Annotated in this window: 176 protein-coding genes and 3 tRNA genes (2 of these 179 cut by a window edge); 74 read left to right on the top strand and 105 right to left on the bottom strand. The window is 70.6% G+C overall.

What is annotated here, in order from left to right:
- The 6 genes from ACGFJ2_RS04760 to ACGFJ2_RS04735 form a co-directional block, all read left to right on the top strand.
- On the top strand, nucleotides 1-4,145 hold the 3' portion of the coding sequence (locus tag ACGFJ2_RS04760; RefSeq protein ID WP_393464675.1) for a DEAD/DEAH box helicase. It extends 985 nt beyond the left edge of the window; 4,145 of the gene's 5,130 nt are visible here — the last part of the coding sequence; its start codon lies off the left edge, out of view; its stop codon occupies nucleotides 4,143-4,145.
- A gap of 95 nt (nucleotides 4,146-4,240) precedes the next feature.
- Complete coding sequence (locus ACGFJ2_RS04755) at nucleotides 4,241-7,000, top strand: helicase-related protein (RefSeq protein WP_393464672.1); 2,760 nt, start codon at nucleotides 4,241-4,243, stop codon at nucleotides 6,998-7,000.
- Complete coding sequence (locus ACGFJ2_RS04750; RefSeq protein ID WP_393464669.1) at nucleotides 6,997-11,244, top strand: Eco57I restriction-modification methylase domain-containing protein; 4,248 nt, start codon at nucleotides 6,997-6,999, stop codon at nucleotides 11,242-11,244. The genes ACGFJ2_RS04755 and ACGFJ2_RS04750 overlap by 4 nt, the downstream gene beginning before the upstream one ends.
- A 15-nt stretch (nucleotides 11,245-11,259) precedes the next feature.
- On the top strand, nucleotides 11,260-13,368 hold the full coding sequence (locus ACGFJ2_RS04745; RefSeq protein WP_393464666.1) for an McrB family protein: 2,109 nt from the start codon (nucleotides 11,260-11,262) through the stop codon (nucleotides 13,366-13,368).
- Nucleotides 13,365-14,537, top strand: a complete 1,173-nt coding sequence (locus tag ACGFJ2_RS04740) for an McrC family protein (RefSeq protein ID WP_393464664.1) — start codon at nucleotides 13,365-13,367, stop codon at nucleotides 14,535-14,537. Before ACGFJ2_RS04745 ends, ACGFJ2_RS04740 begins: the two co-directional genes overlap by 4 nt.
- An 11-nt stretch (nucleotides 14,538-14,548) precedes the next feature.
- Nucleotides 14,549-16,627, top strand: coding sequence for a UvrD-helicase domain-containing protein (locus ACGFJ2_RS04735; protein WP_393464661.1), 2,079 nt, complete (start codon nucleotides 14,549-14,551; stop codon nucleotides 16,625-16,627).
- On the opposite strand, the gene ACGFJ2_RS04730 is transcribed toward ACGFJ2_RS04735, so the two are convergent.
- Nucleotides 16,620-17,720, bottom strand: coding sequence for a hypothetical protein (locus ACGFJ2_RS04730; protein ID WP_393464658.1), 1,101 nt, complete (start codon nucleotides 17,718-17,720; stop codon nucleotides 16,620-16,622). The two genes, ACGFJ2_RS04735 and ACGFJ2_RS04730, sit on opposite strands and share 8 nt — an antisense overlap.
- On the bottom strand, nucleotides 17,717-18,172 hold the full coding sequence (locus ACGFJ2_RS04725; protein WP_393464655.1) for a DUF4365 domain-containing protein: 456 nt from the start codon (nucleotides 18,170-18,172) through the stop codon (nucleotides 17,717-17,719). Before ACGFJ2_RS04725 ends, ACGFJ2_RS04730 begins: the two co-directional genes overlap by 4 nt.
- A gap of 243 nt (nucleotides 18,173-18,415) precedes the next feature.
- On the opposite strand from ACGFJ2_RS04725, the gene ACGFJ2_RS04720 reads away from it, so the two are divergent.
- Complete coding sequence (locus ACGFJ2_RS04720) at nucleotides 18,416-18,865, top strand: hypothetical protein (RefSeq protein ID WP_393464652.1); 450 nt, start codon at nucleotides 18,416-18,418, stop codon at nucleotides 18,863-18,865.
- Between the two features lie 56 nt (nucleotides 18,866-18,921).
- Here the strand turns inward: ACGFJ2_RS04720 and ACGFJ2_RS04715 are convergent, their stop codons facing one another.
- The gene (locus tag ACGFJ2_RS04715) at nucleotides 18,922-19,803 is read right to left on the bottom strand and encodes a PhzF family phenazine biosynthesis protein (RefSeq protein ID WP_393464649.1); all 882 of its coding nucleotides are present in this window, start codon (nucleotides 19,801-19,803) and stop codon (nucleotides 18,922-18,924) included.
- 48 nt (nucleotides 19,804-19,851) lie between these two features.
- Here ACGFJ2_RS04715 and ACGFJ2_RS04710 point away from each other — a divergent pair, with 48 nt between their 5' ends.
- Both ACGFJ2_RS04710 and ACGFJ2_RS04705 read left to right on the top strand, forming a co-directional pair.
- The gene (locus ACGFJ2_RS04710; RefSeq protein ID WP_393464646.1) at nucleotides 19,852-20,208 is read left to right on the top strand and encodes a LysR substrate-binding domain-containing protein; all 357 of its coding nucleotides are present in this window, start codon (nucleotides 19,852-19,854) and stop codon (nucleotides 20,206-20,208) included.
- Between the two features lie 71 nt (nucleotides 20,209-20,279).
- Nucleotides 20,280-20,501 (top strand): cold-shock protein, encoded by a 222-nt coding sequence (locus ACGFJ2_RS04705; RefSeq protein ID WP_393464644.1) that lies wholly within the window; start codon nucleotides 20,280-20,282, stop codon nucleotides 20,499-20,501.
- Nucleotides 20,502-20,553: 52 nt separating this feature from the next.
- Here the strand turns inward: ACGFJ2_RS04705 and ACGFJ2_RS04700 are convergent, their stop codons facing one another.
- Nucleotides 20,554-23,574 carry a BRCT domain-containing protein gene (locus ACGFJ2_RS04700; protein WP_393464641.1) on the bottom strand — a complete coding sequence of 1,007 codons (3,021 nt, stop codon included), beginning with the start codon at nucleotides 23,572-23,574 and terminating at the stop codon, nucleotides 20,554-20,556.
- 168 nt (nucleotides 23,575-23,742) lie between these two features.
- On the opposite strand from ACGFJ2_RS04700, the gene ACGFJ2_RS04695 reads away from it, so the two are divergent.
- A complete protein-coding gene (locus ACGFJ2_RS04695) occupies nucleotides 23,743-24,699 on the top strand; it encodes a hypothetical protein (protein WP_358201256.1) in 957 nt (318 codons plus the stop codon).
- On the top strand, nucleotides 24,696-25,799 hold the full coding sequence (locus ACGFJ2_RS04690) for a hypothetical protein (protein ID WP_393464638.1): 1,104 nt from the start codon (nucleotides 24,696-24,698) through the stop codon (nucleotides 25,797-25,799). The genes ACGFJ2_RS04695 and ACGFJ2_RS04690 overlap by 4 nt, the downstream gene beginning before the upstream one ends.
- Here the strand turns inward: ACGFJ2_RS04690 and ACGFJ2_RS04685 are convergent.
- The 21 genes from ACGFJ2_RS04685 to ACGFJ2_RS04585 all read right to left on the bottom strand — a co-directional run bounded on the left by ACGFJ2_RS04685 (nucleotide 25,793) and on the right by ACGFJ2_RS04585 (nucleotide 54,265).
- On the bottom strand, nucleotides 25,793-27,550 hold the full coding sequence (locus tag ACGFJ2_RS04685) for a cation:proton antiporter (RefSeq protein ID WP_358201248.1): 1,758 nt from the start codon (nucleotides 27,548-27,550) through the stop codon (nucleotides 25,793-25,795). The two genes, ACGFJ2_RS04690 and ACGFJ2_RS04685, sit on opposite strands and share 7 nt — an antisense overlap.
- Nucleotides 27,551-27,554: 4 nt before the next feature.
- Nucleotides 27,555-29,099: a tryptophan halogenase family protein gene (locus tag ACGFJ2_RS04680; protein WP_358201242.1), complete on the bottom strand. Its 1,545-nt coding sequence runs from the start codon at nucleotides 29,097-29,099 to the stop codon at nucleotides 27,555-27,557.
- Nucleotides 29,100-29,127: 28 nt separating this feature from the next.
- On the bottom strand, nucleotides 29,128-29,877 hold the full coding sequence (locus ACGFJ2_RS04675) for an NAD-dependent epimerase/dehydratase family protein (RefSeq protein ID WP_357959377.1): 750 nt from the start codon (nucleotides 29,875-29,877) through the stop codon (nucleotides 29,128-29,130).
- A gap of 9 nt (nucleotides 29,878-29,886) precedes the next feature.
- Nucleotides 29,887-31,239, bottom strand: a complete 1,353-nt coding sequence (locus tag ACGFJ2_RS04670; protein ID WP_393464633.1) for an NDP-hexose 2,3-dehydratase family protein — start codon at nucleotides 31,237-31,239, stop codon at nucleotides 29,887-29,889.
- 92 nt (nucleotides 31,240-31,331) lie between these two features.
- Nucleotides 31,332-32,570: an FAD-dependent oxidoreductase gene (locus ACGFJ2_RS04665; protein WP_393464630.1), complete on the bottom strand. Its 1,239-nt coding sequence runs from the start codon at nucleotides 32,568-32,570 to the stop codon at nucleotides 31,332-31,334.
- A gap of 15 nt (nucleotides 32,571-32,585) precedes the next feature.
- Nucleotides 32,586-34,199 (bottom strand): FAD-dependent monooxygenase, encoded by a 1,614-nt coding sequence (locus ACGFJ2_RS04660; protein ID WP_358201236.1) that lies wholly within the window; start codon nucleotides 34,197-34,199, stop codon nucleotides 32,586-32,588.
- Nucleotides 34,200-34,301: 102 nt separating this feature from the next.
- Nucleotides 34,302-35,510, bottom strand: a complete 1,209-nt coding sequence (locus ACGFJ2_RS04655; RefSeq protein WP_393464627.1) for a macrolide family glycosyltransferase — start codon at nucleotides 35,508-35,510, stop codon at nucleotides 34,302-34,304.
- A gap of 15 nt (nucleotides 35,511-35,525) precedes the next feature.
- Entirely contained in the window at nucleotides 35,526-36,263 is a 738-nt protein-coding gene (locus tag ACGFJ2_RS04650) for a class I SAM-dependent methyltransferase (protein ID WP_357959364.1), read from the bottom strand.
- Nucleotides 36,253-37,236 (bottom strand): dTDP-glucose 4,6-dehydratase, encoded by a 984-nt coding sequence (rfbB, locus tag ACGFJ2_RS04645; protein ID WP_357959361.1) that lies wholly within the window; start codon nucleotides 37,234-37,236, stop codon nucleotides 36,253-36,255. Before rfbB (ACGFJ2_RS04645) ends, ACGFJ2_RS04650 begins: the two co-directional genes overlap by 11 nt.
- Entirely contained in the window at nucleotides 37,233-38,300 is a 1,068-nt protein-coding gene (locus ACGFJ2_RS04640; RefSeq protein ID WP_393464622.1) for a glucose-1-phosphate thymidylyltransferase, read from the bottom strand. Before ACGFJ2_RS04640 ends, rfbB (ACGFJ2_RS04645) begins: the two co-directional genes overlap by 4 nt.
- A 22-nt stretch (nucleotides 38,301-38,322) precedes the next feature.
- A complete protein-coding gene (locus ACGFJ2_RS04635; protein WP_393464620.1) occupies nucleotides 38,323-39,954 on the bottom strand; it encodes an FAD-dependent oxidoreductase in 1,632 nt (543 codons plus the stop codon).
- Nucleotides 39,951-40,991, bottom strand: a complete 1,041-nt coding sequence (locus ACGFJ2_RS04630) for a Gfo/Idh/MocA family protein (protein ID WP_393464617.1) — start codon at nucleotides 40,989-40,991, stop codon at nucleotides 39,951-39,953. Before ACGFJ2_RS04630 ends, ACGFJ2_RS04635 begins: the two co-directional genes overlap by 4 nt.
- The gene (locus ACGFJ2_RS04625) at nucleotides 40,978-42,171 is read right to left on the bottom strand and encodes a cytochrome P450 (RefSeq protein WP_357959349.1); all 1,194 of its coding nucleotides are present in this window, start codon (nucleotides 42,169-42,171) and stop codon (nucleotides 40,978-40,980) included. Before ACGFJ2_RS04625 ends, ACGFJ2_RS04630 begins: the two co-directional genes overlap by 14 nt.
- Nucleotides 42,172-42,200: 29 nt before the next feature.
- A complete protein-coding gene (locus tag ACGFJ2_RS04620; RefSeq protein WP_393464613.1) occupies nucleotides 42,201-45,422 on the bottom strand; it encodes an AMP-binding protein in 3,222 nt (1,073 codons plus the stop codon).
- Nucleotides 45,419-46,609, bottom strand: coding sequence for a nucleotide disphospho-sugar-binding domain-containing protein (locus ACGFJ2_RS04615; protein ID WP_393464610.1), 1,191 nt, complete (start codon nucleotides 46,607-46,609; stop codon nucleotides 45,419-45,421). Before ACGFJ2_RS04615 ends, ACGFJ2_RS04620 begins: the two co-directional genes overlap by 4 nt.
- Nucleotides 46,606-47,838: a nucleotide disphospho-sugar-binding domain-containing protein gene (locus ACGFJ2_RS04610; RefSeq protein WP_393464607.1), complete on the bottom strand. Its 1,233-nt coding sequence runs from the start codon at nucleotides 47,836-47,838 to the stop codon at nucleotides 46,606-46,608. The genes ACGFJ2_RS04615 and ACGFJ2_RS04610 overlap by 4 nt, the downstream gene beginning before the upstream one ends.
- 69 nt (nucleotides 47,839-47,907) lie before the next feature.
- Nucleotides 47,908-50,400, bottom strand: a complete 2,493-nt coding sequence (locus ACGFJ2_RS04605) for a nucleotide disphospho-sugar-binding domain-containing protein (RefSeq protein ID WP_393464604.1) — start codon at nucleotides 50,398-50,400, stop codon at nucleotides 47,908-47,910.
- A gap of 14 nt (nucleotides 50,401-50,414) precedes the next feature.
- Nucleotides 50,415-51,611, bottom strand: coding sequence for a nucleotide disphospho-sugar-binding domain-containing protein (locus ACGFJ2_RS04600; RefSeq protein WP_393464601.1), 1,197 nt, complete (start codon nucleotides 51,609-51,611; stop codon nucleotides 50,415-50,417).
- Nucleotides 51,611-52,570 (bottom strand): alkaline phosphatase family protein, encoded by a 960-nt coding sequence (locus ACGFJ2_RS04595; RefSeq protein WP_393464598.1) that lies wholly within the window; start codon nucleotides 52,568-52,570, stop codon nucleotides 51,611-51,613. Before ACGFJ2_RS04595 ends, ACGFJ2_RS04600 begins: the two co-directional genes overlap by 1 nt.
- Nucleotides 52,571-52,595: 25 nt before the next feature.
- Nucleotides 52,596-53,264 (bottom strand): SDR family NAD(P)-dependent oxidoreductase, encoded by a 669-nt coding sequence (locus tag ACGFJ2_RS04590; RefSeq protein WP_393464595.1) that lies wholly within the window; start codon nucleotides 53,262-53,264, stop codon nucleotides 52,596-52,598.
- Nucleotides 53,261-54,265, bottom strand: a complete 1,005-nt coding sequence (locus ACGFJ2_RS04585) for an LLM class flavin-dependent oxidoreductase (protein WP_393464592.1) — start codon at nucleotides 54,263-54,265, stop codon at nucleotides 53,261-53,263. The genes ACGFJ2_RS04590 and ACGFJ2_RS04585 overlap by 4 nt, the downstream gene beginning before the upstream one ends.
- A gap of 135 nt (nucleotides 54,266-54,400) precedes the next feature.
- On the opposite strand from ACGFJ2_RS04585, the gene ACGFJ2_RS04580 reads away from it, so the two are divergent.
- Entirely contained in the window at nucleotides 54,401-55,543 is a 1,143-nt protein-coding gene (locus tag ACGFJ2_RS04580; protein WP_393464589.1) for a nucleotide disphospho-sugar-binding domain-containing protein, read from the top strand.
- Nucleotides 55,544-55,651: 108 nt separating this feature from the next.
- On the opposite strand, the gene ACGFJ2_RS04575 is transcribed toward ACGFJ2_RS04580, so the two are convergent.
- Genes ACGFJ2_RS04575 through ACGFJ2_RS04555 form a run of 5 tightly spaced genes read right to left on the bottom strand, consistent with a single transcriptional unit; the run spans nucleotide 55,652 to nucleotide 61,951 of the window.
- Complete coding sequence (locus ACGFJ2_RS04575) at nucleotides 55,652-56,491, bottom strand: ABC transporter permease (RefSeq protein ID WP_357951602.1); 840 nt, start codon at nucleotides 56,489-56,491, stop codon at nucleotides 55,652-55,654.
- Nucleotides 56,460-57,431 (bottom strand): ABC transporter ATP-binding protein, encoded by a 972-nt coding sequence (locus ACGFJ2_RS04570; RefSeq protein ID WP_357951616.1) that lies wholly within the window; start codon nucleotides 57,429-57,431, stop codon nucleotides 56,460-56,462. Before ACGFJ2_RS04570 ends, ACGFJ2_RS04575 begins: the two co-directional genes overlap by 32 nt.
- Nucleotides 57,432-57,436: 5 nt before the next feature.
- On the bottom strand, nucleotides 57,437-59,899 hold the full coding sequence (locus ACGFJ2_RS04565) for a PEP/pyruvate-binding domain-containing protein (protein ID WP_393464586.1): 2,463 nt from the start codon (nucleotides 59,897-59,899) through the stop codon (nucleotides 57,437-57,439).
- Nucleotides 59,896-60,729 (bottom strand): class I SAM-dependent methyltransferase, encoded by an 834-nt coding sequence (locus ACGFJ2_RS04560; RefSeq protein ID WP_357951599.1) that lies wholly within the window; start codon nucleotides 60,727-60,729, stop codon nucleotides 59,896-59,898. The genes ACGFJ2_RS04565 and ACGFJ2_RS04560 overlap by 4 nt, the downstream gene beginning before the upstream one ends.
- A gap of 31 nt (nucleotides 60,730-60,760) precedes the next feature.
- Complete coding sequence (locus ACGFJ2_RS04555) at nucleotides 60,761-61,951, bottom strand: nucleotide disphospho-sugar-binding domain-containing protein (RefSeq protein ID WP_357951597.1); 1,191 nt, start codon at nucleotides 61,949-61,951, stop codon at nucleotides 60,761-60,763.
- 169 nt (nucleotides 61,952-62,120) lie between these two features.
- Here ACGFJ2_RS04555 and ACGFJ2_RS04550 point away from each other — a divergent pair, with 169 nt between their 5' ends.
- On the top strand, nucleotides 62,121-63,281 hold the full coding sequence (locus ACGFJ2_RS04550) for a nucleotide disphospho-sugar-binding domain-containing protein (RefSeq protein WP_393464581.1): 1,161 nt from the start codon (nucleotides 62,121-62,123) through the stop codon (nucleotides 63,279-63,281).
- Nucleotides 63,282-63,319: 38 nt separating this feature from the next.
- Here the strand turns inward: ACGFJ2_RS04550 and ACGFJ2_RS04545 are convergent, their stop codons facing one another.
- Nucleotides 63,320-65,101, bottom strand: a complete 1,782-nt coding sequence (locus tag ACGFJ2_RS04545) for a BTAD domain-containing putative transcriptional regulator (protein ID WP_358182699.1) — start codon at nucleotides 65,099-65,101, stop codon at nucleotides 63,320-63,322.
- A gap of 930 nt (nucleotides 65,102-66,031) precedes the next feature.
- Here ACGFJ2_RS04545 and ACGFJ2_RS04540 point away from each other — a divergent pair.
- Genes ACGFJ2_RS04540 through ACGFJ2_RS04520 form a run of 5 tightly spaced genes read left to right on the top strand, consistent with a single transcriptional unit; the run spans nucleotide 66,032 to nucleotide 70,828 of the window.
- A complete protein-coding gene (locus tag ACGFJ2_RS04540) occupies nucleotides 66,032-66,274 on the top strand; it encodes a DUF6059 family protein (RefSeq protein WP_357951592.1) in 243 nt (80 codons plus the stop codon).
- Nucleotides 66,268-67,920, top strand: coding sequence for an acetyl-CoA carboxylase carboxyltransferase subunit alpha (locus ACGFJ2_RS04535; RefSeq protein WP_357951591.1), 1,653 nt, complete (start codon nucleotides 66,268-66,270; stop codon nucleotides 67,918-67,920). Before ACGFJ2_RS04540 ends, ACGFJ2_RS04535 begins: the two co-directional genes overlap by 7 nt.
- Entirely contained in the window at nucleotides 67,913-68,407 is a 495-nt protein-coding gene (locus ACGFJ2_RS04530; RefSeq protein WP_393464576.1) for an acetyl-CoA carboxylase biotin carboxyl carrier protein, read from the top strand. Before ACGFJ2_RS04535 ends, ACGFJ2_RS04530 begins: the two co-directional genes overlap by 8 nt.
- A 5-nt stretch (nucleotides 68,408-68,412) precedes the next feature.
- On the top strand, nucleotides 68,413-69,783 hold the full coding sequence (locus tag ACGFJ2_RS04525; RefSeq protein ID WP_357951587.1) for an acetyl-CoA carboxylase biotin carboxylase subunit: 1,371 nt from the start codon (nucleotides 68,413-68,415) through the stop codon (nucleotides 69,781-69,783).
- Nucleotides 69,784-69,787: 4 nt separating this feature from the next.
- Nucleotides 69,788-70,828 carry an NAD-dependent epimerase/dehydratase family protein gene (locus ACGFJ2_RS04520; protein WP_357951586.1) on the top strand — a complete coding sequence of 347 codons (1,041 nt, stop codon included), beginning with the start codon at nucleotides 69,788-69,790 and terminating at the stop codon, nucleotides 70,826-70,828.
- A 54-nt stretch (nucleotides 70,829-70,882) separates the two neighbouring features.
- On the opposite strand, the gene ACGFJ2_RS04515 is transcribed toward ACGFJ2_RS04520, so the two are convergent.
- The 16 genes from ACGFJ2_RS04515 to ACGFJ2_RS04440 form a co-directional block, all read right to left on the bottom strand.
- The gene (locus tag ACGFJ2_RS04515; RefSeq protein WP_393464572.1) at nucleotides 70,883-73,990 is read right to left on the bottom strand and encodes an AMP-binding protein; all 3,108 of its coding nucleotides are present in this window, start codon (nucleotides 73,988-73,990) and stop codon (nucleotides 70,883-70,885) included.
- Complete coding sequence (locus ACGFJ2_RS04510) at nucleotides 73,983-74,855, bottom strand: NAD(P)-dependent oxidoreductase (RefSeq protein WP_393464569.1); 873 nt, start codon at nucleotides 74,853-74,855, stop codon at nucleotides 73,983-73,985. Before ACGFJ2_RS04510 ends, ACGFJ2_RS04515 begins: the two co-directional genes overlap by 8 nt.
- Nucleotides 74,852-75,235: a SchA/CurD-like domain-containing protein gene (locus ACGFJ2_RS04505; RefSeq protein ID WP_357951581.1), complete on the bottom strand. Its 384-nt coding sequence runs from the start codon at nucleotides 75,233-75,235 to the stop codon at nucleotides 74,852-74,854. Before ACGFJ2_RS04505 ends, ACGFJ2_RS04510 begins: the two co-directional genes overlap by 4 nt.
- Nucleotides 75,236-75,248: 13 nt before the next feature.
- Complete coding sequence (locus tag ACGFJ2_RS04500) at nucleotides 75,249-75,977, bottom strand: SDR family NAD(P)-dependent oxidoreductase (RefSeq protein WP_358182711.1); 729 nt, start codon at nucleotides 75,975-75,977, stop codon at nucleotides 75,249-75,251.
- 92 nt (nucleotides 75,978-76,069) lie between these two features.
- Nucleotides 76,070-76,531: an anthrone oxygenase family protein gene (locus tag ACGFJ2_RS04495; RefSeq protein ID WP_393464565.1), complete on the bottom strand. Its 462-nt coding sequence runs from the start codon at nucleotides 76,529-76,531 to the stop codon at nucleotides 76,070-76,072.
- A 51-nt stretch (nucleotides 76,532-76,582) separates the two neighbouring features.
- Nucleotides 76,583-76,891, bottom strand: coding sequence for an antibiotic biosynthesis monooxygenase (locus ACGFJ2_RS04490; RefSeq protein WP_357951575.1), 309 nt, complete (start codon nucleotides 76,889-76,891; stop codon nucleotides 76,583-76,585).
- Entirely contained in the window at nucleotides 76,888-77,211 is a 324-nt protein-coding gene (locus ACGFJ2_RS04485; protein ID WP_357951573.1) for an antibiotic biosynthesis monooxygenase family protein, read from the bottom strand. The genes ACGFJ2_RS04490 and ACGFJ2_RS04485 overlap by 4 nt, the downstream gene beginning before the upstream one ends.
- A 2-nt stretch (nucleotides 77,212-77,213) precedes the next feature.
- The gene (locus ACGFJ2_RS04480) at nucleotides 77,214-77,939 is read right to left on the bottom strand and encodes an SDR family NAD(P)-dependent oxidoreductase (RefSeq protein ID WP_357951571.1); all 726 of its coding nucleotides are present in this window, start codon (nucleotides 77,937-77,939) and stop codon (nucleotides 77,214-77,216) included.
- A 17-nt stretch (nucleotides 77,940-77,956) separates the two neighbouring features.
- On the bottom strand, nucleotides 77,957-78,418 hold the full coding sequence (locus ACGFJ2_RS04475) for a DUF1772 domain-containing protein (protein WP_357951569.1): 462 nt from the start codon (nucleotides 78,416-78,418) through the stop codon (nucleotides 77,957-77,959).
- A 3-nt stretch (nucleotides 78,419-78,421) separates the two neighbouring features.
- Nucleotides 78,422-78,877, bottom strand: a complete 456-nt coding sequence (locus tag ACGFJ2_RS04470; RefSeq protein ID WP_393464560.1) for an SRPBCC family protein — start codon at nucleotides 78,875-78,877, stop codon at nucleotides 78,422-78,424.
- A 3-nt stretch (nucleotides 78,878-78,880) separates the two neighbouring features.
- Nucleotides 78,881-79,147 (bottom strand): acyl carrier protein, encoded by a 267-nt coding sequence (locus ACGFJ2_RS04465; RefSeq protein ID WP_357951566.1) that lies wholly within the window; start codon nucleotides 79,145-79,147, stop codon nucleotides 78,881-78,883.
- A 15-nt stretch (nucleotides 79,148-79,162) separates the two neighbouring features.
- Nucleotides 79,163-80,386 (bottom strand): ketosynthase chain-length factor, encoded by a 1,224-nt coding sequence (locus ACGFJ2_RS04460; RefSeq protein WP_357951564.1) that lies wholly within the window; start codon nucleotides 80,384-80,386, stop codon nucleotides 79,163-79,165.
- Nucleotides 80,383-81,651, bottom strand: coding sequence for a beta-ketoacyl-[acyl-carrier-protein] synthase family protein (locus tag ACGFJ2_RS04455; protein WP_393464556.1), 1,269 nt, complete (start codon nucleotides 81,649-81,651; stop codon nucleotides 80,383-80,385). The genes ACGFJ2_RS04460 and ACGFJ2_RS04455 overlap by 4 nt, the downstream gene beginning before the upstream one ends.
- Nucleotides 81,651-82,070, bottom strand: coding sequence for a cupin domain-containing protein (locus ACGFJ2_RS04450; RefSeq protein WP_393464553.1), 420 nt, complete (start codon nucleotides 82,068-82,070; stop codon nucleotides 81,651-81,653). Before ACGFJ2_RS04450 ends, ACGFJ2_RS04455 begins: the two co-directional genes overlap by 1 nt.
- Entirely contained in the window at nucleotides 82,070-82,390 is a 321-nt protein-coding gene (locus ACGFJ2_RS04445; protein ID WP_357951560.1) for a TcmI family type II polyketide cyclase, read from the bottom strand. The genes ACGFJ2_RS04450 and ACGFJ2_RS04445 overlap by 1 nt, the downstream gene beginning before the upstream one ends.
- Before the next feature lie 56 nt (nucleotides 82,391-82,446).
- Nucleotides 82,447-83,952 (bottom strand): peptide MFS transporter, encoded by a 1,506-nt coding sequence (locus tag ACGFJ2_RS04440; RefSeq protein WP_393464550.1) that lies wholly within the window; start codon nucleotides 83,950-83,952, stop codon nucleotides 82,447-82,449.
- 144 nt (nucleotides 83,953-84,096) lie between these two features.
- Here ACGFJ2_RS04440 and ACGFJ2_RS04435 point away from each other — a divergent pair, with 144 nt between their 5' ends.
- Genes ACGFJ2_RS04435 through ACGFJ2_RS04420 form a run of 4 tightly spaced genes read left to right on the top strand, consistent with a single transcriptional unit; the run spans nucleotide 84,097 to nucleotide 88,180 of the window.
- Complete coding sequence (locus ACGFJ2_RS04435) at nucleotides 84,097-85,137, top strand: methyltransferase (protein WP_393464547.1); 1,041 nt, start codon at nucleotides 84,097-84,099, stop codon at nucleotides 85,135-85,137.
- Nucleotides 85,134-85,937: a class I SAM-dependent methyltransferase gene (locus tag ACGFJ2_RS04430; RefSeq protein WP_393464544.1), complete on the top strand. Its 804-nt coding sequence runs from the start codon at nucleotides 85,134-85,136 to the stop codon at nucleotides 85,935-85,937. Before ACGFJ2_RS04435 ends, ACGFJ2_RS04430 begins: the two co-directional genes overlap by 4 nt.
- A 30-nt stretch (nucleotides 85,938-85,967) precedes the next feature.
- Nucleotides 85,968-87,209: an MFS transporter gene (locus ACGFJ2_RS04425; RefSeq protein ID WP_393464541.1), complete on the top strand. Its 1,242-nt coding sequence runs from the start codon at nucleotides 85,968-85,970 to the stop codon at nucleotides 87,207-87,209.
- Complete coding sequence (locus ACGFJ2_RS04420; protein ID WP_357951553.1) at nucleotides 87,206-88,180, top strand: hypothetical protein; 975 nt, start codon at nucleotides 87,206-87,208, stop codon at nucleotides 88,178-88,180. The genes ACGFJ2_RS04425 and ACGFJ2_RS04420 overlap by 4 nt, the downstream gene beginning before the upstream one ends.
- 21 nt (nucleotides 88,181-88,201) lie before the next feature.
- Here the strand turns inward: ACGFJ2_RS04420 and ACGFJ2_RS04415 are convergent, their stop codons facing one another.
- The gene (locus ACGFJ2_RS04415) at nucleotides 88,202-88,360 is read right to left on the bottom strand and encodes a hypothetical protein (RefSeq protein ID WP_393464538.1); all 159 of its coding nucleotides are present in this window, start codon (nucleotides 88,358-88,360) and stop codon (nucleotides 88,202-88,204) included.
- Between the two features lie 23 nt (nucleotides 88,361-88,383).
- Between ACGFJ2_RS04415 and ACGFJ2_RS04410 the strand changes: the two genes are divergently transcribed.
- From ACGFJ2_RS04410 to ACGFJ2_RS04375, 8 genes are all read left to right on the top strand, one after another.
- On the top strand, nucleotides 88,384-88,578 hold the full coding sequence (locus ACGFJ2_RS04410) for a hypothetical protein (protein WP_393464535.1): 195 nt from the start codon (nucleotides 88,384-88,386) through the stop codon (nucleotides 88,576-88,578).
- Between the two features lie 93 nt (nucleotides 88,579-88,671).
- Nucleotides 88,672-89,589 (top strand): cation diffusion facilitator family transporter, encoded by a 918-nt coding sequence (locus tag ACGFJ2_RS04405; RefSeq protein WP_357951548.1) that lies wholly within the window; start codon nucleotides 88,672-88,674, stop codon nucleotides 89,587-89,589.
- A gap of 332 nt (nucleotides 89,590-89,921) precedes the next feature.
- A tRNA-Met gene (locus ACGFJ2_RS04400) sits at nucleotides 89,922-89,994 on the top strand.
- Between the two features lie 4 nt (nucleotides 89,995-89,998).
- Nucleotides 89,999-90,071, top strand: a tRNA-Arg gene (locus ACGFJ2_RS04395).
- Nucleotides 90,072-90,073: 2 nt separating this feature from the next.
- Nucleotides 90,074-90,150 (top strand) — tRNA-His (locus ACGFJ2_RS04390).
- A 161-nt stretch (nucleotides 90,151-90,311) separates the two neighbouring features.
- Nucleotides 90,312-91,658 carry an amidase gene (locus ACGFJ2_RS04385; RefSeq protein WP_393464532.1) on the top strand — a complete coding sequence of 449 codons (1,347 nt, stop codon included), beginning with the start codon at nucleotides 90,312-90,314 and terminating at the stop codon, nucleotides 91,656-91,658.
- A gap of 10 nt (nucleotides 91,659-91,668) precedes the next feature.
- Entirely contained in the window at nucleotides 91,669-93,231 is a 1,563-nt protein-coding gene (locus ACGFJ2_RS04380) for a phospholipase D family protein (RefSeq protein ID WP_393464529.1), read from the top strand.
- 94 nt (nucleotides 93,232-93,325) lie between these two features.
- Nucleotides 93,326-93,838: a GNAT family protein gene (locus tag ACGFJ2_RS04375; RefSeq protein WP_357951542.1), complete on the top strand. Its 513-nt coding sequence runs from the start codon at nucleotides 93,326-93,328 to the stop codon at nucleotides 93,836-93,838.
- A 21-nt stretch (nucleotides 93,839-93,859) separates the two neighbouring features.
- Here ACGFJ2_RS04375 and ACGFJ2_RS04370 read toward each other — a convergent pair whose 3' ends face one another.
- The 6 genes from ACGFJ2_RS04370 to ACGFJ2_RS04345 form a co-directional block, all read right to left on the bottom strand.
- On the bottom strand, nucleotides 93,860-94,474 hold the full coding sequence (locus tag ACGFJ2_RS04370; protein ID WP_393464526.1) for an alpha-ketoglutarate-dependent dioxygenase AlkB: 615 nt from the start codon (nucleotides 94,472-94,474) through the stop codon (nucleotides 93,860-93,862).
- Between the two features lie 241 nt (nucleotides 94,475-94,715).
- Nucleotides 94,716-95,243: a CGNR zinc finger domain-containing protein gene (locus ACGFJ2_RS04365; RefSeq protein WP_393464523.1), complete on the bottom strand. Its 528-nt coding sequence runs from the start codon at nucleotides 95,241-95,243 to the stop codon at nucleotides 94,716-94,718.
- A 79-nt stretch (nucleotides 95,244-95,322) separates the two neighbouring features.
- Nucleotides 95,323-96,297 carry a hypothetical protein gene (locus tag ACGFJ2_RS04360; RefSeq protein ID WP_393464520.1) on the bottom strand — a complete coding sequence of 325 codons (975 nt, stop codon included), beginning with the start codon at nucleotides 96,295-96,297 and terminating at the stop codon, nucleotides 95,323-95,325.
- Nucleotides 96,298-96,302: 5 nt separating this feature from the next.
- The gene (locus tag ACGFJ2_RS04355; RefSeq protein ID WP_393464517.1) at nucleotides 96,303-97,304 is read right to left on the bottom strand and encodes a hypothetical protein; all 1,002 of its coding nucleotides are present in this window, start codon (nucleotides 97,302-97,304) and stop codon (nucleotides 96,303-96,305) included.
- 95 nt (nucleotides 97,305-97,399) lie between these two features.
- The gene (locus tag ACGFJ2_RS04350) at nucleotides 97,400-97,762 is read right to left on the bottom strand and encodes a DUF2203 domain-containing protein (protein ID WP_358182729.1); all 363 of its coding nucleotides are present in this window, start codon (nucleotides 97,760-97,762) and stop codon (nucleotides 97,400-97,402) included.
- Between the two features lie 41 nt (nucleotides 97,763-97,803).
- Nucleotides 97,804-98,496, bottom strand: coding sequence for a GntR family transcriptional regulator (locus tag ACGFJ2_RS04345; RefSeq protein WP_357951614.1), 693 nt, complete (start codon nucleotides 98,494-98,496; stop codon nucleotides 97,804-97,806).
- A gap of 85 nt (nucleotides 98,497-98,581) precedes the next feature.
- Between ACGFJ2_RS04345 and ACGFJ2_RS04340 the strand changes: the two genes are divergently transcribed.
- From ACGFJ2_RS04340 to ACGFJ2_RS04310, 7 genes are all read left to right on the top strand, one after another.
- A complete protein-coding gene (locus ACGFJ2_RS04340; protein WP_393464514.1) occupies nucleotides 98,582-99,904 on the top strand; it encodes an MFS transporter in 1,323 nt (440 codons plus the stop codon).
- 185 nt (nucleotides 99,905-100,089) lie between these two features.
- Nucleotides 100,090-101,052 carry an SPFH domain-containing protein gene (locus tag ACGFJ2_RS04335; RefSeq protein ID WP_357951530.1) on the top strand — a complete coding sequence of 321 codons (963 nt, stop codon included), beginning with the start codon at nucleotides 100,090-100,092 and terminating at the stop codon, nucleotides 101,050-101,052.
- Nucleotides 101,053-101,177: 125 nt separating this feature from the next.
- A complete protein-coding gene (locus ACGFJ2_RS04330; RefSeq protein ID WP_393464510.1) occupies nucleotides 101,178-101,804 on the top strand; it encodes an RNA polymerase sigma factor in 627 nt (208 codons plus the stop codon).
- Nucleotides 101,801-102,589 carry a zf-HC2 domain-containing protein gene (locus tag ACGFJ2_RS04325; RefSeq protein ID WP_393464507.1) on the top strand — a complete coding sequence of 263 codons (789 nt, stop codon included), beginning with the start codon at nucleotides 101,801-101,803 and terminating at the stop codon, nucleotides 102,587-102,589. The genes ACGFJ2_RS04330 and ACGFJ2_RS04325 overlap by 4 nt, the downstream gene beginning before the upstream one ends.
- Complete coding sequence (locus ACGFJ2_RS04320) at nucleotides 102,589-103,425, top strand: ATP-binding cassette domain-containing protein (protein ID WP_393464504.1); 837 nt, start codon at nucleotides 102,589-102,591, stop codon at nucleotides 103,423-103,425. The genes ACGFJ2_RS04325 and ACGFJ2_RS04320 overlap by 1 nt, the downstream gene beginning before the upstream one ends.
- Complete coding sequence (locus ACGFJ2_RS04315) at nucleotides 103,422-104,900, top strand: hypothetical protein (protein WP_393464501.1); 1,479 nt, start codon at nucleotides 103,422-103,424, stop codon at nucleotides 104,898-104,900. The genes ACGFJ2_RS04320 and ACGFJ2_RS04315 overlap by 4 nt, the downstream gene beginning before the upstream one ends.
- Nucleotides 104,901-105,004: 104 nt before the next feature.
- Nucleotides 105,005-105,616: a hypothetical protein gene (locus tag ACGFJ2_RS04310; RefSeq protein ID WP_393464498.1), complete on the top strand. Its 612-nt coding sequence runs from the start codon at nucleotides 105,005-105,007 to the stop codon at nucleotides 105,614-105,616.
- Here ACGFJ2_RS04310 and ACGFJ2_RS04305 read toward each other — a convergent pair.
- Nucleotides 105,596-106,897 carry an MFS transporter gene (locus ACGFJ2_RS04305; protein ID WP_393464495.1) on the bottom strand — a complete coding sequence of 434 codons (1,302 nt, stop codon included), beginning with the start codon at nucleotides 106,895-106,897 and terminating at the stop codon, nucleotides 105,596-105,598. The two genes, ACGFJ2_RS04310 and ACGFJ2_RS04305, sit on opposite strands and share 21 nt — an antisense overlap.
- Nucleotides 106,898-107,153: 256 nt before the next feature.
- On the opposite strand from ACGFJ2_RS04305, the gene ACGFJ2_RS04300 reads away from it, so the two are divergent.
- Complete coding sequence (locus ACGFJ2_RS04300) at nucleotides 107,154-107,861, top strand: sirohydrochlorin chelatase (RefSeq protein ID WP_393464492.1); 708 nt, start codon at nucleotides 107,154-107,156, stop codon at nucleotides 107,859-107,861.
- Between the two features lie 139 nt (nucleotides 107,862-108,000).
- Here the strand turns inward: ACGFJ2_RS04300 and ACGFJ2_RS04295 are convergent, their stop codons facing one another.
- Entirely contained in the window at nucleotides 108,001-109,023 is a 1,023-nt protein-coding gene (locus ACGFJ2_RS04295; protein WP_358182746.1) for a LacI family DNA-binding transcriptional regulator, read from the bottom strand.
- Nucleotides 109,024-109,171: 148 nt separating this feature from the next.
- On the opposite strand from ACGFJ2_RS04295, the gene ACGFJ2_RS04290 reads away from it, so the two are divergent.
- The 5 genes from ACGFJ2_RS04290 to ACGFJ2_RS04270 all read left to right on the top strand — a co-directional run bounded on the left by ACGFJ2_RS04290 (nucleotide 109,172) and on the right by ACGFJ2_RS04270 (nucleotide 114,182).
- A complete protein-coding gene (locus ACGFJ2_RS04290; protein WP_393464489.1) occupies nucleotides 109,172-110,452 on the top strand; it encodes an extracellular solute-binding protein in 1,281 nt (426 codons plus the stop codon).
- Entirely contained in the window at nucleotides 110,449-111,411 is a 963-nt protein-coding gene (locus ACGFJ2_RS04285; RefSeq protein WP_357951514.1) for a sugar ABC transporter permease, read from the top strand. The genes ACGFJ2_RS04290 and ACGFJ2_RS04285 overlap by 4 nt, the downstream gene beginning before the upstream one ends.
- Entirely contained in the window at nucleotides 111,408-112,226 is an 819-nt protein-coding gene (locus ACGFJ2_RS04280; protein WP_357951513.1) for a carbohydrate ABC transporter permease, read from the top strand. The genes ACGFJ2_RS04285 and ACGFJ2_RS04280 overlap by 4 nt, the downstream gene beginning before the upstream one ends.
- A gap of 2 nt (nucleotides 112,227-112,228) precedes the next feature.
- Nucleotides 112,229-113,596 (top strand): glycoside hydrolase family 5 protein, encoded by a 1,368-nt coding sequence (locus tag ACGFJ2_RS04275; RefSeq protein WP_393464485.1) that lies wholly within the window; start codon nucleotides 112,229-112,231, stop codon nucleotides 113,594-113,596.
- Nucleotides 113,597-113,726: 130 nt separating this feature from the next.
- Nucleotides 113,727-114,182, top strand: a complete 456-nt coding sequence (locus ACGFJ2_RS04270) for a hypothetical protein (RefSeq protein ID WP_357951510.1) — start codon at nucleotides 113,727-113,729, stop codon at nucleotides 114,180-114,182.
- Between the two features lie 38 nt (nucleotides 114,183-114,220).
- Here the strand turns inward: ACGFJ2_RS04270 and ACGFJ2_RS04265 are convergent, their stop codons facing one another.
- From ACGFJ2_RS04265 to ACGFJ2_RS04240, 6 genes are read right to left on the bottom strand one after another with little or no spacing between them, the layout of a single operon-like run.
- On the bottom strand, nucleotides 114,221-116,023 hold the full coding sequence (locus ACGFJ2_RS04265; RefSeq protein ID WP_393464482.1) for a hypothetical protein: 1,803 nt from the start codon (nucleotides 116,021-116,023) through the stop codon (nucleotides 114,221-114,223).
- A gap of 27 nt (nucleotides 116,024-116,050) precedes the next feature.
- Nucleotides 116,051-117,577, bottom strand: a complete 1,527-nt coding sequence (locus ACGFJ2_RS04260; protein WP_393464479.1) for a glucoamylase family protein — start codon at nucleotides 117,575-117,577, stop codon at nucleotides 116,051-116,053.
- A 21-nt stretch (nucleotides 117,578-117,598) separates the two neighbouring features.
- Nucleotides 117,599-118,420 carry a carbohydrate ABC transporter permease gene (locus tag ACGFJ2_RS04255; protein ID WP_357951504.1) on the bottom strand — a complete coding sequence of 274 codons (822 nt, stop codon included), beginning with the start codon at nucleotides 118,418-118,420 and terminating at the stop codon, nucleotides 117,599-117,601.
- Nucleotides 118,417-119,295, bottom strand: coding sequence for a carbohydrate ABC transporter permease (locus tag ACGFJ2_RS04250; RefSeq protein ID WP_393464475.1), 879 nt, complete (start codon nucleotides 119,293-119,295; stop codon nucleotides 118,417-118,419). Before ACGFJ2_RS04250 ends, ACGFJ2_RS04255 begins: the two co-directional genes overlap by 4 nt.
- Nucleotides 119,296-119,297: 2 nt before the next feature.
- Nucleotides 119,298-120,560, bottom strand: coding sequence for a sugar ABC transporter substrate-binding protein (locus ACGFJ2_RS04245; protein ID WP_357951500.1), 1,263 nt, complete (start codon nucleotides 120,558-120,560; stop codon nucleotides 119,298-119,300).
- Complete coding sequence (locus ACGFJ2_RS04240) at nucleotides 120,557-121,555, bottom strand: LacI family DNA-binding transcriptional regulator (RefSeq protein WP_393464472.1); 999 nt, start codon at nucleotides 121,553-121,555, stop codon at nucleotides 120,557-120,559. Before ACGFJ2_RS04240 ends, ACGFJ2_RS04245 begins: the two co-directional genes overlap by 4 nt.
- Before the next feature lie 144 nt (nucleotides 121,556-121,699).
- Here ACGFJ2_RS04240 and ACGFJ2_RS04235 point away from each other — a divergent pair, with 144 nt between their 5' ends.
- Nucleotides 121,700-122,107 carry a nitroreductase family deazaflavin-dependent oxidoreductase gene (locus tag ACGFJ2_RS04235; protein WP_357951497.1) on the top strand — a complete coding sequence of 136 codons (408 nt, stop codon included), beginning with the start codon at nucleotides 121,700-121,702 and terminating at the stop codon, nucleotides 122,105-122,107.
- 132 nt (nucleotides 122,108-122,239) lie between these two features.
- A complete protein-coding gene (locus ACGFJ2_RS04230) occupies nucleotides 122,240-122,722 on the top strand; it encodes an OsmC family protein (protein ID WP_357951495.1) in 483 nt (160 codons plus the stop codon).
- A gap of 91 nt (nucleotides 122,723-122,813) precedes the next feature.
- On the opposite strand, the gene ACGFJ2_RS04225 is transcribed toward ACGFJ2_RS04230, so the two are convergent.
- Entirely contained in the window at nucleotides 122,814-123,155 is a 342-nt protein-coding gene (locus tag ACGFJ2_RS04225; protein ID WP_393464468.1) for a hypothetical protein, read from the bottom strand.
- Between the two features lie 102 nt (nucleotides 123,156-123,257).
- On the opposite strand from ACGFJ2_RS04225, the gene ACGFJ2_RS04220 reads away from it, so the two are divergent.
- Both ACGFJ2_RS04220 and ACGFJ2_RS04215 read left to right on the top strand, forming a co-directional pair.
- Nucleotides 123,258-123,626 (top strand): PH domain-containing protein, encoded by a 369-nt coding sequence (locus ACGFJ2_RS04220; protein ID WP_214638874.1) that lies wholly within the window; start codon nucleotides 123,258-123,260, stop codon nucleotides 123,624-123,626.
- Nucleotides 123,627-123,705: 79 nt separating this feature from the next.
- Nucleotides 123,706-125,010, top strand: coding sequence for a hypothetical protein (locus tag ACGFJ2_RS04215; protein ID WP_393464465.1), 1,305 nt, complete (start codon nucleotides 123,706-123,708; stop codon nucleotides 125,008-125,010).
- A gap of 17 nt (nucleotides 125,011-125,027) precedes the next feature.
- On the opposite strand, the gene glgA is transcribed toward ACGFJ2_RS04215, so the two are convergent.
- Complete coding sequence (glgA, locus tag ACGFJ2_RS04210; protein ID WP_357951491.1) at nucleotides 125,028-126,203, bottom strand: glycogen synthase; 1,176 nt, start codon at nucleotides 126,201-126,203, stop codon at nucleotides 125,028-125,030.
- A gap of 153 nt (nucleotides 126,204-126,356) precedes the next feature.
- Here glgA and glgC point away from each other — a divergent pair, with 153 nt between their 5' ends.
- Nucleotides 126,357-127,592: a glucose-1-phosphate adenylyltransferase gene (glgC, locus tag ACGFJ2_RS04205; protein ID WP_357951489.1), complete on the top strand. Its 1,236-nt coding sequence runs from the start codon at nucleotides 126,357-126,359 to the stop codon at nucleotides 127,590-127,592.
- A gap of 6 nt (nucleotides 127,593-127,598) precedes the next feature.
- On the opposite strand, the gene ACGFJ2_RS04200 is transcribed toward glgC, so the two are convergent.
- The gene (locus tag ACGFJ2_RS04200) at nucleotides 127,599-128,156 is read right to left on the bottom strand and encodes a TetR/AcrR family transcriptional regulator C-terminal ligand-binding domain-containing protein (protein ID WP_357951487.1); all 558 of its coding nucleotides are present in this window, start codon (nucleotides 128,154-128,156) and stop codon (nucleotides 127,599-127,601) included.
- Between the two features lie 111 nt (nucleotides 128,157-128,267).
- Here ACGFJ2_RS04200 and ACGFJ2_RS04195 point away from each other — a divergent pair, with 111 nt between their 5' ends.
- Complete coding sequence (locus tag ACGFJ2_RS04195; RefSeq protein WP_357951485.1) at nucleotides 128,268-128,894, top strand: VC0807 family protein; 627 nt, start codon at nucleotides 128,268-128,270, stop codon at nucleotides 128,892-128,894.
- Here ACGFJ2_RS04195 and ACGFJ2_RS04190 read toward each other — a convergent pair.
- Nucleotides 128,872-129,792, bottom strand: coding sequence for an NAD(P)H-binding protein (locus tag ACGFJ2_RS04190; protein WP_393464460.1), 921 nt, complete (start codon nucleotides 129,790-129,792; stop codon nucleotides 128,872-128,874). The two genes, ACGFJ2_RS04195 and ACGFJ2_RS04190, sit on opposite strands and share 23 nt — an antisense overlap.
- A gap of 115 nt (nucleotides 129,793-129,907) precedes the next feature.
- On the opposite strand from ACGFJ2_RS04190, the gene ACGFJ2_RS04185 reads away from it, so the two are divergent.
- The gene (locus tag ACGFJ2_RS04185; protein ID WP_393464457.1) at nucleotides 129,908-130,891 is read left to right on the top strand and encodes a LysR family transcriptional regulator; all 984 of its coding nucleotides are present in this window, start codon (nucleotides 129,908-129,910) and stop codon (nucleotides 130,889-130,891) included.
- Here ACGFJ2_RS04185 and ACGFJ2_RS04180 read toward each other — a convergent pair.
- Nucleotides 130,888-132,849: a DUF5107 domain-containing protein gene (locus tag ACGFJ2_RS04180; RefSeq protein WP_393464454.1), complete on the bottom strand. Its 1,962-nt coding sequence runs from the start codon at nucleotides 132,847-132,849 to the stop codon at nucleotides 130,888-130,890. The genes ACGFJ2_RS04185 and ACGFJ2_RS04180 overlap by 4 nt on opposite strands.
- 67 nt (nucleotides 132,850-132,916) lie before the next feature.
- On the opposite strand from ACGFJ2_RS04180, the gene ACGFJ2_RS04175 reads away from it, so the two are divergent.
- Nucleotides 132,917-133,702: a DeoR/GlpR family DNA-binding transcription regulator gene (locus ACGFJ2_RS04175; protein ID WP_393464451.1), complete on the top strand. Its 786-nt coding sequence runs from the start codon at nucleotides 132,917-132,919 to the stop codon at nucleotides 133,700-133,702.
- A 107-nt stretch (nucleotides 133,703-133,809) separates the two neighbouring features.
- Nucleotides 133,810-134,709, top strand: coding sequence for a hypothetical protein (locus ACGFJ2_RS04170; RefSeq protein ID WP_357951477.1), 900 nt, complete (start codon nucleotides 133,810-133,812; stop codon nucleotides 134,707-134,709).
- A 12-nt stretch (nucleotides 134,710-134,721) separates the two neighbouring features.
- Here ACGFJ2_RS04170 and ACGFJ2_RS04165 read toward each other — a convergent pair whose 3' ends face one another.
- Entirely contained in the window at nucleotides 134,722-136,395 is a 1,674-nt protein-coding gene (locus ACGFJ2_RS04165; protein WP_393464448.1) for an SMI1/KNR4 family protein, read from the bottom strand.
- A 125-nt stretch (nucleotides 136,396-136,520) separates the two neighbouring features.
- On the opposite strand from ACGFJ2_RS04165, the gene ACGFJ2_RS04160 reads away from it, so the two are divergent.
- From ACGFJ2_RS04160 to ACGFJ2_RS04150, 3 genes are all read left to right on the top strand, one after another.
- Nucleotides 136,521-137,201, top strand: coding sequence for a hypothetical protein (locus ACGFJ2_RS04160; protein ID WP_393464445.1), 681 nt, complete (start codon nucleotides 136,521-136,523; stop codon nucleotides 137,199-137,201).
- Between the two features lie 94 nt (nucleotides 137,202-137,295).
- On the top strand, nucleotides 137,296-138,912 hold the full coding sequence (locus tag ACGFJ2_RS04155; protein WP_357951471.1) for an FAD-dependent oxidoreductase: 1,617 nt from the start codon (nucleotides 137,296-137,298) through the stop codon (nucleotides 138,910-138,912).
- A 36-nt stretch (nucleotides 138,913-138,948) separates the two neighbouring features.
- A complete protein-coding gene (locus ACGFJ2_RS04150; RefSeq protein ID WP_357951469.1) occupies nucleotides 138,949-140,148 on the top strand; it encodes a cytochrome P450 in 1,200 nt (399 codons plus the stop codon).
- A 5-nt stretch (nucleotides 140,149-140,153) separates the two neighbouring features.
- On the opposite strand, the gene ACGFJ2_RS04145 is transcribed toward ACGFJ2_RS04150, so the two are convergent.
- The 10 genes from ACGFJ2_RS04145 to ACGFJ2_RS04100 form a co-directional block, all read right to left on the bottom strand.
- Nucleotides 140,154-145,655 carry a type I polyketide synthase gene (locus tag ACGFJ2_RS04145; protein WP_393464441.1) on the bottom strand — a complete coding sequence of 1,834 codons (5,502 nt, stop codon included), beginning with the start codon at nucleotides 145,653-145,655 and terminating at the stop codon, nucleotides 140,154-140,156.
- Nucleotides 145,656-145,677: 22 nt separating this feature from the next.
- Entirely contained in the window at nucleotides 145,678-152,148 is a 6,471-nt protein-coding gene (locus ACGFJ2_RS04140) for an SDR family NAD(P)-dependent oxidoreductase (RefSeq protein WP_393464438.1), read from the bottom strand.
- Nucleotides 152,138-158,575: an SDR family NAD(P)-dependent oxidoreductase gene (locus ACGFJ2_RS04135; RefSeq protein ID WP_393464435.1), complete on the bottom strand. Its 6,438-nt coding sequence runs from the start codon at nucleotides 158,573-158,575 to the stop codon at nucleotides 152,138-152,140. Before ACGFJ2_RS04135 ends, ACGFJ2_RS04140 begins: the two co-directional genes overlap by 11 nt.
- A 3-nt stretch (nucleotides 158,576-158,578) precedes the next feature.
- The gene (locus ACGFJ2_RS04130) at nucleotides 158,579-159,862 is read right to left on the bottom strand and encodes an activator-dependent family glycosyltransferase (protein ID WP_393464432.1); all 1,284 of its coding nucleotides are present in this window, start codon (nucleotides 159,860-159,862) and stop codon (nucleotides 158,579-158,581) included.
- Between the two features lie 44 nt (nucleotides 159,863-159,906).
- Nucleotides 159,907-162,471, bottom strand: coding sequence for an FtsX-like permease family protein (locus tag ACGFJ2_RS04125; protein WP_393464429.1), 2,565 nt, complete (start codon nucleotides 162,469-162,471; stop codon nucleotides 159,907-159,909).
- Complete coding sequence (locus ACGFJ2_RS04120) at nucleotides 162,471-163,247, bottom strand: ABC transporter ATP-binding protein (RefSeq protein ID WP_393464426.1); 777 nt, start codon at nucleotides 163,245-163,247, stop codon at nucleotides 162,471-162,473. The genes ACGFJ2_RS04125 and ACGFJ2_RS04120 overlap by 1 nt, the downstream gene beginning before the upstream one ends.
- A 142-nt stretch (nucleotides 163,248-163,389) precedes the next feature.
- Nucleotides 163,390-176,403 (bottom strand): SDR family NAD(P)-dependent oxidoreductase, encoded by a 13,014-nt coding sequence (locus tag ACGFJ2_RS04115; RefSeq protein ID WP_393464423.1) that lies wholly within the window; start codon nucleotides 176,401-176,403, stop codon nucleotides 163,390-163,392.
- A gap of 97 nt (nucleotides 176,404-176,500) precedes the next feature.
- A complete protein-coding gene (locus ACGFJ2_RS04110) occupies nucleotides 176,501-177,718 on the bottom strand; it encodes a type III PLP-dependent enzyme (protein WP_357951456.1) in 1,218 nt (405 codons plus the stop codon).
- Nucleotides 177,715-179,211 (bottom strand): AMP-binding protein, encoded by a 1,497-nt coding sequence (locus ACGFJ2_RS04105; protein ID WP_393464420.1) that lies wholly within the window; start codon nucleotides 179,209-179,211, stop codon nucleotides 177,715-177,717. The genes ACGFJ2_RS04110 and ACGFJ2_RS04105 overlap by 4 nt, the downstream gene beginning before the upstream one ends.
- Nucleotides 179,212-179,372: 161 nt before the next feature.
- Nucleotides 179,373-180,935, bottom strand: a complete 1,563-nt coding sequence (locus ACGFJ2_RS04100; RefSeq protein ID WP_393464417.1) for an AMP-binding protein — start codon at nucleotides 180,933-180,935, stop codon at nucleotides 179,373-179,375.
- 123 nt (nucleotides 180,936-181,058) lie between these two features.
- Here ACGFJ2_RS04100 and ACGFJ2_RS04095 point away from each other — a divergent pair, with 123 nt between their 5' ends.
- Nucleotides 181,059-181,301, top strand: a complete 243-nt coding sequence (locus ACGFJ2_RS04095; RefSeq protein ID WP_357951452.1) for a phosphopantetheine-binding protein — start codon at nucleotides 181,059-181,061, stop codon at nucleotides 181,299-181,301.
- A gap of 80 nt (nucleotides 181,302-181,381) precedes the next feature.
- On the opposite strand, the gene ACGFJ2_RS04090 is transcribed toward ACGFJ2_RS04095, so the two are convergent.
- Genes ACGFJ2_RS04090 through ACGFJ2_RS04075 form a run of 4 tightly spaced genes read right to left on the bottom strand, consistent with a single transcriptional unit; the run spans nucleotide 181,382 to nucleotide 184,964 of the window.
- On the bottom strand, nucleotides 181,382-182,326 hold the full coding sequence (locus ACGFJ2_RS04090; RefSeq protein ID WP_358182806.1) for an ACP S-malonyltransferase: 945 nt from the start codon (nucleotides 182,324-182,326) through the stop codon (nucleotides 181,382-181,384).
- Nucleotides 182,319-183,230, bottom strand: coding sequence for a proline iminopeptidase-family hydrolase (locus tag ACGFJ2_RS04085; protein ID WP_358182810.1), 912 nt, complete (start codon nucleotides 183,228-183,230; stop codon nucleotides 182,319-182,321). The genes ACGFJ2_RS04090 and ACGFJ2_RS04085 overlap by 8 nt, the downstream gene beginning before the upstream one ends.
- The gene (locus tag ACGFJ2_RS04080; protein ID WP_393464413.1) at nucleotides 183,227-184,342 is read right to left on the bottom strand and encodes a DegT/DnrJ/EryC1/StrS family aminotransferase; all 1,116 of its coding nucleotides are present in this window, start codon (nucleotides 184,340-184,342) and stop codon (nucleotides 183,227-183,229) included. The genes ACGFJ2_RS04085 and ACGFJ2_RS04080 overlap by 4 nt, the downstream gene beginning before the upstream one ends.
- Nucleotides 184,343-184,346: 4 nt before the next feature.
- Complete coding sequence (locus tag ACGFJ2_RS04075) at nucleotides 184,347-184,964, bottom strand: dTDP-4-dehydrorhamnose 3,5-epimerase (RefSeq protein ID WP_358182816.1); 618 nt, start codon at nucleotides 184,962-184,964, stop codon at nucleotides 184,347-184,349.
- A gap of 472 nt (nucleotides 184,965-185,436) precedes the next feature.
- On the opposite strand from ACGFJ2_RS04075, the gene ACGFJ2_RS04070 reads away from it, so the two are divergent.
- The 4 genes from ACGFJ2_RS04070 to ACGFJ2_RS04055 all read left to right on the top strand — a co-directional run bounded on the left by ACGFJ2_RS04070 (nucleotide 185,437) and on the right by ACGFJ2_RS04055 (nucleotide 190,207).
- Nucleotides 185,437-186,858 carry a carboxyl transferase domain-containing protein gene (locus tag ACGFJ2_RS04070; RefSeq protein ID WP_357951445.1) on the top strand — a complete coding sequence of 474 codons (1,422 nt, stop codon included), beginning with the start codon at nucleotides 185,437-185,439 and terminating at the stop codon, nucleotides 186,856-186,858.
- 30 nt (nucleotides 186,859-186,888) lie between these two features.
- Nucleotides 186,889-188,247: a crotonyl-CoA carboxylase/reductase gene (gene ccrA / locus ACGFJ2_RS04065; protein ID WP_393464409.1), complete on the top strand. Its 1,359-nt coding sequence runs from the start codon at nucleotides 186,889-186,891 to the stop codon at nucleotides 188,245-188,247.
- A 31-nt stretch (nucleotides 188,248-188,278) separates the two neighbouring features.
- The gene (locus ACGFJ2_RS04060) at nucleotides 188,279-189,277 is read left to right on the top strand and encodes a 3-oxoacyl-ACP synthase III family protein (protein WP_393464406.1); all 999 of its coding nucleotides are present in this window, start codon (nucleotides 188,279-188,281) and stop codon (nucleotides 189,275-189,277) included.
- Nucleotides 189,278-189,346: 69 nt separating this feature from the next.
- Nucleotides 189,347-190,207, top strand: a complete 861-nt coding sequence (locus ACGFJ2_RS04055; RefSeq protein ID WP_357951440.1) for a 3-hydroxybutyryl-CoA dehydrogenase — start codon at nucleotides 189,347-189,349, stop codon at nucleotides 190,205-190,207.
- An 80-nt stretch (nucleotides 190,208-190,287) separates the two neighbouring features.
- Here ACGFJ2_RS04055 and ACGFJ2_RS04050 read toward each other — a convergent pair whose 3' ends face one another.
- Nucleotides 190,288-191,064, bottom strand: a complete 777-nt coding sequence (locus ACGFJ2_RS04050; RefSeq protein ID WP_393464403.1) for a thioesterase II family protein — start codon at nucleotides 191,062-191,064, stop codon at nucleotides 190,288-190,290.
- Between the two features lie 470 nt (nucleotides 191,065-191,534).
- Here ACGFJ2_RS04050 and ACGFJ2_RS04045 point away from each other — a divergent pair, with 470 nt between their 5' ends.
- Nucleotides 191,535-194,288 carry an AAA family ATPase gene (locus tag ACGFJ2_RS04045; RefSeq protein ID WP_357951436.1) on the top strand — a complete coding sequence of 918 codons (2,754 nt, stop codon included), beginning with the start codon at nucleotides 191,535-191,537 and terminating at the stop codon, nucleotides 194,286-194,288.
- A 28-nt stretch (nucleotides 194,289-194,316) separates the two neighbouring features.
- Here ACGFJ2_RS04045 and ACGFJ2_RS04040 read toward each other — a convergent pair whose 3' ends face one another.
- Entirely contained in the window at nucleotides 194,317-195,849 is a 1,533-nt protein-coding gene (locus tag ACGFJ2_RS04040) for an MFS transporter (RefSeq protein ID WP_357951434.1), read from the bottom strand.
- A 411-nt stretch (nucleotides 195,850-196,260) separates the two neighbouring features.
- Between ACGFJ2_RS04040 and ACGFJ2_RS04035 the strand changes: the two genes are divergently transcribed.
- Entirely contained in the window at nucleotides 196,261-197,019 is a 759-nt protein-coding gene (locus ACGFJ2_RS04035; RefSeq protein WP_357951432.1) for a TetR/AcrR family transcriptional regulator, read from the top strand.
- A gap of 67 nt (nucleotides 197,020-197,086) precedes the next feature.
- Here the strand turns inward: ACGFJ2_RS04035 and ACGFJ2_RS04030 are convergent, their stop codons facing one another.
- Both ACGFJ2_RS04030 and rfbA read right to left on the bottom strand, forming a co-directional pair.
- Nucleotides 197,087-197,326 carry a DUF5988 family protein gene (locus tag ACGFJ2_RS04030; protein ID WP_357951430.1) on the bottom strand — a complete coding sequence of 80 codons (240 nt, stop codon included), beginning with the start codon at nucleotides 197,324-197,326 and terminating at the stop codon, nucleotides 197,087-197,089.
- 60 nt (nucleotides 197,327-197,386) lie between these two features.
- A complete protein-coding gene (rfbA, locus tag ACGFJ2_RS04025) occupies nucleotides 197,387-198,289 on the bottom strand; it encodes a glucose-1-phosphate thymidylyltransferase RfbA (protein ID WP_393464398.1) in 903 nt (300 codons plus the stop codon).
- 250 nt (nucleotides 198,290-198,539) lie between these two features.
- On the opposite strand from rfbA, the gene rfbB (ACGFJ2_RS04020) reads away from it, so the two are divergent.
- Nucleotides 198,540-199,523 (top strand): dTDP-glucose 4,6-dehydratase, encoded by a 984-nt coding sequence (gene rfbB, locus ACGFJ2_RS04020; RefSeq protein ID WP_393464395.1) that lies wholly within the window; start codon nucleotides 198,540-198,542, stop codon nucleotides 199,521-199,523.
- Here rfbB (ACGFJ2_RS04020) and ACGFJ2_RS04015 read toward each other — a convergent pair.
- The 9 genes from ACGFJ2_RS04015 to ACGFJ2_RS03975 all read right to left on the bottom strand — a co-directional run bounded on the left by ACGFJ2_RS04015 (nucleotide 199,409) and on the right by ACGFJ2_RS03975 (nucleotide 207,586).
- A complete protein-coding gene (locus ACGFJ2_RS04015; protein ID WP_393464392.1) occupies nucleotides 199,409-200,041 on the bottom strand; it encodes a hypothetical protein in 633 nt (210 codons plus the stop codon). The genes rfbB (ACGFJ2_RS04020) and ACGFJ2_RS04015 overlap by 115 nt on opposite strands.
- Before the next feature lie 120 nt (nucleotides 200,042-200,161).
- A complete protein-coding gene (locus ACGFJ2_RS04010) occupies nucleotides 200,162-200,356 on the bottom strand; it encodes a ferredoxin (protein ID WP_357951422.1) in 195 nt (64 codons plus the stop codon).
- 32 nt (nucleotides 200,357-200,388) lie between these two features.
- The gene (locus ACGFJ2_RS04005) at nucleotides 200,389-201,606 is read right to left on the bottom strand and encodes a cytochrome P450 (protein ID WP_393464388.1); all 1,218 of its coding nucleotides are present in this window, start codon (nucleotides 201,604-201,606) and stop codon (nucleotides 200,389-200,391) included.
- A gap of 18 nt (nucleotides 201,607-201,624) precedes the next feature.
- Nucleotides 201,625-202,812, bottom strand: a complete 1,188-nt coding sequence (locus tag ACGFJ2_RS04000; RefSeq protein WP_393464385.1) for an NAD(P)/FAD-dependent oxidoreductase — start codon at nucleotides 202,810-202,812, stop codon at nucleotides 201,625-201,627.
- On the bottom strand, nucleotides 202,809-203,009 hold the full coding sequence (locus tag ACGFJ2_RS03995; protein ID WP_357951416.1) for a ferredoxin: 201 nt from the start codon (nucleotides 203,007-203,009) through the stop codon (nucleotides 202,809-202,811). Before ACGFJ2_RS03995 ends, ACGFJ2_RS04000 begins: the two co-directional genes overlap by 4 nt.
- A gap of 192 nt (nucleotides 203,010-203,201) precedes the next feature.
- Nucleotides 203,202-204,017 (bottom strand): carbohydrate ABC transporter permease, encoded by an 816-nt coding sequence (locus tag ACGFJ2_RS03990; RefSeq protein WP_357951414.1) that lies wholly within the window; start codon nucleotides 204,015-204,017, stop codon nucleotides 203,202-203,204.
- A gap of 2 nt (nucleotides 204,018-204,019) precedes the next feature.
- Complete coding sequence (locus ACGFJ2_RS03985; RefSeq protein WP_393464382.1) at nucleotides 204,020-204,979, bottom strand: carbohydrate ABC transporter permease; 960 nt, start codon at nucleotides 204,977-204,979, stop codon at nucleotides 204,020-204,022.
- On the bottom strand, nucleotides 204,969-206,288 hold the full coding sequence (locus tag ACGFJ2_RS03980) for an ABC transporter substrate-binding protein (protein ID WP_393464379.1): 1,320 nt from the start codon (nucleotides 206,286-206,288) through the stop codon (nucleotides 204,969-204,971). The genes ACGFJ2_RS03985 and ACGFJ2_RS03980 overlap by 11 nt, the downstream gene beginning before the upstream one ends.
- 50 nt (nucleotides 206,289-206,338) lie before the next feature.
- Nucleotides 206,339-207,586, bottom strand: coding sequence for an ROK family protein (locus tag ACGFJ2_RS03975; protein WP_393464376.1), 1,248 nt, complete (start codon nucleotides 207,584-207,586; stop codon nucleotides 206,339-206,341).
- An 87-nt stretch (nucleotides 207,587-207,673) separates the two neighbouring features.
- Here ACGFJ2_RS03975 and ACGFJ2_RS03970 point away from each other — a divergent pair, with 87 nt between their 5' ends.
- Genes ACGFJ2_RS03970 through ACGFJ2_RS03955 form a run of 4 tightly spaced genes read left to right on the top strand, consistent with a single transcriptional unit; the run spans nucleotide 207,674 to nucleotide 213,690 of the window.
- Nucleotides 207,674-209,848 carry an alpha-N-acetylglucosaminidase TIM-barrel domain-containing protein gene (locus ACGFJ2_RS03970; protein ID WP_393464373.1) on the top strand — a complete coding sequence of 725 codons (2,175 nt, stop codon included), beginning with the start codon at nucleotides 207,674-207,676 and terminating at the stop codon, nucleotides 209,846-209,848.
- A gap of 20 nt (nucleotides 209,849-209,868) precedes the next feature.
- Entirely contained in the window at nucleotides 209,869-210,768 is a 900-nt protein-coding gene (locus tag ACGFJ2_RS03965) for an N-acetylmuramic acid 6-phosphate etherase (RefSeq protein WP_357951404.1), read from the top strand.
- Nucleotides 210,765-211,793, top strand: a complete 1,029-nt coding sequence (locus tag ACGFJ2_RS03960; RefSeq protein ID WP_393464370.1) for an N-acetylglucosamine kinase — start codon at nucleotides 210,765-210,767, stop codon at nucleotides 211,791-211,793. Before ACGFJ2_RS03965 ends, ACGFJ2_RS03960 begins: the two co-directional genes overlap by 4 nt.
- A 34-nt stretch (nucleotides 211,794-211,827) precedes the next feature.
- A complete protein-coding gene (locus ACGFJ2_RS03955; RefSeq protein ID WP_393464367.1) occupies nucleotides 211,828-213,690 on the top strand; it encodes an ABC transporter ATP-binding protein in 1,863 nt (620 codons plus the stop codon).
- Between the two features lie 165 nt (nucleotides 213,691-213,855).
- Here ACGFJ2_RS03955 and ACGFJ2_RS03950 read toward each other — a convergent pair whose 3' ends face one another.
- From ACGFJ2_RS03950 to ACGFJ2_RS03940, 3 genes are all read right to left on the bottom strand, one after another.
- On the bottom strand, nucleotides 213,856-215,169 hold the full coding sequence (locus ACGFJ2_RS03950; protein WP_393464364.1) for a hypothetical protein: 1,314 nt from the start codon (nucleotides 215,167-215,169) through the stop codon (nucleotides 213,856-213,858).
- A 6-nt stretch (nucleotides 215,170-215,175) separates the two neighbouring features.
- Nucleotides 215,176-215,598, bottom strand: a complete 423-nt coding sequence (locus ACGFJ2_RS03945; protein WP_357951396.1) for a hypothetical protein — start codon at nucleotides 215,596-215,598, stop codon at nucleotides 215,176-215,178.
- A 428-nt stretch (nucleotides 215,599-216,026) separates the two neighbouring features.
- Entirely contained in the window at nucleotides 216,027-217,145 is a 1,119-nt protein-coding gene (locus tag ACGFJ2_RS03940; RefSeq protein ID WP_358182855.1) for an NAD-dependent epimerase/dehydratase family protein, read from the bottom strand.
- Between the two features lie 172 nt (nucleotides 217,146-217,317).
- Here ACGFJ2_RS03940 and ACGFJ2_RS03935 point away from each other — a divergent pair, with 172 nt between their 5' ends.
- Both ACGFJ2_RS03935 and ACGFJ2_RS03930 read left to right on the top strand, forming a co-directional pair.
- A complete protein-coding gene (locus ACGFJ2_RS03935; RefSeq protein ID WP_357951392.1) occupies nucleotides 217,318-217,833 on the top strand; it encodes a hypothetical protein in 516 nt (171 codons plus the stop codon).
- 94 nt (nucleotides 217,834-217,927) lie between these two features.
- Nucleotides 217,928-218,122 carry a CsbD family protein gene (locus ACGFJ2_RS03930; protein ID WP_357951612.1) on the top strand — a complete coding sequence of 65 codons (195 nt, stop codon included), beginning with the start codon at nucleotides 217,928-217,930 and terminating at the stop codon, nucleotides 218,120-218,122.
- An 85-nt stretch (nucleotides 218,123-218,207) separates the two neighbouring features.
- Here ACGFJ2_RS03930 and ACGFJ2_RS03925 read toward each other — a convergent pair whose 3' ends face one another.
- Nucleotides 218,208-218,486, bottom strand: a complete 279-nt coding sequence (locus tag ACGFJ2_RS03925) for a hypothetical protein (RefSeq protein ID WP_393464360.1) — start codon at nucleotides 218,484-218,486, stop codon at nucleotides 218,208-218,210.
- On the opposite strand from ACGFJ2_RS03925, the gene ACGFJ2_RS03920 reads away from it, so the two are divergent.
- Nucleotides 218,475-218,681: a hypothetical protein gene (locus ACGFJ2_RS03920; protein WP_393464357.1), complete on the top strand. Its 207-nt coding sequence runs from the start codon at nucleotides 218,475-218,477 to the stop codon at nucleotides 218,679-218,681. The genes ACGFJ2_RS03925 and ACGFJ2_RS03920 overlap by 12 nt on opposite strands.
- A gap of 350 nt (nucleotides 218,682-219,031) precedes the next feature.
- The gene (locus tag ACGFJ2_RS03915) at nucleotides 219,032-219,247 is read left to right on the top strand and encodes a hypothetical protein (protein WP_358182861.1); all 216 of its coding nucleotides are present in this window, start codon (nucleotides 219,032-219,034) and stop codon (nucleotides 219,245-219,247) included.
- A gap of 144 nt (nucleotides 219,248-219,391) precedes the next feature.
- Here ACGFJ2_RS03915 and ACGFJ2_RS03910 read toward each other — a convergent pair whose 3' ends face one another.
- From ACGFJ2_RS03910 to ACGFJ2_RS03900, 3 genes are all read right to left on the bottom strand, one after another.
- Entirely contained in the window at nucleotides 219,392-219,658 is a 267-nt protein-coding gene (locus ACGFJ2_RS03910) for a hypothetical protein (protein WP_393464354.1), read from the bottom strand.
- Complete coding sequence (locus tag ACGFJ2_RS03905) at nucleotides 219,621-220,196, bottom strand: hypothetical protein (RefSeq protein ID WP_393464351.1); 576 nt, start codon at nucleotides 220,194-220,196, stop codon at nucleotides 219,621-219,623. Before ACGFJ2_RS03905 ends, ACGFJ2_RS03910 begins: the two co-directional genes overlap by 38 nt.
- A gap of 412 nt (nucleotides 220,197-220,608) precedes the next feature.
- Nucleotides 220,609-224,136 carry an alpha-N-acetylglucosaminidase TIM-barrel domain-containing protein gene (locus tag ACGFJ2_RS03900; protein ID WP_393464348.1) on the bottom strand — a complete coding sequence of 1,176 codons (3,528 nt, stop codon included), beginning with the start codon at nucleotides 224,134-224,136 and terminating at the stop codon, nucleotides 220,609-220,611.
- 159 nt (nucleotides 224,137-224,295) lie between these two features.
- Here ACGFJ2_RS03900 and ACGFJ2_RS03895 point away from each other — a divergent pair, with 159 nt between their 5' ends.
- Nucleotides 224,296-225,603 carry an ROK family protein gene (locus tag ACGFJ2_RS03895; RefSeq protein ID WP_393464345.1) on the top strand — a complete coding sequence of 436 codons (1,308 nt, stop codon included), beginning with the start codon at nucleotides 224,296-224,298 and terminating at the stop codon, nucleotides 225,601-225,603.
- 288 nt (nucleotides 225,604-225,891) lie between these two features.
- Here the strand turns inward: ACGFJ2_RS03895 and ACGFJ2_RS03890 are convergent, their stop codons facing one another.
- Together ACGFJ2_RS03890 and ACGFJ2_RS03885 are read right to left on the bottom strand one after the other, a co-directional pair.
- Complete coding sequence (locus ACGFJ2_RS03890) at nucleotides 225,892-227,535, bottom strand: OmpA family protein (protein WP_393464342.1); 1,644 nt, start codon at nucleotides 227,533-227,535, stop codon at nucleotides 225,892-225,894.
- Nucleotides 227,536-227,635: 100 nt separating this feature from the next.
- Nucleotides 227,636-228,730 (bottom strand): glycoside hydrolase family 43 protein, encoded by a 1,095-nt coding sequence (locus tag ACGFJ2_RS03885; RefSeq protein WP_393464339.1) that lies wholly within the window; start codon nucleotides 228,728-228,730, stop codon nucleotides 227,636-227,638.
- A gap of 131 nt (nucleotides 228,731-228,861) precedes the next feature.
- On the opposite strand from ACGFJ2_RS03885, the gene ACGFJ2_RS03880 reads away from it, so the two are divergent.
- Entirely contained in the window at nucleotides 228,862-228,996 is a 135-nt protein-coding gene (locus ACGFJ2_RS03880; protein ID WP_393464337.1) for a hypothetical protein, read from the top strand.
- A gap of 33 nt (nucleotides 228,997-229,029) precedes the next feature.
- Here the strand turns inward: ACGFJ2_RS03880 and ACGFJ2_RS03875 are convergent, their stop codons facing one another.
- Nucleotides 229,030-229,983 carry an alpha/beta fold hydrolase gene (locus tag ACGFJ2_RS03875; RefSeq protein ID WP_393464334.1) on the bottom strand — a complete coding sequence of 318 codons (954 nt, stop codon included), beginning with the start codon at nucleotides 229,981-229,983 and terminating at the stop codon, nucleotides 229,030-229,032.
- Between the two features lie 139 nt (nucleotides 229,984-230,122).
- On the opposite strand from ACGFJ2_RS03875, the gene ACGFJ2_RS03870 reads away from it, so the two are divergent.
- Nucleotides 230,123-230,686: the 5' portion of an AraC family transcriptional regulator gene (locus ACGFJ2_RS03870; RefSeq protein WP_393464331.1), read on the top strand. It continues 363 nt past the right edge of the window; only the first 564 of its 927 coding nucleotides appear in the window; it begins with the start codon at nucleotides 230,123-230,125; its stop codon lies off the right edge, out of view.

Raw genomic sequence — 230,686 nt, 5'->3', positions numbered from 1 at the left:
ACGAGAGCTTTGTCGCCGCTCCCCTCGCCGCGTGGGTGGAGACCCAGTTCGGCGTCGTCGCCGCCCCCATCACCGGCAAGCTGACCCGCCCGCCCAGGCCCAGGACGGTTCCTGAAGCAGCGCTGGATCTGGCGGAGCTGACCGGGCGGCCCCGCGAGGAGTGCGCCGCCGCCATCCAGGAGGCGCTGAAGCGGGGTGCGGCGATCACTCTTCCGCGCACCCAGCGGCCGGTGTTCGCGTTCCGGCTGCACCAGTTCCTGTCCAAGGGCGACGACGTCTACCTGAGTGTCGAGCCGGAAGGTGTCCGCTATATCACCAGCCGCTACCAGACGGTCGTCCCCGAATCGGGCAAGGAAGATCACATCCTTTTGCCCGCGTCGTTCTGCCGGGAATGCGGCCAGGAATACCTGACCGTGCGGCGAGTGGACGACCGTGGCACCACCCGGTTCACTTCCCGCCGCGACAACGACGCGAGCGGCGAGGAGTTGAACGGTTACCTCTACATCTCGCAGGATTTCCCCTGGCCTGACACGACGCAGATCGCCATCGACGACCAGCGGGTGCCGGAGTCGTGGTTGGAGACCCTCACCGACGGCTCCCCGAGCGTGCTGCCCGCCAAGCGGAAGTACCTGCCCGAGGTGGTGCACGTCGCCCCCAACGGCCATCGCGGCGACGAGGGCACCCGGGCAGCGTACGTCGCCGCGCCGTTCACCTTCTGCCTGCGCTGTCGCACGTCGTACGAGCAGGTCCGCGGCAGCGACTTCGCCAAACTGGGCTCGCTGGCGGTCGAGGGCCGCAGTTCGGCCACGAGCGTGATCAGCTCGACTGTCGTGCGCAGCCTGCGCGAGCACGACCCAGAGCTGGAAAAGGATCAGCGCAAGCTGCTGGCCTTCACCGACAACCGGCAGGACGCCAGCCTCCAGGCAGGCCATTTCAACGACTTCGTGCAGGTCGTCCAGCTCCGCGGCGCGCTCTACCGGGCGTTGCTGGGCGCGCCGGACGGGCTCACCCATGAAGTGATCGCGCAGAAGGTGACCGACACGCTGAAGCTGGAGCTCGCCGACTTCGCGCAGAACCCCGAGGTCCGGTTCACCGCGGAACGCAACACGTGGCGGGCGCTGCGCCAGCTCATCAACTACCGGCTCTACCTGGACCTGGAGCGTGGCTGGCGGATCACCATGCCCAACCTGGAGCAGACCGGCCTGCTCAAGGTCGACTACCTCGACCTGCCGGACATCGCCGCAGCGCAGGATTTGTGGGACGGAGCGCACTACGCCCTACGCGACGACCGGCCCGAGCACCGCGAGGAGTTGCTCCGGACGCTGCTGGACGAGCTACGCCGGGCGCTGGCCATCGACGCCGACTGCCTGACCGAGCCGGGTTTCGAGCAGATCAGGGAGGAGAGCCGCCACTACCTCAAGGACCCATGGGCGATGGAACCGACCGAGAAGGTCGTCTACGCCGCGGTCGCCTACCCGCGTGCCGGTCGCCATGGCGGTCAGCGATCCACCCGCGACCTCCATCTGACCGGCTTCGGCGCCTACGGCAAGTATCTCCTCAGGGAGCATCCGGGGCTCGCCAGGGACGACGCGCACGCGATGATCCGCGACCTGCTCGCGATCACCGAACGCTGCGGGATCCTCACCATGGAGCGGGACGGATACCAGCTCAAGGCGTCGTCGGTCATCTGGCGGCTTGGCGACGGCAAGTCGGGCGCCGAGGACCGGATCCGCAAGCACGTTGCGGCCGACAGGGGGCCGCGGATCAATCCGTTCTTCCAGCGCCTCTACATGGAGAAGGCGGCGAACCTGGCCGGCCTTCAGGCGCGAGAGCACACCGCCCAGGTCATGAACGAGCTCCGTACCCTTCGTGAGGATCAGTTCCGCGCCGGTGACCTTCAGGTGCTCTACTGCTCTCCCACGATGGAGTTGGGCATCGACATCGCCAGTCTCAACGCGGTGGCGATGCGCAACGTCCCACCGACCCCCGCCAACTACGCCCAGCGGGCCGGCCGCGCGGGCCGGTCGGGACAGCCCGCGCTGGTGGTCACCTACTGCGCCACCGGCAGCGCCCACGACCAGTACTACTTCCGCAAGCGCGACCAGGTGGTGGCCGGGTCCGTGGCCGCACCACGACTCGACCTCACCAACGAGGACCTCATCCGCTCCCACGTGAACGCGATCTGGCTGGCCGAGACCGGGCTGCCGCTCGACACCTCCATCGGCGGCATTCTCAACATCGACATGCCCCGATTCCCGCTCCTTCGAAAGGTGAGTACGGCCGTCGTCAACCGCGACGCCCAGCTTCGAGCCGCCGAACGAGCCCGTTTCGTGCTTGCCGAGCAGGTGGAGGAATTGGACATCACCTCCTGGTGGCATGACGACTGGATCGACCGGGCCGTGGATGACGCGCCCAAAGCGTTCGACGCGGCCTTCGACCGGTGGCGCGATCTCTATGAGGCGGCACAGGCCGAACGTGAGGAGCAACACCGGATCATCGGTGACTTCTCCACCGGCAAGAGGGATCGCGACGTGGCAACCGCCCGCCGAAGGGAGGCCGAGAACCAGCTCAAGCTGCTGCGCAACGAGGACTCCCTGGATTTCCAGACCGACTTCTACTCCTATCGGTATCTGGCCTCCGAGGGCTTCCTACCCGGTTACTCCTTTCCTCGGCTGCCGCTGCGCGCCTATATCGCCGCGCGCAAGGGGAAGAACACCGAGGTCGAGTTCATCCATCGGCCGCGGTTCATCGCGATCCGCGAGTTCGGCCCCGACGCGCTCATCTACCACGAGGGCTCCCGCTATCAGGTCAAGGAGGTCCAGCTCGCCCCTGCCGAACAGGGCGGCAACGGCCTGGACACCAAATCTGCACGCCGCTGCGAGTTCTGCGGTTACCTGCACGACTCCATCGTCGGCATCGACGTCTGCGAGTCCTGCGGCGGGCGACTCGGCAAGACCATGCACCGGCTCCTGCGCCTCCAGACCGTCAAGACGGTCCGCCGCGACCGCATCTCCTCCGACGAGGAAGAGCGCCGCCGGGCGGGATACGACCTGGTCACCTCCTATCGCTTCAACGACCACGGCGTACGACCGGGGCGACTGGACGCGACAGCCGTCCACCGCGGTGCGGACGTCCTGGGGCTGCAGTACGGCGACACCGCCACGGTGCGGGTCACCAACATGGGCCGCAGGCGGCACACCACCGACGGGTTCTGGATCAATGTCCAGACCGGCCGCTGGTTGTCGGAGAAGGACGCTCTGACCCCGGACCCCAGCCCCATCGACGACGCCAGCCGGGTGCAGGCCAAGCAGCAGGTCATCCCCTACGTCGAGGACCGTCGCAACATCCTGGTCACCCGTCTGGCTCCCGGCCGGACCACCGGTGATGACGCGGCGATCAGCTTCATGTACGCGCTGGAGCGCGGCATCGAGGCCGAGTTCCAGCTGGAGGACAGCGAACTGGCCAGCGAACTGTTGCCCGACGACGCGCACCGGGGCAGAGCACTGTTCATCGAGAGTTCCGAGGGCGGCGCCGGTGTGCTGCGACGGATGGTCATGGAGAAGGACGGCCTGGCGAAAGCCGCCAGACGAGCGTTGGACATCGCCCATTTCAATCCGGAGACCGGTGCGGACGAGGGCGGCGCCATCAACGGCGAGCGCTGCGCGAAAGCCTGCTACGACTGCCTGCTCTCCTACAGCAACCAGGGCCACCACGAGCTCATCGATCGGCACCTCGCCCGTGACCTGCTGCTGTCTCTCGCTCATGCGGAAGTTCCTGCGCCTCCGGTGGCCAAACCGCAGGACACCTGGGAACCAGTGCGGCACAGCGCCGAGCCCAACGATCCCCTGCACGCGTTCGTCCGCTGGCTGGAGGAGTGGGAGCATCGCGCGCCGGACGCGCTCAGTCCAGAACTGGACGGCTGCGGTGCCCGTCCCGAACTCGTCTACGACATCGCCACCGGGCAGGTGGCCGTGTTCGTCGACGGCCCCGACAACGCGTCCCAATCAGGCCGGGATGAGGACGCCGAGGACGAGCTGCGCGATCTCGGCTGGAGCGTCGTACGTGTCCCCTACGGTGGGGACTATTCGCAGATCGTGAAGAGATACCCCAGCGTCTTCGGGGCAAGCCGGAGGGAACAACGTTGACCGCGGTTGCATCGAGCACCTTCACGCCTGGATCGCTGATCAGCGCGCGTGGCCGTGACTGGGTCGTGCTTCCTGAGAGCACTGACGGTTTTCTGGTGGTCCGGCCACTGGGTGGCGGCGATGATGAGATCGCGGGCATCGTGACCGGCATCGAGCCCGTCACCCAGGCCACGTTCCCACCGCCGCAGGCCGACGATGCCGGTAATTCGGTGAGCGCAGGCCTGTTGCGCACCGCTCTGCGCGTCGGGTTCCGCGCGACGGCCGGGCCGTTCCGGTCGCTGGCGGGCCTGGCCGTCGAGCCCCGGCCGTACCAACTGGTGCCGCTGCTGATGGCTCTGCGGCAGGAGACCGTCCGGCTGCTGATCGCCGACGATGTCGGCATCGGCAAGACCATCGAAGCGTCGCTCATCGCCAAGGAGCTGATCGAACAGGGCAGCGCCACCGGTCTGACCGTGCTGTGCAGCCCGGCTCTGGCCGAACAGTGGCAGGAGGAGCTGGCCGGCAAGTTCCATATCGACGCCGAGCTGGTCCTGCCGAGCACGGTCAAGAGGCTGCAGAAGAACCTCATCGGCGACGACCAGTCGATCTTCGATTTCTACCGGCACACCGTGGTTTCCACCGACTTCATCAAGAACCCGAACCGGATGAAGGAGTTCATCGCTTCCTGCCGCGACCTGGTGATCGTAGATGAGGCTCACACCTGCGTAGCCGACGGCTCCGCGAGTGGCGGCCGGACTCTGCGCTACAACCTGGTCCGCGAGCTGGCGGCGAAGAAGGAGCGGCACCTGCTGCTGGTCACCGCCACTCCGCACAGCGGCAAGGATGAAGGGTTCCGCAACCTGATCGGTCTGCTCGACCCCGCGTTGCCGGAGCTGAACCTGGATGATGCCAAAGGCCGGGACGCACTGGCGCGGCACATGATCCAACGCCGGCGCGGCGACATCCGGAAATATCTGGATGAGGAGACCAAGTTCCCTGCCGACCGGGAGACCCACGAGGAGCGCTACTACCTCACCGACGATTACCGGAAGCTGTTCCGCCAGGTTCTGGCCTATGCCAGGGAGACCATCCGTGACTCCTCCGGTGGCCAGTTGCGCCAGCGGGTTCGCTACTGGTCGGTCCTGGCGCTGCTGCGGGCGCTGGCCTCCTCGCCGAAGGCCGCCGCGGCCACCCTCCAGACCCGCGCCAAGGGCGTGGAGAGCGAGACCCCGGAGGAGGCCGATCAGATCGGCCGGGCGACCGTGCTGGACCTGGCCGACGACGAGGCCGCCGAGTCCGTCGACGTGATCCCCGGCGCGGACGACCTCGATGAAACCGACCAGACCGAGCGGGCTCGGCTGCTCCGGTTCGCCAAGGCCGCCCACACCTTGGCGGGAAAGGGCGACGCCAAGCTCACCAAGCTCGGCGATGTCGTGCAGGGTCTCCTGGCCGACGGCTACGACCCGATCGTGTTCTGCCGGTTCATCGACACCGCTGAATATGTCGCCGAGCATCTGCGCAGGATGCTCGGCAAGACGGCCACGGTCGGCTGCGTGACAGGCACTCTGCCGCCCACCGAGCGTGAGGCCCGCATCGACGAGCTGCGCGCGGTGGAGGGCCGTCACGTGCTGGTGGCGACCGACTGTCTTTCCGAGGGCGTCAACCTGCAGGACGCCTTCCAGGCCGTCGTCCACTACGACCTGGCCTGGAACCCCACCCGGCACGAGCAGCGGGAGGGCCGCGTCGACCGGTTCGGCCAGCCCGCCGAGACGGTCCGAGCGGTGACCATCCTCGGCGCGGACAACTTGATCGACGAGATCGTCATGCGCGTCCTGATCCGCAAGCACGAAGAGATCCGCAGGAGCCTCGGCGTCAGCGTCCCGGTTCCGAACTTCTCCAACCAGCTCGTCGAGGCGCTGATGGAGGAGTTGCTGACCACCAGCAGCGACAGCTGGGAACAACTTCCGCTGGACGGCTTCTCCGCCGGTGATCTGCACACCGAGTGGGAGAGCTCAGCGGCCAAGGAGCGGCAGTCGCGCACCAAATTCGCCCAGGCCGGCATCAGGCCCGACGAGGTCGCCCGCGAGCTGGCGGAGATCCGGGCCAGCCTCGGCTCGGTCGGTGAGATCGAGGAGTTCGTCCGCGAGGCACTCGACGCGCTCGGCTCCTCGCTGACCGACCAGGAGTACGGCTTCGCCGCGGTCACGGCGACGTTGCCGGGCGGACTGAAGGACGCGCTGCCCCCGGGGCACGCCCACCCGCTGCCCTTCCATCGTGACCTTCCGATGCCACGCCACCACGCCCATCTGGACCGCACTGACCCCGCCGTCGAAGCGGTCGCCCGGTACGTGCTCGACTGCGCGCTCGATTCGAAGACACCCGGCCCGCGGCCGGCCCGGCGGTGCGGCGTCATGCGGACGAACACGGTGGAGCGACGCACCACGCTCCTGCTCGCCCGATTCCGCATGCGGCTGACCGTGCCCGGTCGTGAAGGTGACAAGCCGCTGGTCGCCGAGGAGGCGCGCGTGCTCGCCTTCCGCGGCAAACCCGACTCCCCCGAATGGCTGTCCCCGCAGGAGGTGGAGGCGCTGCTCACCGCCGAACCCAGCGGCAACGTCGCCCCGGACCTGGCCCGCGACGACCTCGAACGGCTCCTCCAACCGGATGAGAGCGGCCGGCCCAAGCTCATGACGCAGCTGCGGCCGGCCCTGGACGCGGAGGCGGACGCGATGGCCGAGCGGCTGCGCGACTCGCATGCCCGGGTCCGGGAGGCGTCCAGGCAGAGCGGCGTCAGCAAGATCAAGGTGATCGCGAACAAGCCCGCCGACCTGCTCGGTGTCTACCTCTACATGCCCGCGGCGGGTGGTGCCCGATGAGCCGTTCCCCCTTTCCTTCTCTCCGTACGGCAGGCGGCCTGCTTCCTCCAGATCTGTTCAACCGAGTCCTGGAGACCCGCTCTGGGGAGAGCGGCCTGGCGGGCCGCGAGCCCGAGGCGTACGGGCTGCTCCCGCATGAGAGCGTGCGCGAGGTCGCGGCTCGCGCCTTCGACTACCTCAACGGCGCCTGGCAGGCGTTCGCGAAGGAGCGGAAGAAGGCCGAGCAGGAAGGCAGGAGGCCGAAGACCCGGGACCGGTGGTTGCTTCCGCTCTTCCGCAGCTTGGACTTCGGGCTGCTTCCCCCGGCCGGTGAGCTCACAGTCGAGGATCGCTCGTACCCGATCAGCCACCAATGGGAGCAGGTGCCCATCCACCTGCTCGGCTGGGGCGTCGATCTGGATCACCGGACCAAGGGCGTCGTCGGGGCCGCCCATCAGGCTCCGCAGTCCATGGTGCAGGAATTGCTCAACCGCAGCGACGACCACCTGTGGGCGATCATCTCCAACGGCGCCAAGCTGCGGCTGCTGCGCGACTCCCGCTCACTCGCCGGGTCCGCCTACGTCGAGTTCGACCTGGAGCTGATCTTCACCGAGCAGTTGTTCCCCGACTTCGTGCTGCTTTTCCGGCTCGCGCATGCCTCGCGCTTGGCCACGCCGGAGGGGAAGACGGCCGCTGACTGCTGGATGGAACGGTGGCGAACCGACGCGGTACAGGTCGGCGAACGGGCCCTGGCCCGGCTCCGCGCGGGGGTCGAGCAGGCCATCAACACGCTCGGCACCGGCTTCCTGAAGCACCCCGCCAACGACCTGCTGCGCAAGCGGCTGGCGGGCAGCTGTACCGCGGAGGACCTCGCCACGCTGCCCCTCTACGACACTCCTGGGAAACTCGCCTTGTACGGCGGCAGCCTGGAGAAGCTGGGCCGGCTCAGCAAGGAGGACTACAACCACGCGATCCTGCGGCAGGTATACCGGTTGCTGTTCTGGTTCGTCGCCGAGGATCGCGACGTGCTGCTGGTGCCGCTGCCGGAGACCCCTGAAGGTGAGACCCCGGACCCCGCGCTCGTGGCGGAGCGGAAACGCATCCTCGCCGCACGCGAGCGCTTCACGACCTACTTCTCAGCGCAGCGGCTGCGTGATCGGGCCATTCGCGGCGGCGCCGACCATCACGACGATCTCTGGGATGCGAGCGGGCTGGTCCTGCGCGGGCTCGGTGAGGACGGCGGGCGTCCCGAGCTGGCGATTCCCGGCCTCGGCGGCCTGTTCGAGCGGATCACCCAGCTGGACGACGGCACTGCCCTCGACAGTTCTCTCCCTGACGAGCTGGACGCGCCGCTGGAGGGCATGCGGATAGCCAACGGCGACCTGCTGCAGGCCGTCCGCCATCTGGCGGTGGTCGATTCGGAGTTTCAGCGGCGGCCGGTCAACTTCCGCGAACTGGGCTCGGAGGAGCTGGGCAGCGTCTACGAGTGGCTGCTGGAGTTCCATGTCGACCTGGACACCGTCTCCCGGACGTTCACGTTGCGGCAGGCGGCGGGCAGCGTACGCAAGACCACAGGGTCCTACTACACACCGACCTCACTGACCGAGGCGCTGCTCGACACCGCGCTCGACCCCGTTCTGGACGCGGCGGCCCGCGATGCCGAGGGCGTCGAGCCGAAGGTCGAGGCGCTGCTGAACGTCACGGTGTGCGACCCAGCCTGTGGCTCCGGCCATTTCCTCGTCGCCGCCGCCAACCGGATCGCCCGGCGCATCGCGCAGATCCGCTCAGGCGAGGACGAGCCGTCCCCCGATCTCGTCCGGCATGCCATGCGCGAAGTGGTCTCCCGCTGCGTCTACGGCGTCGACCTCAACGAGATGGCCGTGGACCTGGCCAAGGTGGCGCTGTGGATCGAGTCGGTCGAGCCAGGCATGCCACTGGCGTTCCTGGACGCGAACATCCGCGTCGGCAACTCGCTGCTGGGCACCACCCCGGCTCTCATCAATCTGGGCATTCCGAAAGAGGCGTTCAAGCCGATCGAGGGTGACGACCGCGCGGTCGCCTCCGCTGTCGCCAAGGAGAGCGAGAAGCAGCGGGAGCTCCTTGCCAAAGCACAGGCCTACCAGGACACCCTGTTCGGTACGGAGGCCGTCGACGGCGGGAACGACGAGATCTCCAGGCAGACGCGGGAACTGGTCACCGCCCTGCCCGGAAGCCTGGCCGACCTGGCGGTCCAGCGACGGCGGCTGCGGGCGATCGACGCCCTGCGTCTGCCCGCGAAGCGGAAGGCCGACGCGTGGTGCGCGGCCTTCGTGCAGGAACTGACCCCCGAGAACCGGCTCATCCCGATCACCAACGGCACGCTGGAGTGGATCGGCGGCAACGACCTGACCAGGGACCGGCGCCGAGTCGCCGACCGGGTGAACGGTCTCGCGAAGGACTACCGGTTCTTCCATTGGCACGTGGAGTTTCCCCATCTTTTCCGTGTCTCGGACGGCGGCTCAAAGGATCCGCGGACCGGCTGGGATGGCGGCTTCAACTGTGTCATCGGCAACCCGCCCTGGGAGAAGATCGAGTTCAAGGAGCAGGAGTTCTTCGCTTCACGCGACGAGGACATCGCGAACGCCAAGAACGCCGCCGCTCGGAAGAAGGCCATCGCCGCCCTCGCGACCAGCGACGAGGAAACCGATAGGAAGCTGTTCGCGGAGTTCGCGTTCCATCTACGCACGCCAGCGGCTTGGACGCTCTTCTTCAAGTCATCAGGACGCTATCCGCTCACCGGCATGGGCCGCCTCAACACCTACGCGGTGTTCGCCGAGACCGGCCGGAATGTACTTGCCCCGCATGGTCGGGTCGGTATGGTGCTGCCCACCGGCATCGCCACAGACGCCACCACCCAGTTCTTCTTCAAGGACATGGTGGAGACCCAGACTCTCGCCTCGCTCTACGACTTCGAGAACGAGGAGAAGCTCTTCCCTCACGTCACCAATCGCGTGAACTTCTGCATCTGGACCGCAGCCGGTTTGAAGTCGCCCCAAGGGCAGATCATGCTCGCATCTCGGCTCCGGCGAACATCTCAGATCGCCGAGCGCCGCTTCGCACTCACCCCCGAGGACATCATCCTGCTCAACCCGAACACTGGCACCTGCCCGGTCTTCGACTACAAGAAGAACGCCAACATCACGATCGCTATCTACAAGCGCGTCCCAATTCTGTGGCGGGACTCTGCTCGGGGCGGGGAGGGCATCAACCCCTGGGGCCTGTCGTTCATGCAGGGCATCTTCAATATGGCAAGCGACTCCGGGCTGTTCCGGCCCAGCGCCGCCGACGGCGAGACGCTGGAGGGGATGCTGGAGGACGGCTGGGAGCTCGACGGCAACACCCTGGTTCGTGAGGACGAGCGTCTGCTTCCGCTCTACGAAGCGAAGATGCTGCACCATTTCGACCACCGATTCGGCACCTACCTTGACGCGACACAGGCACAGCTCAACAAGGGCACACTCCCTCGCTCCACACCTCAGTCGAAAGACAACCCCATCTATTTCGTCGTGCCCGAGTACTGGGTACCGGAGAAGGCGGTTGGCTCTCGACTTTCTGCCAAATCCTGGCACAGAAGATGGCTTCTTGGATGGCGCGACATGTGCCGTCGAACCGACGCGCGAACGATGATCTTCAGCGCTGCGCCAAGCGCTGCGATGGGTGACAAATTCCTTCTTGCTCTACCGCAACACGACGGAACGCTCCTCCAAGCCAACATGTCGTCGTTCGTGCTCGACTTCTGCGCCAGGCAGAAAATCTCTGGCTCGGCGCTCAAATACTTCATCGTCAAGCAGCTTCCAGTCCTGCCGCCATCGGCTTACCAGCGAGAATGCCCGTGGGGCAGAGGCGACCGGCTGGACAACTGGGTTCGGGTGCGGGTGCTGGAGCTTGCCTACACCTCCTACGACATGGAGGCGTTCGCCCGGGACCACTTCGACGACGGCCCTCCGTACCGATGGGACGAGGAGCGCCGGTTCTGGCTCCGTGCCGAGCTCGATGCGGCCTACTTCCACCTCTACGGCGTCGCCCGCGACGATGTGGACTACATCATGGACACCTTCCGCGCCTTCAAGAACACCAAGCCCGACGAGTTCGCCCGTACGAAGAAGGCCATCCTGGAGATCTACGACGCCATGGCCGCCACGATCGCCGGCCGCGAGCCGTACAAGACCATCTTGAATCCGCCGGCTGGACAGGGACAGCGACACCCCGCACGATCTGACGCCTAACCGAGCGAGGCACTCATGACAGAGACCATCCGCTACGGCCTGTTGCTTCGCACGGTGATGGAGGTTCTCCGAGACCAGCCGGGGCCGATCGCGCCGGCTGACGTCTACAGGGAACACGATCGCAGATTCATCCCCACCGCCCACGAGAGCGAGCTGATCAAGAGCGGCGAGCTGCGCTGGCATGCGGTGCGGGGGTTCGTCACCGGCGATGCCGTGACGGTGGGGTGGATGAGCAAGCGGGGTGGGTGGTCCCTCACCGAGGCCGGGTTGGAGGCGCTGGAGGCCTTTCCCACCGCGGACGAGCTGTACGCGGAGAGTCGACGCCTTTACAAGGACATCGACCAGCGGCGGAAGGACGCGCAGAAGTCGCTGGGCGGGGTGGAGCACGTCATCGCCAGGGCCTTGGGGTTGGTCGGCCCGGGCAACTGGACCAGTTTCGATGACCTGGCCGAGCTGACCGGCACATCGAGTGACGAGGTCGCCCACTTCCTGGCCAGCGGGAAAGTCAAGATTCCGAACAGTCGCCGGGTGCTCAACACAGATGGTTCGCATCCGGACGAAAGCATGGTGAACGCGAACAACCGTGGGACCGACCTGCTCCGGCGGCTCGCCGCCGACGGCGCGGAGCTACAGCCGGATGGGCGTGCCAAACAGGAGGACCGGCTTACCGCCGACGTCCTGCGCGAGCTTCTGGACGAGTTGCCCTCCCCCGATCCCGAGTCGACGGTACGCCGGGCATGGCTGGTGCGCGGATCGTCGGTCGACGGCCGGGACCTGGTCCCCGTGTGGTTGCACAAGGGCTCGGCCTCCCTGGCGGCCTCCAGCCTCCGAGAGCTCAGCCCACCGGTCGGCCGGGGAGAGCTGAAAGCCGCCGTGGAGGAGGACTACCAGCACAAGTCGTACGCGGTGCGGGAAGCCAAGCTCACCGAGTTCGACGCGTTCTGCAACCGGATGCGGCCAGGCGACTACGTGCTCACGACCACCCAGGGCAAGGCGTACGTCGGGCGGATCGCCGGGGAGGCCGTCTATGTTCGTTCGTCTGACCAGCGTTCCAACCTACGCAGGTCCGTTGAGTGGTTGAACGAGACCCGCCCCGTGCCGTTCGCGAACCTGCCGCAGCCGCTCCCCGCCAAGCTGCACAGTCAGTCCGACGTGGTCGAACTGACCGAGAACCTGACCGCCATCGAAGACCTCCTGTCCGCGCTCGGCATCAACGAAGATCCTGAGCCTGTCAAGGAGCTGGCCTTCGACGAGATCAGTCAGGCACTCGCCGACGAGATCCTCATCGACAAGGCTCACCTCCAGCGCTTGGCCGACCTGCTGTGGGAGAACAAGCAGCTGATTCTGTACGGCCCGCCTGGCACGGGCAAAACGTTCATCGCCCGCAAACTAGCCGGGCAGTTGGCCGAGCCCAGCGCCGTCAAGCTGGTCCAGTTCCACCCGTCCTACACCTACGAGGACTTCTTCGAAGGCTTCCGCCCGGTCCAGCGCTCGGACGGCCAACTCTCCTTCGAGCTGCGCCCGGGACCGTTCCGGCGGCTCGTCGAGGCGGCCAGGCAGCACCCGTCCGACCCGTACATCCTCCTCATCGACGAGATCAACCGGGCCAACCTCGCCAAGGTGTTCGGCGAGCTGTACTTCCTGCTGGAGTACCGCGACGACGCGATCGGCCTGCTCTATTCGGCCGAGTCGGACTTCACGCTTCCGCCCAATGTGTTCGTCATCGGCACCATGAACACCACCGACCGGTCCATCGCGCTGGTCGACGCCGCGATGCGCCGACGATTTCGATTCGTCGAGCTGCATCCTGCCCTGGCTCCGGTGAAAGGCCTGCTGAGCCGGTGGCTGGGAGAGCTGCGCGAGAGCGATGAACTCGCCGTCCACAACTTGGACGCCCCCATGCTGCTGGACGCGCTCAACACCCGCATCGAGGACCACGACCTGGCGATCGGTCCGTCCTATCTGATGAAGCCCAGCATCTATCGCCGGGAGGATGGCCTGGATGCCGTCTGGGAGACCGCGATCCTGCCGCTGCTGGCCGAGCACCACTACGGCAGCCCGCCCAGCATCCTGGACCGCTACCGCCTGTCCGCGCTACGCCGGGCGACAGCCGTACCGGAATGATCCGGATCGACGTGCCCGAGACGGGGCAGGCATGGGTCGAGCTCACACCTGAGCAAGGGAGGCGACTGGCCGGCTCCGGGGTGGTCGACGCCAGGCAGTCACCTTACGAACCGGGCATTTGGGAGGTCACGCCCAATGGCAAGGTCGGCGTCGCCCTGATCGGCGATGTAGAGGTCTGGGTGACGCCGAAGCTTGCCATCGACCGGTTGCTGTTCCTGGTCGGCTACGCGGCCGACCCGAAGGGGTGGCGAGACGAGGCCGTACATCTGAACGTGCGTGAGGGCCTGGTTCCGGCAATCGCACAGGCATTGTGGCGACAGAGTGAGCGTGCGCTGGGTCAAGGGCTGCTGCAGGGGTACCGGACGTTCGAAGAGTCCTCCTATGTGTTGCGCGGGCGGCTGCGGGAGAGTGATCAACTGCGGCGGCATCACGGACGGGTGATCCCGGTGGAGATCCGCCACGACGACTTCACCGTTGACATTCCGGAGAACCAGATTCTCCTGGCGGCGATCACGCGGTTACTCACCGTCTCCAGAGTCGATGCGGAGTCACGACGGCGTCTGACCGCGTTGCGGATCCGCCTGGCCGACGTGACCGGCTTGGTCCGCGGCACAGCATTACCGGCCTGGCAGCCGACACGGCTGAACACGCGCTACCACACGGCGCTCCGGCTGGCGGAGATCGTATGGAGAGCCACCGCGCCCGAGCACTCCCCCGGCACGGTGGCGGCCAACGGATTTCTGTTCGATCTGCCCAGGGTGTTCGAGGACTTCGTGACGGTGGCCGTGTCAGAGGAACTGCATTCCCGGTACGGCGGAGCCGCCTATCCGCAGTATCCGTGCCACCTCGACGATGCGCTGGCCGTACGCATGCGTCCTGATTTGGTGTGGGAGCTGGGTGGGCGACCCGCTGCCGTGGCCGATGCCAAGTACAAGCAGGAAAAGCCGGCGGGATACCCGGACGCCGACCTGTACCAGATGCTGGCCTACTGCACCGCGCTCCACCTCGCCCGGGGACATCTGATCTATGCCAAAGGCAACGCGCAGGCGGCGCGCCACGTGGTACGACATTCAGGAATAGAGATCATCTGCCACGCCCTCGATCTCACTCAGCCGCCGGCACGGCTGCTGGCTCAGGTGAGCGGCATCGTGGGCGAACTCGCGGCGTGAAGGGATGTGGCGTGGCACAGCTGTTCATCGATCGGGGTTTCTTCTTCGAGTTCGGCAAGCTGGAGAAACCCGTCCAGGAGAAGGTCTACGAGGTCTTCGGGAAATTCGCGCAGGCCACCCACGCCGGTCTGCACCTGGAGAAGGTGAACAACGCCCGCGATGATCGGATGCGGACGATCAGGATCGACCAGTTCTGGAGGGGCGTGGTGCTCGCGCCGGAGTCGGGCGACACCTATCTGTTGCTAAAGGTGCTCCCGCACGACGACGCGTATCAATGGGCGGGGCGGCGGCGCGCCACGGTCAACGCGGCCATCGGAGTGGTGGAAATCCGGGACGTGGTCGCACTCGACGCGCGGCCGGTCCCCGAGCAGGCCGATGTCCGTCCATTGCTCGGGAACGTGTCCGACGCCGATCTGGAGCGGCTCGGCGTCGATCAGCAGATACGTGCCTTCGTACGGACCCTGACGGGCCTCGAACAGCTCGAAGCCGCCCGGAGCATGCTCCCCGAGGCGCAGTACGACGTGCTGATAGCCCTGGCCGCCGGCTACACGCCAGAACAGGTCTGGGAGGAGTTGGCGCCACCCTCGGCTGCCATCGACACAAGGGACGTGGCCACGGCCATCGCGCGCTCGCCACAGCGTGCTGTGCTCGTGACCGGCCCGGAGGAGTTGATGGAGGTGTTCAGCCGGCCGTTCGCGCTGTGGCGCGTGTACCTGCACCCCACGCAGCTGCGAGTGGCCTACGGCTCCTACGGCGGCCCGGCTCGAGTCATGGGTGGCCCCGGGACGGGCAAGACCGTCGTCGCCTTGCATCGCGCCCGGCACCTCGCCCGCCGGTCCCCCGGCGAACGGTCGATACTGCTCACCACGTTCACCAAGACGCTGGCGGGATCGCTGAACGACGGGCTCCGCATCCTCGTCGACGACCAGGACCTCAACCAGCGCATCGACGTCCGGCACATCGATCAGGTCGCCTATCACATCGTGGCGAAGGAACATGGCCGGCTTCCAGTGCTCCGTGGCCCGGATGAGATGGCACGCTGGCGGCAGATCATCCGTGAGCGGGACCTTGACGCCAGGTTCACCGAATCCTTCCTGTCCGACGAATGGCGGCAGGTCGTCCTCGCACAGGACCTCACGTCGCTGCTGGAATACCAAGGGGCGCGCCGGACAGGGCGGGGCGCGCGACTCAGCTCCGCGCAGCGTGAGCCCGTCTGGGAGGCGATCGCCGCATTCGTCGAAGGGCTTGCCCGAGACGGCGTCTGGACTTACGAAACGATCTGTGTCGCAGCGGCCCAGCTGCTGGAGGCCGCGGAGCGGAAGCCCTACCAGCATGTGATCGTGGATGAGGCTCAAGACCTGCGCCCATGGCAGTGGCGCTTCTTGCGCGCCGCCGTGGCTCGGGGCCGAGACGACCTGTTCATCGCGGGCGACACCCACCAACGCATCTATGACCATCGGGTCTCGCTTCGCCAGCTCGGCGTCGAGATCGCCGGCCGCTCAACCCGCCTGAAGATCAACTACCGGACCACGGCGGAGATCCTCGCCTGGAGCATCGGGTTGTTGCAGGACGAGCCGGTTGACGATATGAACGGCGATCTCGATTCCTTGACCGGCTGCCGCTCGGACGTCCACGGCGCGTGGCCCACTTTGCGGGGGTTTCCAACGCGGCCGGACGAGCTGGGACACCTCGTCTCCACTGTTCGCCAGTGGCTGGACCAGGGCATCGAGGGTGGCCAGATCGGCATCGCCATGCGGGCCAACATGCCGATCGACGAGACGGTCCAGGCGCTGCGAGACGCCGGCATCCCAGCGGTGTCCCTGGCACGGAACGCGCCAGAGGAGACCCAGGTCGCCGTAGGCACGATGCATCGGATGAAGGGGCTGGAGTTTCGTTGTGTGGCCGTCACCGGGGTCAGCGCGCACACGGTGCCGGCTTCGGGCGTCACACCGGCCGAGGTCGACCCGGCCGCCCACGCCCTCGATCTTCAGCGCGAGCGCTGCGTCCTCTTCGTGGCCTGCACGAGAGCGCGCGAAGAGCTCGTCGTCACCTGGCATGGCCAGCCAAGCCCGTTTCTGGCCGTCAGCTGAGGATCTCCAGACCGCTTGAGTCCGGACGCATCTCCAGGCGTTTGCCCGCCGTGGACAGCCGCCCGGCGACCCGTAGCCTGAGCCTGCGGTAGTGGGCATCGCCTGCGCGTTGGTAGTCCGCACGACTGAGCACCACCCAGATCGCCCGCGCGACGACGTCAGTGGAGGTCTGGAGTTCGCCGCGCACCTTGATACGCGGCGGTTCGACGCCGTCGTCGTGCAGGTCCTCGATGACACCATTGATGGTGGCTTGGCCGATCCTGGACAGTTCCTGGAGTTGCTTGCCCGCCTGGCTGAGGACGGTGGCCATGGTCGCCGTGAACCTCAGGGGATCGCTCGGAGGGGCCGTCAGACCGCGGGCCCAGGACAGCGACACCTCGAAGGGACGATCAATGCCATATCCCGCCAGTGCGCTGACCGCCTCGCAGAGATCGGCCGAGACCCCCTGGTCGACATACTCATCGAACACGTCGAAAGCGGCCGTTCCGCTGATCACCCGAGTGCAGGCGGTGTGGGCGGCCCGGAGTGCTGTGTCCATGGTCTTCAGCACCTGCCGGCCGAAGGGAACGGGCGCTTCCTCCTCGAACAGCGACAGCTGAGGTGGCAGCACCAGTGGCACCCTGGCGGTGAAGACATAGCTGCCAGGTCTGCTGGCGCCTAGCCGTACACCACCGAGGAACTCCTGCACGGCGGCACTCCGCCTGCCGGAGAAGATCAGGTGGCTGCCTTCCTCGACGGTCCGCGCGGAGGTGTCCAGAAGCTCGCAGATGCCATCCACTGCCTTGGCTCCCGAAAGCAGCGGAATCGTCCCCGAGGGGGTGCCCGGTAGTGTCCGGATGTCGATCGTGTCCACCATCGGCTCAGCGATGTCGAGAAGCACCTCGCCTTCTGGGCGATCCTCGATGGTCGCGAGCCTCGCGACGGCCTCCTGCAGGAGCTCGTCATCATCTGGATATTGGCGCAGCGTAGGGATCAGTAAGCGGCCGTCATCGGCCTCCCACACGCTTGCGCCCCGCCAGGCGCCTTCGCGTCGCCATCCGCGGCTGGCCAGATATCCGATGAGTCTGTCTGGGTCGATCGAGGACTCGCTCATGTGGCCCCTCCAACCAGCATCGGATCCAGCAGCGCCCGCAGCGTCGTGACGGTGAGCAAATTCCGCTTCGGCACTCGGACCGTCACTTTCCGGTTGCAGCTCGGGCTCTCAATCCTGGCGTGATCCTCCAGGGAGTGCCAGTAAGCGGCGTGGCTGAGCTGAAGCGTGCCGGTATCGCCTTGGGCGAACTTCGCCGGATCCTCCGGCACGACCACCACGAAGAGGTATCTCGGAATTCTCCGCGGTCCGGCGAGAGCGTTATACCGTTTCTCGGTCAGCCCGGGAAAGAGCCAGTCTTCTCCAACGCCCTTGGGCTTCGACCAGGATTTGACCTGGACCCTCATTGCCGGAAAGTCGCCCCTGATCTCTGTGGGCGCCGAGATATCGAAGTCCACACCGGTGCAATCCGGGGTCAGGGCACTGGCTTGGAGTCCCGCAGCCGCTGCGAGCACCTGGATGAAACACTCGCCGTACCAACCCTGATGGTTGTGCTTGTCCAGGCACCACTCGCAAGACAGGACAGCCTCCCCCTCAGCAGCGGCTATCCCCCGATTTCGCCATCTACAAGATCCACAATCTACGTTACCAAGAAGCCGTCATCCGCGAAAGTCCACCTGAGCGAACGGGCGGCAGAGCATGATGCGAAATTCCGCGAGCTCTTGCTCTCTCCTGGATCTCTAGTAGACGCTGCACCTGTGGTCGAAGAACGCTGCATACACGAGCTGATTCTGGGCCAATGCGCCGATTGCGCGCCCATCCCCCACGGCCTCAGCAAGGTCGTGTACCTCACGAAAGGCGGCTCCGTCTTCCACAGATCTCCTACCTGTGAAGCATTGATCGAGGGCCAACGCAAGGCCGCTCGCTTCGGCAAGGAGACCCACGACCCACAGCCCGTCCCGCTCCGCGAGGCGCAAGCCATGGGACGTGGCGCATGCATCCCGTGCTTCCCCGACTTCGTCCCACCGCAGGCCAAGCCATGCTGGGTTCAGCATGGCACGACGTGGTTGCCGGGATTCGTCCTGGAGTGGCGCCGGGATCCGACCACGAGACGCTGGCAAGGTGTCGTCAGCTACGCCGCCGATGGCGAACAGATCACCACCACGCGCGACCAGCGGCATCTCAGGCCCAGAAAGCGGCCGAGTTGATTGCTGGAATGTGACGATCATCGCTGACCCCTTCGGGCGTCGGCTGCGGGCCGCATTCACTCCGGGAGCGCGCGCAGGGTGCCGGTGGCGACCATCGACACTCCTCCCCCGACGGTGACCCGTTCCGGCATGTCGGGCCTACCGTAGGCGGTGATGGCGATCCTGCTGGGCCGTCCGGTGAAGCGGCCCTGCGCCAGCGACAGTTCCTGGCCATCGCGGGCCCGGCCGTGCCGCATCAGGTAGGCGGCCACGCAGCCGGCCGCGCTGCCGGTCGCGACGTCTTCGAGCACACCGTCGTTGTTCCAGTGCCGGCCCTCGACGGCGCCCGCGTCGAGGACGTAGACGTACTGCGCGCCGTACCCGCCGAGGAAGCCCTCGAAGTCCGGGTGCGTGATGCGGGCTCGGGCGAGCACGTCGGCGTCGCGCACCGGTACGACGAGATAGCGCAGGCCCGTGGAGATGACCTCCGGCGGCAAGGTGTCGTCGAGGTCGGCGGCGGTGAGGCCCAGCGCCGCGGCGACCAGCTCCCGAGGGACGGTTGGCGGTAGGAGTTCGGGTCGTCCCTGGTCCAGCAGGGCCGAGACCTGGCCGGCGGTGTCGCCGCGCGTGGTGACGTCGACGTTCCTGGCGCCAAGCGCGAAACTCCAGTGCCGCTCCTCGCCGTACGCGACCCCTGCGCGTTCATGGAGTACGGCCGCCGCGCCCAGCACCGGATGCCCGGCGAAGTCGAGCTCCCCCATCAGGTCGAAGACCCGCGCGTGGACGACATCCGGCGCATCGGTGGTCCGAACGAAGATCGTCTCGAAGTGCCGGAGCTCCTGCGTCAGCCTCGCCATCTGGCTCTCGCCGAGCGGCGGAGGGTCGACGAAGACGGCGAGGCTGTTGCCGGTGAAGGGACGATCGGAGAAAACGTCCACGTGGTGGTAGCCGGTAGCCATGCGACCAGCCTAGGAGCGGCTCCCTCCATTGAGAATGGCGATATCAGTGTGGGCGACCTCGAGGTGATCGTCGGCTCGGCGGCGCCCCTGCGCAGGCTCGCCAGCCGGGGCCGCCTTGACCTGGCGTTCGGGGATCCGTCGGTCATGCCCGAAGCGTCCGTGCGCTGGCAGCGTCAGGTCCCGCTGACCTGGGCCTGCGCGCCGGTATTCGATCCACTCGCCGACCCGCTGCCGCTGGTGCTGTTCTCGCTTCCCTGCCAATGGCGCCAGCCCGTCCTGGACGCGCTCAGCCGGCCCGGGCGTCAATGGCGGATCGCCTTCCAGAGCACCAGTGTGCATGCCGTACAGGCGGCCATCGCCGCCGGAATCGGCGTCGGCGCGCTACTCGTGGGCAATGGCGGGTGAGCGGCTTCATGACGTGCGGCCGGCCGTGGCAGGAGGTGATGCGCCCGTCCTTTCGCTGCCACACTGGGACCATGGCTCGTGGCACGGTGAAGTTCTGGAAGGCCGAGAAAGGCTGGGGGGCGATCTCCTCCGCCGACCTCCCCGCCGGGCGTGGTGACGCTTTCGCGCACTTCAGCGAGGTCGTCGGCGATGGCTTCCGTGAGCTCCAACTGGGTGATGTCGTGGAGTTCGACATCGAGGAAGGGCAGCAGGACAGCTTCCAGTTCCGCGCCCTCAACGTCCGCAAGCCATGACATCTCCCGGCCGCACGATCGGCCGGGGGCGGGCGCCCGCCGGTGCACCCGGTCACCACACGTCCACGTCCACGCCGATCGCGATGGTCCGCAGGGCGCTGAAGGCGACCCAGGTACGCGTGTTGCTGTCCAGCCCATAGTTGCCGGCCTCGCCCGTGCCGGGCAGCAGGTCGAGCACGGCGCTGACGTGGCCGTACTCCGCAGCTTTCCGAGCCACATGTGCGGACTCGCGGCGCTTCGCCGCCTTGGGGAGTTTCGCGAGCCCGGCGTGCTGGGCGGCGAGATCGGTCAACTGGTCGTCGGTCGGGCCGGCGGGCCTGCCCTCGGCCGCGATCCGTTCGGCCATCGGCAGGTCGTCCCGCACCCAAGTCCGGTTGATGTCGCCCCACAGCCGGAGCAGATCCGGCTGCCCGTTGAGCGTGAGCGCGCGGGCCGCCGTCCAGTCGTCGAACCAACGCACGCCATATTCGTGCCGCTCGTTCGGGTCATCCGGCTCGCTGCGCTCCCCGATCAGCTCGCGTACCAGCTCGGTCTCGCCCCGCCTGAGCAGGCAGACCAGCCAGGGCACACCGTGGTACCGGCCCCCCGGCGTGCCGGCGCCCTCGTCCAGCACGGCGCGGGCCTCCTGCTCCCGGCCGCACTCGGTGAGCGCCCAGACCAGCGGCAGGCGGACCTCCCAGTTCGAACGGTGGGCGTCGGCGGCCTCGCGTGCGGCGGCGAACCACCGCTCGGCGCGTTCATGCCGCCCCAGGACCGCGCAGGCCCCGGCGACCGCCGCCAGGTCCGCCCCATCACTCACCTGCGCGAGATCGTCGTCGGCGTAGGGGAAGGCGGCGGCGGCTTCGGCGCCGAACCCGGCCGCGCCGAGCGCGAGCGCGACCCGCGCCAAGTGTCCGGGACGTAGCCGGTGCTCCGGCATCGCGAGGGCCAGGTCGCGGGCTTCGGCGGCCTCGCCCCGCCGGGCGCGGATCATCGCGAGCTGCTGGAACGTGTCGACGGTCCAGTCCTCGTAAACGGCCGAATGCTCAACGGTCAGGTCGACGAGCGTGCCCAGGACCACCGTGATCAGATCGGTGACGGTGGCGGTGTCGGGCGGCGGCCACGTCCCCGCCACCTTCGCCGTGCTGCCACGTCCCCGGAACGGCGTCAGCAACAGTTCGGTCTCCGGCGACGCCGCCCCCACTCCCGCGCGGGCGGCGTCGGGGAAGACGCTCTGGTCACCCCAATGGAACGGCCAGGCGAAGCGGCGGTCGACGGCCCAGCAGAGCCGGCCGTCGAGATCGTCGTCCCGGCCGGGAGGCGCGATGACCGTGCCGTCCTCGAACGCCACCGCCCAGGTGTCCTCGTCCAGCGCGAACGTCGGGTCGAGCCGGAGCCGGTCGCCGAGGTCACGACCGGCCAGGAAGAGCGGGCGACGGGCGGCCGGGGCGTGGTGGAAGGGGTGGTCGGCCATGATCTCACCGGTCTCGGGACGCAGGAACCGCACCGCGTGCGCGCCGATCGCGATCAGCACGTCGTCGGCGGGCCATTCCAGGCCGAAGCCGTACTCCCACTGGCCGACGGTATGCCGGACGCCGTCCAGGACACGCAGCCGTTCGGGGGATTCACCGAGCGACCAGATCTCGATCCGCCCGACGTCGGTGACGCAGGCGGCCCGCTCGCCGTCCGGTGACCAGGCCCACGACCGGGCATCCCAGCCGCGCGGGTTGGAGGTGGCCGCCTGTACGTTCAGGTCGTGGCGGTGTTCGCCGGTCGTCGCGTCGATGATCCCGACGGTGCCATCCGCCGGGCCCACCACCGCCAGCCGGCCGTCCGGCCCCCAGCACAGGACGTCGGCGCCCGGGTAGCCCGGGAGCTCCGCCGTCGTCTCACCCGTCAGCGCGTCGGCGATGACGAGCTTTCCGCCACGCTGGTAGGCCAGGAGCCGTTCGTCCAGGCTCCACTCGGGCGGCGGCGCGTCCTGATCCTCTTCCAGGTCCAGAGTCCAGGAGACCTGCCGCTTCTCCACGTCGAGCGAGATCGCCGCGTACGCGTCCCCCGCCTCTCCATAGACCCGGGAACCGTCGCGCGACCAGAACGCCCGGCCGAGGATGAACTCGGGCTCGTCGCTCCAGGATTCGCGCGATGGTGCGCTGAACTCGATCGGCTCCGTTCCCTCCGGGCGGGCATCCGGCGGCCCGGCGACCGAGCCCTCGTGCATCGCCACGATGACGTTGCGCAGGAAGTCCGACTCGCCTCCGTACACGAACGCGCGCCTGCCCTCGGGGGCGAAGGCCATGCCCAACGGCCTGCCGGAGCCGAGGAAGAAAGCATCGGCTATCGGCTCGCCGGCGGTGCCGAACGGGTCCCACACGCCGGTCGCGTTGGTGTTGTACTCCAGCGCGATCCGCTTGCCGTCCGCCGACCACTGGAGGCTGCGGCTGTAGTTCTCGAAACCGATCCCGCCCATGATGCCGTCGATCGCGTGGACGCAGCGGCCGGTGGCGACCTCGAAGATCTGCAGGACCCCGCCTCGGTCGTAGTCTTCGCCGGTCCAGCTGCCGACCGCGAGGTGGCGGCCGTCCGGGCTCAGTGCGTGGCCGTTGAGCTGGCCGTGGTGCACGTCGGAGTGGCGCAGCGCGGCACCCGCGTCGCGGAGCCGGGCGGTCGCGAGGCGATGCGCGTCGGTGACGCCGTGGGCGCGTTCCAGAGCGTGGAGGGCGTCCCGGAGCGGTACGGTGTCGCGATCCGGGGAGAACGCGGACCAGTCGGCGTTCTTGAGGATGTCGAGGGCCTCGCCGGGTCCCATCCGTTCGTCCGGTACGCCGGTGAACGGCGGGGACGGCGGCCGGGTGCCGGGCTCCCTGCCTTCCAGCACGGCCACCAGCGCGTCCTCGTCGTAGATCGGAACGCCGCGTACCGCCGCCGGACCCGCCTTGGCGCCCGACTTCTCCCCGGCGAAGACCAGATCCGTCTTCGCCGAGACCGACGCGGTCACCTTCGCGCCCAACAGCTCCAAGCCGTGCTTGGCCTCATCCTTCGAAACCCGGCTGAACCGCCCGGCCAGCACGATCGTGCTGCCACTGATGATCATGACAAGCGACCATAACGGATATGACCGACACTTCGCCCCTTGTTCGTGGCGGCAGGTCGTGGCCGCCAACGGCGGAAGAAAAGAAAGAACAGCCGCCCGAACATCGCTCGAGCCTTATTCGAGCAACCAGCGGCAAGCTTTAAACAAAAATTAAATTGAGGAGCTCCCATGGCACTCGCGTATATCGTGGACGGAGGTCTCAACGACAACCCGGGAACCGGCGCCGACCTTTATGAGCGTTTCCCCGCGGTGCGCCGCCTCTACGCTCAGGTACACGAGTGGACGGGGCTGGCGGTCGAAAGGCTCCTCGCCTGGGAGCTCCCCACGCAGCAGGAGTTCCGTCAGGTCGGCGCGATCCGGCAGGCCGCGGTGGTGCTCGGGCTCTGCGACGTACTCGCCGAGCACGGTGTGCGCCCCGATGTCGTGGGCGGCCTCAGCCTCGGCGGCAGGATCAGCGCCTGCATAGCGGGGTCGCTCAGCAGGCGCGGGCTGTTCGGGTTGCTGGCCAGGCTGCGTGACGCGCCACCACCGCCGGGCCCCGCGCAGGGCGTGGCCGCCCTCGTCGTCCCCGCCGACGCGAACGTGGAGGACTACCTCCGAGGCAGACTCGGCGACGGGCTGCACGTCGCCGCCGAGCTCGGCGTGGTCGGCGGGCGTGACCGCATGCTCCTCCTGGCCGGCTACCGGGCGGAGCTCGACGACCTCGCCGCGGGCCTGCCCAAGGGCGCGGTCAGGATTCCGAAGGAGGTCGTGGCCGCCTACCACTCCCCCCTGTCTCAGTATCTCGTCGACTTCCTCGACCCGGCCCTGGACACCGTCCCCTTCGACGACCCGGTCATCCCGCTCTGCTCGTGCATGACGCCCAGGACGCTCACCACGGCGGCCGAAGTGCGGGCGGAGTTCCGGCGCAACCCGATCGAGCGGGTCAGCCTCCCGCAGGTCTTCGCCGGTCTCGAGCGGCACGACACCGAGCTGGCGCTGCTGCTCGGCCCCGCCCAGGTGGACCTGTTCCTGGAGTCCCCCAACGTCCACGTCGTCCATGTGGAGTCAGCCGAGCACGTGGCGGAGGCCCTGACGGCGATCCACGAGTTCGGCGTCCAGCTCTCGCCAGGAGGCGCACGATGAACGAGCTTCCCGAAAACGAGCTCCACGAAAATGAGCTTCCCGAAAACGAGCTCACTGACCGATGGCTCCAGCTCGACCTCGACGAGTGGACGCGGCAGGTGGTCCGCCGCCACTTCGACCCCGAATCCGGCTCGCCCTTCTGGCTCAAGCGGGCGGCCGAGCTGCCCTTCGATCCGTACGACATCACCCGCTACGAGGAGCTGAGAGCCTTCGGCCCCTTCGAGCTGCCCCTGCTCCGCCACCTGGATCCCGCGGATCTGGTGCCGATGGCCGTACCCAGGCCGCTGGTGGGACGCGTGTGGGAGTCCGGCGGCACCACCGGCGACCCCTGCCGGGTCTTCTACACCCCGCGGATGATCACCCATCGGGGAGTGTGGCGGCGCTGGTCCTTCGTCACCGAGGGCTTCCAGCCCGGCCGGTCCTGGGTCCAGGCGACACCGACGGGACCACACCTCATCGGCAACGGCTGGTGGGAGCTGTCGGAGCTGTACGGCTCGCTGGTCTACGGGATCGACCTGGATCCCCGCTGGATCAAGCGGCTGCTGCGGGACGGACGGCTTGATGAGGCCGAGCGTTACACCGGCCACATCGTGGAGCAGATCGCCACCATCCTGCGCACCCAGCGGATCGACCACGTCAACACGACCCCGGCGTTGTTCCAGGCGCTGGCCAGGCGCGAGCCCGAGCTCGTGGCCGCGCTCGGGGGCGTCCGGCTGAGCGGGACGCAGATCACCCCGCAGATGTACCGCTCCTTCCGTGCCGCGCTCGGCGACGGCATCGTCGGGATGAGTTACGGCAACACCTTCGGCAACGCCGCGAGCCTGCCCGCCGAGCGCGATGGCGCGCTCCTGCCGTACGCGCCCAATTACCCGCACGTCACGATGTCGGTGGTGGACAAGGGGGACTGGGAGCGCACCGTCGGGTACGGCGAGCTGGGCCAGGTCATGCTGACCGTGCTCCATGAGGACCTCTTCCTGCCCAACGTGCTGGAGCGCGACCAGGCGCTGCGCTACGAGACGGGCGGGCGCTGGCCGAGCGACGGGGTGGCCAACGTCCGCCCGCTGCAGATCAGCCGCCAGGCGCCCGAGGGGATCTACTGATCCGCGGATTTGTCCGCCGTGGCGCTACGCGGCCAGGCCGCGTAGCGCCGCTGCCCGTAGACCAGCGGGACCGCGGCGGGGCGTAGCACGGTGATCCGGGCCACCCTGCCGACGACGATGGTGTGGTCGCCCATCGGGATGAGCCGGTGCAGGGCGCATTCGGCGGCCGCGTGCGCGTCGTGCCCGGTCAGGACGGGCGTCGACCACAGTTCGCCGGGGCGCCAGTCGACGGCCGTGAAGCGCCCCCCGCCGGCGAACGCCTCGGCCGCCTCCCCGCCCTCGTGGTGCAGCAGGTTGACGGCGAAGGCGCCGCTGTCGCGCAGCGCGGCCAGGGTGCCGCTCCTGTTGTGCACACAGACCAGCAGCAGCGGCGGCTCCAGCGACAGGCTGGACAGCGAGGAACAGGTCAGGCCGTGCGGGACGCCCTTGCCGTCCAGGGTGGTCACGACCGCCACGCCCGTCGGGAACATGCTCATCAGGGCTTTGAGTTCCCGCACGTCCAGGTCCGCGATCGGCACCGCCGGCACCGGCTCGCGCGGGGTCCCGCGCATGAGGCGGCCCAGCAGCGGCCCCGTCAGGGCGGTGGTGATCAGCGCCATCAGGACGAACATGGAGTACATCCCCTTGGTCAGCAGGCCGACCTGCAAGCCCACGCTGAGCACCACGATCTCGGTGAGGCCCCGCGTATTGAGCAGGACCCCGACGATGAGCGCGTCCTTCCTGTGCAGCCCGGCCAGGCGCGAGCCCAGGTAGCCGCCGCCGACCTTCCCCACGATGGCCACCGGCAGGATCAGCCCGAGCCAGGCCAGGCCGCCCGCCGGCAACGCCGTCAGGTCCATCGAGGCACCGGAGACGACGAAGAAGATCGGGATCAGCGCGTTGCCCACGGTCCGCATCGGCGCCAGGATGCGCTCATCGCACGTGCCGTCGTCGCGCCTGGGCAGGATCGCCCCCGCGCACAGCGCGCCGAACACCACGTGCAGGCCCAGCGCCACGCTGCCCACCGCACCGAGCAGCACCAGCGCGGCGGCGGGCCCGGTGTCGAGGTCTCGCAGGAAGCGCCCGACGCGGCCCCGCAGCACCCTGCGGACCACGATCAGGCCGACCAGCATGACGCCGCCCGCTGTCAGCACGGCCGTCCACGAGGACAATCCCGGCTGCGCGAAGGCGGCGGCGATCCCCAGCAGGATCCAGGCGGGCACGTCGGTGGCCGTCGCGCCCGCGATGCCGACCATGGCGGGCACGGTCTCGGTGATGCGCAGGTCCATGAGGATGCGAACGAGCACCGGGATCGCGGTGGTGGCGAGCGCGACCCCGATGAACAGGACGAAGGCGGCGGGATGCGCGCCGGCCGTACTCGAGACCGGGCTCCGGACCAGCAGGACGACGCCCACGCCGAACCCGAGCGCCAAGGGCAGGCCGAACGAGCCGGCCGCGACCCTGGCGATCAGTCCCGCTCGGCCCACCAACGGGCTGGGGTCCAGGCCGTAGGCCAGCGCGCCCAGGTAGAGCGCGAGCCCGATCGAGGCCAGCACGGCCAGGTACGGGGAGATTTCGGCGGGGAGCAGCCAGGTGCGCAGACCCGGAGCGACGCGGCCCAGGGCCACCGGGCCCAGCAGGATCCCCGCGAGAATCTCGCCGAGCACGGGCGGCTGGCCGATGCGGGCGGCGGCCCTGGCCAGGACCGCCGCCGTGACCCAGATCAGGACGAGGGCGACACACAGGTGCTCGAAGGTCTGGTCGGCTGACATCGGCTCATCCGGCCGTCAGCTTCGCGAAGTACTCGTACTGGCTCGGCAGCGCGGCGACCAGCCGCGCGGCCTGCCCCCGCAGCGCGGCGAACTCCCGCCGCGCGCCCGCCGGGTCCAGCAGGTCCAGGACGGGGCGGGGGCTGGGCTTGAGCCCGCCCAGGCCCAGCAGCATGGACGTCCAGGAGTAGGGCTCGAAGCCGTGATAGTACGGCCAGACGCTCTCGGTGTCGGGCAGCCGGTGCTCCCAGGTGGCCAGCCGTTCGGCGAGCCCCTCGGGCAGGTCCCGCTCCTTGGTCGCCTTCCAGTACGGCGTGTCGGCCCGCGCGGCCCCGTAGTAATGGAAGGACAGGAACTCGCGCACCCCGTCCAGGCAGCGCGCTATGAGCCGGTTGTAGTCACGCCGCAGGCCCTCCTCGTGCTCCCCTGCGGGGAAGTGCTTCACGAGTTGCTCTATGCCGTGCTGGATGAAGAAGATCCCCGTGGACTCCAGGGGCTCGACGAACCCGCTCGACAGCCCGATGGCGACGCAGTTGTTCACCCAGGAGTCGCGGTTCCTGCCGATGCGCATCCGGATGTGGTTGGCCTCCAGGTCGCGGGCGGCGGGCCCGGCGAAGTCGCGCAGCGTCCGCTCGGCCTCCTCGGGCGAGCAGTAGTCACTCGCGTAGACGTAGCCCATGCCGAGCCTGTCGTGCAGCGGAATGGTCCAGATCCAGCCGGCGTCCATCGCGGTGGCCGTCGTGTAGGGTCTGATCCCCTCGCGCTCGATGTCGGTGGGTACGCGCAGCGCCACCGCGCGGTCGTTGGGCAGCTCGCGAGCGTAGGAGACGAACGGCTCGCCCAGCGCCTTGTTGATCAGCAGGCCCTGGAAGCCCGTGCAGTCCACGAAGAGATCGCCGTGGATCTCGCCGTGCTCGCGGGTGACCAGGTGGCTGATCCAGCCGCGCTCGTCGAGGCGGGTCTCCAGCACGTCGTCGACCACCCGGCTGATCCCGCGCCCGGTGCCGAGCCGCATGAGGTAGCCGGCCAGCAGGGCCGCGTCGAAATGGTAGGCGTAGGGGAACTGGGTGACCTGCTCGCTCAGCGTGGTGCGCCCCGCCGGGCCCTCGGGGTCGGCGTCCTCGAAAAGGGTGCCGTCCAGGAAGCGCGGCGAGCGCTTGGCGTCGCACAGCGCGGAGATGAGGAAGCACTCCTGGTCGAAGCGGCCGGTCGTACCCAGCCGTTGCCACCATTCGGCGAGGCTGAAGCCGTCGGCGACCCGCAGCCGTTCGAAGGGGTGGTAGAAGTGGTGGCCGGGCTCGCGCCAGTTCTCGAAGCGGATGGCGAGCTTGTAGGTGGCGTTGCAGGCCGGCATCCACTCACGCTCCTCGAGCCCGAGAAACTCGAAGAAGCCGCGGATCGTGCTGAAGGTCGCCTCTCCCACACCGATGGTGGGGACGCGGCCGGATTCCACCAGCGTGACGGAGACCTTGTCGCGCAGGCTCGCCTGGAGATAGGTCGCGGTCATCCAGCCCGCGGTGCCCCCGCCGACGATGACGACTCTTTTCACCATCTTGATCCCTCACTCGAGAATGGGTGACTCATGCCAGCGCGCCGATCGCGGCGGGGATGTACTTGTCGAGGACGGCCCGGTAGTCACGCGTGCTCAGGGCGGCCGGGGCCAGCCGGCGGACCTTCTCGATCGAGATGGGCGCCGCCGAGTGGTTGCCGGCGATCTCCACGACGTCCTTGACCGCGACGCGCCCCATTCGCTCCTCGATGTGCTCGACGACGTACTCCACCGGTACGGCCAGGCCGGAGGCCACGTTGACGACCTCGCGCGAGACGTGGGCGGAGAGCAGGCCGTCCAGGGCGGAGACGACGTCGGCGACGTCGACGAGATCCCGGCGGGCGCCCCGGTAGACGCGCACGGTCCCCGACATGATCTGCCTGACCAGCGCGGGGAGCAGCTGGTGCGGGGGCTGGTCGGCGCCGACGACGTGGGACAGCCGCAGCACCAGGTAGTCGACGCCCGAGGCGTCGAGCACCGCCTCCATCGCCAGCTTGTGCCGGCCGTAGGGCGAGTACGGGTAGACGGGGCTGTCCTCGCGCCCCGAGTCGCCGGGCGGGCCGTACATGGCGGCCGAGGCGGTGGAGAAGAACACCATCCGGTGACGCGCGCGCTTGCAGCGCTGGACGATCTCGTAGAGCTGCGTGGCCTCGCGCAGGAACTCGGCGTCTGAGACGGTGGCCGTGGAGGAGACGCCACTGGCGACGGCCACGACATCGGGGTGCTTGGCGGCGAGCGGGCGCAGGTTGCGGGCGAGGAAGCCGTTTCCGATGATCTGCATCGATCTCTCCTAGCGCCAGGAGCCGAGTGCGGCGAGCGCCACCAGGAGAGTGCGCGCCTGCACGTTGAGGTAGTTGTTGTGCTTGAGCAGGCCGCCGAGCTGGTCCGCGGTCATCCACCGGTAGTCGGGCGGGACCTCCAGCGAGAAGTCGTCTCCGGTCTCGATCAGTGAGTAGCGGCTCTGCGCCCGGTAGAACCGGCCGCCTTCCTCGGAGAGGATCGCCGAGTAGTGAACCCGAGCCTCGTCGGCGTTGAGCACGTAGTCCAGGAACAGCGGCTGCGTCGCGGGGTCACGGTAGTTGTCGGGCACGCACTGCACGGTCGGGGCGAGCTCGACCACGTCCAGGTATCCCGCCTCGACCCGCGCGTGCACCAGCAGGTGCAGCACGCCGTGCACCCGCTTGAGCAGGAAGGCGACCACCCCGCAGCCGTGCGGGGCGATCAGCGGCTGGGTCCAGTGGCTGACCTCCCTGCTGGTCGCCTCGACCGCGACGCCGACGACGCTGAAATACCTGCCGTCCTCATGGCAGATCTCCCCTCCCGACCGGTGCCAGCGGGACACCTCGCGCAGCGGCACGGTCCTGGTGGTGACGTCGTGCAGCGCCTTGGTCTCGGTGAACCAGCTCAGGAGTTCGCCGGAGTCGTGCAGGCCGGCCCCCGGATCGTAGGAGCGCGCCAGCGCCGCCTCGAAGGCGCCCGCCGCGGGCCGCCGAGGCCGCGAGCCCTCCCCGACCAGGCACGACAGTACGGAGCGGGCGTCCATGTTGACGAGGTTGTCGGCCGCCAGCAACGCCCGTGTGTCGTCGAGCGAGAGCCAGCAGAAGTCGTCGTCGACGGGGATGTCCTCGTCGATCTCGATGACCATGTTGCGGTTGCGCTTGCGCAGGAACCAGGCGCCGTGCTCGGACTGCAGGACGTCCACCAGGACGCGACCGCGCCTGGGCTGGGCGAAGTACTCCAAGTAGCGGATGCCGGTGCCCTTGTGCACCCGGGTGTAGTTGCTGCGCGTGGCCTGCACGGTCGGAGAGAGCTGCAGGGTGTTGACGTTGCCCGGCTCCATCTTGGCCTGCATCAGGCAGTGGAGCACCCCGTCGACCCTGCGGACGATGATGCCGAGCAGCCCGATCTCGGGCTGGTTGATGATCGGCTGGTCCCATTCGGCGAAGGCACCGTAGTCGGATCGGACCCGCAGCCCCTCGATCCTGAAGAAGCGCCCGCTGTCATGGACGATGTTTCCCGTGCCCGCCTCGAATCCCCAGCCCTTGAGTTCGGAGAGCGGAATGCGGGAGACGTGAAAGTCGTGAACTCCGCCGCGTTCTTCGAGCCATTCTCGAAAGGGTGTCTTCGAGAATGCGATGGTCATGGATTCGGGAATTCCGGCGGCATCAGCCGTTACCGGCGTGTCGAACATGTTCCCATGTTCGGCAGGTCACATCGAATTCCACTTGAATACCGCTAGCGCGACAATCGCCCGAGCCAGCCGAACATTCTGCTCAGCAGGCCGCCGCCGGACCCCGCGGCCGCCGCCTCGGAGGCACGGACCGCGGCGAAGCCGTACTCGGTCATCCGCCGCTCGTAGTCGCCGATCGCGCCGGCCAACGGCTCGCCGGCGGCCACCGCGCGGGACAGCTCGCGGCACAGCAGCGCGGCGTCCAGCAGCGCGCAGTTGGCCCCCGAGCCCTGGGCCGGGCTCATCGCGTGGATGGCGTCGCCCAGGACGGTGACGTTCGTCGGCGCCCAGGCCTCGATGGGCGTGGAGCTCCTGATGGGGACGTAGAAGGTCTGGTCCACCTCAGCGGCCGCGACGAGCGCCACCAGGTCGGGATGCCAGCCGGTGATCCGCTCCCGCACCAGCTCGTGCAGGCCGGCGCCACCCGCCGCCGACAGTTCGGCGTCGGTGCCGGGCAGCCCGGCCGAGGGCACGGCCAGCGCCCACATCACGTAGTCACCCGCCCAGCTCAGGCTCAGACCAGGCCAGAGCCTCGCGGCCGCCTCGGCCGGATCCTCGCGCAGGCGTACGAGGCCGAGCGCCATGCCGGCGCGCTTCGACCGCACCGACATGAAACCGTCGGTCAGCCGGGGCGGCAGCAGCTTGGCCACGCGATCGTCCAGCCGCGTCTTGCCGTAGACGCACCTGGTGCCCAGGTCCCTGATCTCCAGGTGCGGCAGGTACTGCCGGCGTACCCGGGAGCCGACACCGTCGGCACCCACCAGCAGGTCGCCGACCGCGCTGGTGCCGTCGGCGAACCAGGCGCGCACCCGCTCGCCCTCGTGCTCGTAGTGGGTGAACTCGGCGCCGAAGCGGACCACGTCGTCCAGCCCCGCCAGGAGGACCTGGCGCAGCGTCATCCGGTCGACCGCGGCGCTGAACGTCTTGGGGTCCTCCCCCGCCGACACGCCGTCGAACTGGACGGCGTGCAGCTCCCGCAGCCGCTCGTCCACGATCGTGACCCGGCTGCTGGGCAGCCCGGCCGTAGCGACGAACAGCTCGTACAGCCGGGGCGGCAGGCACTCGTGCAGCCCGCCCGCGCCCCGGGAGTCCAGGTGGATGCGGTAGCCCTGTGGACGGTGGTCCAGCGAGGGGTCGCGCTCATAGAGCGCCACCTCGATCCCGGCGGCGCGCAGCCCGTGGGCCGCGCATAAGCCGCCGAGGCCGCCTCCGATGATCACGACCTGTGGCGGCGCTTCCGGCATCGGCACGCACTCCTGTCACTGGTGGACGGGGTCGGACGCGAGACCCGAATGATCATAACGAGGTTCGCCACAGGAGAGAGTCTTTGTCATGATTTCCTGCAAAGTGGCGTTCGGGTCCGCGGCGGGCCCCGCGGCGCGCCAGGCCACGAACGCGTCCGGCCGGACCAGCGCGCAGCCGCCGTCGCCGATGCCGTAGGCGGCGGTGACCGCGGCGTCGACCTCCACGGCACGCAGCGGCACGGACAGTTCCTTGGCCACCCGCGTCGCCGCGTCCGCCCACGCCGCACCGCCCGGTCCCGTGAGCAGGACGAACCCGTCGGAGAACAGGTCGAGTGTGGAGAAGGGCTCGGCGCCGCGCCGCAGCCACACGTGCGGGGCTCTCGTACCCGGCTCGCCGTTCAGCTCCAAGCTGGGTGACAGCGGCTCGGTCTCGACACCGCCGGGGACCGCGGTGGAGGCGTACCGGTAGCCGAGGGTGACGATGATGTCGTCCACGAGCCGGTCGCCGGGCAGTGCGCGGCCGTGCCTGATACGGAAGCGGACCATCGCCTGCTCGGCCATGGCCGTGCCCAGCGGTCTGCGCTCGGCGTCGTAGGTGTCCAGCAGCCCGGGGCCCGCCCAGCCCTGCAGGACGGCCGCGAGCTTCCAGGCCAGGTTGTGCGCGTCGTGGATGCCGGTGTTGGCACCGAAACCGCCGGCGGGCGGATGGACGTGGGCCGCGTCCCCGGCCAGGAACACCCGCCCCGTGCCGAAGCGCTCCGCGATCCGCTGCGCGCCCTCCCAGGGGACCCGGTCAACCACCTCGACCGCCAGATCGGGGCGGCCCGACACCTCCCGGAGCAGCGCCACGCAGCGCTCAGGGGTGAAGTCGGCGACCGACTCACCCGCTTCGGGATCGTAGATGGCGGCCGCCACCCACGGGTCGCAGCCGTGCAGCCGCGACAGCGCGACGGGCGTGGTGGAGGCGGTGGTGTAGCAGAGAATGAACCTGCGGCCGCCCATGAGCCCTTCCAGTTCCGGCGCCCGGAAGTAGATGCTCAGCGCGTTGAACACCGCGCCTCTGCCTCGGGTCTCCAGGCCGAGTGCCGCGCGGACGTCGCTGCGCGAGCCGTCGGCGCCCACGAGGTAGCGCGTGCGTACCTGATAGCGCTCCTCGGCGTTCTGGAGGGTGACCAGGACGCCGTCCTCGTCCTGCTCGAACCCGACGAGCCTGGTGCCGAACCGAGCCTCGGCGCCCTGCTCCCTGGCCGCGGCCAGCAGCACGGTCTCGTAGCGGTCCTGGCCGCAGCCCATGGCGGTGACCGGGCTGATGGTCTCGCCGTACAAGGTGGGGGCCTCGATGACCTGGGCGTCGGCGATCTCCGCGAGCGTGCGGGTGCGCAGGATGCCGCCCTCGAAATAGGCGAGGGAGTCGTCCATCTCCAGCGCGCGGATGCCGGGCTCGAGGCCGGCCGCGCGGAAGATCTCCATGGTCCTGGCCTGAATGCCCGGGGCTCGGGGGAGCACGGACGTGCCGGGACGCTTCTCCACGAGCAGGGGTCTGATGCCGTGGCGGCTCAGGAAGACCGTGGCCGCGAGCCCGACGGGGCCCGCCCCCGCGATCAGTACGGGAACGCTCTCAACGCGCATCGTTGTCCTCTCTCCGCGGTGCGGCGGTGGCCGGCGGGCGCACGCGCGCGTGCTGCCTCATCTGGCGCTCGATCTCGGGCGGGCGCACGCGCGCGTGACGCCTCATCTGGCGGTCAGTCTCATCGGCCGCAGCCGGCGCTGGATCTCGTCGGCCGCCCGCGGCGCGCCGCCCGCCTCGTGCAGGGACGCGCCGACCCTGGCCGCGGCCTCGGCGTAGGAGGGCCGCGCCATGACGGCGGCGGCGGCACGGCGCAGGGAGCGCGCGTCGAGCCGCCGGTTCGTCAGTACCCGTCCCGCGCCGAGCCTGGCCACTCTCCTGGCCATCCACGGCTGGTCGGCGTCCTGCGGGATCACCACCATGGGTACGCCGAAGGACAGGGCCTCGTACACGCTGTTGGTGCCGCCGTGGGTGATGAACAGCGAGGCGTGCCGCAACAGCTCGACCTGGGGGACGAACGCCTCGACCCTGATGTTGTCCGGGATCGCCCCGAGGTCCCAGGACGCGATCGAGCGGCCGGCCGAGATGACGACCTGCAGATCCTGGTCGCCGAAGGCCTCGATACAGGTCCGGTAGAACTCGGGGCGATCGTTGAAGACGGTGCCCAGCGAGACGTAGACCAGCGGCCTGCCGTCCAGCCAGTCGGTGGGGAAGGAGAACTCGGGCCTGGCCTGGAGAGCGGGCCCGACGAACACGAAGCGGTCCTCGGGCAGCGCGGCCGCGTAGGGTTGGAACATCCTGGAGCTGTAGACGATGTTGAGCGGTCCCGGGTTGGTGAAGACCCGGAAGTCGTGCGGCTGATCGACGCCGTAGTCACGCCGGATGCTCCTGGCCAGCATCCGGTTGCGTACGACCTGTCCAGGGTTGGCCACCCGGCAGGCGAAGATCCGCAGCACCTCCAGCGGCAGCGCGTAGGCCATTCGCCGGTTGACCAGCAGGATCGGCACCGAGCATGCGGCCGGGACGCCGAGGATGCTCGCCATGTGGCCGCCCCACGTGCTGAGGATGTCGTAGACGATGTAGTCGAGTTCGAGCGCGCGGACCTCTTTCAGCGTGTGCTCGAGCACCCACCGGCCCAGGCTCAGGAAGGCGTTGATCTGGCGAAGCGGGTTACCGTCGCCGCCCAGGCCCTCCAGCGGCATGTCGTCGCCGTAGGTGTGGAAGACGGCGCCGGTCGCTTCGATCGCCGGCCTGAAGTAGTCCAGCGCGAAGTAGTGCACCACCTCCCCGCGCCTGACCAGCTCGGCGACGACCGGGAGTGAGGGGATGATGTGCCCGTAGCCGGGGAAGGCCAGGAAAGCTGCGGTTGCCATGGGACTCCGTGACGGTCAGGGGCGGCAGACGAAGCCCATGAAGTAGCGCTCGACCTTGACGTCCAGGACCTCGGAGAACTCCTCGGCCAGGATCTTCTCGACCTCCGCGCTGCGCAGGAGCTGCGTACGGTAGGAGCCGGTGCGCACCCGCCCGCCCGTGGCGCGGATCAGCAGGGCGGTGCTCAAGAACAGGGCGGTCCTGCCGAAGTGCTCGAGCGCGCCGTACCTCTTGCGCTGGAACTCGTGGAAGTGGTCGGCGATCCACACGTTGCCGACGAAGGTCCCGCCGGGCTCTACAAAGGTCTTCAACCTGCGCAGCACCTGCCGCACGTCACCGAGATGGTGGATGGCGTCGATGCACAGCACCAGGTCGGCCGGCTTGAGCCCGTTGTCCTTCCAGAAGTCGCCGAGCAAGAGCTGGAGCGCGTCGTGCTTGACCCGCTCCCGGGCCAGCTCGAGGCCCTGGGCCGAGATGTCCAGCGCGGTGATCTCGCGCACCTTCGTCCGCTCGGCGACCAGACGGGTGAACTCGCCGGTGCCGCAGGCGAACTCAAGCGCCCGCTCCGCCTCCGCACCATATGTCGACAGATAACCGGCGATCGTGTCCTTCTGCAGCAGGAACTCGTCGGCCAGGATGCTGTGCCGCTCGGCCGAGTCCCTGTCCCAGAACCTCGCCGCCCAGTAGTCCCTGCCGTCCGGCGGGACCCCCTTCAGTACCGCCCGGCCCGTCTCTGCCATGAACTCAGCGAGCATGTGCCAACCGCTCCTCTCGTGTGTCCCACCACTGGTGGTTGTCCGCGTACCAGCGCACGACCTCGGCCAGGCCCGCGTCGAAGTCGATGCCGGGGGTGAAGCCGAGCTCCTCGTGGATCTTCGTGGCGTCGACCGAATACCTCAGGTCGTGCCCCTTGCGGTCGGTGACGGCCCGCACCCGGCTCCAGTCGGCTCCGCAGAGGTCGAGCAGTTTGGCGGTCAGCTCCCTGTTGGTGAGCTCGACGCCGCCGCCGACGTTGTAGATCTCACCGGCGCGGCCCCGCTCGAGTACGAGCTGGACAGCCCGGCAGTGGTCGTCCACGTGCAGCCACTCGCGCACGTTCCGGCCGTCTCCGTAGAGCGGGACGTCCCGCCCGTCCAGCAGCCGGGTAACGAACAGCGGAATGACCTTCTCGACGAACTGGTGCGTGCCGTAGTTGTTGGAGCATCGCGTGATGGACACGTCCAGGCCATGGGTCCTGAAGGCGGCCCTGGCCATCATGTCGGCGGCGGCCTTGGACGCCGCGTAGGGGCTGTTGGGCTCCAGCAGATGGTCCTCGCGCCAGGATCCCTCGGCGATCGAGCCGTACACCTCGTCGGTGGAGACGTGCACGACCTTGGCGACCCCCGCGGCCAGGCAGCAGTGCAGCAGAGTCTGGGTTCCGGCCACGTTGGTGCGCACGAACTCCGAGGCGGCGACGAGCGACCTGTCCACATGCGACTCCGCGGCGAAGTGGACCACCGCGTCGTGCCCCGGGAGCAGGTCGAGCAGCAGGCCCTCGTCGCAGACATCGCCGCGCACGAACGTCAGGCTCGGGTGATCCATGGGCAGGTTGGCGGTGTCGCCGGCGTAGGTCAGCTTGTCCAGCACGGTGACGCGGGCGCCCTCGTAGCCGGCGCGGTCTCCCCGCAGCAGGCTCCTGACGTAGTGGCTCCCGATGAAGCCGGCACCGCCGGTGACCAGGATGTTCACGTCGCCAGTTCCGCGTAGGTGTGGTCGCCGACGATCAGGCGGTGCCGCCGGGGGTCGGCGGGCGAGGGGACGACGGTCGACGATCTGCCGATGACCGACGCGTGGATCCCATGCACGCCCCTGACCGAGGTGCCGTCCAGGACGATCGAGTTCCTGATCCCGGCGTCGTGTACGGCGCAGCCGGAGCCGAGCGCGGTGTGCGGGCCGATCACGCTGTCCTCGATCACGCTGTCCGCGCCGATGATGACCGGACCCTCGATCTTGGACCTGCGGATCCGTACGCCGCGCTCCACCACCACCTGGCCCGACAGGCGGCTGCGCGCATCGATCTCACCGGCCAGGCTGCCCTCCAGGCCGTCGAGCAGGGCCCGGTTGCACTCCAGCAGGTCCTCGATCTGGCCCGTGTCGCGCCAGAAGCCGGAGAACACCTGGGCGCGGACCTTTCTGCCCCGCTCGACCAGCCACTGGATGGCGTCGGTGATCTCCCACTCGTTGCGCCGGCCCATGCCGATGCTCTGGACGGCCTCGTGGACGGCCGGGGTGAACAAGTAGACGCCCATCAGCGCCAGGTCGCTCTTGGGTCGCTGCGGCTTCTCCTCCAGGCCGACGACCGTGCCGTTGGCGTCGATCTCGGCGATGCCGCACGCCGATGGGTCGGTGACCTTGGTCACGATGACCTGGGCCGCCGGGCGATGCTCATGGAACTCCTCCACGAAGTCGGAGATCTCCCCGAGCAGCACGTTGTCGCCGAGGTACATGACGAAGTCGTCGTCACCGAGGAAGTCACGTGAGATGAGGACGCAGTGGGCCAGGCCCAGCGGCTCGCTCTGCGAGATGTAGGTGATGCGCAGGCCCAAGCGCGAGCCGTCGCCCACCTCCGCGCGGATCTGTTGGCCGCGGTCGCCTACGACGATTCCCACGTCGGTTATCCCGGCCCTGCGAATGTTCTCCAGACCGTGGTAGACGACAGGCTTGTTGGCGATCGGCACGAGCTGTTTAGGCATCGAGTGGCTGAGGGGACGCAATCGCGTCCCAATCCCGCCTGCCAGGATCAGAGCCTTCATAGGTGAATTGGTATCCCGTCGATCACGACTGTCGTTTGAGGATCGCTGGAGCCCGGCAGGTGACGCGCGCGAGCACGTCGGCGATCACCGCCTCGGCGGCACCCTCACCGCCGCCGTCCGCCGGTGCCCGCCAGGCGACGAAGCCGTCGGGGCGGACGAGCAGCGCGCCGGACTCGGTCACGCCGTGCGCCGCCGCCCACTGCCCGGGATCCGCCTCCAGGTCGGTGCCGACGAGGTAGACGTCGACGTCATGGGCGCGCGCCACGCGGGCCCACGCCTCCCCCCGGGGCCCCGCGAGCAGGACGTGGCGCGGGCCGTACAGGTCCAGGGTGGAGATCTCGTGCCCGGCCCGGCGCACCGCCAGGTGCGGCGCGCGCGTGCCCGGTGCGCCGGTCAGCTCCCTGGGCGGCACGGCGGCCGGGCCGCCGGGGTCGGCTCCGCAGATCACGCCTGACAGGTAGCGGTAGCCGAACACGACGGCGTCGTACTCCACCGGCTCGGCCCCGTGCTCCACCTGGACGCCGGACCGCTGGCGGAGCTGCAGCAGCGCCTGCCCGAGGGTGAACTCGGCCACCGGGCGCCGCTCGTCCTCATAGCTGTCCAGCAGGGCGGGACCCGCCTGCCCGGACAGCACGGCGTGCAGCTTCCAGGCCAGGTTGTGCGCGTCCTGGATACCGGTGCCCGCGCCGAAGGCCCCCGTGGGCGGCATGACGTGCGCCGCGTCGCCCGCGAGGAAGACGCGGCCGTCGCGGAACCGCTTCGCCACCTGCGCCGCGATCTTGTAGGTCAGGACCTTGACGCCGTTGGCGAGCTGGGGGACGAGGGTGACCTCCAGCTCGGGCACGCCGATCGCGGTCCGTACGAGCTCGACGCAGGCGGCGTCGTCGGGCTGCCCCGTGCCGGGGGTGTTGAAGACCCAGCGATTGTCGGTGCCGTGCGGGAACAGGACGGTGCCCTCGGCGGGGACGGTGAAGTGGCAGGAGGCGATGAACGTCTCGCGTGCCGGATCGTGCCTGCCGCGCAGGGGTACGGTCAAGTCCGCGTCGAAGACCATGCTGAGGACCTCGGAGATCGTTCCTGGTCCTTCGACCTCGATGCCCGTGAGCGCGCGCACCGTGCTGTGGTGGCCGTCGGCACCGACGAGGTAGCGCGCCCGCACCTCGCGCTCACGCCCGCTCGCCAGGTCCTCGAGCGTGGCGGTCACCCCGTCGTCATCCTGGGTGAAGCCGGTCAGAGCGGTGCCGAACCTCAGGTCGGCACCGAGCTCGGCGGCGCGGGCGCGCAGCAGGATCTCCAGCCGATCCTGATCGATCATGCCCCAGCCGCTGGGGCTGACCTGCTCTCCCCCGGCCGCGTCGGTGGGCGGCCGCTGCTCGGTGCGCCGCAGCTCGGCCCCGGCGAGGGTCTCCACCTTGAGCATGGCCACGGACGCCATCTCGCCGACGTAGGTACGGGCGGCCAGCACCTCGTTCTCGATTCCGGCCTGACGGAGCAACTCGGCGGTGCGCGGGTTGATCGTCCGGGCTCGGGGGTGGATCAGCGTGCCCTCGTGCCGTTCGGCGAGCGTCACCGCCACCCCGCGCTGGGCGAGGAAGACCGCGCAGGCCAGCCCGGCGGGACCGCCTCCCACGATCAGCACCTCGGGTTCGGTCATGGCCGTCTCCCATCCGGTCGCGCGGGTGTCTGGCATTGAGGAGGTACGACATGGGCCTGCCGTTTGATCGATTCCAGCAGCGCCGCCTGGCGGACCGCGGCGGCACCGTGCTCCTCATGCTTCACCGGATCGGCGCAGGCCCCGGCGAACGCGGTGAGCGCGCCGAGGAACTGGTCGGCGGCGGGCAGCACGTGTTCCTCCCGCACGCCGGCCCGCTCCAGCCTGAGCACCGGGCGCGCCTCGGGCGGCGGGGTGAACGCCCAGTCCAGCGAGATGCGGCCCGCACTTCCCCAGATCGCGTAGGTGCAGCGGTAGAGGTGGGTGAAGCCGAAGTCACACTGGGCGGTGACGCCCTGCCCGTCGACCAGCAGCGCCGAGCCCGCGACGTCCACACCGGTCCGCGGGTCATGCCGCAGGACGGCGCCGGCCACCTCGGCGTCGGGACCGAGGAAGAGCTGCGCGGCGCGCACGGTGTAGGTGCCGGTCTCCAGGAGCGCCCCGCCGCCCAGCTCGGGGTCGTACCTGATGAGCGAGAGGTCGGCGGGCGGGATGCCGAAGGAGGCGCTGAAAGCACGCGGCGTCCCGATGGCGCCCTCGGCCACCAGTTCGCGGACCCGGTCGTGCTGGCCGTGGTGGAGGAAGGTGAAGTTCTCCATGAAGGCCAGGCCGCCGTCCGCGGCGGTCCGCGCCAACGCGGCCGCGCCGGCCGCGTCGGCGTTGAGCGACTTCTCCACCAGGACGTGCTTGCCCGCCCGCAGCGCGGTGGCGGCCCACTGCTCGTGCAGCGCGTTCGGCAGCGGTATGTAGACCGCTTCCACGTCGTCGCGTTCCAGCAGCCGCTCGTAGCCGGTCACAGGCTCGCAGCCGAACCTGCCGGCGAAGGCCGCCGCCCGCTCCGGCGCGCGGCTGGCCACGGCGACCAGCCGGAGCCGGTCGCAGCGCTGGATCGCGGGGATGGTACGCCGCCAGGCGATGTCGGCCGCGCCGAGCACACCGATGCCCAGCGGCCTTCCCGTGTCCGGGTTACCAGGAGACATGGAGGCTGAGCGGTCGGGGGAAGGCGGTGGCGGTCAGCCACTCGATCCCGTCCTCTTGGTCGTCGAGCGCCAGTGTCGGCAGCCGCCGTACGAGCTCTTCCAGCAGGACCCGCAGCTCCACCCGGGCGAGCTGAGCGCCGAGGCAGTAGTGCATGCCGGCGCCGAAGGCCAGGTGCGGATTGTCGGCGCGCTCCAGGTCGAGGGTGCCCGCGTCGGGAAAGACCTTCTCATCCCTGTTCGCCGAGGTGAAGAGCGGGATGACCGGGTCACCCGCCGGGATGCGGACGCCGCCCAGCTCGACGTCCTCCGTCGCGATCCTGAGCGCCCCGAACCCACTGGCGATCTGGGAGTAACGCAGCAGTTCCTCCACGGCCCGCTCGGCGAGCTCGGGCCTGGCAACCAGCATCGCGTACCGCTCGGGCCGGGAGAGGAGCTGGAGCAGGGAGTGGGCGATCGCGCTGGTCGTGGTGTGGTAGCCGGCGACGAGGAGCGTCATGCCGAAGGTGATCAGCTCCTCCTCGCTCAGCCGGTCGCCCTCCTCGTAAGCGGAGACCAGGGTGGTCAGGACGTCGTCACCGGGGTTCACCCGCTTGTCCTCGATGAGGCCCGCCAGGTAGACCGCCAGGTTCATCCCGGCTTCGGCGGTCTCCTCGGCGCTCACCTCGGGTCCGGGCACGCTGAGCAGCCGGTCGCTCCAGGCGCGGAAGCGCTCCTGGTCGTCCACCGGCACGCCGAGCAGTTCGCAGATCACGGTGACCGGCAGGGGCAGCGCGAGCGCCGCCACGGCGTCGGCCGTGGTGCCCCAGGCCGTCATCGCGTCGACGAGATCCCCGGCGATCTCCGTCACACGCGGGCGCAGAGCGTCGGTGCGGCGGCGGCTGAAGCCCTGGGCGACCAGCCGCCGCAGCCGCGTGTGCGCGGGCGGGTCCAGGTTGACGATCGACCTGGACCCGCGCGCGATCGGCAGCAGCCTGGGCGCCTCGGGCGCGGTGGCCAGCTCCTTGCTGAACCGGGGATCGCCGCAGACCGCCCGCACGTCCTCATGACGCGTGACCAGCCACCCGCGATGCCCGGTCGGCAGGGTGACCCTGGCGACGGGTTCCGTCTCCCGCAGCTCCGCGTATTCGGGAACGGGCTCGCCGGGGTCGGCGGTGACGAACGGGAAGAGCCTGTCGTGCATGGGCACTCCTTGTGTCGGGGGCTTGACGTTCAGGTGTCCGTCATCCTGCGGACCTCGGCGAGCCACCGGTCGGCGAGCCAGGCGGCGTCCGCGTCGGGCACGGCGTCGCGGCGGTAGCGCAACAGACCGCCGGAGCCGGGGCGCAGGTGCAGCGCCACCTCGGCCATGACGCTGCGCAGCGGCACGTCGATCAGCTCGGCCTGGACGTCGTCGGCGAGGGCGAGAACGCGCTCGGGGGCGAGCTCCTCGACCTGCAGGTAGGCCTGCAGCAGCGGGTGCCGCCGGTGCTCGGCGGGGACCTCGGGCATGAGCTCGTCCACGGACAGGATGGGGGAGCTCATCGCGGCGCGCAGCTGGCGGGCGGCGGTCTCGACGAGCGCGGCGGGCCCGCGCTCCGAAGGCGGCAGCCGCAGCGGCACCAGGGAGGCGAAGCAGCCGACGACGTCGTCGGCCTCGGGCAGCGACCTGCCGGAGACGGGCGTCGTCACCGCGAGGTCCTGGGTACCTGTGTAGGCGCGCAACGTCTCCACGTAGGCCGCCGCGTAGACCGCGGTGGCGGTCCCGCCCGCCGCCGTCCCCGCGCGGGCCGCAGCCTCGGCGAGGGCGGCGGGCAGCGGTATGGGCAGTTCGCCCGCGGGCCCCTGCATGGACAGCCAGGCCGTACGGGGGAAGCGCATGTCGCGGACGCCATCGGCGAGCTCGCGCCAATATCGTACGGCTGCCGCCCTGCGCGGCTCCTCCCTGGACCGCTGGCGGGCCAGGGTGCGGTAGTAGAGCGGGGGCGGCCCGTCGAACGGCGTCACGCCGCCGGCCAGGGCGCTGTAGGCGCGAGCGAGGTCGCGGCAGAACACCTGAGCCGACCACTCGTCGAAGGCGATGTGGTGGACCGTCACGGCCAGCAGCCAGGTCCCGTCGGCCGAGGGGAAGAGCCTGGCTCGGATGGGGATGGCCGCCGCGAGGCGGAAAGGGGCCAGGGCCCACGCCCGCGCCGCGGCCAGGGCGTCCTCGCCGGCCCGTGACGTGTCGTCCAGTTCCAGCAGCCCCGCGGTCTGCTCGGGCGTCAGCAGCACGGACACCGGGCCGGCCGCGCCCGCGGAGAAGCGTACCCGCAGCGCCTCGTGCCTGGCCGTCACGGCGTCCAGGGCCGCGCCCAGCTTCCCCAGGTCGAGCGGGCCGCGCAGCCGGTACAGGATCGGCAGCATCGTCTCGTGCAGCTCGGGGGCGACCTGCGCCGCGTGCCAGAATCCCGACTGGGGGAAGGGAACGTGCGGCGGGCCGCACCGCTCCTGCTCCTCCGGCCGCCACGCGCGCGGCTCGCCGATCTCCTCCGCGCCGTCGGCGGCCACGGCGGGCCGCCCGTCCAGCAGCACGGCCAGCGCCTTCGGCGTCCGGTGTTCCAGCACGTCGGCACCGGTGATCTCGCGCGCGCACAGGGCCAGCAGCCGGTTCGCCAGCCGGATGGCGGTCAGCGAAGTGGCTCCCGCCTCGAACAGGTCGTCGCCGGGAGCGACGGGCCGGTCCAGCAGGTCCCCCGCCACGGCGCACACGATTCCCACCGCCGGTCCCACGGTTCCTAGCACCGGTCCCGCTGATCCCACCGCTGGTCCCGCTGGTCCCATCCGCGTCCCGGAAGGACGTCCGGACGGCGGTCCAATCGGTGGTCCGGACGACGGTCCCCCGGTGACGGGTTCGATGGAAGGAAGCAGCGCGATGAGCGCCTCCTGGTCGACCTTGCCGTTCGGCGACATGGGCAACGCCTCCACCGGCACCGCCAGGTCGGGCACGAACCCCGAGGGGAGCACGGCGGCCAGACTCGCCCTGAGCGCGTCGGGCGTGATCTCGGCCCCCGGTTCCGGCGTGTAGAAGACCGCCAGGCGTGCGGCGCCGTCGGGGGCGGGGACCGCGACGACGCTCACCCTGGTGATGCCGGGGATCCGCTCGGCCGCCCGCTCCACCTCCTCCGGCTCGACCCGGACACCGCGGATCTTGACCTGCCTGTCCCTGCGGCCGACGAAGACCAGGCGGCCCTGCTCGTCGCGGCGAGCCAGGTCTCCTGTCAGGTAGACCCGATGGCGTTCGCCGTCGAGTGTCAGGGTGGGGAAGGCCCTGGCCGTCTGCTCCGGGTCCCCGCCGTACCCGAGTGCCAGGCCGTCTCCCGCGGCCGCGATCTCCCCCACCTGGCCGTCCGGCACCGGACGGCGCTCGTCGTCGAGCAGGTACACCGAGGTGTTGGCCGCGGGGGTGCCGATCGGGATCTCCGGGGGCCGCTCCGGGCCGGCCAGCTCCCACCGGGTCGTGGTGATGGTGTTCTCGACGGGCCCGTAGGCGTTCACGATCCGCAGATCGGGGTGGCGGCGCAGGAGGATCTCCAGGTGTTTGGCCGACGCGCGCTCGCCTCCTGTCACGAGCAGCCGCAACCCGGCCAGGCAGCCGGGGTCGTCCTCGGCGAGCGTGTTGAGCACCGCCGACGGCACGCACATCGACGTCACACCGTCGGCCAGTGCCGCCCTGATCTCCAGGGACGACAGATGCGATCCCTCGTACAGCACACAGGTCCCGCCGCGGATCAACGGCACCCACAGCTCCAGGGCGAACACGTCCCAGGCCACGGGGGCCGCCTGCAGGGTGACCATGGGGCCCTCGGGGATGTGCGGCAGGTCGTAGGCGGTTCTGACCACCCCTCTGTGCGGCGCGAGTACGGCCTTCGGCTCGCCGCTGCTCCCGGAGGTGAGGAAGACGCAGCAGGCCTCCGTACCCGGCCCGCCGCGCTCCCCCGCGCGTATCCGCCCCTCGTCGGTCAGCAGCGTGGCCGGCTGGATCGCTCCCGGTACCTCGGGGTCGCCCGTGACGCACACGCGGACGCCCGCCCGCGCCGCGAGCTGCCGGTACCTGGGCAGCGGCCAGTCCTCGGGCACCGCGGCGTACGTGGCGCCGCAGATCAGCACCCCGAGCAGCACGGTCACGAGTTCGGGCCCGCGTGACAGCCGGACCGCGACCACGTCCCCCGGCCGCACGCCGCGCACGGCGAGACCGGCTGCGACCCGCTCCGCGGCCGCCAGCAGGGCGGCGTAGGAAATCGGCGCGCCCCGCCAGCGCAGAGCGGGCGCGTCGGGATGGCCGGCCGCCGCGCGGGCGACCAGCACTTCGACCCGATCCCCATCCGGATAGCCGACCTTCGGCCCGTGCGACCCGGCCGGCGCCTCGACCCGGTCCCCGTCCGGCCTGGCCTTCGACCCGTGCGACCCGCTCATCGTGTGCTCCCCGCGAAGGCGAGTTCGGTCAGCGTGCGGGCCACCAGGTCCGGGGTGGGCTGGGCGGCCGACTCGGCGCGCAGGCGGCCGGCGGCCAGGCCGTAGGCGGGGGTGCCCAGGAGGTCGTCGACCAGGCCGGCGAGCTTGTCCGGCCCCGTCTCCTCCAGGAAGGCGAAGCGGCCGGCCCCGGTCCGGGCGAGTTGCCGGGCGTTCAGCACCTGGTCGGGCACGGGTGGCAGGACGAGCTGCGGAATTCCGCAGCTCATGGCCGTCATCATGCCGCCGAGACCGCCCTGGCTGACGAACAGGTCGCAGGTCGGCAGGATGAGCTGCAGCGGCACGCCCTCCACCACCCGCATCCCTTCGGGCACCTGGCCGATCTCCTCGCGCGCACCCGGCGGCACCGCGGCGACGATCTCGGCGTCGACGCCCTTGAGCGCCCGCAGGACGTCACCGATACGGAAGGAGCGGCGGTAGAAGCTGCCGACGACATATCCCCAGGTGACGCAGATCCTGCGTCGCTCGGGCGGCTCGGCCAGCCAGGCGGGCACCACGCCGGGGCCGTTGTAGGGGATGTAGCGCATCCACAACCGCCGTACGTCCGCGTCCACGTGCTCGGTCGGCCCGATCTGCATGCTGCGCGGGCACGGGTCCACGGTGGCCACGCCCAGGGTGTCGATGGCGTCCAGCTTCAGTGCCGCCCGGTGCGGAGCGAGGGCCTCGTGCGCGAACTCGTGGAAAAGGTAGCTGTAGTCCACCCCCCAGCCGTGCCGTACGGCCGGGATGTCCAGCAGGGCCGCGACCATGGGGCCCGCGTAGGTGGTGGCCTCGTACACGATCAGGTCGGGGCGCCAGGCCCGGGTGAAGTCCAGGCTGTCGGCGAGCATGGCCTCGGCGATGCGCAGGTAGGGCGCGAGCGTCCAGATTCCGTGCTTGCGCAGGTCCGGCCACTCCAGCGGTCGAGTCCCCTCCTCCGCGACCAGGTAGCGGTAGCCGCGCTGCAGCAGGGCCTGGTCGAGGGCGGGCCCCGCCGGTACCGCGGGCAGCCCGGCCTCGGTGATCGTGGGGATCAGCGTGGGCTGGCTCACCACCCGCACGTCGTGCCCGGCCAGGCGGAAGGCCCAGGCCAGTGGCACCAGCGGGAAGAAATGCGTCTTCCAACCCCACGTCATGAACTGGACCCTCATGTCATGTCCCTTTCGTGGGCCTTCCCCGGCAAGTGCGCGGTCCCCTGCAAGTGCGCGGTCCCCTGCAGGTGCACGGTCCCCTGCAGGTGCGCGGCGACTTCGGCGGGCCCGGGCCGCCGCCGGTTCTCCCCGCGCAACTCGCGCGCCGCCGCCGCGTGCCCCGGCTCACTGAGCGTCTTTTCCACGGCGGCGCGGATGTCGGCCGGCTCTCGTGCCTCGGGCGGCAGGTGGACGCCCGCGCCCGCCGCCGCGATCCGCTGCGCGTTCAGGGTCTGGTCGGGTAGTTGCGGCACGACCACCATCGGGACGCCCGCGACCGCCGAGGTCATCACCGTCCCAGAGCCGCCCTGCGTGACCAGCAGGTCGCAGGTGGGCAGCAGCAGGTGGAGCGGGAGCATCTCGACGACCCTGACGTTGGCGGGGACCGTACCGAGCGCCTGCCGGTCGCGCTCGGAGACCGCCGCCACCACCTCGATGTCGGCGTCACTCAGCGCGTCCAGAACCTGCGCGATCCCGCTCCGCCCGGCGGCGAAGGTGCCCATCGTGGTCCCCCAGGTGACACAGACTCTGCGCCGATCCGGCGGATCGAGCAGCCAGCGGGGCATGACGCCGCTGCCGTTGTAGGGGAGGTAGCCGACCGGCAGAGTCGGGCAGTCGGTGGGAATCTGCAGGCCTGCCGGGCAGGGGTCGACCGTCACCACGCCCTGCGGGGCGAAGGTGTCGACGCCCAGCCGCTCGCGGTGCGGGTCGAACACCTCGAGCTCGAACTGCCGCGCCTGGTACTGGAAGTCCACGCCCCACAGGTGCCGTACGTTGACGATGCCCAGCGCCGCGGCGACGAGCGGGGCCGCGTACGTGGTGGGCTCGTGCACGATGAGGTCCGGCTGCCAGGCCCCGGCAAGGTCGAGCAGGTCCGGCAGCATGGCGTCGGCCATGCGCTCATAGAGCGCCAGCGGGCGGCGCTTGCGGGGCGCGCCCCGCTCATCGCGGCTCATGTCGAGTGGCTGTCCCTGCGCGGCGGGACGGCTCATGAACCGCCGCATGATGTCCGAGCCGTCCACGTCGTGCCCCACGGCGACGGCCGGCAACCCCGTCTTGACGATGAGCGGCAACAGGCTCGGCTGGCTGGCCACCCTGACCTGGTGTCCCCCTGCCTGGAACGCCCATGCCAGCGGGACCATCGGATAGAAGTGCGAAGGCCACGCCCACGAGGCGAACAGAACCCGCACAAGCACCTCCAGACGTCGCGATCTGCCGCCAGCATCCGCCGCGGCCCTCAAGCTGGGGTCGAGTACGGCTCACGCCACCCGCTCGGCCAAGCCGAGGATGCCCGGCAGCCCGGCCACGACGTCGTGGTACGTCGGCCGCCCCGCCATCTCCCGCCCCAGGTGCCTGAGCGGTGCCCGGTGCCCGGTGCCCGCCAGGAGCTCGGCCACGGCCGCCCGCACCCGGTCGGCCGTGAGCTCGGCCGGCGGGACGACAAGCCCGGCTCCGGTGGCCGCGAACTGGTGCGCCCGCCAGGCGTGGTCGGGCAACTGCGGCAGGACCAGGGCGGGCACGCCGGCGGTGACCGTCGTCAGCAGACTCGCGTCATCCCCCGCCGTCACCAGGACGTCGCAGCCGCGCAGCGCCTCCGCGAGGGACGGGGACTCCCCCGTGACCTCCACCGTGACCTCCACAGTGCCCGAGACCTCCGCCGCGCCCTCCAGCGCCGCGGTGACCAGGCCGGTCACGGCCTGCTGCTCAGGCAGCCACCAGCTCTCGGCGCCCATCGCCACGCAGACGCGCCCGGCCCCGGCGGGCAGCGGTCCCGGCGCTCCGCTGTGAGGAACGAAGCGCACGGGCAGCCGTGGCGACCCGTCAAGGGCCTGCATGCCTGTCGGGCAGGGGTCGATCGTGACGGTACCCGACATGTCGGCGTCCGCCAGGCCGTGTCGGGCCCACAGCGGCTCCAGCGCCGCCGCCTCCACGGCCTGGGTGATCCAGCCGAAGTCCATGCCCGGCAGGTGCCGTACGGCCGGCACCCCGAGCACCCGCGCCACCAGCGGGCCCGCGTAGCCGCGCGGGCCGAAGACCACCAGGTCGGGCCGCCAGCACCGGGCGAACTCCAGAGTCTGCCCGATCGCGGGACCGGCCAGCCGCAGCCCCCGCTCGACCGAGCCGACCAGTGCGTCCCGGTAGGACAACGCCCACGGCGTCAGCTCGCCTGACGGGTCGGCCAGTTCCTTCGCGAGATACAGGGCTGGACCGTACCCCGCGTGGTACTGGGCGGTGACAAGAGCCGCGCACTCGTCGGCCGCCGGCAGCTGCGCGCGCAGCGCGGCTCCCACATCGGCCGGTTCTCCGACGGCCACCGAGGCGAGACCGGCGTCGCCCGCCTCCCGCTCCATCGCGGGGGTGGCCGCGAAGCGCACCTCGTGCCCGGCGAGCCTGAACGCCCACGCCAGGGGAACCAGCGCCCTGGCCGGGCCCGGGCCGCCGTACCCGGGCGTGAACAGCACCCGCAGGCTCCTGGCGGGCGGCCGCGCGGGCATCGCGCGTACGGAGGGCACGGTGTTCGCGGTGCTCACCGTACTCACGGTTCGCTTCGCCGAGCCCGCCGCCCGGCGCGCCCGGACCCGTGGCCCGATCAGCGACTCCAGCTCGGCCACCACGCGCGCGGGCGCCGCCTGCGCCTCCGACTCGGCACGGAGGGTCGCGGCGGCTTCGCCGTACCCGGGGGTCTCCAGGAGTTCGGCCAGATGGGACCTGAGGGTGTCGGGGTCGGCTTCGTGCGGGAGCACCACGCGGCCGGCGCCCGTCGAGGCCAGCCGTTCCGCGTTCAGCGCCTGGTCGCCCACCTGGGGGGCCACGAGCTGGGGCACCCCGTACGCCAGGGCGGTCATGACGCTGCCCATGCCGCCCTGCGAGACGAAGGCCGCGCAACTGGGGAGCAGCAGGTGCAGGGCGAGGCCGTCGACGAGGCGGACATTGCCCGGCAGCGGGCCCATGTCACGCGCGGCCTCGGCCGTGACGGCGGCGACGATCTCGACATCGAGCTTGGCCGCGGCCTCAACGATCGCGCCGGTGAGGGAGCCGGAGGTCATGTGGATCCATGACGTCCCGCCTGTGACGCAGATCCGGGGCCTGCCGGGCGGCGTCAGCAGCCAGCCGGGCATGACGGCGGCGCCGTTGTAGGGCAGGTAGCGGGCCCGCAGCCGCTCCACGGTGACCGGCACATCCGGGCTCGGCGGCACCTGCATCCGCTCGGGGCACACGTCCACGGTGATCGCCCCCGTCGTCTCCAGCGGGTCCAGGTCGAAACGCGCGCGCAACGGGGCGAGGGCCTCATCGTCGAACTCGCGCAGCAGGTAGGGAAAGTCGACCCCCCACAGATGCCGTACGGCGGGCACGCCGAGGTCGGCGGCGGCGACCGGGCCCGCGTACGTGGTGGGCTCGAACACCACCAGGTCGGGCCGCCATGCCCGGGCGAGCGCGAGGGTGCCGGGGATCATCTCCTCGGCCAGGCGTACGTAGAGCCGGGAGTTCAGCGATCTGAGGTGGCGCAGGTCGGCCGGGCCGCTGGACCGGGTGCCTGGCCGCCGCGGCCCGCCGACGTCGCGAATGGCGGCTCCGACGTCCCGGCTGTGACCCACGGCGGAGACCGGCAGCCCGGCCCGGGTGACCGCCTCGGTCATGGCCGGCTGAGTGGCCACCAGCACGTCGTGCCCGGCGGTCCTGAACGCCCAGGCCAGCGGGATCATCGGGTAGAAGTGCGTCGGCCAGGCCCAGGAGGTGAAGAGCACGCGCATGGGATTCAGCCCTCTCAGCGAGCTGTCAGGATGGCGATGAGACGGGCCGCCACATCCGCGGGGGCCGGGCGAGCCCGGATCTCGTCGCGCAGGCGGACCGCGGCCTCGAGGTAGGACGGGGTGTCCAGCAGGAGCGCCAGCTCCCGCCGCAGGATGCCGTCCTGGATCTGGTCCGGGGTGAGCGCGCGCCCCGCCCCGTGTTCGGCGACGCGGCGCGCGTGGGCCAGGTGGTCGGGGAGCTGACCCACCGCGAGCTGGGGGACGCCGCGGACGAGCCCGGTGAGTACGGTGCCCGCACCGCCCTGGGAGATCAGCGCGTCGCAGCCCAGGAGGGTGCGGCCCAGCGGCTCGTCCTCGACGACCCGCACGGTCGGCGGTAGGTCGCCGAGCAGGCGCCGGTGCCCGGAAGCCGCCGCGACGACCACCTCGAGCGAGGGATCGGCGGCGACGGCGCGGGCGACGCGGCCGGCCAGGAAGAGCTCGTCGTCGAGCCTGGCCATGGTGTGTCCCCAGGTGACGCAGACCCGGCGACGGCCGGCGGCGGGCGGCGGGAGTGCCCGGTCGCCGTCGCCGTGCGGGATGTAGTCGCCGTGCGGGATGTAGTCGCCGTGCGGGATGTAGCGGATGGGCAGGTCTCCCGGCCGTGCGGGTCCCGGCCAGGGATCCACGGCGGGGGCGGTCACCGGGTCGATCGGGGGGAGCCCGAACCGGTCGCAGAGGGGTTCGAGCGCCCTCGTCACCGCGACGGCCGCCGGTCTGAGCAGGTCCAGGCCGTACAGGTGGCGGATGGCGGGGACGCCGACGCTGGCGGCGGCGACCGGGCCCGCGAGGGCCGTCGGGTCGTACAGGACCACGTCGGGAGCGAACTCCCTGGCCACGTCCACCAGATCGCCCGCCATCTCCTGGGCCAGATCCGCGAAGAGGCCCAGGACCCGCGGCGCCCCGCCGGGGCGGGGCGGCGGGACGGAGCCCGCGACGGAACCGACGACGGAGCCGACGATGGAGCCGACGGCGAAGCCGCGGAATGCCGGGAGGACGTCGCGGTCGCCGCCGACCGCGACGGCCGGGAGCCCTGCCGTCGCGGGGATGCCCTTCACCGCGGGCGGGACCGCGAACAGCACCTGATGGCCCGCCGCGGCCAAGGCCCCGGCCAGCGGGAGCATGGGATGCACGTGCGTGGCCCAGCCCCACGCCGTGAAGAGCACGCGCATCAGAAGGTGAACGCCGATCGCATGCTCTGGGTGGCGGGATCGCCGGCCTGCTCCAGGTGGTCGGGGATGCCGAGCAGTTCCTCGGTGGTGCGCAGCAGCGAGTAGTGGTTGAAGAACGTGTCGGACTTGGCGCCTGGGCGGGTGGAGGGGGAGACCACGAAGGTGGGCACGTGGCAGGTCTCGCTGCGGGTGGTCACGCACTCCTCGTCGGTGCCCAGGCCGTACCCCTCGTCGAAGGAGACGATCACCGCGGTCTTACCGGACAGGTACGCGCGGCTGGACAGGATGCGCAGCAGCCACCCGCCGAGCCAGGTGTCGCCCGCGGAGAGCTCCGTACCCGATATGTCGTGGTCCTTGTCCGCGACCAGGAACGAGAACGCGGGCAGAGTACCGGCGCCCAGGTCGTCGTGGAGCGCGCCCGACCTGGGCGTGCCGGCGGGGACGTTCCAGCGGGCGCAGTCGTCGGCGATCTGCGGGTAATAGGGCGCGGGGTTGTGGTGCACGACGTACGGCTCGGCGTCGGTCGCCCGGCAGTTCTCCGGCATCCCGTCGGAGTAGATCCGCCATTCCCTTCCCTGCGCCTTGACCTGGTCGAGGATCGAGGGGAACGGTGCGTAACAGTAGTCGGGGACGCCGGGGTCACAGGAGGCCGGCGCGCCGTGCCAGTCGACCCCGCTGGTGGCCGCGATGTAGTTGCGGAAGGAGGGATGGGTCATCCCGTAGTAAGAGGTGGCCGTGCCGCACTGGTGGGCGAGCAGGTTGAACGCGGGCGCGTCTTTGTTGCCGATGAGCTGGCCGTAGGAGGTGTTCTCCAGCCAGATCCAGATCACATGGTCGTAGGTCTGCGGCGCCGCCGAGCGCCAGCCGCACGGGTAGGAGACTGTGGCGGCCGCCGCCGGCGAGGTGAGCAGCGGTGTCAGGCCGATCAGCAGCGCCAGCATCATGAGCGTTCTTCGCACGGGACCTCATCAGTTGTCGGATCGGTTACCAGGGGATGCTTCGCCGGGACCGGAGGAACTCGCCGGTCGGCCCGTCGTCGGGGAGAGTTGCGGCCCAGACGACGTCGGGCGCCGCCTCCTCGGGCGAGGTCGTGGCCTGGGGCATCATGCGGGTCCTGACCATGCCGGGGTTGACGGCGTTGACCAGGACTCCGGTGCCGTGGACGCTCTTGGCCAGCACGACCGTCAGCGCGTTGACCGCGACCTTGGAGACTGTGTAGGCAGGGGTGCCCGCGTGCAGGCCGCCCGCGAAGGAGGCCGTGCCGCTGGAGACCATCACGACGCGACCCCAGCCGCGTTCGACCATGCCGGGGACGAAGGCCCGCGACACCCGCCACGAGCCGAGCGTGTTGACCGCGAAGGTCCGCTCCTCCACGGCCGGCTCACCCGCCCGCCCGTCCAGCAGGATGCCCGCGTTGTTGACCAGGATGTCGACGGCGCCGACGCGGTCGAGGGCCTTGGCCACCGACTCCTCGTCGATCACGTCGAGCCGGACCGCCAGCGCGTCGTGCCCGATGGCGCGGGCGGTCTCCACGGCGGCCTCCCGGTCGCGGGCGGTGACGATCACCCGGTGCCCGTTCCTGGCCAGCAGTTCGGCGACCGCGCGCCCGAGACCTCTGGCGGCACCGGTCACCAACGCGGTTCTGTGCGTCATCGCGACCTGCCCACCGAAGCCACCGAAGCCGCCGAGGTCGCCGAGGTCGCGGCGGTGGTCGCAGTCGCCGCAGCGACCGCAGCGGCCGCAGCGGTCGTCGCGCTCGTCGCGGTCGTCGCCGTCCCGGTCGTCGCGGTCGTCGCGGTCGTCGCGGTCGGCTCGACCAGCCCGGCCAGTCGCTCGAGCTGGTCGGCGCCCGCCGCGCAGGGGAAGAACACCAGCTCGTCGCAGCCCGCCTCGGCGTGCCGGTCCACCACCGCCGCGACCTGCGCCGCGGTCGTCACCGCGCCCGAGGCCACCCGCCCCGCGTAAGGGCCGAGCCCGCCGTAGCAGGCGTCGACGTACGCGCTGACCTGGTCGTCCGCGCCGGGCCCCAGCGCGTAGTAGACCAGGGCCATGAGCCTCGGCCGGTCGGTGCGGCCCGCCGCGCGCCACGCGGCGGTGAGCCGCCGCACCCGCGCCTCGTACGGCTCGGCGGAGCCCGCGCCCGCGATCCAGCCGTCGGCGTGCAGAGCCGCTCTGCGCAGGGCGGCCGGCGAGTGACCTCCCACGATGATCGGCGGCCCGCCGCCGGACAGCTCAGGGCCGACCCGGGCGGCGCCTCGCCAGACGCCGCGCATCCGCGCCAGCATCTCGTCCAGGTCCCGGCCCCGCTCGGCGAACGGCGCGCCGGTGGCCGTGTAGTCGTCCTCGCGCCCGCCCACGGCCACGCCCAGCATCAGGCGGCCGCCCGTCAGCAGGTGCAGCGTCGCCGCCTGCTTGGCCAGTAGCGTGCCGTTGCCACGCAGGGGGCCGAGGAGCACCGTCGTCGCCAGGCGCACCCGGGTGGTGGCGCCCGCCACCATCGCCAGCGTCACCATCGGCTCGTAGTTGCCGAACACGACCCTGTCCAGAGCCGCGACGCCGGCGAAGCCGTACTCCTCGGCGGCGCGCGCCCATCCGACGACTTGGTCGGGGCCCGTGCCGGGAACCATGGCCGGCAGGCCAACACTTATCTCCATAGGACAGTCCTTGTCGGAGGGACAGCACCTCACCCGAGAAGGTGACAGTGGCGTCTGGAGTCCCGATCGAGGCGCGCTCGCGGGGCGCTCTCCGCCCTCCAGCGAGCCTCGAGGCGGTCCTGCGATGGTGAGGACATGCGTGTGATGATCACCATGTGGGCCTGGGGTCCCTCTCACTACCAACCGCTGGTTCCGCTGGCCTGGGCGTTCCGGCTGGCCGGACACGACGTGATGATCGCGACCCAGCCCCGGCTGACGCGGCACGTGCTGCGCTCAGGGCTGCCCGCGATGCCGCTGGGCACCGACGAGGAGGTGAGCGCGGCGGTCGAGCGCTTTCTCAAGCCGGGAGCCCTGCCCCGCAAAGTGCAGGTGGGCGGCAAGACCGAGTCGCGCACCATCAGGGATTTCGCGCAGATCGCCGAGGCGATGGCCGGGCCTCTGACGGACGCGGTGCGGGCCTGGCGGCCCGACCTGATCGTCTTCGAGGAGACGACCTACGCGGCGCCGCTGGTGGCCGAACTGACGGGGGTGCCCGCCGTACGGCACCTGCTGGGCCTGGACTGCCTCTCACCGCTGCGCTGGACGGAGTCGCCCGCGCTGGCCGAGCTCACCGAGCGGCTGGGGCTCGGCATGGTCGACCTGGCGGGGCGGGTGACGGTGGACGCCTGCCCGCCGAGCATGCAGGTCGAAGGCGACTTCCCGCGCCAGCTCATGCGCTATGTCCCCTACAACGGCACGGCCGAGCTGCCTTCCTGGCTGGACGGCGGCAAGCGCCCGAGAGTCTGCGTCACCTGGGGTACGAGCATGTACCGCTTCGAGTACTACGATTTCGTGGCCGGGAAGATCATCAAAGCGGTCGCGGAGCTCGGCGTGGACGTCGTCGCCGCACTGTCCGAGGCCGATCGCCGCGCGCTGGGCCCGATGCCGGACAATGTGCACGTGGCCGAGACGGTGCCGCTGGGCGCCGTGCTACCCGGCTGCGACCTGGTCATCTCCCAGGGCGGCATGGGGACCACACTGACCACCGCCGCCTTCGGCGTGCCGCACCTGATCGCGCCCGTCCTGCCCGACCACAAGGTCAACGTCGGTCAGCTCGCCAAAACCGGCGCCGGTGACGTGCTGGACGCCGGGGCCGACGCCGCCTCCATCGCCGCACGGGTCGCCGAGGTGCTCGCCACCCCGTCCTTCGCCGAAGCGGCGCGCCGCGTCCAAGCGGAGATCGCCGCGCAGCCGCTGCCGGCCACAGTGGCCGACAAGCTGGTGGAGCTGGTGCGCTAGGAGCGACTTCCAGAAAACGGGGCGGGCCGGTGCGTCACGCACCGGCCCGCCCTCTGTCGTCTTCTTGCTGACGGCTCTACCTGCCGACGGCTCTACTCGCTGACGGCTCTACTTGCTGACGGCCTTGCGGAAGAACCGGATCGAGAGCAGCGCGGTCACCAGGGTCCCGCCGACCAGCGCGAGCATGAACGCCCACTGCGGCATATGCGGCATGACCGGTGTCAGTACGGCGCGCAACGCCTCGCTGAGGTAGACGATCGGGTTGAGCAACACGAGAGCCTGAAGCCAGGGGAGGTTGCCGAGCGCGGCCCAGGGATAGTAGACGCAGCCCAGCATCAGCGCCGGCATCATGATCACGGTGAAGAGCAGGTTGAACTGGGTGGGGTCGATGATCGTCCCCAGTAGCAGGCCCAGGCACGACGACAGCAGCGCCCCCGAGACGACGACGGCGGCGAACAGCGGCCAGCTCGTCACCAGCAGCACCGGCGACTCCCCGGGAGCGTGGGTGAAGTAGAGAACCGGGAAGACACAGATCGCGGCGAGCAGCGCCTGTATCGCGCCCGAGGTGATCTTCTGGAGAGCGAGCGCCCAGAGCGGGATGGGGGCCAGCAGCCGGTCCTCGATCTCGCGCGGGAAGGACATCTGCGAGATGAGCGGCACCGAGACGCCCATGATGCCGGCGTAGATCATCGTGGTGGCGAGGATGCCAGGGATCATGATCGTGCTGTAGGAGACGCCACCGGCGGCCGGGGAGAGCTGGGCCGCCGGCAGGACGTACGAGAAGACGAACATGAACAGCAGCGGCTGCACCAGCACCCGCGACAGGAACGTGAACCACTGCTTGCGCAGCACGACCCTGGCGTCCCTGGCCAGCATCGCCCAGAAGGTGTGGGCCCCGCCCAGGCGCCGCGTCTCCTCAGCGGGCGGCGCGATGTCCAATGTGGTCATTGCGGTACTCCCTTCCGGTCAGCGCCAGGAAGACGCTCTCCAGGCTCGGGCGCAGGGTGGTGATGTCCAGCAGGTCGGCGCCGTGCGCGGCGCCGATGTCGATCAACTCCCGCAACAGGCCTTCTGGCCGGGTGGTGACGACGCGGATCTGCGCCCCCGAGACCGTCACCGCGCTGACGCCCTCGCGCCCGAGCAGGGCCCGCGGCTCGCCGGGCGGCGGTACGTCGTAGGTGGCGGTGATGACGGTGTCGCCGTGGGATTTCTTGAGCGCGTCGACGGTGTCGCAGGCCAGCACCCGCCCCTTGTCGATGATGGCCACCCGCTCGCACAGCGCCTCGGCCTCCTCCAGGTGATGGGTGGTCAGCAGGACCGTCTGGCCGCTCGCGTGCATCTCCCGCAGCACACCCCACAGATCGATCCTGGTCTGCGGGTCGATGCCGGCGGTGGGCTCGTCGAGGAAGAGCACCTCGGGGCGGTTGATCAGGGTACGGGCGATCATCATGCGGCGCATCTGGCCGCCCGACAGCTGTGCCGCCTCCGCGTCGCGCCTGTCGGCCAGCTCGAACTGCTCCAGGAGCAGCTCGGCGCGGGCCCGCGCCGCCCGCCGGGACAGCCCGACATAGCGGCCGCGGAACTCCAGATTGTCGATGACGCTCAGCTCGCGGTCCAGGGTGTTGAACTGCCCCATGACGCCGATCCTGCGCTTGACCTCCAGCGGGTCGCGGCTGACGTCGAAGCCCGACACCCTCGCGACGCCGCCGCTGGGGGTCACCAGCGTGGTCAGCATGCCGATCGTCGTGGACTTGCCCGCGCCGTTGGGCCCGAGCAGCCCGAAGAACTCCCCGCGCCCGACCTCCAGGTCGACGCCGCATACGGCGTGCACCTCGCCGGACGGTGGGGTGTAGGTCTTGCGAAGGTCCCGCGCCTCGATGGCGGACATCGACGTCACGACAGGACCTCCACCAGTCCGGCCCGGCCGTCCACGGTGACGAGCTGGCCGTCGCGCAGCAGCCGGGTGGCGTTGCCGGTCGCGACGACGGCGGGCACGCCGTGCTCCCTGGCGATGATCGCCGGGTGGGAGAGCAGCCCGCCGCTGTCGGTGACCAGCGCGCCGACACTGCCGAACAGCATCGACCACTGCGGCGTGGTCTCCGGGCAGACCAGCACGTCACCCGGCTCGAGCTTGGCGAAGTCGGCCTCGCTGACCAGGATCCTGACCGGCCCCGTGTAGCGCCCGGCCGAGGCGGCCACGCCGCGCAGCAGGACGCCCGGGCTCTGTTCCGGGCGTTCGGAGCCGACCCGGTAGGCGGCGTCGACCCAGCGCATGGGGGCCAGCGCGGCGTGATCGTCGGCGTCCAGCCCGGCCATCGTCTCGGCCACCGGGGGAAGCGTGGGCGGGTCCCCGTAGGACTGGGGCCCCATGTGCATGGCGGCCCATGCCACGCGCGCCGTCTCGGCGGCGACCAGCTCGCCTCGCGGCCGGCCGTCGGCGACGGCCGAGCGCACCTCGTCCAGGTTCAGCATGAACACGTCGGCCTCCTCGGAGATCTGGCCACGCAGGACGAGGCGACGGCCCGTCTCCAGCAGGCCGAGCCGGAACAGGCCCCAGGCGGTGTGGGCATGGAAGGCCGTGTCGTCCCTGAGCGGGTAGGCGATGAGCGCGCGCTCCAGCAGCCGCTCGAACCGGGCGACCGTGTCGCTCCCGGAATCGTCCCCGGAGGTGGCGAGCCGGGCGTGGGCCTCGGCGACCGCCTTCTTCCGTGCCCTGGCCGCCTCAGTGCCCGCGGCGGGGCCGGGGGCCTCGAGCTGGGCGGCCACCAGGCGCAGCAGGGAAGCGGGGCGTTCGGCCATGGTGGGCTCGGCCAGGTCGGCGCCGAGGCAGCGCAGGCCGTACACGTCCATGAACGCCCGCACCCGGGCGGCGAACTCGGGATCGGCGGCGAGGACCCGGTCGGCCTCCGCCTCCTGGAGCAGCAAGTCCCGGACGGCGGGCTTACCGCGGGCCAAGGCCGCCAGGCCGGACAGCTCGCGCGCGGGCTCGCTGGTCTTGCCCGGCGTCCCGGACACCAGCACGAGAACCTGGGCCACGTCCCAGCCGAGCAGTTCCTCGCAGACGGCACCGAGCTCGCCCCAGACCAGGCTGGATGCGCCGCCCACCAGAAAGTGCAGACGTTGCGCCTCGGCGGCCAGTTCGTGCAGCGCGGCCAGCCGGTCGAGCAGCTCGGTGTCGGTCAGCGCCGCCAGGTCGGTCCGCTTCGCGCGGTCGATGCCCGCGGCGATCTCCGGCTCCCAGGTGTCGTGCCAGGAGCTGACGAGCTGCCAGGGTTCGTCGGCGCGCAGGGCCGCCGCGATCCGGGTGAGGCGCTTCAGGATGGCTTCGGGCTCGTGGATGAGAGCGATCCTGACGTAGGACCAGCCCTCGATGCTGCGCACCTGTACGCGGTCCGCGACAGCGAACCTGAACAGCTCGGTGCTGAAGTCATTGACGGCCTGGATCAGAGTGCAGACGTTCATCGGGGACAGCGGCTTGAGCGAGTACTCGCCACGCGTCCAGAATCCGGGCGGCGGCGCTGATCCGTTCGGTGCCCCCGTGTCGCCGAGAGTGGTGATCGGACGGGCCTGCAGCAGCGCCACCGCGCCGCCGTACCAGGCCCACTCCACGTCCACCGGCACCCCCGCCCACGCCTCGACCCTGGCGACCAGGTCGGCGACGGCCGCGACCTCCTTCTCACCGAGCGCGTTCTCGGACTCCGCGGTCCGCGTGGGCCTGCCTTCGCGTACGGACCACTCGTCGGGCGTGGCCTGCCCCGAGACCAGCCGCTCCCCCAGCCCCGCGACCACGCTCACCAGCGTCTCGTCCCGGTCGCCTGTGACGGGATTGGCGCTGAAGGCCACCCCAGCCGCCTCGGCGGGAACCATGCGCTGCACCAGCACGGCCATCGAGGGCTCCCGGTCACCCCGGTAGGCGGCGACCCGGTCATGGAAGGCCGAGGCCCAGCAGGTCCGCACCGCGTCCAGCAGCGCGTCGTGCCCCGTGACGTCGAGCACCGTGTCGTACATCCCCGCGTACGAGCGGCCGGGGAGGTCCTCGTCGGCGGAGGAGGAGCGCACGGCGACGGGGCCGCCGCCGAGCGCGTCGTAGGCCGCGCACAGGGCATCGGCGACCTCACGGGGGACCCCGCCTTCCGGCAGCGCTCCCTCTCCCACGGCTCCCTCCGCCACAGCTCCCTTCGCCACAACTCCTTCCTCCAGCGCGAGGGCCAGCGCACGCGTGGTGAGTACGAACCCGCCGGGCACGAGGAAACCCGCGGCCATGAGCCCGCCCAGAGTGGCCGCTTTGGTGCCGACCTGGGCGGTGGTGGCCCCGCCCAGGTCGGCCAGGGCGAGCGTCAGCGTGCCGGAACTCACCCGACCGGCTTCCGCAGGGCGGCCGTCTGCGTCATCACCGGGTACACCTTCGAGATCAACAGCTCGGGCAGCAGGTCCACGACCCGCTCGAAGTCGAACTCGGGGAAACCGAGCAGCTCGCGCGGGTCTCCGGCGACCAGGTCCAGGCCTGAGCGCTCGACCAGGGCGTGGACGTCCTGGTTGATGCCCCACACGTTCCTGGTCATGACCCCGAACGGCTTGAGGTCCAGGAACAGGTCGACGGTCAGCAGCAGCATCCCGCCCGGACGCAGCAGCTTGACGCAGTGGTCGATGATCTCCAGCGTCTCGGCGGCGTCCAGGTGTTCGAGGACCGACAGGCAGAAGATCCGATCGAAGCTCTCGACCCCGAGGTCGGCGTCCTGGATCCGCTCGGCGACGAGCTTGACCGAGGTGCCGAAGGTGTTGTTGAGCACCTGGTGCCGGTTGGGGGTCAGCAGGATGTAGCCGGGGTCGCTCCAGTCGTTGTAGTCGCTCCTGGCCGTGGGATCGACGTTGACGACGTCGTGCCCCTCCATGCCGGCCACGAACTGGAAGCCGCTGGCGCCGCCGCCGATGTCGAGCAGCCGCTTGGGCGAGTCGAGCTCGGCCGTGAGGTAGGCCCACGGGTATTCGTAGATGCGCGTGTGGCTGGCGGGCTGGAAGGCGAACGGGCCGAAGTCGGGGCCGCTCGGGTTGTGCTGGGCGGCCCGGACGTCCTGCGTGGGATGCCCGCCCGCGGCCAGGCGCCGACCGGCGGCGTGGCCGAACGGGGCGCCCCAGCGCTCGTTCCACTTGCGGTAGTCCTCGGGGAGTTGCTTTCTGCCGATCATGCGGATCTACCTTTCGGGATCACTTTCGGGATCAGGAGTGAGCCGGCGCGTGCGGTGAGCGGGCGGCGAGATCCTCCAGCACGCCCACGATCTCCGTGGGGGCCTGCTGGCTCACCGCCTCGTCGTGCAGGCTGCGCACGGAGGCGCGCAGTTCCTCGTCATCGAGCAGCCGCCGCACATGGGCGCGTACCGCTTCGGGATCGGCGTCTTCGGGCATCAGCACGATGCCGCCGCCCGCTCCCGCGAGGCGGGCGGCGTTGAAGGCGTGGTCGGGGAACTGCGGCACGATCAGTTGTGGCACGCCGCAGACCAGGCTGGTCATGGTGGTGCCCGTGCCGCCTTGATGGACGATGGCGTCGCAGGTCGGCAGGAGCATGTGCAGCGGCAGGGACTCCACCAGCCTGACACCCGCCGGAAGATCCCCCACCAGGGCCGCGTGCCCGGGGGCGACGGTCGCCACGACCTCCACGTCGAGCTCGGCGATGGCCCGCAGCATCGTGCCGGCCAGGACCATGTTCGGGTTGAGCCTGCCCAGGGTGGTGCCCCAGGTGACACAGACACGAGGCCGCTCGGCCGGCTCCAGCAGCCAGTCTGGCATGACTCCCGGGCCGTTGTAGGGGATGTAGCGGATGAGCTGCCGGGGGTACTCCGATGGGACCTGCATGCGCGGCGGGCACGGGTCGACGGTCAACGCGCCGATCGGGTCGACGGGGGCGGAGATCCCCAGCCTCTTGCGCAGCGGCTCCAACAGCTCCACCTCCAGTTCCCGCGCCGGGTAGGCGATGTCGGGCGCCTTGAGATGGCGGACGTTGGGCACGCCGAGCGCGGCCGCGGTCAGCGGTCCCGCGAACCCCGACGGGGTGTGCACCACCAGGTCGGGCCGCCAGGCGCGGCCGAAATCGACGAGGTCGTCCACCATGGCCTCGGCGAGATCCACGAAGATCCGCAGGGCCGCCTTGCCCTTGCCCTTGCGCAGCTCGCGCCAGCGCTCGGGAGTCATCTCCGCGGTTCCGTCGATGCCCATCTGCTGGCGTACGGTCTCCACGAAGTCGATGTCCTTGCCCACGCTGACCGCGGGCAGACCCGAGTTGACGATCGGGTCGATGATCCCCGGCTGCCCGGCGACCCGGACCTCATGCCCGGCGTTGCGCAGGGCCCAGGCCAGCGGGACCATCGGGAAGTAATGCGGGCTCCACGCCCAGGTGGTGAACAACACGCGCATAGGGCGACCACTCCCTCGGGTGACATGTGCTGTCACGGTCGCAGCGAGCGTTCGCGATCCGCTCGAGTATCGATGAGCCGGAGTGCCTCAACCGATCCAGGATCGGCTCACGAGGGGCCGGTCCCACGCTGACGGCCAACCCTCATCGCACCATCGACAGGAGCGCCTCATGCGGGTCCTCTTCACGACGTACGCCGCGGCCTCGCACTACTTTCCGATGGTGCCGCTGGGCTGGGCCCTGCGCCTGGCCGGGCACGAGGTGCGGGTCGCCGCCCAGCCGTCCTTCGCCGCGCGGATCGCCGAGGCCGGGCTGCAGCCGGTCGCCTCGGGCACCGACGCCGACCCGGGCGCCGCCTGGCTCGGCCTGGACCTGACCGTCAGGGGCGACCCCGCGGGCGGCGCCGATGAGCGGACGGTGCGGACGATGACGATGTTCCGGCTCGCGGCCGAGGCGATCGTGGACGACGTGGTCGCCATCGCGCGGGAGTGGCCGGCCGACCTGCTGGTGTTCGAGCCGCGCGAGTACGCCGGACCCGCGGCGGCGCGGGCGCTCGGCATCCCCTCGGTGAGACTCCCCTACGGGATCGACCACACCTCGCCGCGGCGGGGCGCCGAGTGGCCGCTGCTGGCGCCGCTGTGGGAGCGGCTGGGGCTGACCGGCGTCGACGCGGCGGGGACGGCGACGCTGTGCCCGTGCCCGCCCAGCCTGCAGGTTCCCGGCCTGCCCAGCCTGCCCGAGCGGTGGCGGATGCGCTACATCCCGCACAACGGGCGCACCCACGCGCCGGCCTGGCTGCACGAGGGCGGACCCAGGGTCTGCGTCACCTGGGGCACCTCGCTGGCCCAGGCCCGAGGGAATCTGGAGCCGCTGGAGGAACTGCTGCGCGCCCTGGCCGGCGTGGACGGCGAGATCGTGCTCGCGGTGGACCCCGCCCAGCGTGAGCTGCTCGGTGACCTGCCGCCAGGGGTCCGGGTCGCCTGCGGCGTCCCGCTGAACCTGCTGCTGCCGACCTGTGCCGCCGTCGTCCACCAGGGCGGAGCGGGCACCACGATGACGGCCGCCGCGTGCGGCGTCCCCCAGCTCGTCGTGCCCGTCAAGGGCGACCAGCTGGTCAACGCCGAGCGCGTGGCCGCGCGCGGCGTCGGCCTGTCAGTGCCCTACCCCCAGCTGGACGCCGCCGAGGCGAGGCAGGCGGTACGAGTCCTGCTGAGCGACCAGTCGATACGGCGGGCCGCCCTCGAGGTGGCGGCGGAGAACGCCGCCCAGCCGAGTCCGGCCGAGGCGGTGACCACCCTCACCGAGCTGGCCGGCGCATACGCAGGTGCCTGAGCCGGCGCATGCTGGTCGGCGCCCGAGCCGGCGCATGACTAGACAAGACCCAGGATCGGCCCGACGGTCTCCAGGAGCTCCATGGCGAACAGCCGGAACAGCACGGGGATCTGGTAGCCGATGTCGCCGTTGGGAAGGCCCTGCTCGACGGCGGTGTGCAGGAACTGCCTGATGACCAGGCTGTCGAGCGTGCTGTCCACGAGCTGTCTGTCACCCTCCAGCATCGACGCGGCCGCGCCAAGAGTGAAGATGGAGGTCTTGGCCGCCGCCAGGGTGAGCACGGCCGACCGCTCGACATCGTCGAGTTCCTGGTAGCTGGAGGCGATCTCCGCGCGGATGTCGAGGTCCTCGGTGCGCAGCTCGCTGAGCCTGTCGCACTCGTCGCTGAGCCGTACGACCAGCTTGTCCAGCGTCCAGTGCGGCGCGGCGACCAGGCGGTCGGCCGCCGTACGGATGGCCAGCGGCCACAGCCCGCACATCGTGACGATATCGACGGCGGCCTCGGGCTCAGCGGCCACTCGTTCCTTCCCGACGATGTTGCCGAGCATCTCCACCGCCTCCTCGACGGTGAGCAGGCCGATGCGCAGGTGGTCGGCTCCCGCCAGCCCGGTCAGCACGGAGCGGCTGGTGACCACGACCGCCCAGTGCGGGCCGCTCGGCAGGAGCGGCCGTAACAAGGCGGCGGAGGTGGCGTTCTCGAGCAGCAACAGTCCCGCCCGGTTGGCACCCCAGGCCCTGAAGAGCTGCTCACGACCGCGCAGGCTGCTGGGGATCAGATCGGGGCGCACTCCGACCGTCCGCAGGAACCCGGCGAGCACCTCGGCGGGATCGGCCGGCCCGGTGTCGCCGGCCAGGTCGGCGTAGAGCTGGCAGTCGGGGAACCGGTCTCTCACCCGGTGGGCGGCCCTGCTGGCGAGCACCGACTTGCCGATGCCCGCCGACCCCGTCAGCACGACCACCCTCGGGGCGGTCTCGCGCGGGGTGAGCAGCCTGTCCAGGTCGGCCAAATCATCGTTTCTTCCCGCGAAGTCTCCGATGTCCGGCGGAAGCTGCGCGAGCTGCACGTTCTGCAGGATCGTGCCACCCCACGTACGGGCCTGCACGGGAGGCTGCAGCGAAGGCGCGTCGGACAGCACTTCCTGGTGCAGGCGCCGCAGGGCGGGGGACGGGTCGAGCCCGAGCTCCCGGTTGAGCGAGCAGCGCAACTCGTGGTAGACCTCCAGCGCGGTGGAGCGCCGGTCGGACCGGTAGAGCGCGATCATCAGCTTGGCGTAGAGATCCTCGTGCAGCGGGTTCTCGGCGACCAGCGCGCGCAACTCGCTGACCAGCTCGTGATGCCGCCCCAGCTGCAGGTCGGCTTCGACGCGCAGGACCAGCGCGCGCAACATGGCCTCGTCGATCCTGGCGACCTGCGCGGAGAGCAGCGCCCCGCGCTGCACGTCGGGCAGCGCGCTCCCCCTGCACAGGCGAAGGGCGGAGTGGAGCGCGGTGGAGGCCTCCTCGACCTGGCCCGTGTCCAGAGCCGCCCGCCCTCTGGCCAGGAGCTTCTCGAACACGGTCAGGTCGAGGTCGTCGGGCGAGATGGCGGCCACATAGCCGAGTGGCTTGGTGATGAGGATGTCGTCGGCGTGCTGTCCCGCGTGCACGGCGAACAGTTTGCGGACCTGGTAGACGTACGTCTGGAGGGTAGTGACCGCGCTCTTGGGCGGCGACTCGCCCCAGATCTCCTCGATCAGCGTACTGACCGGCACGACGCGGTTGCGATGGGTCACCAGCAGAGCGAGCACGGTACGCTGCTTGAGCGCACTCGGTGTCAGCACTTTATCGCCCTCAGTGACCTCAAGTGGACCCAGCACACGGAATTGCATATGCCACCAGCCTTCGCTTGACCCGCCAAGCGCCAGGCGTCTCCACGGGCGGCAGCAAGCTCCAACGCCTCCGGTAGCCGGAAGGGCAAGCCACGATCATCCGGCCCGAGACAGTGCTACGAAGACCCCGAGAACCACCTGAGACTCGACGCGAATTCCCCGTTAGGGCGAAGCCTTTCAGCTCGCCCTCCGGCCTGCGCCACCTCCGACATACGGCGCCAGAGGCGCTCTGACTAAGTCACATCGAGCAACATATAGAAGCATGTTATTGAAAGTCCAGGGTTTGTGACAGCATCTGAACATAAATCCGGACAGGCCGCCGAAGCTGGCTATTCCCTGGCAACTCTGCCGCGGGCCGCGTCCACAACGAGGCGGGTCGACCTGGCAATGTTTCCGAAAGTGACGAGTGCGTCACCGTTAGGCTGTCAAGAATTGCCCAACATTCCAAAGAACATTGTCAACAGTCATTCGGGACAGTCCAGAACCGCGTTATGTGTCACTTAACGGATGAGGCGCCTACCGTCCGCAACCAGGGCCCCTTGCGGCGCGGGCGAGCCGGCGCCGCCGGATCGCCCGCGCCCCAGAGGGCCCTGGAGCTGCTCGGCGCCGACGGGATCGGCGGACCGACGCCTACCTGGCACCACACGACACAATGATCAACAATGCGAGCTATGTTCCGTTTGTCTGACATAACACTTCTTATGACCGATAGTCGGATTGTCGCACCTCAAGTCGATCTCTACCGATCCTCGAGCGGCGAGACGCAGAGTCACAAGGAAGGACGTCCCCGACAATCTTCTCGCGCCGCCAATCGAGCGAGGCGGAGAATATGACAATTGCTCACATCCGGTAAGGTAACCGGCTGTTAACAAAGGGGGTGCGATGTCCCTGAAAATCATCGGAAAATTTTTCTGGACGAAATCCCGGGCATTCGCCCGCTATTTGACGACAGGTCTGGCGGCGATTGGCCACTCCCATTATTCATGGTCGGGGGACTGGATGCCTCCCGAGGAGGCGATGGTCCCCGGGCACCCTGAGCGTCTCGTATCGCACCTGCGGCCCTCCGACGAGGAGAGGCGACTCTGGGCCCAGTTCGGCAACGCCCCCGATGAGGCCCGATGGTGAAAGGGACCTGGGCGCGCTGCGAGAGCTGCCGCACCCCCGTGTACGACCGGCGGCTGGCCCGCACTTTGCAGGTGTGCCCCGAATGCGGGCACCACGGGCGGCTCGACGCCCGCCACCGCCTTGAGCTGCTGTTCGACGACGGGGAGTGGAAGGAACTGCCGGCACCGCCCGACGCCGACGACCCGCTGGACTTCACCGACATCCGCCCCTACCGCGAGCGCCTGGAACAGGCACGCGAGTCGACAGGGCTGGATGAGGCGATCGTCTGCGCGACGGGCACGATCATGGGGCGTCCCCTCGTCGCGGGCGCGATGGACTTCCGTTTCCTCGGCGGCAGCCTGGGCGGCGGCGTCGGAGAGCGCATCGAGCGGGCGGCGCGACAGGCCCTGAACGACCGGATCCCGCTGATCCTCATCAGCGCCTCGGGCGGGGCGCGCATGCAGGAGGGGGCCCTGGCCCTCATGCAGATGGTCAAGACCAGCCAGGCCCTGACCAGGCTGGACGAGGCGGGAATCCTGACGATCTCGCTGGTCACCGACCCTACCTACGGCGGTGTCGCCGCCTCCTTCGCCGCGCTCGCCGACGTGATCCTGGCCGAGCCGAGGGCGCGCATGGGCTTCGCGGGGCCGCGCGTGATCGAGCAGACGATCGGCCATCGGCTGCCCGATGGCTTCCAGACGGCGGAGTTCCTGCTGGAGCATGGCCTGATCGACGCCATCGTGCCGCGCGCCGAGCTGCGCGAGGTCATCGGGCGGCTGCTCGCCACCGCCGACGGCGAGCGACCTCCCCGTGTGCCGTGCGCGAGGGTCAGCCGGGTCATGGGCCGCCCTGACGACGCCGATCTGTGGCGGGCCGTGCAACTCGCCAGGGATCCCGGCAGGCCCACCGCGCTCGACCACGTGGACGCCATCGTGGACGGGTTCCAGGAACTGCGTGGCGACCGCGCCTCCGGCGACTGCCCGGCGATCATCGGCGGCGTCGGCGACCTGGCCGGGCGGCCGATCGTGGTGATCGGCGTCCAGAAAGGCCACGACCTGCGTGAGCGGATCGCCCGCAACTTCGGGATGCCCTCGCCCGCCGGTTACCGCAAGGCGAGGCGGTTGCTGCGGCTGGCCGCCAAGCTGCGGCTGCCCGTGCTGACGCTCGTCGACACGCCGGGGGCCCATCCCGGGCAGGAGGCCGAGGAGCGCGGCCAGGCCTTCGCCATCGCGGAGAACCTCCGTCTGATGTCCGGGCTGCCGGTTCCCATCGTCAGCGTCATCACCGGTGAGGGAGGCAGCGGCGGAGCTCTCGCGCTGGCGGTGGCCGACCGGGTGCTGGCCCTGGAGAACGCCGTCTATTCGGTGATCAGCCCCGAGGGGTGTGCCAGCATCCTGTGGCGTGACCCGGCCGCCGCGCCGCGCGCCGCCGCGGCCCTGCAGCTCGGGGCGCACGGGCTGCTACGACACCGCATCGTCGATGCCGTCATCCCCGAACCGCCCGGCGGCGCCCACACCGATCCGCAGGCCACCTCCATGGCCGTCAAGGACGCGGTCGCCGCTCATCTGGACGAGCTTGCAGAGCTGGAGCCCGCCGTACTGGTAGAGGAGCGCCGCAGGCGCTTCTCCCTGTACGGAGGCCCGGGAACGGGAGACTTCCATGACTGACACACCACCAACTGACACACCACCGCAGGACTCGGCGGCCACGGGAGCCCTGGCAACGTTGCGGCATCACCTCATCGGGATTCTGGACGCCACCCGCGACCGCCCCGTGGCGCACCTGCGGCTCGCCTTCTCCGGCGCCGAGGTGGAGCTGGCCTGGCCCGCCACGCCTTCCACCGATCCGCCCACCGATCCGCCCGCCGTCCCTTCCACCGATCCGCCCGCCACCCCTTCCACCGTGTCCGGACACGCGGTCGCCGCCCCGCTCGTCGGCACCTTCTACGCGGCGCCCGCCCCGGGAGAGAAGCCGTTCGTCCAGGTGGGCGACTACGTCGTCGCCGGTCAGCAGCTCGGCATCCTCGAGGCGATGAAGCTGATGAACAGGATCGACGCCGACGTGGCCGGCCATGTGGCCATGGCCTGCGTCATCGACGGCACACCCGTCGAGTACGGCCAGGAGTTGTTCGTCATCACCCCGGAAACCTCCTGAGCGCCATGTTCAAGACCATACTCGTGGCCAACCGCGGGGAGATCGCGCTGCGGATCGTCCGCACCTGCAAGGAACTCGGCATCAGGGTCGCCGTCGCGCACTCCACAGCCGACGCGGACTCACCCGCCGTACGGCTGGCCGACCAGGCCGTCCAGATCGGCCCCGCGCCCGCGCGTCACAGCTACCTGAACATCCCCGCCGTCATCGAGGCCGCCAGGCTCTGCGGCGCGAACGCCATCCACCCGGGGTACGGCTTCCTGTCCGAGGATCCCGACTTCGCCGAGGTCTGCGCCGACCACGACCTCACCTTCATCGGCCCGTCTCCGCGGGTGCTGTCCACCCTGGGCGACAAGGTCCACTCGCGTACCGCCGTGGTGGGCGCCGGGCTCCCCGTGCTGCCGGGCAGCCGTACCGCGACCTCGACGGCCGTGCAGGCCCAGGAGGCGGCCGACCATCTGGGTTACCCGGTCATCATCAAGGCCAGCGCCGGCGGTGGCGGGCGCGGCATGGCCGTGGTCGACCATCCGCGCGAGCTGTCCGGAGCCTTCGCCAGGACCAGGGCCGAGGCGCGGTCCCTGTTCGGTGACGACCGCGTCTACGTGGAGCGCTACCTGCGATCCAGCCGCCACGTCGAGGTTCAGGTCCTGGCCGACCAGCACGGCGGCGTCGTCCATCTGGGTGAGCGAGACTGTTCGGTCCAGCGCAGGCGGCAGAAGCTGCTGGAAGAGACGCCTTCGCCAGGGCTGCCGGCCTGCCTGCTCGACGGGATGACCTCCGCCGCGACGCACGCCGCCCGCGTCCTGGGATTGACCGGAGCCGCCACGTTCGAGTTCCTCGTGGAGAAGGACGGCTTCTACTTCATGGAGGCCAACTGCCGGCTGCAGGTGGAACATCCGGTGACCGAGATGGTCACCGGGATCGACCTGGTGCGTGAGCAGATCCTGATCGCGGCCGGAGAGCCGCTGTCGCTCACCCAGGACGACGTGGCTCCGCGAGGGGTGGCCGTCGAGTGCCGCGTCAACGCCGAGGACCCGGCGCGGGCCTTCATGCCGACGCCCGGGGTGCTGGACACCTTCGTCCCGCCCGGCGGTCCCTTCACCAGGGTCGACACGCACGGCCACGCCGGACAGCGGATCAGTCCCGAGTACGACTCACTGCTGGCCAAGGTCGTCGTGTGGGCGCCCGGCAGGGAGGCCGCCCTGCGCCGGATGGACCGGGCCCTCGCGGAGTTCCGGATCGAGGGCGCGGGCCTCCACACGACCGCCGGCTTCCTGCGGCAGGTCATCGACCATCCCGCCTTCGCGGCGGGCACCCACTCGACAACGCTGGTCGAGGAGATGCTCGACCAGTTCGGCGACCGCTCCGAAAGGCATTAGAGACATGCGCGTTCTGGTCACGGGAGGAGCCGGGTTCATCGGGACCCGCATCGTGGAGGCCCTGCGGGAGCAAGGTCACGAGGTGCGGGTCCTGGACGCCCTGCTGCCGGCCGTACACGGGGGACGGCTGCCCGACTTCCCCGACGACGTGGAGTTCATCCATGGGGACGTCCGCGATCCCGGCACCGTGGAGGCGGCGATAAGCGGGGTCGATGTCGTGTGCCACCAGGCCGCGATGGTGGGCCGCGGGCACCACATCTCCGACGCGCCGGAGTACGCGTCGATCAACGACATGGGCACGGCGATCCTGCTGGCCGCGATGACGAAGGCGGGAATGGGCAGGCTCGTCTTCGCCAGCTCCGTGGTCATCTACGGTGAGGGCGTCTACACCTGTGCCGAGCACGGCCGCGTGTCGCCGGGGCCGCGCTCGCCCGCCGACGTGGCCGAGGGCCGCTTCGACCCGCTCTGCCCCCGCTGCGGGTCCACGACGGCGCCCGCCGATCTCGACGAGGACGACCGGCTGGCCCCGCTCAATGTGTACGGTGCGACCAAGCTGGCCCAGGAGCACCTGGTGGGAGCATGGGCCAGGGAGACCGGCGGCACGGCGGTGGCGCTGCGCTACCACCAGGTGTACGGCCCCGGCATGTCACACGACTCCCCCTACTCCGGGGTCACCTGCGTCTTCCGCTCGGTCCTGCAGAACGGGCAGGCCATCGAGCTGTTCGAAGACGGCGCGATGCGCAGGGACTTCATCCACGTCCGCGACATCGCGCTGGCCAATGTGGCCGCGATAGGGGTGGACCGCCCGGGGTTCCGCGCCTACAACGTGGCGACGGGAGCGCCCAGGACGGTCGGGCAGCTCGCCCACACTCTTACCGACCTGTCGGGAGGCCCCGCGCCGGTGATCACCGGCCGCTGCCGCTTCGACGATGTGCGCCACCTCGTGGCCTCCCCCGCCCGCCTCAGGAGCGAGCTCGGCTGGGCCCCCACTGTGGCCTTCGAGGACGGCATGAAGGAGTTCGCCACCGCCCCCATGCGAACCTGAGAACCACGTGCCGGGGAGACGACCAGGGCCGCCTGAGAGCTGCGGCCCTGGTCGTCAGGCTCTTGGGATCGCGGCGTCTCCGGCGGACAGGGATGTGACGAGGGACTCGGCCTCGGCCAGGCAGCGGTCGGCCAGGCGCCGGGCCTCGGGTTCGGTGAGCACGTCGGAGCGGTAGCGCAGCATGGCACGAGGCCGCGGCGCGGGCCAGACCTCGAAGGCCACGTCACTGCGTTCGCGGGCGGGCCCGATGCGCTCGCCCTCGCAGGTGATGCCGGGCAGCTCGATCCGGCCCGGTGCGTAGTCGTGCATGGCGAAGCGGACCTGGAGCAGCGGGTGCCGGGGTGCGTCGGCCGGCGGGTCGTAGAACCTGTCGATCGGCACGACCGGCGAGGAGACCGCCGCGCGCAGGCCGTCGGCGACTGCTCTGACCGCCGCCATCGGATGGGCGGAGAGCCCGGGGAAGCGCAGGGTGATGAGAGAGGCGAAGCAGCCGATCACGTCTTCGGTCTCGGGGATGGACCTGGCGGCCACGGGCACCGTCACGGGGAAGTCGTCCGCGCCGGTGTGGGCGCGCAGCGCGCGAACGTAGGCGGCCAGGAACAGCGCCGTCACGGTGCCGCCCGCGAGCGCCGCGGCCCGCGCCGCCCGTTCCAGCAGGCTCTGGTCGATCGCCAGGACGAGCTCGGCCGCGGGACCGACCTCGTCGGCCGGGCCGGGCAGCGGCAACGCGGGCATCCCCGCCAGGTGGTCGGCCCAGAAACGGCACGCGTCGTCGTAGCGGGGCGCCGCCCACCGCTCCTGCTTGGCGATCACGCGGTGGAAGGAGGTCGGGACGCGGTCCGGCGGACGGCGGCCCGCGACCAGGTCGGCGTAGACCTGGCCCACGTCCCGCCAGAACAGGACTTCCGACCAGCCGTCGAACCCCGAGTGGTGCGCCGACAGCACCAGCAGGTGATCATCGGTGCCCAGCGGGATGAGCAGCACCCCGAGCGGGGTTTCGCGCCCGATGTGGTAGCGGCGCCGGGCGAAGGCCGTGGCCAGCTGCCGCGCCGCCGCCAGGTCGCCCGCCGGCTCGGCGACGGTGAACACGGAGGGCAGGGACGCGGGGTCGAGGATCTCGATGGCCGGTCTGCGTCGTACGGCCGGCAGCCGGGTATGCAGCGACTCGTGCCAGCCGACCACGGTGTCGACGGCGGCGGCCAGGGCCGCTCGGTCCAGCGGCCCGCGCAGCCGATACTCCATGCCGATCAGCGCCTGGTCGTGCTCGGGGCTGAGCCACTCGCTGAGCCAGAATCTGTACTGGTTGAGCGGTAGCCCGTCGAGCCAGTCCGGGCTGCCGTCCTCCGCCTCCGCGCAGGTCATGGAACCCGGGTGCAGGAGCTTGGCGATCCGCGCCGGGGTACGGCGCTCCAGTATGTCGGCGGCGGCGATGACCTGCCCCAGCCTGACCCGGATCCGGTTGGCCAGCCGTACGGCGGTGAGCGAGGTGCCGCCCCTGACGAACAGGTCGTCCCCCTGGCCGATCGGCCGGTCCAGCAGGTCACCGGCGAGCTCCATGATCGTCCGCAGCTCGGGGCCGATCGGCGCGGGGTTGTCCCGCTCCTGCTCGGCGGCGCCGCCGGCGTCGTCAGGATCGGGGAGCAGGCCGGGGAGCGCGGCGTAGTCCACCTTGCCGTTGGCCAGCAGCGGCAGCGCCGCGAGCGGGACCAGCGTGTCGGGGACGAACGCCTCGGGCAGGCGGCTCAGCAGGTACTCGCGCAGGGCCTTCGGGCCAACCCGGGTGCCGGCGTCCGTGGTGTAGCAGGCGGCCAGCCGTACCGGCACCCGCGTGCCCGCGGGCAGGGCGAACGCGGCGGCGCGCCCGACCCCTGGGACGCGCTCGATGACGTGCTCGACCTCGCCGAGCTCGATGCGGAAGCCGCGCAGCTTGATCTGGCGGTCGCGGCGGCCGGCGAAGACCAGGTCGCCTGAGTCGTCGATCCTGGCCAGGTCGCCGGTCAGGTAGACCCGTCGCGGCTCGCCGTCCAGCTCGAGTGTGGGGAAGCGGTCGGCGGTGGCCTCGGGATCACCGAGGTAGCCGATGGCCAGTCCGTCGCCGCCGATCGCGATCTCACCGAGCTCACAGGGGGCACTCAGCCGCCCTTCCGCGTCCAGCAGGTACACCGTCGTGTTGGCCACGGGACGGCCGATCGGCACATCCTCTCCCTCCTCGGCGTGGGTCACCAGGTGGGCGGTGGCGCAGATGGAGCTCTCGACGGGTCCGTAGGCGTGGACCAGGCGCATCCCTGGGTGCTCGCGCACGCCCGCGGCGAAATGCCGGCCCGAGGCGCGCTCGCCGCCGGTGACCATGAGCTCGATGCCGTCCAGGCAGCGGGGGTCGTCGTCGAGGGCCGCGTTGAACAGCACGGCGGGCAGGGCCAGCACGTTGACGCCCTGGGCGACCGCGTCGCGGATGCCCGCGGCTGTCAGGTGCCCCTCCTCGTGCAGCATGCAGAATCCGCCGCGCATCAGCGGGACCCACAGTTCCATCGCGAACACGTCCCAGGCGACGGACGCGCTCTGCAGCGAGTTCATCGGCCCGTCCAGGGTGTGCAGCGGGTCGAGCGCGGTACGGATCACGCCTCGGTGCGGCGCCAGCACGGCCTTGGGGGTGCCGGTGCTGCCCGAGGTGAGGAAGACGCAGCAGGGGTCGGTCCCCGAGCCGCGTTCGGGTGGCTCGGCGGGCGGCAGGCGCCAGCCCTCGCGTAGCAGCGTGGCGGCGGTGACGACGCCGTGGCGCAGTGTCCCGCCCGCGCCGGTGATCTCCACGCGGGGGGTGACCAGGTCGGTGAGCTGCTCGTAGCGGGCCCGCGGCCAGTCTGGAGGGACCGCCGCGTAGGCCGCGCCTCTCTTCAGTACGGCCAGCAGCGCCGCGACCATGCGGGGCCCGCGCCGCATCCTGACCGGCACCACGTCGCCGGGGCCGACGCCGCGCTTGGCCAGCGCCCCCGCCATCGTCTCGGCGTCGACGACGAGGTCGGCGTAGGAGGTCTCCTGGCCGCGCCAGCGCAGAGCAGGGGCGGCGGGGTGCAGCGAGGCCTGCCGGTCGATCCATTCGTCGATGTGCTCGCCGTGCTCGTAGGAGACGACGGGCCCGCGCAGCACCGGTGCCCCGTCACTCATGCGCACCCGCCGCCGCTTCGCGCTCGGCCAGCTCGATGAGGACCGCGGCGTCCAGATCGCCGTCGCCCGAGGCGATGACGGCGGCGAAGCGCTCGGCCGCGCGTTCCGCGACCGGGAGGGCGACGCCCAGCTCGGCGGCGGCCGCCATACCCAGGCGCAGGTCCTTCTCCATCAATCTGGCTCTGAAGGCGGCGGGTTCGTAGCGGCGTTCGCGCATGATGCCGGCGCGGAAGGCCATTACCTTGGAGCTGAAGCCACTGGCGGCGATCGCGTCCAGCAGCAGCTCGCGGGAGATCCCGGCCCGCACGCCGTAGACGACGGCTTCGGCGAGAGAGGCGACCTGCGCGCCGAGCAGCAGGTTGAAGACGAGCTTGAAGGCAGCGGCCTGACCTGGGGGCCCGAGATGGATCACCTCCTTGCCCAGCGTGTCCAGCACGGGGCGCGCCACCGCGACGTCCTCCGCCTCCCCCGCGGTGAGCACCCGCAGCTCGCCCGCGCGCGCCTGCGACGGATTGCCCAGCAGGCTCGCCTCGACGAAGCGCCGTCCGGCGGCGACGACCCGCCCGGCCAGGAGCCGGGAGTAGCCGGGCGACACGGTGGAGGTGTTGACGATCACGGCGTCCGGCTTCACCTCCGCCAGCACCCGCGCGGTCAGGACGGCGTCGACGGCGGCCTCGTCGCTGAGGCAGAGCAGGACCAGCTCGGCGCCGGCCACGGCCTCCGGGGGCGAGGCCGCCACGACCGCCCCGGCGAGGGACTCGGCCCGCCCGGGAGTCCGGTTGTGGACCGTGACGGGGAATCCCGCCGCCAGCAACCGGTGGGCCAGGCCCGCTCCCATCCCGCCCAGGCCGATGACGGCGATCACGCCGTCGTCTCCTTCGCCGGCTCGGCCGACAGCTGGGAGATGCAGCGCATCAGGCTCGCCGAGAAGTGCCGCTTGAACCCCTCGGTGGTACCGGTGTCGCGGGGGCCGGCGAGGTAGGGCTTGAGCTTCTCCTCGATCAGGTGCACGCCCTTGTGCCCGGCCATGTGCCTGGCCACGTGCTCGATCGCGCCCTCATAGTGGATGAACCTGACGAGGGTCGCGTCGTTGATGAACACGGCCGTGCCGAGCAGGCGGCCGGCGATCTTGCCTTCCTCGTCGCGCAGTTCGGGAGTGTCGACGCGCTGGAAGTCGGCGAAGATGGCCGCGATCTCGTCCTCGTGGCCGGGCTTGACGTTGTAGGTGATGGCTGCGTAGGGCATGGCCCCTCCTCCGCTAGATGCCGCCGTCGACGGTCAGGGTGGTGCCTGTCAGGTAGGCCGACAGGTCGCCCGCCAGGTAGAGGGAGGCGGCGGCCACCTCTTCCGGGCGGCCCAGGCGGCCCAGGGCCGTCATGCTCTTGATGCGCTCGACGACGGGCGGCGGCAGCGGATCGCCACCTCCGGTGTCGATGATCCCGGGTGCCACGGCGTTGACCCGGATGTTGCGAGGTCCCAGCTCCTTGCACAGGGAGCGGGTCAGGCCGAATATCCCGGCCTTGGCCGCGGTGTAGTGGGAGCGTCCCGGTACGCCGCGCAGCGCGGCCGATGCCGCGACGTTGACGATCGCCGAGCCTGGGCCGAGCAGCGGCAGGCATGCCTGGGTGACCCGGAAGACCGAGGTCAAATCCAGCCCGAGTACGCGCTGCCATTCCAGCTCGTCCAGGTCCGCCAAGCGGCTGTGACCGTCTACGCCCGCGTTGTTGATCACGGCGTCCAGCCCGCCGAACTCCGTACGGCACTCGGCGGCCAGGCGGGCGACGTCGTCGGCTCTTGTCAGGTCGGCCCGGACGATCCGGTGCGGGGTGCCCAGCTTGGCCGAGAGGGCGGCGGCGGCCGCCTCGTCGGCGTGGAAGCAGGTCACCACGCGGGCTCCGGCCCGCGCGGCGGCCAGCACCGTGGCTCTGCCGACCCCCCTGGTGCCTCCCGTCACAAGCAGGCGCTTGCCTGCCAGAGCAGTGTCCATCGCTCTTTCGTCCATGACTCTTTCGTCCATCACTCTCTCGCCCATCACTCCTCCTCGCCCATCGCTCTCTCGTCCATAACTCCTCCTCGAGCTCATGTGTGTGGCGAGGCCACCGTGGCGATGGCCATGCAGGCCAGGGCGAGCAGGGCCAGCCCGGTGCGGAGCAGGTTCAGGGCGCGCCACCTGCGCCGCAGGTCGGTCAGGCGCGAGTGCGGCACGTCCCGCCCCGGCGACTTCACCAGGCGGTTGATGGGCACGTTGCCCAGGTGCGAGACCAGGGACACGGCCAGCAGCAGCACGGCGGCCAGCGTGAACGGCAGGCGCTGCGGCCAGCCGGCCGTAAGGGTGGCCCGCGCCGCGGCGGCGAGGGTCGTGCCGATGACGATGATCGGCATGGTGGGGTCGTAGTTGCGGCCGACGAGCCGGTGCACCTGGATGTAGGTGTCGGGGGGCAGCGCGGCGAAGGTGGGCACGATGCTCAGCGCGACGCAGAACAGCACGCCCGCGGTGACGCCGCTCCCGACGAGCGCGAGAACGTCCAGTACGGCGAGCACGTGAAGACCTCCGTCAGGTACTCCGTGAAAGGCGGCTCAGTAGAAGGCGGCTCAGTAGAAAGCGACGACCTCGTAGATGCCGTAGCGATCCTGGCGTCGCTGGTCCTGGTAGGGGCGCAACGGCGCGGTGCTCTGGCGGTGGGTCGAGCCCTCCTCCCAGACGCGGAAGGCCTCCAGGCTCTCCCACTCGCTCATCACCACGAAGGTGCCGGGGTCCAGGAGCGAGTGCATGAGCTCGTTGCCCAGCAGTCCCGGGGTGCCGGCGAGTTCCTCACTGATCTGCCGGTACGCCTGCTCCAGCCCCGACGGCCCGGACTCGGGGGCCACGGTGTGCAGCAGGACCCGCAGTCTGTTGCTCATGACCGCCGCGCCGCGCCGGCCAGATCGTGGACGACGTGCATGGTCGTCATCGAACCGCTGGACCGGTAGGGATGCAGCCGGCCGCGGTGCCGTAGGTGCGCCTCGCTGCGCTCGTAGGCGCGGAACGGCTCCTCCCCGACCCAGTCGCTGACGATGTAGTAGACGCCGTCCTCTTCCGCGCTGCGGGACAGCCACTGGCCGAGGTTGGCGGGCTGGCCGGTGATGGTGGCCGCGCTGTCGTGCCAGACCTTCTCGAACTCCGCCCCCTTGCCGGGGAGCACCTCCATGCGGAGCATCACTCGAAAGACGTCAGCGCTCATGCTCAAATCCCTCCGTCCACGTGGATGGTCTCGCCGGTGACATAGCCGGCCTGGTCGCCCGCCAGGAACAGCACGGGCCCCGCCACCTCTTCGGGCGTGCCGAGCCTGCCCAGCGCGGTGAGCCCCTCGTAGCGCTGCCTGACCGGCTCGGGCAGGGTGCCGTCCCCCGGGTCGATGACGCCCGGCGAGACGAGGTTGACGCGGATCCCGCGTGGTCCCAGCTCCTTGGCCAGCGAGCGGACCAGCCCGACCAGGCCCGCCTTGGCGGCGGTGTAGTGAGCGCGCTGGGGGATGCCGACGAAGGCCGAGCGCGAGCCGATGCCGATGACCGAGGCGCCCTCACCCAGCAGCGGCAGTGCCTGCCGTACGAGGCGGTACATCGAGGTCAGGTTGGTGTCCAGCACCCGCTGCCACTCCTCGACCGCGAGTTCGCCGAAGGGCACGTGGCTGATGGTGCCGGCGTTGCTGACGAGCACGTCCAGGCCGCCCAGGTACGTCCCGCACTCGTCGATGAGCGCGGCGACGTCGCCGGCGTCCGTCACATCGGCGCGCACCACCTTGTGCTCGCCCAGCTCGTCCAGCTCGGCGGCCAGGAGCTTCGCGGCGTCCTCGTCGCTGCGGTAGCAGGTGACCAGCCGCGCCCCGGCCCGCGCCAGCGCCAGCGCCAGGCCATGGCCGATGCCCCGGGTGCCACCGGTCAGCAGGACTCTCTTGCCATCGAGTCGCATGTCTCCTCCAAAGATGATCAGGTCAGGACTGCCGCGCCGACGGCGTTGGCCGCGAGTGCGGCGACCATCAGCACGGTGCGGACCAGGTTCCAGTTGCGCCAGCGCAGCCGAGGGTCGCGCTCGCCCCAGTCGGCGGGGCAGGCCTCGGGGTCCAGTGCCATCACATAGCGGTTGATCGGTACGGCTTTCGCCACCGAGATCACGATCACCGCGCCGATCAGTGCCGCGGCCGCCCCGAAGAGCAGCCGCGGCACCGGCTGCCCGGTCATGACCGCCATGACCAGGTCCAGCAGCAGGGTGGCCAGGTTGATGGCGGGCACCGCGGGGTCGTAGCGCGGCCACAGGAACTGCACGAGGCGCACGTAGCCGCCGTAGGGCAGGGTCAGCATGAGCGGTGCCAGGCCCACGGCCGTGCAGAACATGTCACCGGCCGCGAGGCCGTTGCCCAGCAGCGCCACCGGGAGCAGGAACCTGATCACGGGTCAGCCCGCCGCCGCGTCGGTCTCGATGATCTTCTTGATGCGCTCGAGCTGGACGACGCTGTTGCCGTTGACCCGCTCGGCCATGTCGCCGTCGCCCAGCGGAGCGTTCGCCTTCATCTCGAAGTCCTGCACCCAGCGCAACAGGACGCCTTCCTTGGTCTGCAGGTACTCCCAGAACAGGTTCATGTACTTGAAGGGGCCGGTCTCCACCCGGTAGGACCTGGTGGTGCGCGTCACGGGGTCGAGGGTGCGCTGGGACACCCAGCTCCACACCATGCCGTTGTGGTCGGGGTGCATGGTGAGCCGGAACCTGATCACGTCGCCCTGGCGCTCCAGCACCTCGGCCGAGGCGTACTCACTGAACAGCGACGGCCAGGACTCCACATCGTTGGTCCGGTCCCAGACCAGGTCCATGGGTGCGGAGATAAGGATGGAATTGTCGGTGTGTACGGCCATATGTCAGCCCGCCTGAATCTGTGCGTTGACAATCTGTGCGTTGACGTAGTGGATGATCGTGCGTGGCGTGTCGAGCTCAGCGAACGCGGCGTCGTCGATGGTGATGCTGGTCTCCCGCTCGATCAGCGAGGCGATCTGCAGCATCGCCAGGGAGTCGTAGCCGAGGTTGGCGATATGGATGTCGTTGATGTCGCCTTCGAAGTCGAGGGATTCCTCGACGCCGCAGGAACGCATGATCACGCGTAGGTCGTCGAGCGTGAAACCCGGCATCTGTTGCCTTTCTCATCAGGCGGCCGCCGTGACGACGACCGCGGAGTTGAATCCGCCGAAACCCCTGGCCAGGACGAGCGCGCGGCGCACCGGCGCCGGCCTGGTCTCGGTGACGAGATCGAGGCCGGCGCAGGCGGGAGCGAGCTCGCGCACCCCGACGGTCGGCGGGATCACGCCGTCGCGGATCGACAGCAGGGCCGCTGCCAGATCAAGCGGTGCGCCGCCGCCGTACAGGCGGCCGAGCATGGTCTTGGGCGCGGTCACCGGGACACCTCGCGGCCCGAACAGCCGCGTGATGGCCTCGGCCTCGGCCCGGTCGAGTTCGGGAACGGCCGCGGCGTCGGCGAAGACCACGTCCACCTGCTCGGGCGTGATCTGCGCGCGCTGGAGAGCCAGCTCGGCCGCGCGGTACAACGTGGGGCGCCCGCCGCTGCCCGGGGGCGGGTCGAAGGTGGCGGCGTGACCGGCGACCCGGCCGTAGACCTGCGGCGCGTGGCGTTCTCTGGCCTCCTGCTCGGGTTCGACGATGAGGATCGCGCCGCCCTCGCCCGGGATGTGGCCGCAGGCGTCCACATCGAAGGGCAGGTAGGCGGAGCCGGGGTCGTCGCGGTGGCTGAGGCGGCCGCCCGAGAGCTGGCAGACCAGCGCGTACGGGCTGAGCGGGGCCTCGGTACCACCGGTGACGACCAGCCGCGACCCCGAGCGGAGCGCGCTCACCGCCTGCGCCAGCGCGTCCAGCCCGCCGGCCTGCTCGGCCACGACGACCCCGCAGGGGCCGCGCATGCCGTGCCTGATGGAGATCTGGCCCGTGGTGGCGGCGTAGAACCAGGCGATCGACTGGTAGGTGCTCACCCGCTGCGGGCCGTGCCGCCACAGGTCGGCGATCTCGCGCTGGCCGAACTCGTTGCCGCCCGAGGAGCTGGCGGTGATCACGGCCAGCCCGTACTCGTCCAATCCGGCCAGGTCCTCGGCGCTCAGGCCCGCGTCGGCGAGCGCCGCCTGAGCCGCGTACAAGCTGAGCTGCGTCCAGCGGTCGGTCTGGGCGACCAGCCGGCTGGGCAGGCGTTCGGCGGCGGTGAAGTCGGCGACCTCGCCGGCCAGCCGTACCGGGTAGTCGCCCGCCTCGAAGCGGCTGATGGGGCCGATGCCGCTGGTGCCGGCCAGAACGGCGGCCCAGTGGGCGTCCACGCCCGTGCCGTTGGGCGCGACGACGCCCAGCCCGGTGACGACGGCGTTCATTCCGCCCGCCCGGGGGCGGTCAGCAGCATGGCGCTCTGGAAACCGCCGAACCCGCTGCCCACGGTCAGCACGGTGTCCATGCTGACCTCGCGCGCGGTGAGCGGCGTGTAGTCCAGGTCGCATTCGGGGTCGGCGACGCGCAGGTTGGCCGTGGGCGGGACGACCTGATGTTCCAGGGCGAGGACACACGCGGCGATCTCGATGGAGCCGATCGCGCCGAGCGAGTGGCCGACCATGGACTTGATCGAGCTGATCGGGACGCGGTAGGCGTGCTCGCCGAGGCTGTGCTTGAAGGCCGCGGTCTCGTGCCGGTCGTTCTGGCGGGTGCCGGAACCGTGGGCGTTGATGTAGCCGATGTCGGTGGGATCCACCCTGGCGTGCCGCAGGGCGCCCCTGATCGCCTCGGCCATCTCCCGGCCGTCGGGCCGAAGGCCGGTCATGTGGAAGGCGTTGCTCCTGTTGGCGAAGCCGGAGATCTCGGCGTAGATGTGGGCTCCCCTGCGGCGGGCGGCCTCCCGCTCCTCGATGACGAAGACGGCCGCGCCCTCTCCGAGTACGAACCCGTCGCGTTCTTTGTCGAAGGGGCGCGAGGCCGACTCGGGTTCGGCGTTGTTGGGTGAGGTGGCCCTGATGGCGTCGAAGCAGGCGACGGTGATCGGCGAGATGGGCGCGTCGGTGGCACCGGCGATGGCGACCTCGGCCACACCCTCCTCGATGAGGGCCAGGGCGTGGCCGACGGCGTCCAGGCCCGAGGTGCATCCGGTGGAGATGGTGGTGACCGGGCCCTCCGCGCCCACCAGCCAGGCGACCTCGACGGCCGTGGAACTGGGGACCAGATATTCGTACAGGTGCGGCATGGCGTAGCGGTGGTCGACGACCCAGTCACGGGCGACGTCGCTGACCACCAGGTACTCGTTCTCCAGGCCGACGGTGGCACCGACCGCGCTGCCGATGACGACGGCGACGCGGTCGCGGGGCCCGTCGTCCTGGGGCCAGCCGCTGTCGGCGAGCGCCTCGCGGGCGGCCACCACGGCGAACTGAGCGCTTCTGTCCATCCTGCGGGTCTCGCGCGGGGTGAGACCCTCGTGGGCGGGGTCGAAGTCGCATTCGGCGGCGATTCTGGAGCGGAACCCGGTCGCGTCGAAGGCGGAGATGGGGCGGGTGGCCGTCCTGCCCTCGGTGAGCAGCGACCAGAAGGCCTTCACCCCGAGGCCACCCGGGGCGACGACGCCGATGCCGGTGATCACCGCATGCCGGGCGCCCATCAGCCGGCCTCGACCTGGAGTGCGGGCTCGTGCGCGGCGGGCAACGGCTCGGTGTCGACGTGGCCCAGCTCGGGACGGGGGGCCAGGGGGCACAGGTGGAAGACGGCCTCGGCCGGCTCGCCGCTCTCGTTCCACACCCGATGCCTGACTTCCTTGGGGACCAGCACGCCCTCACCCGCCCGCACGGTCAGGTGCTCGCCGTCCAGCCTGACCACCAGCTCGCCGCCGGTGACGTAGAGGAACTCCTCGGAGTAGGGGTGGTAGTGCTCGGCGATGTGCTCGCCGGGATCGAGTCTGAGCACGCCGAGGAACCCGGTGGTGGCACCGGTCGTCGCGGGACCGAGCACCACGCGCAGTTCGCCGCCCCTGCGTCGGTTGGGCGGCACCTGCGCCGCCGAGATCACGGTGAAGCGGGACATCAGCGGCTCCAGGTGTAGAAGGTCTGGGCCATCGCGTCGGCGGGAGAGCGCCAGGTGGCCGGATCGTAGGCGCCGATGTACGGTTTGAGCCGCTCATTGAGATCGGTGAAGAGCGGGTCTGTGCGCAGTTCGGCCAGCCGCGCGTCCACGGGGCCCTCGGCCTCGATGAGGTGGAAGTAGAGTCCCTGGAATTGGAAGAGCGCACGGCCGGAGACCCCGACCCGGTGCGGCAGATCCGTCGCGTCCGACTCCTCGAAGAGACGGGCGACCGAGTCCGCGTCTTTGGGATCCATCCGGGCGACGATGAGCGTTCGATGCACCGTTGCTCCTTCACGGGACGACTAGTTAGTTCATGGTGTTCTGAGCGGTTCGAAAGTCACTCGAATAGCGCTGTGGTTTCCGCTGTCCGCAGCCGCCGCGTCAGCGGCACGCGCGCCAGGATGAAGGCGAGCATCGCGCCCAGGCCCGACAAGGCCAGGATGAGGAAGTACGCCCACCGGGGAACGACATCCGACAGGCGCACCACCAGGCTGCCCAGCCCGCCGCCCAGCGCGGAGAAGGTCCAGTACAGGCCGATGACGCGGCCGGTGAGAGCCGCCGGCACCACGTCGACCGACGTGCTCAGCCCGATGGGCGCGATGGCCACCTCGCCGCAGGCCAGCAGCAGGAAGGCGGCCAGCAGCCAGAGCGGGGAAACCGGCTCGCCGCCCTCGGCCAGCCAGGAGGCCAGGCTCATCAGCAGCAGCCCCGACGCGGCGAAGGCCAGTCCCGCCGCGAACTTCACCGGTGCCCCGAGCCGGCTGCCCGCCGACAGCCAGACCCGCGCCGACAACGGCGCGAGCACCAGGATGAACAACGGGGTGACCGACTGGAACCAGCTGGCGGGCACGAGCTGACCGAACATGACCCGGTCCGTGGAGTTTCTGGCGAACAGGCTGAGCGTGGAGCCGCCCTGGATGACGAAGAGCCAGAACAGCGCCGAGGCCAGCAGCAGCCAGCGGTAGGCCGACAACCGCGCCCGCGCGGCCGCGTCCAGCTCGGGGCGGCGGCGCAGCGCGGCGAAATAGGCCAGCGGCGTCACCAGCGTGACCACGCCCAGAGCCGCCACGACGTGCATGATGCCGAACCCGCCGCTGAGCAGGTCGGCGGCGAGGAGGACCGCGACCACGGCCACCGCGCCGGCCAGCAGTCGCAGCGCGCGCCGCCGCTGACCCGCGTCCAGCGGATGCCCCGGCGCCCGCCCTTTGCCCGCGAAGTGCCCGGCGCCCAGCGCGAACTGCAGCACCCCGAAGGTCATGCCGACTCCCGCCGCCGAGAAGCCCAGATGCCAGCTCAGCGTCTCGCCGAGAAAACCGGTGATCAGCGGTGCCAGCAGCGCGCTGATCTGGATGCCGACATAGAACACCGAGATCGCCGCCTCACGTGCCGCCGCACGCCCCTCGCCGTAGAAGCGGCCGAGCAACGCCAGCAGGTTGGGCTTGAGCAGCCCGGTGCCCGCCGCGATCAGCGCCAGACCCGCGTAGGCGCTCGCCTGGAAGGGAAGCGCCATGGTGAAGTGGCCCAGCGCGATGACGGCGCCGCCGATCAAGGTCGCGCGCCACTCGCCGAGTACCCGGTCGCCCAGCCAGCCTCCCGGTACCGCCAGCACGAAGATCAGCCCGATGTAGGAGCCGTACAACGCGGTGGCGACGGTACCCGGCAGTCCGAGGCCGCCCCGCGCGACCGGCTCGGTGGCGTACAGAACCAGGATCGCCTGCATGCCGAAGAAGCTGAATCGCTCCCAGACGTCGGTCAGGAACAGGGTCCTGAACCAGCCGAGGCGCCCGTAGGCGCCCAGCGTCGTCTCCTCGGCGGGCCGGGCGCGCGGAAAACCGATGGTCATGGCAGGACCTTGGGGGCCTGCCCTCGTGCCCGGCTCGAACCTCGCTGGACCCGGGCGGTGCCCGGTCGAGCGAAGCCATGCTCGAGCGGATCTCGAGATCGGCCTGCCAGCGTCCTGGCAGGACACTTCGAGAGAGGACCCGACGTGGCGGAAACGGCCGTACCCAGGCGCGAAATCACGACGCTGGCCGACATCAACCGGCTGGGCACCGCGTTCTGCGGCGCCAAGGCCGTTCTCAGCGCGATCGAGCTGGGCTTGTTCACCGAACTGAGCGCCGGACCGGCCACGGAGGCGGAGCTGTGCGAGCGCCTCGGTCTGCACCCTCGCGCCGTACCCGACTTTCTGTCCACGCTGGCCGCCCTGGGCCTGCTCGACGTGAAAGACGACCACTACGCCAGCACTCCGGCGGCGGCCCGCTTCCTCGACCGCACCTCGCCCTCCTACGGCGGCGGGTTCCTCGAGCGGGCCAACCACATGATGTATCCCGCCTGGGAGAACCTCACCGGCCTGTTGAGGACCGGCGAGCCGCAGGTCGCCGGCCGAGAGGACCAGGCCGCGGCCTTCGAGCGGATGATGGGCGACCCCGACCACCTGGATCGCTTCCTGCGCATGATGGACGCGGTCAGCGGGCCGCTGGGTCCCGAGCTGGCCGCCAAGTTCGACTGGGCGAACTACACCACGGTCGTCGACATCGGCGGCGCTCGCGGAAACCTGCTCGCCCACATTCTCAACGCCCACGAACACCTCAGCGGATATGTCTTCGACCTGCGGGGAATCGAGTCGGCCTTCGGCACGCACATGGAGGCGCTCGGCCTCAGGGACCGGGCACGGTTCGTCAGCGGCGACTTCTTCAAGGACGCGCTGCCCCAGAGCGACGTCCTGATCATCGGACACGTCCTGCACGACTGGTCGCCCGCCGAACGCGCCCAGTTGATCAGGAAGGCTTTCGGCGCCCTCCAGCCCGGCGGGGCGCTCCTCATCTACGACCAGCTCACCGGGCAGGGGCACGGCGGCGACCCCTGGAACGAGATCATCAGCTTGAACATGCAGCTGCTGTCGCCCGGCGGCTCGGAGTACACCCTGACCGAATGCCGCACCTGGCTGCGCGACGCGGGCTTCCAGTCCATCTCCACCTTCACTCTCGGCGAGCACGACACCTGCGTGGTCGCGCTGAAGGACAGGTGAGCTCGGTGCTGGAGGAGTCGCTCCTGCTCGAGACGGAGCTCCGGATCGGTGACGCGTTCGGCGAGATGCTGCAGGCCGCCTTCTACGAGCTGCCGGCCCCTCCCGAGGCGCGCTGGACCTACGACATCGTGGAGCGCGAGGACGGGAACCTCCTGGTCACCCCGGCGGCCCACTGGTTCCAGCCGCCGGCGCTGTGGCCCGAGCACATCGTGACCGGGATGGAGCGGGCCCGCGGCCGCGTGCTCGACGTCGGATGTGGCGCGGGCCGGCACGCCTTGGCGCTCCAGGAGCAAGGGGAGGAGGTGACCGGCCTCGACACCTCCCCAGGTGCCCTCAAGGTCTGCCGGCGCCGTGGTCTACGGTCGGTGGTGCACGCCACCGTCGCCGATCATGCCGTGAACCGCGCGGCCGACGGCGGGCGATATGACACCTTTCTCCTGCTCGGCGCGAACGTGGGCCTGCTCCAGGGGCGGGAGAGCGCCCCGGCCTTCCTCGGCGCCCTCGCCGCGATGGCCACGCCGGGAGCCCGGATCATCGCCGACAGCATGGATCCCGACCTGCTGAGCGAGCTCGACCCGACCCAGGTGGCCTACGGCGAGCTGAACCGGCGCCGCGGCCGCCTGCCCGGGCAGACCCGGATGCGGGTCCGGCACAAGACCATGACCACCTCGTGGTTCGACTACCTGTACTGCTCCCCGGCCGAGCTCGGCGAGCTGGCAGAGGGAACAGCCTGGCGCGTCGAGGAGATCCTCCCCTCGGGCGGCCCGTCCTATGTGGCGACGCTGGTACATAAGCCCTGATCCCCGCCGGACGGAGGAAGAGCACGCACCGTGTACCTGTCAACCATCGGAAGGAGCACCGCTCCCACCGGGAAACGGCCATGGGCCGCCGTCGGCGCCAACGTCGTCGCGCTCGGCGCCGTCAGCATGATCACGGACGTCTCCGCCGAGATGGTCACCGCGGTCCTGCCGCTCTACCTCGTCATCGGGCTGCACCTGGGCCCGGCCGCCTACGGCCTGGTCGACGGCCTGTACACGGGGGCCACCGCCGTGCTCAGGCTGGCCGGCGGGTATGTCGCCGACCGGACGCGCAGGCCCAAGGTCGTCGCGCAGGTGGGGTACGCCCTGTCAGCCGTCGCCAAGCTCGGTCTCCTGGCCGCGGGCTCCGCAGGCGTGATCGGCCTGGTGGTGGCCGTCGACAGAACGGGCAAAGGGCTGCGTACCGCGCCACGCGATGCGCTGATCACGCTGTCCGCCGCCCCCGAGGCACTGGGCAGAGCCTTCGGCCTGCACCGCGCGATGGACAGCTTCGGCGCCTTCCTCGGCCCGATCGCGGCGCTTGCCGTACTCGCCGCCTCTGGGCAGGCCTTCGACGCGGTGTTCGTCGCCAGCTTCTGCGTCGCGGCGGTGGCGGTCATGGTGCTCATGCTGTTCGTACGCGACCATGCGCCCACCGCCGCCCCCGCCCCGCGCGCGCCGTTACGAGAGCTGCTCGGCACCCCCGGCGTGCGGCGGATCGCCGCGGCGGCCTGCCTGCTGGGGCTGACCACCGTCGGCGACGGTTTCGTCTACCTGCTGTTGCAGCAGCGGGAGTCGCTGGCAGTCGGCTGGTTCCCGCTGCTGGCCGTCGGGACCAACCTGGCCTACCTGCTGCTGGCCGCGCCGCTGGGCGCGCTGGCCGACCGGGTCGGGCGACTGCCCGTGGTGCTCGGCGGCTACTGCGCGCTGGCGGCCGTCTACCTGTTGCTGTTCAGCCCGTTGGGCGAATGGCCGCTGCTGGTGGCGGCACTCGGGTTGTACGGCGTGTTCTACGCGGCCACCGACGGCGTCCTGATCGCGCTGGCGGGTCCGATGCTGCCCGAACACCTGCGCACCACGGGGCTCGCCCTCGTCCAGACCGGGCAGGCCCTGGCATACCTGCTCTCCTCGGTCCTGTTCGGGCTCACCTGGCAGCTGTGGGGAGCCGCAACGGCGACCCGGGGAGCCGCCGCGGGCGCCGTCGTCGCGACGCTCGCCACCGCGGTCCTCCTGTCCAGGCGTACGGCCCTGTCCAGGCGTACGGCGGCCCGGTGACCGCCTCCGCCCGCGTCACCATCGCCGCCGTGGTCACGCTGATACTCACCGCCGTCACCGTCTTCTACATACGGCACGCGGTCGCGCGCAGCACACCCATCCCGCCGGTCGCGACGACCGAGGCGGCCACCGGTCGCGGCATTCTCGTGCGCAGCACGGCCCCGGGATCGAGGAACCGGGTCATGAGAGTCTCGCTCGCCGACCACTCCGCCGCGCCCACCTCGCTCACGTGCAGCCGGGTCTACGCCTCCGGCGGCACCACCGTGTGCCTGCGGCCCGAGGGCGCACTCGGCACCTACCAGGTCGCCGTCCTGGACGCGCGGCCGCACCAGACGAAGGTCTTCTCCCTGGCCGGATTGCCCAACAGGGCCAGGGTCTCGGCCGATGGCCGGATGGTCGCCTGGACGGTCTTCGTCACGGGCGACTCCTACGACAGCAGCACGTTCTCCACGCGTGCCGGGATCTTCGACACCCGTACGGGCGAGCTGACGGTCACGCTGGAGGACTTCGCCGTCACCGGTGGCGACGGGCTCACCACGGCGCCTGACCGCAACTTCTGGGGCATCACCTTCGATGCCGACGATGATCACTTCTACGCCACCATGTCCACCGGCGGCCACCGCTATCTGGTGGCGGGAGACCTCGCCGTCCGCACGGTGAGAATCCTGCGGGACAACGTCGAATGCCCCTCACTGTCCCCCGACGGTACTCGCCTCGCCTTCAAGGAGGCCGTCGGTGGCGATCCGGCACACGGCTGGCGGCTGTCCGTCCTGGACCTGTCCACCCAACGGGTGACCCACCTGGCCGAGACTCGCAGTGTGGACGATCAGGCGATGTGGCTGGACCGCCAGACGCTCGCCTACGCGATCATCCGTCCCTGGGGCCACGCCGATGTGTGGTCGGCGGCCGCCGACGGCTCAGGAACCCCCAAGCTCCTGGCCGCGGAGGCGGACTCCCCCTCCCCCGCCTGAGATGGGCCGGATCGACCGCGCTCACCGTACGGACGCCGAGACGGCTCCCCCGAACAAGGTGAGCACGTCGCGGACGAAACGGGTCCGAGACAGGCCCAGGCAGCGCAGCGCCAGACCGTGATCGACGGCGACCACGGTCACCGTGCCGAGCATCAGGCCCCACCAGCAGCCCGTCAGCACGGCGGGTGAGCTAGCAGGCGGGCGTGGCTCTGCTCTTCCGCGACGAAGAGGCGGACTGCCGCGCTATATGTGTCGTCCTCGGCTTTGTCCGCTTCGCCGATCAGAGCGGTGTCATCCCCGGCTTTGTCCGCTTTGCCGACCAGCGCGGCGCCGTCGCCGCTCTCGCCGATCTGGAAGCGCTGGGGTACGGACGGATTGTGGACAAATCCTGCGGGTGATCGTCGAGGTTTCGTGCAGATTGTCCGCCAGCAGCCGCAGGGTCGTGGACCGCGGAATGTCAAGATTGCCGCCACCTGGGTAGAGGGGGCCGCATGAGCGGCGACGGATCACATCAGGCGACTCTCGCGGCGCTGGCCGCCAACGTGGGAGTCGCGGCCACCAAGTTCGTGGCCTTCTTCTTCACCGGCTCCTCGGCGATGCTCGCCGAGGGCATCCATTCCATCGCCGACACGGGTAACCAGGGCCTGCTCATGCTCGGCCGGCGGCGGGCCAAGCGGGAGCCGAGCGCCGATCACCCTTTCGGCTACGGGCGCGAGCGCTACTTCTACGGCTTCCTGGTGTCGCTCGTGCTGTTCTTCGGGGGCGGGCTGTTCGCCCTGTACGAGGGGTACGAGAAGATCACCCACCCGCATCCGCTGGAGAGCTGGCCGTGGGCGGTCGGGGTTCTGGTGGTGGCGATCGTCATGGAGGCGCTCTCGCTGCGGACCGCCGTACGCAACTCCAACCGGGTGCGTGACGGCCGGTCGTGGGCCGGGTTCATCCGCGACGCGAAGGCGCCCGAGCTGCCGGTGGTGCTGCTGGAGGACACGGCGGCGCTGGCCGGGCTGGTGTTCGCGCTCGTCGGCGTCGGGCTGACGGTGCTCACCGGGAACTCCGCCTTCGACGGTCTCGGCTCGATCGCCATCGGGCTGCTGCTGGTCGCGGTGGCGGTGACGCTGGCCAGGGAGACCAAGAGCATGATCATCGGCGAGGCGGCCACGCCCGCCGTTCAGGACGCCATCGAGAAGGTTTTGGACGGCGACCCGTCCATCCAGGCGTTCGCCCAGGTACGGACCCTGCACCTGGGGCCGGAGGACCTGCTGATCGCCGCCCGGGTGACGATGCACTCGTCGGGCGACGTGGACGGGGCCGCGCAGGCGCTGGCGGAGACGGAGCGGCGGATCAGGGAGCAGGTCTCGATCGCGTCGGCGGTGTACCTGCAGCCGACCCCGCCGGAGAGGGTGCCGTGAAGCAGGTCGATGCTCCGTGAAGGCGGGTCAACGTGCCGTGAACTCAAGCGGCTCTGCCTGCGCTTGCTGCGCGTCTGAGGTCCAGCGAGCGGCCGCTGCGCCTGCGAGCCGTTGCCGGCGTGGGCCGACGCACCGGCTCAGTGAATAAATGCGTTGCCCCTCGATGATCCGTCCGGCATGCTTCTCGACATGAAGAACCTCAGCAGCGACGCGATGCGCCACGGTCATATGGTCCGCCATGGCCGTATGCCCTGGGGTCTTCGTCACTGACGTCACAGTCAGCGAGCCGCCGCCCAGGACCACACGGTCTGGGCGGTTTTTTAGTTCCCGATGGCGGGTGAGGGTGCTGGTGTGCCCGGCGGTTTCATAAACCGCTGCAGGCGGGTTCGATCCCCGCACCCGCTACCGGGCCTTCGTGGCGCAGTGGAGAGCGCGCCTGCTTGCGGAGCAGGAGGACGCCGGTTCGAATCCGGCCGAAGGCACTGCGGCCGATCCCGAAGCGAACGAGGGACCAAGTTGTGATCTTGGTGAAAGCGGGTTCAAGTCCCGTCGGCCGCCCCACGTCGGTGTCATCGAGAGGGTGTGGAAACCGGGCCGGTCGAGGATCGTGCGGATCCCGGCCTGGGTCGGGGGTCCGGCTCGGCGCGGGCCACCGTGATGTGCTCGCGCGGGTCGGCGAGGAGGTCCTCGCGGCGACCGGCCGGCCTCTACGGTTAAGCCCTATGCCGACACCCTCTGGCCCCTTCACCGGACGTACGATCGACGGCCTCGCACGCGACCTGCGCGACGGCCGGACCACCTCCACGGCGCTCGCCCAGCTGGCGCTCGACGCCATCGCCGAGCTCGACCCGCTGCTCAACGCGTTCATCACCGTGGACGCCGCCGGGGCGCGGGCTGCGGCGCGGCGCGCGGACGAGGAGCTGGCCGGGGGCGTCGACCGGGGGGCGCTGCATGGCGTGCCGGTCGGTGTGAAGGACCTCATCATGGTCGCCGGGCTGCCCGCGACCATGGGCTCGCGGCACTTCGCCGGTCACGTCGCGGTCGCCGACGCCGCCTGCGTGACCCGCCTGCGCCAGGCCGGTGCCGTCGTCATCGGCAAGACGAACACCCACGAGTTCGCGTACGGCCCCACGGGCGATCGTTCCGCCGCCGGCCCGTCGCGCAATCCGTGGGAACCCGCGCGCATGTCGGGCGGCTCCAGCGGCGGCAGCGCGGTCGCCGTGGCGGCGGGCATGGTGCCGGTGGCCCTCGGCACCGACACCGGTGGTTCGGTCCGCATTCCGGCGGCACTGTGCGGGGTCGCCGGTTTCAAGCCGGCGTACGGGGTGATCCCGGTCGACGGTGTCTTCCCCTTGGCGCAGACCTTCGACACCGTCGGGCTTCTCGCGGGCCACGAGCGGGACTGCCTGATCGCCTACCGGTCCCTCGTCCCCGCCGGTGTCCAGAAGGGGGACGGCTGGCCGGCGCGGGTCGCCTGGCTTGATCCCGCCGGTGTGTTCGCCTGCGACCCGCAGGTGGCCCGTACGGTACGCCGGGCCGTGGAGGCGGGCACCGGACCGCTGGAGGAGCTCGCGTTCCCATCCAAGGAGGTGGACGAGCTGCGCGAGACCTTCACCGCCATTCAGAGCAGCGAGGCGGCGGCCGTACACGCCGACCGGCTGGCCGAGGCGCCCGAGCTGTTCGACCCCGAGCTGCTCGAACGCCTGCGCGGCGCCGCCGAGATGCCGGGCTGGCGGTACGTACGGGCCATGCGGGCCCGCCCACGGCTCGCCGAGAGCGTCGGCGCGCTGTTCGAGCGGCATGACGTGCTCGCGCTGCCGACCGTACCGCTCACCGCGCCGTTTCTCGGTCAGCGGACGACCGAGCTGGACGGCGGGGCCGTCGCCGTGCGAGCCGCGCTGCTCGCCCTGACGAGCATGTGGAACGTGGTCGGTTTTCCGGCGCTGAGTGTCCCGGCCGGAACGGTGCGCGGCCTGCCGGTCGGGTTGCAGCTCGTCTGCCGTCCCGGTGGGGAGCATCTGCTGTTCGAAACCGCCGGGGCCACGCATGGAGGCCCGCCGCCCGGGTAGCCGACTGCGAATGCGGATCCAGGACTGGTTCCTCACGGACCAGGAAAGAGGCAATCCGGCGACCAAGCTCGACGCCTGGTCGACGGGTAACGACGTACGCCCGCTGATCCACGGCGCGACCTACTTCGCCGAGCTGAAGACCTGCGTCGAGGCGCTGCGCGAGGACGACTTACTCCTGTTCGCCGACTGGCGCGGCGATCCCGACGAGCGGCTCGCCGAGAACGGGCCCTCCGTGGGCGACGCGATGGCCGCCGCCGCGCACAAAGGCGCGCTGGTCAGAGGGCTCATCTGGCGTTCGCACCTGGACCGGTTACGCTTCAGCTCGGCCGAGAACCGGCACCTGGGCGAGGCGATCGAGGCCGCGGGCGGGCAGGCCGTCCTCGACACGCGGACCAAGCCGGGCGGCTCGCACCACCAGAAGTTCGTCATCCTGCGTCATGACGGCGATCCGGTCGCCGACGTGGCCTTCCTCGGCGGCATCGACCTGTGTCACAGCCGCCGGGACGACGCCGACCACCTCGGCGATCCGCAGGCGTGCCCGATGCCCGGCGAGTACGGCCGGCGGCCCCCGTGGCACGACGTCCAGGTCGCCATCCACGGCCCCGCGGTGGCGGAGGTGGAGAAGGTGTTCTGCGAGCGGTGGGAGGATCCCGCGCCGGAGACCAGGGATCCGATCAGGCGGCTGCGCGACCATTTCGCCAGGATGGACGACGTTCCTCCGCTGCCCGAGCCGGGGCCGCCGCCGCCTCCTGCGGGCACGCACACCGTACAGCTCCTGCGCACCTATCCCGCCAGGCGTAGCAGTTACCCGTTCGCGCCGGAGGGCGAGCGGAGCGTGGCGCACGCCTACCAGAAGGTGCTCGGGCGGGCCCGTTCGCTGGTCTACCTGGAAGATCAGTATCTGTGGTCCACGGACGTGATCGAGCCGTTCGCCGAGGCGCTGGAGCGCGAGCCCGATCTGCGGATGGTCATCGTGGTGCCCCGCCACCCCGACCAGGACGGCTGGCTGGCCGGGCCCGCGAGCCTGATCGGCCGGGTCCACGCGCTGAACCGGCTGCTGCGGGCGGGCGGCGACCGGGTCGCCCTGTACGACCTGGAGAACCATGAGGGCACCCCCGTCTACGTGCACGCCAAGGTCTGCGTGGTCGACGACGTGTGGGCCTCGGTCGGGTCCGACAACGTCAACCTGCGCTCCTGGAGCTACGACTCGGAGCTGAGCTGTGCCGTACTCGATGAGCAGGAGGATCCGCGCGAGCCGCCCGGCGCCCGGCGGTTCGCCCGCGAGCTGCGCCTGGCGCTGATGGGCGAGCACCTGGACCTGCCCGAGGACGGCGCGGCCCGCGACGAGCTGTGCGATCCCGTGGCCGCGTTCGACGCCTTCGCCGACGCGGCGGCGCGGCTCGAAGCCTGGCATGCGGGCGCCCGTAAGGGTCCGCGACCGCCGGGGCGGCTGCGGCCGCATTCCTATCCCGAGCTGCCCCGGGTGCGCGGGCTGCTCGCCACGCCGCTCTACCGCCTGGCGGTCGATCCCGACGGGCGGCCTCCCGCACTGCGGAGATCCAGGACTTTCTAGCGCTCGCTGCTGTCCTAAGGCCACCCTCCGTGATCACTCGGCGGCGCGCTGCCCTATCCTGTACGGCTCTGTGCAGCTGAGGAAGGGAACCCGAGTGAACGTGAGCCTGCGCCCGGTCCGTGCGGCGGACCTGGATGTGTTCGAGGAGAATCTGGGCAGCCCGAAGGGGACCGGCGAGCTGCAGTGGTTCGGCCATCGCACCCTGCACGCGATGCGCGAGGAGTTCGCGGCGACCGGGCTGCTGAGCGCCGAGGGCGGCTATTTCACCATTGACGCCCGTGGCGAGGTGGCCGGGTGGATGCACTGGTTCCAGCGGATCTGGGGTCCGCGGCACACCTCCTGGTGCTGGTCGCTGTCCATCGTGATCTTCCCGCGCCATCGCGGCAAGGGTGTGGGCAGCCGGGCGCACCGCGAGCTGGTGACGTACCTGTTCGACCACACCCGGGCCGAGCGGATCGAGGCCATTACCGATGTCACCAACCTCGCAGAGCAGGGCGCGCTGGCCAATGCCGGATTTGAACGTGAAGGCGTGATCCGCCGGGCCCAGTGGCGCGGCGGAAGCTGGCACGACCAGCTGTTGTATTCGGTGCTGCGGCCGGAGAAGTAGTGCCTGGCGCCGTCCCTGCTCTCAGCGCACGCCGCGCGGCCGGAACTGGATGCTGATGCGCGGCCCGGTGGGGCGGGTGGTCTTGGGGATCGCGTGCTCCCACGTGCGCTGGCAACTGCCGCCCATCACGATGAGGTCGCCGTGCCCCAGGTCGTGACGGATCGAGGCGCCGCCGCCCCGGGGGCGCAGCAGCAGCGGGCGCGGGGCGCCGACCGAGATGATCGCGACCATGGTGTCCTCGGTGCCGCCCCTGCCCAGGGTGTCGCCGTGCCAGGCCACGCTGTCGCGGCCGTCGCGGTAGAAGCAGAGCCCGGCCGTGCGGAACGGCTCCCCGAGCTCCTCGGCGTAGCGCTCGTTGAGCGCGCGCAGGGCGTCGTCGAGCGCCGGATCGGGCAGCGGCTCGTCCTCGTCGTAGAAGGCGAGCAGCCGCGGCACGTCGACTACTTTGTCGTACATCCGGCGCCGTTCGGCCCGCCACGGCACCACCTCGCACAGCCGGGAGAACAGCGCGTCGGCCTCCGCCAGCCAGCCGGGCCCGAAGTCGATCCACGCCTCGCGCTCCAGACGCGTCCGGCGGATCGCCGAGCCGACGAGCTCGTCGGCTCCCAGCAGAGAAGCTTGGAAAACAGCCGTCATGGCATCAAGTGTAGGCGATCGTTCAAACATTCATTCGATTAGGTCCGCAGACCGGCTGCGCCCGGCCATCACGGCCGGGCGCGCGGCTCGTCGTCCCACCCGCCCGGTCTGTACGGCACGCAGCCCGTACAGACCGGGGCGGCCACGCAGGCCGCCGATCCCCACGGGTCCAGTATCGGGTATCCCCGCCCGTCACGCCTGTTACCGCGCTGGCCCTTTGTGGCGCCTGCTGCCGTTTCGGTCAGGTGCGGCCGCGGTGGGCGGCGACGCGCTCGCGGGTGGCACACCGCGTGCTGCAGTAGCGCCGCGGGCTGCCGCCCCCCAGGTCCAGGTACGGCCGGCGGCAGGTGGCCGAGGCGCACAGCCCGCCCGGCATTCGCTGGTGATCGGCCAGCAGGACGGCCAGCGCCAGGGCCGAGGAGGCCAGGAACCACTCCCCCCACGGCGCGTAGTCGTCGCCGTCCACGTGCAGGTGCCACGGAGTCGTGCCCGCGTGGTTCGTCAGGCGCGGCGCCCGCGCGGCCGTCGCCAGAAGATCGTTCAGCCGGGCGGCCGCCACGTCGGGACCGGCGGCGGCGAAGACGGCGACCAGCCGCTCCGCCGCGGCCCGCATCGCCGCCAGGTCGGCCTCGCCCAGGTCCAGGTCGCCGGTTTCGCCGTGGTCGCGCAGCACCCGCGCGACGGACTCCGCCGACGGCTCCTCGTGCAGCAGCGCGACGCACAGGGCCACGGCCCGGGCCGCCATCGCTTTGGTCGAGTGAACCGCCACGCCAGCAGCGTATGCCCGCGGACACGGAAACGGCGGGGCTCCCCCAGCCCCGCCGCGCCGCGTCGAACCTGACGAGAGCTCAGCCGCCGCAGGCCGCGAAGACGTAGCTGTCCTTCAGGAGCGAGTAGTGGTCCCGGACCTTGACGGCCCCGGTTTCGGTGTCGATCTGGACGATCGTCATCTTGTTCGCCTTGCCGTCGGGGTACCGCACGAGGTGCAGCGTCACCTGCCGCTCGCCGGTCCAGTCGATCATGTGGAGGTCGCCGGCCGGCAGCTTGACCTTCCGCTTGGCGATGACCTGGTCGCTCTGCATGTCGTACAGGACGAGCTGGGACTTGGCGCCGCCCATGACGACGTTGGCGGTGGTCCGGCCGTCGGCCGCGAGGGCCGACGGGGAGTTCGAGGCGACGATCTGCGGCGGCGTGGCCCGGTAGAGCTGTTCGCCGGACTCGCTGTAGGCGATCAGGTCCGTGACGGACTCGTCGGCGGAGACCTCGGTCAGCAGTTCGCCGCCGTCGGCGCTGAAGCCGAGCAGCGTCTGCCGGCCGGGCGTCGAGCCGAGCAGGGTGCCGGTGGCCGTGTCGAAGATCCGCGTCTTCACCGCCTTGTCGGTGGCGAAGACGGCCGCGAGCCGGCCGCCGTCGTCGGAGAGCTGGAACGTCACGTCGTACTGGGCCACGCGCGGCAGCGCGTCCTTGGCGAAGACCTTCACCCCGGCCCCCATGGTCCGTACGGCCAGCCGCCCGGACTTGGTGAAGTACGCGACCCGCCGGCCGTTACCGCTGACGGCGATGGGCGCGACCTGGGTGTGCGACGACTTGCCGTTCGCCTCGCGGGCGATGGTCTCGGCGTCGGGCAGAGAGCCCTTCTCCCCACTGTGCATCACCAGCCGCCACTCGCCGCACGGCCGCTGCTCGCCCTTGACCGTGCAGCCCTTGACCGAGGCGTAGCGGATGCCGTCGTGGTGGTCATGTGGCGTGGCCTGGGCAGCCTGAGGCGCGGTCACCAGGGCGGCCAGCCCTGCCGCGATCGCCACGGCGATCCTGATCTTCATGGTCGTCACTCCCCCGCCACTCTGAAGGCGTACCTGGTCTTGCTGATCGAGTACTTGTCCGTCTGCGTGGCGGCGCCGGTCTCCGTGTCGACGGTGAACTCCCGTACCACCGCCGTCGAGCCTTCGTCACCTGTCTGCACGAGCACCGTGAGCCGCCCGTCCGCGCTCCACTGGGCGAGGTACGGCGTCTGCGCCGGCTTCAGCGCCAGATCCACGCCCGCGGAGAGGTCCCCGGTCTCCAGGTCGTAGATCCGCAGCCGAGGGGCCTTCTTGGCTTCCTCGTCCCCGGAGATGATCACCGCGACGGTCTTGCCGTCCGCGGCCAGCGCGGTCATGGCGGAGTTCGCCACGACCTGCGACGGCGTGCGCTTGACGGAGGTGCCGTCGGCCCGGTACGCGATCAGCGTGAGGGTGTTGTCGCGATTGAAGCGCTGGGCCAGCACCTCGCCCCCGTCAGCGCTGAAGCCGTTCATCGAGTCCTTGGCGGGCAGCTCGACGATCTTGCCGGTGGCGATCGTGACCACCCTGGACGGGGCGCGCTCCTTCTCATCGGTGGAGTCGACCAGCAGCTTGTCCCCCTGGGGCGACAGGTACAGGCTGAGCGGGCTCGTCCCATACCGCTTGGGCACCAGGGACGCGGCCAGCACCTTGACCGGTCCGCCCGCCGCCTGCCGTACGACGATGCGGTGGTCGCCGGCCCGCTCGTAGGCGATCACGCGGCCGTCGCCGCTGATGGCGAACAGGCCGGCGTCGTCGAGCTTCCTGCCCTTGCCGTCGATCTCGGTGGCGGCGGCGTCCTTGACGGTGAGCTTCCCGCCGTCACGCGTGATCAGCCGCCAGTGGCCGCAGGGGTAGGTGGTCTCGTTCTTCTTGTCGGTGCAGGTCTTGATCCAGGCCGCCCGGACCTGGGAAGGGCCTGCTTGGGCGTACGCGGCGGGGGGAGTGATCCCCAGCCCGCCGATGACCGCCGACGCGAGGAGCGCGGCGGCCGCTGAGGTGTGCCTCATGGTGGTGTTCCCTTCACTCGTCCGGTTAGATACCGGCGGAGTGAAACGGGTTGATCACAGGTGAGACACATTCATGTGCCCGCCCGGACAGGTGGTCAGCGCAGCGGGCGGCGGCCCGCGAAGCCCAGTTCCGTGCGGTGATACCAGGTCAGCTCGGTCTCGCCCTCGATCCAGCACAGGCGTACGGACACCCCGTCGAGCACGGCGGGAAAGTCGATGAGGACCGGCGCGATCCCCTTCACCTCGATGCCCTGTCCGGTCCAGGTGCTGAGGATCTCCTCGATGCGCGCCTCGATCGCCTTCATCTCGGGGATGCCGCCCAGCGCGGACCCGCCGGCGCTCTCGCGGTCGAAGGCGATCTCGGCCAGGTCGGCGCGGGCGGCGATCAGCACGCCGGCGTCGTCGATGATCGACGGCATGAGCGAGCGCGCCTCGTCGAGGGTGAACGTCCTGGCCATGTGCGAACGCTATCGGGTGGGCTCGTAGGCGCGCATCATCGTCACCGGTTCGGCTCGTAGGCGCGCACGAGCAGTTGCTCGGCGTCGTCGAGGTAGGCGTCGAGGAAGGCGGCGGCCTCGTCCGGCCGGTCGGCTTCGAGGAGCTCGAGGAGCTTGCGGTTGCGGGTGACGAACGGCTCGTGGAAGGCGCGCGGGTTCTTCATGACGTGGAAGACGAGCCGCAGCTCGGCCAGGAGCTGGCGCATGGCCTCGTCGAGCCGGGGGCTCTGGTTGAGCGTCACCAGCGCCTGGTGGAAGCGGATGTTGGCGGTGCCCACGCCGCGCCAGTCGTCGTCGGCGGCGGCCCGCTCGGCGTCGGCCACGGCCTCCCTGATCACGGCCAGCTCCTGGCCGCTCGGGCGGCGCCGGACGGCCGCGCCCTCGATCACCCGGCGTACGCGGTAGAGGTCCGCGACGTCCTCGGCCGACAGGATCCGGACGAACACGCCCCTGTTGAGCCGGTGGTCCAGCAGCCCTTCGTGGCCGAGCAGCCGGAACGCCTCGCGCAGCGTGTTGCGCGACACGCCCAGCGCGTCCGCGATGGCCTCCTCGGACAGGCGCTGACCTGGCTCGAAGAAGCCCTCGGTGACACGGTCGCGCAGGATGTCGGCCACCCGCTCGGCCGTGCTGCTGCGGCCCAGCCTGGACCGGTCATGTTCGAGATCCGAAAGGGGGCTGTCCACCGCGTCATCCACAGTCAACAGGGAATCATCCAACAAACCTCTTGTCGAATTGTTCAACGATCCTTATGTTGATAAGAACCCCCTGATCGAAGGAGCGATGATGACAGGCTCCACGCGGCAGACCCGGCGGGTGATCCTCGCCAGCCTGATCGGCACCTCTTTGGAGTGGTACGACTTCTTCCTCTACACGACCGCGGCGACGCTGGTCTTCGGCAAGCTGTTCTTTCCCACCTTCGACCCGCTCAACGCGACCCTGCTGGCCCTGACGACCAACGCCGTCGCGTTCGTGGCCAGGCCGCTCGGCGGGATCGTGTTCGGCCACTTCGGCGACCGCGCGGGCCGCAAGACCGTGCTGGTCGTGACGCTGCTGGTGATGGGCGTCTCGACGTTCCTCATCGGCGTGCTGCCCGGCTACGACAGCGTCGGCGCGCTCGCGCCGGTCCTGCTGGCCACACTCAGGTTCGTACAGGGGCTGGGCCTGGGCGGCGAGTGGGGCGGTGCGGTCATCATGTCGCTGGAGCACGGCGACGACCGCCGTCGCGGCTTCAACGCCAGCTGGCCGCAGGTGGGCGTGCCCGCCGGATACGTGCTGGCCACCGGGACGCTGGCGATCCTGTCGTTCACGCTCTCGGACGCGGCGTTCCTGTCATGGGGCTGGCGAGTGCCGTTCCTGCTGTCGGGCGTGCTGGTGCTCGTCGGGCTCTGGGTCCGGCTGAAGGTCACGGAGTCGCCGCTGTTCACGGAACTGGCCCGGCAGGGCGCCAAGGCGAAGATGCCGCTGCTGGAGGTCCTGCGTACGCACCCGCGCGCGCTGCTGTCGGCGTTCACCGCGCGCATCGGCGTGGACGTGGCCTTCTACACCTTCACCGCCTACATCCTGGTCTACATCACCGGCCCGCTGAAGCTGGAGCGCTCGGTGGGGCTGAACGCGGTGCTGATCGGGTCGGCGCTGCAACTGGCGCTGATCCCGCTGTTCGGCGCGCTATCGGACCGGGTCGGCAGGCGGCCCGTCTACTTCGCGGGCGTCATCGGCGCCGCGGTCTGGGTGTTCGTCTTCTTCCCGCTGCTCGACACCAAGTCGTTCCCGCTGATCGCCCTGGCCGCGATCGTCGCGCTCATCACCCACGCGGCGATGTACGGCCCGCAGGCCGCCTTCATCGCCGAGCTGTTCAGCACCAGGCTCCGTTACAGCGGCGCGTCCATGGGGTACCAGGTCGCCGGGATCGTCGGGGGCGCGCTGGCGCCGATCATCGCGCTGAAGCTGTTCGCCGCGTACGGAACCACGACGGCGGTCTCCCTCTACGTGGTGGCCGCGCTGGCCGTCACGGCCGTCGGCCTGGCCATCGCGCCGGAGACCCGCGACCTGGACATCACCGCCGACCCCGCCGCCGACCCCGGCGACATCCCGCAACGAGCCTGAGCCCACCGCCTCCGGCGACGTAGCGCAACGAGCCTGAGCGCGCCGATTCCAGCGCCGTCCCACGACGGGGCCCGAGCGTCCCGCCCTCGGCCGGACACCGTCCACGTGATCGGCCGTACCTCCGCAAGTCTGCCGCGAAAATGCGCGGGCGGTGGCTGCCACCGCCGCCCGCGCGGGAGGTCTCTGTGCGCATCACCCTGTCGGTCATCCTGGTCCTCGCCGCGCTGCTCGCCATCCCCACCGTCATCGGGGCGATCGGCGGTCTGGAGAGCACCGAAGGCGGGGAGATCGCCGTCGTCCGCGACGGCGGCTGGTTCGACGACAACCAGGTACGCCAGGTCATCGACCCGGGCTCCGGCCTGACCTGGACGGGCATGTGGTCCTCCGTCCACCCCTATCCCGCGCAGCAGCGCTTCTACACGATCACCGCCGACGCCAAGCGCGCCACCACGCTCGGCGTGGACGTGGTGACGGTGCCGAGCAGCGACGGCGTGAACCTGGGCATCGAGGGCACCCTGTACTTCACGCTCAACCTCGACCACGACACGCTGAAGAGATTCGACGACAAGTACGGCACGCGCACGTACCGCGCCCAGAACGACGAGTCGCTGGCCGCGTGGGACGGCGACGACGGCTGGTCGGCGTTCTTCGGCCAGGCCGTCCGCCCTGTGGTGGACAATGCGCTGCGCGGGCAACTGGGCAACATGCGCTGCGCCGAACTCGTCCCCTCGTGCTCCCTGCTGGCGAACACCGCGCTCAAGGACCAGGGCGGCGACACCAAGACCCAGGGCAGCAACACGAACATCACCAGGGTCCAGAACGCCGTCAACGCCACCCTGGCCCGGGATCTGCCCGAGGCGCTGGGCGGCGAGTTCTTCACCGGCCTGCGGTTCACCCTGGCCAAGGTGACGCTGCCGGCCGAGGTGCAGCAGGCCGTGGACAGATCGCTGGCCGCCAACGCCGCCGTCTCCGAGGCCCAGGCCCGGGTGGCCCAGGCCAAGGCCGAGTCGGCCGCGAACCAGGCCCGGCAGGAGGGCTACGACAAATGCCCGGCCTGCGCCGAGATCGACAAGCTCAAGTCGCTCCCCCAGGGCATCACCGTCTACGCCCCGGGGAACCCGCAGTCCATCGTGGTCCCGGCCCGCTGAGTGACTCCGGCCTGCTGAGTGACTCCGGCCCACTGAGTGACCCCGACCCGCTGAGTGTTCTCGGCCGGTTGAGTGTTCTCGGCCGGTTGGGAACCGTTCAGGCACTCATGTGCGATAGCTGAGGTGTGAAACGGTTCCACCTCAGCAGGCGCGAGCCCCCGGACGTCGGCTCCGACAGCACGGACGCCGAGTTGATCGCCGCTATCGCCGCGGAGAGCGTCACGGCGCTGCGCCTGCTCCACCGCCGGCACGCCCCCTGGCTCAGAACCCGGCTGGCCCGGCGCTGCGCCGACCCCGACGCGGTGGACGACGCCCTGCAGGACACCTTCCTCGCGGTGTGGAAGTCGGCGGCCCGCTTCGACGGGGGCAACACGGCGGGCTGGCTGTGGACGATCGCGGTGCGCCGCCTCGTCTCGGCCCTGCGCGGCCGCGGCTCCCACCGGTTCGGCCCGCACCGGTTCGGCAGCGGGCCGGTCGAAGGGCGGGCCCTCGATGAGCGAGCCCTCACCGAACGGGCCGTCGAAGAGCACGCCATCGCGTCGGCCGAGGACGTCGCGCTCCTCGGCGTCGAGCACGGGGACCTCGGCGCCGCCCTCAACCGCCTCTCGCCGGAGCTGCGCGCGGTCATCCAGGCGACCGTGCTCGACGGGCTGACCGTCAAGGAGGCGTCCCGGCTGCTCGGCGTCCCGGAAGGAACCATCAAGACCCGGGCGATGCGAGCTCGGGCTCGGCTCAGGGAGGAACTCGCATGAGCTGGCACATCAGCGACGATCTCATGGACGCCTACCTGTCAGGCGGGCTCGATCCCGCCCGGGCGATGTCCGTGGACGCGCACCTCGGCGGCTGCCCGGACTGCCGGGCGGCGGTGCCGTACGAAGAAGACTGGCTGCGGGACTCCTGGCAGCGGCTGGAGGCCGAGGTGCTCAGCCCGCGCCCGTCGCCGATGGAGCGGCTGCTGGGGTTGTGCGGCGTGCCCCAGCACGTGGCCAGGCTGCTGACCGCCACGCCGACGATGAACGGGGCGTGGGTCGCCGCGGTGGTCGCGGCGCTGACGCTCGCGGTGCTCGCGGCCAGAGAGTCGGCCACGTTCCTGCCGCTGTTCCTGGCCGTCGCGCCGATACTGCCGCTGGCCGGGATCGCCCTCGCCTACGGGCCGCGGGTGGATCCGGTGCACGAGTCGCTGGCCGCGACCCCGCTGTCGGGAGCGCGCCTGCTGCTGATCAGGGCCACCGGCACGCTGGCCATGGCCGTGGTGCTGGCCGCGGCGGCGTCGCCGCTGCTGCCCGCCCCCGCGTGGCTGAGCGCCGCGTGGCTGCTGCCGTCGCTCGCTATGACGTCCTGCTGCCTCCTGCTGTCGTCGCGGCTGCCGGTGCCGCTGTCCGCGCTCACGACGGGCGGCCTCTGGCTCCTGGGGGTGGCCGCCGTCGGCGGCGCCACCGGTGACCTGCTCGCCGCCTTCGGGCTCGCCGCGCAGATCGGGTACGGCTGCGCGGCCCTGCTGATGTCCCTACGCCTCTACTCCAAGGTGACCGCCTGATGCTCCACATCCGTGACCTGACCAAGAAGTACGGCCACAAGCAGGTGCTCGACGGGCTGACCCTGTCCGTCGGGCCCGGCGTGACCGGGCTGCTCGGCCCGAACGGCGCGGGCAAGACCACGCTGCTGCGCTGCCTGGCCACCACGCTCTCGTACGACGGCGGCCACGTCGACGCGTTCGGCCTGGACCCGGCGCAGGCGACCCAGCGCACCGCGCTGCGGCGCAGGCTCGGCTACCTGCCGCAGGACCCGGGCCACTACCCGCACTTCACCGCGTTCGACCTGGTCGACTACGTGGCGATACTCAAGGAGCTGACCGACAGGCGGCACCGCCACAGCGAGGTGCGGCGGGTGCTGGCCGAGGTGGACCTCATCGACCAGGCCAGGACGAAGGTCCGCAAACTGTCCGGCGGCATGCGCCAGCGGCTGGCCCTGGCCCAGGCTTTGCTGGGCGAGCCGGAGCTGCTGATCCTGGACGAGCCGACCGTGGGCCTGGACCCGGAGCAGCGGATGCTGTTCAGGGCGCTCGTCTCCCAGCTCGGCGAGAGCCGTACGGTGCTCCTTTCCACCCACCAGACGGAGGACGTCGCGGCGCTCTGCGAACGCGTGGTCACCATGGCCCGCGGCCGCGTCGTCTTCGACGGAACCCCGGGCGGGCTGGCCGCCACCGCGGCCGGGCAGGTGTGGTTGTCGGACCGGCCGCCGACGGAGTCGCGGCTGTTCTGGCGCACCGCCGACGGCCGCTACCGCACCCTCGGCGACCGCCCGCCCGGGGCCGAACCCACCGATCCAGGTGTGGAGGACGGCTATCTGCTGCTGATCGGGGAGGCCGCGTGACCGGCCGGTCGTCCACCGACGACAGCCTCGCCATGACCGAGCGACTGTCCGCCGAGGGGAGCGGCAGTATGACCGGTCAGCTGTTCCGGGTCGAGCTGCGCCGGATGGCCAGGCATCCACTGGTGTGGGGCATGGCCGCGCTGGTCCTGGCCGTACAGCTGCACCTGAGCCGGGACCAGCAGCCGGACCTCACCGTCGATCCGGTCCACGCCACCGGGATCGCCGCCTGCCTGGCCGGGGCGCTGCTCGTGGTGGCGAGCCTGGCCGTGTCCCGCGACGGGCGGCACCGGATGCCGGAGCTTCTCGCGGGTCTGCCGGGGCGGGCCGAGGTGCGTACCAGGGCGGTGCTGTTCGCAGCCGTCGTGGTCGCCGTGGTGGGACAGGCGCTGGTCGTCGGCGGCTATCTGCTGGTACGGGCGCTGAGCGGGCCCGCCGGCGGGCGGCTGGACGTGTTCGAGCCGCTGACCGCGCTCGGCGTCGGCGCGCTGGCCGCCACCCTCGGCGTGGCCGTGGGCCGATGGGTCAGCTGGCTGATCGCGGGGCCGGTGGTCGTGGCCGGGCTGGGGTTGCTCATCTTCTTCAACACCAACCCCGGCACCTGGTGGCTGCCGGTGATGCAGACGCACTGGATGGACTGGCCCGACCGGCCGACCGGCCCCCACCTGGTCTACGTCCTGGCCCTGGCCGTGCTGGCGGGCCTGGCCGCGCTGCTGCGGCACGGGCGCCGGCCGGTAACGCTCGTCGCGGCCGTGGTCGCGCTGGCCGTCGCGGTGCCCGCGGGGGCCAGCGCGGCGGCGGTACGGCCCGTGGCCCTTTTCCCGACCGAAAGAACGCTGAACATTGACGACGTCGACACGCGCGTGCGGGAGAAGTACTTCGGCCGGGACGCCTACCGGTGCGAGCGGCGTGAGGGAGTCCGCTACTGCGCCTTGTCGGACTACGCGTCGTGGATCCCGCTGTGGGCCGGAGTGGTCGCGCCCATCGTCCGCGCCGTGCCACCGGACGCGCGCGTTCGTGTTCCCTTGGTGAAGCAGTACACCTCGAACTGGTGGTACACGAATGAAGATCGGGTCGCCATCGCGCCCATGGCGTGGGGCGCGTCTGACCAGCGCAAGCTGCTGGCGCAGAGCGTCGCGCTCGACATCATCGACGACTTCGACAACGCGTGCGACGCGCGTGGACAGGCCCGCATGGTCGTCGCCCTCTGGCTGATGGGGCAAGCCTCGGCGATCGCTCTCCCTCAGGAAACCCTGAACATGGACGGGCGCACAGCCCTACGCTCCCTCATCGACTACGGGGACAGCGAGATCGGATACGCCAAGCTCCTGCTCCAGTCCTCCGGCGCCCGGGAACGCGTCTGGACCAACTGGGACACGCTCATGCGCCCCGCCACCACCGTCGAGCAGGCGCTTCCGCTGCTCGGACTCCCCCAGCGCTACCCGATCAGCAAGCCGAAAGGGACCCCATGTCGATGATCGCGCAAAGAACCGCGCCCGCTCCTCCACCCGCGCTTGGGGCCGCGCCGACAAGCCCGCCGACGACCTCGCCGGCAACCGTCCCGAAGACGGCGCGGCTCGTTGTGCCGCTCCTGCTCCTGCGGCCGCTCGTCCGGGCCATCGACTGGGCCCCGCTGGCGGTGGTCACGCTCTTCACCGCGGCGCTGGTCACGCTCGCGGACTTCGGGCAGCCGCTCACCAGCGCCATGGGGCTCATCCTGCTGCGGATCGCCGGTACGCTCCTGGGCTCCGCCGCCGCCTTCGCGCTGGTCGACGCCATGTCCGGCGGCCCGGAGCCGGTGCGGCACCGGCTGCGGCAAGCTCAGCGGTGCCTGCTCGCCGGCGGCCTCGCGGTCGCCGTCTGGCTGGGCGCCTTCGCCTACGTACTGTCGAGGCTGCCCGAGGAGACCCTGTTCCCCGTCGGGGACATGCTGATCGAGGTGGGTGTCTGCCTGGGCATCGGGCTGGCGGCCGCGGCGACCGCCGTCCGGTACGCCGCCGGACGGCAGGCCGCCATGGCCGCCGTGGTCGTGCAGCTCGTTCTGGTGCTGGGCACGATCCTGCTGCCGCCGGAGGTCAGGCTGTGGCCGCCGACGTGCGGGTTCGGGCATTGGGACGAGGCGCACCGGTTCTGGCTGTTCGCGTTGCCGGTACCGTACCTGTGGCTGGTGGTGTCAGGCCGTGACCTTCGGTGACTCGTCGGCGCGGGGGCGGCGCCATGAGCCCTTGAAGGCGGCGATCGAGAGCAGGAAGACCACCTGGCCGGCCAGCGCCACCCACAGCCAGGTTCCCCACCCGCCGCCGGCCTTCACCACCGTCGGCGAGATCACCAGCAGGGCCACGATCATGACCCGGACCACCATGCCCCACAGACCCAGTGCCGCGCCCTGGAGCCGGGAGTCGACGTCTTCGGCGTCCTCGGAGAAGTTCGCCATCCAGGGGACATAGGCGACGCCCAGGACCAGGAACAGGATCGCGTAGACCAGAGTGACCGTGCCGACCGTGGCGCCCGTGCCGATGAGGCTGATGAAGTAGGCGAGCGTCGCGACCGTCAGCACGATGCCCACGGCCGTGAACGGCTTGCGCAGCTCCAACCGGTCGGAGATCCGGCCGACCACGATGACGGCCAGCGCGTTGAGCAGGATGCCCAAGGCGACGACGCGGTTGGCCTCAGCGGTCTCCATCCGGAACGAGTCGGCGAGGATCGTCTGACCGAAGATCGCGAAGGTCCAGTAGAGCACCTGCCAGCCGGTGTTGCCGAGCACGTGGGCCCAGAGGTGCGGATGCCGGAACAACTCCTTCACCTTGCCCGGATCGATCTTCTCCTCGGAGACCACCGCCTCTTCCTGCCGCATGATCTGCGCCCGCAGGGCCGCCGACGGCTCGGCGATCTGCCAGATGATGACCCCGCACAGGATCAGCGAGACGCCGCCCATGATGACCGCCTGCGACTGCCAGGCGTTGCCGAACATCGGCAGCGTGAAGCCGGCGATGAACGAGGCGAGGAAGGAGGCGCCGACCGGGCCCCAGGTCCAGAACGCGAACGCCTGCGCACGGCCCAGGCGCGGCGAGAAGTCGCGGACGAGCGAGGCGGTGATCGTGATGCCCGCGCCCTCGATGAACAGCATCAGGCAGCGCACCGCGAACAGCTCGCCGACCGAGTCCACGGTGGCCAGGAGGAAGTTGCAGGCCGCGGTGACGGTCAGCGTGGGCACCAGGATCGTGACCCGGCCCCACCGGTCGGACAGGATGCCACCGAACCCGGCCGACAGCCCGCCCACCAGCACCGAGACGGCGGCGATCTGCCCGTAGACCGTCAGGGACATCTTCAGATCGTCCAGCAGCAACGGCAGGATGGTGGCGATCGTCGTCTCGAAATTGGCCACCAGACTCGCCAGCACGGCTATCGCCAGGAGCCAGACCCGTCGGCGACCGACGGGGTAAACGCTCAACTCGCGGACATAGAACGGCTTCATACCAGTCCTTAGGGGGACGGTGCGTGACTGTCGCTCTAGAACGCGTTTCTAGTTGCTGTTGAGTTTGCCGCTTTATCCAGATAAGTCAAGATTTGCGGCTATCACGATGTGATCTCGGTCACACGGCCAGCGTTGTGATTGAATCGCGGCCATTTCGCAGAACACAGGTCCCTTTATAGGCATAAACTGCGCGCCTGTGAGCCTGCCTGTACGTGAACGTTCCCCCCGGCCGGGCGGCGGTCGACACCGCCGTCCCGTGCCCACGTCCCTGCCGCCGGACGCCCCTGTCCTCGTCCTCGCGGTGCCGGGCAGCACCTCGGGCGTGGCAGAGGAGATCGCGGCCGTGGTACGCGTCGACAACCCTCAGATCGAGGTGCGCCTCACCAGCGTTACCGATCTCGCCGATTCGCTCCCCTCGGGGCGCGAGTCGATCGTGGTGCCGCTGCTGACCTGGGACGATCCGATCGTCCTGGCCGAGATCGGCAAGGCCGTCGCGGCGTCCGGGTCGAACGCGGTCGTGACGGAGGCCCTCGGCCCGCACCCGCTGCTGGCCGAGGCGCTGCACATCAGGCTGGCCGAGCGCGGCCTGGCCAGGGCCGACCGGGTCCGGCTGCTGAACGTCTCCAGCCCCGTCGACGCCATCATCCTCGGCACGGTCGGCGGCGAGCGGGCCGTGCACGCCGTCCAGGCGACCGCGGTGCTGCTCGCCTCGCGGCTCACGCTCCCCGTGGTCGCCGCCTCTCTCGACAGCGATCCGGGGGTGCCGGTGGCGGCCGAACGGCTGCGGGCCGCCGGCGCCACGCGCCTGGCCATCGCTCCCTGCCTGATCGGCCACGAGGCGTCGGCGGAGGTGGTCGAGCAGGCCGCCACGGCGGTCCGCGCGGGTCACTCCGAGCCGCTCGGCGCGCACAGCGCGGTGGCCGAGCTCGTCGCGCGGGCTTACGGAAGCCAGCTCGCGACCTGACAACGCTGTCGACCTGACAACGCTGTCCAGGCCGCCACGGACGAACGAACCGCGGCGGCCTGGACGTACAGCGGCAGCGCGGTCCGCTGCCGACACGTGCTGGGGCCGCGCGACCTGAGCCGCCCGGTGCGGTCGCCCCTCAAGCCTCGGGCTTGACCAGTGCCGCCGTGCTCTCGCGGACGATGAGGTCCGTGGCCAGTTCCACCCGCCGGCTCTCCGGGGCCTCCCCGCGCTTCATCGCCAGGACCGTGCGCGTCGCCAGGGCGGCCATCTCCTGCAGCGGCTGGCGGACCGTGGTGAGCGGGGGCCAGGCCGACTTCGACAGGGGCAGATCGTCGAAGCCGACGACGCTCAGGTCTTCGGGTACGCGCAGGCCGCGCTGGCGGGCCGCCTCGAAGACGCCGAAGGCCATGAGGTCGCTGCCCGCGAAGATCGCCGTCGGCGGGTCGGGCAGGGAGAGCAGGGCATGGCCCTGGTCGTGGCCGGAGTCGACCAAGAAAGTCCCTCGGCGGATCAGCGTGGGGTCCACCTCGACGCCCGCGGTCTCCAGCGCCGCCCGGTAGCCGTCGATGCGCGCCTGGCTGCAGAGCATGTCGCCCGGCCCGCTGATCATGGCGACCCTGCGGTGCCCCAGCTCCAGGAGATGACGGGTGGCCGCCAGGCCGCCGTGCCAGTTGGTGGCGCCCACCGAGACCACGCCCGGCGCCGGCTCGCCCTCCGGATCGACCACCACGAACGGCAGTGAACGGGCGCTCAGCTGCGCCTGGACCCCGGTCGAGAGTTTCGAGGCCACGACGACCACGCCGTCCGTCCGCCGCGAGGCCAGCCGGTCCAGCCAGTCTCTGCCGGGACCCGCGTGGGTGTGCAGGACCGACATGACGACGCTCGCCCCCGCGTCGCGGGCCGCGGACTCGGCGCCGCGGACGATCTCCATCGCCCACGGCGACTCGATCTCGGCGAACACCAGGTCCACCAGCCCCGAGGGCGTGTCGTCCTGGCTGGTGCGCCGCTGGTAGCCGTGCTCGTGCAGCAGCCGTTCGACGCGGTGGCGAGTCTCCGGGGCCACTTCGGGGCGGCCGTTGATGACCTTGGACACCGTGGGGATCGAGACCCCGGCCTCCTCGGCTATCAGGGCGATCGTCACCCGCCTCTTCGCTGGCATGAGCCGGAGTCTAACCGAAACTTTCGGCCCAGAGTCGGGATCGCCTCCACGATGGCTATTGACGCATTACAGACAGGTTACTTATGCTCCGGGCAATGAAATTATCGGGGGTTTAACGAAACTTTCAGCAGCGGAGAAGGGAACCCCTATGAGGCGCAGTCTCGTACTGGTCGCCACGGCCTTACTCCTCGCCGGCTGCGGCGGTGGCGGGACCCCGGAGCCCGCGCGGAGCGGCAAGCCGGCCTCGGCCGCGAAGGTGACGCTCGAGTGGTGGCACTTGTCGACCTCCGAGCCGATGAAGACGATCTGGGCGACCAGGGCCAAGGAGTTCCAGGCCGCGCATCCCAACGTCACCATGAAGCTCACCGTCCTGGAGAACGACGCCTACAAGGCCAAGATCACCACGCTCACGCAGTCGGGCAAGGCGCCCGACCTGTTCGCCACGTGGGGCGGCGGCGTCCTGAAGCAGCAGATCGACGCGGGCCTGGTCAAGGACATCACCACCGACGTCGCTCCCGTCGTGGACGGCTTCACCAAGGCGTCGCTGGCGGCCTACCAGTTCGACGGCAAGACGTACGCGCTGCCGACCGACATCGGGATGGTCGGCTTCTGGTACAACAAGCAGCTCTTCGCCAAGGCGGGCATCACCGCGCCGCCCGCCATGTGGGCGCAGCTCCTGGAAGCCGTCAAGAAGCTGAAGGCGGCGGGGACCACCCCGATCGCGCTGGCCGGCAAGGAGAAGTGGCCCGGCCACTACTACTGGGCCTACCTGGCCATGCGCATCGGTGGGCTGCCCGCCCTGCAGCAGGCCGGAGTGGACCACGACTTCACCAAGCCCGACTTCGTCGCCGCCGGCCAGCAGCTCAAGGCGCTGGTCGACCTGCAGCCGTTCCAGAAGGGCTTCCTCGGGGCCGGCTACGGCACTCCTGACGGCCAGGCCGCGACCATGTCCAACGGCAAGGCCGCGATGGAGCTGATGGGCCAGTGGGCGCCGAGCGTGCAGGCTTCATCGGGCAAGGGACTCGGCGACAACCTGGGCTTCTTCCCCTTCCCCACGGTCGACGGCGGCAAGGGCGCGATCACCGAGGCGTTCGGCGGCGGCGGTGGCATCGCGGTGGGCGCCGACGCGCCCGCGGAGGCGGTGGAGTTCGTGAAGTTCATGACCGAGAAGGGCAATCACACCAAGGCCGTCGAATCCGGCGGGGTGCTTCCCGTGCTGAAGGGCGAGGAGAGCGCGGTCAAGGACGCCAACCTGAAGGTGGTGGCCCAGTCGCTGGCCTCCGCCACCGGCTTCCAGCTCTTCCTCGACCAGGCGTACCCGCCCGCGGTCGGTCAGGAGGTCAACGACAGCGTGGCGCAGCTCATCGCCGGCACCAAGACACCCCAGCAGGTCGTCGAGGCCATCACGGAAGTGGCCAAGAGCGAATGACGACGCTGACCCGGGGACCGGAGGCGCCCGCCCTCCCGGCCCCTGCCTCCCCCTCCCGGGGGCGGCAGCGCGGCTGGGTGACGATCGCGCTGTTCGTGCTGCCCGCGCTGGTGCTGTTCCTGCTGCTCGTCGTGGCGCCGATCCTCATCGCCTTCTACGCCAGCGCCTTCAAGTGGAACGGCTTCGGCGGGCTGCCGACGAACTTCATCGGGCTGGACAACTTCACCCGGCTGTTCGGCACGGACGTCTTCCGGGACGACGTCTGGCACCTGGTGGTCCTCGTCGTCCTGACCGTCGTGGTGCAGCTGCCCATCGCGCTCGGCATCGCCATGCTGCTCAACCAGCGCATCCGCGGGCGGACGCTGTACAGGCTGGTGTTCTTCGCGCCGTACGTGCTCTCCGAAGTGATCACCGGCGTGCTGTTCTCACTGATCCTGTCGCCGGACGCGGGAGTGGCCAACCGGATCCTGGGCCTGGTCGGGCTGAACTCCGACTGGCTCGCCGACCCTGACACGGTGATGCTGTCGCTCTTCCTGGTCATGACGTGGAAGTACTTCGGCTTCCACATGATGATCTACCTGGCCGGGCGGCAGAACATCCCCGACGAGCTGATCGAGGCCGCCCAGATCGACGGCGGCACGCCGTGGCGGGTGTTCTGGCACGTCACGCTGCCGTTGCTGGGGCCGACGATCAGGATCAGCGTGTTCCTGTCGGTCATCTACACGATCCAGCTGTTCGACCTGGTCTGGATCCTCACCCAGGGCGGGCCCTCGCACTCCTCGGAGACGATGGCCGTCACGATGCTGGAGTTCGGCTTCAAGCGGTCCCAGGTCGGCTACGCCAGCGCGATCAGCGTGGTGATGTTCGCCCTCAGCCTCGTCTTCGCCCTCGCCTACCAGCGCTTCGTGATGCGCCGCGATCTCGAGGGCGCGACCACCAGGATGGGAGACCGCCGATGAGACGGCAGACGCTGCCCCTGCACGTGATCGCGTGGATCGTCGGCGCGTTCATCCTCATCCCGGTGATCTACGCGCTGCTCGGCGGCTTCAAGAGCACCGCCCAGCTGTCGGTCAACCCGTTCGGCCTGCCCGACCCGTGGGTCCCGGCGAACTACACCGACGTGCTCACCCAGGGCTCGTTCTGGCGGCAGCTGTGGAACAGCACGTTCATCGCGCTGGCCTCGACTGTGCTCGTCGTCGCGCTGTCGGCGCTGGCCGCCTTCGTCTTCGCCAGGTTCGCCTTCCGCGGCAGGGAGGTGCTGTTCACGCTGTTCACGATGGGGCTGATGTTCCCGTTCGCGGTGGCCATCCTGCCGATCTTCGTGCTGCTGCGTACGTTCGGCCTGCTCGACAGCCCGCTCGGCGTGATCCTGACGCAGGCCGCCTTCGGGCTGCCGCTGACGATCCTCATCCTGCGCGGCTTCTTCAGGAGCATCCCCGGCGAGATCGAGGAGGCGGCCACCATCGACGGCTGCTCGGCCTTCGGCTTCTTCTGGCGCATCCTGCTGCCGATGGCCCGGCCCGCGCTGGCCACCGTCTCCGTCCTGGCGATCGTCGGGAGCTGGAACAACTTCATGCTGCCGCTGGTCGTCTTCAGCGACGAGTCCGGATGGACGCTGCCGCTGGGCATCCAGCAGTTCCAGGGCCAGTACAGCACCGACACCGCCCGGATCCTCGCCTACCTCGTCCTGGCCATGGTGCCCGCGCTCGGGTTCTACGCCATCGCCGAACGCCACCTGATCGGTGGTCTTACCGCTGGTGCCACGAAAGGGTGAACATGCTGCAGGTGTCCGGAAGCCGGCTCGTCACCGCCGATTCCACTCCGGTACGGCTACGCGGGGTGGGACTCGGGGGCTGGCTGAACATGGAGAACTTCATCACCGGCTACCCCGCCAACGAGACGGCGATGCGCGAGGCCGTACAGGCGGTGCTGGGCGAGGATCGGGCGGAGCTGTTCTTCGAGCGGCTGCTGACCTCGTTCTTCACCGAACAGGACGCGGCGCTGCTGGCCGGGCTGGGGGTGAACTGCGTGCGCATCCCGGTCAACTACCGCCATCTCGAGTCCGACCAGCGGCCCTTCGAGGTCATCGAGCGCGGCTTCCGCCACCTCGACCGGGTGGTTGACCTGCTCGGCTCGTACGGCGTGTACAGCGTCATCGGCCTGCACGCCCTGCCCGGCGCGCAGAACCAGCACTGGCACTCCGACAATCCCACCCATGTCGCCGCGTTCTGGAACCATCGCCACTTCCAGGACCGGGCCATCCACCTGTGGGAGGCCATCGCCGACCGCTACCGCGAGCATCCGTGGGTGGCCGGGTACAACCCGGTCAACGAGCCCGGCGACCCGAGCGGCAAGGTGATCGGGCCGTTCTACGACCGGCTGGTCAAGGCGCTGCGCGCCGCCGATCCGCGGCACGTGCTGTTCCTTGACGGCAACACCTACGCCACGGACTTCTCGATCTTCCGCGAGGTGTACGGGAACACGGTCTTCGTCTGCCACGACTACGCCCTGGCCGGGTTCGCGCACGGCGGGCCGTACCCCGGCTACACCCGCGGCGAATGGTGCGACCGGCGCGAGCTGGAGCGGACCTTCCAGAAGCGGTCCCGGTTCCAGCGCGCGACGGGGACGCCGCTGTGGGTGGGTGAGTTCGGGCCCGTCTACACCGGCCAACCCGAGATCGACGAGCAGCGCTACCAGATCCTGCGCGACCAGCTCGACATCTACGACGAGCACGGGGCCGGCTGGTCGCTGTGGACGTACAAGGATGTCGGGCTGCAGGGGCTGGTCCACGCGGCGGGGCCGTACCTCGACAGGTTCGGGGCGTTCATCGGCAAGAAGCGGCGGCTCGGCGCGGACCGGTGGGGCTCCACCATGGAGGAGTCGGCCGACGTCCTGGCGCCGCTGCACACGCTGCTCGACGCCGAAACGCCCGGCTGGGCTCCCTATCCGTGGGGGGCGCGTTACCAGGCCGACGACCTGATCCGGCACATCCTCATCGCGCAGGCGATGCTGCCCGAGTACGCCGAGCTGTTCAGGGGGTTGTCCGACGACGAGGTGGTGGAGCTGGCCGACTCCTTCGCGCTGGAGCGGTGCGTACGACGGCAGCCGCTGCTCGACCTGCTGGCCGCGAACCTGGGCAAGTAACTGCCGGGGCGGTCTTCGGGCGCGATGCTCCGGCGCCGCTGCTGTCTTCTTCTGGCGACACGGCTGTGGCGTCACGCGGGATTGTCGGTGGCGCACCCTACGATGAGGCTCCTCACGGAGGGATACCCACATGCTGGACTCGCTGATCGTGCCCCTGTTCGTCACCACGGACCTGCCGCCGCAGGCGGACCTGGCCGAGTTCGGGGAGCTGCTGGCAGAGACGGCACGGACGCTGGACCATGACGACGTGAGCTACGCCGCGTTCCTGGCGGGCAAGGTGTTCTGGCTCGACCGCCCGGTGCTGCCCCGGCAGCGGCCCGCGGCCGAGGGCGAGCCCAGGTTCGCGGCGCTGCTCGGCTACCTGGCCGTCTCCGGCACCGGGCACACCTCGCGTGACGTGGTGGCCGACGCGCGCCGGGCGATCGACGCCGCCGTCACCTCCCGCTACGGCGACGTGGGGGCGGCGCCCGCCGTGTTCGCGATCCGCGACCGCGACGTGCGGGAGCGCACCCCCGAGACGGCCGTCTACGTCGGCACCCGCGACGCCGCCGCCGACCTGGTCACGGTCACCCGCCCCTACCTCTGACCCCCTCCGACGGCATCAGAGGTAGGGGCTCTGGAGCGTCAGCGCGGGGTCAGTTCGACGAACGACACGCCCGGCATCGGCAGGTTGAAGTCCACCGTCACCGCACCGCCCTCCGCCGTGACCACGGCCGCCGGGGTCAGCTCGTCCAGGGTGTTGTCCGAGCGCAACTTGTCCCACTGGTGCTCTTGGGGCCAGTCGCCATCGCCCATCGCCCGCCAGACCGCCCCGATGTTGGAGTGCCACTCGTCGATGCGGTGGTGGGTGAGCGTGTAGTCCCCGTCGAGACCCGCGACCGTCAAGGAGACCGCGCGCGACAGCTCCGGAGCCCCGTCGGCCTGCGCCTGGTTGAGCGTGCCGTTCCAGGCCAGCACCCCGACGCGCCCGTCCGCGTGCCGCGCCGCCCAGACCTCGACCCCACCGGCGTCACCTTCGACCACGGTCGCCAGCTCGGCGTCGCCCAGGCGGGTGGCCAGCGTGAGCGCGTGGAAGCGGGGTTTGCGCAGGTTGCCGACCGTCAGCAGGCCGAAACCGCCGTGGAAGAGCCGTGGCGGCCGCCCCAGCTCCTCGAAGTGGTCCGAGGCAACCCAGTGCGACACGGCGGCCAGCCGGCCGGCCGCCGACTTCATGCCGTGCAGCAGGAACGTGGCCCCGAACGGCCCGTCCCCGATGCCGTGGAAGTGGGTCGGGGTGGGGCCCCACTCGGTCCACCAGACGGGGGTGTCCGGCATGCCGTACCTGGCCAGGGTGGGGCGCCAGTCGAGCGGGGCGTTGCCGTAGGTGTGGGTGGAGATGAAGTCGAGCTCCGCGCCCGATTCGGCGACGTGCGCGAGCAGCTCCTCCACCCAGCCGTTGGCCGCCGAGGCGGGCCCGCCGACCCGCAGCGACGGGTGCACGTTCTTCACAGCGGCGGCGCTGACGTCGTAGAGCAGGAAGTACTCCTCGGGCGTGCCCGTCCAGAAGACGGCGAGGTTGGCCTCGTTCCACACCTCGAAGGCCCAGTTCTCGATGAGCTCCTGGATCCCGTACCTGTCGACCAGGTGCTCGACTAATGCTCTGACCAGGTCGCTCCACGCCTCGAAGTCCTTGGGCGGGGAGACGATCGCCTCGTAGCCGAACACCGTCTTGGACGGGTCGGCGGCCAGGTCGCGCGGCATGTAGCCAAGCTCGACGATCGGCCGCAGGCCGAGCGCCATGATCGTGTCGTAGACCTCGTCGACCTTGCCGAAGTCGTAGACCGCCTGGCCGTCGACCTCCTTGTAGACCCCGAGGTCGTCGCCGAAGATGGCGTGGGCGCGGACCGTCTCGACCCCGAACTCCTCGCGCACGACGCGCAGCGCCTCGGTGAGCTCCGCGCCGATGGGCCGGCCGCCTGTCTCGTCCTTGCTCAGCAGGTACGACAGGTGCTCGGAGCCGATCATGTACCGCCACGGCCGGGGCAGGTCACGGGCCACGGCGGCGGCGTCGACCCGCACGCTGACCGCCGCCGGACCGCCCGCCAGCGGAGCCGCCGGGACCGCCGCCGAGACGGGCCCGACGGTCTCCATGGAGGCGACGGCCGAGACCGTGTACGACGCCGCGCCGTGTCCCGTGTCGACATAGCGGCAGGCGGGCACGGCGGCCACGTCCACGTCGGGCTGCGACACCGCGACGCCGTCCCTGTGCACCAGGTAGCCGATCGCCTCCGGCACGGGTTCCCACGTCAGCGTCACATGGCCCACGCCGGGGACGGCCCGCAGCCCGGCCGGCGCCGGAAGGCTCAGCTCGGCGGCCGGAACCGCCTGCCCCGACGCCTGGTGGATGCGTTCTCGCCAGTCACGGTGCGCGGCATCAGCCGTACTCATCTGGGATTCCCCGATCTGTTGGAGGGTTCAGTTGGTGGGAGGGACCCCCTGAACGGCCCACTCCTCGATTTCCATCACCGGCCGGAGTTTCGCCTCGACGCCCGCGCCACCGAAGTAACGGTGCAGGTCGCCGCCGGTGAGCACGTTGCCCAGGGCGGCCATGACCATGCCCTGGTCGAGCGCGAGGTACCACTTCGACACGGCGCCCGAGCGGACCGCGACGGAGTCGTAGAAACCGCCGGGCCCGTAGGCGTCGAAGTTCTTGCGGATCTTGGCCAGGTTATCCATCGCCTGGGCCCGTGCGTACGGCAGAGCCAGGAAACTGGCGTGCGGGGTCACGACTCCCTCGCCGTAGGCGGTGGGTTCCGGCTGGGCCGGGCGGCAGCCCTCGTACCCGGGATCGGTGCTGGTGCGCTCCTCGTCGGAGGTGTAGCCGGGGGTGTCCATGCCGAGCGGGTCCACGCCGTACTCGCGGTAGCCGCCGCGCGGGTCGTTGGACGGCGAGAAGCCCCAGTAGCCGTACTTCGCCTCGTTCAGGCCGTGCTCGATCTGCGCCTTGACGAACACCGGGTGGTTGCGGCCCCAGCTCCGGGGTGCCCACTTCGCCTCGGGCACGACCAGGTCCGGCATCAGCGCCTCGAACATCGAACCGCCCCAGTTCGGGACGAACCTCATGCCGCGGTAGCCGTATGTGCCCTCCCAGACGTTGACGCCCAGGTACGTCTTCCACGCGCCGACCGGCTTCTGGTCCTGCCAGCCGAAGTCGCAGCCGTTGTCGGGGAAGGTCCGGTAGGGGCCGAAGTAGCTCTGGGGCGGGATCTGGCCGAGCGCGATGCCCACGTACTGGCCGATGCGGGTCTCGGCGGGCGCGCCATAGTGGTGGCAGGTGGACCAGACCTTGGTGCCGGTGCCCGCGTAGTCGCTCTCGACCGAGCAGCCCTCCGGCTTCTGCGGCCAGAAGCCGCCGCGCAGCAGCCCGGTGCCCGCGTCGGGGCGGGCGGCCGGGTCGTAGTACGACCTGAAGTTCATGGACGTGACCAGCTTCGAGGCCCGTGCGGAGTAGCGGGGCACGGCGTTGCGGACCATCATCAGGGCCGTGGCCAGCCAGCCGTTGTCCACGCTGGAGGCGAACAGCGACACGGGGTCGCCGTTGTCGGGCCAGGTGTGGACGAGCTGGAGGGTCGCCGGGTCGTACCAGTTGTAGTACTGGCCGGTCGGGGTGTCGCGGTCCATCCGCTCCAGCGCGTCGAGCACCTTGCCGACGCGGGCCGTGGCCTCGCCGGAGGCGATGACGCGCAGGTCGCGGGCGACGAGCGTGCTCCACAGATAGGTGCCGATGTTGGTGGGCGAGGTGACCTTGGCCCTGGTCTTCAGGTCGCCGGTGACCTTGTCGGACGGGATGCCGGTGGCGGGGTCGACCATGGCGGCCATCGACCGCCACGTGTCCTTTGCGTACTGAAATAACGTGCTATTTCCCGATGAAGCGCTGGCCGGGCTGGGCACAGCGGCGGCGGCCAGCACCAGCAGGCCGGCGATCACGGCGGTCTTGCGCATGGGGGTGCTCCTCAACTCGAGCTACTTGAGTCCGGACGTGGCGATGCCCTGGATGAAGAAGCGCTGCAGGAAGACGAACAGGACGAGGATCGGCGCGACCACGATCATCGCCCCGGCGATGAGCAGGTTGTAGTGACTGCCTTCGTGGCTGTTGAGGATGTTCAGGGCCACGGGCAGCGTGTAGACGTCCTCCGACTGCGCCACCACGGCTGGCCAGAGGAAGTTGTTCCATGATCCGAGAAAGGTGATCAGGCCCAGCGTGGCCATCGCGGGCTTGCAGAGCGGCAGCACGATCCTGAAGAAGATCCGGAACTCCCCCGCCCCGTCCACCCGCGCCGCGTGGATGAGCTCGTCGGGCAGTTCCGCGATGAACTGCCGCATCATGAACACACCCAGCGGCGTGATCAGCCCCGGCAGGATGATGCCGAGGAAGGTGTTGACCATGCCGAGCCTCGCGATCAGCACGAACTGCGGGATCATCAGCACGATCGCCGGCACCGCCATCTGCACCAGCACCAGCCCGAAGACGGCGTCCCTGCCACGGAAGCGCATCTTGGCGAACCCGTAGCCGACCATCGAGGAGAAGAGCAGGTTGCCGGCCACGATGACCAGCGCGACGAACACGCTGTTCGCGAACGCCTGCCCGATGTGCACCCGTTGCAGTAGTTCGGAGTAGTTGTCCAGCGTGAACGTCTCGGGCCAGAACGTCGGCGGGTCGCGCCGGATCTCCGGCTCCGGCTTGAGCGAGCTGAGCCCCGCCCACAAGAACGGCCCGACGACCAGCAGCAGCCCGACACTCAGGCCGAGGTAGGTGATCAGGTTCTGCCTGCGGGTCCGCCTCACCGCGCCCTCCCGATCCTGAGCTGAAGTACGGCCAGCGCGATGATCACCGTGAACAGCACGGTCGCGGCGGCCCCCGCGTAGCCGTAGTTGCCCACGCCGAACTGCTTGAAGATGGCCAGCGAGGCCGACAGCGTGGAGTTCAGCGGCCCGCCGCCGGTCATGATCAGCGGTTCCTCCAGGAACTGCAGGAACCCGGTCGAGCTGTAGACGGTGCAGAACAGGATCACCGGCCGCAGCTGCGGCAGCGTGACCGACCTGAACCGCTTCCACGGCCCGGCCCCGTCCACCTCCGCCGCCTCGTACAGCTCCCGGGGGATCCCCTGCAGCGCCGCGAGGAGGACCACCATGTCGAACCCGAAGCTCCGCCAGGCCGTCATCACGATGATCGACGGCAGCGCGGTGGCCTGATCCTGCAGCCAGGCGGCCCCCGGGAGGCCGACCAGCCCCAGCAGCCGGTTGACCAGTCCCGCCTCCGGCTCCAGCAGGAACTTCCACGCGACCGCGACGCCGATGATGCTGGTGATGTGCGGCAGGTAGTAGCCGAGCCGGAAGAAGGCGGCGGGCAGCCGGGCGATGCCGGAGTTCAGCGCCACGGCGGCGGCCAGGCCGAGCCCGATGGTCAGTGGCAGCCCGGTGACCACGAAGATCGCGGTGTTCAGCGCCGCCTTGCGCATCGCCTCGTCGCCGGCCAGCCTGATGTAGTTCTCGACGCCGACCGGGTCGACGGCCAGCGGGTCGGTGACGTCCGTACTGCGCATGTCGGTGAAGCTCATGCCCAGCCCGGCCAGCAGCGGCCCGAGGTAGAACACCACGAACATGAGCACGAACGGCAGCACGAACACCCAGCCGAGCCCGCCCCTGCGAAGCGGCGTCATCACTACAGGCCGGTGCCGATCGTGTCGGCCTGCGCCTGGATGGCCTTGGCCGTCTGCTCCGGCGTCTGCTTACCGAGCGCCAGCTTCTCCAGCTCGGTCTCGAACACCTTCGCCACCTGCTCCCAGGTCGGGTACGGCGGCGGCGTCTTGGCGTCCTTCAGCTGCTCGCCGAAGACCGCGAGCTGCTTGTCCGAGGCCAGCTCCGGCTCCTGCCAGGCCGACTGGACGCTGGGCAGCGCCTTCACCGTGGTGTACCACTTGGCCTGCACCTTGGGGTCGGTGAGCCACTGGATGAACTTCCAGGAGGCGTCGCGGTTCTTGGCCTGCTTGAAGACGACCAGATCGGAGCCGCCGACGAAGCTGGTCGCCGAGACCGGGCCCTTCGGATAGGGCGCGACGTCGAACTTGTCCTTGAAGTCCGCGCCGCCGTCGTTGTTCAGCACGCCGACCATCCAGGGGCCGGAGAAGAAGCCGCCGACCTCGCCCTTGATGAAGTTCTGCGGGAAGGCGCCCTTGGCGGTGTCGTTCGGGGCCAGCTTCTCCTGGAAGAGCGAGGCGTACTGCTTGAGCGCGGTCACCGCCTCGGGGGTGTCGAAGGTGTACTTGCCGTCCTTGACGATCTCGCCGCCGGCCTGCCAGATCAGCGGCACCAGCTCCTGCCAGGAGCCCTCGGTGTAGCCCTGCTGGAAGCCCTTCTTGGCGCCGCCCTTCTCCTTCAGCGCCTTGGCGAACGTGTTGAGCTCGGCCCAGGTGGCCGGCGGCTTGACGCCCGCCTTCTCGGCTTGGTCCGTGCGGTAGTACAGGACGCGGGTCTCGACGTACCACGGAACTCCGTACGCGGTGCCGTTCACGTCCACGGTCTGCCAGGCGCCGGGGAAGAACGCGGCCTTGTCGATGAGGTTGCCGGGCGTGGGGTCCAGCACGCCGGTCTTGGACAGCTCACCCGCCCAGGTGGAGCCGATCATGCTGATGTCGGGGGTGGCGCTGCCCGCGATGGCCGAGGTGATCTTGTCGTGGGCGACGTCCCAGCCCATCGGCGTCACGTTCACCTTGACGCCCGGGTTGGCGCTCTCGAAGTCCTTGGCGAAGGCGCCGAGCGCCTTGCCCTCCTCGCCGATCCCCCAGACGGTGATCTCGCCGGCGGCCGCGCCGGTCTTGACGTCCTGCGCCTTCTCGGGCGCCTTGTCGGCACCGCGCCCGCAGCCGGTGATCAGTATCGCGAGAGTGAGCAGACCGGCGGCGGAGCGCCGGGTCGAGGGGTTCACTTGGGTTCCTCCTGGGGGTGGTGACCGCAACTGGCGCGCAGCACCAGCTCGGTGGTCAGGACGAGGTGTTTCGGGGTGTCGCGGGCGCCGGTGATCAGCTCGTCGAGCGCCCGCGCGGCGCGCGCGCCCAGCTCGCGCATCGGCTGGCGGATGGTGGTCAGCGCGGGGCGGGCGTGGCGGGCGGCCATGATGTCGTCCCACCCGGTCACGGCCAGCTCGTCGGGTACGGCAAGCCCGAGCTCCTCGGCGGCGAGCAGGGCGCCCAGCGCCACTTCGTCGTCGGAGCAGACGATCGCCTCGGGCCGCGCCGGAGCGCGCAGCAGGGTCAGGGCGGCCCGGTAGCCGCACTCGACGGTGTAGTGCTCCGTCGGCACCGCCTCGATCGCGGTGCCGAGGACGGACCTGACCCCCTGCCAGCGTTCGTCCACGTCGTCACCCGTCGCGATCGGCGCGCCGAGGAAGGCGAACCGCTGGTAGCCGTGTCCCAGCAGGTGCTCGGCCAGCGCGCGGGCCGAGGCGGTGTTCTCGCTGCGCAGCGTGTCGGCCCCGGCCAGCGGCTCGCGGGAGACGAAGACGAGCGGCATCCGCATCCGTACCAGCTCGGCGACCAGGTCGTCCGGAACCGTGTGGCCGAACACCATCAGCCCGTCCACCCGTCCCGCGAGATCCTTGACCAGGTCGTGCACGCGGCTACGGCCCTTGGTGGACAGGATCACCACCGACCGGCCCAGCTCGGAGGCCACCTCCTCGTAGCCGAGCAGCACCTCGGTGTAGTACGGGCCCGCGAGGTTGGGGAAGACGATGCCGTTGGCGGCGTGGCGGCCCTCGGCCAGGCTGACACCGAGGCGGCTGGGCGTGAAGCGGAGCTCCTCGACCGCCTTCAGCACCTTCTCGCGCGTCTTGGGCGCGACCGGCCCCGTGCCCCGCAGCGCGCGCGACACGGTCGCGATCGACACGCCCGCGCGCCGCGCCACCTCGTAGATCGTCACGTCCATCCAGGCTGCTCCTTTTTGTGTAAGCGCTTCCACCCGCAGCTGTGTAAGCGCTTACAGAAAGGCAGTCTGTCAGGCGTGTCAACATCTCGTACAGACCTCGTCCAGTAACGGTGCGGTTACGGCGATATGGGGTAGGCGGCAGGCATGCTCTATGGCAAGGAACATGTCCAGCGCTATCAGGAGACCGACGGCGCCGAGGGACACGACTGGAACAACACCACGACTCTCCTTCTCACCACCACCGGCCGTAAGTCCGGCAAGTCGTACACGACGCCGCTCATCTACCAGAAGCACGGAGGCGTCTGCGTCGTCGTCGCCTCCAAGGGCGGCGATCCCGACCATCCCGAGTGGTACAAGAACCTGCAGGCCAATCCCGAGGTCGGGGTGCAGGTGAAGGCCGAGAAGTTCAAGGCCCGCGCCCGCACGGCCACGGACGAGGAACGGCCCGAACTGTGGCGGCTGATGGCCGCCACCTGGCCCGACTACGACAACTACCAGCAGAAGACCGACCGGAAGATCCCGATCGTCGTCCTCGACCCCATCACCGGCTGACCGCCGAGCCCGCCCCGGCCGGACTGTCGTACGGCGGGGCGGACGGGGCGCCATATCCACCCGGACGCGGCGCCCTTCGGATACGGCGGGGCGGATGGTCCGCCTGGGACATGAGTGACAGATGATGAACCCATGAGCAGCGAACACCACTACAGCGTCACCGTCACCTGGACCGGCAACCTGGGCGAGGGCACCTCCGGCTACCGGTCCTACGGCCGCGACCACGAGGTGGCGGCCGAGGGCAAACCCGCCCTGCCCGGCTCGGCCGACCCCGGTTTCCGTGGCGACCCGGCCCGCTGGAACCCGGAGGAGCTGCTGGTGGCGTCGCTGTCGCAGTGCCACATGCTGTGGTATCTCCACCTGTGCTCGGTCAACGGCATCGTCGTGACCTCCTACGTCGACGAGCCGGAGGGCACCATGGTCGTGGACTCCGGCACCGGCGGCGGCCGCTTCTCCGAGGTCACCCTGCGCCCCACGGTCATGATCACCACGCCGAGCCTGCACGCCAAGGCCCTGGAGCTGCACGCCGAGGCCAACAAGCTCTGCTTCATCGCCAACTCCACGAACTTCCCGATCCACCACGAGCCAAGGATCCTCGACTGCCTGAAGGGGTAGCCGCCCTAGAACGTGACGAGCGGATCGCCGATGAAGTCGGCGATGAAGTTGACGAAGAAGAAGCCGAAGAACAGGAAGTTCAGGATCAGGATCACGTAGTGCCACGGCCGGGGGCGGGCGGGTCGCCCTCGATCAGCCCGCGCAGCCGGGGGCTGGTGGCGTGCGCCGCGTTCGTGGTCACCCGGACCATGGCCTCGAAGATGCCCAGCTGGGTGGAGTGGATGAGCGCGTAGACGCCCTGGCCGGCCGAGGCAGCCCACCCTCCCGCGATGAAGGCGAAGATCACCACGAGTACGGACAGCGGAACCCACAGCTTCCAGCCCGGCGGCACCAGCTCTTTCGGGCCGACCCTGGAGACCTTGAACATCTCTTCCGGTGTCGGAAGGTCTGTGACATCGAGATCTGGGCGGCTTACTCCGAGTGGATGCGACATGTCAGACCTCCTGTGCGTTCAGGGTGATCCAGAACCCCATCGGCTACAAGACCCAATCGGCGCCCGCGGAACGCTGTCGCCTGCCCTGTTCGTTGCCCAGACATGGCTGACATCCCCTATGACAGGAAAGAACAGCTCAAGCAGATAGAGAGCGGGCTGATGCCGGGCGAGCAGATCATCGCGGTGTACGACGCCATCGGCGCCGGGACGGGGTTCCTCGGGCTGACCGATCGGCGGGTCATCGTGCAGGACAAGTCGTTCGTCGGCAAGCGCGTCGCGATCACCAGCATCCCCTACAGCAAGATCTCCGCGGTGAGCGTGGTGAGCAACAAGTCGTTCGCCGGCGGGTTCTTCTCCTCGGGCGCGATCGCCATTCACGTCGGGACGCACACGTACGAAGTCGACTTCCGCGGCGACAACAAGGCGCACCACGTACATAACGTGATCTTGCATCACATATCGCGAACGTAACCAATTCCGTAAGGGGCGCGGCGGCCCGAACTGGCCTATCCTGCGGAAATCACGGGGTCACGTGAAGGGGGCGGGCTGGGTGAGCCGAGTCGCACGCGTCTGTACGGCGGGCCTGGCGGTACTGGCGGTCGCCGCCTGCACCTCCACCCCGCCGACGCCGACCCAGGCGCCGGGCACGGGCGCCGCCACCACCACGCGTCCCGGCACGGCGACCCCGAGTACCTCGGCTCCCAGCACGTCGATCTCGCCGGTGCCGGTGCTCGGGGGCGGGCGGCCCGCGCTCCCCGCCAAGCCCGCCGCCTGCGCCCAGCCACCGGCCGCCACCGACGACATCCGCGCCACGAAGGCCGCCTCCGGCTGGCGGGTCGTGTCCACCGACGAGGGGTACGGCAAGCTGCACGACCTCGCCGTGGGTCGCGACGGCGCCGTCTGGGCCACCCACCTCACCCAGCGCTTGACGGCCGAGTCCGTGGAGACGGCCTTCGCGGGCCTGCGGCGATGGGACGGCAAGGGGTGGACGTCGTACCCGCTGCCGAGCGTTCAGGTGACCGCGCTCAGCGCCACCTCGGCCGCCAACGCGTGGGTGTTCGGCCTGGCGGACGGCAGAACCGGGCTCGTCGGCGCGTTCCAGAACGACACGTGGGCGGCGCGGCGGCTCACCGGCCGGCTCGGCGACACCTTCGGCGCGGGCGGCACCGCGGCGCGCGGCGCGTGGGCGGTCAGCGGCACGTCGGCGCTGTGGTGGACCGGCTCCACCTGGCAGCACCACGACCTTCCGGCCCCGGCCGGCGCGGTGGGCGGCGGCAGCGGGAGCGGCGGCGGTTCGGGGAACAGCGGCGGCGGCAAGCGCGGCGGCGACGTGTGGACGGTCAGCGGCCCGCTGATCGACCAGGGACCGGCCGCCCGCTGGGACGGCGAGGCGTGGCAGCGGGTCGACCTTCCCGTGCTCGGGCCGCCGGACAAGGCGGAGTCCCCGCGCGTCCGGCTCAACGACGTCGTGGTGCTCGGCCCGGCCGACGTGTGGGTGGTCGGCGGCGTGTCATGGCTGGTGCCCGGCGAGTTCACCAAGGACAACGAGCCGCTGGAGCGCGCCCGCCCGGTCGCCCTGCACTGGGACGGCGGCGAGTGGCGGTGCCGGTGGGGCGCGCTGGGGCCGGCGTTCACCCAGGCCGAGCCGGACGGCCGGGACGGGATGTGGGTGCTCGACTCGACGGGGTCGCGGCTGCTGCACTTCAGCCGCGGACGCTGGACGTCGCAGACCGTAGACGGCACGATCGACGCCCTGGCCCAGCGCCCCGGCACGAGCGAGGTCTACGCGGCCGGCTCCTCCAACCCCGAGAAGGACCTGACCCGCGCCCTACTCTGGCGGACCAGCCTCGGCTAAGGCGTCAGGTCAGTTCCTCAGGTCAGTGAGGTGTAGAGCTCCATGGTCCGGTGCGCGATGCGTTCCCACGAGAAGTGCTCGACGGCCCTGGCCCGCCCGGCCACCCCCATCGCCGCGGCCCGCGCCGGATCCCCCAGCAGCGCGTTGACCCGCTCGGCGAAGTCGGCGGCGAACCGCTCCGGATCGTGCGGCGTCCCGTCGATCCCCTGGTCGATCGGCACCAGCAGCCCGGTCTCCCCGCCGGCCACCACCTCGGGAATGCCACCGGTCGCCGTCGCCACCACGGCCGTCTCGCAGGCCATCGCCTCCAGGTTCACGATCCCCATCGGCTCGTACACCGACGGGCACACGAACACCGACGCGTGCGTGAGCAGCTGGATCACCTCCGGCTTGGGCAGCATCTCGGAGATCCAGATCACCCCGTCGCGCTCCCGGCCGAGCTCCCGCACCAGGCTCGTCACCTCGGCCTCGATCTCCGGCGTGTCGGGCGCCCCCGCGCACAGCACGATCTGCGCGCCGGTGTCGAAGGTCCGCGCCGCGTGCAGGAGGTGGACCAGCCCCTTCTGCCGGGTGATGCGCCCGACGAAGATGACGTACGGCCGCGCCGGGTCGACGCCGTGCTTCTTCAGCACGTCGTCGCCCCGGTCGGGGGCGTATTGGGCGGTGTCGATGCCGTTGTGGATGACGCTCACCCGCTCGTGCGGGATCTCGGGATAGGCGAGGAGTACGTCGCGGCGCATCCCCTCCGAGACCGCGATGACGGCGTCGGCACCGGCCAGTGCGGTCCGCTCCGCCCAGGAGGAGACGGTGTAGCCGCCGCCCAGCTGCTCGGCCTTCCACGGCCGGAGCGGCTCCAGGCTGTGGGTGGTGACGACGTGCGGGATGCCGTGCAGCATCTTGGCGACGTGCCCGGCGAAGTTCGCGTACCAGGTGTGGGAGTGAACCACCCCGGCGCCCGCGCACGCGGCGGCCATCTCCAGATCCACCCCGAGCACCTGCAGGGCCGCGTTGGCGTCGGCGAGCCCGGCGGGCACCTGGTAGGCGGAGACACCCGGCTCCTCCCGTGCGGCCCCGAAACACCGCACCCGGACGTCGGCCAGCCGCCGCAGCTCTCTGGCCAGATATTCCATGTGCACCCCGGCACCGCCGTACACATCCGGCGGGTACTCCCGGGTGAGCAGATCAACGCGCATGACACGACCTTACGATCCATCGGGCCGCCGGGCACAGCCAGACAAGCCATAGCGGCGGGCTGTCGGTCGCCATCTTCCGTGAGCCCCAGGCACGAACTACGTTCGGTGGGCGTTTCGTCGATAGATCGGCATTTTGAGGGTAGCGTCACGGATATGAGGTCCAGGAGGGTTCTTGCGGTCGTACTGGCAGGTGGAGAGGGAAAGCGGCTCATGCCGCTCACGGCGGATCGCGCCAAACCGGCCGTTCCGTTCGGCGGAATGTATCGGCTCATCGACTTCGTGCTGTCCAACCTCGCCAACGGCGGATACCTGCAGATCGTCGTACTGACCCAGTACAAGAATCACAGTCTCGACCGCCACATCTCGCGTACGTGGCGGCTGACGGCGATGCTCGGCAACTACGTGACCCCGGTGCCCGCGCAGCAGCGGCTCGGCCCGCGGTGGTTCTCCGGCTCGGCCGACGCGCTGTTCCAGAACCTGAACCTGATCTACGACGAGATGCCCGAGCACGTGATCGTGTTCGGCGCCGACCACATCTACCGTATGGACCCGCGGCAGATGGTCGAGCAGCACGAGGACTCCGGCGCGGACGTGACGGTGGCGGCGATCCGGCAGCCGCTGTCGCTGGCCGACCAGTTCGGCGTCATCGAGACCGATCCGCAGGGGCGGCGGATCGTCGCGTTCCGGGAGAAGCCGAAGGACGCGGTGGGGCTCGCCGACTCTCCCGACGAGGTGTACGCCTCGATGGGCAACTACGTGTTCAAGACCCAGGCGATGATCGACGCGCTGCGGGAAGATGCCCTCGACCCCACGAGCAAGCACGACCTGGGCGGCAACATCATCCCGATGCTCGTCAAGTCCGGCGGCGCGGACGTCTACGACTTCGCGAACAACGTGGTGCCGGGTTCGAGCGAGCGCGACCGCGGCTACTGGCGCGACGTGGGCACGCTCGACGCCTACTACGAGGCGCACATGGACCTCATCTCGGCGCACCCGATCTTCAACCTCTACAACGACAAGTGGCCGATCCACACCGGCCACGACCCGCTGCCGCCGGCCAAGTTCGTGCACAACGACGGCGACCGGGTGGGCCGGGCGATCGACTCCCTGGTGTCCCCGGGCGTCATCGTGTCCGGCGGCACGGCGAACAGGTCGATCCTGTCGCCCAGGGTCGTGCTGCACTCGCACTCGCTGGTCGAGGACTCGGTGCTGATGGAGAACGTCAAGGTCGGCAGGGGCGCGATCGTCCGCAAGGCGATCATCGACAAGAACGTGGTGATCCCCGACGGGGCGCGGATCGGCTTCGACCTGGACTACGACCGCACCCGCTTCGCGCTGACCAGAGGCGGGATCGTGGTCATCGGCAAGAACGAGATCGTCGACCGCTGACCACCCTCACCTGGGCAGGCTGAGCAACCGGTCGACCAGCGTCCTGGCGTGCTCGGGGCCGACCGGCCGGTTGAAGAAGATCGCGTGGTAGTAGATCGGCGCGATCACCACCTCCATGAGCTCCAGCAGCTCCGGCGCGCTTTCGCCCCGCTCCGCCGCGCGCTCCAGCATGCCCTGGAGCTGCACGGCCCGGTCCATCAGGTACGGCTGCCGGTCGTCGTGCACGCGGGTGCCGACCTGGGCGGCGCGCACGTAAAGGGGCCCTAGCGGGCCGGCCACGTCCCGGGCGAGCTGGACGGCGTAGGCCTCCAGGTCTCCGCGGAGCGTGCCCGTGTCGGGCACCGGTGAGCCCTGCGACAGCCGCTCGGTCACGACATCGTCGATGAGCGCGCCGAGCGTGCCCCAGCGCCGGTAGAGGGTCGCCTGGTGCACCCCGGAACGCTCCGCCACCTGGGCGATGCTCAGACTGTCCCAGTCCTCCTTGCTCAGCAGGTCGAGGACGGTTTCGTGCACCGCCGTACGGACTCTCGCGCTGCGGCCGCCCGGCCTGCGTGCAGGTTCCATGCCACCCACATTAACGCGAGATCTCTTGCGTTAGCGCCTCGCATCGTGGTTTCCTTGAAGCGAAATTCATCGCATTAAGCGCGCTTACAGTCGATGGGAAAGGGCTTTCGCATGAACCGCTCCATGATCAAGGTGGTGCTGTCGGACGTGCTCCCGTCCGTCGCCGCCTACTACCTGCTGCGCGCGCTGCACGTCGGCGAGTACGCCGCGCTGTTATCGGCCGCCGTCGTCGGCTTCCTGCGCACCGTCTATGTCGCTGTCAGGGAGCGGCGCCTGGACGGGTTCGCGGCGTTCATGTGCCTGCTCTTCGGCCTCGGTCTCGTCCTGTCCTTCGTCACCGGGGACGAGCGCTTCATGCTGGCGGTCAAGTCGATCACCACGGGCGTCATCGCCGCCGTCCTCATCACCACCTGCGCCGTGCACCGCCCCGCCGCCTTCAGTCTCGCCAAGCGCTTCGGCGCGGAGGACGCGGCCACCGCCGCCCGCTGGGACGCCCTCTACGTGGCCGAGCCCGCGTTCCGCCGCATCTATTACGTCATGACCCTGACCTGGGCGGCGGCCTTCCTGGCCGAGTCGGCGGTCCGCCTCCCGCTCATCTACCTGCTGCCGGTGGACGTGATGGCCGGCCTGTCAACGGCCCTGCTGCTCGGCACGATCGCCCTCATCGCCGCCTGGAGCGCCTGGTACGGCAAGCGCGGCGAGGCGGCGGTCAGCATCAGCCCTTCACAGCGAAATTGATCGATGTGGCGAGGACGGCGGGCTTGAGAGTCCGCGCGCACCAGTGCGCGAATCCGGTGGCCGGCCCCGCCTGCGGCGAGCGGTCGACGCCCGAGTCCAGGCCCTGGTCCTTGGCGCGCTTCATGTCGACCATGCCCTCGACGAACGCCTCGTTGAGGCCGTAGCCGAGCATGGCGGACCGCAACTCGTCGAGCGACTGGCGCTGGTAGCGGACCGGACGGCCCAGCTCCTCGGTCATGATGCGGGCCAGATCGTTGGGCGACAGGTCCTGCGGGCCGAGCACCGGAACACTGCCGACGCCGGTCCAGGAGCGGTCCAGCAGCAGCCCGGCCGCCGTCGCGGCGATGTCGGCGACGGCCACCAGCGGAGCCGGGCGGTCCGCGGCGGCGGTGTCGGTGAAGACGCCGTTCTCGCGGATCGAGTCGGCCTCCTCCAGCAGGTTCTCGAAGAAGGACGGGCAGGCCAGGGCGCGGTAGGCGACGCCGGAGCCGGCGATCAGGTCGTCCATGGCCAGGGAGGCGGTGACCAGCCCGGCCCGGCCGGCCTGCGGGGTGCCGCGGCCGAGCGCCGAGACGCCGACGACATGGCCGACGCTGTGGGCGGCGAACGCTCGCGCGGCCGGGCGGGTGAAGCCGCTGTACGCCTCGTCGGGCGTGGCCGAGGCGTCCGGCGGCACCAGCCAGAAAACGGCGTCGGCCCCGGCGAAGGCGCGCTCGACGGTCACGGCGTCGCCGTGCGAGCCGGTGACCACCTCGACCCGTCCGCGCACGGCCTCGGGAAGCCGGGCAGGATCGCGGACCACGACGCGCAACTCCTCTCCGCGTGCGGGCGCGGCCTCGACCAGCAGCGACAGCAGCCGACGGCCGATGTTCCCGGTGGGGGCGGTAATGACGATCATGAAAACCTCGCGGTCTGTGTCGGATCGGTACAGCCCCTTGATCGTGCAGACCCGAACCCCATTGCCACAATGGGAACTTCAGCAACCAATCATTGCCCGAAACGGAATCATGCCGGTGAGCAGCCCAACCGCGAACCTCGACGCCAACCTCGCCGTCGCCCTCGACGCCCTGCTGACCGAGCAGAGCGTCACCCGTGCCGCCGCGCGGCTGCGCACCTCCCCCGCGGCGATGAGCCGCACCCTGGCCCGGCTGCGCCGGGTGCTCCAGGACCCGCTACTGGTGCGGGCAGGACAGGCGATGGTGCCCACACCCCGCGCCGAGGCGCTGCGGGACGAGGCCGCCGCGGTGGTGCGGCGGCTGGAGGCATTGCTCACCCCGAGCGGCGGGATCGACCCCGCCGCACTGCGGCGCACCTTCACCGTCCAGGCCTCGGATCTGGTCGGCGCGGCGCTGGCACCGGGACTGCTCGAGCTGGCCCGGCACCAGGCGCCGGGCGTCTCGCTGCGGGTGCTGGCCGAGGAGTGGGAGGCGGGCCCCGCGCTGCGCGAAGGCCGGACCGATCTGGAGATCGGGGCCATCGACCACGTCGACCCGGAGACCTGGGTCGAAGAGCTGGTCACGCTGCGGATGGCGGCCGGCGTCAGGGCCGGGCACCCCCTCACCGACGGAACCCTGACGCCCGCCAGGCTGGCCGCGGCCGAGCACGTGGCGGCCAGCCGCCGGGGACGCTTCACCGGCCCGCTGGACGCGGCCTTGGCCGAGCAAGGGCTCAGCCGGCGGGTCAGCGCCGTCCTGCCCGGACATCTGGCGGCGATGGCGCTGGCCGCGGTCGGCGACGTGGTCTGCCTGGTGCCGACCGCGCTGCCGGGCGAGCCCCCTTCACCACTCAGCGACGCGGCGCACGCGCTGGGACTGCGCCTGCTGGAAATCCCGCTGCCGCTGCCACCACTGACGATCGGCATGGCCTGGCACCCGCGCCACACCGCCGACGGGGCTCACCAGTGGCTGCGTGGCGCGGTGCGCCGGGTACTTCGACAAGCTGGACGCGCCGGCCGCTCCGGTGGCGCGCCGCCGGCCACGCCTTGGCTTCGCCCCTAATACTGCTTGACGCTGTAGTCATACCGGCAGGGCAGCGGATTCTCCGCCCGCACCCGCGCCTGTCCCGTCGGATTGAGCCGCTCGTGATAGTCCCACCACAGCTCGTCCAGCGTGTCCTCCCCCTCCCGCAGGTCGTCCACCACCAGTCCCGTCTCCAGCACCCGCCCGGCCCGGCCTACATCGCCCGCGTCCAGGGCCGCGCGGCACTCCAGCAGGCGGATCCGGCCGTGCCAGCGGTCCTTCGGGCCGAGCTTGTCGATCAGGACCAGAGCCGCGTCCGGGCGGCCGGCGGCGAGCAGGGCGACGAGGGTCTCGATGGTGAGGGGGCGCAACCGCGGCGACAGCGCGTGCGCCCGCTCGTACAGGTCCGCGGCGCGCGACGGGGCGAGGACGGCCAGGTTGCGCAGGGCCCAGGCGTTCTCGGCGCAGACCAGGGAGCGTTCCCAGGCGGCCCGGGCGCCGTCGTGATCGCCGTCGTGATAGAGGTTCACGCCCAGGTGGAGCAGGGTGAACCAGGTGCCGCCCGACTCCTCGACCGATTTCTCCAGCAGCGCGCGCCACTCGGGGCCGACGGTGTAGGAGGACGGCGGCAGGGCGGGGGCGGGTGTGGGGATCGAGCCCTTGCGCACCAGGGCGAGCCATGACTGCTGGTCGCGTCCGATCGTCCAGTCGGGGAACGGCGTGCCCGGCAGGTTGAGCGCCCGGCTGCGCCGCTTGGCCAGGGCCCGGCGCTCCAGCGCGCCCCACCCGCTGCCGACGTGCAGGACCTCCACGGGCACCGCCGAGGCCAGCTCCACGGCCTGCTCGTGCGCGGCTTGGAGGCGGTCGCGGGAGATCAGCCGGTCCACAGCGCGGCTCACGTGGCCGAGCGCCTCGGGCCAGGGGCCGTGGGATCGCGTGGGGTCGGCCTGGAGGAGGCCGTACGCCTCGGTCCAGGACAGGGCGGAGCGGGCGGGCAGGCGTACGTGCTCCAGCTGGGTGCGGGTCAGGCCCGCCTGGATCTCCAGGTACGGCCGGTCCGGGCCGGACAGCCAGTCCTGCCAGTTCCGGCCCGCCGCGCCGGTGCCCCAGCGGAAGTGCTTGCGGCCGCGCAGCAGGTCGGTGGAGACCTGCGCGAGCCCGCCGCCGTCCGCGTCGAGGGCGGCGATCCAGCGGCGTTCGCCGTGCGGCAGCTCGTAGAAGAAGTCGGCGGCCTGCTCGTTGCGGGCCGGGTAGGACTGGTCGGCCTCGCGCCAGCGCGGCACCGGCACCCGGCGCAGCATCCCGTCATAGGAGAAGTGGTACGCCTGGCGCGCGGGCGCCAGCACCCGGCTGCCCGGCGTCTGCGGCACCGCCGCGTTCGACCACCAGTAGACCGGGGCATCCACCGCCGAAGGGTTATAAATCCGGACGTGTACGAGGAGCACCGGAGAGCCGGGCGGCAGGTGGACATCGAGCTGGTAGACCAGCCGCCGCATCCGTTCCCACTCGTACATCCGCAGCACCGGCACCCCGTCAGGCCCCGCCACCCGGACGGCGTGGACGGGCGCGCAGGCCAGCGCGGTGTGCCCGAACGTGCCGAGGTTCCACTCCACTCCCCCCGCGAACCACGCGTTGCGCAGCCCGAGGTTGGCCAGCTGCAGGTGGGGCGGCTTGTGCAGGAGCTCGCGCCCGGTCGGCAGGTGCACCAGCGAGCGCAGCCGCCCGCCGTACTCCAGCAGGAACTCCGCGCGCAGCAGCTCGTTCTCCAGCACCGCCGTCTTCAGCTCCCGTTCCTCCCGCTCGCGGCCGTAGCCGTCCTGGAAGGTGTACGGCAGGAGCGATTCGGCGTGCCCGTAAGCCAGCTGGGCCGCCATCTCGGCGTCGGCGGCGGCCGTCTTCAGCCCGCCACGCGGATCGGGGAGCGTGCGCAGCGGCGGCAGCGGGTTCTCCGGACCCAGCGGGGACACGGGGAGCACGACTGTGGATGTCCGTAGCATTTGGCGAGTATTTTCCCATAAAACCGACAGATAAGAGCTTCAGCCGGGTTTCGGGCATGATTAGACGGTGAACCGGTACGAACGCTGGAACATGCTGTTAGAGCTCGTCGCCGAGGCCGGCCGCCTGAACGTGTCGGAGACGGCGCGCAAGCTCGGCGTGTCCGCGGCCACGATCAGGCGCGACTTCGACGAACTCGCCGACCAGCAGTTGCTGACCAGGACCAGGGGCGGCGTCATCGCGCACAGCGTCTCGTACGACCTGCCGCAGCGCTACAAGGTCGCCCAGCACGCGCCGGACAACCAGCGCATCGGCGCCGCGGCGGCGGCCCTGGTGCCGGTGGGAGCGACGGTCGGGCTCAACGGCGGCACCACGACGACGGAGGTGGCCAGAGTGCTGGCCAACCGCCCCGACCCGCCCTCCGGCCGCCGCGGCCCGGCGTTCACCGTGGTGACCAACGCCCTGAACATCGCCCACGAGCTGGCCGTACGGCCCCATCTGCATGTGGTCACCACGGGCGGCTCCGCCCGCGCCGAGTCGTACGAGCTGGTGGGCCCGGTGGCGACGGGCATGCTGGCCGACGTCGCGCTCGACGTGGTGGTGCTGGGCGTCGACGCGCTCGACGTCAAGCACGGCGCCAGCGCCCATGGCGAGGGCGAGGCCGCCGTCAACCGGCTGATGGCCACCAAGGCCCGACAGGTGATCGTGGTGGCCGAAGGCTCGAAGCTGGGCCGCCGGGCGTTCGCCCTGGTCTGCCCGCTGAGCAGGATCAACGTGCTGGTGACGGACTCCACGGCCGCGCCGGAGCTGACCGCCGGGTTCGCGGACGCCGGCATCCGGGTGATCCGGGTCTAGGACCCGCGTTTGATCGTTTCCGGCGCTCCGGCCGACCCTCACCGCTAGGCTTCCCGCCCTGTGCTTGACGCCAGGAAACGGGATATGTCAGGAAGTGGGGGATCTAGATGTTGATCGCACTGGGCGTGATCGTCGCGCTGATCGTCGGCGTCGCGCTGTGGTGGAAGTTCCGCGACCCGCTCAGGGGTGAGGACTTCTACAAGTTCCACGTCGAGCGTACGTGGGCCTGGGAGCTCGTCCTCACCGAGGAGCAGGAGCGGGCGTTCATGGCCGGGCTGGAGGCCTATGACGAGGAGCGGACCGTCTTCCCGCACCGGGAGGCGGGGGCGCTGCACGTCTACAACCCGCAGATGATGGTCTCGCTGTTCCTCCTCACCGAGCAGTTCGCCGCGATGGGCCCGAGGGCGCTCGCGGATCCGGCGGGCGCCGTACGGCACCTGATCGGCCGCGCCGCGGAGGCGGAGATCGACGGTGTGCTCTACATCGACGACGAGTGGATCCAGGAGCCCGTCGACGGCCTGGACAAGTACGACTTCACCCGCGAGATGGGCATGGCCACGCACGCACAGGGCGTCCACGGGGGCGTCGGCGGCTATGGGAACGAGGACGCCGGCTACGGCATGCTCACAGTGCTCACCGAGGTGCCGGCGCATGTGCGGAGAATGTACGACGAAGCGCACAGTCACGCCTCGCCCGGCGAGATCCGCAACCGCCTCGACGTCTACAAGGCGGTGATCGAGGAGCCGGAGCCCGAGTTCGTCGCGGGGCTCGAGCGCGCCGACGGCGAGCAGAGCCGCTTCACCAACACGCTGATGTACGACTACAGCCGGGTGCTCGCCGATTACCAGGAGCTTCGCCCGCACATGCCGCACGCCCAGCCCGTGGACGTCATGTCCGCCGCCCTGGCGCGGATGCTCACCGAGCGACGCCCCGGCATCACGTGGACCCGGCCGCCGTCACAGGAGCAGCACGACCTCGCCCTGCGACTGATCTCCACCCGAGGCTGACCCGCGCGAGTCTCAGCGCCGCCGCCGGGGGAAGCGGCCCGTGAAGACCCGTACGTCCGCCGCCTCCCCGGCCAGGTCGCTCGCCCATCTGACCGCCGTCTTCAGTGACGGTTCTGGGGCGTGGTAGGCCCGGTCGACCGACCACCACCAGGTCTTCTCCCGGCGCGCCTCGGCGGCGAGCCCGGCCGCCGCCAGACCCGCCGGGAGGCCGCCCCGCTCCAGCAGCTCCGCCCACTGCCCCCGGCGCAGGTTGAGGTAGAGCAGGCCCTTCAGCTCGCTCAGCACGCCGAGGTCGCTGACGGCGGCGCGGGACAGGTCCAGCGCGTACAACCGCGGGCAGGACAGCAGCGGTGTCAGGTCCACGGGCCGCTCGGTGCGCAGCGTCAGCGACCGCAGCGTGGCGTGGCCCGCCAGCGGCGCCAGGTCGATCCCGTCCATGGCGAGGTCGAGCAGTTCCACCGGAGTGTCGCGCAGCGGGGTCAGGTCCGCGCCCGGGCAGTTGTCCACCTTCACCTGCCACAGCACCGGCGCCCCGCGCACGGGCCCGAAGTCGACCCAGGGGGCGTTGAGCACCGACAGGCGCTGGATCCGCGGCTCCCAGCCCCGGATGGCGGCGGCGTCGGGGCCGGCGACCGTCAGTGAACGGGTCTGCTCGTGGGCGTGCCGGTTCGGCTCCTTCATGTCACCGAGGTCGATCCACAACTCGCCGTTCTCGACCGCGTAGGCGCCGGCCTGCAAGGCGGTGACGTGCCGCCGCAGCAGGCTGGTCACGGAGTCGGCGACATAGACAGGGCCTTCGTCGTGGTGCGTGCCCATGCGGATGACCTGGCCCGGCCGCCCGTCCGGGCCGGGCGCCAGGTCCACCGCCAGGAAGTCGCCCCCGGTGCTGGTGGCGAACGGGATCCAGCACGGGTGGTCCGACGCCCGCCGCATCGCCAGGGCGGGGCCCACGCCGGTGATGAACGGCTGGTGGCTCCAGCTACGGCCGGCCGCCCACCAGCGGTTCTCCGGGCGGCTCTGGTCCTCCAGCAGTTCGAGGCCGAACCAGGGGTGCCGGTCCAGGAGGCCCTCACCGCCGTCACCGTCGACCAGCGCGTAGAGGGCGCGCAGGTCCTCGGGGAGCGTCACGCCGTACCGGACCCGGAGCTGGGCCTCCAGCCAGGCGCGGCGCGCTTCGGGGAGGGCGGGGGGCGGGGCGTACTTGTCCGTGCCGGGACCGCCCAGGACCCGGTCACGCTCGCGTAAGTACGCGCCGAGCAGCGCGACGGCCTCCTTCGGATCTCCCGCCGGGGCGGCATCCGGCCGGCCCCGCTGGAACTCCGCGGGCTCGGGCGGCAGCACGCCCCGATCGAGGACGTACAGGAAGCCGTGCTCGTCGTGATCCACGCGGTCCAGCGACTCGCTGACCACCGCTTCAAACCGGCCCTTGGCCTCGACCACCAGCTCGATGGCGAGGTGGTCGCCGCTCGCCCCGGCCAGGGTATAGATCTCGCACATCTCCGCGTGCAGGTCGATGTCATCCGCTTCGCCCGGCTCGACCCTCAGTCCGCGATGGCCCGACCCGTCCGGGCCGGTCGCGAACCCCTGCAGCTCGGCCCGCCGCCATCCCGCGGGCGCTCCGGCCGCGATCTTCTCGGCCATCGTACGGAGCACATCGGCGATCTCGGAATCACGATCATGGGTCACAGGACACACCTAACCATCGCGACGCGCCCGCTTCGTACCACGCACGATGATTACCCAGCGTATCGACTGGACACGTAGCGTCGTACAGGCTGTACAGGCTTTGGCGTCGTGGGAGGAAGGGCTCCATGCCGAGCATTGCCGGATCGCCGGCGAAGGCGTTGCGGACGCCGCGCGCCGCGGGAGCCGCGGGGATCCTCGCCGCGCTGCCGCTGGGCGGCGCCATGATCCTGGTGCGCAGGGCGGTGCCCGACCAGCCGATCGGCGCGGCCGCCTATCTCGCCGACACCACCGGCCATCACGCCCTGCGGGTGGCGCTGGTCCTGCTGCCGTTCGGGGGGATCTTCTTCCTGTGGTTCATGGGCGCCGTACGCGACTCCATCGGGGCGCGGGAGGACCGGTTCTTCGCGACCGTCTTCCTCGGCTCCGGCCTGCTGTTCGTGGCCACGCTCTTCGTCTTCGGCGCGGCGGCGGACGCCTTTCTGGCCACGATCGGCACGATGCGAGACCCGTCGCGGCCCATGGCCTTCTGGCACTACGGGCGCCACCTCACCCTGGCCCTGCTGACCGAGTACGCGCCGCGCATGGCCGCGGTGTTCACCCTGACGACCACGACCATCGCGACGCGTCTCGGCATCTTCCCCCGGTGGCTGTCCTGGCTCGGCTACCTCGCCGGGCTGGTGCTCCTCCTGGTCGTCAGCCACGTCGCCTGGTCGGAGATCGTCTTCCCCGTCTGGGTCCTGATCGTGGGCTGCTTCCTGATCGCCGCCCATCACCGGATGATCTCCGCAGACCTGCCCAACAAATGACCCTTTGCGCCATATCAGCTATGTGGCGTCGGGTACGTGGTGATGAGGGTGGCCTCGGCGGCAGGTGGCCGCCGGTCCGACGGGGAGTGTCACTGTGCGAGTTGTCGTTGATCTCACGCGCTGCCAGGGGTACGGGCAGTGCGTCTTCCTGGCGCCGGACGTGTTCTCGATGCACGGCCAGGAAGCGCTCATGTACGACACCGGCCCGGAGGACGACCAGCGCGAACATGTGCTGCGGGCGGCGGCGGCCTGCCCGGTCCAGGCCATTCACCTCGACCGGATGACCACCCAGCACAGAACCATGCGGCCGGAGCTGGGCCCCTCCCCCACGGGCGACGGCGAGGCGTTCAAGCGCCAGGGCCGCATCGTCATCGTCGGCGCCTCCCTGGCCGGCGGGCGGGCCGCCGGAGTGCTGCGCAGAGATGGCTTCACGGGCTCGCTGACCCTGATCGGGGACGAGCCGTACCAGCCGTACGACCGGCCACCGCTGTCCAAGCAGGTCCTGACCGGCAAGGTGCCCGCCGAGCGCACCCTGCTCCCCCAGCTTCGCGAGGTCGATGTCACCTGGCTGCCGGAGACCCGGGCGACCGGGCTGGACCTGTCCGCCCAGAAGGTACGGCTCGCCGACGGCGGGGAGATCGGCTTCGACAAGGTCCTGATCGCCACCGGCGCGCGGGCCCGGCCGTGGCCGAAGGAGACGGAGGCCGCGCTCGACGGCGTGTACGTCCTGCGCACCCTCGACGAGGCCAGGCGCCTGCGGGAGCGGCTGGCCGCCGGCGTCAAGCGGGTGCTGATCATCGGAGGCGGATTCACCGGGTCGGAAGTGGCGTCGGTCTGCCGCGAGATGGGCCTGCCGGTGACCCTCGTCGACCACGGGCCCGTTCCGCTGCGCGGCGCGCTGGGCAACGTGATCGGCGCGGTCGCGGCGGACATGCAGCGCGCGGCCGGTGTGGACCTGCGCTGCGAGGTCACGGTGGCGGAGCTGGAAGGGGACGCGGACGGGCGGCTGCGCGGCGCCCGGCTGTCCGACGGCAGCACCGTGGAGGCCGACGTGGCGGTGGTCGCGCTCGGCGCGGTCCGCAACATCGAATGGCTGGAGGGGTCCGGGCTGGCGTGCGGGGTGTGGGGGATCGCCACCGACGCGGGCTGCCGGGCCTTCGACGTCAACGGCGTGGTCACCGACAACGTGTTCGTCGCCGGTGACGTGGCCCGCTTCCCGCATCCGGTCTACCACTACCAGTTCGTCGCGCTGGAGCATTGGGGCAACGCCGTCGCCCAAGCCGAGGTCGCGGCGCACAACATGATCAGCGACCAGGCGCATCGCTGGCCGCATCTGTCGCTGCCGGTCTTCTGGTCCAACCAGTTCGGCGTCAACATCAAGTCGGTCGGCGTGCCGAGCTTCGCCGACGAGCTCATGATCGCGCAGGGTTCGCTGGCCGAGCGGCGGTTCGTCGCCGTCTACGGCTACCGGGGCAGGATCACCGCCGCGGTCACCTTCGACCACGGGATGTGGCTGGACTTCTACCGGCGCCTGATCGAGCAGGCCGCGCCGTTCCCCCCTGACTTCCACACGGTCGACCGGCTCGACGGATCACGGCCCGTTCCGGCCGAAGTGCCGGAGCGGATCAAGCCCGCCGAAGGAGCGACCGTGGTGGTGACCGGCCACGATCCGGGCGAACGCCGCGTCACGCTCGTACGCCCCCAGCGGTAAGACCATCTCGAACCCACGCGTCCAGGGAGGCACTTCGTGGAGCCGGCAAGCAGCTACCAGCAGATTCTCCAGTTCTCCAACCGGGCCGACCCGTACCCGCTGTACGCCGAGCTGCGCAAGACGCCTGTGGCGCGGCAGGAGGACGGCAGCTACGTCGTCAGCACGTACGAGGAGATCGTGGCGCTGCTGCACGATCCGCGGGTCAGCTCCACCGCGGGGCAGCTGCCCTCGTTCATCTCCACCGATCCGCCCGAGCACGACCGGCTCCGGCGGCTGGCGATGCGTCACTTCGGGCCGCCGCATTCGCCGCGCAAGGTCGACAGCCTGCGCGGCGAGCTGGTCCAGATCGTGACGGAGTTGATCGACGGCCTCGGGGAGCGGGAACAGGCCGACATCGTCGACGACTTCGCCTACCCGTTCCCGGTCACGGTGATCTGCCGCCTGCTCGGCGTGCCATTGGAGGACGAACCCCGCTTCCACCACTGGGCGGACGAGCTCGTGGAGGTCCTCGGCCCCGGTGAGGACGACCTGGCTGAGCGGGTGAAGAGACGCCAGGCCGTGCTGCTCACGCTGGGCGAGTACCTGGCCGGGCTGATCGACGCCCACCGCGAGAACCCGGGCGACAACCTCCTGTCCGGGATGATCACCGACGAGGGCCCCGACGGGACGATGTCGCGGCAGGAGGTGATCGCGACCGGCACGCTGTTGCTGATCGCCGGCCACGAGACCACGGTCAACCTCATCACCAACGGCATGCTCACCATGCTGCGCAACCCGTGGCTGCTCGAACGGCTGCGCAAGGAGCCGGACCTGGCCATCCACACCATCGAGGAGCTGCTGCGCTACGAGCCGCCGGTGCACTTCCTGCCCAATCGGGTCGCCCTCGACGACATCCCCATCGCGGGTGTCACCATCCCCAAGGGCGCCCACATCATCCTCGCGCTCGCCTCGGGCAGCCGCGACCCCGCGCACCTGCGCGATCCCGACCATTTCGACCCCGACCGTCCCTACATCCAGCATCTGGGCTTCGGCGGTGGCGTCCACCACTGCTTCGGCGCTCCGCTGGCGCGGCTGGAAGCCCAGATCGCGCTGCGCGAGCTCGCGCGGCGGCTGGTGAACCCCCGCCTGGTCACCGATCCGCCGCCCTACCGCCCGAGCTCCACCCTGCGGGGTCCGCGTCACCTGGAGATCCAGTACGACGGCGTCAACCCGTACAGCGAGCTACCGGCCACGTAGCCCGGTCAGGAGAGCCAGGTTTCGATGGCGTGCGCCATGGACGGAGCCTGGTCCTCCAGCATCGTGAAGTGGTCGCCCTTCACCTCCCGCTCGGTGTGCTCGGTGTGCCAGGTGGCGCGCCAGTCCCCCGAGGGGGACGGCGACAGCGGCGTGTCCGGATGGAGGAAGAGGATGGGCGCCGCCACCTCGCCCAGCTCGCATTCGCGGAACAGCTTGTAGTAGCGGCCCATCGCCGACAGGCGGGAGTTGGTGAAGGGCCCGAACGCGTCTTCCCTGTCGAACATGCCCTCGACCATCTGCGTCCCGAGGTCGTCGATCACCTTGTCCTCCGGCATGAAGGTGTCGAGCAGGATCAGCCCGGCCGGATGCACGCCGATGCCCTCCAGATAGGTGGCCGCGGCGTGCGCGAAGATCCCGCCGGCGCAGTAGCCGAGGAGGGCGAAGGGTTTGCCGTCCGCCGCGTTGAGCACGCTGTGCGCCCACATGCGCACCGCGGCGTCGGCCGTACCGGGGAGGCTCTCCTCGGGGGCGAAGCCGAGGACGGGCAGGGCGAGCAGGTCGCGCACCCCCTGGAAGTTCGCCGCGAGCCGGGCGAACTGGGCGGCTCCCCCCAGCGCCATGGGCGTGCTGAAGCAGAACAGCGCGGGCTCGGCGGGGCCGGTCGCCAGCTTGAGCGGCGGCGGGATCTCACCGAGTTCGTCGGGCGAGTCGAAGGAGGGGCGCAGGTCGGCCACGGCCCGCAGCACGGCCAGGCCCTGGTGCGTCTTGCCGGTGCGGGCCGCCTCGCCGAACAACGCGCTGAGGCTGTCGCCCGCGTGCGGGTCGCCGGTCCGCGTACCGCCGAACTCCTCCGACAGGTGCCGGGCCAGGGCGGCGGGGCTGGGGTGGTCGAAGACCACGGTGGCGGGCATGCGCAGCCCGGTGGCCGCGGCGAGGCTGTTGCGCAGCTCGACCGAGGTCAGTGAGTCGAAACCGGCCTCCAGGAAGTTCTGGTCGGGGGCGATCGAGTCGGCCCCGGAGTGACCCAGCGCCCGCGCGGCGTGCGCCCGCACCAGGTCACGCAGCCGCTCGACCCGCTGCTCGGCCGGCAGCCCGGCCAGCTCCGCCGCGAGCGACGGGTCGTGCGCGTCCTGACCGGCCGCTTCGCCGTCGGCGGCCAGGATCGCCTGGACGTCGGGCAGCGCGCGGAGCAGCGGCCGCGGCCTGGCGAGGGTGAACACGGAGGCGAAGCGGGTCCAGTCGATGTCGGCCACCACGCGGTGCGACTCGTCGTGGTCGAGGACCTGCTCCAGGGCGCTCACCGCCGCGTCGGGCTCCATGACGCGGACGCCGAGCCGGCGCAGCCGCGCGCCGACCTCCTCGTCCACCATGCCGCCGCCGCCCCAGGCGCCCCAGGCGACCGAGGTGGCCGGGAGCCCACGGGCGCGCCGCGCGTGGGCCAGCGCGTCCAGGAACGCGTTGGCTCCCGCGTACGCGGCCTGTCCCGCCTGGCCCCACACCGCCGAACCCGAGGAGAACAGCACGAATCGCTCCACCGGGTGGCCGGCCGACAGCTCGTCGAGGAGCAGCGCTCCGGCGATCTTGCCTTCGACCGTCTCCGCGAACTCCGCGAGCGTGCTGTCGGCGAGCGGCACGTCGTCGCCCACGACCCCGGCCGCGTGCACGATCGCGGTCAGCGGGTGCCCGTCGGGCAGAGAGCCGAGCACGCGGCGCAGCCCTTCGCGGTCGCCGACGTCGCAGGCGGTGATGGTGACCTTGGCGCCGAGCGCCGTCAGCTCGGCCTCCAGCTCGGCGACGCCCGGGGCGGCCGGGCCGCGGCGGCTGATCAGCGCGAGGTGCTCGGCGCCTCGGGCCGCCAGGCGGCGGGCGAGGTTCGCGCCGACGCCGCCGGTGCCGCCGGTGATGAGCACGGTGCCGTGCGGCCGCCAGGGGGTCTCGGGTGCCGCCTCGCCGAGCGGCGCGCGCTCCATCCGCCGGGCGAAGACGCCCGCCGCCCGTACCGCCAGTTGATCCTCGCTGTCCAGCCCGGACAGCGCGCCGCAGAGGCGGGCGATGCCACGTTCGTCCAGTTCGGCGGGCACGTCGATCAGTCCGCCCCAGGTGTCGGGATGATCCAGCGCGAGGACGGTGCCGATGCCCCACACCACCGCCTGGGAGGGGGACTGGAGTTCGGCCGCGCGCTCCACGGCCACCGCGCCCGAGGTGAGCGCCCACAGCGGTGCGGAGATCTCCGCATCCGCGAGCGCCTGCACCAGCGTGACGGTCATGACCGAGCCGTGGGACAGGACGGGGTGGGCCGGGTGGGGGCGGTCGTCGAGTGCCAGCAGGGACAGCACGCCGGTGACCGGCTCGTCGGGGAGCGCGTCGCGCAGGGTACGCCCGAGCGCGGCCCGGTCGTGGTCCCGCACCTGGATCGGCACCACCTGGGCGCCCGCCTTGGCCAGTCCGTTGACGATCGAGGCGGCGTCGACGCCGTCGGTGTCCGGCAGGGCGACGATCCAGGCTCCGGTCAGCGTCGCGTCGGCCGCCTCTCGTACCGGCCGCCAGGCCACCTGGTAGCGCCAGGAGTCCAGCGTCGCCGCCTGCCGCATCCGGCGTCGCCACGCGGACAACGCGGGCAGCACCTCGTCCAGGGCGGCCGGGTCCACCTCGGCGAACCGCGGCACCTCCCCCCGGTCCACCGCTTCCCAGAACCGCCCGTCGAGCGGGTCGGCGGGCGCGGTGACCGCGGGCGCGGATTCCAGCCAGTAGCGCTCCCGCTGGAAGGCGTAGGTCGGCAGGTCCACCCGGCGGGCGCCGGGGTAGAGCGCGGACCAGTCCACGCCGACGCCACGCACGTGCAGCTCGGCGAGCGAGGTGAGCATGCGGACCTGCCCGCCCTGCTCACGGCGGAGCGTGCCGATGACCACGGCGTCCCTGCCGAGGGCGTCGAGGGTCTCCTGGATGCCCATGGTGAGCACCGGGTGCGGGCTGGACTCGACGAAGACCGCGTGTCCCTGTCCGACCAGCTCGTGGACGGCCGCGTCGAACCGTACGGTCTGACGCAGGTTGGCGTGCCAGTACGCGGCGTCGAGCCCGGCGGTGTCGATCCAGTCACCGGTCACCGTCGACATCATCGGCACGTCGCCCGTTTTCGGGGTGATCGGCGCGAGGTCGCGCAGCAGGCGCTCGCGCAGCTCGTCGACCTGAGCGGAGTGTGAGGCGTAGTCCACCGGTATCAGCTTGGCCCGGATCCCCTCGGCGGTGAGCTCCGCGACCAGGTCGCCGAGCGCGCCGGGCGCCCCGGAGACCACGGCCGAGCGCGCGCCGTTGACCGCGGCCAGGGAGTACTCACCCGGCCGCCGGGCAAGGCGCTCGGTCAGCTCCTCGACCGGCAGCCCGACGGACGCCATGCCGCCACGGCCCGCGAGCACGGCGCCGATGGCCTGGCTGCGCAGGGCGACCACGCGGGCGCCGTCCGCCAGCGACAGACCGCCCGCCACCGTGGCGGCGGCGATCTCGCCTTGGGAGTGGCCGATCACCGCGTCGGGACGCACACCGTACGAGCGCCACAGCCCGGCCAGCGCCACCATGACCGCCCAGAGCAACGGCTGGACCACGTCCACCCGCTCCAGCGGCGGCGTGCCCGGCTCACCGCGCAGCACCTTGGCCGGCGACCAGTCCACGAACGGCTGGAGCGCGCGGTCGCAGGCGGCGAAGTGCTCGGCGAAGGCCGGCGACTCGTCGAGCAGCTGGGTGGCCATGCCCGTCCACTGCGAGCCCTGGCCGGGGAAGACGAACACCGTCTTGCCCAGTGCTCCGGCCACCCCGCCGACCCCGGCGGGGACCTGTTCGCCCGCGGCGAGTGCGCGGACGGCGGCCAGCAGCTCCGCACGGTCCCGGCCCACTGCCACGGCGCGATGACGGTAGGCGGTACGGGTGGTGGCCAGGGAGAAGCCGATGTCGGCGGCGGACTGGCCGGGGTGGCGCTCCACGTGGGCGCCGAGCCGGTCGAGCTGGGCACGCAGGGCGGCCGCGCTCTTGGCCGACACCGTCCACGCGACCGCGCCCGTTGTCGCCGTCGCACCCGTTGTCGCCGTCGCATCTGCCGGAGACGGGGGGTCGGTCGGGACCTGGTCGTCTGTGGGGGCCTGTTCGAGGATCACGTGCGCGTTCGTGCCGCTCACGCCGAACGCGGACACCCCGGCGCGCCGGGGCCCGCCGCTGTCCGGCCAGTCGACGGCTTCGGTCAGCAGCCGGACGTTCCCCGCGGACCAGTCCACGTGGGACGAGGGCTCGGACACATGCAACGTCTTGGGCAGCAGGCCCGCCCGCATGGCCAGCACCGCCTTGATCACCCCGGCGACCCCGGCGGCGGACTGAGTGTGGCCGATGTTGGACTTGATCGACCCCAGCCAGAGCGGCCGGTCCGCCGGGCGGTCGGCGCCGTAGGTGGCCAGCAACGCCTGCGCCTCGATGGGATCGCCCAGCGTGGTACCGGTGCCATGCGCCTCGACGAGGTCCACGTCGGCCGCTGCGACTCCGGCGTCGGCCAGCGCGCGGCGGATGACCCGCTGCTGGGACACCCCGTTCGGGGCGGACAGGCCGTTGCTGGCGCCGTCCTGGTTGATCGCGGAGCCGCGGACGACCGCGAGCACCGGATGACCGTTGCGGCGCGCGTCGGACAGCCGCTCCAGCAGCAACAGACCGGCGCCCTCGCCCCAGCCGGTGCCGTCGGCGTCGTCGGAGAACGCCTTGCACCGCCCGTCGGGCGCCAGGCCGCGCTGGCGGCTGAACTCCACGAAGATGTCGGGGGTGGGCATGACGGTCACCCCGCCGGCCAGCGCGAGCGTGCTCTCTCCGCTCCGCAGCGACTCGCACGCCCAGTGCAGCGCCACCAGCGACGATGAGCAGGCCGTGTCGATGGTGGCCGCGGGGCCCTTGAGCCCGAACACGTACGAGATCCGGCCCGAGATCACCGCGGTGGAGTTGCCCGTCAGCAGGTGGCCCTCCGCTCCTTCCGCGGGTGCGCCGAGGCTGCCTCCGTACCCGTCGGCGAAGGCGCCGACGAAGACGCCCACCTGGCTGCCCTTCAGCGAGCGCGGGTCGATGCCGCCTCGCTCGAACGCCTCCAGCGCCACCTCCAGCATCAGGCGCTGCTGCGGGTCGGCGGCCAGCGCCTCGCGGGGCGAGATGCCGAAGAATCCGGCGTCGAAGTCGGCGGCGTCGTGCAGGAACCCGCCCTCGCGCGTGTACGTGGTGCCCGGACGGGTCAGGTCCGGGTCGTACAAGGTGGACAGCTGCCAGCCCCGGTCGTCGGGGAACAACGACACACCGTCGCGGCCGTCCGCCACGAGCTGCCAGAGCCCCTCGGGGTCGTGCACATCCCCGGGGAACCGGCAGCTCATGGCGACCACCGCGATCGGCTCGTGTTCGCGGGCCTCGGCCTCGCGGAGCCGTTCCCTGGCCTGCTGGAGATCGGCGGTCACCCGCCGGAGGTAGTCGAGGAGCTTCTGCTCGTCCGCCACGTCACGTCACCTTCCGGAAGTTTCAGAGCCCCTTGTCGATCAACGCGAACAGCTCGTCGGCGCTCGCCGACTCCACGGTCTGGCCGGTGTCCGCCTGTTCGCCGCGCCATTGCGCCAGCAGTCCGCGCAGCCGGGCGGTGACCGTCGACCGTGTCTCCTCGTCGGGCGTGAGCGCGCCGAGCAGGCGTCCCAGCCGGTCGAGTTCCTCCAGCGCCCGCTCGCCCGTGGGCCGGTCGTCGGGCGCTATCTCCGTGAGCAGGTACTCCGCCAGCGCGATCGGCGAGGCGTGGTCGAACGCCAGCGTCGACGGCAGCCGCCGATCGACGGCGGCGTTCAGCCGGTTACGCAGCTCGACCGCGGTCAGCGAGTCGAACCCCAGCTCGTCGAACGGCCGGTGGGGGTCCACCTCTTCGGCGGAGGCGTGCCCGAGCACGGCGGTGACCTGGTCGAGCACCAGGTCGAGCAGGATCCGCCGCCGCTCCGGTTCCGGAAGCCCGGCCAGTCTGGCCTGCAGACCGGCGCCGGAGCCGCGCTCCGCGGAGGCGGCGCGGCGTGGGCGGGCTCGTACCAGCTCGCTGAGCATCGGCGGCAGGGAGTCGCCGCGCGCGCTCAGCGCCTTGACGTCCAGGCGAATCGGCACCAGGGCCGCCTCGGGCCGGAGCAGGGCGGTGTCGAACAGCGCCAGGCCCGTCTCCGGGGTGAACGGGACGATGCCCTCGCGAGCCATCCGGGCGACCTCCGCCTCGGCGAGGGTGTCGAGCATGCCTCCGCCGCCTGTCCACGGACCCCAGGCCAGCGAGGTCGCCGGGAGCCCCTGCGTCCGCCGCCGGTGGGCCAGCGCGTCCAGGAACGCGTTGGCGGCCGCGTAGTTGCCCTGTCCCGCGCTGCCCATCGTCCCGGCGGCCGAGGAGAACATGACGAAGGCCGACAGGTCGAGGTCGTGCGTCAGCTCGTGCAGGTTGAGCGCCGCGTCCGCCTTGGGCCGCAGCACACCGTCCATCCGCTCGGGCGAGAGCGCGGTGATCGGTCCGTCGTCCAGGACGCCCGCGGCGTGCACCACGGCCGTGAGCGGACGGCCCGCGAGCAGTTCCGCGAGCGCGTAGCGGTCGGCGACGTCGCAGGCCGCGATCTCGACCCGCGCGCCGAGCTCCGCGAGCTCGGCGCGGAGCTTCTCGGCACCCTCGACGGCGGCGCCGCGACGGCTGGTCAGCAGCAGATCGCGTACGCCGTGGCGGGCGACGAGATGGCGGGCGACGAGCCTGCCGAGCGCGCCGGTGCCACCGGTCACCAGCACGGTCCCCTCAGGATCGAGGGGCGCCGGGACCGTCAGCACGACCTTCCCGATATGCCGGGCCTGCGACATGTACCGGAAGGCCTCGGGGGCACGCCGGAGGTCCCAGGCCCTCATGGGGAGCGGCTGGATCTCACCCTGCTCGAACAGGCGCAGAATCTCGCGCAGCATGTGACCGATCCGCTCGGGACCGGCCTCGACGAGGTCGAACGGCGTGTAGCGGACGCCGGGCGCGATCGGCTCCGTGTCCCGGATGTCGGTCTTGCCCATCTCCACGAACCGGCCACCCGCGGACAGCATGCCCAGGGAGGCGTCGATGAACTCCCCGGCCAGCGAGTTGAGCACCACATCGACCTGGCCGAACTTCTCCGCGAACTCCAGTGTCCGCGAGGAGGCCACATGCGCGTCGTCCAGGGTCGTCGACGGCCACTTGCCGGGACTGGCCGTACCGAACACCTCCGCGCCCAGCCAGCGGGCAAGCTGCACCGCCGCCATGCCGACCCCACCGGCGGCCGCGTGCACCAGCACCCGGTCCCCTTCTTGGAGGCCGGCCAGATCGACCAGGCCGTAGTAGGCGGTCAGGAACGCCACCGGCACCGACGCCGCCTCCGCGAACGACCAACCGGCGGGCATCGGCGCCACCTGCCGGTGATCCGTGACCATCAGCGGGCCGAAGGCGCCGCCGTCGAACAGCCCGAACACCTTGTCTCCGGGAGCGAACCCGGTGACGCCGGAGCCGACCTCGACGACCACACCGGCGCCTTCCAGCCCCATCGCGCCGCTCTCGCCCGGGTACATGCCGAGGGCGTTGAGGACGTCGCGGAAGTTCATGCCGGCCGCGCGTACGGCGATCCTGATCTCCCCCGGCCTCAAGGGCGCGACGGCCTCGGGCGCGTCGACGAAGGCCAGGCCGTCCAGCGTGCCTTTGGCCCGGCTGTCCAGCCGCCAGGCGGCGCCGTCGGTCGGCGGTGTGAGGCCGGGGTCGGGCGCGGGGGTGAGCCGGGCCGCGAGCAGGGTGCCCTCTCGCAGGACGAGCTGCGGCTCGCCGCTGAGGGCCGCGGCGGCGATCAGGCCAGTGGCGGCGGCGTGGTCGCTGAGGTCGTCGAGGTCCAGGAGGACGAACTGGCCGGGGTTCTCGACCTGCGCGGACCGGACCAGGCCCCACACCGCGGCGCCCGCGAGGTCACACCCGCTGTCGGGGGCGATCGCCTTCCTGGTCACGAAGAGAAGCCGCGAATCGGCGAGGCGCGGGTCGGCGATCCAGGTCCGCACCAGGTCGAGCGCACGGTGAACCGCCAAGCGGACCGCTGCGGCCGTGGCATCGACCGTAGCGTCGGCGGTCGCGGCGTCGGTCGCGGCGGTGGCGGTGGCGTCGGCCCGGTTCGTGACATCGGGGTTCACGATGACCAGCTCGGGCGGGTCCTCTCCCGAGTCGATGGCCCGGAGCAGCGCGGCCAGGTCGTCGTACGCCTCGGCGCCGGCGATCTCACCGCCGCCGATGGTCCAGCATCGTGCCAGGGACACCGGCTCGGCCGGGATCGGCGTCCAGTCCAGGCGGTACAGCGCGCGTTCCGCGCCGGGCCGTGGACCGGAGAGCGTGTCGAGGGTGATCTGGCGCAGGACCAGCGAGCCGATCGACACCACCGGCTGACCGAGCGGGTCGGCCGCCTCCAGTCGGAAGGAGTCCTCTCCCATCGGGGTCACCCGTACGCGCAGGCTGGACGCCCCGGCGGCGTGCAGTTCCACGTCGGCCCACGTGAACGGCAACGCGGTGTGCTCGGCCGAGGCGGGGCTGAACCCGAAGGCGTGGAGCGCGGCGTCGAGGAGTGCGGGATGCAGACCGAAACGGGCCGCGTCCGCCGCCGCCTGCTCGGGCAGCTCGATCTCGGCGAAGACCTCCTCGCCACGGGTCCAGGCAGCCCGCAGCCCACGGAAGGTCGGACCGTAGGGAAGCCCCAGATCGGCGAGCCGCTCGTAGAGCCCGTCCACCTCGACCTGCTGGGCATCGGCCGGCGGCCACGAACTCGCCTCGAACGCGGCGGCGGGGAAGCCCGAGGAGCCTAGGGACCCCGAGACCGGGGAGGCCGGGGCGAGGGCGCCGGTGGCGTGTCTGTCCCATGGGGCGTCGTCGGTCTGTGAGTACATCGTGATGGTCCGGGTGCCCGAGTCGTCCGGATCGCTCACCACGATCTGCAGCCGGACGCTGCCGTGTCCCGGAACGAGCAGCGGCCGCTCCAAGGTCAGCTCCTCGACCTTCCCGCAGCCGACCTGGTCGGCCGCCCTGATGGCGAGTTCCACCAGGCCGGTGCCGGGGAACACGGCCGCCTCGCCGACCACGTGATCGGCGAGCCAGGGGTGCGAGGCGAGGGAGAGCCGGGCGGTGAACAGGAATCCGCCCGAGTCGGGCAGCTCGACCCCGGCGCCCAGCAGCGGATGGTCCGGAGCGTCCAGCCCGATGGACGAGGGGTCACCGCTCGACTGCGCGGGGTTCAGCCAGTAGCGCCGGTGCTGGAAGGCGTATGTGGGCAGGTCCACCCGGCGGGCGCCGGTCCCGGCGAAGAACCGTTCCCAGTCCACCGCCGCGCCACCGGCGTGCGCCTGCCCGACCGCCGTCACCACCTGCTCGGCCTCGTCTCTGCCGCGACGCAGCGCCGGTACGAACACCGGGCCGCGCCCGTCCTGGGGCTCGGGCACGCACTCCTGCCCCATCCCCGACAGCACCCCGTCGGGGCCCAACTCGACGAAGGTCCGTACGTCCTGGCCATGGAGAAAGGCGACGCCGTCGGCGAACCGCACCGCTTCGCGGACATGGCGCACCCAGTACTCGGCCGTGAACTCCCGCACCGGCGCACCGGTCACGTTCGACACGACCGGGACCGACGCGCTCCCGTACGACAGGCCCTCGGTCACCTCGCGGAAGGCGGCCAGCATCGGCTCCATCCGGGGCGAGTGGAAGGCGTGACTGACCGGCAACCGGCGGGACTTGGCGAAGCGGCCCGCGACCCGCAGCACCGCCTCCTCGTCACCGGACAGGACCACCGAGGCGGGCCCGTTGACCGCCGCGATCACCACTCCACCGGCGCCCGCAAGAACCTGCCCGGCGTCCTCTTCGCCGGCCTCGGCGAGAATCCGCCTGGCCTCGTCCTCTCCGGCCTGGACCGCGACCATCGCCCCGCCGGTCGGCAACGCCTGCATCAGCCGGCCCCGGGCCGCCACGAGCGCGCACGCGTCATCCAGCGACAGCACCCCCGCCGCGTGCGCGGCCGCCACCTCGCCGATCGAGTGCCCGAGCAGGAAGTCGGGAACGACGCCCCACGACTCGACCAGCCGATAGAGCGCCACCTCCACCGCGAACAAGGCGGCCTGGGTGTACCCCGTCTGGTCCAGCAGTTCCGGCCGCTCCCACATCACCTCCGTCAGCGGACGCTCCAGCAGCGGATCCAGCCGCGCGCACACCGCCGCCAGGTGCTCGGCGAACACCGGATAGGCCGCCACCAGCTCGCGCCCCATCCCCACGCGCTGGCTCCCCTGTCCGGTGAACAGGAACGCCAGCTTCCCGCCGCTCACCACGCCGTCGGCCACCTGCGACAGACCCGCCAGCAGCCCGGCGCGGTCCGAGGCGGTCACCACGGCACGATGTTCCAGAGCCGCCCGTGCCGTCGCCAGCGAGTAGGCCACGTCCGGCAGAGAAGCGTCTTCCCGCTCCTCCAGGTATGACCTCAGCCGCTCCGCCTGAGCGCGCAACCCGGCCGCGCTCCTCCCGGAGATCGGCAGCGGCAGGGCCGGCAAAGCCAGGGCCGTCGGCTCTTCGTGTTCGGTCTCGACCGCTTCCAGGACGACATGGGCGTTGGTCCCGCTGATGCCGAACGACGACACGCCCGCCCGGCGCGGGCGTTCGCCACCGGGCCAGGGGATCGGCTCGGTCAGCAGCCGGACGTTCCCGGCCGACCAGTCCACGTGCGAGGAGGGGGTGTCGACGTGCAGGGTTCTGGGCAGTACGCCGTGCCGCATCGCCATGACCATCTTGATCACACCGGCGACGCCGGCGGCGGCCTGGGTGTGCCCGATGTTGGACTTGACCGTGCCCAGCCACAGCGGCCGATCCTGCGGCCGGTCCTTGCCGTACGTGGCCAGCAGCGCCTGCGCCTCGATCGGATCGCCCAGGGTCGTACCGGTGCCGTGGGCTTCGACGGCGTCCACGTCGGCGGGAGACAGCTCGGCGTCGACCAGCGCCTGACGGATCACCCGCTGCTGGGACGGCCCGTTCGGCGCGGTGAGCCCGTTGCTCGCGCCGTCCTGATTGACCGCGCTCCCCCGCACGACCGCCAACACCCGGTGACCGTGACGGCGCGCGTCCGACAGCCGCTCCAGCAGCAACAAACCCACGCCTTCGGCGAACGCCGTACCATCCGCCGCCTCCGCGAACGCCTTACAACGCCCGTCCCGCGCCAGACCCCGCTGCCTGCTGAACTCCACGAAGATCTCCGGCGTGAAGATGATGGTGGCGCCGCCGCTGATGGCCAGGGCGCACTCGCCCCTGCGCAGCGACTCGCAGGCCAGGTGGAGTGCGACCAGGGACGACGAGCACGCCGTGTCCAAGGTGACGGCCGGACCCTCCAGGCCCAGGACATAGGCGATGCGGCCGGACATCACGGCCGTGGAGCCGCCGGTCAGCAGATGGCCCTCGACCCCGTCGGGGAATCCGGCCGGGCCGACGCCGTAGCCGGTGGACGCGGCGCCGACGAAGACGCCCGTCTCGCTGCCCCGCAGCGTCGCGGGGTCGAGGCCGGCCTGTTCGAGCAGCTCCCATGAGGTCTCCAGCAGGAGCCGCTGCTGCGGATCCGTGGCCAGCGCCTCTCGCGGGCTCATCCCGAAGAAGCCCGCGTCGAAGTCACCCGCGTCCGTCAGGAAGCCGCCCGTGCGGACATAGCACGTACCGGCGCGCTCGGGATCGGGGTCGTAGAGCCGCTCCAGGTCCCAGCTGCGGTCGGCGGGGAACTCCGACATCGCGTCCCGGCCTTCGGCGACCAGGCGCCAGAGCTGTTCGGGATCGTTCACTCCGCCGGGCAGGCGGCAGCTCATGGCCACGATCGCGATGGGCTCGTGCCGCCGGGCCTCCATCTCGTCCATCCGGCGATGGACCGACTGGAGTTCGGCGGTCGCCAGCCTCAGGTATTCGCGGAGCTTGCCGTCATTCGCCATCAGACTCAGACCTCCGTCGCGAGGAGCCAAGCGCGTTGTCGAGGATTGTGAAGAGCTCGTCGTCCGTGGCCGACTCGTACTGCTCGGAGCCGTCCTGTTCGGGTTCGGGCGCCTCGCCCTGCAGGTCGTTCCATTTGCGGACCAGTGACCGCAGCCGGGCGGTGATCGCCGGCCGGTCGTCGGTCGCCGCCACCGTGGCGAGTGCGGCTTCCAGCCGGTCGACCTCGGCGAGTACGGCGGCGGCGGAGTCCTGGACGGCCGGGCGGAACGCCTCTCCCACCCGGTCCGCGAGGGCGTTCGGCGTGGGGTGGTCGAAGACGAGCGTGCTGGGCAGGCGCAGGCCGGTGGCGGCGCTGAGCCGGTTGCGCAGCTCGACGCCGGTCAGCGAGTCGAAGCCCAGCTCCTTGAAGGCCCGGTCGGGTAGCACCGAGTCGGGGCTCGGGTGCCCGAGCACGCCGGCCGCCTCGGCGCGGACGAGCCGCACGAGCTCGGCCTTGCGTTCTTCCTCGGGCAGGCCGTCGAGCCGGTGCTTGAGTGTCGAGACGCCGGGCTGGGCGGCCCGCCGTACGTGGGCGCGAGTCTGGTCGCGGACCAGGCCGCGCAGCAGCGCCGGCGGCGGGGTGGCGCTCGACCGCAGCGCGGCGAGGTCCAGCCGGATCGGCAGCAGCACGGGTTCGTCCACTGTCCGTGCCGCGTCGAACAACGCCAGTCCGTCTGCGGAGGGGAGCTGGACGAAGCCGGACCGGGCCATGCCGCTCATGGCGGTGTCGTCGAGGTGCGCGGTCATGCCGCTGCGTTGCTCCCAGAAGCCCCAGGCCAGCGACATCGCGGCGAGGCCGTGCGCCCGCCGGTGGGCCGCCAGCGCGTCCAGGAACGCGTTCGCCGCAGCGTAGTTGCCCTGTCCGGCCTCGCCCAGTACGCCCGCCGCCGAGGAGAACAGCACGAACGCCGACAGATCCAGGCCCTCGGTCAGCTGGTGCAGTTGCCAGGCCGCCTCCGCCTTGGCGCCCACCACCGCGTCGACCTGCTCGGCCGTGAGCGACTCCACCATTCCGTCGTCCAGCGCCCCGGCCGCGTGCACCACGGCGGACAGCCGGTGTTCCGCGCGCAGGCGGTCCAGGAGCCCGGCCAGCGCCGTACGGTCGGCGACGTCGCACGCCACGATCTCGGCCCGCGCCCCCGAGGCCGCGAGCTCGGCGCGCAGTTCCTCCGCGCCGGGGGCCTCGATGCCTCTGCGTCCCACGAGCACCAGATCGCGTACGCCGTGCTCGGCCACCAGGTGCCGGGCCACCAGCCCGCCGATCATCCCGGTGCCTCCGGTCACCAGCACGGTGCCGTCCCGGTCGAACGGGACCGGCAGCGTGAGTACGACCTTCCCGACATGCCGGGCCTGCGACATGAACCGGAACGCCTCCCGCGCCCGCCGCACGTCCCACACCTGGATGGGCGACCGCTGGAACACGCCCTCCTCGAACAGGCCCAGGACCTCGGCCAGCATCTCGCCCAGACGGTCCGGCCCCGTGTCGATCAGGTCGAAGGCGGTGTAACGGACTCCGGGGGCGATCGTCTCCGTGTCCCGGATGTCGGTCTTGCCCATCTCCACGAACCGGCCACCGACCGGCAGCATGCCGAGCGAGGCGTCGATGAACTCCCCGGCCAGCGAGTTGAGCACCACGTCCACCTGGCCGAACTTCTCCGCGAACTCCAGCGTCCGCGACGAGGCCACATGGTCATCGTCCAGCGGCAGCGACGCCCACTTGCCGGGGCTCGCCGTACCGAACACCTCCGCGCCCAGCCAGCGAGCCACCTGTACGGCGGCCATGCCGACCCCACCGGCGGCCGCGTGCACCAGCACCCGGTCACCGGCTCGCACACCGGCCACGTCCACCAGGCCGTAGAACGCCGTCAGGAACGCCGCCGGCACCGACGCGGCCGCCGCGAACGACCAACCGGCGGGCATCGGAGCCAGCAACCGCCGATCGGTCACTCCCACGGGACCGTACGCGCCATCGAGCAGCCCCAGCACCCGATCACCGGGCGCCAGATCGGTCACGGCCGAGCCCACCTCCAGCACCACACCGGCGACCTCTCCGCCGATCGGGACGTCGCGCTCCGGGACCATGCCCAGCGCCACGACGACGTCGCGGAAGTTCATCCCGGCCGCCCGTATCGACAGCCGTACCTCGCCCGGTCCCACCGGGCGGGCCGCCTCCGGGCACGGGACCAGCGCCAGGCCGTCCAGCGTGCCCGCGCCGGTGGCTTCGAGCCGCCACGGCTCGCCGCCCAAGGGTGGCAGCAGCGCCTCGCCGGTCGTGGCGCGCGCCAGCCTGGGCACCCATACCGCTCCCCGGCGTACGGCCAACTGCGGCTCGGCGAGCGCCGCCAGCACGGCGGGCACCGGCACCTCGGAGTCGTCGAGGTCCAGCGTCACGAACCGGCCGGGGTGCTCCGACTGCGCGGAGCGCATCAGGCCGAGCACCGCGGCGGCGGCCAGGTCGGTCACGTCCTCGCCGTCCAGGGCGACCGCTCCCCTGGTGACCAGGGCGAACGTGGACTCCTCGAACCGGTCGTCGGCCAGCCAGGACCGTACGGTGGCCAGGGCCCGATGGATCGCCTCCCGCACGTCTCCGCCGCCCGAGAAGGTGACGAACACCAGCTCGGGAGCCGACGGCAAGGAGGCCAGATCGGGATAGACGGGGGCGCCCAGGGCGGCGGCGAGCCCAGAACCCAGCCCGCTCGCGTCCACCACGGCGCAGCGGCTCGGCGAGAGCGTCGGCGTCGGGTCGCCGGTGTACGGCGAGGCGATCCAGCCGACGCGGAACAGCGACTCGCGGCGCGGATCCGGCGCCGACGACGCGAGCGGCCGGGACAGCAGCGACTCCACCGCGGCCACCGGAGCTCCCGAGGGGTCCGCCAGCCGCAGCGAGATCTCGTCCGGACCCGACGGGGTCAGGCGGACCCGCAACGTGGACGCGCCTTCCGCGTACAGCGACAGGCCGGACCAGGTGAACGGCAGGCTCACCCCTGCGGCGGCGCCGTCAAGCAGCGACTCCGCGTGCAGCGCGGCGTCGAGCAGCGCGGGATGCAGGCCGAAGCCCCCCGTCTCCCGCTGTGGCAGGGTGACCTCGGCGAACACCTCGTCCCCGAGCCGCCACGCGGCCTGGAGCCCGCGGAACGGCCCGTCGTAGTCCAGACCGCGCGCGGCGAGGCGGTCGTAGACCTCGGTCACGTCGACGGCCTCGGCGCCCGGCGGCGGCCAGGCGGACAGGTCGAAGTCCGCCGTGGGACGGGCGGCCGACACGACGCCGGTCGCGTGCCGGGTCCAGTCCGTGTCGTTCTCGGGGCGCGCGTGCAGCGTCAGCGGCCGTCGCCCGGTCTCGTCCGGCGCGTCGATCCGTACCTGCACCAACACGGCGTCCTGCGCGGGCAGCGCCAGCGGCGCCTCCAGGACCAGCTCCTCCAGCAGGGCGCAGCCGACCTGGCGGCCCGCGCTGACGGCCAGCTCGGCGAAGGCCGCTCCGGGGAACAGGACAGTGCCGGACACCGTGTGGCCGGCCAGCCAGGGGTGCGAGCGCAGCGACAGCCGGCCGGTGAGGACGATCTCGTCGGAGTCGGCCAGGGACAGCGCCCCGCCGAGGAAGGGGTGGTCGGCCGCGGTCAGGCCCGCCTGCTCGACGTCGGCCGAGTCGCCGGCCTCCAGCCAATAGCGTTCGCGCTGGAAGGCGTACGTGGGCAGGTCCACCTTGCGGGCGTCGGCCGAGGCGAACAGGGGCGTCCAGTCGACCGGCGCGCCGTGCGCGCAGGACTCCGCGACCGAGGTGACGAACCTGGCCGCCGCGTCCTCGTCGCGGCGCAGCGAGCCGATGGCCACCACGCCGGCGCCCGCGGCCTCGGCCGTCTCCTGGACCGCGGCGGTCAGCGTCGGGTGCGGGCTGACCTCGACGAACATTCCGTAGCCCTGCTGGACCAGGCTCTGGACCGCCTGCTCGAAGCGCACCGGGCGGCGCAGGTTGGTGTACCAGTAGGCGGCGTCGAGTTCCTCGGTGTCGAGCGGCTCGCCGGTCACCGTGGAGCAGAACGCCACTTCGGCCGTCCAGGGCACGATCCCGGCCAGGTCGGCCAGCAGCCGGTCGCGCAGCGGCTCGGCGTAGGCCGTGTGTGAGGGATAGTCGACCGGGATCATCTTGGCTCTGACGTCCTCGGCCTTCAGGAGATCGAGCAGTTCGTCGAGTGCCGCCGAGTCGCCGGCGACCACGACCGCGGTCGGGCTGTTCACCGCCGCTATCGACAGACGGTCCGCCCAGGGGGCGAGCCGGTCGAGCGCCTCGGCGGGCGGGAGCGAGACGGCCAGCATGCCGCCGCGGCCGGACAGGTCTTCGGTGATGGCCCGGCTGCGGAGGGCCACCACCTTGGCCGCGTCTTCGAGGGACAGCGCTCCCGCCACGCAGGCGGCGGCGATCTCGCCCTGGGAATGCCCCACGACGGCCTCGGGTTCGACGCCGTAGGAGCGCCACAGGTGCGCCAGCGAGACCATGACCGCCCATGCCGCGGGCTGGATCACGTCCATCCGGTCGAGTGGCCACGCGGGCGACTCGCCGCGCAGCACGTCCATCAGCTTCCAGTCCACGAACTTCTCGAGCGCGTCCGCGCACTCCGCCATGCGGGCGGCGAACGGCGGCGCGGCGTCGAGGAGTCCGAGGATCATGTCCTTCGACAGGACGGCCTGGCCGGGGAAGACGAAGGCCACTCGGGGCGAGGCGGTCGCCGTGCCGTACACGACGTTCGGGTCGGGGACCGCGTCCGCGACGGCGCGCAGGGCCGCAAGGAGGGTGTCACGGTCGTCGCCGATCACCGCCGCCCGGTACGGGAGGGCGGCGCGCGAGCTGACCAGGGAGTGGCCGACGTCGACCGGCGACAGCCCCGGGTCCTGCTCGACACGGGCGGCCAGTCGCCCGGCCTGGGCCCGTAGCGCCTGCTCGCTCTTGGCCGTGACCACCCAGGGCACCACAGGGGTGGCCGTCTCGTCGCGGGGGGCCTCGGCGTGCGGGTGTTCCTCGATGATGACGTGCGCGTTGGTGCCGCTGACGCCGAACGAGGAGATGGCCGCGCGGCGCGGGGTGTCCTCCGCCGTGTCCCAGGGGACGTTCTCGGTGAGCAGGGCGATGCTTCCGGACGACCAGTCCACGTTCGGCGAGGGCTCGTCGGCGTACAGGGTCTTGGGCAGGGTGCCGTGCCGCATCGCGAGCACCATCTTGATCACCCCGGCCACGCCGGCGGCGGCCTGGGTGTGGCCGATGTTCGACTTGATCGAGCCCAGGTAGAGGGGTCTGTCCGCCGGGCGGCCCTGACCGTAGGCGGCGAACAGGGCGCGCGCCTCGATGGGGTCGCCCAGCGTCGTACCGGTGCCGTGCGCCTCGACCACGTCGACCTCGGCGGGAGTCAGGCCCGCGGCAGCCAGCGCCCGGGCGATCACCCGCTGCTGGGAGGGACCGTTGGGCACGGTCAGCCCGCTGCTGGCGCCGTCCTGGTTGATCGCGCTGCCGCGGATCACGGCCAGCACCTGGTGGCCGTTGCGGGTGGCGTCCGACAGGCGCTCCAGCAGGAGCATGCCCGCGCCCTCACCCCAGCCCGTCCCGTCGGCGGCCGCCGAGAACGCCTTGCACCGGCCGTCCGGCGACAGCCCGCGCTGCCTGCTGAACTCCACGAACGTGCTCGGGGTCGACATCACCGTGACGCCGCCGGCCAGCGCCATGGCGCATTCGTCCTGGCGCAGGGCCTGGGCCGCGAGGTGCAGCGCCACCAGTGAGGATGAGCAGGCCGTGTCCACCGTGATCGCCGGGCCCTCCAGGCCCATCAGGTAGGAGACCCGGCCGGAGGCGATGCTGCCGTCGCTGCCGTTGCCGATGTAGCCGCCGAGGTCGGCGGGGACGGCGCGGACCCTGGAGCCGTAGTCGTGGTAGATGACTCCGGCGAAGACGCCCGTGGAGCTGCCCCGGGCCGAGGCCGGATCGATGCCCGCGCCTTCGAACGCCTCCCACGCGGTCTCCAGCAGCAGCCGCTGCTGGGGATCCATCGCCAGGGCCTCTCGCGGGCTGATCCCGAAGAAGTGCGGGTCGAACCGCGCCGCGTCGTGGAGGAAGCCGCCGGAGCTCGTCAGGCTCTTGCCGGGACTGTCCGGATCCGGGTCATAGAGGTCGACGTCCCAGCCCCGGTCGGTGGGGAACGGCGAGATCGCGTCGGTCCCGGCGACCAGCAGCCGCCACAGCTCCTCGGGCGAGCCCGCGTCGCCGGGGAAGCGGCAGCTCATCCCGATGATCGCGATGGGCTCGGCGTCCCTGTCCTCGGCCTGCCGCAGCCGGCGGCGGGTCTCCCGCAGGTCGGCGGTGGCCCGCCTGAGGTATTCCAGCAGCCTGGTCTCGTTGTCCACGGCTCATCTCCGGGTCGGGGAAGCCGCCTGGTGACGGGCGACCAGCTCTTCTAGATCACGTACGCTGTCGGCGGGGGTCGGCGTCTTCGCCATGTCCTGCTGGATCCGGACCGCGTTCCGCCGGAACCCCTCGTCCTCCAGCAGCCGCACCAGCCCGTCGCGCAGTGTCCGCGCCGAGAGCTGATCGGGCTCGATGACCAGGCCCGCTCCCTGCTGGGCTATCTGAAGGGCCATGCCCGTCTCGTCGTAGAGCTGGGCGGGGACGATGAGCTGGGGCACGCCATGGGTGATGGCCGTGCAGGTGGTCCCCGTGCCGCCGTGGTGGACGATGGCCGAGCAGCCGGGCAGCAGGGAGTTGAGCGGGACGAAGTCCACGATGCGGACGTTCGCCGGGACCTTCGCGCCGTCCAGCTGGTTCTCCTTCAGGGTGGCGACCACCTCGACGTCCAGGTCGGCCACGGCCTCGAACAGCTCGGCGGCCTTGACGCTGCCGCGCCCGCCCCAGACCTCCCTGCCGGACACCCCTAGGGTGAAGCAGACGCGTCGCCGGGACGGCGGCTCTCTGAGCCAGGCCGGGATGGTCGAGGGGCCGTTGTAGGGGATGAAACGGACGCGCAGGTGGTCGTCCTCGCCGGGGAAGCGCAGCCAGGCCGGCATGGAGTCGACCGTGGCCTGGCCGAGGATCACTTCCTCGTCGAAGTCGCAGCCGTACGCGGCCAGCTTCGCCGTGATCCACTCGACCACGGGGTCCTCACGCGGATCGTCCGGTTGCTCCGCGCGCAGCCGGAGGAACAGCGAGCGCATCCGCGCCCAGTGGTCGCGGCCGAAGGTGGTCCGTACCTGTGCCGCGCCGCAGGCCCGGGCGGCCACGGGGCCCGGGAAGGTGATGGAGTCCCAGACCACCAGGTCGGGCTGCCAGCTCCGGCAGAAGGCGACCAGGTCGGCGTACATGGACTCGTCGGTGATGAAGTCCAGGGCCATCGGGGAGCAGAAGGCGTCCAGGCAGTCGCGGACGTACTCGTACGTGAGCACCTCGGGGCGCTCCTCCGCGATGTCGTATCCGGAGCCGTATATCTGCCGGTCAAGTGGTGTCTCCGCCAGTCGCCCGGCCACGTCGGACTTTCCGCCGACCGATAAAGCGGTCAAGCCGGTCCGGGTAATGGCGTCGACGATGTCCGGCTGGCCGGCGACGATTACTTCGTGGCCCGCGGCTTTCATCGCCCAGGCGATGGGGACCATGAGAAAGAGGTGCGCGTTTGCCGCGTGTTGAGTGAACAGAACACGCATGAACAATTCCTCCAAATTATTTATCGCGTCGAATGGGACGCTACCTATGCGCGGATGACCGCCCGACCCCTAGGGGACCCCTCACGCTCCCCTGTGCGCGGCCGGATGATCGCCCACACGGGAGACAGCGTGGCCACCAGGGCGGACAGCGTGGCGGAGCAGATCACGGCCAGATAGACCCAGGCCGGCCCCGGGGGCATCGGTGAGCCGTTGACCGCCATGGCGAACGGAATCAGGATGGGGGCGACCGCCGCCGTGCCGAGCACGACGCCGACCATGGCGACCACCACGGCCTCGATCCCCACCATGCGCAGGATCTGGCCACGGGTGAACCCGATCAGGCGCTGTAGACGGAACTCCCTGCGCCGCGAGCCGGCTCCCATCGCCTGGGCGCTGATCACCGAGATGCCGGCGAAGATGATGATCACTCCGGTGAACAGGTAGTTGATCCAGGCCCGGGTCCGCCCCTGCTCGACGGCGGTCGTGGACGGCCCGATGCCGTCGCTGACCCGCAGCGTGGGCAGGCGGCCCGTCGCCTCGACGAGGTCGGCGCGCAGTTTCCGCGGGTCGGTGCCAGGCGCCTCCCGGACCAGGATCTGGGTCGGCGAGCCGGCGGTCGTGTGGGCGGCGAGCAGCGTGGCGGGCATCAGGATCATCTCGCCGCCGGGCCGGTCCGCGAGCAGCGCGACCACCCTCAGGTCCACCCTGGCGCCGTCGCCCAGCCGCAGGGTGATCGCGTCGCCGATCCCCTTGCCGAGCTCGCGGGCGTGCTGCCGGGTGAGGGCGACGGAGTCGCCACGCAGCCCGGTGAGCGTGCCCGCCGTGAGGGAGATGTCCGTGACCCCGGCCGCGCCGTCCGCCGTGAGGCCCAGGAGCGGCCAGCCGTGCTCGCTCTGCGATGGGTCGTACGGCCTCTCGACGTACCCGCTGCTGGTCGCCAGCTCCGACGCGGCCATGACCCCTGGGACGGACCGGACGCGGCCGAGCAGGCCGGGACCGAGGCCGCCGGTGATCACGTGGTCGGCCCGCAGGTCCTCCAGGCGGACCTGCCGGACCTGGTCGGCCTGCGTCATCTGCAGATAGATGTTCGCGGTGCTGATGCCGGTCGCGAGCATGATGGGCAGGATCGCGGTGGCCATGCCGAACGGCCGGGCGCAGCTGTTGAGCAGGGCGAGGCGGCCGATCGTCCTGGGCCGGGCGCGTACGGCCCGGCCGACCAGCCCGCTCATCGCCTTCGTCATCCTGGACGCCACCACGGCCACGCCGAGGATCACCACGATCGCGGCGAGGCAGGCGACGCTCACCGCGGCGGAGCGGATCATCACCATGGCCGAGCAGATCGTCGTGCCCACCACGCCGAGGCAGATCAGGGCGAGCGCCGCGCGCGCCCGGTCGAGCCCGTGGTCCTGCGGCACCGAGCTGAGCGCCGTGGCGGGGCGAGGTCGCGCGGCCCGCCAGATCGGGAAGAAGGCGGCCGCCAGCCCGGTGCACAGGCACACCGCGGCCGCGAGCGCGGCCGGGAGCCAGCCCGGGTCGAACCGCAGCGCCGCCGGTACGACCCCGTCGCGCACCAGGTGCCCGAACAACTGACCGCCGAGGTGGCCGCCGAGCACCGTGCCCGCCACCGTGGCGACCACCGCGATCGTCGTCACCTCGCCGAACATCATCAGGCGGACGCGGCGCGGCGGCGTGCCCATCGCCTGCAGCAGTGTCAGCTCCGGCGCCCGGTGCTCGACCAGGAGTTTCATGGTGCTGACCAGGACGAGCATGCCGACCAGGAGCGTCGTGCCGCCGATCAGGCCGGCGATGGTGATCAGGTTCTCGCGGCCGGCGCGCGCCTGCGCGAACTCCGCGAGCCCCCGGTCGTCCCCGGTGAGCGTCACCGCGGGCTGGCCGCGCAGGGTGGCGCGCACCCGGTCGGCGAGCGCCTGCTCGCCCGTCCCGGGCACGGGGATCACGGCTATCGCGTCCACCGAGTCCGGATGGCCGGACAGCCACCGCGCGTCGTAGGGCGTGAAGAACATCGCGGCCGCCGTGGCCGTACGTCCCGCCGCCGGGGCGACCACACCGGTCACCCGGAAGGTCGCTACGGCGCCGCGGGCCACGACCTGGATCCGGTCGCCCACGCGGCTGCCCGATCGCGCGGCGAGCGCCGCGTCCAGCACGACGTCTCCGGCCGTCGCGGGCGCGGTGCCGGACCGCAGCTCGTACGGCAGCAGCCCGGCGGAGGTCCATTCGTGCCCCGTGGCCCGGGGCGTGTCCCCGCCGAGCATGGTGACGGGGATGGAGACGTCGCCGATGACGTCGGCGACGCCGGGCACCGCCCGTACGGTCTCCAGCAGGGACCGGCTCAGGCGTACGGTCTCGGACAGGCTCGCCCATTCGACGTCGTCGTCGCGGGGGTCGGCGTCCGGCAGCCGGTAGGACGGGTCGCCCGCGACCACCACCGCGGCGCCGGCCAGCCGCTCGGGCGGGAACGCGGCCTGGATCCCCGCCGCCATCAGCCCCGCGCACGCCGCCACGATGGCGGTGGCGGCGAAGACCGTGGCGAGCACCGCCGAGAACGCGCCCCTGCGGTGGGACAGAGTGCGCAGGGCCAGGCGCCACATCAGGACGGCTCTCCCCGGTCCCACATCGCCAGGTGGGCCATCCGCTCCGCCGCCGCCTTGCTGGGCGGGAGCTCCAGCTCCTCCACGACCCGGCCGCCGGCCATGAAGAAGACGTGGTCGGCGTAGGCCGCGATCCGCGAGTCGTGCGTGGCCACCACCACTGTCTGTCCCGCCCGCGCCGCTTCGCGCAGCAGGCCGAGCACCTGGCCGACGCCCTCGTTGTCCTGCGCGCAGGTGGGCTCGTCGGCGAAGATCACCGGCGCCCGGCCGACGAGGGCCCGCGCGACCGCCACCCGCTGCTGCTCGGCGAAGGACAGGCGGTGCGGCAGGTCGTGCAGGTGGTCGGTCAGGCCGATCTGCGCGATCACCCGGTCCAGCAGGACGGTGTCGACGCTCCGGCCGGCCAGGTAGCCGGGCAGCGCGATGTTCTCCGCCACGTTGAGCGCGGGCAGCAGATTGGACCCCTGGAAGACGAAGCCGAGCCGGTCACGCCGCAGCCTGGTCAGCGACGCGTCGTCGAGGTCGGTCAGCTCCTCGCCGTCGAGGAGCACCGACCCTGACGCCGGCCGCTCCAGCCCCGACGCGCAGCGCAGCAGCGTGCTCTTGCCGGACCGCGACGGCCCGATGACCGCGGTGAGCGCCCGTTTCCGGCAGCCGATCGTGACGCCGCTCAGCGCCTCGAAGCTGCCCTTCCTCGTGTGGTACGTCTGTCGTACGGAATTCAACCGCACGATGTCGCCCTCTTCGCTCCTTGGATTGTCCGCAGGTCTGCTCATAGAACGGATGTTAATCACCGATTCATATTCCGCGCATCGGCCTGAAGGGCCATCCGGGCCCTCCTCTTCAGGGATGGTTCGGTGGCATGAACGGTACTCGGGACGGAAAATAGGACTCTTTGTCGGCGGCCATGACATGGCATCAGAATTCTTTGTCGAGAATGTTGAAAAGTTCTTCGGCGCTGGCCGATGCGAGCGTCGGCTCCGCCGGGTCCTCCGTCCGGCCGTGCGCCTCGGCCCACTTCGCCGTGAGCGCCTTGAGCCGGGCGGTGATCCGCGCGTGCCCGTCGGGATCCGGTACGAGCCGGTCCAGCGCCTGTTCCAGCTCGGCCAGCTCGGCCTCCAGCGGTTCGGCGGCCGTGTCGTCGTCGCCGAGCAGTTCGGCCTTGATGAAGGCGGCAACGGCTTCCGGTGTCGGGTAGTCGAAGACGAGCGTGGCGGGCAGGCGTACGTCCGCCGCCGCGCTCAGCCGGTTGCGCAGCTCGACCGCGGTCAGCGAGTCGAACCCCAGCTCCTTGAACCCCCGCACCGGATCGACCGGGTCCTCGGTGTCGTGGCCGAGCACGGCGGCGACATGGGTACGTACCAGGCTCAGCAGCATGCGGTCACGCGCCGCCCTGGACAGCGGGGTCAGCCGGTCCGTCAACGAGACGGGCGCGGCGGCGGGGGCCGTGACCGAGGCCGTGGCGGGCGCCCGCCCGACAGGGGCGGTGACCAGGCCCCGGAGCATCGGCGGCGGCCCTTCCTCCCGCGACCGGACGGCCGCGAGATCCAGCCGGATCGGCACCAGCGCGGCCTCGTCGAGCGCGAGCGACTCGTCGAACAGCGCCAGCCCCGCCTCGGCCGACAGCGGCAGCAGGCCGGAGTGACGCAGCCGGCGCAGATCGGCCTCGCCGAGCTGGGCGGTCATGCCGCCCACCTCCGGCGCCCACATGCCCCAGGCCAGCGAGAGCCCCGGCAGACCGGCCGCCCTGCGGTGCGCGGCCAGCGCGTCGAGGAAGGCGTTGGCCGCCGCGTAGTTGCCCTGCCCGGCGGCGTCGAGCGTGCCGGCCGAGGAGGAGAAGAGCACGAACGCCGACAGGTCCAGATTTTTCGTGAGTTGGTGAAGATGCCAGGCTGCGCGGGCTTTGGGGTGCCAGACCGTGTCCACCTGCGCGGGCGTGAGCGAGCCGATGACGCCGTCGGCCACGACGCCCGCCGTGTGCACGACCGCGGTTATGGGACGGCCCGCGAGCAGCCCCGCGAGCGCGTCGCGGTCGGCGACGTCGCACGCCGCGACCTCGACGCGGGCCCCCTGCTCGGTGAGCTCCGCGCGCAGCCGCTCGGCGCCCGGGGCGTCGAGCCCCCTGCGGCCGACCAGCAGCAGGTCGCGTACGCCGTGCGCGGCCACCAGATGCCGGGCCACCAGCGCGCCGAGCCCGCCCGTGCCGCCGGTGACGAGCACGGTGCCGACTCCGCCGATCGGCGCGGGCACGGTCAGCACGATCTTGCCGGTGTGCCGGGCCTGCGCCATGTACCGGAACGCCTCGGGCGCGCGTCGCACGTCCCAGACACGGGTCGGGAGGGGTGCGAAGGTGCCTTCCTCGAACAGCTTCACCAGCTCGGTCAGGATCTCCTGGGTCCGATCCGGCCCGGCGTCGGAGAGGTCGAAGGGCGCGTAACGGACGCCGGAGGCGATCGTCTCCACGTCCCGGATGTCGGTCTTGCCCATCTCCACGAACCGGCCACCGGGAGCCAGCATGCCCAGGGAGGCATCGGTGAACTCACCCGCGAGCGAGTTGAGCACCACGTCGACCTGGCCGAACTTCGCCGCGAACTCCAGCGTCCGCGACGAGGCCACATGCTCCTCATCCAGCGGCAGCGACGCCCACTTGCCGGGGCTCGCCGTACCGAACACCTCCGCGCCCAGCCACCGCGCGAGCTGCACCGCCGCCATGCCGACCCCACCGGCGGCCGCGTGCACCAGCACCCGGTCTCCCGCCCGCAGATCGGCCAGATCGACCAGCCCGTAGTAAGCGGTCGCGAACACGGCCGGCACGGCGGCCGCGTCCACGAAGGACCAGCCGTCCGGCATGTGCACCATCATCCGGTGATCGGTCACCGTATAGGGCCCGAAACCACCCTCGAACAGCCCGAACACCCTGTCTCCTGGAGCGAACCGGGTGACGCCGGAGCCGACCTCGACGACCACGCCGGCGCCCTCGCCGCCGATGGACGCCTCGCCCGGGTACATGCCGAGGGCCATCAGGACGTCGCGGAAGTTCAGTCCGCAGGCCCGCATGGACACGCGTACCTCGAACTCCTCCAACGGCCGCCGGGCCGCGTCGCAGGCGGTCGCCGCCAGGGCGTCGATCGTCCCCGGCTCGGTGATCTCCAGATGCCAGGACTCCGCACCGGCCGGCGGCTTCAGCAGGCCGTCCTCGCCGGTCCTGGCCAGCCGTGGCGCGAGCGCGTCGCCGTCGCGAAGGGCCAGCTCAGGCTCCTGACCTGTCAGTACGGTGGGCAGCGCCCGGAAGGAGGCATCCGTGCCGTCCACGTCTACGAGGAGGAACCGGCCGGGGTTCTCGGCCTGCGCGGCACGTACCAGACCCCAGATGGGGGCGTGGGCCAGATCGGGGGTGTCGTCGTCGGCACCGGTGCGCACCGAGTCACCGGTCACCAGCACCAGCTTGGCGCCGCCGAAGCGCTCATCGGCCAGCCAGCCCTGCAGCAGGCCGAGCGTGCGGCCGGTCAGCTCGCGCGCGTCCGCCGAGGGATCCGCCGACACGGGCTCGCGTCCTGCGGAGACCAGCCCCGCAGGCTCGTACCCGGCGCGGACCAGCACCGCCGTCGGCGGCGGGGTCAGTGCGGCCAGTGCGTCCAGGTCCGGGACGGCGCGCGCGGAGAGTCCCGCGGCGCGCAGGCCCGTGAGCAGTTCGCCGTCGTCGGCGCCGAGCACCGCCCAGTCCTCGTGCGGGCCGCCGACGGCCACCCGCGTCCACTTCACCTGGTACGGCGAGGCGCCCGCCCCGCTCCGGCCGGCGCCGAGCCCGTCGCCGGAGACGGGCCGCATGGCCAGCGAGCCCACGCTGGCCAGCGGCGCGCCCGTCGCGTCCGCCACGGTCAGCAGCGGCGCGCCCGAGCCGTCGGCGGACACCTGGACGCGGGCGGCGGTGGCGCCGGTCGCGTACAGGCTGACGTCGGTCCAGCTGAAGGGCAGCTCAACCCGAGGATCCCCAGGCGCCATCGCCCTGCCGTCCCGGGGATCCTCGGTCGCCAGCCCGATGGCGTGCAGCACGGCGTCGAACAGCGCGGGATGCAGGCCGAAGCTGCCCGCGTCCGCCACCACGCCGTCGGGCAGCTCAATGTCGGCGAACACCGTGCCGTCGCGCCGCCAGGCCGCGCGCAGCCCGCGGAAGGCGGGCCCGTATTCGGTGCCTTCGACGGCCAGCCGCGCGTAGAGGTCGCCGACGTCGATGGGCGTGGCGCCGGGCGGCGGCCATTCGGCCAGGTCGAAGGCGGCTCGTTGGTCCGCGACGGCGAGCGTCCCGGTCGCGTGCCGGGTCCAGGGCCGTTCGCCCGTGGTGGCCCGCGAGTAGACGGTCACCGTACGGCGGCCCGAGTCGTCCGCCCCGGAGACGATCACCTCGATCGTGACGGCGTCCCGCTCCCCCAGTACGAGGGGAGCCTCCAGGGTCAGCTCTTCGACGAGGTCGCACCCGGCCTGGTGACCGGCCGCGACGGCGAGCTCGACGAAGGCCGTGCCCGGAACCAGCACGGTGCCGAGGATCCGGTGATCGGCCAGCCAGGGGTGGCCGGCGAGCGAGAGCCTGCCGGTGTACAGCGACCCACCAGTGTCGGGCAGCTCGACCGCGGCGCCCAGCAGCGGGTGAGCCGCGGCCTCGAGCCCGAGCGAGGCGGGATCGCCGCCGTGGTGGGCGAGCTTCAGCCAGTAGTGCCGGCGCTGGAAGGCGTAGGTGGGCAGATCCACCCGCCCGGCTCCGGTGAAGAAGGTGTCCCAATCCACCTCCGCGCCGCGCGCGTACGCCCGGCCGACGGCCGTGATCAGTTGCCCGGCCTCGTCCCGGTCTCGCCGCAGCAGCGGCACCGCCACCGGCGCGGCTTCCCGCTCTGAGGCGCCTTCCTGTACCAGCCCCGACAGCACCGCGTCGGGACCCAGCTCCAGGAGGGTCCGTACGCCCCGCTCGCGCAGGAAGGCGACGCCGTCGGCGAACCGTACCGGCTCCCGCACGTGCCGCACCCAGTACTCGGCCGAGAACCGCGACACCGGCTCACCGGTCAGGTTCGACACCACCGGAATCTTCGCGTCCTGGTACTCCAGTCCGGCGGCCACCTCACCGAAGGCGCCGAGGATCGGCTCCATGCGGTGGGAGTGGAACGCGTCGCTGACCCGCAGCCGCCGGCATCTCAGCCCGCGCCGGCCGAACTCCGCCGCCACCCGCTCCACCGCGGGCTCGTCGCCCGAGACCACGATCGAGGCCGGTCCGTTCACCGAGGCGATCTCCACCTGGCCCGCCACGTCGGAGAGCTCGGCCAGCAGCTTGGCGACCGTTGCCTCTCCCGCCGCGACCGCGAGCATCGCCCCGCCCTGCGGGAGCCCCTGCATCAGCCGGCCCCGCGCCGCCACGAGCGCGCACGCGTCCTCCAGTGACAGCACGCCCGCGACGTGCGCCGCCGCGAGCTCGCCCACCGAATGGCCCATCAGGTAGTCCGGCGCCATCCCCCACGACTCCAGGAGCCGATAGAGGGCCACTTCCAGGGCGAACAGCCCGGTCTGGGCGTACTGCGTCTGGTCGAGGAGTTCCGGCCTGCCCCACATCACCTCGGTCAGGGGCACGTCCAGGTGGTGGTCCAAGCCCGCGGCGACCGCCTCCAGGTGCTCCTTGAACGTGGGGAACGCCCTGGTCAGCTCCAGGCCCATCCCCACCCGCTGGCTCCCCTGGCCGGTGAACATGTAGCCCAGCCCGGCGCCCTCGGTGTCCCCGGGACCGCTCACGACGTCGACCGGCTCGGCCCCTTCGGCGACCCGCGCCAGACCCGCGACCAGCTGCGCCCGATCGGCCGCCACCACGACGGCCCGATGGCTCAGCAGCGACCGCGTTCTGACCAGCGAGTACCCCACCTGCGCGGGGCCCACGTCCTCGGAGGCCGCCACGAAGTCCCGCAGCCGCTCCGCCTGCGCCCGCACCGCGTCCGCGCCACGCGCGGAGACCACCACCGGTACCGGTACATCGGCAACCGGCACCTCAGCGGGGACCGGCTCCTCGGCGGGAACGCCCTCGATCACCACGTGCGCGTTGGTCCCGCTGATGCCGAACGACGACACGCCCGCCCGGCGTGGCCGCCCGTCGCGGTCCTGCCAGGGGGTCGCCTCGGTCACCAGCGACACCGCGCCCGCCGACCAGTCCACGTGCGAGGACGGGGCGTCGACGTGCAGCGTCTTCGGCAGTACGCCGTGCCGCATCGCCAGGACCATCTTGATCACACCGGCGACGCCGGCGGCGCACTGGGTGTGCCCGATGTTGGACTTGACCGTGCCCAGCCACAGCGGCCGATCCTCCGGACGGTCTTGTCCGTACGTGGCCAGCAGCGCCTGCGCCTCGATCGGGTCCCCGAGCGTGGTGCCGGTGCCGTGGGCCTCGACCGCGTCGATGTCGGCCAGGCCGAGACCGGCGTTGGCCACCGCCTGGCGGATGACCCGTTGCTGGGACGGCCCGTTCGGCGCGGTGAGCCCATTACTGGCACCATCCTGGTTGACCGCGCTCCCTCGCACGACCGCCATCACCTGGTGGCCGTTGCGGCGCGCGTCCGACAGCCGCTCCAGCAGCAGCAGACCCACACCCTCGGCGAACGCCGTACCGTCCGCCGCCTCCGCGAACGCCTTACAGCGCCCGTCCCGCGCCAGACCCCGCTGCCGGCTGAACTCCACGAAGATCTCCGGCGTGGACAGCACGGTCACACCACCGGCGAGCGCGAGCGTGCTCTCGCCGCGGCGCAGCGACTCGCAGGCCAGATGGAGCGCGACCAGGGACGACGAGCACGCCGTGTCCAAGGTGACGGCCGGACCCTCCAGGCCGAGCGCGTAGGCGACGCGGCCGGACATCACCGAGCTGGAGTTGCCGGTGATCAGGTATCCCTCCACCTCTTCGGGCAGGGCTCCGGGCCCGGTGCCGTAGCCGGTGGCGGAGGCGCCGACGAACACGCCCGTCGAGCTGCCCCTGAGGTCGCCGGGGTCGATGCCCGCGCGTTCGAGGGTCTCCCACGCGGCTTCGAGCAGCAGCCGTTGCTGCGGGTCGGTGGCCAGCGCCTCACGTGGCGAGATGCCGAAGAATGCCGCGTCGAAGTCCCCGGCCTCGTACACGAAGCCGCCGACCCGCACATAGCTGCTGCCGGCGTTCTCGGTGTCGGGGTCGTAGAGCCGCTCCAGGTCCCAGCCGCGGTCGGCGGGGAACTCCGACATCGCGTCCCGGCCTTCGGCGAGCATGCGCCACAGCGCCTCCGGCGAGTCGACGCCGCCGGGATAGCGGCAGCCCATCCCGACGATGGCGATCGGATCGTCGTCGAGCGAGGCGGCGGGGGTGGCGACCGGCGCGACGGGGGCCGCCGCGCCGAGCAGCCTGCCCTTGATGTGCTGGGCGAGCGCGGCGGGCGTCGGATAGTCGAAGACCAGCGTCGCGGGCAGCCGCAGCCCGGTGGCGGCGTTGAGCCGGTTGCGCAGCTCGATGGCGGTCAGCGAGTCGAAGCCGAGCTCCTTGAACGCCCGGCCGGCGTCCACCGAGCCGGCGTCGGCATGGCCGAGCACGGTGGCGGCCTGCGCCCGGATCAGGGAGACCAGCACCTGGTCGCGGTCGCTCTCGGGCAGCCCGGCCAGCTGCTGCTCCAGCGCGGAGGCGACACCGCCGGGTACGGCGCCCGCCGCGACGTTGCGCTGCGCGGGCGCGTGGACCAGGCCGCGCAGCATCGGCTGGACCCCGGCGGGGTCGCGGCGCATCGCGGCGAGGTCGAGGCGGATCGGCGCCAGCAGGGCCTCGTCCACCGTCAGGGCGGCGTCGAAGAGCGCCAGCCCGTCCTCGGAGGACAGGCCACGGGCGCCCGACCGCTCCATCCGCGCTATGTCGGTGTCCTGCAGATGGGCGCTCATGTTGCTGCGCTGTTCCCAGAAGCCCCAGGCCAGCGATACGGCGGCGAGGCCGTGCGCGCGCCGGTGCGCGGCCAGCGCGTCCATGAACACGTTCGCCGCCGCGTAGTTGCCCTGCCCGGCATCGCCCAGGACACCGGCCGCGGAGGAGAACAGCACGAACGCCGAGACGTCGAGTTCCCGTGTCAGCTCGTGCAGGTTCCACGCCCCGTCGACCTTGGGCCGCAGCACCGCGTCCACGCGCTCCGGCGTCAGCGCGGCCACCACGCCGTCGTCCAGCGCCCCGGCGGTGTGCACCACCCCGCGCAGCGGAGTCTGTACCTCGGCCAGCAGCTCGGCCAAGGCCGCCCGATCCGCCACGTCGCAGGCCACGACGCGCACCCGCGCGCCCGCCCCGGACAGCTCTTCCAGCAGCTCCGGCGCTCCGGCGGCCGAGATCCCGGACCTGCTCACGAGCAGCAGATCCTGTACGCCGTGCACCGTCACCAGATGACGGGCCACCAGCGCGCCCAGGCCGCCCGTGCCACCGGTGACGAGCACCGTCCCGCCGCCGCCGAACGTGGGCGGCATCGACAGCACGATCTTGCCGGTGTGCCGGGCGAGCGACATGAACCGCAGCGCCTCGCCGGCCCGCCGCACGTCCCAGACCCGGACCGGCGGCAGCTCCAGCGCGCCCCGCTCGAACAGGGCCATCACCTCGGCCAGCAGCTCGCCCAGGCGGTCGGGACCGGCCTCCATCAGGGAGTAGGGGAGGTAACGCAGGCCGGGGTGCGCGTCGGCGACCTGGCCGGGTTCGCGCAGGTCGGTCTTGCCGATCTCCAGGAACCGGCCGCCCGAGGCCACCATGTCCAGGGAGGCGTCGGTGAACTCGCCGGCCAGCGAGTTGAGCACCACGTCGACCTGGCCGAACTTCTGCGCGAACTCCAGTGTCCGCGAGGAGGCCACATGCGCGTCGTCCAGGGTCGTCGCCGCCCACTTGCCGGGGCTCGCCGTACCGAACACCTCCGCGCCGAACGACCGGGCGAGCTGTACCGCCGCCATGCCGACCCCACCGGCGGCCGCGTGCACCAGCACCCGGTCACCCGGTTTAAGGCCGGCCAGATCAGCCAGGCCGTAGTAGGCGGTCAGGAACGCCACCGGCACCGACGCCGCCTCCGCGAACGACCAACCGGCGGGCATGGGCGCCAGCAACCGCCGATCGGTCACTCCTACCGGACCGAACGCGCCGTCCAGCAGCCCCAGCACTCGATCACCGGGCGCCAGATCGGCCACGGCCGACCCGACCTCCAGCACCACGCCCGCGACCTCGCCGCCGATGGGCTCGCCGTGTTCGGGCACCATGCCGAGGGTGACGACCAGGTCGCGGAAGTTGAGACCGGCCGCCCGCACCGACACCCGCACCTCGTCCGGCCCCAGCGGCCGAGCCGCCTCCGGGCAGGGAACCAGGGACAGGCCGTCCAGGCTGCCCTTGACCGCCGCGTCCAGGCGCCATTCCGCGACGCCCACGGGCAGGGCCAGCGTGTCCTTGGTGGCCGCGCGGGCCAGCCTGGGCACCAGCACCTCGCCGGATCGCACGGCCAGCTGCGGCTCGGCGAGCGCCGCCAGCACGGCGGGCACCGGCACCTCGGAGTCGTCAAGGTCCAGCAGTACGAACCGGCCGGGGTGCTCCGACTGCGCGGACCGCAGCAGGCCCCAGACCGGCGCGCTCGCCAGGTCACGTACCTCCGCGTCGGGCCCCGCCGCCACCGCGCCACGGGTCACCACGACGAGCCGCGCCGAGCTCAGCCGCTCATCGGCCAGCCAGGCCTGTACGAGCCCCAGCGCCCGATGCGTGGCCGACCGCGCGCCACCCACCACTTCTCCCGGTGCGGAGCCGTCCGGCCCGACACTCACGAGCGGTGCGGAGCCGTCCGGCCCGACGCTCACGAACGGTGCGGAGCCGTCCGGCGAGAAGCTCACGCTGTCCGACCGGAAGCTCACGAACACGGTGTCGGGGAGCGGATTCGACGAGGTCAGCGCCGCCAGGTCCGTGTACGCGGCGCTCGCGACGCCCGCCCGGCGCAAGCCGTACGGGTCCGGCCCGAGCACCGCGGCGCCCCCGGCCGGCGTCGGCTGAGCGGCGGGCGCCGCCGTCCACTCGACGCGGAACAGCGAATCGCCGTGGGCCACCGAGGCGGCGGAGAGCTGCTGTGCCGAGGCCGGCCGCGAGACCAGCGAGTCCACCGTGGCGACGGGCGCGCCCGAGGCGTCGGCCAGCCACAGCGACAGGGTGTCGGGGCCCGTCGGCGACAGCCGGACCCGTACGGCCGCCGCGCCCGTGGCGCGCAGGGACACGCCGGTCCAGGCGAAGGGCAGGCTCAGACGGTCGTCGGCGGGGTCCAGCAGCGACCCCGCGTGCAGCGCCGCGTCGAGCAGCGCCGGGTGCAGGCCGTACAGTTCGGCGTCGCGGGTCGCCTGCTCGGGCAGCCTGACCTCGGCGAAGACCTCGTCACCGCGCAGCCAGGCCGCCTTCAGCCCTTGGAACAGCGGGCCGTAGCCGTAGCCGGCGTCGGCGAGCCGGTCGTAGAGGCCGTCCAGCTCCGCGGGAGTCGCTCCCTCCGGCGGCCACTGGGCCAGGTCGAAGACCTCGGGGGCGACGTCGGGGGCGACGTACCCGCTCGCGTGGCGGATCCACGGCGCGTCGGCCGGGGCGTCCTCCGCCCGTGAGTGCACGGTGATGCCGCGCCGTCCCGCGTCCTCGGGCGCTCCGACGGACACCTGCAGCCACACCCCGCCGCGCTCGGGTACGACCAGCGGGGCCTCCAGCGTCAGCTCCTCCAGCAGCCCGCAGCCGACCTGGTCGCCCGCGCGGATGGCGAGTTCGACGAAGGCGGTGCCGGGCAGGAGCGGCGTGCCCGCGGCCGCGTGGTCGGCCAGCCAGGGGTGCAGCTGGACCGAGAGGCGTCCGGTCAGGAGGGCGCCACCGGATTCGGCGAGCGTCACGGCCGCGCCCAGCAGCGGATGGCCGGCGTCGGTCAGCCCCGCCGAGGCGACGTCGCCGGCCGAGGTGCGGGTCTCCAGCCAGTAGTGGCGGTGCTGGAAGGCGTACGTGGGCAGCTCGACCAGGTTCGCGCCGGGGAGGAGGGCGTCCCAGTCGACGGCCACGCCACGCACGTACGCCTCCGCGACCGAGGTCAGCGCGCGGCGCAGATCGCCTTCCCCGCGGCGCAGAGTGCCGCCGGCGAACGCGTCGGCCCCGGCCTCGTCGATCGTGTCCTGCACGCTCATCACGAGCACCGGATGGGCGCTCATTTCGAGGAACGCGTCGTGTCCCCCGGCGAGCAGCTCCTCGATCACGGCCTGGAACTCGATCGGCTGGCGGGCGTTGTGGAACCAGTAGTCGGCGGTCAGCTCGCCGGTGTCCAGGAGCCGCCCCGTGACGGTGGAGTGGAACGGCACCTCTCCCGTGGTCGGGGACACGGTTTCGAGCAGCCGGGTCAGCTCCTCGCGCAGCGGGTCGACCTGGTCGCAGTGGGAGGCGACGGTGCTGGCCAGCAGGCGGGCGCGGACGCCCGCCGCCTCGTACTCGGCGACGAGCTCGGCGAGCGCCTGCTCATCGCCCACCGCGGTGCACGACGAGGGGCCGTTCTTCGCCCCGATGGACAGCCGTCCGTCCCAGCGGGCCAGCCGTTCCTCCACCTCGCCGGCCGCCGCGGCGATGGCCGCGATGGCGCCCTTGCCCACCAGGCGCTCGGCGAACAGGCGGCTGCGCAGCACGATCACGCGTACGGCGTCGGCCAGGGACAGCCCGCCGGCCACGTACGCGGCGGCGACCTCGCCCTGGGAGTGGCCGACGACGGCGGCGGGCCGCACGCCCAGCGACTTCCACAGGGCGGCCACCGACACCATCACCGCGAACAACACCGGCTGGACGACCTCGAGCCGGTCCAGCGAGGGCGCGCCCGGCTCGCCGCGCAGCACGTCGAGCAGCCGCCAGTCGACGTGGGTCTCGATCTCCGCCGCGCACTCCGCCATGCTCCGGGCGAAGACCGGCGAGGTGTCCAGGAGGTCCACCGCCATGCCGGCCCACTGCGAGCCCTGGCCGGGGAAGATGAAGACCACGCGGCGCTCCGCGGTGGCCTCGCCCTCGGTCACCTCCGCGGCGGGCTCGCCTTCGGACAGCGCGGTCAGCCCGGCGAGCAGGCCGGTCCGGTCACCGGCGGCGACCACCGCGCGGTGCTGCCAGGTCGAGCGCGAGGTCACCAGCGAGTGGGCGACGTCGACTGGGCGAAGGTCCTCGTGTTCCGCCAGATGGGCCGCCAGCCGGGCGGCCTGCGCGCGCAGCGCCTCGGGCGCCTTGCCCGACAACACCAGGGGGACGACGGCCGGGGGCGAACCGCCGTCCCCATCCGGGGTGGCTGCTACGGGCGGCTCCTCCAGGATCAGGTGCGCGTTGGTGCCGCTCACGCCGAAGGAGGAGACGCCGGCTCGCCGCGGGGCACCGCCCGCGGGCCAGGGGCGGCTCTCGGTGAGCAGTTCGACCTCGCCGAGGGACCAGTTGACGTACGGCGACGGCTCGTCCACGTGCAGGGTGCGCGGCAGCGTCTCGTGGCGCATGGCCATGGCCATCTTGATCACACCGGCGACGCCGGCCGCCGCCTGGGTGTGCCCGATGTTCGACTTGAGGGAGCCGATGCGCAGCGGCCCGCGTTCGCCCCGGTCGCGACCGTACGTCGCCATCAAAGCGTGCGCCTCGATCGGGTCGCCCAGCTTGGTGCCGGTGCCGTGCGCCTCGACCACGTCGACGTCGGCCGGGGACAGGCCCGCGTTGCCCAGCGCCCGCCGGATCACGCGTTCCTGGGAAGGACCGTTCGGCGCGGTCAGGCCGCTGCTCGCGCCGTCCTGGTTGATCGCCGAGCCCCTGATGACCGCCAGCACGGGGTGGCCCCGGCGGCGCGCGTCCGACAGCCGCTCGATCGCGAGGATGCCGACGCCCTCGGAGAAGCCGGTGCCGTCGGCGGAGGCGGCGAACGCCTTGCACCGGCCGTCCGCGGCGAGCACCCGCTGCCGGCTGAACGCGGTGTAGGTGCCGGGGGTGGACATCACGGTCACGCCACCGGCCAGCGCGAGGTCGGTCTCGCCGTTGCGCAGCGCCTGGCAGGCCAGGTGCAGGGCGACCAGGGAGGCGGAGCAGGCGGTGTCGACGGTGAGCGTGGGCCCTTCGAGACCGAGGGCGTAGGCGATCCGGCCGGACACCACGCTCGGGGCGTTGCCCGTCACGAGATAGCCCTCGACCTCTTCCGGCGCCTTGTCCAGCCGGGGACCGTAGTCCTGCGGCTCGGCGCCGATGAACACGCCGGCCTGGCTGCCGCGCAGCGAGCGCGGGTCGATGCCCGCCCGCTCGAACGCCTCCCAGGAGGCTTCGAGCACCAGCCGCTGCTGGGGGTCCATGGCGACGGCCTCACGCGGGTTGATGCCGAAGAAGTCGGCGTCGAACTCACCGGCGTCGTGCAGGAAGTGACCCGACCGGACATAGGTGGCGTTGGGCGCGTCCGGGTCGTCGTCGAACAGCCGGTCGAGGTCCCAGCCCCGGTCGACGGGGAACCCGGTCAGGGTCTCCCCGCTCTCGGCGACCAGCCGCCACAACTCTTCGGGCGTGGTGATCCCGCCCGGATAGCGGCAGCCGACGCCGATGATGGCGAGCGGCTCGTCCGCCCGTGCCCCGGCGGTGACCGGATCGGCTTCCCCTGTCTCTGTATCGTCAGCCTCCGTGTCGGCCAGCCCGAGCACCTCGGTGAACAGGTACTCGACGACCGCCTCGGGGGTGGGGTGGTCGAAGGCGATCGTGACCGGCAGCTCGGCGCCGACCGCCTGGGCCAGGCGATCGTGCAGCTCGACGGCGGCCAGCGAGTCGAGTCCCAGTTCCCTGAAGCCGCGCTGGGGATCCACCGCGTCGGGGGCGTCTGGGAGCACGGTCCGCAGGACCTCGACGGTCAGGTCGTGCACCAGGTCGGCGAGGAAGCGACGCTGCTCGCTCAAGACACACACTCCGCTCACTCGTGTCATATGGACTTGCGGTTGACATCAATCCGGGGGGTGTCACTCGTACTCGCGGCTGAAGTCGATCCGGGGGGTGTCACTCGTACTTGCGGTTGAATTCGATCCGGGAGACGGACACCACCTGGTGGCCGTGCGCGACGACCTCGATGGGCGCGGGGTGGCCCAGGAACATCACGAGGCTCGCGGTCATGCCGTAGGCGCCCGCGTTGGGGATGGTCACGACGTCGCCGGGTGCCAGCGGGGGCAGCGAGACGTTCCTGGCGAGGATGTCGCCGGGGGTGCAGAGCGGGCCGACCAGGGTCGCGGGCGACCGTTCGCCGTCGTGCGTGGCGCCGTTGAGCTCCACCGAGACCGGCAGGAGCCTGCCCAGGCCGGACATGCCGCCGAGAGTGTTGATGCCGGCGTCCAGAATGACGAATCTGCGGCCGCGGCTCTCCTTGACGTTGACCACGGTGCAGACCAGCGTTCCGCAGTCGCCGGCCAGGTAACGGCCGGACTCGCAGGCGATCTGGGGCGTGCCCGCCCGCCAGCCGGCGAACTTCGCGTCGAGGACGGTCTCCAGCCCGGCGCGCAGGCCGCCGTACACGGGCCGCTCTCCACCGGTGAGGTACGGCGCGGCGAATCCGCCACCGATGTCCAGCAGACGGATCGGCAGGCCCGTCTCCCGCTCCAGGCGCGCGGCCACCGAGATGGTGTGGTCGAACTCGGCGACCAGGCTCTCCTCGTCCTTGGAGTTGCTCAGGGAGAAAAGGTGCGCCCCCGCCAGCCGCGTGCCGGGCACCGCCCGGAGCTCCGGCATCAGCGCGGGGATCGTCTCCTCGTCGAAGCCGAACTGGGAGGGCGCACCGGTCATCCGGATGCTGGTGGCGGCGCCGGGCTCGGCGCTGTTGACGCGCAGCAGGCAGTCCACGAGCACGCCGCGCCGGGACGCGACCTGCCCGACATGCCACAGATCGGTGGGCGACTCGACGGAGAACAGGCGGACGCCGCCGTCGACGGCGACCTCCAGCTCCTCGGTGGTCTTGCCCGGTCCGGTGAGGAGCACCTCGGAGCCGTCGAAGCCCGCGGCGAACGCCGCGTTCAGCTCGCCGGTCGAGCTGATCTCGGCGAGCGCGCCGCCGTCGCGCAGCGCTCGCGCGATCTCCGGGTGCGGGTTGGCCTTGAAGGAGTAGAACAGCGAGAACCCGCCGGGCAGGGCCTGACGCAGGTCCTTCTGCGCGGTGGCGACGCGGTCCAGGTCGTAGACGTACAGCGGGGAGCCGTAGCGAGCGGCGAGCTCGGCGTACCAGTTCACGCGTGACCTCCGTCGAGCAGCAGGGCCAGCTGTTTGCGCTCGTTCTTGCCGTTGAGCGTCAGCGGGAAGCGGGGCAGGACATGACAGGCGGCCGGCACCTTCGCGGGTTCGAGCCGCTGTTTCAGCGCGTTGAGCACGCTGCTGGGCGTCAGATCGGCCTCGACGAAGACCACGAGGTCACGGCCGTCGGCCGGGGGCAGCACCACGGCCGCGCGCACGCCGGGGACGTCCATGGCGGCCGCCTCGATCTCGGTCGTGCTCATCCGGGTGCCCCGGCGTTTGAACATGTCGTCTCTGCGGCCTTCGAAGTACAGGTAGCCGTCCTGGTCGAGCCGGCCGTAATCACCGGTGTGCAGGCGGACCTCGCCGGTGACCGGGTCACGGCGGTAGGCGCGGGCGGTGAGCTCGGGGTCGCGCCAGTAGCCGGCCATCACGTTGGGACCGGCGACCACGATCTCCCCGGTCTCCCCGGCCGGCAGCGAGCGGCCCGCGCTGTCGAGGATGTCCACCCGGGTGCCGGGCAGCGGACGGCCGACCGCGCCGGGCCGGTCGTGATCGAGCTCCGGCTCCATGATCGTGACGCGCTTGCACTCGGTGATGCCGTACATGCGCACCACCCGAGCGCCGGGAGCGCAGGCCCGTAGGCTGCGGATGGTCGCCTCCGGCAGCGCGGCCCCGGTGTTGGTGAACATCCGCACCTTCGACACCGAGCCGGTCGCCCGCCGGGCCAGGGTCGCGATCATGCCGCCCAGCGACGGGACGACGGGTACGACGGTCGCGCCGGCGTCGCTGATCTGGCCGAGCAGCATCAGGTCGGATCCGTCCTCGGCCAGGACCAGCTCGGCACCGCCGAGGGCGGCGAGGAAGATCTGGTAGAGGCCGTAGTCGAAGGACATGGGCAGCCGGCAGAAGACCACGTCGTCCGGCCCGTAGCCGAGCACCGCGTTGATCGCCGAGGCGGCGAAGGTGACCTGCGCGTGCGGGCAGATCACCCCCTTGGGCGCGGCGGTGCTGCCCGAGGTGTAGATCAGAATGGCGACGTCCGAGGGCAGGACCTTGACCGGCTCACGCGCGGCCGGCTCACGCCCGGCCGGCTTGTACGCGGCCGGCTCATGCGCGGCCGGCTGCCCCGCCAGCTCCTCGACCTCGGGCCAGAAGTCGTCGATGTCGCGCACCGGCATGGTGGCGACCTCGCGCATGGCCTCGCCGCCGCCGATGACCAGCGTGGGCTCCGCGTCCTGAAGGACGGAGCGGAGGTGGAAGGCCTTCATCTCGGGGTGCAGCGGCACGAAGACCGCGCCGAGCCGCGAGAGACCGTAGACGATGGGCACCGTCTCCCGCCGGTTGGCCAGCTGGACGATGACCCGGTCCCCCGGGCCCACGCCACTGGCCGCAAGCCGGCGGGCGACGGCGTGGCTGAGCTCGCCGACCCGCTGGTAGCTCCACGCGCCGCGCGCGTCGCGGACCGCGTCGCCCTCGGGTCTCGCGTCCATGGCCTCATCGAGCAGATCGTGGATGAGGCCCGATCGAAGAAACCGCGTCCCGTCCAATATCGTCCTCCCGCCCAGGTGGGAAAAGGAATTTCCAGGAATGTCGATCAATGAAAAAGCAAATCACTGAAAAGTTATCCCGAACCCTGATTTCCAATAGACCCCTACCGCCCCCCTAAAGCGCCCCTCCCCTCTTCCGCGACCCGCTCACGTTTACCCACCAGGCCCGCCGCCAGCTCCCGCAGACCCGCCCTGTCGACTTTTCTGTTGGGATTCAGCGGCAGCTCGTCGAGATACCGATAGTGCCGCGGAATGAGACCGGCCGGCAGCGTCTCGACGAGCCGGGTGGTGAAATCGGTAGGGGGTAGCCGAACGCCGGTGTAGAACACGACGGGCACGGCGGTGCCGTCCTTCTCGGCACTCACGGTGACCGCGTCGGCCACTCCGGCGACGCCGCGCACGGCGTGATCGATCTCGGCCAGCTCGACCCGCCAGCCGTGCACCTGGATCTGGGCGTCGGCTCTGCCGAGGTAGACAAGTTCGCCGTTGTCGGCGACCCGGACGCGGTCGCCGGTGTTGTACCAGGTGCGGCCGTCCCGCTCGACGAATCGGCCCTTGTCATCGGCCGGGTCGAGGTATCCCGGGGTCAGCTGCGGCCCGGTGATCCACAGCTCCCCCTCGTCGCGGACGGTCCGGCCGTCCTCGCCCACCAGGAGGTGGCCGTGGCCGGGATGCACGGTGCCGATCGGGGACAGGCCGTTGACGCAGCGGCCGGGCGAGGTCGCCTCCGACCAGCGGTGGCCGGTGATCGTGATCGTCAGCTCGGTCGGGCCGTAGAGGTTCTCCACGATGGAGGCGCTCGCGGCCCGCTGCCAGTCGGTGGCGTCCGCGCACTTCAGCGCCTCTCCGGCGAAGAAGCTCCAGCGCAGGGTCGGCATCGCGCCCGCGCCGAGCCCGCCCGTCCTGCGCACCAGGGAGATCGCGCTGGGGGTGGAGAACCACACGGTGATCCCCTGCTCGGCCAGGTATCGGGGCAGGTCGCCGTACGCGTGCGGCGGCACGGCCACCGCGGTCCCGCCGGCGGCCCAGGCGCAGAACAGGTCGAACATGGCGCAGTCGAAGGTCAGGTCGAAGGTCTGCGAGAACACGTCGTCAGGGGTGAAGTCGTAGCGTCCGGCCAGCAGTTCGAAGTAGTGCGCGGTGTTCCCGTGGGTGATGGGCACCCCCTTGGGACGGCCCGTCGACCCCGAAGTGAACAGCACGTACGCGGTGTCGGCGGGGTCGACCGGCCGCGGCGCGGCCAGCGCCCGCCCGCCGCCGAGCGCGTCGGGGGTGAGGACGAGCACGTCCACCCCCTGGGCGCGGAGCTCGGCCGCCCGCTTCTGGCCGCGATCATCGACGATCAGCGCCGACACCCCGGCGGCCTCGATCATCTGGCGGGTCCGGGCGGCCGGGAAGTCGGGCTGGAGCGGCACCACCGCCGCGCCCGCGTACAGGCCGGCGAGCAGGCCCGCGTAGGCCGTGCCCCCTTTGTCGGCCAGAACCCCTACGGCGCCGAGCGGGCGGGGCGCGGCCCGCAGCAGCGCGCCGGCCCAGCGCAGCGCCGACCGATGGAGCTCGGCGTAACTCGCCGTGTCCGGCCCGGCCCGGAAGGCCGGCCGCTCGGGCGCCATACCGAGGCCGCGCAGGAAATGCGCGTAGAGGGGTCGCGAATAATCTGCGCTCATCTGAACCACCCATTATGGACATTCGCCTTGCCGCCGGATAACGTCGGCGCCGTGAGCCCTTTCGCGATAACCGAAGATTCGCGACAAGGAGATTCGCGACCAGGAGAAAGGAAATCAGCTGTCATGTGGGATGCCCGATTCGAAGAACTCCTGCGGCCACTTCTGCCGTTTCTGCCGCCTGATGACAAGCTCGCCGAAAATGCCGATCTTCCCGGTCTCGGCCTCGATTCGCTCGGCATCGTCGAGTTGCTGGCCGCGCTCGAGGAGACGTACGGCGTGCGATTCAGGGACGAGGCACTGACGAAGGAGACGTTCGCGACTCCGGGCACACTCTGGAAAGTCCTGTCGGGGATTCCCGCGACCTGACCGACCGCCGCCCGGCCGACCGCCGCCCGACCGGCCGTCCGCCTGATCGACCGGCGCCTGACGAGGTCCACGGGGCCTCGTCAGGCCGATGGGACCGATGGCCGCGGCAGCACCGCCATCCTCGGGTTGACCGGGACCACGGTGAAGCTCCGCGTGGTGACCGGCACCCGGCCGAACATGGCGTCCTGGCCGCTGACGACGACCTTCGTGACGTTGAGCCGCCGCAGCGTGGCCACCACCTCGGGCCAGCGCAGCGGCCGGACGAAGCCGTCGAGCACCATGGCCCGCACGCCCGCCGCGCCAGTCAGCAGCGTCCCGTCGTGATCGTCGACGACCGGCAGCCGCGGGTCGGTGAAGCGCAGAGCGCCGAACACCTCCTCCTCGGCCCTCTTGCGCAGCGGCTCCAGCACGGCCGCGTGCATGGGCGGCCGCATCCTGTACAGCGGCAGCCCGCCGAGCGCCCGGATCCTGCCTTCCAGCCACGCCGCCCGCCGCTCCCGCAGCGAGACCATATAGAAGTCGTGGTCGATGTAGCAGGAGACGTCGTGCCATTCCCCCTGCTCGCGCAGTTCGGCCAGCAGCTCGCTCAGCTTGTCCTCGGGAACGCGGACGAAGGAGCAGGTGACGAGGTCACGGTGCTCGTGCGCGAAGTAGTCCGCCGTACAGCGGGCCAGCTCGGCGGTCATGCGCACGGCGTCGGGGAAGGACAGCGCGCCCGAGTAGGCGGCGGCCGCCTTGCCGCCGAAGCTCGGGCCCGCGCACACGTGCGGGGCGATGTCCAGCGTCCGCTCGGCCCATTCGGCCAGGGCCAGGCTGTTCACCAGGAACGCCACCTGGGCCGCCTCCGAGTAATCGTCCTCCGAGTCGCGGAAGCGGTCGGCCAGCGAGTAGCCCAGCACCTCGTCGGCGCGCGCGACCAGCCGCCGTGCGACGGGGTCGCCGAGCATGAACGCGTCGACGTCGGTGAACCGGGTGGGTCCCATCCCGGGGAAGACGATCGCGGTCCGCATGTCCACTTCACTCACCCAGGCCCTTCAGAAAGTCGATCAGCACCTGGGTGAACCGTTCGGGCTCCTCCAGGTGCGGCGTGTGGCTGGACTCCTCGAAGACCTCCCACCGCACGTCGGGGATGAGGTCGAAGTACGGTCGCACGGTGGCGGGCGTGGCCTCGTCGTGCCGCCCGGAGATGAGCAGCGTGGGCACCTCGATGTCCGCGACACGGTCCTCCACGCCCCAGTCACGCAGCGAGCCGATCACGTGGAACTCGCTGGGGCCGTTCATGGCGTAGTAGACCGTCGGGTCGTTGTAGATCTCCATGAACGTGGCGACGAACTCGCGCGGCCAGGGGTCCAGGGTGCAGACGTGCCGGTTGTAGAAGACCATCATCGCGTCGAAGTACTCCTGGGAGTCGGTCGTGCCCGCGGCCTCGTGTCGGCGCAGCGTCTCGTCGACGCCGTCGGGCAGCCGGTCGCGCAGCACCCGCATCTCACTCAGCCAGAGCCGGTAGGAGGCGGGGGCGTCGGCGATCACCAGGCCGCGCAGGCCCTCCGGTCTGGCCGAGGCGTGCAGGGCGGCCAGCATGCCGCCCCACGACTGTCCGACCAGCACGTAGTCGTCGCGCACGTCGAGCCGGCGCAGCAGGTTGTCCAGCTCGTCGAGGAACAGCTGCGGCGTCCAGAACTCCGCCCCCTTGTCGGGCAGATGGGTGGAGCCACCGTTGCCGAGCTGGTCGTAGTGCACGACGGGCCAGCCGTGCTGGGCGAGGACGGCCAGGCCGACCAGGTAGTCGTGCGTGCTGCCGGGGCCGCCGTGCAGGACGACGACGGCCGGACGGCCCGCGCCGCCCGGCTCGCCGGTGATCCGGTACCAGGTCCGGTGCTCCCCGAACGGCACCGTGCCCTTCGTGTGGACGGCGGCCGGCGCGGTCACCAGCCCCGCCTGACGGTGTCCGCGATGTGCGCGCGCTGCTCCTCGGTGACCCACCAGCCGACGGGCACGCACACCACGCGCGGGGCCACGTGGTCGAGGCCAGGCAGCAGCGACGCGTACGGGCGCATGACCGTGTGCAGGTCGTTGCGCTCGTGCACGTTGCTGACCATGATCCCGGCCTCGTCCATGCGCTTCATGAAGCCCTCGCGGTCCTCCACCTTCATCGGATAGATCCAGAAGGAGGACTGGCGGTCGGCGGCCCGTTCGGTCAGCTCGACGCCGGGGACGCCGGCCAGTTCCCTGTCGTAGAAGGCGGCGTTGTCCCGGTGCCGGGCCACCACCTCCTCCGCCCACGCCAGATTGGCCAGGCCGATGGAGGCGTTGATGTCGTTCATGTGGAACTTGAAGCCCCACTCCGTGACGTCCGGCGGGTTGCGCAGCCGGTCGGCCGTACGGTCGATGCCGAACCAGCGCAGCCGCTCGGCGCGCCGGCGCAGCTCCTCGTTCGGCAGGACGAGAGCGCCCCCGTCGCCGCAGGTCAGGTGCTTGATGGCCTGGAAGCTGAACACGCACAGGTTGCCATGGCTGCCGATGGGCGCGCCGCGGTAGGTCGCGCCCCACGCGTGCGCGCAGTCCTCGATCACCGGCGGGCGGAACCCGAATCTGGCCTCCGCCTCGTCGAGGATCGCGCGGAGCCGGTCGAGGTCGAGGGGGTAGCCGCCGAAGTGCACGATCATGATCGCCCGCGTCTTCGGCGAGATCTTGCGGGCCAGGTCGTCCAGATCGACGTTGAGGGTGGCCGGGTCGACGTCCACCCACTTGACGCGCAGCCGGTTGGCCATGATCGCCCAGTTGGTGGCCTCCATGGTCAACGGCGTGGACAGCACCTCGCCGCCGTCGTCGGCATCCTCGCGGGCGACCATGTGCAGGGCGAGGTGCAGGCCCGCCGTGGCGCTGTTGACCGTGACCACCTCGTCCCGGCCGATCCGCCCGGCGAGCGCCCGCTCGAACTCCTGGACCTTGGCGCCCTGGCCGATCATGCCGCTGCCGATGACCTGGGCGGCCATGGCCGGCGCTTCGGGAGACATCGCCACCCGGAACAGTGGGATCATGCCGTCACCTCGTGAGGGTGAGATCGTCGAGTTCGGCGTACAACGCCCGGCACTCGGCCATGGTGGGCAGCAGCCCGCGCTTCGCGGCCTCGCGCAGCGAAGGCGCCGCCGCGTCCTTGTCGGAGCGCACGGGCTCGGGCTCGGTGGGCCAGGGCAGGCCGAGTTCCGGGTCGAGCGAGTTGATGATGACCTCAGAGCCCGGCGACCAGGTGCTCGAGCACATGTACACGACGGTCGCCTCGTCGGTCAGCGGCGCGAACCCGTGCGCCAGCCCTTCCGCCAGGTACAGGGCGTGCCGGTTCGCGGCGGTCAGCTCGACCGCGACGTGCTCGCCGTACGTGGGCGAGCCCACGCGGATGTCGAGCACGATGTCGACGATGCCCCCCTGCGCACAGCTGACATAACGGGCCTGACCCGGCAGCGCGATGGCATGCATGCCGCGGATGGTCCCGCGCCGGGACAGCGAGCAGTTGAGCTGCGCGACCGTCAACCGATGGCCCACCGCCCGCTCGAACGCCGGCTGACTGAACACTTCGAGGAAAACTCCCCGGTGGTCGGAGTGGACGTCCGGAGTGATCAGGAAAGCTTTCTCCACGCCAAGCTCGGCTATCTCCATGCGCATGCCTTTCAGCCATAGGAAATCCGGCCGTACGTCGAAATGACGGCACCATGATTGGCTGTCAGAGACGCGCGGAACAACCCCTACCGGCCCCCCTAGCGACAACTATGGCGCAATATGGGATAAAGTCATTATTTTTCGGAACGTTCCCACTCCGCAGGGCCTGCGTCGTCGGCCGGACGACCCGGATGCGGATCGGCATCGGGCCTGACGTGCGGACATGATCGCAGCAGTGGTGGCTTCGCCCACGAAACATCGCCGCGGATCAGCACCGGGACGACGCCGTTCGCCCTCGCTCAGCAACGCTACAGGGCGCTTAGGGGGACTGGTAAGGGTTGTGTGGAGATAGTGCGTAGATAAGCCTATTTTCAGCAGTCTGCTGGAATCCATCAGAAAAGTCCTCAGCGTTGGCGCTGGAGGTAGGAAACATGCGGGAAACAATAAATTCAACCCTGCATGAGAACGGGAGACGGCGTTGACCGCCACACCGATCACGCAGGAACACTTCCCGCTCGATCAGCGTGCGCCGGCCGTACGGCTGGCCCGGCTGCTCGACGCCGACTCGGTCGTGCCCCTGCATGACCCGGACGCCAGCGGCGTGTCCGCGGCCAGCGGCCGCATCGCGGGCCACAAGGTGATCACCTTCTGCACCGACCCGGCCAACATGGGCGGCGCGCTCGGCGCCGCGGGCTGCGACAAGATCGTGTCGGCCATCGACACGGCGTTGCTCGAAGGCTGCCCGGTGATCGGCCTGTGGCACTCCGGCGGCGCCCGGCTGGCGGACGGCGTGGAGTCGATGGACGGTGTCGGGCGGATGTTCGCCGCGATGACCCGTGCCTCCGGGCGCGTGCCGCAGATCTCGGTCATCCTCGGCCCGGCCGCCGGAGCCGCCGCCTACGGTCCCGCGCTCACCGACGTGGTGATCATGTCCAGGGCCGGCCGGATGTTCGTGACCGGTCCCGACGTCGTGCGGTCCGTCACCGGTGAGCAGATCGACATGGAGTCGCTGGGCGGCGCCGAGACGCACAGCCGCAAGTCGGGCGTCGCGCATATCGTGGTCGACTCCGAGAGCGACGCGTACGAGGCCACGCGCCAGGTGACCCTGCTGCTGGCCCATCGCGCCCGCATCGAACCCCACCTCGCCACGGCCGGGAAGGACCTGCGCTCACTGCTGCCGGAGCGGGCGCGGCGGGCCTACGACGTGCGCCCGCTGGTACGCGAGATCCTCGACGAGGGCACCCCCTTCATGGAGCTCCAGCCGCGCTGGGCCCCCAACGTCGTCGTCGGTCTCGGCCGCCTGACCGGCGGGAGCGTCGGCGTGATCGCCAACAATCCGCTGCGCATGGGCGGCTGCCTCGACTCGCTGAGCGCCGAGAAGGCCTCGCGATTCGTCCGCATGTGCAACGCGTTCGGCATTCCGCTGATCGTGCTCGTCGACGTTCCCGGCTACCTGCCCGGCGTCACCCAGGAATGGGGTGGCGTGGTCAGGCGGGGCGCCAAGCTGCTGCACGCCTTCGCCGAGGCGGCGGTCCCCCGCGTCACGCTGGTCACGCGCCAGTCGTACGGAGGGGCGTACATCGCCATGAACTCCCGCTCGCTCGGCGCGTCCGCGGTGTTCGCCTGGCCGGAGGCGAAGATCGCGGTGATGAGCGCGGAGGCGGCGGTGGGCATCCTGCACCGCAAGCGCCTGGCCGCCGCGCACGACGACGACGAGCGCGCGGAGCTGCGGCAGCGGCTCGTCGCCGAGCACACCCTCGTCGCGGGAGGTGTCGCCCGCGCCGTCGCGCTGGGCGTCGTCGACGAAGTGATCGACCCCGCGCAGACCCGGCCCAAGCTCGCCATGGCGCTCGCGGCGGCCGCGGCGACACGAGGCCGTCACGGCAACATCCCGCTGTGACCGGCTTACCACCACATCAAGAGGAGTGACATGGATCCCATGGCCGAGGCCCTGCTGGGCGGAGCCGCGCCCGGCGACCTGGCGAAGATCGCGTTGCCGAAGGAGTATCCGGCTTCTTACCTCCGGGTCGAGGACACCGAGATGTTCGCCGGCATGGAGGACAAGGACGTGCGCAAATCGCTGCGCGTCGGCCTGGTGCCCATGCCGGAGCTCGCGCCCGACGAGGTCGTGGTGGCGGTGATGGCCAGTTCGATCAACTACAACACCGTCTGGTCGGCGACCTTCGAGCCGCTGCCGACGTTCGGCTTCCTCAAGCGCTTCGGCCGGACCGGCGGGTTCGCGGCGCGGCACGACCAGCCGTACCACGTGCTGGGTTCCGACGGAGCCGGGGTCATCGTCGCGGTCGGCGCGGGCGTGCGGCGCTGGAGCGTCGGCGACCACGTCGTGATCAGTCCGATCCAGGCCGACGACCAGGAAGCGGCGACGCACGACGACGGCATGCTCGGCGCCGAGCAGCGGGTCTGGGGATTCGAGACCAACTTCGGCGGGCTGGCGCACTACACCCTGGCGCGGGCCAGTCAGCTGGCGCCCAAGCCGGCACACCTGACCTGGGAGGAGGCCGCCTGCGTCACGCTGTGCGCGGGCACGGTCTACCGCATGCTGGTCAGCGCCCGGGGCGCCCGGATGAAACAGGGCGACATCGTCCTCATCTGGGGCGCGGCCGGCGGCCTCGGCGCGTACGCCGTGCAGATGGTGAAGAACGGCGGCGGCATCCCCGTGGGAGTCGTCGGCTCGGACTCGAAGGCCGAGATCCTGAGAAGTCTCGGCTGCGACGTCATCATCAACCGCAACGACATCGGGATGACCGACGACGTCGACAGCACGCCCGAACAGGCGATCGCGCTGGGCAAGCGCCTGGGAGCGGCCATCCGCGCGGCGGTCGGCGAGGACCCGCACATCGTCATGGACTACGTGGGCCGGGCGACGTTCGCCACCTCGGTGTTCGTGACCCGCCGGGGCGGCTCGGTCGTCACCTGCGGCTCCAGCACCGGATTCCAGCACCACTACGACAACCGGTATCTCTGGATGCACCTCAAGCGCATCATCGGCAGCCATGCGGCGAACCTGCAGGAGGTGCGGGAGTGCGTGCGGCTGTTCGACCTCGGGATGGTGATGCCGACCCTGTCGACGGTCTATCCGCTGGACGAGGTCGCGGAGGCCACCCGGCTGGTGCAGACCAACGGCCACATCGGCAAGGTCGGCGTGCTGTGCATGGCGCCCGAACCCGGACTGGGCGTCACCGACCCCGCGCGGCGCGCCGAGATCGGCGAGCAGCGGATCAATCCGCTGCGCGGCCTGGCGGACGCCGCCCCCGCGGCGCTGGCGTAGGCGTGGCTTCCAGGAGAAGGCGGAGCTGACAGTGGCCGGACACACTACCGGGATCCTGGCGACCGGTTCGTATCTCCCCGGGGACGAGGTCGCCAACGAGGACCTGGCGGAGCGGGTGGGCGTCGACGCGGAATGGATCCTGCGCAAGACGCAGATCGGGTTCCGCCGGCACGCCGCGGCGCACGAGGCGACCTCGGACCTGGCCATACAGGCCGGCCTGGACGCGTTGCGGCGGGCCGACATCGACGTGGGCCGCATCGGCTACATCATCGTGGCGACCTCCACCGGCGACTTCCCCCAGCCTCCGACGTCCTACCTCGTACAGGACGCGCTGGGCGCGCGTGCCGCCGCCTGTTTCGACATCAACGTCGTCTGCAGCGGATTCGTGTACGCGCTCGCCATCGCCGACAGCCTCATCGCGCGCCGCCCGGACACCTACGCCCTGGTCATCGGCGCCGACCTGTACAGCAGGCAGCTCGACTTCACCGACCGCCGCACCTCCGTGCTGTTCGGCGACGGGTCCGGCGCCGCCATCGTCGGCGCGGTGCCCGAGCGCTCGGGGTTCATCGACTTCGAGCTGTCCAGCCACGGTGCCGATCACCGGCTCATCGGCATCAAGGCGGGCGGCAGCAGACATCCGGCCTCGCCTCAGACCGTCGCGGACGGCGAGCACTACTTCAGAATGGACGGCCGCGCGGTGACGGAGTTCGTGCTGGAGCATGTGCCGCCCGCGATGAAGAGCCTGGTGGACCGCGCCGGGTTCGGGCTGGAGGAGATCGACACGTTCGTACCCCATCAGGCGAACGGCCGCCTGGTGACGGAACTGGTCGAGCGCTGCGGCCTCACCGGCTCGCACACCCCGCGCACCCTCGAGAGGTACGGCAACCTGGGCAGCGCCTCCGTGGCCGTCGCGCTCGACGAGGCGAATCGGTCAGGAATCCTCAAACAGGACGATCTCGTCCTGCTCGCCGGCTTCGGCGGCGGCATGTCGGTGGGCGCCTGCCTGCTCCGCTGGACGACCGGAGCATGACGGCCAGAGCTTTAGCGACCAGAGCTTTAATGACCAGAGCTTGACGACCAGAGCAGCACGGGAGGCGAGATGACCCAGTTCGACAGGATCGGCATCGTGGGATGCGGGGTGATGGGCTCCGGCCTCGCCGACGTGTGCGCCCGCGCGGGCCTCGATGTGCGAGTGGCGGTCTCCACGGAGGCGTCCGTGGCCCACGGGCGGCGGCGCCTGGTCAGGTCCCTCGACCGCGGCCTGCGCAAGGGGACGATCACCGAGGAGGAACGGGACGCGGCGGTGGGCCGTGTCGTCTTCACCGCGGATCTCAATGATCTCGGCGATCGGCAGATCGTCTTCGAGACCGTCCCCGAGACGGAGTCGACCAAGCTCGACCTGTTCGGCGCGCTGGACAAGATCGTGGAATCCCCCGACGCCATCCTGGCGTCGAACACCTCCTCCATTCCGATCATCAGGCTCGCGCGCGCGACCGGCCGGCCCGGCCAGGTCATCGGCGTCCACTTCTTCAACCCCGTTCCCGCGCTGGCGCTGGTGGAGCTGACCGGGTCGCTCCTCACGACGGACCAGACCAAGACCCGCGCAGAGGCGTTCGTCACCGGAACGCTCGGCAAGCAGGTGATTCACTCTGCGGATCGTGCGGGATTCGTGGTGAACGCCCTGCTGATCCCCTATCTCCTCGCGGCCATGCGGATGGTGGAGTCCGGGTTCGCCACCGCGGAGGTCGTCGACCGGGGCATGGTGCTGGGGTGCTCCCATCCGATGGGCCCGCTGAGCCTGGCCGACCTGATCGGGCTCGACACGGTGGCCTCCATCGCCGACGCGTTGTACGCCGAGTTCAAGGAGCCGAGCTACTCGCCGCCGCCGGTTCTGCTGCGCATGGTGGAGGGTGGTCTGCTGGGCAGGAAGTCCGGACGCGGCTTCTACGACTATTCGTAGGCTCTGCTCGCACCGCAGGGCTTAAGGGTCCTCAGCGGCCCGCGCGGGCCTCGTTCAACGCCCCGCTCGAGCCGCGCGGTTCAGCGCGCCGCCCGGGTCGAGTTCAGCGCGGCGCTCATTCGGTCGACGACCAGGGCGATGACCTCCGCCGCGTGCTCCGCGAGATAGAAGTGGTCACCGGCGAACGTACGCAACTCGAATCCGGCCGTTGTGTGGTCGCCCCATGCCCGGGCCTCGTCGTGGTCGACCTTGGGATCGTCCTCGCCCCTGAGAGCGACGACAGGACAGGACAGCCTCGGCCCGGGCAGGTAGCGATAGGTGTCCACCGCCCGGTAGTCGCCTCTGAGCGCCGGCAATATCGCCCGCACGAACTCGTCGTCGCCGAGCACCTGCGCGTCGGTGCCGCCCAGACCCCGTAGCTCCCCCAGGAGCCATTCGTCCGAGCGCCGCCCGGCGAAGCCGGGGCGCAGCGCCGACGGTGCCGGTCGCCCCGACGCGAACAGCGCCAGAGGGTACGTACCCTCCCGTTCAAGCCTGCGAGCCACCTCGAAGGCGACGGTCGCGCCCATGCTGTGCCCGAACAGCCCCATGGGCATACCGGCCCACGGCCGCAGCATCTCCACGACGCGATCGGCCAGCTCCCCGATGCTCTCGACGCACGGCTCACCGCGCCTGTCCTGCCTGCCGGGGAACTGGACCGCCAGGACCTCCATCGAGGCCGGCGTCATCCGCGAGACCGGGAAATAGAAGCTGGCCGAGCCGCCCGCGTGCGGCAGGCAGACGAGTACGGACGACGCCTCGGGCGAAGGGTGGTAACGCCGGATCCAGGCTTCACCGGTGTTTACCGCGTCACTCACAGCAATCCCTTTCTCGGCTCGTTTTTCGGGCTGGCGCAAATGAAGAAAAACAGTGGACTTTATCTACGAAACTTCACCTCGCGCTGCACCGCGCGGTGAAATCTCTCGGTAGCCGCCCACATTCGGCCGGCCCTCTTTGCGATGAACAGGAGAATAACTCATTCAGTCCCGCCGCGCGCACAACGAGACCCCTAGATTCATCCGCCGAGTAAGGGTCATTGAGGGGGGCTTCGATAGTCCACATCGGGTAGTCGACCTCGGCGTACCAGCCCGAAACCGCAGACCCAGCGTGACGAAATGATGAAATAGCCGAGACGCAATGTGATGAAATCCACCGCCACTCCCAGGCTTGTCCAAATGTATTGACAAGTGCCGTGGCGGCCGTAGGAGAATGATTCTCAAGGGTCTGTGCAAGGATCGGGACGGGGCATGATCCCTCATACCGCGTTAGGGGACGAACGGGAATCACGATGACCCTCATCGAGCGTGACCACGAAATCACGGAGCTGGACAACCTGCTCACCGATTGCCTACAAGGCAAGGGACGGGTCATGGTGATCACCGGACCCACAGGAGTCGGCAAGACCGAACTCGCCTACACCTTCAGCCAGCGCGCCGCCGCGGGCGGCGTCACCTGGCTGAGCGCCACCTGCTCACGAGCCGACCGCAACCTGCCGCTCGGGATGGCCAGCCAGAGCTTTCACAGCGCGGCGCTGCCGATCGAGCACGCCTCGGAGGCGGCCCGGCTGATCGAGGAGGCCGCCTTCAGCGCGAAATCCATCGAAACGTCGGCGCACAATCCTGACTGGCTGCACACCATCCAGGGGCTGTGGTCGATAGTCCTGGAGCTCTCCACGAGTGCGCCGGTGCTCATCACCGTCGACGACGTCGAATATTCGGACGCATTGTCCTGGCAACTCCTGCTCAATTTCGTACAGCGTCTCAACAATGCGAACGTATTCGTCGTGGTGACCGCGACAGAAAACCCGCAGGGCATGGATCCGCTCATCGAGGTGGACCTGATGCGCCACCCGCACTGCCAGCACATGAGATTGGGCACGCTTTCCCAGGAAGGCGTCACGAAGATGCTCTGCAAATCCATGGACCAGGATACGGCGGAAAAACTCGGTCCTGATTTCCATGCGGCCGGCGGCGGCAACCCCTTACTTGTCGAGGCGTTGGTGGAGGACTATTTACACGAGTCCGGCGAAGCCAATTCGCTGGTCATCGGCGATGCCTTCTCCAGATCGGTGCGCGCCCTGCTCCATCGCACCGACCCGACCTCGCTGCGCACCGCTCGCGGCCTCGCCGTACTCGGGGAGGGAGCCTTTCCCAACCTACTGCCCGAACTAATCGAACTTCCGCCGGCGACCGTCCAGCAGACCCTTAACCATCTCGCCGCCGTCGGCATCACCGATGGAGAGCACTTCTGCCATCCTGAGACCCGCTCCGCCGTTCTCGACGACCTCGACGCCGAAGAGCGCAGGGAGATGCACCGGCGCGCCGCTCGGCTGCTCCACATGGAGGGAGCGGCGAGCACCGCGGTCGCCGAGCACCTCATCCACGCCTCCGACTGCCCGGAGCCATGGGCGACGGTGGAGTTGCGTGAAGCCGCCGATCAGACGCTGCTCAACGACGAGCACGAGTTCGCGATCCAATGCCTGAAGCTGGCGATCGCCTTCTGTCACGACGACGCGCGCCGAGCGTCCCTGCGGGTCTCGCTCGCGCGGGCGGAGTGGCTGATCAACCCCGCGGCCACCACCCAGCATCTCGATCATCTGATGTCGATCGCGCGAGAGGGCGGCCTCGGCTTCGACGACCTTCGCATGCTGCTGAGGTTCTTCCTGTGGCACGGACGACTTGAAGAAGCCGCAGAGGTGCTTCGGCGGCTGAACGTCCTGGCCGCCGAATCGGGCGAAAAAGACACGCCCATGCGGCTGGAAGTCACTCATCAGTGGTTGTCCACCGCCTTTCCCTCGATTCTCCTCGAGGTGGCGGACGCCCCTTCCGGCACCCCCAAGCCGGGGACACCCGGCGTATCTCCCCTTCCGGGGGCCGCCCTATTGTCACGCTTCTTGCGAACGGAGGAGAATGAGCAAAAGATCGATACCGCGGAACGCGTCCTCCAGTCCACCACACTGGACGACTCGAACCTTGAAGCCGTAGAGTCCTCTCTTTTCACATTGCTCTACTCCGATCAGGCGGATCGGGCGGCACCACTCTGTGATGTCCTGTTCGAAGAAGCCGTCCAACGGCGCTCCCCCACCTGGCGCGCCGTGCTGGCCGGCGTCCGGGCACACATCGCCATTCGCCACGGAGATCTAGCGATAGCCGTTAAATATGCCTCTATAGCGTTGGATGTACTACCGCGCCGGAGCCTGGGGATTCATATCGCCCTGCCGCTGGCCGCCTTGATCCGGGTCAACACCGAAATGGGGAAGTTCGACGTCGCAGCGCGCCTCCTCAGGCATCCCGTACCCACCGCGATCTACCAGACCCGGTTCGGGCTGCACTATCTCCAGGCACGGGCCCATTTCCACCTGGCGACGGGCCTGTCGCACGCGGCGCTCAGCGACTTCCTGAGCTGCGGGAGACTGATGCGGGCCTGGAACCTCGACACTCCCGTGCTGGTGCCCTGGCGGCAGGGCGCGGCCGCCGCGCACCTGCAGATGGGCCAGCTGAACCAGGCGAGAGCCTTCCTCCAGGAACCCTATGATCTGCCCGGTGGCGACTCGCTCAGGGCGAGAGGGGCCACGCTGCGACTGCTGGCCGCCATCGGTGACCTCAAGAAGCGCCCGGCCCTGCTCAGGGAGGCCGTGGACATGCTCCAGGACGCGGGAGACCGGCTGGAGATGGCGTACGCGCTCGTCGATCTGACCCACGCCTTCAACGAGATCGGCGAACTCCACAAGGCCAGGATGATCGGATATTGGGCCGACCGGGTCGCCGACGAGTGCCAGGCCGAGCCGCTGCGCTGGGCGGTGCGGCAGGACGATCCGGCCGAGCAGGAGGCGGAGACCCCGGAGAGCATGGGCCTGCTGAGCGACGCCGAACAGCGGGTCGCCTCCCTCGCCGCGCTGGGCTACACCAACCGGGAGATCTCCCGGAAGATCTACATCACGATCAGCACCGTCGAGCAGCATCTGACCCGGATCTACCGCAAGCTCAACGTGCGTGGCAGAAGAGACCTGCCCTCACAGTTCTCCTACGTCGAACTCCGCTGACCTCACATCTGTCGAACTCGGCTGACCCTCACATCGCCCGATCGGGGCTCTTCTCCTCGATGGACACCCGCCGGAGCTGGATCGTGGCCAGGATCGCCGTGGCCACCAGGATGGCCGTGCCCGACAGCGCGGCCACCCGCATGCCCTCGGTGAAGGCCGTACGTGCCGCCTGGAGAAGGGCCTCCTGCGCGGGGCCCGACAGCTGGGCCGCCACCTGGACCGCCCCGCCGAGCGTTTCACGCGCCGTCTGGGCGGCCTCACCGGGAAGGTCGACGGGCACCTCGAACGTCCAGCGGTAGATCAACAGCCCCATACTGCCCAGGACGGCGACGCCGAGCGCGGCGCCGAACTCGGTGCCGGCCTCCAGCACCGCCGACGCCGAGCCGGCCCGCTCCGGCGGCGCCACCGCGATCACCAGGTCGGAGGCCACCGCCTGTACGGCGCCCAGGCCCAGGCCCAGCAGGCCCAGTCCGATCACGAGTGTCTGCACGCCCGGCTCGCCTTCGAGCTGCGAGAGCACCGCGAACCCCAGACCGGCGACGAACATGCCGCCGCCGATGACGAAGCCGGGGCGGACCCAGCGCACCACCGCCACGGCCAGCATCGACCCGACGAGGGCCATCCCCGCGGCGGGCAGCGTCAGTATCCCCGCGACGAACGGGCGCAGCCCCAGCACCAGTTGCAGGTACTGGGCGATGAAGTAGAACAGTCCCATGAGGGCGAAGATCGCGAGCGTGCTCGTGATCAACGAGATGCCGAAGGCCCGATTCGCGAACAGGCGCAGGTCGAGCATCGGGTCGGCCAGCGCGCGCTGGCGCCAGATGAACGAGGCGCCGGCCGCCAGGCCCAGGGCCATGGCCAGCGCGGCCGTCGGGGTCAGACCCTGCTCGGCGATGTCCTTCACCCCGTAGACGACCGGGAGCACGGCCACCAGCGACAGTACGGTGCTCAACACGTCGAGCCGGCCCGCCTGCGGATCGCGATACTCCGGCAGCAGGATGGGACCGAGCACCAGCAGCAGGGCCATGATCGGCACGTTGATCAGGAACACCGAGCCCCACCAGAATCTCTCCAGCATCCACCCGCCCACGATCGGGCCGAGCACGCTGCCCCCGGAGAACCCGGCCGCCCAGATCGCTACGGCCAGCCGGCGCTGGCGCGGATCGTGGAACATGTTGCGGATCAACGCCAGGGTGGACGGCATGAGCGTGGCGGCCGCCGCCCCTTGCAGGGCGCGCAGGACGATGAGCATCTCCGCGCTGGGCGCGTAGGCGGCCACGGCGGAGGTGATGCCGAAGACGGCGGCGCCGAGGAGCAGCAGGCGCCGTCGGCCGATCCTGTCGCCGAGCGTGCCCATGACGAGCAGCAGGCCCGCCAGCCAGAAGGCGTAGATGTCGACGATCCACAGCAGTTCGGGCCCGCTCGGCTTGAGCTCCGCGCTGAGGAACGGCAGCGCGAAGTAGAGGACCGTGACGGTGATGGAGATCAGCAGGACGGGGAGGACCAGAACCGCCAGTCCCACCCACTCCCGTCGTCCAGCGGTCGTCGAAGCCGTTTCCATCCCACACTCCTCGGATAGCGTGTACGCGTGCATACGACGTACTCAGACTTGCCTTCGACCGAATTCAAGATCTTTATCGAGTAATAAATTCCGACAAAGAGGCACCAGCGGGTATATATCACGCAATTTTGGTGGCGGTCGGGGGCATTTCATCACACTCGCCGATCAGTTTCATCACGACTTCGTGTGATATAATTTCACTACATATCAATATGCGCGTGACAAAATCTGTGAGGCCAGATGCTCACCTGCGCACAATGCGGCAGACCGTTGTATGCCGCACCTCGGGGGCGACGTCCGCGATACTGCTCGCGGTCGTGCCAGGGTCGGGCGTACAGAGCGCGTGTGGCGGCACGTGCCCTGCCCTGCTCCGAAGGGCCACTCTCTGAAGAGCTCCCCGCGGAACCGGTCATGGAAGTCGACAAGCCTGCCAAGCCCGAGCCGATCCCGCGGGAGCCTCGCGAAGGGCTCACTCTCGAACGCATCGTGGGCACCGGCATCGAGATCGCCGACACCGAAGGCCTGGAGACGCTGTCCATGCGCCGGGTGGCGGCGGACCTGGGCGTCGGCACGATGTCTCTCTACCGATACGTGTCGAGCAAGGACGCCTTGATCGAATTGATGGTCGATCGCGTACACGGCGAAGACAAGAATCTGACGCCCGTTCCGGACGACTGGCGCGCCCGGCTCGAACTGTCCGCGCTGCGCGAGTGGAGACTCTATTCGCGCCACCCATGGGTGCTGCAGGTCATCGCGACCCCGCAGCCTCCGCTCGGGCCGAACATTCTGGCCGACCTCGAGCGGGCCATGGGTGCCTTGGACGGCCTTGGCCTCGATCCGGTGATGATGCATTGGGTGACCATCGCCGTAAGCGCTCAGGTACAAGGCGCCGCCCTGCTTCGCGTCAGCGAATGGGAGGCGGAGCGGCGCACCGGCGTCACCACACGGCAGTGGCGCGCGGCCAAGATGCCGATGCTGTCGGAGATCCTCGAATCCGGGCAGTTCCCCATGCTGTCGAGCTTGCTGGAGAGACAGGAGGAAGTGGCCCACATCGACGAATGGCTCTGGTTCAGTCTGCGCCGACTGCTCGACGGGGTGGCCGTCTTCGTCGAGGATCGGGAGAATTCCGGCTCGGCCGACCTCGGACCGGGCCTGCGCAAGGCGCTGTGAGACCCGAGACTCGGAAAGGTGCTGTGCGCCCCGGGTCGCGGTAAGAGGCTGTGCGCCCTGGGCCGGCTCATTCGGCCACTTTGGTCCGCGTGGTCCACCGAAACAGCGGCGGGCCGCCGGACTCCGGCGCTGCGCCGACCCGTTCGAAATGCTCGTACCCGCCATTGCGTGGAATCTTTATCTTTCCATCCGAGACCACGTCGTGCATGACGCGGAGCGTTCGCGGGACATCGGCGGGGCCGCCTTCGAGCGCGACCTCCACGGGTCCACGGCCGGGCAGGGGTGAGGCGGCGGAGGGGATGGTCATGTCGGGTACCTCCGGTGATCGTGGCCGGGGGTGGCCGGCCATCGGCGATCTCTAGGGGCTCTAGGAGAACGAGCCGGCCGGTTGACGGGCATGGCGGAACTCGGTGGCGAGGGCGCAGACGTACCGGCCGTAGCTGGAGGGCAGGAGCTCCGCGCCGAGGCGGTGGCACTGCTCGGCGTCGATGTAGCCCATCCGCAGCGCGATCTCCTCGACGCAGGCGATGCGTACGCCCTGCCGGGCTTCGAGCATGTGAACGTACTGGCTGGCCTGCAGGATGGAGTCGGGCGTGCCCGCGTCGAGCCAGGCGAACCCGCGGCCGAGTTCGACGAACTTCGCCTTGCCCCGGTCGAGATACACCCGGTTGACATCGGTGATCTCAAGCTCTCCGCGAGCGGACGGCTGGACGTTCTTGGCGATGTCGATGACGTCGTTGTCGTAGAGATAAAGGCCGACGACGGCGCAGTTGGAACGCGGGTGCGCGGGTTTCTCCTCGATGGAGACGAGCCCGCCGAGCGCGTCCCTCTCAGCGATGGCGTAGCGCTCGGGATCGCTGACCGGATGGCCGAACAACACGCAGCCGTCCACGTCCGCGGTGTTCTCCTGGAGGATGTCGTAGAACGAATTTCCGTGGAAGATGTTGTCGCCGAGCACGAGCGCCGCGGAATCGTCGCCGATATGGTCGGCGCCGAGAATGAAGGCGTCGGCCAGGCCGACGGGCTCGTCCTGGCGGGCGTAGCTGATGTCGAGCCCGAGGTGGGAGCCGTCTCGCAGCAGGCGTGCCAGGTTCGGCAGGTCCTCCGGGGTGGAGATCACCAGGATCTCTCTGATATTCGCCAGCATGAGCACGGACAAGGGATAATAGATCATCGGCTTGTCGTTCACCGGCAGGAGCTGTTTCGAGACCGCGAGCGTAATAGGATACAACCGGGTCCCGTGCCCGCCGGCCAGAATTATGCCTTTCACGAAATACCCTTCGTCAGGGAAAACCGGTAGCCGGAGTCGATATTCGTGCACCGAGCATCACACCGCTGCACATCGGAATGGACTCCAAGACGACCCTCGTTCACCCCCTAGCCATCCCCCCGCGCCCCCCTATGTCGGCCACTAAACGGTTGCGGCCGGTTTACCGGCGATATGATTTCCACGGCGAAAGACAGATCGTGGCCGCAGGGAAGCGGCGTCCAGTGCTGAAGCCTGGGGAGGAGATCACCCGATGAGGATCCTGGTGACGGGCGGCGCCGGCTTCATCGGCTCCCACTACGTACGCACCCTGCTCGGCGGGGCCGACGGGGACGTGGAGATCACCGTTCTCGACAAACTCACCTACGCGGGCAATCCGGCGAACCTTGAGCAGGTCCGTACGAGCGAGAGGTTCACCTTCGTCCAGGGCGACATATGCGACACCGGACTCGTCGACCAGCTCGTCGCCCGCCACGACCAGGTGGTCCACTTCGCGGCCGAGTCGCATGTCGACCGGTCCATCATGGGTGCCGCCGAGTTCGTGCGCACCAATGTGACCGGCACCCAGACCTTGCTCGACGCGGCGGTCCGCAGCGGCCTCAGGACTTTCGTGCACGTCTCCACCGACGAGGTCTACGGCTCGGTCGCGGAGGGCTCCTCGCTGGAGAGCGACGCGCTGCGGCCCAGCTCCCCGTACTCCGCCTCGAAGGCGGCCTCCGACCTGCTCGCCCTGGCCTATCACCGCACCCACGGTCTCGACGTACGGGTGACCCGTTGCTCCAACAACTACGGCCACCATCACTTCCCAGAGAAGGTCATCCCCCTGTTCATCACCAACCTGCTCGACGGCCGGCGGGTGCCGCTGTACGGCGACGGGGGCAACACCCGTGACTGGCTGCACATCGACGACCATGTGCGGGGCATCGAACTGGTCCGTTCCGGCGGCCGTCCCGGCGAGATCTACAACATCGGCGGCGGCACCGAGCTCACCAACAGGGAGCTCACCGGCCTGCTCCTCAAAGCCTGCGACGCCGACTGGGACCAGGTCTCCTACGTCGAGGACCGCAAGGGCCACGACCTCCGCTACTCGGTCGACTGCACCAAGGCCCGCACCGAGCTGGGCTACCGGCCACGCAAGGACTTCGACACCGGCCTGGCGGAGACCGTCGCCTGGTACCGGAACAATCGCCCCTGGTGGGAGCCACTCCTGCCCGCCCGCACGCCGCCAGGCGCGTGACGACAAGCCACGGACGCGTCCGAGTGCGTCGGCTGCTCGCGGTGGCCGGTTGGGCGTTCCGGTGCGGCGTCTTCAGGAATGTCGTGGTGCGGCCAGGGAGAGGCGGCCACCACGATCCCGTACAGCACGTGGTCGGCGAGTAGCGTCAGACGTTCCGTGACTGTGGTCTTGTCCTTGTGCGGCAGGCCGAGCGCGGGCGCGATGACGGCTTGGAAGCCCGCCCAGACCAGCAGGCCGTAGGCGGGCCCGGCCCACGGGTGCCGGCGCACGGACTCGGGCAGCGCCCCGAAGAGCGCGCCGCCGAACGCCCCGTACGACCAGTGCGCGAGCTCGATGATCGCGGGCCGGCGAGCGGCCGGGACACCGCGGAAGAATCGGGGCGTGGTGTGCTCCAGCACGGCCTCCGGCGGCACCTTCTCCATCAGGCCGATCGATGTGGAGAACTGCCTGAGGCCGGACATCGCCATGGCGGCGATCGCGCCCCTGGCCCCGGCACGCAGGATCGGCTTCTGTCGCATGGCGTCGCCCCCCCGTTCGTCACAGGGTGGACTACCGAAGGGCGCGAAGGATAAACCTCCTGGTCAGACGGCCGCCGCAGCGGCGCCCCTTCGCGCGTGCGGGGGGCGCCGGTTCGGGTGTCAGTCCTCGATGTGGATGGCCAGCGCCGGGCAGACCACCGCGGCATGCCTGACGTCGGCGGCCTGCTCCGCCGGCGGGTCCGGGTTGAGCAGCACCACGATGCCGTCCTCGTCGCGCTGGTCGAACACCTCCGCCGCGGCGACCACACACTGCCCGGAAGCGACGCACTTGTCCTGGTCGATGATGACCTTCATGAGATCCTCTTGGTTGTCGTTGTGGGGGAAGGTCACCAGGTCACGGGGAGTTCGTAGACCCCGTACACGGACCCGTCGTGCTTGAACGGGATCTGGTCCAGGTCCGCGGCCAGCCGCAGGGTGGGGATGCGCCGATAGAGGGTGCTGTAGACGACCTGCAGCTCCATCCGGGCCAGCGGCTGGCCCAGGCACTGGTGGATGCCGAAGCCGAAGGCCACGTGGTGGCGGGCGTCGCGCTGGAGGTCCAGCCGGTCGGGGTCGGGGAAGGCGTCGGGGTCGCGGTTGCCGATGTCGTTGGCCATGATCAGCCCCTCGCCGGCGCGGATGACCTGTCCGGCGATCTCGATGTCCGCCAGCACCGCCCGGCGCCGCCCGTTGTGCGTGATGTGGAGGTAGCGCAGCAGTTCCTCCACCGCCGAGGTGACCAGTTTCTGATCCGCCGTGTCGCGCAGGAGGGCCAGCTGGTCGGGGTGTTCCAGCAGGGCGAGCGTGCCCAGCGCGATCATGTTCGCGGTCGTCTCGTGCCCGGCGATCAGCAGCAGCACCCCGATCCCGGCCGCGTCCCGCTGGGACAGCTCCCCGCTCTTGACCCGCTCGGTAAGCCCGGACAGCAGGTCGTCACCGGGGTTGGCGAGCTTCTCGCCCAGCAGCGTGTCCAGGTAGCCGGCCAGCCGGCCGAGGGCGGCCGCCCGCTGCTCGGGGTCGGCGTCCCGGTTGATGATGGTCTTGCTGTTGTCCTGGAAGAAGTCGTGGTCGGCGTACGGGACGCCGAGCAGTTCGCAGATCACCAGCGACGGGACCGGCAGCGCGAACGCCTCCACCAGATCGACCGGCTTCGGCCCGGCCAGCAGGTCGTCGATCAGGTCGTCCACGATCTTCTGTACGGCCGGCCGCATCGCCTCCACCCGCTTGATGGTGAACGGCGCCGTCACCATCCGCCGCAGCCGGGCATGCTCGGGGTCGTCCATCATGATGAAGCTGATGGGCGAGCCCGAGCCGACAAGGGCGGTCGGGCTCGGATAGCCGGGCTGGTAGGCGTCGGCGCTGACCCTCGGGTCGGCCAGCAGCGCCCGCTGATCGGCGTAACGGGTGACCAGCCACGGCGTGCTGCCGTCCCACAGGCGGACCTTGGTGAGCGGGCCCTCCTTCTGCTTCTCCCGCAGCACCGGAGGCGGATCGAACGGGCAGCCGGCCGCCCTCGTCATCGGGTAGTCCGGAATCTCGGCCGCGGAGTCCAACGTACTGGTCATCAGGTTCTCCAAGGGAAGTCAGTGGGTGGAGACGAAGTCGGGGAGCGCGTCGACGACCTCTTGGCGACGCAGGCGGGTCTGCTTGGGCATGTTCCAGCCGAGTACGCCGGTGACTCTGCCGTCACTGCGGTAGAGCGCGACGAACCGGCGGGCCGAACGCTCGCCTTCCACCACGGTCACCTCGGCGTCGACGGGCAACACGCCATGGACCTGGATCTTGGTGTCGAACTGGTCGGTCCAGAAGTACGGCACCGGGCAGTAGGGCTGGTCGTCGCCGAGGATGTTGGCCGCGACAGTATTGGCCTGTTCGGTGGCGTTGGTCCGGTTCTCCAGCCGCAGCAGGGTGCCGAACCGGTCGTGGTGCCAGCGGGCCACGTCGCCGACCGCGTAAATGCCCTCGGCCGCCCGGCAGCGCGAGTCGCACACGAGTCCGTTCTCCACCCGCAGGCCGCTGTCGGTCAGCCAGCCGGTCGCCGGGTCGGAGCCGATCGCCACCACGACCACGTCGGCCGGCAGCACTTCGCCGGTGTCCAGGCGCACGCCCGTGACCTTGCCGTCCTGGCCGGTGAGCCGGTCGACGCCGGCACCGAGCCGCAGGCGGACGCCGCGCTCGGTGTGCAGTTCGGCGAGCAGTCCCGCGACCGACGGCCCGATCTGGCCGGCCAGCGGTGCCGCCAGAGGGCCGGCCATGGTGACCTCGAGGCCCAGGCCGCGCGCGGTGGCGGCGATCTCGGCGCCGAGCACCCCCTCCCCCACGACCACGAGCCGCGAGGCGGTCAGCAGATCCGCGCGCAGGGCCAGCGCGTCGTCCAGCGTGCGCAGTACGTAGACCCCGGCCAGATCCGCCTGCCCGGGCAGGGTCCGGGCGCGCAGTCCCGTGGCCACGACGATGGCCTCGGCCCGCAGGGCCCGCCCGGCCGCAGTGTGCACGGTACGTACGGCCACGTCCAGGCCCACGGCCGGGTCGGCGAGGACGAACTCGGCGTCCAGACTGGACAGCGCGGTCCGCGGTCGCAGCTGAGCCCGTTCGGGGTCCCAGGCGCCGGAGAGGACCTGCTTGGACAGGGGCGGCCGATCGTAGGGCAGGTGCGGCTCCGCGCCGAGGACGGTCAGGCCGCCCTGGTAGCCCTTGCGCCGCAACGCCTCCGCGGTGGCGAGCCCGGCGGCCGAGGCGCCGACCACCAGAACGCTGGAGGGAGCGCTCACGCGTTCTCGCTCAGCTCGATCGCGGCCGCCGGGCACATGCTGGCCGCTTCGCGGACCGTGGTGTGCAGCTGCTCGGCCGGTTCGGCGTCGAGCAGGATCACGATCCCGTCCTCTTCCCGCTGATCGAACACCTCCGGCGCGAGCATCACGCATGTGCCCGCGCCGCAGCATTTGTCCTCGTCCACGCGTACTTTCATCGAGAGTCCCTCCTGTGCCTCTACGGGGTGGTGGAGGTGCCCTCCGCGAGAACCTCCTTCGGTTCGTGGTCAGTTAACCGGGGTCGCAACGTTAAGTCAAGCGACTGATTTAAAATGAGCCGAGACGTGCGTGCAGTGAAACGCCAAAAGCCGCCCGGTGCTCGAACACGGGCGGCGGCAGGGCGATCCTGGTCAACCCTTGATGGCGCCCTGGGTGATGCCGTTGACGAAGCTGCGCTGGAAGATGAGGTACACGATCACGATCGGCGCGACGACGATCAGGCAGGCCGCCGCCAGCAGCGGGATGTCGGTGGTGTACTGGCCGACGAAGAGCCCCAGGCCGCCCGGCGCCGTACGCCGGTCCGGGTCCTGCATCATGACCAGGACCAGCATGAACTGGTTCCACGACCACATGAAGTACAGGACCGACAGCGTGGTGATCTGCGGCCACGAGATGGGCAGCAGCACCCGCGCCAGCACGATGAAGTCCCGGGCGCCGTCGATGCGGGCCGCCTCGACGAGTTCGTCGGGGATGTTGGAGAAGTGCGTCTGCATCCAGTACACGCCGAAGGGCATGAACAGCGCCACCTCGGCGAGGATGATGCCGACGTAGGAGTTGGTGAGGCCGACCTCGCGCAGGTTGAAGTAGAGCGCCACCACGATGACCTCGATCGGCAGCGTGAGCCCCAGCACGAACCCGAACGACAGCGCCCGGTTGCCCCACACCTTCAGGACCGTCAGCCCATAGCCGGCCAGCGTGGCGAACGCCACCGCGATCGGCACCACGAAGACCGCGATCAGCAGGCTGGAGCGCATGAGGGCGGTGAAGTTGCCCCGTTCCCAGGCCAGGGCGAAGTTCTCCCACGACCAGCGGTCCGGGATGCTCAGCCCGCTGAGCTGCGAGCCCGGAGGATGCAGGGCGGCCAGGACGATGCCGACGAACGGCACCAGGATCATGGCCGCCATCAGGACGAGCACTCCGTACCGGATTCCGACACCGCCGCGCATGCTCAACTCTCATCCCTGGTGAAGTATCGGACGGCACCGACGACGGCGATCACGATCACGGTCAGCACGACGGCCAGCGCGCTGGCGCCGCCGATGTTCCCCTCGTTGAAGGCCAGCCGGTAGACCAGCAGGCCGGGCACGTTGGTCTGCCCCGCCGGGCCGCCGTTCGTCGTGGTGAAGACGAGGTCGAAGCTGGCCAGCGCGGCGATCGTGGTGATGACGCCGGCGATCGTGATCTCCTTGCGCACCCCGGGCAGGGTGACGTGCAGGAACTGCCGGTACGCCCCGGCGCCGTCGAGCGTGGCCGCCTCGTACAAGGACGGGTCGATCTTCTGCGCGCCGGACAGGAAGAGCATCATGCACAGCCCGCTCATCACCCAGGTCCCGATGAGCCCGAGCGCGACCAGCGCCAGGCCGTAGTCGCCCAGCCAGGCGCGGGTGATCGCCCCCAGCCCCATCAGGTCGAGGACCTGGTTGACGACGCCGGACTCGCTGTAGAGCCACCGCCAGGTGATGCCGACGGCCACCAGCGGCAGCACCTGGGGAAGGAAGAACACGGTCCGGAAGAACGTCATCCCCCGGCGTACCTTGCCCATCAGCAGGGCCGTCATGAACAGCCCGACCCCGATGGGGATGAACGAGAAGAAGACGATCAGTATGAGGCTGTGCAGGATGGCCTCGTACAACGCCGAATCACGGAAAATCTTGACGTAGTTGTCCAGGCCGGCGAAGGTCGCGGGCAGGATGCCGTCCCAGTTCAGCAGCGACAGGCGCACCGTGTTCAACGCCGGCCAGATGGCGAACCCCAGGTAGGCGGCGAGCGCGGGCAGCACGTACAGCCAGCCGCGAGCCCGTCCACCACGCCGGGGCGGGCGAGCCCGCCCGCTGTCGGCCACCCGCTCCCCGCCGCGGGCCAGGGTGGCCCGCGGCGGGGAGATGGACGTGCTCACATCACGAGCCATGGTGTCCGTCCCACGACTCCTGCAGGGAGCTCAGGAAGTCGTCGACGGTCATCTTGTCGCTGAGAAGCCCCTGGATGCCGGGGGTCAGCTTGTCGATCATGCCGGGCGAGGCGTAGTCGGGGAAGGGGACGATCCCGTTGGCCTGCGCCACCGGCGTGAAGGCGGTCGCGATCTCACCGCGCAGTCCCTGGGCGCCGAGCTCGGCCTTGGTGTCGACCGGCATGAACCCGCCGTCGAACTCGATCTTCGCCGCTTCCGGCGAGCTCAGGTAGTCGAGGAACGCGGCGGCGACGTTCGGGTGCTTCGTCTTGGCCGAGATGGCGTAGGCGACGCTCGCCCCCGAGGCGACCTTGGCCGGCTCGCCCGATGCCGTGGGCATGAGGAAGAAGCCGGCGTCGGCGCCCAGCTCCTTCTCCACGGCGGTGGCGCCCCAGTTGCCGGTCACCAGGAACGCGCTCTTGCCCTTGGAGAAGTTCGCCAGCGCGTCGGGGTCCGCCGTGGCGCTCGCGCCCGAGGGGAAGAAGCCCTTCTTCGACCAGTCGATCAGCGTCTGGGAGGCCTTCTTCGCGGCGTCGGTCTTGATCGTCCCGCCCGGCTTGCCGTAGACCCAGCTCCGGTAGGCGTCGACGTCGCCGGTGACGTTGAGCAGCGCGTTCCACAGGTGGAAGCCGCCGACCTGCAGCGCGCCGAGGCTCAGCGGGGTCTGGCCGGCGTCCTTCACCTTCTGCATCGCGGCCTCGAACTCGGCCAGCGTCTTCGGCGCCTCCTTGACCATCTTCTTGTTGTAGTAGACGCCGACCACCGACAGCCCGCCCGGCACGGCGTACAGGCCGCCGGTGCCGAACTGCTTGGCCGCCTTGTCCGAGCTGAGGACCTCGAGGCTGGAGGGCGGGAACTTGCCGGTCCACCCGTACGCCTTGTTCCACGGGCCCAGGTCCAGGATGAGACCGGCCGGGACCAGGGAGTTCATCGCGCCCGGGTTGTACTGCGCGATGTCCGGCGCCGCGTCGCCCGACATCGACAGCTTGATCGACTTGACGTAGTCGTTGAACGGCGTCATCTGGGGCTTGATGGTGACGTTCGGGTGCTTCTTCCTGAAGCCGTCGATGAGGGTCTGGGTGGGAGGATCGTTGCTGTAGGCCAGGGTCAGCGTGACCGGGTCGTTGGGGATGGTCGTCGATACGTCGATCTTCTTCGCCGCGTCCCCGCTCGGGGCGGCGGTGCCGCCGGTGCCCGCGCAGGCCGTCAGGGTGAGTGTCGCCGCGGTGCCGAGCGCCACGAGCGCCTGCCACCGACCTGGTGTTGCCATGTGCATGACCTTTCGCCTATCTCCGAGTCGCCAAACTCCAACCGGGTTCTTCAACGGACCTCCTGGCGGCCGCTTCTCACCAGGTCGAACCTGGTTCGCTCGATCTCCTCCAGCGAGTGACGCAGGGCCCCGTGGACGACGGCGTCGTCCTGGAGGGTCGAGACCTCCAGGGCCGGCTGGTCCAGGGGCTGCTCGGCCAGGTGCCGCCGGACCGCGGCGAGCAATGTCTCGCCGCATCTGGCCAGCGGCCCGCCGATGACCACGAGCCGCGGGTCGAGGATCGCCCGGATGGCCGCGACGCCTTTGGCGAAGCGGCGGGCGACCACGTCGAGCGCGTCCAGGGCCGAGGGTGTGCCGTCGACGACGGCGTCCAGCACGGCGTCGAACGCCCGCTCCCCCGCCGCTTCGAGCCGGGTCCGGAAGGCTGCGTCGCCGTCGCGTTCGGCCGCCGCCTTCGCCAGCCGGACGATCTCCTCGCCGCCGACCCAGTCCTCGAACGGGCCGAGGCCGTGCGGATGGCGGGGCTCGGGGGGAGTGGCCGCGAACAGGTCGAGAAAGCCCACGTCACCGGCGTCGTTGGAGGCACCGCGGTAGAGCTCGCCGTTCAGCACGATGCCGGCGCCGACGCGCTCGCCCCAGTGAACCATCACCAGCGAGTCCTCGCGGCGTTCGGAATCCCGCCACCGCTCGCCCTGGGTGGCCAGCTTGACGTCGTTGTCCAGGTAGACCGGGCAGCCGAGGGCGTCCTTCATCCGGCGATGGAGAAGGTCGCCGGTCAGGCCGGGCATGCTCGGAATGAGCCGGATGATCCCGGTCGCCGGGTCGACTATGCCGGGCGTGCCCACCGAGGCGAACCACAGGTCGCCGGTCGTGATGCCCGCCGCCTCCAGCGTGCGTGCCACCGCGGGCAGCAGTGTCTCCACCACCTGCTGACCATGGGAGCCGCCGCAGAGTTGCACCGCGTCGGCGGCGGCGACCGTACCGGCCAGGTCCGAGACCGCGACCCGCAGCTCCTGCGGGCTGATCGAGAGGCCCAGCACGTAGCCCGCCTCCGCCCGGAAGCGGACGAGCTGCGCGGGCCGTCCGGCCCTGCTGGAGTCGCGATCGAGGGAGCCGAACTCGACGAGTCCCTCCGCGGCCAGCGCGTTGAGCGAACGGGTGACCGCCTGCCGGGAAAGCCCGACCGCCTTGGCCAGCGCGGACACGCTCATGCTGGTCTCGGTCCGCAGCCGCCGCAGGATGGCACCCGCGTTGACCTCACGCATGAACTGCGTGCCAACGGCGACCACCTGCTCCATGACGTCTCCCTGGTCTCGACTTGCGGGTACGCTAGCATAATAATTATGGACCGTACGGAACTAATTCGTCGAGGGGTGTGACCTGCGATGTCATCCGGTGACGACGAGCAGCCCCCGCCGTGGGCGGACACCGTCAGCGGTCTCGCCCACCGCGTTCTCGGGCCGGTGGCCGAGTCGATCCGCTTCGTCACGCGCGAAGGCGCGGGGCGTGGTTATGAGTACGAGGCGAGGGACGGAGCGCTCACCGTCGCCGCGACGGACGGCGTGAGCGCCGCGGTCGCTCTCCATCACTATCTGCGGGAATGCTGCGAGCTGTCCGTGGGCTGGGACACCGTGCTGCCGTTGCGGCTGACGTCCCTCGCGGACAGCCCGCCCCGGCAGGGCTCGGCGCGGGTCCAGGACGGCTACTACTTCAACTTCTGTACGTTCAGCTACACCATGCCGTACTGGGACTGGGCCGACTGGGAGCGCGAGATCGACTGGATGGCGCTGCACGGCATCACCATGCCGCTCGCCATCACCGGCCACGAGGCCGCGCTGCACGCCGCCTACTCCCTCCTCGGTCTCGACGATCACACCATCCGTGGCTTCCTTGGCGGGCCAGGCTACCTTCCATTCCAGTTCATGGGGTGTATGGATGGCTTCGCCGGTCCGCTCCCCGCGTCCTGGATCGACAGTCATCGCGAGCTCGGGGCGCGCATCCTCGACCGCGAGCGCGCCTTCGGCATGACGCCCGTCCTTCCGGCCTTCACCGGACACGTCCCGCACCAGATCGCCGCGTCGTCGCGGGCCGCGCGCCGCGACTGGCAGGGGTTCGAGACCTGGGTCCTCGACCCGGCAGACCCGCTCTACGAGCGGCTGAGCACCGAGATCGCCCGCGCCCAGATCAAGCTCTTCGGCACCGATCACCTGTACGCCGCAGATCCGTTCATCGAGATGATCCCGGTCGACGCCGACCCCTCCTTCCCCGGGGCCGTGGCGACGGCGACGCTGGCCGGGCTGCGGGCCGCCGATCCGGACGCGGTCTGGCTCATGCAGGCCTGGCCCTTCTCCTACCAGCGGGACTTCTGGACCGAGGACCGCGTCACCGCCTTCCTCGACGCGATCCCGAATGACCGGATGCTCGTCGCGGACCTGTGGGCGGAGTACGACCCGCTCTGGGAGCGCTTCGAGGAGTTCTCCGGCAAGCCCTGGCTCTGGTGCGCGCTGCTCAACTTCGGTGGCCGCACCGACCCGGTCGCCGACCTGCGGGCGGTGCCGGCCGCGATCGACACCGCCCTCGCGGCGCCGAACCCGCCCACCGGCCTCGGCCTGTCCATGGAGGCCACCCGCAACAACCCCGTCTTCTTCGAGCTCGTGACCGACCAGATCTGGAACCGGGTCACCGACCTCGACGCCTGGCTCGACGCCTTCGTCACCCAGCGCTACGACAGGAGCGCGGCCCCGCTGCGGACCGCCTGGCGCGGGCTCCTGAACACCGTCTACGACACCCGGGGCCTGCGGATCTACCCCGCGCAGTTCAACGGCATCCTCACCGCCAAACCCTCCTACGCGGGGATGGCCGAGGCGCGCGCCAACGTCACCGGCACCCTCTGGTACGACCCGGCGGAGCTGGCCGCGGCCTGGGAACGGATGATCGAGGTGGCCGAGCACGATCACGACCTGGTGGCCGGTCCGCTGGGGCACGACCTCGTCGAGGTGGGCATCGCGTTCATGGTCAGGGTCGCCGACCGCTACTACCTCGACGCCGTGGAGCGGTCGGCCGCGCTCGGTACGGCCAGCCGGCCCCATGTCGACCGGTTCCTGCGCGTCTTCGATGACCTGGACCGGATGCTGGCCGCTCGCCCCGAGTACACCTTCCAGCGCTGGGAGTCGAAGGCCCTGTCGTGGGCGACCGACCCGGCCGAACGCGACGTCCTGCGGGACAACGCCCGCCGCATCATCACGGTCTGGGGCACCTCCTCCAGCCCCCTGCTCGACGACTACGCGGGGCGGCACTGGAGCGGGCTCGTCGGCGGCTATTACCGCGACCGCTGGGAGCTGTGGGCGCGTGGCCTCAACGACGCGCTCGCCACGCCCGGCGACGGCCCCGATGCGGACCTGGACGAGCGGCTCCGTGACCGGGCCGAGCTCTTCCTGCGGGAGGGCCCGGCGGCGGCGCCGCAGGACCTGGGCGACCTCGCCACGGAGTCACGCCGCCTGTTCGCCGCCTACGCGGACCAGGCCGACTCGCTTGCCCAGCCGTACGAACGCGACCGATGACACGACCGATGAGGAGAACGATGCCCCAGGTGGTACCTCCGACCGAGCGCCGGAACCCACGCACCGCCGACATCGACACCCTGGAGTCCCGCGAGGTCCTCCGCCTGCTGCGAGAGGAGGACGCCCGGGCGGTCGAGGCCGTCGGCGCGGCCGGCGACCAGCTCGCCCGCGCGGTGGACGAAGCACATCTGCGGCTGAACCGGGGCGGAACTGTGCACTACTTCGGCGCCGGCGCCTCCGGACGGCTGGCGGTGCTGGACGCCACGGAGATCACGCCGACCTTCGGGGCGGCGCGTGGCCTGTTCACCGCACACTTCGCCGGTGGGCTCGCCGCCGTCACCGACTCCTCCGTCGACCAGGAGGACGCCGAGGCGCTGGGCGCCGCCGACGCCGCCGTCCTCGACGAGGCCGGCGTGGCGATCGGGATCACGGCGTCCGGGTCCACGCCGTACGTGGCGGGCGCGCTGCGCGCGGCCCGCGCCGCCGGCGCCCTCACGGTGCTGGTGACCTGCAACCCGGACGCTCCGCTCCGCGAGCTGGCCGAGATCAACGTCGTCGCCGCCACCGGGCCGGAGGCGCTGACCGGCTCCACCCGGCTCAAGGCCGGTACGGCGACGAAGGTGATACTCAACTCGTTCTCGACGGCTCTCATGATCAAGGCGGGCCGGACGTACGGCAACCTCATGGTCGGGCTGGTCGCCACCAACGCCAAGCTCGGCGAGCGCGCGGTGAGCCTGCTCGTCGAGGCGACGGGTGAGGAGGAGGCGAGCTGCCGCGCGGTCCTGGCCGACGCGGGCGGCAACATCCCGGAAGCGCTCGTACGGCTGCTCACCGGCTGCTCGGCCGAGCAGGCGCGGACCGCGCTGGAGCGGCATCCGGGCGTCCGTGCGGCCGTCGCCGCGCTGGCGGACGCCGGATGAACCTGGCGGGCGTGGACGTCGGCGGTGGCGGGATCAGGGTGCGGATCGAGGCGGGCGGGTCGATCGTGTCCGGGGACGACGCGTCCCCGGTGCCGCGCGTTCAGGGCAGGGTCGACCTCGATCGGCTCGCGGCGCGGATCATCCGGGTCATCCAGAACGCCCTGGGCGGCCGGGAGCTCGACCGGTTCGCCGGCATGGCGATCGGCACGACAGGACTGCCGGGCCTGGTCCCGGACCCGAGCACGCTCTGGCACGCCCTGCGCGGGCGGTTCGGCCTGGGCACGCTCGTGGTCACCGGTGACATGGTGACCACGCACGTCGGCGCGCTCGGGTTCCGGCCCGGCGTCGTCGTCGCCGCGGGCACCGGCGTCATCACCCTCGGCACCGACCTGGACGGCGTCTGGAACCAGTCCGACGGGTGGGGATACCTGCTCGGCGACCACGGCGGCGGCGCCTGGATCGGGATGCGCGGCCTGCACGCCGCTCTGCGCGCGCATGACGGCCGGGCGGGCGGGTCGCCCGCGCTTCTCGAACGCCTGACGGCGCACTTCGGGCCCCCCTCGGAGCTGGTGGCGCTGGTGTACGCGGCGGGGTCGGCGGCCCACCACTTCGCCTCGTTCGCACCGGCCGTCGGCGAGGCGGCCCGTGACGGGGACCCGGTGGCGCGGCAGATCTGGACAGAGGCCGGCCGGCAGCTCGGCCAGACCGCGCTGGCCGCCGCGTCCGGGCTCGACCCGGTCTTCTCCTGGGGCGGCCGGCTGTTCGACGCCGCGGATCTGCTGATGGAGCCCTTCCAGAGCACTGTCCGTACGCTGCTTCCCGAGGCTCGTTTCGAACCGCCGCGAGGCAACTCCGCCGACGGCGCGCTCGCCCTGGCGCGGGCCGCCGCCGACGGTTCGGTACGGCCGTACCACCCCTATGCCTACGTCTTCACCGAGGCGTCACAGGATCGGCCGGACAGCGGACGAACAGGCGGTACGGAACGGCGCCGAGCATCGGCGGCGGCCCCGGAGAAGATGACCTGATGAAACTGTCGGTGCCCGAGTGCACACTGAGCGTATGTCTGACGAGCCTCTCGAACTCGGCGAGATCTCCATCGCCGACTGGCACGCCCACACCGACAAGATGGCGGAAGTCAGCTTCCTGACCATCGCCCGCCGGCTCCCCTCCCTCGTGCGCCAGGCGCTGCGCATGGCCTGGGGAGCCAGCCCGCGCGACACCCTGGCCACCGTCGCGCTCAACCTGCTCGGCGGGGTGTTCACCGCCTTCGGGCTGCTGGCCACGACCGGCGTGCTCGCCGCCCTGTTCAGCCAGGGTCCCACCCCCGACCGCGTGATGGCCGCGCTGCCCAGCCTCGCCCTCGTCGCCACCGCCGCCGCCCTGCGCACCGCCATGCAAGCGGGCGCCGGCTGGGCGGAGTCCCGCCTCACTCCCCAGATCTCCCGGCACACCGAGGAGCGGCTCTACGGCCTGACCAGCCGCGTCGACCTGGTCGCCTATGACGACCCCGACTTCCACGACTCCCTCGAACGCGCCAACATGCGGGGCGTGGCGGTGGCCGACTCGGTGGTGTCCTCGGCCATCGACGTGGTGACGGCCGTGGTCGGCCTCGCGGCCGTGGCCGGGGTGCTCGGTGTCCTCCACCCGGTGCTGCTGCCGCTGCTCCTGCTGGCGGTGCTGCCCGACGCCTGGGCCGCGGTCCGCAGCGCACGGATGCGCTACGCGACGATGTACTCCCTCATCCCGGCCCGCCGCCGCAAGTGGATCATTGCCGAACTGCTGGCCGAGCGCGAGGCCGCCGCCGAGGTCCGCTCGTTCACGATGCGCGGCTTCCTGCTGCGCATGTACGACGCGGTGGCCAAGGCCGAGCAGGAGGTGCTCCTGCTGCTGGCCAGACGGCAGACGGTGGCCCGGCTCGTGGGCGAGGCCTTCGGCGGCCTGGGCACCGGCGTGGTCTACGTCGCGCTCGGCATCCTGCTGGCCATCGCCGCGATCCCGCTCGCCGTGGCGGGCACCGCCGTCCTGGCGATCAGATCCGGTCAGCAGTCCCTGAGCAGCCTCATGTACGCCACCAACCGCCTCTACGAGCAGGGCCTCTACTTCACCGACTTCCTGGAGTTCTGCGCCGACGCCGAACGCCGGCTGCCCGGCTCCCGCCCGCTCACGGCGCCCGAGTCCTTCCAGTGCATCGTCGCCGACAAGGTGTCCTTCACCTATCCGGGCGCCGACGAGCCCGCGCTTTGCGAGGTGTCCATCGAGATCAAGCGCGGCGAGATCGTCGCCTTCGTCGGCGAGAACGGCTCGGGCAAGACCACCCTCGCCAAGATCCTCTCCGGCCTCTACGAACCCGACAGCGGCACCGTCGCCTGGGACGAGATCGACCTGAAAGACGTCAAACCCGACGACCTCCGGCTGCGCACCGCGGTCATCGCGCAGGACCACACCCGCTGGCCGCTCACGGCCCGCTACAACATCACCATGGGCACCGACAAAGGCGAAGCGGCCCTGCACTCGGCCGCCGAGGTGGCCGGGGCCGACGTGGTCATCGGCGACCTCCCCCACGGCTACCGCACGCTGCTCGACCGGCGCTTCAAGGACGGCCACGAGCTGTCCGGCGGCCAGTGGCAGCGCGTCGCGGTGGCCCGGGGCTTCCACCGCGACGCGGCGCTGCTCATCTGCGACGAGCCGACCGCCGCCCTCGACGCCCGCGCCGAGCACGCCCTGTTCGAACGCATCCGCAGCCACTCCGACGGCCGCACCGTCCTGCTCATCACCCATCGGCTGGCCAGCGTCCGCTACGCCGACCGCATCTATGTCCTGGAGCACGGCAAGGTGACCGAGCAGGGCACCCACGACACCCTCATGTCACTGGACGGCCTGTACGCCGACCTCTACACCCTCCAAGCCAGCGCCTACCGATAACCGCGGAGCAACGGCGGCGACGGCGAACCACACGCCGTCGTCGCCGGCCGTCATACGCAGAACGTTCTCAGCACCACTGGTGACGCGATACGCAGAATGTTCTCAGCACCGCTGGTGACGGCGACCGGACACGACACGGGCCTTGCGGTGGCGCTTGGCAGGCGATCAGCCGATTCTGTCGTGGACCACACCGTCCATGTCGCCGCCCCAGACGTCGTCGTCCTCGTGGAGCCAAGTGGCGGATTCGCGCTCTTTGTCCTCCTGGCCGCTCGCACCGCCCATCCCGCTCATCGGCATGAAGGGGGAGCCTGTCCCGTTCGTGGCGGTGGCCCGAATACCGTTGATCGTCGCCGGGGCTCCCGATCCACTGCCCATGCCGGCGCCGGGATTGCCGGGGTCGGTGGCCGCGGAGTGGTTCGGGCTCTTGGGGGTGGAGTGGATCGGACCGCTGTCCGAGTCGATTGGGCGCTGGAAGTCTGCCAGCTTGGTATGCAGGTTGGTAGGCCGATCCAGGGCGCTCGTGGGATCGTTCGAGCCGTGGGTGGGGTCGCCAGGCGATGTGTCGTTGCCGTTCGCGTCGAGGATGGCCGGCCAACGGGGTGCGTTCGTGCTGCCCGGGGCGGCGTCGGACGATCGGCTGTCCGGCCCGTGGCTGAGGTCCGCCCTGTCCCGGTCCTCGGGATCACCAGGGAAATGGGCGCGCTCGCCATGCGGTGCGGAAGAGTCCGCGCCGGCAGGTAACGCAGGGCCGCCGCCTGAGCGGTCAGTGCCAGTGGGGCTTATATGGGAGGGGGAGCGGTCGGAGGCTCCGGCGGACGGCCTCTCGCCGAATCTGTAGTCGACCGTTTCGGGCTTCTCATGCGGTGCCACCGGATAGGCGATGGCGGGCAGTTCCATCTCCACCGTCTTGGGAAGGGTGCTGTAGATCGCCTCGAGGTCCTTGCTGAACGCTTCCAGCTGCAGTCCTGCCAGCTTACCCAGATTCTTCCAGGTTAAATCCACGCCATGCTTGCCCGACTGCAGGACTCCGTTAAAAATGAGGTCGCCGTGACCATCGCGCCTGAAGCCGAAATTCGAGGTTTCGCGCTCCGCCTCCGGAAGTTCGCCGTCGATGGACTCCTGGTGTTGGCGTACCACTCCGGCCAGGGTCTCGAGCGGACGGCCCATCGCCAGCAGCTTGTCAGAGAGTTCGCCGAGCGCTATGTAAAGAGTTCTCAGGGCCCGCTGTGCCGTTACGGAGGCCTTGCCCTCCCAGACCTTAGCGAGAGCCTCGGCTTCCTGTCCGAGCACCCATTGGGCGTTGGCGACGACCGAACACGCGTCCACGTAGGAGGCGCCGGCATCCTGAATCTCCTTGACGCTGATGCCCTTGATGAAGTCCCTGACCTCCTCAAATCTGCGGTCGTCGTTATCGATCGTCCAGTCCTCACCGCGGGAGGGCTTGAGCCAGTGTGTCTTCTTGTCGGTCTTCTCGACCATGGGTGGCTAGGCTCCGTCCGTGTTCGCGTCGCTGACGTCCTTGTATTTGCCCGCACCGGCGTCGAGCAGCGCAATCGCGATATCGAAGTTCTTGTGGACCTCTCGATAGATCGTGGTGAACTCCTGGTGGCAGGTCTCCAGCATTTTGGCGAACGTGCGACCGCCCTCCCACCGGGCAACGCTCTGCAACTGGGTCCTCAGCTCCTCGAGCGCGGCGTACTTGGTCAGATCATCGATGGAGCCCTGGCCGGCGGCCAGGCTGCTCCCCTTGGCGCTGCCGCCTTCGCCGGTGAAGCGCCCCAGCGCCTCTCTCAGCGCTTTGGCACTTTCCCTGATCACCTTTTCGTTGTAGGTGACGCCATCTCGCTCCGCCTCCAGACCCGGCCAGCTGTCTTCCAGGGCCTTGGGTGGTATCGATTCTGGCGCCATGCTCACGCTCCTAAATCGCGCTTGAGTCGTCGATTGCGAATATCCCGTTGGCCCATGACGCAGTGCTCAATGGGCGCCCATTAAATCTCGGCCTCGGCGCCCCTGATGCGACCGCTACCCCAAGCTCGGATACCTCTGCCGGGGACAGGAGCATGCTGCGGCGACGCTTCCAAAGCGAACTTCTCGCCTTGTCTGATCAACCCGCCGAGGCCTTTGACAAGGTCAGGGAGCAAGACCGAGAGAGATTTGCCAACATCAAAACTCCTGATGATCAGCCCAGAACTACTTCCTCAAATATCCGTGGAAGATCGGGTCGGGTGAGTATCGGCCTGGCGACCGGCCGCCGCACACCTCACAGCGCCGGAAACGACGATACACCATTATGGAGCGAGTGCTCTGTTATTTGCGAGCACACCCCGCCCTCGGGTTCATGATCTCGATCGGTTGCCGAACGTCGCCGAACGACTGGTGGCCGAGGGCCGGCTCGCCACCAGGCCGAGGCGGATGAGGCTGTCCGCGGTGTCGGCGATGGCGGTCTCCGGGGCGCGCGGCTGCCAGCCGAGGACCTCACGAGCCTTGTCCGCGTGGACGAGCGGGATGCGGCCCAGCTGGTCGACCATCGCCCGCAACTCGGGATTCGTCCGCGCCGCGGCCCTGACCTGCTCGTCGGCGAGCTCCAGTTTCGGCACCTTGGCCGCGAGCTCGCCCAGATGGTCGCTCAGGATCCGGGCGGCGTGCAGGAAGCTGATCATCTCGCCGCTGCTGGCCAGGAACCGCTGTCCGGCCGCGGCGGGGTGGATCATGGCCCGCACGTGCAGGTCCACGACGTCCCGCACGTCCACCACGCCGAAGAAGACACGGGGCGCGACCGGCATGTCCCCGTCGAGCAAAGTCTTGACGAGCATGGTGGAGACCGACAGGTGCGGGCCGAGCAGCGGACCGAAGATTCCGGTGGGGTTGATCACGGCCAGTTCGAGGTCATCGGCCTCGGTCCGCGCGAAGTCCCAGGCCGCGCGCTCCGCGATCGTCTTCGACCTGGTGTAGGCCGTGTTGTCGTCGGCGGGGTCGGTCCAGTCGCGCTCGTCGTACTCGTCGCTCGCCTTACGGCTGTACCCGACCGCGGTGAACGACGAGGTCATCACCACCCGCGCCACACCGGCGTCGCGGGCGGCACGCAGGACGCGCAGCGCTCCGTCCCTGGCCGGGACGATCAGCTCGTCGTCGTCCTTTGGCTGACCGGCGGGCAGCGGCGATGCGACGTGGTGGACATAGGCGCAGCCCGCCGTGGCCGCGGCCCAACCGTCGTCCGCGGACAGATCGGCGTGGCAGACGTCGAGCCGATCCCCTGGATCGGCGCCGGCCGCGGCCACCGCCTCGCGGAGGCTGGTTTCGCGGGCGGGCGAGCGGACCGTGGCGCGCACGCGGTGACCGTCGAGCAGCAGCCGGCTGACCAGGTGCGAGCCGACGTGGCCGCTGCCACCGGTGACGAGAATGGGGTCGTTGAGCCGGCGACTGTCCGTTCCTGATGACGATCTCGTGGTCGGCATGTCGTCCCTCGCTGAAGGAGGAAGGAGCAAGGTTTTGGCGTAGACCGTGCGGTGTTCGGGCCCGGTGTCGCGTACGGTCCACGGCCCGACCTCGAGGCTACTTCGAGCGGGAGCAGTTGTCAGAACCTCGTCTCGTGCGAACTTCGCGGCTCATTCGTCCATCCAACCGTGCATGACCACACACACGATGACCCGTACCGTATTGGGCACGACCCTGGCCGCAGGGCTGGTGCTGGGCGGCCTCGCGCCAGCGGCGCACGCCGCGACCGCGCCCGCCACTTTCGGCCCTTCCGGATACGGGGGCATCACGCTGGGGATGAGCACGAAGGCGGCCAAGGCCAGCGGCAAGATCACGCCCGCCGACGGGGCCGGCGTCTCCCCCACCTGCACCGGCTGGAGCCTGAAGGCTCACCCGGTAGGCCGCGACTCCGTCGGCCTCTTCATCTCCAAGAAGCACGGCGTTGCGGTGATCTTCGCGCCCAAGGGCGCCAAGACCCCTGAGGGCATCGGACTGGGCTCCACGTACCGGCAGATCAAGAAGGCCTATCCCAAGCTGAAGACGGCTGCCAGCGGCTACCCGTACGTCGACATCCCCGGCAAGGCGCATGCGTACTATTCCTTCCTCCTCAACAAGGGCAAGGTGTACGAGATGGCGCTGGGGCTCCACAAGCAGGACTGCGTCAACTAACCCGGGGCGGGGCCTCGCCTGACCGGCCCCCATGTTTCTAGTCGGTCTGTTCGGAAAGTGGGAGTTTCCGGGAACCGATGAGAAAGGCATGGACATGGGCGCCGATGACAAGATCCGGAACAAGGCGGAGGAGCTCAAGGGCCGGGCGAAGGAGGCCCTCGGAAAGGCCACCGACGACGAGGACCTGCGGGCCGAAGGGCGTACAGAACAGGCCGAGGGGGGCCTCAGACAGGCCGGCGAGAAAGTCAAGGACGCCGGCAAGAAGGTCAAGGACGCCTTCAAGAAGTAACGGCCACGACGAACACCTCCGGACATGGGGCCGCTCTCGCGCTTGACCGCGCGAGAGCGGCCCCGACGCTGTGACGATCACCAAGTCAGTCGAGCTCGGCTCCGGAGTTGGCTTCGCCGCTCTTGGACGCGTCGGCCTCCCCCGTCCGGTCCACCTGGATCCGACCCTCCGGCGCCTTCCCCGACGCCCCGCTGTTGGCGCGGCCACCGCGACCGGCCATGGCCTGCCCGGTGTTCGACGTCCGCACATCGGTCTGGGGCGGAAGGACCGGGAGCGCCGCCCACACCGCGACTCCGACCGCGTCCAGCGCCGCCAGGGCCGACGGACCGACACGGCGCTCGCGATCTTGTCCGTGGCGTCCCATCGCATCGCCACCAGGACCACCGCCACGGCCGCCACCACTGCGGCTGTCACCACCGCGGCCGCCACCGCCACGGCCGCCACCGCCACGGCCGTCACCGCCACGGCCGCCACGACCAGCACCCACCGGCGCGGCGTACAAGGGCCAGCGGCCGCCCCAGCCCAGCAGCCAGTCTGCACGTGCAGATACTTTACGTAGTCACATATTAACGTTCTGTGGATTATGTGCTTCTATGAGACCTAAACGCATCGGTAATTTCTCCCGAGAAGCTGCGCCGGTGGAGGATTGTCATCCCGCAGGGGAAAATCCATACATGCACATGCATCTGCATCTGCGCGGCAGCTCGCGAACCGCCATAATCTAGGGCGGCGACGGACGAGCACCGCCGAAACGGCGATCCGTCCTGACGCCAGCCCGAGCCTGCCACTAGATCAACAGACGAAAGGGGCAGTTCCCGCCTTACCTGTCCGGACATTGATGTCGCCGAGGTCGACCGAGCGCCGCACGCTTTCTCCGATCTCGATCCATCGGACCGAAATGAGAAAGAAGTGAGCATCACCCTGCGCATCGCGCTCTGCTTAACCATCGACATGCTTCTCTCGCTGGTGATCGCGCTCATCGCCTTCATCGTGGCGAGAGAGAATGGAGTGCCGATGGTCGGAGCCCTTGGATGGAGCGGGGGTACATTCATCGCGACAGCCACCCTCGTCACCACGATCATGAACCACACAGGGGCATTCGACCGAGCTCAGAAGAGCCCTTAGCGGGCGATCGATTCGCCCAGCCGTCTCGCTCCAGCCGCTTCACGGCTCATGTAGGGAGACCCGGCTCTGCACGCGGATGGGCCACGGGGCGTCCGATGGCCCACCGCGTCGGGGCGGCTTTACTCGCTCACTCCGAGGCGTGGGTTACAGGGCGGCCGCCAGCTTCTTGAGGATGGCGGCTCGGGCCGGGGTGAGGGAGCGGCTGATGACAGCGGCGTTCACCTGCATGACATAGGCGTGGATGGCGGCGGCCTTGGCCGTGGCGTTGCCCATCTCCTCGGCACGCTCGGCGGCGTCGAGGACGGCGCACATGGCTATGGCGGGGCCCCCGCCCGGCCTGGTGACGAATCGCCTGGACAGCGTGCACAGGTCGTCATAGGTGACGACCAGCTTGAAGGTGACGGAAGACACCTGGCCGAGGTTGCCCGCGACATCGGTAGCGGTGGCCGAAAAGGTGTGTTCGTGCCGAATGTCGGGACGTCCCAGTGAACGGCAGCGTGTCCACGGCTTTGAGGTCTTCCGGTCGGCCGGTGTAGGGCACGGTGACGCGGCCGGAGGGGGTCCACAGCGACACGGTCCGGGCGTCACGATTGAAGCTCATCAGCCGGGCGTCGTAAGAGACGGCCCCGTGCGGGCGGAAGATATGAGCGCGTTTCTTGCTGGCGCGCCGGTTGGCATATGCGCCCGCGACCCGGGCGATCGCCCGCACGGCCGCTTGCGCACCCAGTCCGGCCACCTGCCCGCGCACCTCGTAGTAGGCCAGCCGGTGCAACTCCAGCACGGTGAAGACGCGGTGCTGCCAGGCCAGCCGGGACACGACGGTGGCCGCCTCATTACACAGCAGCACTGCCGCAGCCAGCGCCTCGGCTTGGGCCGGGGCGGGCGTGAGCCGCAGTTGCACGATCGTGGGCAGGCCGTGGCGTTTGGTGGCGGAGCGGCGGATCGCCATCGCGCACCTCCTGTCACAGCGCCCTCACCCACCGCACATATTATCGAATGTGATCGAGCCTTTCCATTCTGTTTTCGAAAGGAGGGGTTGCGCTTCCTCCCGACCCTGAGGGACCGGGCCTCCGCGCCACCATCCAGATGAAGTCGGCGTGCGCCGGTGTGGCGGTCACCAGGCTGGTCGCAACCAGCACGCCGGCCAGCAACGGTCCCCGAAGCCACGTCATTCTGGGCGCTGAGCACCCTCTTTCCGGAGCGTCCCCGTGCGCTGCCCTGGCTCCCGGTACCGCCCCCTATTCCCTCGCAAAAAGTTACGGAGTGCGTACAGAAAGCTACGGAGGCGCGCGCAGAACGTCCGTTCGCGTGGGCGTCCCCTCCTCGTGATCAAGGTTGGGAAACGCCCACGTTCACGACTCCTATTGCGCCGGCGTGCCGTACACGCTGACCTCGGTGAGGTGGAAGGACAGGTTGGCGGTGTTGTGGGTGCCGATCACCCGGACGTATCGGGCCTTCGCCTCGGTGGTCATCGTGTCTCCGGCGTCGGTCGCGGCCTTGGGGCCACGACGGCCGCCGAGGGTGTACCAGGTGACGCCGTCGAGGCTGCCCTCCAGCCGGTACTCGTAGTAGCGCCCGCCTCCGACATAGTTGCGGACGTTGACGCGTGAGATGTCGTTGGCCGTCCCCAGGTCGACCTTCCACCAGGTGGTGTCCCAGGTCATCTGGCTGGCGAAGTACGGCGAGTTGGCCCGGTTGCCGTCGTTCACGTACTCGGGGCCCCGGTTCGCCTCCCAGCTCAGCGCCGTGACCGGTTTGCGGAGGCTCTGCAGCGTGTCCCCCGCGCCGTCGCGGGCGGTCGACGGGGCCGACGCGGGATCGGTGAGCACGGCGGTCGCCTGCTGGCCGGTGTCTCGGTTGGCCGCGCTGACGAACAGGCCGGCGTCGAGCGTGGCGCCGGTGCCCGGGACGCGGGCCGACCCGATCACCGACCAGTTCTTGCCGTCGCTGCTGCACGAGCCGGTGAGCCGGTCGCCGGACTTTCCGACGCGCACGCGTACGGGCGGGGTGAACCCACCCACTTCGGTGTACGAGTCGAGCTGCCCGTTGCCGTCGGAATCCCAGCTGAACACGCAGCCGTGGCCGGGAGTGACGGCGATGTTCGCGTACCCGGTGGCCCCGGGGGTGGCCAGATCGTCGCTCACCACCAGCCCGGACCGGGTCCACTCCGACGCGCCGTCCTGGCGCAGCACCGTGCTGGTGAGCTGCTGCCCGTCGGCCAGGGCGTCCGCGCGGTAGGCGGTGGCGAGCTCGTTGGTCTCCTTCCAAAGGTCCGCGCCGCTCGCCGCGATCGCGATCCCGTCGCTGGTGGGAGCGAACTCGGCCGGGGTGTTGCTCATCGTCTTGTACGACGCCGGCGCGGCTCCGGCGATCAGCAGGCGGGTCGAGGCCGTGTCCCGCCGGGCGACGTCGCCGGAGTCCCAGGAGGCGATGACGTCCAGCGCCGGAGTGCCGCCTGGGGCCTCACCTGCGGGAACGGTCACCGTCCAGGTCGCGGTGAGCTTGTCACGCGGAGCGACGTGGTCGGCGCTGATCGGGGAGGTCGCCTGCACCTGGTATCCGTCCGGGGCGTCGAGCTGGAGCGTCACCCGGTCGGTGGGCCGCGACGTGTTGTCGTTGGTGAACGCGGCGGTGACCTGTACGGTCCCACCCGGCTTGACGCCCTTACGGTCGACCCCGATGGTCACCGCGCCGTCGGGCAGTGCGGCCACGGTGCTCGCTTCGGCGTAGGCGTCGCCGCGTGGCTCGGAGGCGAGCTGGGTGCCGGCTTTGGCCCAGTCCTTGGCGACGGCCATCCAGTCGATCTTCTCGGGGTAATCCTTGCCCGAGCGCAGCGCGGTCTTCAGGCCGTCGAAGAACATCTGCCAGCGCTTCACGTAGTACTGCCCGACGAGACCGTTCATCTCCCTGCGGGCGTAGTCCTGCAGACGGGCGTCGGCGGACCAGATCGTGACCAGCGACTTGAGGTTGTAGTCGAGCGTCGCCGCCTCGGCCGGCGTGGCGGCCTGCCGGCGGGCTTCCTTCTGCCACGCCCCGAGCAGGAAGTTCTCGTCCGTGCCCAGCAGCCGGTCCATCTGCCGCATCTGGTCCATCCACCGGCCGGTGAGGCGCTCGAAGCGTTCGAGATCCTTGGCCCGGTAGGCGGCGCGGATCTTGGGCAGCTGCAGCCGGCTGTGGTTGGCCAGCACCTGCCGCGCGACATCGACGAGGTCGTAGCGGTAGGCGCCGGAGCCGCGCAGGCCCTTGTCGATCTGGAGCAGCTCGTCGAGCGCCTTGTCGAAGGTGGCGATGTCGTACTGCAGCGGGTAGCCGGTGTTCGCCAGGCCGGGCTCGTCGTCGTACAGGCCGGTGACGTGCCGGGAGTCGGCGCCGGCGGGCCAGCTGTAGACGGTGTCGAGGAGGATCTGCCAGGCCGCCTTGGCGTGCGGATCCTCGCCGCCGTACCGGGCGGTGGCGTAGTCGGCGAACCATTGCCGCATGTCGACCGGGCTGTCCTGCCACGGCAGGTCGGCGAAGAACGCGACCGCGGCCGGGTTGTTGTCGATGGCCTCCGGCATGAGCGCGATGCCGTTCATCGCCGTGCCGGGCTTGTCGCGCCAGGCGTGGAACTTCTGGTTCCACAGCGTCAGCCGGGCGCCGAGGTTGAAGTGACCGCCGAAGTTCCAGATGGTGCCGAACGCGTACCCGGTGCCGAGAAAGTCCTTGTCCCGGTCGGTGATGCCGGGTTCCTCGCTGATGCCGTCGACGATGAACATCTTGGTCCGGTCGATGGCCTGAAGTGTCGCCGGCAGCGGGTTGCTCTGCCATCCCAGGATCGTCCAGAGCGCCTTGGGATGGGCGGTGTTCAATGCCCGCTGTACCGCTTGTGACGCCTGTGCGACGTTGACCGTTCCGGCCGTGCCACCCTCGTGCAGCAGGTCCATCTTGTACATCGTGCTGTTACCGAACAGTTCGGTCTGCACCCGGTAGAACGTGGCCGCGACACGCGCGAAGACCGCGTTGGTCGGGTCGAGCCAGTGCGGGCGTTCGAGCTGGTTCCAGGTGCCCTGCGGGACCGTGTTGGCTCCCGGGTTGCGGGCCTTGAAGTCGGTCGGCACGGTGCCGAAGTAGCCGGGCAGCACCGGGACCATCCCCAGGGAACGCAGGTGGTCGGCCATCTTGCGGCCGAGGTCGACCCGTTGGTCGATGAGTTGCTGGGAGATCGGGCTGTCGGTGCAGCACATGTTCTGCAGCAGCCACCAGGACTGGTGGCCCGGCTGCGGGATCCACGCGCGCATCTGCTGGTCGGAGTAGCCGAACTTCATGAAGGTACGCTGGTAGACCGCCTCCTGGCCCTCGTAGACCAGCACCTCGTTGATGCCGTGCAGCGCGAGGACATCGATCCGCCGCTGCCACTCCGGCCAGCTCAGATACGCGCCGGCATAGCCCTGGTTGGTGTCGTTGAGTGCGAAGCGGTGATCCACCGAGGAGTCTCTGGCGATGGGTGCCGCGGGCAACGGGAGGTGCTCGGGCAGGTCGACCTGGGAGCCGTTGATCGCGATGTCGGCGTGGGCCACCTGGCGCAGGTAGTAGCCGAAGCCGGTCAGCTGAACCGCGGGCGTCGTGCCGGCGACGACGAGGCGGCCGTTGGAACCGTACACCTGGAACCGGTCTCGGCCCGTGCCCTTGACGATCGTGAGCAGAGTGACCTGCTTGGCGCGCGATGTCCCGATCAGCCGTTCGAGGGCCTGCGCCGCGGGGCCGCCGAACCCGGCAACCGTGTCGGCCACCGCCTCGGGTGGGGAGACGAACGGCACGGTGAGCATCGTGAGCAGGACGGCGGCGAGTGCCGTCAGGAGCGTTCGCCATCGGCGCGGTAAGGGGCTGTGGGGTTCGCCGGAACGGATCATCGGGCGGCCACCTCCGAGGGGGGCGACTAAGGGGCCTACTATAGAGAAAGTTATGTAAAGACTTTTCGTAACGTCTTTGCGAAATATACTCAGCCGCAGGCGACCAGAGGTCAAGATCTCACGACGGATATTCACGAACCGGACAGCGAAGGGGCGCGGATGACGGAGGAGCGGCCGGCGGGCACACCCGTGCTGCGGAGGATGAACCGGGCCGCGGTGCTCGACGCGGTCCGACGGCGCGCACCTGAGCCTGTACGGCTGGCCGAACTCAGCCAGTTGACCGAGCTCACCCGCCCGACCGTCGCCCAAGCCGTGGAGGATCTGCTGGCCGCCGGCTGGCTACGGCAGCACGCGCCGCAGCCGGCCACTGTGGGCAGACCGGCGACGCGGTTCTCCCTGAACGGCCGGGCGGCACCCGTGCTCGGCCTGGACGTCGGCCCGCACACCGTGACGGCGGGGATCGCCGACCTGGCCGGTGAGCGCCTCGCGGTGATTCGCCGGACGGTCGGCCGGCGCAGCGCTCGGCACCTGCTCGAAGCGGTCGACGAGGCGACGGAGGAAGCGCTGGCGACGGCCGGCCTGGCCGCCGAGCAGATCGCGGCGGTGACCGCGGCGACCCCGGGCATCGTCGAGGAGACCACCGGCCGGGTGCTGTTCGTCCCGAGTGTGCCGGGCTGGTCGGAGATCGACCTCGCCGGCCGCCTGCGGGCTCGTTTCAGGTGCGCGGTCACGGTGGAGAACGACGCGAACCTGGCCGCGCTGGCGGCGGCCCACCAGCGCACCGGCGCGGGCACTCTGTTGGCGGTTCAGTGGGGCGAGCGGCTCGGTGCCGGTGTCGTCATCGACGGACGGCTGCATCGGGGCGCGGGCCAGGCTGGTGAGATCGGCTTCATTCGCCCTGTCGACAACCGTCCCGACGCGCACCTTCCCAACGCTGACCCTCCCAACGCTGACCCTCCTGACGCTGACCCTCCTGACGCCGACCCTCCTGACGCCGACCCTCCTGACGCCGATGCTCCCGACGCCGACCTTCCCGACGCGGCCGGGGACGGTCGTGGGCCGCTGGAGCGCGCGATCGGCGCCGAGGCGATCGTCAATCTCGCCCGCCGCCGCGCCGCCGCGCATCCGGAGTCCAGGCTCGCCCGTGCGACGGACGCGGCCGCCGTCTTCGCGGCCGCCGCCGGGGGCGACCCGCTCGCCGCCGAGGTCGTCGACCGGGTCGCCGCCGTCTTCGCCGAGGCGATCGCGCCTGTGGTCCTTGTCCTGTCCCCACATGTGATCGTGATCGGTGGGGGCATCGCCCGGGCCGGCGCGGTCCTGCTGGACGCGATCGCCCGGCACCTCGAAGACCTGACCCTCACCCCGCCTGGCGTGGAACTGTCGGAGCTGGCCGAGGGCACTGTGCTCACCGGCGCGATCCAGATGGCCCTGGACGAGGTGTGGCGCGACACCCTGACCGTCTGCTGACCGAGAGTCTTCTGTGGCGACGCCGACGAGGACGTTGACGGCCGAGGCCACGGCGAGCGATCCGCGCACTACCCTGGAATGGTGCGCTTCGGGATCTTGGGTCCGCTGGAAGTGTGGGCGGCGACGAGGTGCCATCGGCGCGATCTGCCGCGTATCTCCTTCCAGAAGAGCCAGGTGGATGCCCTGCAATTCCGGGGAGGGATCAGCGCCCAGGCACTCGATGAGGCGGGATCTGAGCTGCGTCGGAAGGCCGAAGCGGGACTGCCGGCGATCCGTCGCTCTCGCGATTCACGAGATCGGGATGTCGGGCACCGTGCCGATGCCCTCCGCCTCCAGAGTGATCGAACGCGCCGAGTCGGCGGGCGCGGGGAAGTAGACGTAGCTCCTGTTGACCTCGCCCTTGTCCAGGGACAGCACGGAGTTCTCCACGAACACGGTGCTCATCTTCAGCGGGAGGTACCGCGCCTGTGTCGCCGGGTCGAGCAGGCTGAACGTGCCGTAGTCGGAGCCTGAGGAGAACGCGTGCGACCCGCCGCTGAACGGTCCGGGCACCGGGATGAACGTCTCCGAGCTCTCCAGCGCGACATCGAAGGCCGCCACCAGGTAGGCGCCGTCGCGGTAGAACGGGTGAACGTCGACCCGCAGCCGGTTGTTGAAGCGCTTCACGCTCAACGAGCCCACCACCGGACCCGCGTCGGCGCGGAACGGGGCGGGGCTGTGGACCGAACCTCGCACCTTGTCCGCTGACGTTCTGCCTGCACGGCGGCCGGTCGTGGTGGTCGTGCCGGGCAGGTCCTGCTTGATCTGGTAGGAGATCTCGACGCGGCGGTTGCGGGCGCGGCCTTCGGGGTTGTCGCTGCCGTCCTTCTTGGTGTTGTCGGCGATCGGCTCGCTCTCGCCCTTGCCTGTGGCCTTGTAGACGTACGCGTCGCCGAGCTTGCCGGCGAGGTAGCGGCGCACCGCCTCCGCCCGCTTCATCGAGAGGTCCTGGTTGTAGGCGGGCTCGCCCTTGCTGTCGGTGTGCCCTTCGATGAGGATCGGCGGCTTGGCCGGGTCGGCCCGCACGCGCGTCTCCTCGACCACCTCGTCCAGCACGGTGGCCGCCTTGTCCGACAGATCCGCCTTGTCGAAGCGGAACAGCACGTCCGTGCGCAGCCCGATCGTCTCCTGGGTGCCCTGCTGCTCGGTCGTCTTCTGCGGGGTCTCGACCAGCTCGTTCACGTCGGAGACCCCTGACCAGATCTTGCCCGACGGCGGCACCACGGGCCACTGGAACGTCGAGCCGGGAGCGGACGTGTCCGTGTCGTCGCGCTGCCTGGCGACGGGCGGGGCCGCGCCGCCGGTGACCGGAACACCGGTGAACGGGGCCAGGGCCATGTCCGGCACGATCGAGACCTGCCGGACCCCGGCCGGCAAAGGCGGGAAGTACACCTCGACGGGATAGTGCACGCCGACTTGGAAGTCGTCGGGGTAGTTCTCCGTCGTGGCCGTGCCGTGGCGAGTGCCGAACGCCCTGCCCTCGGCGTCGTTCTCCCGCAGCGTGAAGTAGACCTTCCTGCCGACCGGGTCGAACAGCCGGAACTTGCCGAAGCTCACGCTCTGCGTGGGTAACCCGTCGTAGCCGAAGTCCCCACTGCGGGAGCCACCCTCGCCGGTGGCCGTGATCTCCATCTTGAGCACGGTGAGGTCGCGGTTGGTCTCAAGCGCTTTGACGTCCACCTTGAAGGGGTTGGAGCCGTACAGGCCGACCAGCCCTTCCCGTACGAGGCCCCCGGCAGGAGTCGCGTTCGCCGACGGCGAGACCGGCGGGGACGCGGTTTGCCGCGTGGGCGTGGTCGCAGTTCCGCTTCCGGCGTTCTGGGCGGGCGTTTCGCACGCGCAGAGCATCGCGGCCGCGAGCAGGAGGGCCGTCGTACGGAGGCGCACATCCATATGAATCTCCGCCAGGCGATCAAGATCGGTCAGCTGTAGGGATCCTACGCGCGCCTCGCGTTCTTGTTCGCCTCATTGCCGGGGTTTCAGTAGACATGTGTCATTCGAAGAACTTGAGGCTGTACCCGATGTCAGTGTTGGGGCCGGGCACGTTCGCCCGCCGGTAGGTGGTCTTGCTCCACCAGACGGCCGTGCCGGTGTACCAGTACCGGTTGGACCACTCGTACGGCGTGCCCTTGGCCACAGCGTGGTACATGGTCGGGAACCGGTTGCCGGACGGCGGGCTGGTGGCGATGTCGCCGCGCTCCAGCACGAACGTGTGGTGGCCCGGGCCGTCCACGTGCAGCGTCGGGGTCCAGCCGTCCATCATGTACGCCGCGTACGAGCCGAACAGGCACCCGTTGCTCTTGTACCAGTCCCACACGTTCGTCGGGTCACCACCGGAGCGCAGCCGCAGATCGGCGAGGCAGTACTTGCTGCTCCAGCTACCGTTCGCGGAGTACACGATGTGCAACTGCCCGTTCGGGTCGAGGATCGGCTCGGGAGCCTCGTTGATGAACGGGTTGCCGACGACCCGCTCCCACGGTTCGCGCGGCTGGGAGATGACGTAACGGCCGCCGGTGGCCGTGGTCGGGCCGCTCATCCGGGCGATGTAGAGGTTCTGCTCGACGTTGGTGTCGCCCGCCCAGCCGGACCACACGAACCAGCGCTGGCCGTTGAAGGTGAACGGCGCGCCGTCGATGGCCCACTTGTCGCCGGGCAGGGCGACCTTCGTCGCGGCGGAATAGCCGGAGTCGGCGGTGGCGGAGCTGATGTGGTACATCCGGTGGGCGGCGCTGCGGCCCGCCGAGAAGTAGATGTGGTACTCGCCGTTGTGGTGCACGATCTCGGGCGCCCACACCTCACCGAGGTTGCCGGTGTCCTTCCACACCTGGCGCGGGGGCGCGGCGGCGATCCCCTCGAGAGTGGTCGCCGTCCGTACGGCGACGCCGCCGTTCACCGACTTGGCCGCTACATAGAGGTCGCCGACCCGGATGACGCTGGGGTCGGCACCACCCAGGGTGGTGCGGCCGAGGGCTACGGACTTCTTGGCGGGTTCGGCGGCTGGTGCGGCGCTGGCGGGAGAGGCGGCGGTGCCGCCGACGGCGGTCAGGGCGAGGGCGATGACCACCGGTCGAAGAGCATGTCTTCTCATGAGGCTCCTTCTACCCGCGGGCCGCCCGCAGGTAATCTTTAAACAAAGTTTACTAATAGATTCGACGCTCATTCAAGGATCCGGCCCGCCAAACCCGCGACCGCACTGCCGCTGCCGCGGGCGGGCGCCGGATGACGCTGTCGGTCAACGTGCGTCGCAACGATGCCGCGGTCGCGCGCATGCTGCTGGCCGCTGTTGACGCGCTCAACCGCTATTTCCGCGGTGAGCCGTACGAACTGCCGAGTGCGGCGTCGAAGGCACAGTGATCGACCAAGTGCCCCAGGGGTACCTGCCAGACCTCACAGAGATCGCAGGAAAGCGATCAATGCCGCGTTGACCTGCTCGGGTTGCTCCTGCTGGATCCAGTGGCCGCAACCCGGCAGCACGATCGCCTCACGCAGACCAGGCACCGCGGCCGGACGACCGGCGATCAGTTCCGCCGCGCCAGGCAGCGTGCCGCCCAGGTCTCGATCGCCGGTGATGTAGAGGGTGGGCTGCTGGACGACGGCGTCGTGCCAGGGGCCGGTGAGGGCCCAGTTGCGGTCGAAGTTGCGGAACCAGTTCAGCGCGGCGGTGAAACCGGTGCGTTCGAAGTCGGTGGCGCAGGTGTCGATATGTTCCTCGGTGAGCCAGCCAGGCAGTTCGGCCGGCTCGGGCCAGATGTCGAGCAGCCCGCCGCCGTCGGGGACGACAGGGTTCCACGGGTAGCCGTCGGCGGAGGCACCGTACAGGGCACGGCGCACGGTCGCGCGCGGGTCACGAGCGAGTTCCTCGTCGGCGACGTCTGGCTCCTGAACGTAGACGGAGTAGTAGTTGTCACCGACGCTCGCTCGGAGCATGCCCAGCGGCGGATGGTCGGGACGCGACTGGTAGGGAGTGCTCAAGGAGGCGACCGCGCGCACCCTGTCAGGCCGCATCAGGGCGGCATGCCACGCCACCGACCCGCCCCAGTCGTGTCCGACCAGCACGGCGCCGTTGTCGCCGAGTTCGTCGATGAGGCGGATCACGTCGCCCACGGTGTGCAGGATCGTGTACTCCTCGACCCCGTCCGGCCGGTCGGTGCGCCCGTAGCCGCGCTGGTCGACCGCCACCGCGCGGTACCCGGACTCGGCCAGTGCCAGGAGTTGGTGACGCCAGGAGTACCAGGTCTCCGGGAAACCGTGGAGCAGCACGACCAGCGGCCCGGAACCAGCCTCGGCGACATGCATCCGAAGCGCGCCCGCCTGGACGAAACGATGAGTGATCTCGGTCAACAGAATGTCCTTCGTGTGATGGTCTTAGTCCCCTCGACGCTACGAGTACGCAGGTCAGCAGGGCCATGACCGAAATGCTCGCGTTGATGTCCGAACGGCTCAGCCGCAGGAGCGATGCGTCCGATTGATACGCTCACGTATGAACGTGATCGACATGTGGTCGCCAACGCGGGCGGGCGAGGTACGAACGGCCACACTGACCGCCGCCGCTGCCTGGGGCGTTCGACGGGCACCGGTTTCCTCCATGGCCTTTCACGTGGTGACGCAGGGCGAATGCTGGCTACGCCTGCCGGGAGCGCAACCGCTGCGGCTGGCGAGCGGCGACTTCGCGCTCCTGCCGGACGGCGCCGGGCATGCCCTGTCCAGCCATCCGCGGGGCCCTCTCGTCCTCGACACGGACCTGCTCGGCGGCCGGACACGAACTCGTGCCGGCACACCACAGATCGACATTCCAGGTACGGGCCCACGCGTGCGGTCACTATGCGCGGGATATCCGCCGAGCAGCGCCTTGCCGGCCCCGGCGCGGGCGCTGCTTCCCACTGTGCTGTACGTCCCCGCACGACGGCTGGCGGGCCTGTCGGACACCTTGCGGCTGCTGATGGCCGAGACCGCCCAAGACCTGCCAGGCTCGCGCACCATCGTCGACCGGCTCGCCGACATCCTGTGGGTCCAGGCTGTACGACTCTGGCTGCCCTCCGGCAGC

Origin of the sequence: Nonomuraea sp. NPDC049028, assembly GCF_043197735.1 — a bacterium.
GTDB lineage: Bacteria > Actinomycetota > Actinomycetes > Streptosporangiales > Streptosporangiaceae > Nonomuraea.
This window is presented reverse-complemented; position numbering and strand designations above follow the sequence as displayed.

What these genes read in the sequence shown, in the direction of transcription:
- ACGFJ2_RS04540 (WP_357951592.1), top strand. Translation starts at nt 66,032, where the DNA reads ATGTCCCTGAAAATCATCGGAAAATTTTTCTGGACGAAATCCCGGGCA.
- ACGFJ2_RS04140 (WP_393464438.1), bottom strand. Translation starts at nt 152,148, where the DNA reads ATGGCGAATGACGGCAAGCTCCGCGAATACCTGAGGCTGGCGACCGCC.
- ACGFJ2_RS04405 (WP_357951548.1), top strand. Translation starts at nt 88,672, where the DNA reads ATGAGCGGCGACGGATCACATCAGGCGACTCTCGCGGCGCTGGCCGCC.
- ACGFJ2_RS04550 (WP_393464581.1), top strand. Translation starts at nt 62,121, where the DNA reads ATGCGGGTCCTCTTCACGACGTACGCCGCGGCCTCGCACTACTTTCCG.
- ACGFJ2_RS04465 (WP_357951566.1), bottom strand. Translation starts at nt 79,147, where the DNA reads ATGCCGGGTTTCACGCTCGACGACCTACGCGTGATCATGCGTTCCTGC.
- ACGFJ2_RS03895 (WP_393464345.1), top strand. Translation starts at nt 224,296, where the DNA reads ATGACGGAGGAGCGGCCGGCGGGCACACCCGTGCTGCGGAGGATGAAC.
- ACGFJ2_RS04005 (WP_393464388.1), bottom strand. Translation starts at nt 201,606, where the DNA reads ATGACCAGTACGTTGGACTCCGCGGCCGAGATTCCGGACTACCCGATG.
- ACGFJ2_RS04675 (WP_357959377.1), bottom strand. Translation starts at nt 29,877, where the DNA reads ATGCAGATCATCGGAAACGGCTTCCTCGCCCGCAACCTGCGCCCGCTC.
- ACGFJ2_RS04350 (WP_358182729.1), bottom strand. Translation starts at nt 97,762, where the DNA reads ATGGCCAGGACGTTCACCCTCGACGAGGCGCGCTCGCTCATGCCGTCG.
- ACGFJ2_RS04490 (WP_357951575.1), bottom strand. Translation starts at nt 76,891, where the DNA reads ATGAGCAACAGACTGCGGGTCCTGCTGCACACCGTGGCCCCCGAGTCC.
- ACGFJ2_RS04640 (WP_393464622.1), bottom strand. Translation starts at nt 38,300, where the DNA reads ATGAAGGCTCTGATCCTGGCAGGCGGGATTGGGACGCGATTGCGTCCC.
- ACGFJ2_RS03980 (WP_393464379.1), bottom strand. Translation starts at nt 206,288, where the DNA reads ATGGCAACACCAGGTCGGTGGCAGGCGCTCGTGGCGCTCGGCACCGCG.
- ACGFJ2_RS04270 (WP_357951510.1), top strand. Translation starts at nt 113,727, where the DNA reads ATGCTGGACTCGCTGATCGTGCCCCTGTTCGTCACCACGGACCTGCCG.
- ACGFJ2_RS03925 (WP_393464360.1), bottom strand. Translation starts at nt 218,486, where the DNA reads ATGGGACGCCACGGACAAGATCGCGAGCGCCGTGTCGGTCCGTCGGCC.
- ACGFJ2_RS04515 (WP_393464572.1), bottom strand. Translation starts at nt 73,990, where the DNA reads ATGAGTGACGGGGCACCGGTGCTGCGCGGGCCCGTCGTCTCCTACGAG.
- ACGFJ2_RS04035 (WP_357951432.1), top strand. Translation starts at nt 196,261, where the DNA reads ATGGAAGTCGACAAGCCTGCCAAGCCCGAGCCGATCCCGCGGGAGCCT.
- ACGFJ2_RS04095 (WP_357951452.1), top strand. Translation starts at nt 181,059, where the DNA reads ATGTGGGATGCCCGATTCGAAGAACTCCTGCGGCCACTTCTGCCGTTT.
- ACGFJ2_RS04575 (WP_357951602.1), bottom strand. Translation starts at nt 56,491, where the DNA reads ATGACCACATTGGACATCGCGCCGCCCGCTGAGGAGACGCGGCGCCTG.
- ccrA (WP_393464409.1), top strand. Translation starts at nt 186,889, where the DNA reads ATGGATCCCATGGCCGAGGCCCTGCTGGGCGGAGCCGCGCCCGGCGAC.
- ACGFJ2_RS04055 (WP_357951440.1), top strand. Translation starts at nt 189,347, where the DNA reads ATGACCCAGTTCGACAGGATCGGCATCGTGGGATGCGGGGTGATGGGC.
- ACGFJ2_RS04455 (WP_393464556.1), bottom strand. Translation starts at nt 81,651, where the DNA reads ATGGGCGCCCGGCATGCGGTGATCACCGGCATCGGCGTCGTCGCCCCG.
- ACGFJ2_RS03935 (WP_357951392.1), top strand. Translation starts at nt 217,318, where the DNA reads ATGACCACACACACGATGACCCGTACCGTATTGGGCACGACCCTGGCC.
- ACGFJ2_RS04520 (WP_357951586.1), top strand. Translation starts at nt 69,788, where the DNA reads ATGCGCGTTCTGGTCACGGGAGGAGCCGGGTTCATCGGGACCCGCATC.
- ACGFJ2_RS04265 (WP_393464482.1), bottom strand. Translation starts at nt 116,023, where the DNA reads ATGAGTACGGCTGATGCCGCGCACCGTGACTGGCGAGAACGCATCCAC.
- ACGFJ2_RS03960 (WP_393464370.1), top strand. Translation starts at nt 210,765, where the DNA reads ATGAACCTGGCGGGCGTGGACGTCGGCGGTGGCGGGATCAGGGTGCGG.
- ACGFJ2_RS04105 (WP_393464420.1), bottom strand. Translation starts at nt 179,211, where the DNA reads ATGGACGCGAGACCCGAGGGCGACGCGGTCCGCGACGCGCGCGGCGCG.
- ACGFJ2_RS04355 (WP_393464517.1), bottom strand. Translation starts at nt 97,304, where the DNA reads ATGAGGCACACCTCAGCGGCCGCCGCGCTCCTCGCGTCGGCGGTCATC.
- ACGFJ2_RS04500 (WP_358182711.1), bottom strand. Translation starts at nt 75,977, where the DNA reads ATGGACACTGCTCTGGCAGGCAAGCGCCTGCTTGTGACGGGAGGCACC.
- ACGFJ2_RS04690 (WP_393464638.1), top strand. Translation starts at nt 24,696, where the DNA reads ATGAACGAGCTTCCCGAAAACGAGCTCCACGAAAATGAGCTTCCCGAA.
- ACGFJ2_RS04635 (WP_393464620.1), bottom strand. Translation starts at nt 39,954, where the DNA reads ATGACCGAACCCGAGGTGCTGATCGTGGGAGGCGGTCCCGCCGGGCTG.
- ACGFJ2_RS03995 (WP_357951416.1), bottom strand. Translation starts at nt 203,009, where the DNA reads ATGAAAGTACGCGTGGACGAGGACAAATGCTGCGGCGCGGGCACATGC.
- ACGFJ2_RS04470 (WP_393464560.1), bottom strand. Translation starts at nt 78,877, where the DNA reads ATGGCCGTACACACCGACAATTCCATCCTTATCTCCGCACCCATGGAC.
- ACGFJ2_RS04190 (WP_393464460.1), bottom strand. Translation starts at nt 129,792, where the DNA reads ATGATCGTCATTACCGCCCCCACCGGGAACATCGGCCGTCGGCTGCTG.
- ACGFJ2_RS04010 (WP_357951422.1), bottom strand. Translation starts at nt 200,356, where the DNA reads ATGAAGGTCATCATCGACCAGGACAAGTGCGTCGCTTCCGGGCAGTGT.
- ACGFJ2_RS04450 (WP_393464553.1), bottom strand. Translation starts at nt 82,070, where the DNA reads ATGTCCCGCTTCACCGTGATCTCGGCGGCGCAGGTGCCGCCCAACCGA.
- ACGFJ2_RS04280 (WP_357951513.1), top strand. Translation starts at nt 111,408, where the DNA reads ATGAGACGGCAGACGCTGCCCCTGCACGTGATCGCGTGGATCGTCGGC.
- ACGFJ2_RS04570 (WP_357951616.1), bottom strand. Translation starts at nt 57,431, where the DNA reads ATGTCCGCCATCGAGGCGCGGGACCTTCGCAAGACCTACACCCCACCG.
- ACGFJ2_RS04240 (WP_393464472.1), bottom strand. Translation starts at nt 121,555, where the DNA reads ATGGACGTGACGATCTACGAGGTGGCGCGGCGCGCGGGCGTGTCGATC.
- ACGFJ2_RS04370 (WP_393464526.1), bottom strand. Translation starts at nt 94,474, where the DNA reads ATGACGGCTGTTTTCCAAGCTTCTCTGCTGGGAGCCGACGAGCTCGTC.
- ACGFJ2_RS04285 (WP_357951514.1), top strand. Translation starts at nt 110,449, where the DNA reads ATGACGACGCTGACCCGGGGACCGGAGGCGCCCGCCCTCCCGGCCCCT.
- ACGFJ2_RS04325 (WP_393464507.1), top strand. Translation starts at nt 101,801, where the DNA reads ATGAGCTGGCACATCAGCGACGATCTCATGGACGCCTACCTGTCAGGC.
- ACGFJ2_RS04045 (WP_357951436.1), top strand. Translation starts at nt 191,535, where the DNA reads ATGACCCTCATCGAGCGTGACCACGAAATCACGGAGCTGGACAACCTG.
- ACGFJ2_RS04040 (WP_357951434.1), bottom strand. Translation starts at nt 195,849, where the DNA reads ATGGAAACGGCTTCGACGACCGCTGGACGACGGGAGTGGGTGGGACTG.
- ACGFJ2_RS04580 (WP_393464589.1), top strand. Translation starts at nt 54,401, where the DNA reads ATGCGTGTGATGATCACCATGTGGGCCTGGGGTCCCTCTCACTACCAA.
- ACGFJ2_RS04200 (WP_357951487.1), bottom strand. Translation starts at nt 128,156, where the DNA reads ATGGAACCTGCACGCAGGCCGGGCGGCCGCAGCGCGAGAGTCCGTACG.
- ACGFJ2_RS04685 (WP_358201248.1), bottom strand. Translation starts at nt 27,550, where the DNA reads ATGTCAGCCGACCAGACCTTCGAGCACCTGTGTGTCGCCCTCGTCCTG.
- ACGFJ2_RS03930 (WP_357951612.1), top strand. Translation starts at nt 217,928, where the DNA reads ATGGGCGCCGATGACAAGATCCGGAACAAGGCGGAGGAGCTCAAGGGC.
- ACGFJ2_RS04160 (WP_393464445.1), top strand. Translation starts at nt 136,521, where the DNA reads ATGCCGAGCATTGCCGGATCGCCGGCGAAGGCGTTGCGGACGCCGCGC.
- ACGFJ2_RS03970 (WP_393464373.1), top strand. Translation starts at nt 207,674, where the DNA reads ATGTCATCCGGTGACGACGAGCAGCCCCCGCCGTGGGCGGACACCGTC.
- ACGFJ2_RS04530 (WP_393464576.1), top strand. Translation starts at nt 67,913, where the DNA reads ATGACTGACACACCACCAACTGACACACCACCGCAGGACTCGGCGGCC.
- ACGFJ2_RS04525 (WP_357951587.1), top strand. Translation starts at nt 68,413, where the DNA reads ATGTTCAAGACCATACTCGTGGCCAACCGCGGGGAGATCGCGCTGCGG.
- ACGFJ2_RS04630 (WP_393464617.1), bottom strand. Translation starts at nt 40,991, where the DNA reads ATGTCTCCTGGTAACCCGGACACGGGAAGGCCGCTGGGCATCGGTGTG.
- ACGFJ2_RS04485 (WP_357951573.1), bottom strand. Translation starts at nt 77,211, where the DNA reads ATGAGCGCTGACGTCTTTCGAGTGATGCTCCGCATGGAGGTGCTCCCC.
- ACGFJ2_RS04650 (WP_357959364.1), bottom strand. Translation starts at nt 36,263, where the DNA reads ATGCTCGCTGAGTTCATGGCAGAGACGGGCCGGGCGGTACTGAAGGGG.
- ACGFJ2_RS04030 (WP_357951430.1), bottom strand. Translation starts at nt 197,326, where the DNA reads ATGACCATCCCCTCCGCCGCCTCACCCCTGCCCGGCCGTGGACCCGTG.
- ACGFJ2_RS04130 (WP_393464432.1), bottom strand. Translation starts at nt 159,862, where the DNA reads ATGCGTGTTCTGTTCACTCAACACGCGGCAAACGCGCACCTCTTTCTC.
- ACGFJ2_RS03990 (WP_357951414.1), bottom strand. Translation starts at nt 204,017, where the DNA reads ATGCGCGGCGGTGTCGGAATCCGGTACGGAGTGCTCGTCCTGATGGCG.
- glgA (WP_357951491.1), bottom strand. Translation starts at nt 126,203, where the DNA reads ATGCGCGTTGATCTGCTCACCCGGGAGTACCCGCCGGATGTGTACGGC.
- ACGFJ2_RS04220 (WP_214638874.1), top strand. Translation starts at nt 123,258, where the DNA reads ATGGCTGACATCCCCTATGACAGGAAAGAACAGCTCAAGCAGATAGAG.
- ACGFJ2_RS04380 (WP_393464529.1), top strand. Translation starts at nt 91,669, where the DNA reads ATGCGGATCCAGGACTGGTTCCTCACGGACCAGGAAAGAGGCAATCCG.
- ACGFJ2_RS04170 (WP_357951477.1), top strand. Translation starts at nt 133,810, where the DNA reads ATGTTGATCGCACTGGGCGTGATCGTCGCGCTGATCGTCGGCGTCGCG.
- ACGFJ2_RS03885 (WP_393464339.1), bottom strand. Translation starts at nt 228,730, where the DNA reads ATGAGAAGACATGCTCTTCGACCGGTGGTCATCGCCCTCGCCCTGACC.
- ACGFJ2_RS03900 (WP_393464348.1), bottom strand. Translation starts at nt 224,136, where the DNA reads ATGATCCGTTCCGGCGAACCCCACAGCCCCTTACCGCGCCGATGGCGA.
- ACGFJ2_RS04555 (WP_357951597.1), bottom strand. Translation starts at nt 61,951, where the DNA reads ATGCGCGTGTTGTTCACCACCTGGGCGTGGAGCCCGCATTACTTCCCG.
- ACGFJ2_RS04605 (WP_393464604.1), bottom strand. Translation starts at nt 50,400, where the DNA reads ATGCGCGTGCTCTTCACCTCCTGGGCCTGGCCGACGCACTTCTACCCG.
- ACGFJ2_RS04180 (WP_393464454.1), bottom strand. Translation starts at nt 132,849, where the DNA reads ATGCTACGGACATCCACAGTCGTGCTCCCCGTGTCCCCGCTGGGTCCG.
- ACGFJ2_RS04195 (WP_357951485.1), top strand. Translation starts at nt 128,268, where the DNA reads ATGAACCGCTCCATGATCAAGGTGGTGCTGTCGGACGTGCTCCCGTCC.
- ACGFJ2_RS04670 (WP_393464633.1), bottom strand. Translation starts at nt 31,239, where the DNA reads ATGACCATCGCATTCTCGAAGACACCCTTTCGAGAATGGCTCGAAGAA.
- ACGFJ2_RS04620 (WP_393464613.1), bottom strand. Translation starts at nt 45,422, where the DNA reads ATGAGCGGGTCGCACGGGTCGAAGGCCAGGCCGGACGGGGACCGGGTC.
- ACGFJ2_RS04120 (WP_393464426.1), bottom strand. Translation starts at nt 163,247, where the DNA reads ATGAGCAGACCTGCGGACAATCCAAGGAGCGAAGAGGGCGACATCGTG.
- ACGFJ2_RS04385 (WP_393464532.1), top strand. Translation starts at nt 90,312, where the DNA reads ATGCCGACACCCTCTGGCCCCTTCACCGGACGTACGATCGACGGCCTC.
- ACGFJ2_RS03965 (WP_357951404.1), top strand. Translation starts at nt 209,869, where the DNA reads ATGCCCCAGGTGGTACCTCCGACCGAGCGCCGGAACCCACGCACCGCC.
- ACGFJ2_RS04660 (WP_358201236.1), bottom strand. Translation starts at nt 34,199, where the DNA reads ATGCGCGTTGAGAGCGTTCCCGTACTGATCGCGGGGGCGGGCCCCGTC.
- ACGFJ2_RS04705 (WP_393464644.1), top strand. Translation starts at nt 20,280, where the DNA reads ATGGCTCGTGGCACGGTGAAGTTCTGGAAGGCCGAGAAAGGCTGGGGG.
- ACGFJ2_RS04625 (WP_357959349.1), bottom strand. Translation starts at nt 42,171, where the DNA reads ATGCACGACAGGCTCTTCCCGTTCGTCACCGCCGACCCCGGCGAGCCC.
- ACGFJ2_RS04535 (WP_357951591.1), top strand. Translation starts at nt 66,268, where the DNA reads ATGGTGAAAGGGACCTGGGCGCGCTGCGAGAGCTGCCGCACCCCCGTG.
- ACGFJ2_RS04740 (WP_393464664.1), top strand. Translation starts at nt 13,365, where the DNA reads ATGATCCGGATCGACGTGCCCGAGACGGGGCAGGCATGGGTCGAGCTC.
- ACGFJ2_RS04125 (WP_393464429.1), bottom strand. Translation starts at nt 162,471, where the DNA reads ATGTGGCGCCTGGCCCTGCGCACTCTGTCCCACCGCAGGGGCGCGTTC.
- ACGFJ2_RS04655 (WP_393464627.1), bottom strand. Translation starts at nt 35,510, where the DNA reads ATGGCAACCGCAGCTTTCCTGGCCTTCCCCGGCTACGGGCACATCATC.
- ACGFJ2_RS04460 (WP_357951564.1), bottom strand. Translation starts at nt 80,386, where the DNA reads ATGAACGCCGTCGTCACCGGGCTGGGCGTCGTCGCGCCCAACGGCACG.
- ACGFJ2_RS04695 (WP_358201256.1), top strand. Translation starts at nt 23,743, where the DNA reads ATGGCACTCGCGTATATCGTGGACGGAGGTCTCAACGACAACCCGGGA.
- ACGFJ2_RS03950 (WP_393464364.1), bottom strand. Translation starts at nt 215,169, where the DNA reads ATGGTCGAGAAGACCGACAAGAAGACACACTGGCTCAAGCCCTCCCGC.
- ACGFJ2_RS04295 (WP_358182746.1), bottom strand. Translation starts at nt 109,023, where the DNA reads ATGCCAGCGAAGAGGCGGGTGACGATCGCCCTGATAGCCGAGGAGGCC.
- ACGFJ2_RS04235 (WP_357951497.1), top strand. Translation starts at nt 121,700, where the DNA reads ATGCTCTATGGCAAGGAACATGTCCAGCGCTATCAGGAGACCGACGGC.
- ACGFJ2_RS04715 (WP_393464649.1), bottom strand. Translation starts at nt 19,803, where the DNA reads ATGGCTACCGGCTACCACCACGTGGACGTTTTCTCCGATCGTCCCTTC.
- ACGFJ2_RS03890 (WP_393464342.1), bottom strand. Translation starts at nt 227,535, where the DNA reads ATGGATGTGCGCCTCCGTACGACGGCCCTCCTGCTCGCGGCCGCGATG.
- ACGFJ2_RS04260 (WP_393464479.1), bottom strand. Translation starts at nt 117,577, where the DNA reads ATGCGCAAGACCGCCGTGATCGCCGGCCTGCTGGTGCTGGCCGCCGCC.
- ACGFJ2_RS04305 (WP_393464495.1), bottom strand. Translation starts at nt 106,897, where the DNA reads ATGAAGCCGTTCTATGTCCGCGAGTTGAGCGTTTACCCCGTCGGTCGC.
- ACGFJ2_RS04585 (WP_393464592.1), bottom strand. Translation starts at nt 54,265, where the DNA reads ATGGAGATAAGTGTTGGCCTGCCGGCCATGGTTCCCGGCACGGGCCCC.
- ACGFJ2_RS03905 (WP_393464351.1), bottom strand. Translation starts at nt 220,196, where the DNA reads ATGGCGATCCGCCGCTCCGCCACCAAACGCCACGGCCTGCCCACGATC.
- ACGFJ2_RS04505 (WP_357951581.1), bottom strand. Translation starts at nt 75,235, where the DNA reads ATGCCCTACGCAGCCATCACCTACAACGTCAAGCCCGGCCACGAGGAC.
- ACGFJ2_RS04250 (WP_393464475.1), bottom strand. Translation starts at nt 119,295, where the DNA reads ATGACGCCGCTTCGCAGGGGCGGGCTCGGCTGGGTGTTCGTGCTGCCG.
- ACGFJ2_RS04440 (WP_393464550.1), bottom strand. Translation starts at nt 83,952, where the DNA reads ATGACCATCGGTTTTCCGCGCGCCCGGCCCGCCGAGGAGACGACGCTG.
- ACGFJ2_RS03955 (WP_393464367.1), top strand. Translation starts at nt 211,828, where the DNA reads ATGTCTGACGAGCCTCTCGAACTCGGCGAGATCTCCATCGCCGACTGG.
- ACGFJ2_RS04225 (WP_393464468.1), bottom strand. Translation starts at nt 123,155, where the DNA reads ATGTCGCATCCACTCGGAGTAAGCCGCCCAGATCTCGATGTCACAGAC.
- ACGFJ2_RS04340 (WP_393464514.1), top strand. Translation starts at nt 98,582, where the DNA reads ATGATGACAGGCTCCACGCGGCAGACCCGGCGGGTGATCCTCGCCAGC.
- ACGFJ2_RS04080 (WP_393464413.1), bottom strand. Translation starts at nt 184,342, where the DNA reads ATGATCCCACTGTTCCGGGTGGCGATGTCTCCCGAAGCGCCGGCCATG.
- ACGFJ2_RS03880 (WP_393464337.1), top strand. Translation starts at nt 228,862, where the DNA reads ATGACGCTGTCGGTCAACGTGCGTCGCAACGATGCCGCGGTCGCGCGC.
- glgC (WP_357951489.1), top strand. Translation starts at nt 126,357, where the DNA reads ATGAGGTCCAGGAGGGTTCTTGCGGTCGTACTGGCAGGTGGAGAGGGA.
- ACGFJ2_RS04745 (WP_393464666.1), top strand. Translation starts at nt 11,260, where the DNA reads ATGACAGAGACCATCCGCTACGGCCTGTTGCTTCGCACGGTGATGGAG.
- ACGFJ2_RS04750 (WP_393464669.1), top strand. Translation starts at nt 6,997, where the DNA reads ATGAGCCGTTCCCCCTTTCCTTCTCTCCGTACGGCAGGCGGCCTGCTT.
- ACGFJ2_RS04290 (WP_393464489.1), top strand. Translation starts at nt 109,172, where the DNA reads ATGAGGCGCAGTCTCGTACTGGTCGCCACGGCCTTACTCCTCGCCGGC.
- ACGFJ2_RS03985 (WP_393464382.1), bottom strand. Translation starts at nt 204,979, where the DNA reads ATGGCTCGTGATGTGAGCACGTCCATCTCCCCGCCGCGGGCCACCCTG.
- ACGFJ2_RS04560 (WP_357951599.1), bottom strand. Translation starts at nt 60,729, where the DNA reads ATGATCGGCAGAAAGCAACTCCCCGAGGACTACCGCAAGTGGAACGAG.
- ACGFJ2_RS04600 (WP_393464601.1), bottom strand. Translation starts at nt 51,611, where the DNA reads ATGCGCGTGCTCTTCACGGCGTGGGGCTGGGCCACGCACGTGCATCCC.
- ACGFJ2_RS04480 (WP_357951571.1), bottom strand. Translation starts at nt 77,939, where the DNA reads ATGCGACTCGATGGCAAGAGAGTCCTGCTGACCGGTGGCACCCGGGGC.
- ACGFJ2_RS03975 (WP_393464376.1), bottom strand. Translation starts at nt 207,586, where the DNA reads ATGGAGCAGGTGGTCGCCGTTGGCACGCAGTTCATGCGTGAGGTCAAC.
- ACGFJ2_RS04100 (WP_393464417.1), bottom strand. Translation starts at nt 180,935, where the DNA reads ATGAGCGCAGATTATTCGCGACCCCTCTACGCGCATTTCCTGCGCGGC.
- ACGFJ2_RS04360 (WP_393464520.1), bottom strand. Translation starts at nt 96,297, where the DNA reads ATGAAGATCAGGATCGCCGTGGCGATCGCGGCAGGGCTGGCCGCCCTG.
- ACGFJ2_RS03945 (WP_357951396.1), bottom strand. Translation starts at nt 215,598, where the DNA reads ATGGCGCCAGAATCGATACCACCCAAGGCCCTGGAAGACAGCTGGCCG.
- ACGFJ2_RS04730 (WP_393464658.1), bottom strand. Translation starts at nt 17,720, where the DNA reads ATGAGCGAGTCCTCGATCGACCCAGACAGACTCATCGGATATCTGGCC.
- ACGFJ2_RS04320 (WP_393464504.1), top strand. Translation starts at nt 102,589, where the DNA reads ATGCTCCACATCCGTGACCTGACCAAGAAGTACGGCCACAAGCAGGTG.
- ACGFJ2_RS04275 (WP_393464485.1), top strand. Translation starts at nt 112,229, where the DNA reads ATGCTGCAGGTGTCCGGAAGCCGGCTCGTCACCGCCGATTCCACTCCG.
- ACGFJ2_RS04075 (WP_358182816.1), bottom strand. Translation starts at nt 184,964, where the DNA reads ATGCGCATGGAGATAGCCGAGCTTGGCGTGGAGAAAGCTTTCCTGATC.
- ACGFJ2_RS04230 (WP_357951495.1), top strand. Translation starts at nt 122,240, where the DNA reads ATGAGCAGCGAACACCACTACAGCGTCACCGTCACCTGGACCGGCAAC.
- ACGFJ2_RS04700 (WP_393464641.1), bottom strand. Translation starts at nt 23,574, where the DNA reads ATGATCATCAGTGGCAGCACGATCGTGCTGGCCGGGCGGTTCAGCCGG.
- ACGFJ2_RS04590 (WP_393464595.1), bottom strand. Translation starts at nt 53,264, where the DNA reads ATGACGCACAGAACCGCGTTGGTGACCGGTGCCGCCAGAGGTCTCGGG.
- ACGFJ2_RS04680 (WP_358201242.1), bottom strand. Translation starts at nt 29,099, where the DNA reads ATGGTGAAAAGAGTCGTCATCGTCGGCGGGGGCACCGCGGGCTGGATG.
- rfbB (WP_393464395.1), top strand. Translation starts at nt 198,540, where the DNA reads ATGAGGATCCTGGTGACGGGCGGCGCCGGCTTCATCGGCTCCCACTAC.
- ACGFJ2_RS04665 (WP_393464630.1), bottom strand. Translation starts at nt 32,570, where the DNA reads ATGCCGGAAGCGCCGCCACAGGTCGTGATCATCGGAGGCGGCCTCGGC.
- ACGFJ2_RS04615 (WP_393464610.1), bottom strand. Translation starts at nt 46,609, where the DNA reads ATGAGGGTCCAGTTCATGACGTGGGGTTGGAAGACGCATTTCTTCCCG.
- ACGFJ2_RS03940 (WP_358182855.1), bottom strand. Translation starts at nt 217,145, where the DNA reads ATGCCGACCACGAGATCGTCATCAGGAACGGACAGTCGCCGGCTCAAC.
- ACGFJ2_RS04015 (WP_393464392.1), bottom strand. Translation starts at nt 200,041, where the DNA reads ATGCGACAGAAGCCGATCCTGCGTGCCGGGGCCAGGGGCGCGATCGCC.